General features: G+C 48.3%; 184 protein-coding genes and 2 riboswitches (1 of these 186 only partly in view). Of the genes, 23 read left to right on the top strand and 161 right to left on the bottom strand.

Going from position 1 to position 230,686, the window contains the following annotated elements:
* The first annotated feature begins 180 nt into the window (after positions 1-180).
* Positions 181-1,437 carry an MFS transporter gene (locus MHH48_RS31910; protein WP_076326485.1) on the top strand — a complete coding sequence of 419 codons (1,257 nt, stop codon included), beginning with the start codon at positions 181-183 and terminating at the stop codon, positions 1,435-1,437.
* A 58-nt stretch (positions 1,438-1,495) separates the two neighbouring features.
* On the opposite strand, the gene MHH48_RS31915 is transcribed toward MHH48_RS31910, so the two are convergent.
* The 25 genes from MHH48_RS31915 to kdsA all read right to left on the bottom strand — a co-directional run bounded on the left by MHH48_RS31915 (position 1,496) and on the right by kdsA (position 33,505).
* Positions 1,496-1,693 (bottom strand): hypothetical protein, encoded by a 198-nt coding sequence (locus MHH48_RS31915; RefSeq protein WP_076326484.1) that lies wholly within the window; start codon positions 1,691-1,693, stop codon positions 1,496-1,498.
* A 162-nt stretch (positions 1,694-1,855) separates the two neighbouring features.
* Positions 1,856-6,361, bottom strand: coding sequence for a S8 family serine peptidase (locus tag MHH48_RS31920; RefSeq protein WP_076326483.1), 4,506 nt, complete (start codon positions 6,359-6,361; stop codon positions 1,856-1,858).
* 356 nt (positions 6,362-6,717) lie between these two features.
* Positions 6,718-8,739 (bottom strand): NAD-dependent DNA ligase LigA, encoded by a 2,022-nt coding sequence (gene ligA, locus MHH48_RS31925; RefSeq protein ID WP_076326482.1) that lies wholly within the window; start codon positions 8,737-8,739, stop codon positions 6,718-6,720.
* A 39-nt stretch (positions 8,740-8,778) separates the two neighbouring features.
* Positions 8,779-11,109 (bottom strand): DNA helicase PcrA, encoded by a 2,331-nt coding sequence (pcrA, locus tag MHH48_RS31930; protein WP_076326481.1) that lies wholly within the window; start codon positions 11,107-11,109, stop codon positions 8,779-8,781.
* 218 nt (positions 11,110-11,327) lie between these two features.
* On the bottom strand, positions 11,328-12,017 hold the full coding sequence (locus MHH48_RS31935) for a heptaprenylglyceryl phosphate synthase (RefSeq protein ID WP_076326480.1): 690 nt from the start codon (positions 12,015-12,017) through the stop codon (positions 11,328-11,330).
* A 453-nt stretch (positions 12,018-12,470) separates the two neighbouring features.
* The gene (locus MHH48_RS31940) at positions 12,471-13,343 is read right to left on the bottom strand and encodes a phosphatidylinositol-specific phospholipase C/glycerophosphodiester phosphodiesterase family protein (protein WP_076326479.1); all 873 of its coding nucleotides are present in this window, start codon (positions 13,341-13,343) and stop codon (positions 12,471-12,473) included.
* A 129-nt stretch (positions 13,344-13,472) separates the two neighbouring features.
* Positions 13,473-14,078, bottom strand: a complete 606-nt coding sequence (locus MHH48_RS31945; protein ID WP_076326478.1) for a methyltransferase domain-containing protein — start codon at positions 14,076-14,078, stop codon at positions 13,473-13,475.
* A gap of 444 nt (positions 14,079-14,522) precedes the next feature.
* Complete coding sequence (locus MHH48_RS31950) at positions 14,523-15,923, bottom strand: undecaprenyl-phosphate glucose phosphotransferase (protein WP_076326477.1); 1,401 nt, start codon at positions 15,921-15,923, stop codon at positions 14,523-14,525.
* Positions 15,920-16,831, bottom strand: a complete 912-nt coding sequence (locus tag MHH48_RS31955; protein WP_076326476.1) for a glycosyltransferase family 2 protein — start codon at positions 16,829-16,831, stop codon at positions 15,920-15,922. Before MHH48_RS31955 ends, MHH48_RS31950 begins: the two co-directional genes overlap by 4 nt.
* Before the next feature lie 108 nt (positions 16,832-16,939).
* A complete protein-coding gene (locus MHH48_RS31960) occupies positions 16,940-17,875 on the bottom strand; it encodes a glycosyltransferase family 2 protein (protein WP_256720871.1) in 936 nt (311 codons plus the stop codon).
* Positions 17,876-18,005: 130 nt separating this feature from the next.
* Positions 18,006-18,890 (bottom strand): dTDP-4-dehydrorhamnose reductase, encoded by an 885-nt coding sequence (rfbD, locus tag MHH48_RS31965; RefSeq protein ID WP_076326475.1) that lies wholly within the window; start codon positions 18,888-18,890, stop codon positions 18,006-18,008.
* Complete coding sequence (gene rfbB / locus MHH48_RS31970) at positions 18,887-19,909, bottom strand: dTDP-glucose 4,6-dehydratase (RefSeq protein WP_076326474.1); 1,023 nt, start codon at positions 19,907-19,909, stop codon at positions 18,887-18,889. The genes rfbD and rfbB overlap by 4 nt, the downstream gene beginning before the upstream one ends.
* Before the next feature lie 12 nt (positions 19,910-19,921).
* Entirely contained in the window at positions 19,922-20,470 is a 549-nt protein-coding gene (gene rfbC, locus MHH48_RS31975; protein WP_076326473.1) for a dTDP-4-dehydrorhamnose 3,5-epimerase, read from the bottom strand.
* Between the two features lie 18 nt (positions 20,471-20,488).
* Complete coding sequence (locus tag MHH48_RS31980) at positions 20,489-21,232, bottom strand: sugar phosphate nucleotidyltransferase (RefSeq protein WP_076326472.1); 744 nt, start codon at positions 21,230-21,232, stop codon at positions 20,489-20,491.
* Positions 21,229-21,702 (bottom strand): HIT domain-containing protein, encoded by a 474-nt coding sequence (locus tag MHH48_RS31985; RefSeq protein WP_076326471.1) that lies wholly within the window; start codon positions 21,700-21,702, stop codon positions 21,229-21,231. Before MHH48_RS31985 ends, MHH48_RS31980 begins: the two co-directional genes overlap by 4 nt.
* Positions 21,702-22,442, bottom strand: coding sequence for a 3-deoxy-manno-octulosonate cytidylyltransferase (kdsB, locus tag MHH48_RS31990; protein WP_076326470.1), 741 nt, complete (start codon positions 22,440-22,442; stop codon positions 21,702-21,704). Before kdsB ends, MHH48_RS31985 begins: the two co-directional genes overlap by 1 nt.
* Positions 22,443-22,444: 2 nt before the next feature.
* Complete coding sequence (locus MHH48_RS31995) at positions 22,445-23,791, bottom strand: hypothetical protein (RefSeq protein WP_076326469.1); 1,347 nt, start codon at positions 23,789-23,791, stop codon at positions 22,445-22,447.
* Entirely contained in the window at positions 23,788-25,815 is a 2,028-nt protein-coding gene (locus tag MHH48_RS32000) for a capsular polysaccharide biosynthesis protein (protein ID WP_083659862.1), read from the bottom strand. The genes MHH48_RS31995 and MHH48_RS32000 overlap by 4 nt, the downstream gene beginning before the upstream one ends.
* Positions 25,816-25,819: 4 nt before the next feature.
* Entirely contained in the window at positions 25,820-27,250 is a 1,431-nt protein-coding gene (locus MHH48_RS32005; protein WP_083659861.1) for a hypothetical protein, read from the bottom strand.
* A 19-nt stretch (positions 27,251-27,269) separates the two neighbouring features.
* The gene (locus MHH48_RS32010; protein ID WP_076326467.1) at positions 27,270-28,010 is read right to left on the bottom strand and encodes an ABC transporter ATP-binding protein; all 741 of its coding nucleotides are present in this window, start codon (positions 28,008-28,010) and stop codon (positions 27,270-27,272) included.
* Between the two features lie 18 nt (positions 28,011-28,028).
* Positions 28,029-28,808, bottom strand: a complete 780-nt coding sequence (locus tag MHH48_RS32015) for an ABC transporter permease (protein WP_076326466.1) — start codon at positions 28,806-28,808, stop codon at positions 28,029-28,031.
* 116 nt (positions 28,809-28,924) lie between these two features.
* Positions 28,925-31,114 (bottom strand): glycosyltransferase, encoded by a 2,190-nt coding sequence (locus tag MHH48_RS32020; protein WP_076326465.1) that lies wholly within the window; start codon positions 31,112-31,114, stop codon positions 28,925-28,927.
* A gap of 83 nt (positions 31,115-31,197) precedes the next feature.
* A complete protein-coding gene (locus tag MHH48_RS32025; RefSeq protein WP_076326464.1) occupies positions 31,198-32,157 on the bottom strand; it encodes a KpsF/GutQ family sugar-phosphate isomerase in 960 nt (319 codons plus the stop codon).
* Between the two features lie 48 nt (positions 32,158-32,205).
* Positions 32,206-32,676: an HAD-IIIA family hydrolase gene (locus tag MHH48_RS32030; RefSeq protein ID WP_076326463.1), complete on the bottom strand. Its 471-nt coding sequence runs from the start codon at positions 32,674-32,676 to the stop codon at positions 32,206-32,208.
* Position 32,677: 1 nt separating this feature from the next.
* Positions 32,678-33,505 carry a 3-deoxy-8-phosphooctulonate synthase gene (gene kdsA, locus MHH48_RS32035; protein WP_076326462.1) on the bottom strand — a complete coding sequence of 276 codons (828 nt, stop codon included), beginning with the start codon at positions 33,503-33,505 and terminating at the stop codon, positions 32,678-32,680.
* 182 nt (positions 33,506-33,687) lie between these two features.
* Between kdsA and MHH48_RS32040 the strand changes: the two genes are divergently transcribed.
* Complete coding sequence (locus tag MHH48_RS32040) at positions 33,688-36,147, top strand: O-antigen ligase family protein (protein ID WP_076326486.1); 2,460 nt, start codon at positions 33,688-33,690, stop codon at positions 36,145-36,147.
* A gap of 70 nt (positions 36,148-36,217) precedes the next feature.
* Here MHH48_RS32040 and galU read toward each other — a convergent pair whose 3' ends face one another.
* The 3 genes from galU to MHH48_RS32055 form a co-directional block, all read right to left on the bottom strand.
* Complete coding sequence (gene galU / locus MHH48_RS32045) at positions 36,218-37,090, bottom strand: UTP--glucose-1-phosphate uridylyltransferase GalU (protein WP_076326461.1); 873 nt, start codon at positions 37,088-37,090, stop codon at positions 36,218-36,220.
* Between the two features lie 740 nt (positions 37,091-37,830).
* Positions 37,831-40,344 carry a U32 family peptidase gene (locus MHH48_RS32050; RefSeq protein ID WP_076326460.1) on the bottom strand — a complete coding sequence of 838 codons (2,514 nt, stop codon included), beginning with the start codon at positions 40,342-40,344 and terminating at the stop codon, positions 37,831-37,833.
* 634 nt (positions 40,345-40,978) lie between these two features.
* Positions 40,979-42,076 (bottom strand): DNA alkylation repair protein, encoded by a 1,098-nt coding sequence (locus tag MHH48_RS32055; protein WP_076326459.1) that lies wholly within the window; start codon positions 42,074-42,076, stop codon positions 40,979-40,981.
* Positions 42,077-42,610: 534 nt separating this feature from the next.
* On the opposite strand from MHH48_RS32055, the gene MHH48_RS32060 reads away from it, so the two are divergent.
* Positions 42,611-43,819 carry an MFS transporter gene (locus tag MHH48_RS32060; protein WP_076326458.1) on the top strand — a complete coding sequence of 403 codons (1,209 nt, stop codon included), beginning with the start codon at positions 42,611-42,613 and terminating at the stop codon, positions 43,817-43,819.
* Between the two features lie 338 nt (positions 43,820-44,157).
* Here MHH48_RS32060 and MHH48_RS32065 read toward each other — a convergent pair whose 3' ends face one another.
* The 7 genes from MHH48_RS32065 to uvrB form a co-directional block, all read right to left on the bottom strand.
* Positions 44,158-46,113, bottom strand: a complete 1,956-nt coding sequence (locus MHH48_RS32065) for a TetM/TetW/TetO/TetS family tetracycline resistance ribosomal protection protein (RefSeq protein ID WP_076326457.1) — start codon at positions 46,111-46,113, stop codon at positions 44,158-44,160.
* Between the two features lie 509 nt (positions 46,114-46,622).
* Entirely contained in the window at positions 46,623-48,557 is a 1,935-nt protein-coding gene (locus MHH48_RS32070; RefSeq protein ID WP_076324055.1) for a copper amine oxidase N-terminal domain-containing protein, read from the bottom strand.
* Positions 48,551-49,633: a trypsin-like peptidase domain-containing protein gene (locus MHH48_RS32075; protein ID WP_076324092.1), complete on the bottom strand. Its 1,083-nt coding sequence runs from the start codon at positions 49,631-49,633 to the stop codon at positions 48,551-48,553. Before MHH48_RS32075 ends, MHH48_RS32070 begins: the two co-directional genes overlap by 7 nt.
* A gap of 247 nt (positions 49,634-49,880) precedes the next feature.
* Positions 49,881-50,090: a hypothetical protein gene (locus tag MHH48_RS32080; protein ID WP_071219760.1), complete on the bottom strand. Its 210-nt coding sequence runs from the start codon at positions 50,088-50,090 to the stop codon at positions 49,881-49,883.
* Between the two features lie 274 nt (positions 50,091-50,364).
* On the bottom strand, positions 50,365-51,840 hold the full coding sequence (locus MHH48_RS32085) for an S-layer homology domain-containing protein (protein WP_076324054.1): 1,476 nt from the start codon (positions 51,838-51,840) through the stop codon (positions 50,365-50,367).
* A gap of 210 nt (positions 51,841-52,050) precedes the next feature.
* Positions 52,051-54,918, bottom strand: coding sequence for an excinuclease ABC subunit UvrA (gene uvrA, locus MHH48_RS32090; protein ID WP_076324053.1), 2,868 nt, complete (start codon positions 54,916-54,918; stop codon positions 52,051-52,053).
* 103 nt (positions 54,919-55,021) lie between these two features.
* Positions 55,022-57,013, bottom strand: coding sequence for an excinuclease ABC subunit UvrB (gene uvrB / locus MHH48_RS32095; RefSeq protein WP_076324052.1), 1,992 nt, complete (start codon positions 57,011-57,013; stop codon positions 55,022-55,024).
* Positions 57,014-57,316: 303 nt separating this feature from the next.
* On the opposite strand from uvrB, the gene MHH48_RS32100 reads away from it, so the two are divergent.
* Entirely contained in the window at positions 57,317-58,111 is a 795-nt protein-coding gene (locus MHH48_RS32100; RefSeq protein WP_076324050.1) for a flagellar motor protein, read from the top strand.
* On the top strand, positions 58,095-58,910 hold the full coding sequence (locus MHH48_RS32105; protein ID WP_076324049.1) for a flagellar motor protein MotB: 816 nt from the start codon (positions 58,095-58,097) through the stop codon (positions 58,908-58,910). Before MHH48_RS32100 ends, MHH48_RS32105 begins: the two co-directional genes overlap by 17 nt.
* Before the next feature lie 201 nt (positions 58,911-59,111).
* On the opposite strand, the gene MHH48_RS32110 is transcribed toward MHH48_RS32105, so the two are convergent.
* The 3 genes from MHH48_RS32110 to MHH48_RS32120 are packed head-to-tail and all read right to left on the bottom strand — an operon-like array spanning position 59,112 to position 62,445.
* A complete protein-coding gene (locus MHH48_RS32110) occupies positions 59,112-60,275 on the bottom strand; it encodes an ABC transporter permease (RefSeq protein ID WP_076324048.1) in 1,164 nt (387 codons plus the stop codon).
* Positions 60,268-61,449, bottom strand: coding sequence for an ABC transporter permease (locus MHH48_RS32115; RefSeq protein ID WP_076324047.1), 1,182 nt, complete (start codon positions 61,447-61,449; stop codon positions 60,268-60,270). The genes MHH48_RS32110 and MHH48_RS32115 overlap by 8 nt, the downstream gene beginning before the upstream one ends.
* Before the next feature lie 48 nt (positions 61,450-61,497).
* Positions 61,498-62,445 carry an ABC transporter ATP-binding protein gene (locus tag MHH48_RS32120; RefSeq protein WP_083659743.1) on the bottom strand — a complete coding sequence of 316 codons (948 nt, stop codon included), beginning with the start codon at positions 62,443-62,445 and terminating at the stop codon, positions 61,498-61,500.
* Positions 62,446-62,634: 189 nt separating this feature from the next.
* On the opposite strand from MHH48_RS32120, the gene MHH48_RS32125 reads away from it, so the two are divergent.
* Positions 62,635-63,795, top strand: coding sequence for a histidine kinase (locus MHH48_RS32125; protein ID WP_076324046.1), 1,161 nt, complete (start codon positions 62,635-62,637; stop codon positions 63,793-63,795).
* A gap of 53 nt (positions 63,796-63,848) precedes the next feature.
* Positions 63,849-64,499: a response regulator transcription factor gene (locus MHH48_RS32130; protein WP_076324045.1), complete on the top strand. Its 651-nt coding sequence runs from the start codon at positions 63,849-63,851 to the stop codon at positions 64,497-64,499.
* 78 nt (positions 64,500-64,577) lie between these two features.
* Here MHH48_RS32130 and MHH48_RS32135 read toward each other — a convergent pair whose 3' ends face one another.
* From MHH48_RS32135 to ftsE, 5 genes are all read right to left on the bottom strand, one after another.
* Positions 64,578-65,900: a PDZ domain-containing protein gene (locus MHH48_RS32135; RefSeq protein ID WP_076324044.1), complete on the bottom strand. Its 1,323-nt coding sequence runs from the start codon at positions 65,898-65,900 to the stop codon at positions 64,578-64,580.
* A gap of 93 nt (positions 65,901-65,993) precedes the next feature.
* Entirely contained in the window at positions 65,994-67,463 is a 1,470-nt protein-coding gene (locus MHH48_RS32140) for a S41 family peptidase (protein ID WP_076324043.1), read from the bottom strand.
* Between the two features lie 129 nt (positions 67,464-67,592).
* Positions 67,593-68,861 (bottom strand): M23 family metallopeptidase, encoded by a 1,269-nt coding sequence (locus tag MHH48_RS32145; RefSeq protein WP_076324042.1) that lies wholly within the window; start codon positions 68,859-68,861, stop codon positions 67,593-67,595.
* Between the two features lie 27 nt (positions 68,862-68,888).
* Complete coding sequence (gene ftsX, locus MHH48_RS32150; RefSeq protein ID WP_076324041.1) at positions 68,889-69,797, bottom strand: permease-like cell division protein FtsX; 909 nt, start codon at positions 69,795-69,797, stop codon at positions 68,889-68,891.
* On the bottom strand, positions 69,787-70,473 hold the full coding sequence (gene ftsE / locus MHH48_RS32155) for a cell division ATP-binding protein FtsE (protein ID WP_076324040.1): 687 nt from the start codon (positions 70,471-70,473) through the stop codon (positions 69,787-69,789). The genes ftsX and ftsE overlap by 11 nt, the downstream gene beginning before the upstream one ends.
* A gap of 206 nt (positions 70,474-70,679) precedes the next feature.
* Between ftsE and MHH48_RS32160 the strand changes: the two genes are divergently transcribed.
* Complete coding sequence (locus MHH48_RS32160; protein ID WP_076324039.1) at positions 70,680-72,116, top strand: VanW family protein; 1,437 nt, start codon at positions 70,680-70,682, stop codon at positions 72,114-72,116.
* Positions 72,117-72,301: 185 nt separating this feature from the next.
* On the opposite strand, the gene MHH48_RS32165 is transcribed toward MHH48_RS32160, so the two are convergent.
* A complete protein-coding gene (locus tag MHH48_RS32165) occupies positions 72,302-73,030 on the bottom strand; it encodes a polymer-forming cytoskeletal protein (protein WP_076324038.1) in 729 nt (242 codons plus the stop codon).
* Positions 73,031-73,359: 329 nt separating this feature from the next.
* On the opposite strand from MHH48_RS32165, the gene MHH48_RS32170 reads away from it, so the two are divergent.
* A complete protein-coding gene (locus MHH48_RS32170) occupies positions 73,360-74,133 on the top strand; it encodes an alpha/beta hydrolase family protein (RefSeq protein ID WP_076324037.1) in 774 nt (257 codons plus the stop codon).
* A gap of 134 nt (positions 74,134-74,267) precedes the next feature.
* Here the strand turns inward: MHH48_RS32170 and argH are convergent, their stop codons facing one another.
* From argH to MHH48_RS32240, 14 genes are all read right to left on the bottom strand, one after another.
* Positions 74,268-75,683 carry an argininosuccinate lyase gene (gene argH / locus MHH48_RS32175; RefSeq protein ID WP_076324036.1) on the bottom strand — a complete coding sequence of 472 codons (1,416 nt, stop codon included), beginning with the start codon at positions 75,681-75,683 and terminating at the stop codon, positions 74,268-74,270.
* 130 nt (positions 75,684-75,813) lie between these two features.
* Positions 75,814-77,046, bottom strand: coding sequence for an argininosuccinate synthase (locus MHH48_RS32180; RefSeq protein WP_076324035.1), 1,233 nt, complete (start codon positions 77,044-77,046; stop codon positions 75,814-75,816).
* A gap of 104 nt (positions 77,047-77,150) precedes the next feature.
* Positions 77,151-78,107 carry an ornithine carbamoyltransferase gene (argF, locus tag MHH48_RS32185; RefSeq protein ID WP_076324034.1) on the bottom strand — a complete coding sequence of 319 codons (957 nt, stop codon included), beginning with the start codon at positions 78,105-78,107 and terminating at the stop codon, positions 77,151-77,153.
* A 58-nt stretch (positions 78,108-78,165) separates the two neighbouring features.
* Positions 78,166-79,386, bottom strand: a complete 1,221-nt coding sequence (locus MHH48_RS32190; protein ID WP_076324033.1) for an acetylornithine transaminase — start codon at positions 79,384-79,386, stop codon at positions 78,166-78,168.
* A gap of 265 nt (positions 79,387-79,651) precedes the next feature.
* Positions 79,652-80,488 (bottom strand): acetylglutamate kinase, encoded by an 837-nt coding sequence (gene argB, locus MHH48_RS32195; RefSeq protein WP_076324032.1) that lies wholly within the window; start codon positions 80,486-80,488, stop codon positions 79,652-79,654.
* A gap of 31 nt (positions 80,489-80,519) precedes the next feature.
* The gene (argJ, locus tag MHH48_RS32200) at positions 80,520-81,746 is read right to left on the bottom strand and encodes a bifunctional glutamate N-acetyltransferase/amino-acid acetyltransferase ArgJ (RefSeq protein WP_076324031.1); all 1,227 of its coding nucleotides are present in this window, start codon (positions 81,744-81,746) and stop codon (positions 80,520-80,522) included.
* 18 nt (positions 81,747-81,764) lie between these two features.
* Positions 81,765-82,820 (bottom strand): N-acetyl-gamma-glutamyl-phosphate reductase, encoded by a 1,056-nt coding sequence (argC, locus tag MHH48_RS32205; protein ID WP_076324030.1) that lies wholly within the window; start codon positions 82,818-82,820, stop codon positions 81,765-81,767.
* Positions 82,821-83,213: 393 nt separating this feature from the next.
* Positions 83,214-83,783 (bottom strand): GNAT family protein, encoded by a 570-nt coding sequence (locus MHH48_RS32210; protein WP_076324029.1) that lies wholly within the window; start codon positions 83,781-83,783, stop codon positions 83,214-83,216.
* 563 nt (positions 83,784-84,346) lie between these two features.
* Positions 84,347-87,046: an IPT/TIG domain-containing protein gene (locus MHH48_RS32215; protein WP_340389203.1), complete on the bottom strand. Its 2,700-nt coding sequence runs from the start codon at positions 87,044-87,046 to the stop codon at positions 84,347-84,349.
* A gap of 518 nt (positions 87,047-87,564) precedes the next feature.
* Entirely contained in the window at positions 87,565-88,470 is a 906-nt protein-coding gene (locus MHH48_RS32220; protein WP_076324026.1) for a YitT family protein, read from the bottom strand.
* Positions 88,471-88,496: 26 nt separating this feature from the next.
* A protein-coding gene (prfB, locus tag MHH48_RS32225) for a peptide chain release factor 2 (RefSeq protein ID WP_098749186.1) occupies positions 88,497-89,610 on the bottom strand; the annotation gives its coding sequence in 2 pieces (ribosomal slippage) (positions 88,497-89,537 and positions 89,539-89,610; 1,113 coding nt in all).
* Between the two features lie 383 nt (positions 89,611-89,993).
* A complete protein-coding gene (gene secA / locus MHH48_RS32230) occupies positions 89,994-92,507 on the bottom strand; it encodes a preprotein translocase subunit SecA (protein ID WP_076324024.1) in 2,514 nt (837 codons plus the stop codon).
* Positions 92,508-93,222: 715 nt separating this feature from the next.
* The gene (gene raiA / locus MHH48_RS32235) at positions 93,223-93,789 is read right to left on the bottom strand and encodes a ribosome-associated translation inhibitor RaiA (RefSeq protein ID WP_076324023.1); all 567 of its coding nucleotides are present in this window, start codon (positions 93,787-93,789) and stop codon (positions 93,223-93,225) included.
* Positions 93,790-93,987: 198 nt separating this feature from the next.
* The gene (locus MHH48_RS32240; protein WP_009594275.1) at positions 93,988-94,185 is read right to left on the bottom strand and encodes a cold shock domain-containing protein; all 198 of its coding nucleotides are present in this window, start codon (positions 94,183-94,185) and stop codon (positions 93,988-93,990) included.
* 653 nt (positions 94,186-94,838) lie between these two features.
* Here MHH48_RS32240 and MHH48_RS32245 point away from each other — a divergent pair.
* Entirely contained in the window at positions 94,839-96,767 is a 1,929-nt protein-coding gene (locus MHH48_RS32245; protein ID WP_076324022.1) for a glycosyltransferase, read from the top strand.
* 67 nt (positions 96,768-96,834) lie between these two features.
* Here MHH48_RS32245 and MHH48_RS32250 read toward each other — a convergent pair whose 3' ends face one another.
* The 67 genes from MHH48_RS32250 to fni all read right to left on the bottom strand — a co-directional run bounded on the left by MHH48_RS32250 (position 96,835) and on the right by fni (position 169,716).
* Positions 96,835-99,741: an IPT/TIG domain-containing protein gene (locus MHH48_RS32250; RefSeq protein WP_076324021.1), complete on the bottom strand. Its 2,907-nt coding sequence runs from the start codon at positions 99,739-99,741 to the stop codon at positions 96,835-96,837.
* Positions 99,742-99,792: 51 nt separating this feature from the next.
* Positions 99,793-100,158: a hypothetical protein gene (locus tag MHH48_RS32255; RefSeq protein ID WP_076324020.1), complete on the bottom strand. Its 366-nt coding sequence runs from the start codon at positions 100,156-100,158 to the stop codon at positions 99,793-99,795.
* Positions 100,155-100,475, bottom strand: a complete 321-nt coding sequence (gene fliS, locus MHH48_RS32260; protein ID WP_340390729.1) for a flagellar export chaperone FliS — start codon at positions 100,473-100,475, stop codon at positions 100,155-100,157. The genes MHH48_RS32255 and fliS overlap by 4 nt, the downstream gene beginning before the upstream one ends.
* Positions 100,476-100,552: 77 nt before the next feature.
* Positions 100,553-100,903, bottom strand: coding sequence for a flagellar protein FlaG (locus MHH48_RS32265; RefSeq protein WP_076324019.1), 351 nt, complete (start codon positions 100,901-100,903; stop codon positions 100,553-100,555).
* An 18-nt stretch (positions 100,904-100,921) separates the two neighbouring features.
* Complete coding sequence (fliD, locus tag MHH48_RS32270; protein WP_076324018.1) at positions 100,922-101,857, bottom strand: flagellar filament capping protein FliD; 936 nt, start codon at positions 101,855-101,857, stop codon at positions 100,922-100,924.
* 168 nt (positions 101,858-102,025) lie between these two features.
* Positions 102,026-102,832: a flagellin gene (locus MHH48_RS32275; RefSeq protein ID WP_076324017.1), complete on the bottom strand. Its 807-nt coding sequence runs from the start codon at positions 102,830-102,832 to the stop codon at positions 102,026-102,028.
* 110 nt (positions 102,833-102,942) lie between these two features.
* Positions 102,943-103,167, bottom strand: coding sequence for a carbon storage regulator CsrA (gene csrA, locus MHH48_RS32280; protein ID WP_076324016.1), 225 nt, complete (start codon positions 103,165-103,167; stop codon positions 102,943-102,945).
* Complete coding sequence (locus MHH48_RS32285; RefSeq protein ID WP_076324015.1) at positions 103,167-103,589, bottom strand: flagellar assembly protein FliW; 423 nt, start codon at positions 103,587-103,589, stop codon at positions 103,167-103,169. The genes csrA and MHH48_RS32285 overlap by 1 nt, the downstream gene beginning before the upstream one ends.
* A 50-nt stretch (positions 103,590-103,639) precedes the next feature.
* Positions 103,640-104,206 (bottom strand): DUF6470 family protein, encoded by a 567-nt coding sequence (locus MHH48_RS32290; protein WP_076324014.1) that lies wholly within the window; start codon positions 104,204-104,206, stop codon positions 103,640-103,642.
* Positions 104,207-104,240: 34 nt separating this feature from the next.
* Positions 104,241-105,137 (bottom strand): flagellar hook-associated protein FlgL, encoded by an 897-nt coding sequence (gene flgL, locus MHH48_RS32295; protein WP_076324013.1) that lies wholly within the window; start codon positions 105,135-105,137, stop codon positions 104,241-104,243.
* 15 nt (positions 105,138-105,152) lie between these two features.
* Complete coding sequence (gene flgK / locus MHH48_RS32300; protein WP_076324012.1) at positions 105,153-106,715, bottom strand: flagellar hook-associated protein FlgK; 1,563 nt, start codon at positions 106,713-106,715, stop codon at positions 105,153-105,155.
* Positions 106,716-106,741: 26 nt separating this feature from the next.
* Positions 106,742-107,242 (bottom strand): flagellar protein FlgN, encoded by a 501-nt coding sequence (locus MHH48_RS32305; protein ID WP_076324011.1) that lies wholly within the window; start codon positions 107,240-107,242, stop codon positions 106,742-106,744.
* Positions 107,239-107,532, bottom strand: a complete 294-nt coding sequence (flgM, locus tag MHH48_RS32310) for a flagellar biosynthesis anti-sigma factor FlgM (protein ID WP_076324010.1) — start codon at positions 107,530-107,532, stop codon at positions 107,239-107,241. Before flgM ends, MHH48_RS32305 begins: the two co-directional genes overlap by 4 nt.
* Before the next feature lie 87 nt (positions 107,533-107,619).
* Complete coding sequence (locus MHH48_RS32315) at positions 107,620-108,030, bottom strand: TIGR03826 family flagellar region protein (protein WP_076324009.1); 411 nt, start codon at positions 108,028-108,030, stop codon at positions 107,620-107,622.
* Between the two features lie 113 nt (positions 108,031-108,143).
* On the bottom strand, positions 108,144-108,767 hold the full coding sequence (locus tag MHH48_RS32320) for a ComF family protein (protein WP_256720663.1): 624 nt from the start codon (positions 108,765-108,767) through the stop codon (positions 108,144-108,146).
* Positions 108,768-109,492: 725 nt separating this feature from the next.
* Positions 109,493-111,373 (bottom strand): helicase-related protein, encoded by a 1,881-nt coding sequence (locus tag MHH48_RS32325; protein ID WP_076324008.1) that lies wholly within the window; start codon positions 111,371-111,373, stop codon positions 109,493-109,495.
* A gap of 435 nt (positions 111,374-111,808) precedes the next feature.
* Positions 111,809-112,231 carry a hypothetical protein gene (locus tag MHH48_RS32330; RefSeq protein ID WP_076324007.1) on the bottom strand — a complete coding sequence of 141 codons (423 nt, stop codon included), beginning with the start codon at positions 112,229-112,231 and terminating at the stop codon, positions 111,809-111,811.
* 221 nt (positions 112,232-112,452) lie between these two features.
* Positions 112,453-113,175, bottom strand: coding sequence for a response regulator transcription factor (locus MHH48_RS32335; RefSeq protein WP_076324006.1), 723 nt, complete (start codon positions 113,173-113,175; stop codon positions 112,453-112,455).
* A gap of 4 nt (positions 113,176-113,179) precedes the next feature.
* Entirely contained in the window at positions 113,180-114,334 is a 1,155-nt protein-coding gene (locus tag MHH48_RS32340; RefSeq protein ID WP_076324005.1) for a sensor histidine kinase, read from the bottom strand.
* A 45-nt stretch (positions 114,335-114,379) separates the two neighbouring features.
* A complete protein-coding gene (locus MHH48_RS32345) occupies positions 114,380-117,082 on the bottom strand; it encodes a stalk domain-containing protein (RefSeq protein ID WP_076324004.1) in 2,703 nt (900 codons plus the stop codon).
* A gap of 454 nt (positions 117,083-117,536) precedes the next feature.
* Positions 117,537-118,742: a methionine adenosyltransferase gene (gene metK / locus MHH48_RS32350; RefSeq protein ID WP_076324003.1), complete on the bottom strand. Its 1,206-nt coding sequence runs from the start codon at positions 118,740-118,742 to the stop codon at positions 117,537-117,539.
* 226 nt (positions 118,743-118,968) lie between these two features.
* Positions 118,969-119,256, bottom strand: coding sequence for an alpha/beta-type small acid-soluble spore protein (locus MHH48_RS32355; protein WP_076324002.1), 288 nt, complete (start codon positions 119,254-119,256; stop codon positions 118,969-118,971).
* A 191-nt stretch (positions 119,257-119,447) separates the two neighbouring features.
* Complete coding sequence (locus MHH48_RS32360) at positions 119,448-119,984, bottom strand: hypothetical protein (RefSeq protein ID WP_076324001.1); 537 nt, start codon at positions 119,982-119,984, stop codon at positions 119,448-119,450.
* Between the two features lie 198 nt (positions 119,985-120,182).
* Positions 120,183-123,704 carry an S-layer homology domain-containing protein gene (locus MHH48_RS32365; RefSeq protein ID WP_076324000.1) on the bottom strand — a complete coding sequence of 1,174 codons (3,522 nt, stop codon included), beginning with the start codon at positions 123,702-123,704 and terminating at the stop codon, positions 120,183-120,185.
* Positions 123,705-124,071: 367 nt separating this feature from the next.
* Positions 124,072-124,416, bottom strand: a complete 345-nt coding sequence (locus MHH48_RS32370) for a hypothetical protein (RefSeq protein ID WP_071219815.1) — start codon at positions 124,414-124,416, stop codon at positions 124,072-124,074.
* Positions 124,417-124,666: 250 nt separating this feature from the next.
* Positions 124,667-128,308: an S-layer homology domain-containing protein gene (locus MHH48_RS32375; protein ID WP_076323999.1), complete on the bottom strand. Its 3,642-nt coding sequence runs from the start codon at positions 128,306-128,308 to the stop codon at positions 124,667-124,669.
* A gap of 217 nt (positions 128,309-128,525) precedes the next feature.
* Positions 128,526-129,650, bottom strand: coding sequence for an MraY family glycosyltransferase (locus MHH48_RS32380; protein ID WP_076323998.1), 1,125 nt, complete (start codon positions 129,648-129,650; stop codon positions 128,526-128,528).
* Between the two features lie 113 nt (positions 129,651-129,763).
* Positions 129,764-130,522, bottom strand: a complete 759-nt coding sequence (locus tag MHH48_RS32385) for a WecB/TagA/CpsF family glycosyltransferase (protein WP_076323997.1) — start codon at positions 130,520-130,522, stop codon at positions 129,764-129,766.
* 5 nt (positions 130,523-130,527) lie between these two features.
* The gene (csaB, locus tag MHH48_RS32390) at positions 130,528-131,778 is read right to left on the bottom strand and encodes a polysaccharide pyruvyl transferase CsaB (protein WP_076323996.1); all 1,251 of its coding nucleotides are present in this window, start codon (positions 131,776-131,778) and stop codon (positions 130,528-130,530) included.
* Positions 131,754-133,772, bottom strand: a complete 2,019-nt coding sequence (locus MHH48_RS32395; RefSeq protein ID WP_076323995.1) for a DUF5693 family protein — start codon at positions 133,770-133,772, stop codon at positions 131,754-131,756. Before MHH48_RS32395 ends, csaB begins: the two co-directional genes overlap by 25 nt.
* A 119-nt stretch (positions 133,773-133,891) precedes the next feature.
* Positions 133,892-135,610 (bottom strand): phospho-sugar mutase, encoded by a 1,719-nt coding sequence (locus MHH48_RS32400; protein WP_076323994.1) that lies wholly within the window; start codon positions 135,608-135,610, stop codon positions 133,892-133,894.
* Positions 135,611-135,655: 45 nt separating this feature from the next.
* Positions 135,656-136,087: a 3-hydroxyacyl-ACP dehydratase FabZ gene (gene fabZ, locus MHH48_RS32405; protein ID WP_076323993.1), complete on the bottom strand. Its 432-nt coding sequence runs from the start codon at positions 136,085-136,087 to the stop codon at positions 135,656-135,658.
* A 428-nt stretch (positions 136,088-136,515) separates the two neighbouring features.
* Positions 136,516-136,716: a DNA-directed RNA polymerase subunit beta gene (locus MHH48_RS32410; RefSeq protein ID WP_076323992.1), complete on the bottom strand. Its 201-nt coding sequence runs from the start codon at positions 136,714-136,716 to the stop codon at positions 136,516-136,518.
* A gap of 9 nt (positions 136,717-136,725) precedes the next feature.
* Complete coding sequence (locus MHH48_RS32415) at positions 136,726-137,550, bottom strand: flagellar hook-basal body protein (RefSeq protein ID WP_076323991.1); 825 nt, start codon at positions 137,548-137,550, stop codon at positions 136,726-136,728.
* Positions 137,551-137,615: 65 nt separating this feature from the next.
* Entirely contained in the window at positions 137,616-138,497 is an 882-nt protein-coding gene (locus tag MHH48_RS32420; protein ID WP_076323990.1) for a flagellar hook-basal body protein, read from the bottom strand.
* A 19-nt stretch (positions 138,498-138,516) separates the two neighbouring features.
* A complete protein-coding gene (locus tag MHH48_RS32425) occupies positions 138,517-138,753 on the bottom strand; it encodes a hypothetical protein (RefSeq protein ID WP_076323989.1) in 237 nt (78 codons plus the stop codon).
* A 33-nt stretch (positions 138,754-138,786) separates the two neighbouring features.
* Positions 138,787-139,785: a rod shape-determining protein gene (locus tag MHH48_RS32430; protein ID WP_076324088.1), complete on the bottom strand. Its 999-nt coding sequence runs from the start codon at positions 139,783-139,785 to the stop codon at positions 138,787-138,789.
* A 196-nt stretch (positions 139,786-139,981) separates the two neighbouring features.
* On the bottom strand, positions 139,982-140,266 hold the full coding sequence (gene spoIIID, locus MHH48_RS32435; RefSeq protein ID WP_009594246.1) for a sporulation transcriptional regulator SpoIIID: 285 nt from the start codon (positions 140,264-140,266) through the stop codon (positions 139,982-139,984).
* A 264-nt stretch (positions 140,267-140,530) separates the two neighbouring features.
* Positions 140,531-141,271 carry a M23 family metallopeptidase gene (locus tag MHH48_RS32440; RefSeq protein ID WP_076323987.1) on the bottom strand — a complete coding sequence of 247 codons (741 nt, stop codon included), beginning with the start codon at positions 141,269-141,271 and terminating at the stop codon, positions 140,531-140,533.
* A 60-nt stretch (positions 141,272-141,331) separates the two neighbouring features.
* A complete protein-coding gene (gene spoIID / locus MHH48_RS32445) occupies positions 141,332-142,462 on the bottom strand; it encodes a stage II sporulation protein D (RefSeq protein ID WP_256720661.1) in 1,131 nt (376 codons plus the stop codon).
* Between the two features lie 769 nt (positions 142,463-143,231).
* A complete protein-coding gene (gene murA / locus MHH48_RS32450) occupies positions 143,232-144,578 on the bottom strand; it encodes a UDP-N-acetylglucosamine 1-carboxyvinyltransferase (RefSeq protein ID WP_179090668.1) in 1,347 nt (448 codons plus the stop codon).
* Positions 144,579-145,075: 497 nt separating this feature from the next.
* The gene (locus tag MHH48_RS32455) at positions 145,076-145,330 is read right to left on the bottom strand and encodes a DUF1146 family protein (protein ID WP_076323985.1); all 255 of its coding nucleotides are present in this window, start codon (positions 145,328-145,330) and stop codon (positions 145,076-145,078) included.
* 663 nt (positions 145,331-145,993) lie between these two features.
* A complete protein-coding gene (locus tag MHH48_RS32460; protein ID WP_076323984.1) occupies positions 145,994-146,398 on the bottom strand; it encodes a F0F1 ATP synthase subunit epsilon in 405 nt (134 codons plus the stop codon).
* 99 nt (positions 146,399-146,497) lie between these two features.
* Positions 146,498-147,898 carry a F0F1 ATP synthase subunit beta gene (atpD, locus tag MHH48_RS32465; protein ID WP_076323983.1) on the bottom strand — a complete coding sequence of 467 codons (1,401 nt, stop codon included), beginning with the start codon at positions 147,896-147,898 and terminating at the stop codon, positions 146,498-146,500.
* A gap of 119 nt (positions 147,899-148,017) precedes the next feature.
* The gene (atpG, locus tag MHH48_RS32470) at positions 148,018-148,878 is read right to left on the bottom strand and encodes an ATP synthase F1 subunit gamma (protein WP_076323982.1); all 861 of its coding nucleotides are present in this window, start codon (positions 148,876-148,878) and stop codon (positions 148,018-148,020) included.
* A gap of 267 nt (positions 148,879-149,145) precedes the next feature.
* On the bottom strand, positions 149,146-150,660 hold the full coding sequence (gene atpA / locus MHH48_RS32475; protein ID WP_076323981.1) for a F0F1 ATP synthase subunit alpha: 1,515 nt from the start codon (positions 150,658-150,660) through the stop codon (positions 149,146-149,148).
* 18 nt (positions 150,661-150,678) lie between these two features.
* Positions 150,679-151,224 carry a F0F1 ATP synthase subunit delta gene (locus MHH48_RS32480; protein WP_076323980.1) on the bottom strand — a complete coding sequence of 182 codons (546 nt, stop codon included), beginning with the start codon at positions 151,222-151,224 and terminating at the stop codon, positions 150,679-150,681.
* The gene (gene atpF / locus MHH48_RS32485) at positions 151,221-151,709 is read right to left on the bottom strand and encodes a F0F1 ATP synthase subunit B (protein ID WP_076323979.1); all 489 of its coding nucleotides are present in this window, start codon (positions 151,707-151,709) and stop codon (positions 151,221-151,223) included. The genes MHH48_RS32480 and atpF overlap by 4 nt, the downstream gene beginning before the upstream one ends.
* A gap of 95 nt (positions 151,710-151,804) precedes the next feature.
* Positions 151,805-152,017, bottom strand: coding sequence for a F0F1 ATP synthase subunit C (gene atpE, locus MHH48_RS32490; protein WP_007128780.1), 213 nt, complete (start codon positions 152,015-152,017; stop codon positions 151,805-151,807).
* A gap of 106 nt (positions 152,018-152,123) precedes the next feature.
* Positions 152,124-152,885 carry a F0F1 ATP synthase subunit A gene (atpB, locus tag MHH48_RS32495; protein ID WP_076323978.1) on the bottom strand — a complete coding sequence of 254 codons (762 nt, stop codon included), beginning with the start codon at positions 152,883-152,885 and terminating at the stop codon, positions 152,124-152,126.
* Positions 152,886-152,920: 35 nt separating this feature from the next.
* Positions 152,921-153,298, bottom strand: a complete 378-nt coding sequence (locus MHH48_RS32500) for an ATP synthase subunit I (RefSeq protein WP_076323977.1) — start codon at positions 153,296-153,298, stop codon at positions 152,921-152,923.
* A complete protein-coding gene (locus MHH48_RS32505) occupies positions 153,295-153,525 on the bottom strand; it encodes an AtpZ/AtpI family protein (RefSeq protein WP_076323976.1) in 231 nt (76 codons plus the stop codon). The genes MHH48_RS32500 and MHH48_RS32505 overlap by 4 nt, the downstream gene beginning before the upstream one ends.
* A 175-nt stretch (positions 153,526-153,700) precedes the next feature.
* Entirely contained in the window at positions 153,701-154,858 is a 1,158-nt protein-coding gene (gene wecB, locus MHH48_RS32510) for a UDP-N-acetylglucosamine 2-epimerase (non-hydrolyzing) (protein ID WP_076323975.1), read from the bottom strand.
* Positions 154,859-154,917: 59 nt separating this feature from the next.
* Positions 154,918-155,547, bottom strand: coding sequence for a uracil phosphoribosyltransferase (gene upp, locus MHH48_RS32515; RefSeq protein ID WP_076323974.1), 630 nt, complete (start codon positions 155,545-155,547; stop codon positions 154,918-154,920).
* 343 nt (positions 155,548-155,890) lie between these two features.
* Positions 155,891-157,141, bottom strand: coding sequence for a serine hydroxymethyltransferase (gene glyA / locus MHH48_RS32520; protein ID WP_076323973.1), 1,251 nt, complete (start codon positions 157,139-157,141; stop codon positions 155,891-155,893).
* A 90-nt stretch (positions 157,142-157,231) separates the two neighbouring features.
* Positions 157,232-157,816: a TIGR01440 family protein gene (locus tag MHH48_RS32525; protein ID WP_076323972.1), complete on the bottom strand. Its 585-nt coding sequence runs from the start codon at positions 157,814-157,816 to the stop codon at positions 157,232-157,234.
* An 83-nt stretch (positions 157,817-157,899) separates the two neighbouring features.
* Positions 157,900-158,364 (bottom strand): ribose 5-phosphate isomerase B, encoded by a 465-nt coding sequence (rpiB, locus tag MHH48_RS32530; RefSeq protein ID WP_076323971.1) that lies wholly within the window; start codon positions 158,362-158,364, stop codon positions 157,900-157,902.
* A 114-nt stretch (positions 158,365-158,478) separates the two neighbouring features.
* Positions 158,479-158,560, bottom strand: a riboswitch (ZMP/ZTP riboswitch).
* A gap of 90 nt (positions 158,561-158,650) precedes the next feature.
* Positions 158,651-159,238, bottom strand: a complete 588-nt coding sequence (locus MHH48_RS32535) for a low molecular weight protein arginine phosphatase (protein ID WP_076323970.1) — start codon at positions 159,236-159,238, stop codon at positions 158,651-158,653.
* A gap of 54 nt (positions 159,239-159,292) precedes the next feature.
* Positions 159,293-159,856: a manganese efflux pump gene (locus tag MHH48_RS32540; protein WP_083659738.1), complete on the bottom strand. Its 564-nt coding sequence runs from the start codon at positions 159,854-159,856 to the stop codon at positions 159,293-159,295.
* Positions 159,857-159,937: 81 nt separating this feature from the next.
* Entirely contained in the window at positions 159,938-161,104 is a 1,167-nt protein-coding gene (locus MHH48_RS32545; RefSeq protein ID WP_076323969.1) for an L-threonylcarbamoyladenylate synthase, read from the bottom strand.
* 198 nt (positions 161,105-161,302) lie between these two features.
* Positions 161,303-161,998, bottom strand: a complete 696-nt coding sequence (spoIIR, locus tag MHH48_RS32550; RefSeq protein WP_076323968.1) for a stage II sporulation protein R — start codon at positions 161,996-161,998, stop codon at positions 161,303-161,305.
* Positions 161,999-162,238: 240 nt separating this feature from the next.
* Complete coding sequence (locus MHH48_RS32555; RefSeq protein ID WP_076323967.1) at positions 162,239-163,417, bottom strand: FtsW/RodA/SpoVE family cell cycle protein; 1,179 nt, start codon at positions 163,415-163,417, stop codon at positions 162,239-162,241.
* A gap of 318 nt (positions 163,418-163,735) precedes the next feature.
* Positions 163,736-164,923: an FtsW/RodA/SpoVE family cell cycle protein gene (locus MHH48_RS32560; protein WP_076323966.1), complete on the bottom strand. Its 1,188-nt coding sequence runs from the start codon at positions 164,921-164,923 to the stop codon at positions 163,736-163,738.
* Positions 164,924-165,056: 133 nt separating this feature from the next.
* Entirely contained in the window at positions 165,057-165,947 is an 891-nt protein-coding gene (prmC, locus tag MHH48_RS32565) for a peptide chain release factor N(5)-glutamine methyltransferase (RefSeq protein ID WP_076323965.1), read from the bottom strand.
* A gap of 4 nt (positions 165,948-165,951) precedes the next feature.
* Entirely contained in the window at positions 165,952-167,019 is a 1,068-nt protein-coding gene (prfA, locus tag MHH48_RS32570) for a peptide chain release factor 1 (RefSeq protein WP_076323964.1), read from the bottom strand.
* Positions 167,020-167,315: 296 nt separating this feature from the next.
* Complete coding sequence (gene ychF, locus MHH48_RS32575; RefSeq protein WP_076323963.1) at positions 167,316-168,416, bottom strand: redox-regulated ATPase YchF; 1,101 nt, start codon at positions 168,414-168,416, stop codon at positions 167,316-167,318.
* A 184-nt stretch (positions 168,417-168,600) separates the two neighbouring features.
* Positions 168,601-169,716 carry a type 2 isopentenyl-diphosphate Delta-isomerase gene (fni, locus tag MHH48_RS32580; protein WP_076323962.1) on the bottom strand — a complete coding sequence of 372 codons (1,116 nt, stop codon included), beginning with the start codon at positions 169,714-169,716 and terminating at the stop codon, positions 168,601-168,603.
* A 303-nt stretch (positions 169,717-170,019) separates the two neighbouring features.
* Between fni and MHH48_RS32585 the strand changes: the two genes are divergently transcribed.
* Positions 170,020-171,561: a phospholipase D family protein gene (locus tag MHH48_RS32585; protein ID WP_083659737.1), complete on the top strand. Its 1,542-nt coding sequence runs from the start codon at positions 170,020-170,022 to the stop codon at positions 171,559-171,561.
* Positions 171,562-171,633: 72 nt separating this feature from the next.
* On the opposite strand, the gene cls is transcribed toward MHH48_RS32585, so the two are convergent.
* A complete protein-coding gene (cls, locus tag MHH48_RS32590) occupies positions 171,634-173,136 on the bottom strand; it encodes a cardiolipin synthase (protein WP_076323961.1) in 1,503 nt (500 codons plus the stop codon).
* A 201-nt stretch (positions 173,137-173,337) separates the two neighbouring features.
* On the opposite strand from cls, the gene MHH48_RS32595 reads away from it, so the two are divergent.
* From MHH48_RS32595 to MHH48_RS32615, 5 genes are all read left to right on the top strand, one after another.
* Complete coding sequence (locus tag MHH48_RS32595; protein WP_076323960.1) at positions 173,338-173,934, top strand: TetR/AcrR family transcriptional regulator; 597 nt, start codon at positions 173,338-173,340, stop codon at positions 173,932-173,934.
* 95 nt (positions 173,935-174,029) lie between these two features.
* The gene (locus tag MHH48_RS32600) at positions 174,030-174,371 is read left to right on the top strand and encodes a multidrug efflux SMR transporter (protein ID WP_076323959.1); all 342 of its coding nucleotides are present in this window, start codon (positions 174,030-174,032) and stop codon (positions 174,369-174,371) included.
* Positions 174,371-174,685 (top strand): multidrug efflux SMR transporter, encoded by a 315-nt coding sequence (locus MHH48_RS32605; protein ID WP_076323958.1) that lies wholly within the window; start codon positions 174,371-174,373, stop codon positions 174,683-174,685. Before MHH48_RS32600 ends, MHH48_RS32605 begins: the two co-directional genes overlap by 1 nt.
* Before the next feature lie 151 nt (positions 174,686-174,836).
* On the top strand, positions 174,837-175,775 hold the full coding sequence (locus tag MHH48_RS32610; protein ID WP_076323957.1) for a TetR/AcrR family transcriptional regulator: 939 nt from the start codon (positions 174,837-174,839) through the stop codon (positions 175,773-175,775).
* Positions 175,776-175,821: 46 nt separating this feature from the next.
* Positions 175,822-179,037 (top strand): efflux RND transporter permease subunit, encoded by a 3,216-nt coding sequence (locus MHH48_RS32615; RefSeq protein WP_076323956.1) that lies wholly within the window; start codon positions 175,822-175,824, stop codon positions 179,035-179,037.
* 92 nt (positions 179,038-179,129) lie between these two features.
* Here the strand turns inward: MHH48_RS32615 and MHH48_RS32620 are convergent, their stop codons facing one another.
* The gene (locus tag MHH48_RS32620) at positions 179,130-179,807 is read right to left on the bottom strand and encodes a molecular chaperone TorD family protein (RefSeq protein ID WP_076323955.1); all 678 of its coding nucleotides are present in this window, start codon (positions 179,805-179,807) and stop codon (positions 179,130-179,132) included.
* 341 nt (positions 179,808-180,148) lie between these two features.
* On the opposite strand from MHH48_RS32620, the gene moaA reads away from it, so the two are divergent.
* Positions 180,149-181,153: a GTP 3',8-cyclase MoaA gene (gene moaA, locus MHH48_RS32625; RefSeq protein WP_076323954.1), complete on the top strand. Its 1,005-nt coding sequence runs from the start codon at positions 180,149-180,151 to the stop codon at positions 181,151-181,153.
* Positions 181,154-181,314: 161 nt separating this feature from the next.
* On the opposite strand, the gene MHH48_RS32630 is transcribed toward moaA, so the two are convergent.
* Complete coding sequence (locus MHH48_RS32630) at positions 181,315-181,971, bottom strand: molybdenum cofactor guanylyltransferase (RefSeq protein WP_076323953.1); 657 nt, start codon at positions 181,969-181,971, stop codon at positions 181,315-181,317.
* A gap of 141 nt (positions 181,972-182,112) precedes the next feature.
* On the opposite strand from MHH48_RS32630, the gene MHH48_RS32635 reads away from it, so the two are divergent.
* Entirely contained in the window at positions 182,113-183,396 is a 1,284-nt protein-coding gene (locus tag MHH48_RS32635; RefSeq protein ID WP_256720659.1) for an MFS transporter, read from the top strand.
* 167 nt (positions 183,397-183,563) lie between these two features.
* Here MHH48_RS32635 and MHH48_RS32640 read toward each other — a convergent pair whose 3' ends face one another.
* Together MHH48_RS32640 and MHH48_RS32645 are read right to left on the bottom strand one after the other, a co-directional pair.
* Positions 183,564-185,282, bottom strand: coding sequence for a glutamine--tRNA ligase/YqeY domain fusion protein (locus MHH48_RS32640; protein ID WP_076323952.1), 1,719 nt, complete (start codon positions 185,280-185,282; stop codon positions 183,564-183,566).
* On the bottom strand, positions 185,279-185,446 hold the full coding sequence (locus MHH48_RS32645) for a hypothetical protein (RefSeq protein WP_179090662.1): 168 nt from the start codon (positions 185,444-185,446) through the stop codon (positions 185,279-185,281). The genes MHH48_RS32640 and MHH48_RS32645 overlap by 4 nt, the downstream gene beginning before the upstream one ends.
* Positions 185,447-185,559: 113 nt before the next feature.
* On the opposite strand from MHH48_RS32645, the gene MHH48_RS32650 reads away from it, so the two are divergent.
* Entirely contained in the window at positions 185,560-185,814 is a 255-nt protein-coding gene (locus tag MHH48_RS32650) for a DUF2164 domain-containing protein (protein ID WP_076323951.1), read from the top strand.
* 41 nt (positions 185,815-185,855) lie between these two features.
* Positions 185,856-186,404: a GNAT family protein gene (locus MHH48_RS32655; protein WP_076323950.1), complete on the top strand. Its 549-nt coding sequence runs from the start codon at positions 185,856-185,858 to the stop codon at positions 186,402-186,404.
* A 108-nt stretch (positions 186,405-186,512) separates the two neighbouring features.
* Here the strand turns inward: MHH48_RS32655 and MHH48_RS32660 are convergent, their stop codons facing one another.
* The 16 genes from MHH48_RS32660 to MHH48_RS32735 form a co-directional block, all read right to left on the bottom strand.
* Positions 186,513-187,172: an MOSC domain-containing protein gene (locus MHH48_RS32660; RefSeq protein ID WP_076323949.1), complete on the bottom strand. Its 660-nt coding sequence runs from the start codon at positions 187,170-187,172 to the stop codon at positions 186,513-186,515.
* A 223-nt stretch (positions 187,173-187,395) separates the two neighbouring features.
* Positions 187,396-187,893 (bottom strand): GNAT family N-acetyltransferase, encoded by a 498-nt coding sequence (locus tag MHH48_RS32665; protein ID WP_076323948.1) that lies wholly within the window; start codon positions 187,891-187,893, stop codon positions 187,396-187,398.
* An 83-nt stretch (positions 187,894-187,976) separates the two neighbouring features.
* The gene (locus MHH48_RS32670; RefSeq protein WP_076323947.1) at positions 187,977-191,354 is read right to left on the bottom strand and encodes a cellobiose phosphorylase; all 3,378 of its coding nucleotides are present in this window, start codon (positions 191,352-191,354) and stop codon (positions 187,977-187,979) included.
* 40 nt (positions 191,355-191,394) lie between these two features.
* On the bottom strand, positions 191,395-193,560 hold the full coding sequence (bglX, locus tag MHH48_RS32675) for a beta-glucosidase BglX (protein ID WP_076324083.1): 2,166 nt from the start codon (positions 193,558-193,560) through the stop codon (positions 191,395-191,397).
* Positions 193,561-193,762: 202 nt separating this feature from the next.
* Positions 193,763-194,524: an alpha/beta hydrolase family protein gene (locus MHH48_RS32680; protein WP_076323946.1), complete on the bottom strand. Its 762-nt coding sequence runs from the start codon at positions 194,522-194,524 to the stop codon at positions 193,763-193,765.
* 24 nt (positions 194,525-194,548) lie between these two features.
* Positions 194,549-195,550 carry a LacI family DNA-binding transcriptional regulator gene (locus MHH48_RS32685; RefSeq protein ID WP_076323945.1) on the bottom strand — a complete coding sequence of 334 codons (1,002 nt, stop codon included), beginning with the start codon at positions 195,548-195,550 and terminating at the stop codon, positions 194,549-194,551.
* 41 nt (positions 195,551-195,591) lie between these two features.
* The gene (locus MHH48_RS32690; protein WP_076323944.1) at positions 195,592-196,410 is read right to left on the bottom strand and encodes a carbohydrate ABC transporter permease; all 819 of its coding nucleotides are present in this window, start codon (positions 196,408-196,410) and stop codon (positions 195,592-195,594) included.
* A gap of 50 nt (positions 196,411-196,460) precedes the next feature.
* Positions 196,461-197,366: a sugar ABC transporter permease gene (locus tag MHH48_RS32695; protein WP_076323943.1), complete on the bottom strand. Its 906-nt coding sequence runs from the start codon at positions 197,364-197,366 to the stop codon at positions 196,461-196,463.
* A gap of 109 nt (positions 197,367-197,475) precedes the next feature.
* Complete coding sequence (locus MHH48_RS32700) at positions 197,476-198,729, bottom strand: sugar ABC transporter substrate-binding protein (RefSeq protein ID WP_076323942.1); 1,254 nt, start codon at positions 198,727-198,729, stop codon at positions 197,476-197,478.
* Between the two features lie 448 nt (positions 198,730-199,177).
* Positions 199,178-200,431: an MFS transporter gene (locus MHH48_RS32705; RefSeq protein WP_076323941.1), complete on the bottom strand. Its 1,254-nt coding sequence runs from the start codon at positions 200,429-200,431 to the stop codon at positions 199,178-199,180.
* 296 nt (positions 200,432-200,727) lie between these two features.
* Entirely contained in the window at positions 200,728-202,560 is a 1,833-nt protein-coding gene (locus MHH48_RS32710) for a sensor histidine kinase (protein ID WP_076323940.1), read from the bottom strand.
* The gene (locus MHH48_RS32715) at positions 202,557-204,140 is read right to left on the bottom strand and encodes a response regulator (protein WP_076323939.1); all 1,584 of its coding nucleotides are present in this window, start codon (positions 204,138-204,140) and stop codon (positions 202,557-202,559) included. The genes MHH48_RS32710 and MHH48_RS32715 overlap by 4 nt, the downstream gene beginning before the upstream one ends.
* A gap of 170 nt (positions 204,141-204,310) precedes the next feature.
* Positions 204,311-205,993 (bottom strand): extracellular solute-binding protein, encoded by a 1,683-nt coding sequence (locus tag MHH48_RS32720; protein WP_076323938.1) that lies wholly within the window; start codon positions 205,991-205,993, stop codon positions 204,311-204,313.
* Positions 205,994-206,060: 67 nt separating this feature from the next.
* On the bottom strand, positions 206,061-206,960 hold the full coding sequence (locus MHH48_RS32725; protein ID WP_076323937.1) for a carbohydrate ABC transporter permease: 900 nt from the start codon (positions 206,958-206,960) through the stop codon (positions 206,061-206,063).
* 27 nt (positions 206,961-206,987) lie between these two features.
* Complete coding sequence (locus MHH48_RS32730; protein ID WP_076323936.1) at positions 206,988-207,965, bottom strand: ABC transporter permease subunit; 978 nt, start codon at positions 207,963-207,965, stop codon at positions 206,988-206,990.
* A gap of 320 nt (positions 207,966-208,285) precedes the next feature.
* Positions 208,286-210,373, bottom strand: a complete 2,088-nt coding sequence (locus tag MHH48_RS32735; RefSeq protein ID WP_256720658.1) for a molybdopterin oxidoreductase family protein — start codon at positions 210,371-210,373, stop codon at positions 208,286-208,288.
* Between the two features lie 482 nt (positions 210,374-210,855).
* Positions 210,856-211,051, top strand: a riboswitch (cyclic di-AMP (ydaO/yuaA leader).
* Positions 211,052-211,213: 162 nt separating this feature from the next.
* Here MHH48_RS32735 and MHH48_RS32740 point away from each other — a divergent pair.
* A complete protein-coding gene (locus MHH48_RS32740) occupies positions 211,214-213,040 on the top strand; it encodes an APC family permease (RefSeq protein WP_076323934.1) in 1,827 nt (608 codons plus the stop codon).
* Positions 213,041-213,185: 145 nt separating this feature from the next.
* On the opposite strand, the gene MHH48_RS32745 is transcribed toward MHH48_RS32740, so the two are convergent.
* The 6 genes from MHH48_RS32745 to MHH48_RS32770 form a co-directional block, all read right to left on the bottom strand.
* Positions 213,186-214,058 carry a formate/nitrite transporter family protein gene (locus tag MHH48_RS32745; protein WP_076324082.1) on the bottom strand — a complete coding sequence of 291 codons (873 nt, stop codon included), beginning with the start codon at positions 214,056-214,058 and terminating at the stop codon, positions 213,186-213,188.
* Positions 214,059-214,392: 334 nt separating this feature from the next.
* On the bottom strand, positions 214,393-215,640 hold the full coding sequence (locus MHH48_RS32750) for an MFS transporter (protein WP_076323933.1): 1,248 nt from the start codon (positions 215,638-215,640) through the stop codon (positions 214,393-214,395).
* 105 nt (positions 215,641-215,745) lie between these two features.
* Entirely contained in the window at positions 215,746-216,339 is a 594-nt protein-coding gene (locus MHH48_RS32755; RefSeq protein WP_076323932.1) for a TetR/AcrR family transcriptional regulator, read from the bottom strand.
* Between the two features lie 248 nt (positions 216,340-216,587).
* Positions 216,588-217,184 (bottom strand): DUF4352 domain-containing protein, encoded by a 597-nt coding sequence (locus MHH48_RS32760; RefSeq protein ID WP_076323931.1) that lies wholly within the window; start codon positions 217,182-217,184, stop codon positions 216,588-216,590.
* Between the two features lie 138 nt (positions 217,185-217,322).
* Positions 217,323-218,684, bottom strand: coding sequence for an FAD-dependent oxidoreductase (locus MHH48_RS32765; protein ID WP_076323930.1), 1,362 nt, complete (start codon positions 218,682-218,684; stop codon positions 217,323-217,325).
* A 499-nt stretch (positions 218,685-219,183) separates the two neighbouring features.
* A complete protein-coding gene (locus MHH48_RS32770; protein ID WP_076323929.1) occupies positions 219,184-219,663 on the bottom strand; it encodes a glutathione peroxidase in 480 nt (159 codons plus the stop codon).
* Between the two features lie 292 nt (positions 219,664-219,955).
* Here MHH48_RS32770 and MHH48_RS32775 point away from each other — a divergent pair, with 292 nt between their 5' ends.
* Positions 219,956-220,492 (top strand): hypothetical protein, encoded by a 537-nt coding sequence (locus tag MHH48_RS32775; RefSeq protein ID WP_083659735.1) that lies wholly within the window; start codon positions 219,956-219,958, stop codon positions 220,490-220,492.
* 25 nt (positions 220,493-220,517) lie between these two features.
* Here MHH48_RS32775 and MHH48_RS32780 read toward each other — a convergent pair whose 3' ends face one another.
* The 3 genes from MHH48_RS32780 to MHH48_RS32790 form a co-directional block, all read right to left on the bottom strand.
* Positions 220,518-221,771, bottom strand: a complete 1,254-nt coding sequence (locus MHH48_RS32780) for a hypothetical protein (protein WP_076323928.1) — start codon at positions 221,769-221,771, stop codon at positions 220,518-220,520.
* Between the two features lie 678 nt (positions 221,772-222,449).
* Positions 222,450-222,800 carry a DUF3243 domain-containing protein gene (locus MHH48_RS32785; protein ID WP_076323927.1) on the bottom strand — a complete coding sequence of 117 codons (351 nt, stop codon included), beginning with the start codon at positions 222,798-222,800 and terminating at the stop codon, positions 222,450-222,452.
* Positions 222,801-222,895: 95 nt separating this feature from the next.
* A complete protein-coding gene (locus MHH48_RS32790) occupies positions 222,896-224,530 on the bottom strand; it encodes a DEAD/DEAH box helicase (RefSeq protein ID WP_076324080.1) in 1,635 nt (544 codons plus the stop codon).
* A gap of 194 nt (positions 224,531-224,724) precedes the next feature.
* On the opposite strand from MHH48_RS32790, the gene MHH48_RS32795 reads away from it, so the two are divergent.
* The gene (locus tag MHH48_RS32795) at positions 224,725-225,294 is read left to right on the top strand and encodes a hypothetical protein (protein ID WP_076323926.1); all 570 of its coding nucleotides are present in this window, start codon (positions 224,725-224,727) and stop codon (positions 225,292-225,294) included.
* Here MHH48_RS32795 and MHH48_RS32800 read toward each other — a convergent pair.
* The 6 genes from MHH48_RS32800 to MHH48_RS32825 all read right to left on the bottom strand — a co-directional run.
* Entirely contained in the window at positions 225,291-226,961 is a 1,671-nt protein-coding gene (locus tag MHH48_RS32800; RefSeq protein WP_076323925.1) for an AarF/ABC1/UbiB kinase family protein, read from the bottom strand. The two genes, MHH48_RS32795 and MHH48_RS32800, sit on opposite strands and share 4 nt — an antisense overlap.
* Positions 226,962-227,279 carry a phasin family protein gene (locus MHH48_RS32805; protein ID WP_076323924.1) on the bottom strand — a complete coding sequence of 106 codons (318 nt, stop codon included), beginning with the start codon at positions 227,277-227,279 and terminating at the stop codon, positions 226,962-226,964.
* Positions 227,280-227,554: 275 nt separating this feature from the next.
* Positions 227,555-228,202, bottom strand: coding sequence for a PepSY domain-containing protein (locus tag MHH48_RS32810; protein ID WP_256720657.1), 648 nt, complete (start codon positions 228,200-228,202; stop codon positions 227,555-227,557).
* Between the two features lie 128 nt (positions 228,203-228,330).
* Positions 228,331-228,969, bottom strand: coding sequence for a PepSY domain-containing protein (locus MHH48_RS32815; RefSeq protein ID WP_076323923.1), 639 nt, complete (start codon positions 228,967-228,969; stop codon positions 228,331-228,333).
* 88 nt (positions 228,970-229,057) lie between these two features.
* Positions 229,058-230,410 (bottom strand): HAMP domain-containing sensor histidine kinase, encoded by a 1,353-nt coding sequence (locus tag MHH48_RS32820; RefSeq protein WP_076323922.1) that lies wholly within the window; start codon positions 230,408-230,410, stop codon positions 229,058-229,060.
* Positions 230,407-230,686, bottom strand: the 3' end of a protein-coding gene (locus tag MHH48_RS32825) for a response regulator transcription factor (RefSeq protein ID WP_076323921.1). The gene runs 419 nt beyond the window's last position; only the last 280 of its 699 coding nucleotides appear in the window; its start codon lies off the right edge, out of view — the gene reads right to left on this strand; it ends in the stop codon at positions 230,407-230,409. Before MHH48_RS32825 ends, MHH48_RS32820 begins: the two co-directional genes overlap by 4 nt.

Here is a 230,686-nt window from a genome sequence, read left to right on the forward strand (position 1 = left end):
TAGAGATCGATATGTAACCCAATCTGTCAGCTGCCTCGCTATAGATGTGCTCCAAATATAGACCTCAAATTCATGAAGTATCATCTCGAAATGTAATTGATTTCCCATAAAAAAGGTTTTAAGGTTAGTTCATCGCTTTTCTAAAGCCCGACTACATCTAATAAGAAAGGAGTTCGCCGAATGGCAGACAAAAGCATCGCTCTCCAAAAGCCCAAAGATACTCCAAGTCCTGCGCATGGAGAAGCACATCAAGCCACCGTATATAAAATTCTGATCGCCATCAGTTTCGTGCATTTGTTTAATGATTCGATTCAGTCCGTGATCCCTGCTATCTTTCCTATATTAAAGGATAATCTGCTGCTTACCTTTACTCAGATCGGTTGGATCTCCTTTGCTATCAACTTCACATCATCTATCATTCAGCCGGTTATCGGGTATGCCGCGGATCGAAGGCCGACACCGATTTTGCTTCCGATCGGTATGTGTTTCACGTTTGCAGGCGTTTTTATTCTTGCATATGCACATACATATCTTTTGGTTCTATTCGCGGTCGTTCTGATCGGATTAGGCTCGGCGACCTTCCACCCTGAGGGAATGCGGGTCGCTCATATGGCTGCAGGTATGCGAAAAGGGTTATCCCAATCGATCTTTCAAGTAGGGGGCAATGCCGGACAGTCACTTGCTCCGCTCCTGACAAGATACATTTTCGTACCGTTCGGACAGTTTGGCGCGATCGGTTTCACCTTCGTTGCTGCGGCTGGTATCATCGTGCAATCCTATGTTGCGCATTGGTATCACGGCATGCTGAAGGCTGGTTACACATTTAAAAAGAAAGCTGCCGGGCGCATGCTCGATCCCGCCCGCCGCAAGAGCGTACGCAATGCAACGCTGGTGCTCGTCATTCTCGTGTTTATCCGCTCCTGGTATGGCGCAGCCATTAGCAGCTATTATGCCTTCTACCTCATGGATGCATACAAGATCACGATTGATAATGCTCAGATCTATATTTTTCTGTTTCTCGCTTCCGGAGCTGTAGGCACCTTCTTCGGCGGTCCACTGGCCGACCGCTTTGGCCGCCGCAATATGATCATGCTCTCCATGATCGGTACGGCACCCATTGCGTTGATTCTGCCGTTCGCCTCGCCATTCTGGGCGGCTGTATTGCTGCTCATCGGCGGATTTGTCCTATTATCCAGTTTCTCAGTTACCGTTGTATATGCCCAATTGCTGCATCCTGGCAATATCGGTACGGTATCCGGACTGATTACGGGATTTGCTTTTGGCATGGGCGGGATCGGTTCGCTTGTGCTCGGTAATCTCGGGGATGCTTGGGGAATCGGCAATGTCATGATCGCCATCGGCTTCCTGCCGCTGCTTGGTCTGCTTGCCCTGCTTCTTCCCGGTGATGACAAACTGGACCAGTGGGCGAGGGATTAATCGACATATAAAAAAGACACTCATCGGCCGCACTTTGCGTGCATCTGGTGAGTGTTTTTTATTTTATTTTTCTAACGAGTTTGATAAACCAGTATAGGAATATCCATGGAAGCACGTACTTCGTCAGCCACTCGATCGTTAAGCAGAGACCTTCCGTTCCCCCGTTGGACTGAATCAAGCCTTTTAATACCAAAATGATAAGAAACAACGGTAAGATCAATACGGGGATATAACCTAACCATTTTTTATTCTTCATAACTACCAACTCTCTGCCAAAAATATAGTACATCCGGTAAATTAAAAATCAAAATATTTATCTCATCAATAAAAAGGGAGCTATCCTGGTTTAAGAAAAACCATAGGACAACTCCCCATTGCTTTAAACCCTTCTTATAAGTGAAATTCGACCCTGTCGAATTTAGATCTTGTTCAGATACTCGAGCAAACGGTACACAATCACAGAGACCTGAGCCCGAGTGGAAGTCTCACCCGGTGCGAAGCGGTTGCCGTTTACTCCCTTCACCAGACCTTCGTTCACAGCAAAAGCTACGGCCGCACGTGCATCCTCCGAAATCAGATTCGTATCGTTAAATGACAATGAGCCTGCTTCGGAATCAATCTTCAGCGCATCCGCAATCATGACTACCATGTCTTCACGGGTCAGAGGATTTTTCGCTCCCGCTTCTTTGCTGCGTGTTTCCCAATCGATGCCTGTCTCGAAAATACGATCAAGCAATGTAGCAAATTCGGCACGGGTCACCGCATTGTTTGGAGAGAAGCGACCTGCACCTGTACCGTTCGTGATATGCTGCGAGGCAGCAACCTCGATCTCATCCTTAGCCCAGTGGCTGGCGATGTCGTTAAAGGTCACGTTATTCTCGGCAGCCACATAAGATCCTGGACCGTTAACACGGAACGTGATCGATCCGCGCGCAGCCGATTGCAGCAATCCTGCGGATTGCAGGTTTCCTTGTTCCGACTGCAGGTAGGCACCTACTTTACGCGAATCCTTCACTTTTGTTGGGTCATAGTTCAATGTCAGCAAAAGCGGATGTTTAAACTTGTCCCCATGTTTGACCGAAACGATCGGGGATAAAGCGTTCAAGGCTTTTCCGGATTCTGCTTTGCTTGCAGCTACAGAAACCGTTAGGCTAAATCCGCTGCTCGTTGTGAAATCATCCAAGGCATCAGCAGGCACAGTCAGGGAAAAGCCGTTACCTGTAATAACAAGCGGTTTGCCGGATGCTTTCAGTTTATCCACAGCGGCCTTAACGAGGGTAAGGGCCACATCGCTGTATTTGCTGAAATCCAGCTTCGATACATCCAGCTTCACTTCTTTGCCGTCTCCGGTAATTCCTGCTGCAACAGCAGCTTCAGACAGAGCAGCCGTTGCGGACTCGGTACCATCCGCATTTTTCTTCGTGGTTACTTTGGCATCACCTGATACTTCAGGTGCCGGAGTGGACGGAGTTCCTGTGGAACCGCCACCGGATGACGAGCCTCCTCCACCTCCGCCGCCGGATCCGCCGCCTGGGTTACCTGGATCCGGGTTGCCTGGTCCAGGCGCTCCCGTCAGCTGCAAAGATACGGAGGCTTTTCCTTGAAGTCCTTGATGGTCTTTGACGGAAAGCTCGACAGTGTAATTGCCAGAAGACAATCCATCTAATGCAATGTTAAAGGAACCATCCTGCTCGACATCAAAGCTGCCTTCCTTCGCTACCGTTTTATTAGCTCTTTTAATAACATAAGTGGCATCCATCCATTCACTGACGTCAAAATCAATCATCCATTCATCCCACATTGCTGGGGCAGCCGTTACATAGAGGTCATCGACCTTGCCGGTTAATGCGGGATTGTTCTTACCGGAGATTTTGACAACAAGCTCGGTTTTGATCTCTGGTGCCGTTCTCTTCACGAAGAATGGAATTGTGGCGTAATCAGAATAAATATTCCCATTAGTGCCGAGAGAGAGAAGCTCAACCGAGTACAAGCCGTCTTTAACCTCTTCGATTTCCTCGGATGAATAGTTGTGGTACTCCCCATCCCAGTCGAGTGTATATTCCGTATTAGCATTAAAGAGATACTCATCCGTACCAAAAATTTGCCCAATCACTCCATCTTGATCTGGTCCTGATTCTGGGTGAAGGCTATCATACAAATCTACGATGACGATTCCCATAGGATTATAGAATTCAAAACCTACACTCAGTTCACCTAGTTCTCCTTGTTCGTTCAGAGGGAAGTGCGCCAGATAGTTCTCGGTCTCACTGTAAACCTTGGTATATTTGACACCGGTCATTTCCAGATTAAAGTAAGCTACATAGGGTACAGAGTAAGTACGAGTATCATTTTTGAAAATAATGTAGCCCTGCTGCTCTGAAACCCCGGATACACCTGCCGGAACTTGAAGCGTTACAACCAGTTCTTTCTCGCCACTTAAATCAAAAGAAGGTTGATCCACCGTAACAGCTACTCCAGGGGTAGATTGAGTTGTACTAACCTCAACCTCAAACTGACCACCAATGTCACCAATCTGCTCAACTTTTATTTTCTTCTGAACAGTTTGTGCGGTTGCTCCTGTAAAATTACCGAAGTTAATGCTTCCCGTAATATTATCCTGCTCTTTACTTGTTCCGTTCTCCTGATACGAAGTTTTGTCCAGAACCTTCACCAGAGCCTCTGCCTGGATCGTATTGAGTGCTTGTACGCGCCCGGCCCCTTGATCCGTTACGTCGTAAGACTCGGTATTCAGTACTTTGGCGTTGTTCATCAGTGCGACTTTGACATCGAATGGAGTCCAATCGTTGTGTTTCTCCAAAATGAGAGCTGCAAGCCCTGCCACATGCGGGGATGCCATACTAGTACCTGTTAAACGATCATAGGATTGACTGTAATCTGCTTCTGGAATGTCCCTTCCGTATGCCGGAACGGATGACAAAATGCTTGTTCCCGGTGCTACCACGTCAGGCTTGATGTCAAGCGTCTTTTTAGCCGGGCCTCTGGAGCTGGAATCATTAATCTCATCGCCTGCGGTTCGGTTTTTAATAAAATCCGAAAACTTCACTTTCAGATCCGGGTTGGCATCGAGCAGCGATTTGATATAATCGCCGTCTTCTTTACTCATACTAAAGGTTGGAATGAAGGAGAAGCTGTCCCCAAGCAAGACGCCGATTGGGCCAGGGTTCTGGTTGAATACGATGACACCCGTCGCGCCTGCTGCTTTCGCATTGGCAATCTTATCGACAAAGGCGAGTTCGCCGCGTTTAATCAAAGCGATTTTACCTGCTACGTCTTTATCTGCGAAGTCCTCTGGCTTACCCAGATCCGCATAAAAAAGTCCAAAATCTCCATCAAGGACGACTTCTGGGTCCTCAGCCAGGTTCCAAGCCATTAATTCAAGCTTATACGTAGCATCTACCACAGTAATCGGAGTGACATCATCTGCCGGAGGCACTTCTACATCCTTGACAGATTCAACAGGCACTTCATCTGTGACAGACTCCTCTTCTGCACCATCTCCCGTTTGAACTGGATTGGAATCCTGCTCCGTATCGACGGAAGTTGCAGTCTCATCGATTGGTGATGCAACTTCCGTCGATGTTGGCCCAGCCGCTTCGTCTGCCTGTGCTCCTAAATCCTTCTTCACTTCAGGCGTCACGGGTTGTGTTGGCTCCGCTCCAGGTTCCAACGTGCCCTCATTGGTTTTAGTTGGGCCTTCTGGCATTTCCCCATCCGTGAAAAAGTGCGATGTTGCCGCAATTTCGTCACTTGGACCTGTAGAGTTTCCTACCGTTATCGGAAAAGCCGCCGCCCCCGGTGATCCAACCGTCCAGCGGTTTGGCCCTGTATTTCCGCTTGCAACGACTGGCGTGACACCAGCCAGCGCAGCATTGTTGAGTGCTACGGATGTTACATAATCCGGGTCATTGCGGGAATTACCAAGCGAGAGGTTGATTACATCCATCCCATCCTGCACGGAGCGGTCAATACCTCCAAGCACCCAGCTGGAATAGCCGCTTCCGTAGGGCCCAAGAACGCGGTAAGCATAGATATCCGCGCCCGGCGCAATGCCTACGACTCCATATTCGCCGACATCGCGGGCTCCGATGGTACCCGCTACGTGCGTTCCATGATCCGTCCAATACGTACTTCCCCTGTCATCGACCTCTGGAGGATTAGAAGGGTCATTTTCCCAGTCGACTGGAGTAGTCTCATATGGATCATTATCATTGTCAACGAAGTCATATCCGCCCTTATAAGCATCTTTCAGGACAGGGTGAACATAATCAATACCTGTATCAATAACGCCGACTTTAATGCCTTTACCTGTATATCCGAGATCCCATACTTCCGGAGCACCGATGAATGGCCCCGTATCTTTCATATATGGATTCACTTCGCCCTTCGGTCCAACCGTTACCTCCAGATCGGGATAAACGCCTAAAACGCCTGGAATATCAAGCAGCGCTTCAACCTTGCTGCCATCGATCTCCATGGACACCCCATTGAATGCGTAACTGTATTGGTTCGAAATTTCGTGTGATATATTCTTCGTGTCCAGACTGCGAATAAAAGTCTGCTGCTCCAATTGTACCTGGGCTTCGACCTTCGCCTCTGCCGAAGAGCTAAAAGATTGGCCCTGAATGGAGGATAGGCCTTTTGCCAAAGCCACTGGCTCAGTAGATAACTCTACGATGACTCTTGCTGGACCCCCAGCAGACTTCTGTAGACTTTGATCAAGCTTGGGAAACTCCGCTAGCTTTGCTCTCTGTTTTAGAATATCCTTTAACTGCCTTGCTTCATCGGCACTGAGCTGATTGCCCAGTTCGATCTGCCGTTCTGCCGGAGCGGCCCCAGCCGCTGGTGCAATCAATGATAGCATCAATATAAAACTTAGTAGTGCGGACCATAACTTTTTACTCAAGGCTTTGCCCCTCCCAAAAAATTAGATTTCTCAATCAATTCAGGGTCTGGGATGTCATCAGCATAACTGTGCTGCCTATCGATGGTATCCACTCCTTTCCGCATAAGACTGACCCGTGGTAAATTATTCGAGAATCTGAAATTAGATTCCTTCATCCTTTTCTGTATGTTTTTGTTAAATCCAGTCGATTGTATAGGAGGTTTTGACGAATGCCAGGAAACATCATAAATTCAAGGGAATTAAGGCTTACATAGGAGGTAAGGGGGGAGAAATGAAATCGAGGAAAAAGAAAAACCGAGACTATGAAATAGCCTCGGTTTCTAAGCGGTGCAACTGATTCTGCAAGATATATCCAGTCAATTCGATGATTCGTTCAGCAACCGCACAAACTCTTCTTCATCCTCCAGGATGTCGATGCCGAGCTGCTGGGCTTTGGTCAGCTTGCTGCCGGCTTTTTCGCCTGCAATGAGGAGGTCGGTTTTCTTGGACACGCTGCCGGTGACTTTGGCACCGAGCGCTTCCAAGCGTTCCGTTGCCTCTTCACGGGTCAGCAGATGGAGGGTCCCTGTCAGCACGACCGTCTTGCCGCTGAAATAGGAATCGGTGCTAACTGGCTTCGGTGCTTCCGGCGCTTTCGCCTGGACACCCAGCGAAAGCATCTTCTGAATGCTCGCTTGCGCAAACGGATCCGCGAAGTATCCAGCGATACTTTCGGCCACGATGCCGCCTACGTCCGGCAGCTCGACCAATTCTTCTGCGGTTGCCGCCATCACGCGGTCCAAACCACGGTAATGATCGGCCAGCATTTTGGTTGTAGATTTGCCGGTATTCGGAATACCCAGTGCAAAGAGGAAGGATGCAAGATCCCGCTCCTTGCTTTTCTCGATGGCATCCAGCAGATTCTGGGCTTTTTTCTCACCGAAGCGCTCGAGCTTCAGCAAACTATCAAAAGATAACGTATAAAGATCTGCCGGTTCTCTCACACCCAGTTCGTCGTATAACTGGATCGCAGTCTTGTCGCTAAACGTTTCAATGTCCATGGCATCCCTGGAAGCAAAATGCGTGATGCGGGCCACGATTTGCGGCTTGCACCCGGTCTTGTTGTTGCAGAAGAGATGAGCGCCGCGCTGCTCCAACGGGAAACCGCAGGATGGGCATTGATCCGGGAACAATATCTCTTCCCCATCCTGCTCCTCCGTTACTTTGCCGAGGATCTCGGGAATGACGTCATTCGAACGGCGAATAAAGACTCGAGAGCCCAGCGCGAACTTAAGGTTCTTGCGCTCAATATCCCCGATATTGTTCAGCGTACAATTTTGTACGGTAACTCCGGCAAGCTCAACAGGCTCCACACGCGCTAATGGCGTGATTTTTCCGGTCCGTCCCACATTCCAGGTTACCGACTGCAGCACGGTCGTGGTTTCTTCCGCTTCGAATTTGTAAGCGACTGCCCAGCGCGGGAACTTGTCGGTATAACCAAGAGCTTCGCGAATACGGAAGTCGGTCACCTTCACAACCGCCCCATCAATGAGATAATCGAGCTCGGAACGACGCTTCTCGATATCGGCCAATTGCTCCATCACGTCATCAAACTGCTCAAAATAGAAAATGTACGGATTGACCTTGAGTCGGTTCTCGCGCAGGAAATCCATCATTTCCTTGTGATCGGCAAAGGTGATTCCATCCGAATAACCTACATTATAGAAGTAGGCGTTCAGCTTACGCTCGGCCGTCACCCTCGGATTAAGATTGCGGAGCGCCCCTGCGGCGGCATTACGCGCGTTCTTGAGCGGCTCGGCCGCGGTTTGATTGTATTTTTCCAACACGGACAGGTTCATGATGCCTTCGCCCTGCACTTCAATCGTACCTTCCGCGTACGGGATCGTCATCGGCACCGATTTGATGGTTTTCACCTGAGCCAAAATGCCCTCGCCAACCGCACCGTTGCCCCGTGTCGACGCTTGAACCAGCTTACCGTTCTGATAAGTCAGATTCAGCGTCAACCCGTCAAACTTCAGCTCCAGTGCATAACAAGGCGCCTTGAGAGGATTGCCGGGATTCTTCGTATTGTAGTCATTGACCAGCCTGACGACGCGATCGTGCCAGGTACGGAGCTGCTCGATGTTCTGAGCCTTATCAAGGCTCCATAACGGAGCCAAATGGCGGTGCGGGGCAAAACCTTTCAGAATCTCCCCGCCCACCCGCTGGGTCGGAGAATCCGGAAGCGTCACGCCGGTCTCCGCCTCCAACGCTACCAGCTGGTCGTACAGGGCGTCATACTCCTTGTCGCTTACAAGCGGTTGATCCAGCGTGTAGTAATGGTAATTGTAATTGTTCAACTCCGCAATGAGCTTCTCCATCTTTTCCTTGAAATCCATGCAGGGGCAATCCTCCTTCAATAATATAAGTTGTAACCCTTATTCCACCTTCGTAATCGGCGCGAAGCCGGCAAGCAGACGTTTCACACCCACAGGCGCCGGGAATGCAATCTGCAATTCCATGTCATTGCCACTGCCTTTGACCGCTACAATCGTACCGGTTCCCCATTTGCCATGGGCTACTTTGTCACCAGCTTTAAAACCACCGCTGTCCGAAGAAGCTGCCGAACGGGATGGCGCACCGGTTGTCATGGTCACCCGGCTCTTCGGTGCGGCTTGGGCGGAAGCGGTCGATCCGCTAAGGGAGAGGTCCACGTTGCGTCCACCGCCGAAGTTGCTGCCTCCACCGCCGCCGAAGCCGCGCCCAGCGTAAGATCCGCCCACATTGCTACCGCCGCCGCGGCGGTATCGGTCATTCGCCATCTGGGTGTCTTCCTTCAGCTCTTCCGGAATTTCCTCCAGGAATCGTGAAGGCGGGTTCGCCGTCGTACGGCCAAATAGCGTACGCATGCGCGCACACGACAGGAACAGCTGCTTCTCCGCACGTGTGATACCGACATAGGCAAGTCGGCGCTCCTCTTCCAGCTCTTCATTATCCATAAAGGCACGGCTGTGCGGGAATACCCCTTCCTCCATGCCGATGATGAACACGACTGGGAACTCCAAGCCTTTGGCACTGTGCATGGTCATGAGCACGACAGCATCATCGCGATCTTCTTCGTCATCGTTCATCGAGTCGATGTCCGCAATCAAAGCAAGATCTGTGAGGAAGGAGATGAGCGACTTATCCTCGTTGTTCTTCTCGAACTCTTGCGTCACCGACAGGAACTCGTCGATGTTCTCAAGGCGGGATCTGGATTCGATCGTATTCTCGTTTTGCAGCTCGAGGCGGTATTCGGACATTTCCAATATTTTTTCAGTAAGCTCGGTGACCGACAGAAACTCAACCATTCGGCTGAGCGCAGCAATCATGTCGTAGAAGCCCACTAGCGCATTGCGCGTCCGTCCGGCAAAGCCGAGATCGTCAACGATTTCCAGCACGCGGAAGATCGAGATGCCCCGCTCTGCGGCTGCAGCAGCCAGCTTCCCGACGGTTGTGTCGCCGATGCTTCTTTTTGGCACATTAATGATCCGCGTTAAACTAATATCGTCGTCCGGGTTGGAAATCAGGCGAAGGTAAGCAAGCATGTCCTTAATCTCTTTGCGATCGTAGAACTTGATGCCCCCAACGATCTGGTACGGAATATCCGACTTGATCAGAATTTCCTCGATAACCCGGGACTGCGCATTGGTCCGATACAAAATCGCGTGGTCCTGATAACTCTTGCCGGCGTTAATGCTCTTGCTAATTTCCGAGGTAACAAAATACCCCTCATCATGCTCCGTATCCCCGCGGAACACCTTGATCTTCGGTCCTTCACCTTGCTCGGTCCACAGATTCTTTGGCTTGCGGCCAGTGTTCAGGCCAATGACATTGTTGGCAGCGTTCAAAATGTTCGCTGTAGAACGGTAATTCTGCTCGAGCAGAATCGTCCGCGCCTCAGGGTAATCCTGCTCAAAATTCAGGATGTTCGTAATATCCGCACCACGCCAGCGGTAGATCGATTGATCGCTGTCCCCGACAACGCAGATGCGGTGATGGCTATCCGCCAGCATCCGGCAGAGCATGTACTGCGCCCGGTTGGTATCCTGATATTCATCCACGTGAATGTACTGGAATTTGCGCTGGTAGAAATCGAGAACCTCCGGCACTTCCTTAAACAGCTGAATCGTGGTCATGATCAGATCGTCAAAATCAAGCGAATTGTTGCTCTTCAAGCGTTTCTGGTATTCGGTATATACCTTGGCTACAAGGGATTCAAAATAGTCTCCGGCTTTCTGTTCATACTGCTGCGGGGATATCAGCTCATTCTTAGCGGCGCTCATGGCCCCTTGAATCGCCTTCGGCTCAAATTTCTTCGTATCGATATTGTGATGCTTCATTACGTTCCGAATAACCGACAGCTGATCCGTCGAGTCCAAAATACTGAAATTCGAGGTGAAACCAATCCGTTCAATGTCTCTACGCAAAATTCGCACGCACATCGAGTGGAACGTCGATACCCAGATATCCTGGCCTTCGCGGCCAACCAGCTTGGATACCCGCTCCTGCATTTCGCGTGCCGCCTTATTCGTAAATGTAATCGCAAGGATGCTCCATGGTGCGGCTTTACGAGTGGCGATCAAGTAACCGATCCGGTGCGTCAGCACCCGCGTCTTGCCGGAGCCGGCACCCGCCATAATGAGCAGCGGTCCGTCGGTTGCTTCAACGGCTTGACGCTGCTGTGGATTCAGACGGCTGACGGCGTCGTGTATATCAATGGAATGCATAGTGTTGCCTCCTAATAGGTGTAGATTTGATAAGGGAGAAACTTGTGTAAAGATGATAATCGAAAAAATGGGATAGGGTCTGGCAGATAGATAAAATTTAAAGAGAATGAATATGAATATAGATTACCGACGTATCTGTATCTAATACACTGTGAGTTCTGCGTTGCTTGAATTGATGAATTACAATATTTTTTAGCGGATCATATAACCGAGACCAGTCAGTCCTTCACGGCCTTGACCGTCTCGAGCGCCTGCTCCAGATGATCATACACAACGTTGCCAACAACGATCGTATCCGAGATAGCTGCTGCCTCCGACGCCTGCTGGGCGTTCGTTATTCCGCCACCGTAGAACAAACGGGCGTTATCCAGCGATCTGTGCACTGTCCGGACAGTTTCCATATCCCCAAAGGCGCCGCTGTATTCCAAATACACAATCGGAAGATTCATCAGCTTGTCCGCAATCTGCGCATAAGCAGCGGCTCCGATCGCATCAATCGAAGTCTCTGCTCCGGTCAGCTTCGCCACCGCGGCGTTCTCGTTCAACACGATATACCCTTCGGTTACAACCAGATCCCACGGTATCATATACCCGTAGCGTTCGATTCCTTCGCGATGCCGGCCCATGATCCAGGTTGGATCCTGCGTATTCATGACCATCGGAACCATATATAGATCAAATCCGGGTACAACGGCTTCCAAATCGGATAATTCCTGCACGCACGGCAGCTCGTAACGTCGAACTCGGGACAGCAGATCCACGGTATTTTCATAAGTGACTCCGGTTGAGCCTCCGACCATAATAGCATCGGTTCCTGACAAACACACCACATCAAGGGTCTCGTCATCGATCTCCTTGTCGGGGTCCAGCTTAAACACATGCCTCCAGGATTGTATCATCTCTTTCAAGCGTCATTCCTCCACGTTCACGGGTTACTATTATACTAAAATAAGTCTATGCTAGCACGGTAAGCAAGTCAATTTATGTTCGCATAAAATACGAACATTTTTTTGGTAATTGTCGTTTATCAGTTTATCCGATATCCGAACCGCGCCGCTGAAAAGGGATTAGGGCTGATACTCCGCTAAGAAAAGCGTCTACCGACGTACAATCACAGACCGCATGACGTACAATCCCAAACCGCACGACGTACAATCCCAGACCACATTTAGATGGTGGTTTCCATGTAATATCAAGGTAGGCCATGTTTCGAAGTTTGTACTTTCTCATATTATGAAAAAGCCCGCGTCTTCTTTTGGAGACAACGGACTTCGATGTTCAGCATCTCTTTATATGAAGAATAGCCTATTTCATAGACAGGCCATGCAACATGAATTAATGCCATGCCCTCTCTATGCCAATCACTTTTTAATGGTATATCTCAAACTGTTCTGCTCCAACTCCGGCTCTGTGAGCAGGTCTGAATAAACGCCGTACACGCCCCATTTTTCATAATTGTTCACGGTCGTGGTGTCATTAATGGTGTGGACATAAGTCACGGCACCCGCTTGCCTCAGCTTGGCTACGAAATTCGGGCTGACCTTGTACTCCGGCATGGTAACGGCGTCAATGTTGTTCTCCTGCACGAAAGCCGTGATCTCGGCAGGTGAATCCTGCGTGGCATACAGCGTATAGATAATTGACTCAAACGGATAGATGTCCAGAACCATATCGAGCATGGGCTCATTATAAATTTGGATGACCACCCGATCCAGAAGTTCCGGGTCCCGCTCATTAGCAGCGTTTACAATCTCCGTGAACAGGTATTGAATATCCTGATCCTCCTGCTCCTTCGTGTCTGTCACGATGTAGATATCGGGATGACGCTCCATCATATCCATTATCCCCTCAATATCCATCGGTTGGTATTGCTCCAAAATCGGTGTATTAATGAATTCCTCATGGCTCAGACGGGCTGCCTGCTTATCGTCCGGGAGTTTTTCCTTCTGGCCTAGCTGCTGTGTCATGCTCTCCGTCCACTCATGCCTGGCCACGACTTTACGGTCCTCTGTCAGCATCAAATCAATCTCAAATACGCGGGTGCCTTTCTCGTAGTTAACGACCATGGCTTCATAAGCGTTCGTATAGGGCTGTTCACCGATACTTCCCATAGCGTGCGCAATCAGGCGATAGGCCGCGAATCCTTGCGGTTCTTCCTCATCCATCTCAAGATGAGTCTGAAGCAGTATCATAATGGCGGAAAATAATAGAAGGACAGCTGCGATCCGTTTCATGGTATCCCCACCCTTTGCATCGTTCATCGCTGTTGCTAGGTAAATACCCGGTTGAAGGGTAGGCCAAACAAAAAACCGCCACTCGGCTGCTGCCAAATGACGGAATGATTTTATGGATACTGCTGATCACTAGCTTTTTGCCTTCAAAAGATGAATATACCATTTCAATCCCGCGTTGTGGTTAAACACGCTGACTTTATCCACGATATCAAATAATCCGCAGCTTTCAATCTCGCCAATCTTATGCTCTACCATGAGATAATCAGGATCTTTGGTATTCTTGTGAGAATAAAGGGAAGAGATGATGACTCCATCTGGGGTCAGGTAACGCGCATATTCTAGCAGTTTGTTCGGGGTGTTTGGCACGTACTGCAATGACTCATTAAACACAATGACGTTGTAACGCTTATGAGGAACATAATGATTAATGTCCGCGCGATGGAATAGGTTCCTTGATGTTTTGCTAGATGCGATTCTGATCGCTTCTTCGGACAGGTCGACACCCGTGTAATTCAACTGTTCAACATCAAGGAGCATGTCATACAATATCCCGGCCCCGCATCCCATATCCAAAATGCCCTCGTCCCCAATAAACTTTCTTATGTAACCGTACACTACCGAGTATCTGGCATATTCCGTGATGTCCGATAAATAATCCCACATGTTGGATCTATACTCTTCGTCCCATTGCTGTTGATTGCTTTCAATGAAATCCTGAACCTTCGCGTGTTCCATTTCGATTCCTCCCCATATTGAATGTTAACTCCCATCTGGCAAATGAAGCGACAACATGAAAACAAGGTCATTTGAAAAACATTAACTTAGAGCTCACAAAGAAAATCAAGAATTGGATCATCCTTGCGTACTAACGATCCTACATATGGACCACTGAAGACATTGACGAGTCTCTTATTTCATTATAATAGTATTATAGTTATATATTGTAAATGTATCCGATTGACTATTGTACGATGTGGTGCACATGAATGTCTCTGGCTTGATGAATGGATCAAATGTCCGATGTTTATTCTCAGAGGCGCCACAGCCTTACATGAAGCGACAGCATTCGATATCTTTCTGCGTGAGTCGGGACCTGGGAAGCATATACGCGTCTGGGACAGGTACGCAACAAAAAAACGCCATCTGGCTCATGCCAAATGACGTTAACATCGATTATGATCAGTATGCGTTCTTGAATCCGTTGCGGATCGTGCGCAGAATGATTTTGATATCAAACAGAATGGACCAATTCTCGATGTAGAAAATATCGTGCTTGATCCGTTCCTCAATCGAAGTATCCCCACGCAGGCCGTTACTCTGCGCCCATCCCGTGATGCCCGGGCGTACGTGGTGTTTCACCATGTACTTTGGAATTTCCTCTTTGAACTGTTCAACATAATAAGGTCGCTCCGGCCTAGGGCCTACCACGCTCATATGACCGAACAGGACATTGAAGAACTGAGGCAGCTCATCCAGACTGGTCTTCCGAAGAAAAGAGCCAAACTTGGTGCGGCGCGGATCATTTTCCACGGTCCAGCCCGTATCCGATGCCCCCTCTGGCAGTGGCTTCATAGAGCGGAATTTATACATATAAAAGTTTCTGCGGTTCAGCCCAACCCGCTCCTGCTTGAAAATGACGGGGCCCCGGGAAGTCAAACGAATACCCAGGTAAATCCCGATCATCACCGGCAGGGTCAGAATAATCGCCACTAAGGCGAATACAATATCAAACGCTCGCTTGAACAGCCGGTTTGCCGCAAGATCCAACGGGATATCGCGCACGTTGATCATTGGCATTCCCGCAAAGTTATCAAACACCGGCCGTGCGGGGAGGTAATCGAAAAAGTCCGGGATAATCAGCGTTCGAACACCGGCTTTCTCACAAGCGGCAATGATCTCCGGGTATTTGTGGTGGGCATTTAGCGGAAGTGCTAGTACGACCTCATCCACGAGTTTTTCGTTTAGCACCTTATGCAGATCGCTGACCGAGCCGAGAATGGGTTTAAGCCGTCTGGCTTCGATCTCGTCCCACTGCTGGTAATCATCCAGGAAACCAATGACTTCATAACCTAGCTCCGGGTATTGCTTCAGATTTTTGAAGAAGCGCTTCCCGAGCGTACCTGCACCCACAATGAGCACGAATTGGCGATTATATCCTTTTTCCCGAAAATGCTTTAGGGATTTCTTAAGGAAATAACGGTACAGGATAATGAAGGCTACGTTAAGAATCATGTAGATGGCAAGATAACCACGGGAAATATTCATTTCTTTTACAAAGAACAATAAGCTGAGCAGAACAAATAATCCGAGCGCGTGAATTTGGAAAATCTTCATAAACTCATCGGCAAAGCGCTTTTTGCGCTTCGGGGAGTACAGGCTGATCATGATCCCAACTGCAACAGCGACTGCTCCATAAATGATACTCCAAAGGGCATAGATCTCCATCGGAAGAGGTCTATAGAAATGAATCCAGCCGCTTTCAAACTTAAGCCACCACGCCAGTAGAAAGGATAACTGGATAAAACCGAAATCCGTTATCATATATAATCTTGTTAGATGCGCCTGATTCTTGCGGATCATGATTTCACCTCCACTCCACCTGAAGATTGCGTTATGGTTGCTGGACGAATAGGCTTAAGCCGGTTCATAAGCAAGGATAGGAGCAATTTCAGACCAACGCCTGCATAGACGGCTCCATTAACGAATATGTTGTATTTCTGCCGGTAATGCTTCCGATGAAAAAGAATCATCGCCCGATGGAACTCATAAATGATCTTGAACGGCCTGCGCCGGGCGCTGCCGCCTTTATAATGGATAATCGTGGTCCGAGGATAATAGTGAATTCCCCATCCCGCCTGCTTGATGCGATAACACCAGTCGATGTCTTCTCCATACATAAAAAACGTCTCATCTAGCCCGCCTACCTGCTCGATCGTCTCGCGGCGAACCAGCATGAACGCACCGACCAAACAATCCACCGGGTACTCTACATCTGGATTCAAATACCCCAACTGATATTGGTTAAACTCCGGTTTGTTTGGGAACAGCTTGCTGAGCCCAAATGCATAGTAAAAAGAAGCTGAAGGCGTTGGAAATCCTCTTTTGCAGGCCTTATCCAGTGAGCCGTCCGGGAGGACGATTTTGCAGCCGGAAGCGCCTATGATCGGGTTGTAGTCCATAAAAGCGACCATCGTCTGGATCGTATCCTGCTGGATAATCGTGTCGGAATTTAGCAGCAGCATATAGCGACCTTCCGCCACTTCCATCCCCTGATTGTTAGCTTTGGCAAAGCCGGTATTCTCCGTGTTCTCGATCAGCTTGACCTGCGGGAATAACTCCCGGATGGTCTGAACCGACTCGTCCTTCGAGTTGTTATCAATCAGAATCAATTCATATGTATATTCCGTCTCCGATGCAAACACGGATCGCAAACAATCCACCGTCAGCTGACAGGTATTGTAGTTCACGATTAAAATGCTTAAATCCATTGCATAACGTCTCCTGACAAATATAGTAATCTATCGACATTATAGCATAGTTCATTGGGGAAGAAGGAATATCAAGGAATAAGTTTGCTCTGCCTATTTCATTCAGCCTCATATAAACCCGATCAAAATAAAAAACTTAAACAACAAACTCTCTCCCTTGGATTGTCTGTACAATTTGCTCTTGCGTGCATAATGTAACCTGTCTATGAATCTTGTGCGAGATGCAAGAAATAAATCCAACTGCTCTTTCTGTACGCCAGTCAACCGTGATCCATAGATTCGATCAAACTCACTCGCTTGTTTATATAGCAAGTCTCTGCCTGTATGTCTCCTAAAACTGGCCCATTTGCTCTTCAACTTGCCGAAGATGGAGTTGCTTCCTCCTACCACATTGTTACGGTGCTGACGATACAGCATGGATGGCGTGTTATCATAGATTACGGTTCCAAATGCGGATACGAGCAAGTAAAACCACCAATCGTGCATAAGAACCTTTTCACTGTTCATGGATTTACTATACATAAAAAGCTTTCGTGCTGATTGGTTCATCGTGATCGTCGCACCAATAGCGATATTCTCATATAACGCATTGAAAAAGGATGGTTTCTGAGCAGGGGGCTTAGGCCAAATCCCTTTAGGGTTCAACTCGTCATCGGTAAGATAGGTTGGGGTAAATACCATCGCCGGTACTTCGGTATGTACGGAGGAATTTAATCTCGTTATAGCATTCTCCACCTTATGATCAAGCCACACATCATCCTGGTCGCAAAAACAGTAGTAATCAGCCTCAGCGTCTGCAGCACGCAGAAGTTCAAAGAAACTAGACACAACACCAACGTTCGACCCTTTTATTAGCTTTATCTTATGGGGGTGTAATTTCATCAGTTCTTCCAGAAGTTCAACGGTTCGATCCTTGGAACCATCGTCTCTTATCAGAACGGTAATGTCTGGATACCTCTGACTCAGAATGCTCTGGATTTGTTCGGATATATATGGTTCGCCGTTATAGGTGGATAGTAATACTTGTACTTTATTCATATTCATTGAAAGGAACCTCCGAAAAAAACACATTATGCATAGTTAAAAAACTTGAGCTATATATTACTTTATTTCGCTAGAAATTAGGTTAAGAAAAAAGACCTAATCATACAGATCAGGTCTTAAATCGCTGTATTCACTTTAAGTATAGTTCAGGGTACTGCTTCATATCCAGCATAAACTGCTTTAGCCCTTCACGCCAATGCGGTAAATCCTTCAATTGGTTTAGCCGGATGGCTAAATGATCCATCGTTGAATTAGCCGGACGCGGAGCGGGTCGGGGAAACTCTGCCGTCGTGCAAGGTTGCAACTGAGCTGTTATCTCTAATCCTAAATGGTCACGGGCTGCTTCAAAAATGGCCTCGGTAAATTCATACCATGTACAAGAGCCACAGTTGGAAGCATGATATACCCCGTATTTCTCTGTAGAAATCAGATTTAACAAGAACTGTGCAAGATCTACCGTGTAGGTGGGAGAGCCCTTCTGGTCGAAGACCACCTTTAACAGCGGTTTTTCCTGACCAAGGCGGATCATTGTTTTCACAAAGTTATTCCCATGTAGGCCGAACATCCAGGATGTTCTTACGATAAACCACTTGGAACAAAAATCCCGAATCATCTGCTCTCCCGCAAGCTTGCTTCTGCCGTAAACCGTTTGCGGATCGGTTTCGTCATACTCAACATAAGCTGCCTCACTAGCACCATTAAATACATAATCCGTACTAATATAAACTACCGCAGCACCCACCTTCTCAGCTGATATCGCAATATTTCGTGTACCAATGGCATTCACCAGATAAGCACCATCCGTATCGCTTTCGGCTGCATCCACTGCGGTATAAGCAGCACAATGGATGACAAAATCCGGATCATGAGCTGAAATAACCTGACCACATTGCTCTAAATTCGTGATATCCAGTTCCTCTCTACCACAACCTACAACATCATGCCTGGCTGCAGCAATTAACCGTGTTACATCCTGCCCCAACTGACCGTTCGCCCCAGTTACGAATATCTTCATTCAGCCTCACCTAAGCGCTTACCGTACTGCTGAGTCATATACTCCCGGTAAGCACCGGATTGGATGCGAGTCCACCAATCCATATGATTTAAATACCATTCAATCGTTTCCTTAATGCCGGTCTCGAAGTTATGCTTCGGCTTCCAGCCCAGCTCATTTGTGATTTTTGCAGGATCAATGCCGTATCGGCGATCATGACCCGGACGATCCGCTACGTAAGTAATTAAGGATTCAGGCTTCCCGAGCTCTTTCAGGATCGTCGTTACGATGTGCAGATTCGTCCGTTCGTTATTGCCCCCAATGTTGTAGACCTCACCAAGCTTCCCCTGATGGATAACGAGATCAATCGCACTGCAATGATCCTCGACATACAACCAGTCCCGGATATTCAAACCATCCCCATAGATCGGCAGGGATTCGTCGTTTAGCGCCCGAGAGATCATAAGCGGGATTAGCTTCTCAGGGAATTGGTATGGACCATAGTTATTCGAACAGCGGGTGATGTTAACGGGAAGACCAAAGGTCTCATGATAAGCTCTAACGAGCAAATCGCCGCCTGCTTTACTGGCAGAATAAGGGCTGTTCGGTGCCAAAGGCGTCGTTTCGTTAAACAAGCCGGTTTCCCCGAGCGTTCCGTATACTTCATCCGTAGAAACTTGAACAAACTTAGTTACACCATAGTTCTTGGATGCATCCAACAGAACCTGCGTCCCAAGGACATTGGTATTAACGAAAATCTCAGGTTCCAGAATACTGCGATCCACGTGGGACTCTGCCGCAAAGTTAACAACTACATCAATCTGATGTTGAAAAATCGCATCGACCGCCTGTTTATCTGCAATGTCTGCTTGCACGAATGTGTAATTCGGATGATCCTTGACCGATTTCAAGTTTTCCAGGTTACCTGCATAGGTAAGAACGTCCATATTCACGATCTGATAATTTGGATGCTGCTGCATCATATATAGAATAAAGTTACTGCCTATAAAACCGGCACCGCCAGTAACAAGAAGTTTCATTTTTATTGCCCCCTAGTCAAAATTCATCTCTGCGTCTTTTAGCAATGGGTGTGTCCGATCTTTATCCGATAGAATCGGATTCGACGTCGGCCAATCAATTCCCAAAGCCGGATCATTCCATACTATGCCGCGGTCGTTTTCAGGGGAATAATATTCGTCTACTTTATAAAGAACCTGGGTATTGGGTACGAGCGTGCAAAAACCGTGAGCAAAACCCTTGGGGACAAGAAGCTGGCGATGGTTGTGTTCACTTAGAATGACGCCGATCCATTGACCGAAGGTTGGTGAGTTTTTACGAATATCCACAATAACATCGTAAATTGCTCCTGTAAGGACGCGTATGAGTTTAGTTTGTGCTTTAGGATTAAGCTGATAATGAAGCCCTCGCAGAACACCAGCTTCAGCAGATAACGATTGGTTATCTTGAATGAAGTCGTAGTTAATGCCATGCTGCTGAAATATCGAGTCGTTGTAACTCTCCATAAAAAAACCCCGGTGATCGCCGTGGACCACCGGTTCAAGTACAAAAGCATCTGCTAATTTTAAAGGAGTTACAATCATTATTTTATTCCTCCCTAACTACAGTTTGAGTTTTCCAAAATCATCACCGAATCGAAGATCTCTAGCCAATTCATTGGCCCGAGCAAGCGATGCAAGCGTCCCCGCATCTGTCCACCATCCTTCTAACACATCGAATGTAAGCTCTCCCCGTTCAATATATGCATTGTTGACGTCTGTGATTTCCAGTTCTCCACGAGCTGACGGTTTTAATGTCTTGATAATATCAAAAACCGAATGATCATACATATATATTCCCGTGACAGCATAATTGGACTTAGGCTGCTCAGGTTTTTCTTCTATGGAAATGATTTGGCTGCCTTGAATTTCTGGAACACCAAAACGGTTAGGATCAGAAACTTCCTTAATTAGGATCTTGGCACCGGATCTTTGACTTTGGAAGTTGACCACATAGGTGGAAATGTCATCCTCAAACACGTTATCGCCGAGGATAACTGCTACTGATTCGCCACTTGCAAATTGCTCAGCAAGGTTCAACGCTTGGGCAATGCCTCCTGCTTCATCCTGCACTTTATATGTAAAGGAGACCCCCATTTCGCTACCGCTGCCCAATAGGTTTACGACATCCCCCATGTGATCTTTCCCCGTCACAATAAGGATATCCGTCAGGCCAGCCTGACGGAGTTTATATACGGGGTGAAAGATCATGGGGTATGCTCCTACTGGCAAAAGGTGTTTATTGGTGACTTTAGTTAAGGGATAGAGGCGTGAGCCTGTTCCGCCGGCTAGGATTATGGCTTTCATGAACTTTTCCCTTCTACTAAAGAATACTCTACTGCTATTTCTCTCTTTAAATGACTGACAAACTCATAATAGCTTGAATGATCAAATTCTATAGCATCCGGTTTTTGCTGTGTTGCCTGTTCTATCAGCGCTATGCCCTTCTTCTCCTGATTTTGATATCTCGGTATTAAATGGATATGAAGATGCCGTACTGCCTCACTAATTGTCACAGTATAGAGTCTTTCTAACTTCGAAATCTTCCTTAGTACTTTCTCTAGCATTGGAAGAATTATGGTCATTTCTTCAAGTTCCTCAGCACTAAAACTTTGCCATTCTTCTACATGTCTTATAGGCTCTAAATAGATATAGCCCAAAACCTGTGAATCAAATGGTCCCGCATATAGAAACCAATAGTTGCTTTTATACAAAAATGCGTCGTGATTGACTAGACGATGTTTCTCACAAATTAAACATTTCTCAACTTGCTCCATTATTCTACACCCGAGCTTTTATCTAAATAATCTTCTACTCGTTTCAAATCTTCAGGCGTATCCACACTAATCAGAATATGATCCGTCTCTACAACTTTTATTGAAATTCCATTTTCCAACGCTCTCAATTGTTCTAGAGATTCAGATAGTTCTAATGAGGACTGCTGCAATTTAACAAAATCACTTAAGAATGACTTTTTATAAGCATAAACACCAATATGTTTATAATAAGCAACATCGTCACGCATATCTCTGTTATATGGGATTGGTGATCTTGAGAAATAGATAGCTTTTCCGTCACTATTAGTAATTACCTTTACTACATTGGGATCATCAACGTCTCGTGAATCTATAATTTTTGATTTAAAAGTAGCCATTTGAAGATCTGGAGTGTCTTTAAAAGACTGTATCAATTCATCTAACATCTTTCCATCAATAAGAGGCTCATCCCCTTGGACATTGATGATAATATCAGCATTAATTGCGCTTAAACACTCTGCTATCCGATCAGTACCTGTCTGGTGGTTCCCTCTTGTAAGAATACACTTACCTCCAAACGCCTCTACTTTATCAATAATTCGCTGGTCGTCTGTTGCAATCCAAACCTCACTGATAGACTCAGCCTTTTGAACATTTAAGTATACGTGCTCAATCATGGCCTTTCCTTTAATGTTGGCTAGTGGCTTCCCTGGAAAACGTGTAGATCCATACCTTGCTGGAATAACTGCAACAGCCTTCATGTTTATTGACCTCCATAAATTATTTGATTCATATCATGCCATATTTTTTTAAGAGTATTGTTTGTAACATCTATAGAATAAGAATATTCCTTATAATTATGAATAAATTGTTCTATTTTAATAAAATCAATAAACGTATGTCCCTCTAGTAACATACGAATTACCCGCTCTAGATGCTCCCAATCTCTTACCTTTTTAGCTAACCCGTCTCCTGTATAAAGACTCTCACCCAGGACAAACACATTCTTCCTCATCTTCAACGCCTGATATCCGACACTTGAATTAATAGTAATCACTGCCATAGCTTGTTCTAGTAAAGCAGAGGTATCTCCAGAATTAACGAATAGTATATACGGAGAACTATACTCCTCCCTTAAACATTTAAGATATCCGTTTATCTCTTGTCTTGGATGTTCCTTAATAATTAAATAAATGGGTTTATTTCGTCCCTCATTTACTAATTGAATAATCTCCAGACACTTAGCAATAACCGACTCTTGCTCCTTATTGAAATTATCAATTAACTGTGAATCTGTTATAACTTGTAATGGAAAGAAAAAAAACTCTTGAGGGAGCTCAGGTTGCTTATAAAAGAGAGCTTCGCAAATTTTTTCAATTTTTCTTATAATTGGTTGTGAATGCTCATATCTCAATATATATTTGTATCTACTACTAGATCGTTTTAGTGCATAACGAACCCTTGTATTAATATATGCTGTAAGCTTGGTTACTGCTGGGGTGACGCCCTCTTTTTCATGGACTTCGCTATATTCAAGAGAATTTCTTCTACTAGTTTTTTTACTATTTTCAAAACTGCTCTTAGCATTTACTCCCTTACTATCCATTACAAAAGAACTAGGCTCATAACTATTTTCAAAATACAGCACTTTGGTGTTTCTTTTTATTTCTTCGAATTGAAGCAGCGCCCTCTGAGGTAAAATGTACCCGTTCCAAATCATAAGAATGTCAATACGATATGTAGTAAGGAACTTTTCCCATACATGTTTATATACTCTTGACTCAAAAAGTAACTGATTTGGTTGAACAAACTGCTTACGACTCCACTTGCCCAAGATCTCGTTTTTTTTCATCTCAAAATGCACGACATTCATTTCGGTATTAGTGTCCCTACGCATATCATTGTTCATTGAGTTTTCAACAAAAAGATCTGGTAAGAATACTGTCGTAATTATTCCTTTTTTTTTGAGATAATCATAACTACTAATAGAAGGACAAATAAAAATGGCTTTCTTAATATAACCTGTGCTTAACCATGCTTCTGCCATAGAATAGAAGAGCTTAGCTTGATACCGAACAATAGGAAAAAAACACACCGTATCGACATTCATTTGTTATCACGCCTTAACATTTCATTGACTTGCAGCACGCATCTTCGTATCCATCTACGTTTATTCGTATCAAAGAATGTTTTTGTATATGGAAGGTTGCGTTTCTGGGCAGCTAATTTTCTTAATACTGATCTACAGTCAGTTAAATGTTTTAAGTCACGATTATAATATTTTGCATAATAAATCAAACTACCTGCTATGAGCTCTTCTAATGATAACACCCGATTGCGTCGATGAAATGTTTGAGCGTCGTTAGTTAACCCCCAACCAGCGTAGAAAGGTCCACCGTATGTGAAAACTTTCTTTCCTTGCAGTAAACTATCAAATCCAGCTTGTGATGTAAGGGTATGCACCTCGTCAGCAACCTGAATACATTGTAAAACACTTGCCCTAGTCTCAACATGATCACAAAATTTAGTGTGTTCTATTCCTTTTCGATTCTTCATATAAACGTCGGGATGCGGTTTATATAGAATGAAATCATCTGGATTTTTAGTTCTAAGATACTCTAGTAATTGCTCAATTGTCCTAATATCGCCATTGCACCCATATCTTATCGAAGCATCATCTTCAACTTGACCGGGAACAAAAATAACTTTTTTGCGATCATTATTCTCTAACTTAAAACTCGAATTATAATCAACGTTATATTTTGTCAAAGAATGATCTATTATGAATTGATGTATCAGCTTAGCTTCCTTAATATCATACTCATCAAATTCTTTGTTATTTAATATATTTTCTAGCTTGCTAGGCTGCTGCGAGTTAAAATACATTCCTATTTCATCAACAACAAGTGACCAAGGCTGGTGAAAATTTGATCCCAAACCTACTGATCGATAAAACCCATCCTCTATACGTATAAGAGAATCTTTAGGGACTTTATAGGATTTTTCATCCCCATAACTCCACACTGCATAATTATGATGACTACTTGTATGATCATCATCTGGTAATGAAACGCTCTTAGAAAGGAAACATGCATCAATAGTGCTTTCCGGAAAAAATGGTCTTAAGAAGTTTCTCTTCCATTTTGGAATTTCAAGAAAATAATATTTAGTTTTTGCTTGTACTTGATTCTTTTCTTTGTTTATATACGTAAGAACATCCATCAAACTTCCTGGTATCCCCGTTTGTGGTCGAATATAACTAGGGTATAACAGGTAAGAGGCTGCAAAAAGTTCCTCTAAAGTCCTTTTCTGAACTCTGCGCTCAGACCTTATACTGTCTGTTGTTAGTCCCCATGAAGCGTAAAAGGGCAATCCAAAACATGATACATTTTTATTCAACATTAACGCTTCAAAACCGAGCTGAGAAGTTACTACCATGACCCGGTCCATCTGTTCTATCAATTCGATCGGGTTAGTATCTACATTTATAATCGTTACTCTATCATTCACAATAGATAATTCACTAAGGTAGCCTTTCTTTTTACCTGCGATAACATCCGGATGATATTTTATATAAATGTTCGCATCAGGATACGTCTCTAATGCATAACGAAACATCTCCTGAAAAGTAGATTCATTAGCTAAACCTAAAGACACAGACATATCATGCAAGGTTTGATCCACTAGTAGTATATTTTCTTTACTATTTCTTTTAACTTTAAAACTATCCAATGTATGATTATACTTACTAATCTTATTATGTTGAATGTATTCTAAGCATTCTCTAGCTTCACTTATAACACTTCCAGTAAAATTCCCTTGATTTAACAAATCCTCTAACTGCGAAGGGGTCGTCGCATCATAATATATACCTATCGGATCAGCTATTAGAGATAATGTTTGGCGATTTTTTACACCTAATTGTATCGAACGAATAAAACCATCTTCAAGAGAGAGATAGGGCACATCATATTTTTGAGCCTTTTTAATCGCCCGCATTGCGCTTGGCTTTTTACCCCAACCGGCTATTTTGGTTATGTTTTCCATATTAGTCGGATTGAGTATAACCTCGTCTTGTAGGAATGATTCCAAAAAGGGAATCGATGCGATTCCTTTTGAATATATGCCAATCAAAGCTCTACTCCCCTTTGTTCCCGTTAAGAATACGATCAACCAATCGTTTAACTGAATCCTGATCTGGGTTTAAATAATAAATCTCAGAAAAATAATTAAAGCGAATGTAATATAAAAATCGTTGTACTAGATCCTTCTCAAAAGTTGAATTTAAAACAGTATTCAAATCTTTCACTAAGTCTTTCATATTATTGACATGATGGGCGATCCCCTCAATATTGTAAAAAGCATTTCCAAGTGTTATAACTTTTTTATTCGCAGATAAAGCCTCAATTCCAACAGTTGAATTAATAGTTATCACACATTCACTTTTGGCAATCAGTTCATTTGTAGCAATTGATGACGTAATTGCTAGATTGTTATTCTGGCTACAGACTCTTAAAATACTAAACAAATCTAAATTTGGTTCCTTGAGCTTATACATAGGATGCGTTTTAAAGATAATCTTAAGGTTATCTTTATACTCAGTATTATAACTATTTAGTGATTCGGACAGCACCCTAACAAGGTCCAGCATAGTTTTTATGTTTGGTGAAAACAACATCGTCTGGGTATCTGTTTCTAATTGAAAGGGTACAAATATGAAACGTTCCCCTGACTCTATCATTTTTTTTGTTATATCATTGTAGTAATCCATTTTTCTTTGAGCTCTAAGTTTCCTTACATGTGCTTTAAATATAATAGCACGCTTCATTAATGCTTGCTTCACGCTCTTATGTTTAACCATATGTTTAATTCGATTAATGATTCTTTTTTTATTAGTCTTTTCTTCTTTTTGAGCCGTTGCATCACAAATAAGTCTAAATTCCTTTGTAATCTCTTCATCTTTCCATGCAAGTTCCGGTGACTCAATAAATTCATTAAATCTATGTTGATCAAAGTCGATATTCTTATAGAATTGTCGTGTTCTTGGTAGTGAATTTTCATAATTGATCCCTTTAGAATCGACAGTCAGAGTAAAGGGCCTAAAATAGCCATGTTCAAATATAAAAATCGGAATATCATGCTTCCTAGCATAGCGGTATATGGTTCTTTCCCTAATTCTGATCCCCCAAACAATAAACATATCTATCCCATACTCAGCATCGGCTCTATTAATTCGCTCAAGATATTCTTTGGCTTGGTTTAGAGATATTTCTTTATTAGCTGAAGAACCAACGTTTGACTTTATCATATCTTCAAGTTCACTGCTGGAATAATTAAGGTATTCACTAAACTCGATAAAATCGTTACTAATAATATTAACTCTCTCCGCATTTATGTTTAATGCACGATATAATTCTTCATCCCCATCTATACCTTTTCCATTCGGAATAGAAAAATAAAAGCACCGACATTGGCGATGATTCAACTCCTCTGTCAAGCGCTTTAATAGAACAGGGATACCAAATTCTATATTTCCCATACTTGAGATAAAGACATTAATGTTTACCATCCCCTAAGAACCAGCTCAGTCATCGATTAGAATATGCTATATAATCTTTCAATATCTCCTTCGTTGCTCCCTGTGCAATAAGCTTACCTTTATCTAGCCAGATAACCTCGTCACACATTTCCTTAATTAGATCATCACTGTGGGACACCATGACAACAGTCCTATCCGATTTAATTAAGTCTTTAATTTTCGCACTACTTTTCTTACGAAACCTTGCATCGCCGACGCTAAATACTTCGTCTATAAAGAGCAGTTCGGGATCAATATGACAGGCAATAGAGAAGGCAAGTTTAGATTTCATGCCTGACGAATACGTCCTGACTGGATTAGACAGAAAATCACCTAGTTCAGAAAAGGCTATGATCTCATTCATTTTCTCATCAAGCTCTTTCTTAGTTAATCCTAGTAACAGGCCATTAATATAAATGTTTTCGTAACCTGATAAATCAGATTTGAATCCGGTAGCCAGTGTAAGAAGTGAGGAAGAATCTGTATGGATTTTTACATTACCAGAATCAGGAGCATAAACGTTTGCCAATACTTTTAACAATGTTGATTTGCCCGCTCCATTCTCACCTATAATCCCTACCGTCTTTCCCTTTTCAATCTTGAAAGTTATATCATGCAGAGCCTCAAATAACTTCATTTTGGAATCTTGTTTCGAAGCTTTGAAAGTATATGTAACCCATTCTTTGAAGCTCAGGCTTTTGATGAAGCGATACTGCAATGATAAGTTCTCAACTTCGATAATTTGATTCATTTTTCAGAATCTCCCATTTCAAACAATTTTCGAATAACTTCGATCAAACGCATATAGCTTGCGTAACCCATAAAATATCAGTAAACAACTAATAGAAGTCCAGATAAATAGTGCTAAATAATGTGGAGATTGACCGTACATAATCACATTACGGTAGCTCTCAAAAAAAGCAGTGTTAGGATTTAACCAAAACAGCCATGAATACTGCTCGGGAACAATTTCTAAGCTGTACATTCCCGGAGATAAATACCACCATATTCTATTAACATGCGATAGAAAATTACGCATATCGCTAATAAACACACCAAAGTGAGTCATGACCAGTGACACCGCAAAAATAAAGAGAAAATTAGATGCAATAATTATGATAATTTCAAAGAAGTGAAGTGTAGGAACAATTTTGAAGAAAACTAGCATGGCTAACAGTATTATAAATCCAAACAGAAATTTAATTAAATTAACAACCGTTTCCTGCAACGGTAAAAGAAATTTAGGAACGTACACCTGATTTAACACACCACTATTGGCTTTGATGCAATTAGCACTGTACATCACAGTAGAACTGAACCATTTCCAGCTTAACAAAGCACAGAATACAAAGACTGGAAAGTTAGCCTCACCTTTATCAAAAATAAAAGCCACAATAATGGTATACACCAACATCTGAAGTAATGGATCAAGCAACCACCAAAAATAACCTAGTAAGGTGTTCGAAACCTTCAACCTAAGATTCACACGAATATTATAAGATAAATAATCTCTATACTTTGAAATATCGTTAAATGTTCTGGCTAACATTTAATCTTGAATCCCCTATCTTAATTGAGTCATATAAATTCATATTCTACCTAATCATTACTCCATAAAGAGACTGGGAAAATATACAAACTCAGTTTGAAGCATAATCCCCAATGTTAGATTAGCTTTTTCTTCCTAACCCACCCCCGAAAGTCTTTTATGAACTTTCTTGGATTTACAAATAATTTTATCAATTGCCTTAAAAACCATATCGCTGTCGATGATGATTCATTGGTTATTTTCTTCTTTTTTTTATGATTCTGTAAATAGGCTCGATATCTAGCATATGCCGGTGCACTAGTATCTATGAGATGTCTGGTTCTAATTGTTAGTCTTCTCTCCGGACTTCCAGGCACTCTTATTTTATAAAACTGAATTTTCCTTGTAATATTAAAATGACTTCCGTCATCTTTTTCTACTATCTCATTTTCAAAAATACCAAAGGAATAAAACTTATTTATTAAATAATTCACAAATCTTCTTGTTTTATCAGAATTAACGACAAATAAATTATCCAGTATAGCTAATGCTTCCTTTGGTGTACTAACTTTTCGATTTATTTCTGGATGAGCATAGAATACATCCCCAACGTAAAGTACAGGCTTTTCAAATATCATTGATAATACACCGACACCAGAATTAATCAATAAAACTGCATCAGCTAACTCTAATAAATCCTTTATATGTGTAGAATCTTCTACAAAAACAATCCGATTTGAATCTGGTTTTTCCTTTTCCAATGGATGCTTTTTAGCAAGTACAACCCAATCATCAGATAAATTGAGGGACAAATCTTCCACAAAATCAATAAATCCTCTCATGTCAGAAACTGAGCCTGAGAAATATTTAATTACAGTATCGCTGGGCCTTTGAAAAGGAATAAATAACACCTTCTTGTAAGGTGAAATTGATAGTTTCTCTGCTAAGTAGTCAGCACCAACTCGATTACCCTGCTCTTCCAAAGTTATACTACTTGTTCTCTCTGATTGAATGTAATTATTAACAGATTCCTCTTCCTCAGGAGCAAGATCGAAGTCCCATTTATCAGAATCATATGAACTACTGTCAGCATTAAAGCCATTACTATCAAAAAATACAGATTCGGGAAGAGCCCCTCTATCCATTACCACATACTCAATACCAGCTTTCTTGAGACCTTGATACATTTCTAATCTCTTAGGATTCCCATAAGGATTGGGCATAAGAACACGGTTGTAATTATATTTTTTTATAAATGTTACAATTTCTTCTGCGTCATTAAACTTATCTTCTGATACATACTCAACTACACCAAACTGAGGTAATACTTGCCATATCGATTTATAAAAAGCATTATTTTCTTTCCCTAGGGCAAGTGTTTTCCCCCTATTTATATCCGGTAATGGTTGTGGATTTATACCGTTCTTATCGAAATCCTTCATGGATTCAGTTAGTAATTCTGCATTTTTCTTACTAGCAGAACGATAGCTTAACTCTAGTGTTTTTGTGGGATGCCATATATGACAAGTAAATATTCCCTTTGACATTAAAAGATCCCCATATAATCTGAACATACTCCTAAAGCCTTCATAATCAGGATGGTCCCAATCCTTCTTATCAGTATAATAATTTCGAGGTCTTTTATATTTGTTAGAGTAAGTTGAAGCTCGGTGAAGCAATTCAAAATCCTCAAATCCATGCCCTCGGAAGATCTTATTATGCCCCCCGATTGACAAATAATGCAATCTATGTACTACTATTGAAGATGCACTTAATGCGAAAGACTTTATAAGTTCACTATTGCCATAAAAATAGTTTCTGTAAAATAGCTCTCTCCTGTTATCAACAGGAGTATTAAGATATAACTCACTTCCTTTTTCAGTTAAAAAGAGGCATGGTATTACAAAAAAATCATTTTGGTTTGTATTCAATTCTTCATTTACAATCTCATTCAATAAATCATTATAAAAGTTACCATACGGCAAACAATCAATATCCTGAAAAGTTATAAAATCAGTATTAGAATATATAGCTCCTATGTCACGCGCTTTTCCAGCTGAAAACATCTCATTACGTGTGTCAATATAAATATACTCAACGTTATTAGCAACGCAAAGTTCCCTAACCTTCTTTGCCTCCTCCTCAGGACTCCCGGAATCTACTAAGTACAATCTCACTTCAATTGGTCTAGGATTTTTGAAGATATTAGAGATTCTATTTAAAGCGTCCGGCCTTGAAGTAGTGAACCTGAATGGAATAATTACACCTAAAATTGCCTTCTCCTTTTTTGGATGATTATTCGTAATCCTTATGTTTTTAAGCATCATTTTGCTATCACCTTTCAATACAAGCAGTAACAAGCTGAATTATTATAAGTCAATATAACTTAAAATTAAGATTAAATAATATCTTATGCGTTCAACCCTTTTAAAACATCATGTACCCTCAATATCCCTAGATACTTACTTCCTTCCATAATAGGAACAACCGAAATCGAACGTTCACCTTGTTCCATCATCTTAATGGCATCAACAACTTTAGTACCTTTTTGAATTATTATTGGATACGGCACTTTAATCTCGCCAGCTAGCAAATTAAAGCATTTCTCTTGATATTTATCTAGAAGTCGTTTCAAATCACCATCAGTGATGATCCCTTCAACTGAATTATCGTTCATGACCACTGTAGCACCTATTCTCTTCGTAGTAAGTTCAATTAGAACTTGCTTGAATGAATCCATTTCATTTACTGCGGAATAACTTTTCTCAGACAAAAGGTCTTCTACATTCAAAGTTAAAATAGATCCTAATGATCCTCCTGGATGATAAACAGCAAACTGTTCTTCACTAAATCCCTTCATTTCTGCAACAATCGTTGCTAACGCATCCCCTAATGCCAGACTAGCAATAACACTGGAAGTCGGAGCTAAATTTAAATGTCCCGCCTCTTTCTTTATTCCAATTCTAAGAACAACATCAGAATACTGAGCCATTTTGGAATACGGATTAGCAGTTATTGTGATTATGCTGGCTTTCAAGTTTTTAATAGCAGGATAGATTGCAATCAATTCTTTAGATTCACCGCTCTTGCTGATTCCGATCACAATATCATTTTCCTGAACAATACCTAAATCGCCGTGAACGGCTTCAGCCGGATTGAGATATACAGCCGTAATTCCTAGACTCACCATGGTAGCGGCCATTTTTCGTGCGGCATGTCCAGATTTACCAATACCCGTAACAATCAATTTGCCCGTGCATTCATTCATCAATGAAATTGCTCTGATAAAATTCTCGTCAAGCAGTTCTTTGGTTTGATGAATAGCTTCAATCTCTTCTTCTAAAAGGTCCTGCGCCTTCTTAAATATCATATCTGTTCCTTCTATAGAACTAGTATTCATATACAACAGTCCCATCTTTTAATCATTTAATATCACTTCGTCAATGAATTCGCGGATTGCTCCTTTACCGCCACCAGAGTTCAAAATGATATCTGCTGCTTGCTTAGCTTTCGAATGTGCATCACCGACTACTACGAATAAACCAACTTCATCTCGTACCACTACATCGTTTACATCATCACCAATATAAGCAATCTCTTCTTTAGCTAATTGATGTTGTCTTTTCAATGTCCGGATAACGTCATCCTTATTACCGCATTTTTGATACACAGATGTAATCCCCAGTTCTTTTGCACGCTCTAATACAATATCGGATTCACGGCCCGTGATAATAGCAAATTGGACACCTGCCTGCATCGCAAGTTGAATGCCCATACCATCTTTAACATTAAATCCTTTGAATATTTCTCCATCGGTTCCAATGTAAATTGAACCATCTGTCATAGTCCCATCAACATCTAAACAGATTAATTTTATTGAAGACGACATATTAAAACGATCCTTTCGTTACCTTGTCATACTGTTGAAGGCGCTCAAGTAAGTTTTTCAACTCATGAAGTGGCACCATGTTTGGCCCATCACTAAGAGCATTATCAGGATCATGGTGGATCTCCATAAACAGAGCTGCAACACCAACACTTATGGCAGCTTTTGATAATGTAGGTACATACTCACGTTGTCCTCCCGATGATGTTCCATTCCCACCTGGGATCTGAACACTGTGTGTAGCATCAAAGATAACGGGATAATCTATACCTTTCATGATTTCCAATCCACGATAATCTACCACTAGGTTGTTATATCCAAAACTGGTACCGCGCTCAGTTAAACAAATATTATAATTATCAGCTTCCTCTACCTTCTTTACGATATTTGTCATGTCCCAGGGAGCTAAAAACTGTCCTTTTTTCACGTTAATCGTTCTACCCGTTTTTGCAGCAGCAACTAATAAATCTGTTTGACGGCACAAATAAGCAGGAATCTGTAGTACATCAGCAACTTCTGCCACAGGTTCCGCTTGATACGACTCATGAATATCTGTAACAATCGGAAGTTCAAAAGTTTCCTTTACTTTACGAAGGATCTTTAGACCTTCTACCATACTTTGTCCACGGAAAGAACTTCCAGAGGAGCGATTAGCTTTGTCGAATGACGCTTTAAAAACATAGGGTATCTGTAATTCTGTTGTAATATCTTTAATTTTTTCAGCTAAGTGCATTACGACATATTCTGATTCAATTACACAAGGACCGCCAAATAAAGCAAAGCTATTATTGTTTGAAAGTGACACCGTTTGGGATACGTTTACAGTTCTCATTTTCTACATCATCCTTCTTATAATGATATAACCTTCTTTATTTCTACAATTACTTTAATTAATTCTACTTCAATCGATTCATATTGTCTTGCTAATTTCGGTGAATTCATTAATGTAACTGGTCTACCATAAGTGCCTATGCTAAAATATTGTCGTATCTACACGAAAAGGAGCTAATTATGTTGTCGAAACCAGTATATGGGAAAAAGACCGCCGAGTCGAGGAAGAGAGAGACTAGATCGGCTTTATTTTGGGTGTTAGTAGTAGGGATCATCCTTTTTTTAGCTTGGACGCCATTTCAGACGGCATTATTTAACGGACAAATGCTAGAATTTGAGAAACCTATTTTTTGGGCTGCTATATTAGCGTGTCTATTGTTATTTCTCTGGATTGCACAATATTATAAAAGTATTCAGCTCAAAGATCAGAGAGACTGGCTTGCGGTCGGCGTTCTTTTATTACCTCTAACATACATACTTTCACTCATTAGCGCAGCGTCTCATTATCTGGCTATGAACATGGTCATCATTAATTGTATCTATGCCATTATGTTTATCATTGGATTGTATGTGCTTCGTGACAAACTGGGAAACCGAATCATACAGACCACCATCATGACCGTTGCCTACCTGATCGTCGGGTTCGGCTTATTGAACTGGTTCGGTCAAGGTAAAGCGGCCGGTGCCATCGCGAAGTTGTTCTCCAATACAGTCTCCAACGGCATTTATAGACATGCGGTTATGACAGACTCCAACGGTCTGCGTCTGACTTCGGTGTTCCAATATGCGAATACATATGCCGCCTTTTTAATGGCATTCTTGTTTGCGGCAATCTTTTTTATTACGACATCACGTAAATGGTATGCTCAGGTGTTCCACAGTTTCATGCTGGTACCTATCATTGTATCTTTACTCTTAACATTGTCCCGTGGCGGGCTTGTCATGCTGCCGGTTGTGTTCATTCTACTACTATTATTTCTGAAGCCTGCAAAGCAATTGTTGTGGATTCTTTATTGTGCAATTGCAGGTGTTGCTTCCTTACTCATATCTAAATCGGTTACAGAGCTTGGATTACAGTTGAATCAAGATTTTAGCGGTAGCGAAGCTCTTAAAGGCTGGGGGATTTTGCTCGGTGTTTCCGTAGTCGTAGGAATACTCGGTTGGTTAATCCAACGTTTCATTGCTCCGAAACTGGAATTAGCACTAGAAAATTGGTCCGCAAAAAAAGGCTCAGCCCTGTGGATTCCGCTCGGTTCCTTAATGGTTGGGGGGCTGCTGATCTTTCTGTTCATCGGAACCGGCCTGAAAAATATACTCCCGCAGAACATCAGCGTCCGGCTTGAGAATATTAACTTCAATCAGCATAGTGTTCTGGAACGGTTTACATTCTATAGAGATGCTGTAAAACTACTTGCAGACTATCCTATCATCGGCGCAGGCGGGGGAGCATGGTCTGCATTGTATGAACAATATCAAAATAATCCGTATACGAGCCGCCAGGCCCATAACTTCTTTCTGCAATATTTGGTCGAGGTTGGTATTGTCGGATTCCTTATTTTCATGTCGTTCATTTTGTTCATTTTTTATAAGTATATTCTTCGTTATATCAAAGACAATGAAGAAAACCGTAATTCGCACTTCTTATATCTCATTATTGTCTTGTCAATCTTTATGCACAGTATTCTGGACTTTAACATGAGTTACGTCTTTTTAGGGATACTCGTATTCCTTGGACTGGGCGGGATGGCTGCTGCAATGGACAGTAAACCGGTTAAACGATGGAACCTGAAAAATTCAACTGCTAGCGGTGTGTACACTGCCTTTGTCAGCCTCTGCGCGATTATCGTACTGATTACCTCCATTCGTTATGTTCAAGCTGCTGAAGCAGCCATGGATGCAAGAATAACCGCTCAGGTCAGTTCATCGTATGAAGAGATCAAGGCTCCGCTCGACAAGGACTTAAGCATCCGGCCAAGTCACCCGGATTCCGTTCTGCTCATGAGTTCACTGTATCACAACGTCTACATGCAGAATCAAGATGAAGCCTTCTATCAATTATCTTTACAGTTGCTAAACAAGGCATTAAAGTACGAACCCAATAATAAGTCCATCCTGAAACGGTTGATTGCCGGATATGAGTTGAAGCAACAACCAGAGGAGGCCTACGAGGTACTCATTAACAACGCTCATAAATACAAATGGGATATTGAGTGGTATGAACAACTTATCAATAAAGGCTACGACCTCGGTATGAATGCTCTGGGAACTGGCGATACCGCTGCAAAAAACAAGTACTTCAAACAAGCAACGACAGCGTTCACTGAGGTACAATCAGGCATTCAGTATCTTACTACATTGCCGGACGGGCAATTACAAGGACGTGCATTTAAAAACACACCGGACATGATCTTAAAGGCTGGCAAGATGTTTTTCTTTACAAATCAACCCAAACAAGCGTCCGATGCTCTAAGAATCGGCATACAGGAAGATCTGTCGCAAGCAACACATCAGGATATCGCCATATGGTATCTTGCATCATTACAGCAGCAGGGATTAAATGACGACACGCTTATGGATAAATTAATTAAAGTTTATCCTAATGCCAAGCAAGAAGTTCAACAACTTGCTGAACTGCTCTTCTAACTATAAATCGGGGCGGTTCGTGGTAGATTTACCATGAACCGCCCCGATTCTTTTATATACATCTACATAATTAAGTGACCTTCGTCAGGATGCTGTTCATATAAGCAATCAATTCATCCCTCAAGTCATCACGCTGAAGTGCATAATGAATGCTTGTCTGAATAAAACCCATCTTCTCCCCAACATCATGACGAATCCCCTCAAAGTTATAGGCTATTATAGGACTCCGACGAGCTAAGCTAGAGAGAGCGTCTGTCAGTTGAATCTCAGCATTCTTACCAACTTCCTGATTCTCTAATATATCAAAAATAATAGAAGGCAAAATATAACGCCCCATAATGGCTAGATTGGAAGGAGCCTCATCACGTGAAGGCTTTTCTACTAGTCTATTGGTCTCGTAAATTCTGTCTGATTTTCGGTTGCCGTCCACGATTCCATAGCGACCAACCTCTTCCCAAGGTACCTCCTGAACGCCAACAATGGCGGATTGATATGTATTATATACCTTCATCATTTGCTTCAGACATGGAGTCTCCGACTCTACAATATCATCTCCCAAAAGCACAGCAAACGGTTCATCCCCTATGAACTTCCGAGCACACCAAATAGCATGGCCGAGACCTTTTGGTTCTTTCTGTCGAATGTAGTGGATATCGGCCATTTCAGAAGGTCTTCTCACTTCTTCAAGAAGGCCCCACTTTCCTTTTCCCGCCAAGTTATTTTCCAGCTCAAATGAAGAATCAAAATGATCCTCGATTGCCCGTTTACCTTTACCTGTTACGATAATAATATCCTCTATACCCGAGGCCACAGCCTCTTCAATGATATATTGGATGGTAGGTTTATCGACAATAGGAAGCATCTCTTTGGGCATTGCTTTCGTTGCAGGAAGAAAACGTGTCCCCAGTCCTGCTGCAGGGATAATCGCTTTGCATATTTGCATAAAAAGCTATCTCCTTTTCGATATAAAGCACTATGTATCTGAACGCATTAGTGCTATTATATCGAAACTTGTGGTTTTTTGTTATTACTCTCATAAATAAAATTAATTTAAAAGCAAAAACAACAAAACTACCCCATCGCATTTAACACCACCGCAATCGTGTTAAATAACCCATGCCAACTCTTGTCCGCAGCCAGCGGTATGTAATCCGCGATAGAAAATCTCTTTATACATCGGCGACACCACGCCAGCGGATACGACTGCGATCAGTATGGTGAACCACGTGATCTATTGCTGTAGACTTTTCCGTATTACTGTTATCTACGGTATTTCCGAGATAGCTTGTGAGAATCATGACCGCGATGCATCCCCAGGCTCTTGCTGGGAATCTTTGAAGACCTACGCGTATAGCGCATCTCGTTCAAACTGCGCAAACCCTCGAAAAAATGAGTCGATTATTTCAAAGAAGAGAGACGTACTTTTTCTGCAATAGACCCTTTCGAATCTCAGCCATAGTGACTAGACAATACAACAGTATGTGTCGTTGCTGCGAAGAATCGAATGGTGTATCCAGCATTCCATCCTTCTCATTTCCGAAGAGGCTTTAATATCGCCAGTGAGCTCATCTAGCTGTCTAGTAAGACCCCTGCATACCCTAAACTAGAAACAACAAAGAACATGCCTGTCCTTCAGGGGTGGCATGTTCTTTGTATTTCAACACGTAATATGAAAATCCATTTTCACTTCACCAACTGCCCCCGCGTGACGCCAAGCTGATTGGTGGCCTTCAGCTTCTTCCACACCTGGGTGCCGCTGATCTCGCCGCGCAAGGCGCGGTTGTAGAGATCGATGACTTCGTAGACTTGTTCCGGCGTTTCTTCCAGGAACTCAACGCGGTAGCTGGATACGCCCAGCTCCATGAAGTTGGCCAGGTACTCGGCGCCGGATTGCTCGATGGCGTTGTACACGGTGTTACGGCAACCTTCGTCTACCCGTACCGGGTGGGACATGCCGATCCGGTCCTGCAGAGACACGCGGCCCTCTTCGCACGGACGACCGCAGTTTGTGAAGTCCGTTCCTTCGCTAAGGAACGTACAGTACACGCAGTGCTCCGTATGGAACATCGGCAGATGCTGATGGATAACGATCTCCATCTTGGACGTGTCTGCCTTGCCGAGAAGATCCACCATCTGCTGGATGTTCAAGTCATAAGAAGGCGTGACGGCGTCACATCCGGCTTCGACGAACAGGTCAACCGCCTTGTGGTTGGCAATGTTCAGGGAGAAGTCGCCGATCAGCCGGGGATGCTTCGCCCCCGGGTTCTCCATCCGGTGGCGCAGGTAGAAATACAGCGCACCGGTGTTGCGCACCAGCACGGCGTCCGGCTGGAGGCGCAGGATGTTGTTGTGGTAGCCGTTCTCGCCCGGCATGTGAATGCGCGGCGTTGCCAGCGCAATCTGTTTGCCGGCTGCACGCACGGCTTCCACCGCTGCCGGGAATTGCTTGATGAACTCGAAGTCGGCGTAGATCATCTCGACGCCGGCCGCAAGCGCAGCCTCAACCTGCGGGAGGCTGCGGCACAGCGCGGTGAGCTTCGCCTCACCGCGAGCCACGGGCGCTGCGGGCACAGCCGCATCGCCATACACCGACACCGCCCGTTTCACGTACACAGGCGGCTTCGGCCGCTCGCCGGCGAGCAGCTCCACCGCACGGCGGCGGATGCTGTTGAGCTCGCGGATCGGCACGATGACGTCGCCGTACAGGTCGACGTCAAGCGCCTCGAGCTGGAACACCGTTCCGCCCAGGCGGCCAAGCTGCTCCTCCAGGATCTCCTGGCTGAGCGGCCGCTTCTGGGCAATCTCCAGTTCCAGCTCCGAATCCACCTGGACCGTCGTGCCCTTCTGCACATCGGTCCACCAGGTCGTCAGCGACTGTCCGGGACGGCCGCTGACACGTACATGTACCGGGAATACCCGGTACGGCTTCTCCGTCTCGAACGTCTGACGGAGGCGCTTATCCAGCGCCGGATCGTTGGTCTTCCAGATCCGGTCGCCAACGTGCAGCTTGCGCAGGTCCACGTCGCTTCGGCCGGGAACGATATCGACGATCCAGCCTTCCTGCGCTTCACCCTCCAGCTTGACGCCTTTGCGGCGGACGTCGTAGACGCGACCGCCTTCTTCTTTTTTCGTTGGGTCGCCTGCATCGAACACGATACCATCCCCGCGCTTCAGCGGTGCATCCAGCTTACAGACGACGCCGTCACGCAGAATCTGCTCTACCCGGCCGAGATACACGCCGCGGCTTTTCGGAAACGTACCCTCGACCAGCTTTTTATTGTTCGTTCCATCCAGGAAGCCATGGGTGAAGCCGCGGGAGAAGCTCTGCTGCAGCTCACGAACCTCTTCCTTGCTCGGTCTCGCATCTTCGCCGTCAAAATACCGGTCGATCGCCTTCCGGTACTTACTCACAACGTTAGCCACGTATTCCGGACTCTTCAACCGGCCCTCAATCTTGAACGAGGTCACGCCCGCTTCAATCAGCTCCGGCATCAGATCAATCGCCGCCAGATCCTTCGGAGATAGCAGGTAGGCAACGTCGCCCATCGGCTTCTGCTCGCCATCCACGATTAGATCGTACGGCAGACGGCAGGCCTGCGCGCACTCTCCGCGGTTGGCGGAGCGGCCGCCCCACATTTCGGAAGTCAGGCATTGGCCCGAGTAGGATACGCACAATGCACCATGCACGAATACTTCCATTGGAAGCTTCGCCTGCTCCCCGATCTTCTGGATTTGCTTCAGATTGTTCTCGCGTCCCAGTACGACTCGTTCCATATTAAACGGCTTCGTGAATTCAACGGCCTCCGGCGACGTAATCGTCATCTGCGTAGAGCCGTGGATCGGGAAATCCGGGGAAATCTCGCGAATCATTTTCACCAGACCCAAATCCTGCACGATCACCGCATCCACGCCGGCATCCACGCATGCATCGATCAGCTCCTTGGCATCCTCCAGCTCGTTCTCGAACATCAGAATATTGAAGGTCAGGAATCCCTTAACCCCATAACTGTGCAAGAAGGCCATAATTTCCGACAGCTCATCCATCCGGAAATTGTTCGCCCGTGCGCGCGCATTAAATTTTTCGACCCCAAAAAAGATCGCGTCTGCCCCGTTAGCCACCGCGGCCCGCATGCAATCCCAATCCCCTGCCGGTGCCAGCAACTCCACGTCTTCTCTTCGTAGTGCTTTCGTGTCCATCTATATCCTCCCAGACCGGTTCAAGCCGGCGTACTGTGTACTACTATTCTTTCATTGAAACCTGCAAGACATACTCTATTTTCATAGAACTGGCGTCCGACATCTATATCAATTGATTTGTAAACACTTGAAAGCTTTTCAACTTATCTAGTTTACCAAAAGTCCGGCTTCTCTTCTACCTGCTAACTTGATTTCCACACTTTTGATAGTGTTGCCATAATCCGCATAGCACCCTGTTTCGTAGAAACAAAAACAAGCCCTCCCAATCGGAAGGCTTGCCTCACATCATCCGCAGCGGATACTACCGGTGGATGATCATCCATACGCGGCTAGTGTGCTTATCTCTTTCTTAGTATAAGAGATTACCTTCCCTTTCCTTTACCAGGGATTTGCATTTCGATCTCCGAATCCTGTAGTCAGAGCCTCCTTAACATCTCAGCAGATGACAGCCATCCAAGCAGGCCCCGGACCACGCACCGTGCGCATTGGGAGCAGTGCGCACGATGTACAATCCTTGGGAACGGAATCGCCCCAATCCGTCAACTGATTCCATGATTCCTTCATCACAGGTTTGCCCGTGAACGACCTGCCCCAAGGTTTGCCAGTACATCGTCCTGCACCACGCGCCCTACTCCTATTCCGCACCCTCCAGCACAAAATCCATGCTCGCTAAACGCTTGCCATTCACGACAATGTGAAGACGATGATCGCCGGAGTAGAAACGGCGGGTGGAGATTGGTTTAAACGACTGCTTCTTTTCGACCTTCCAGCTTCCAGGCGCATAGATCTTGTCCGAGCATTTATAACGTTTCGGCGCAAGCTTGCCGTTTGCCTTCATATAATCGATCTCGTAATCGATGCGGAGCGTCATCGGATTGCCGGTTTCGTTAACCACTTGAAAGGCAAACTCCAGATCGTCCCCCATCGCAATCACGGAACGTTTAATGCGCAGCTCGCGCACCTCAAGTCCTTCCAGCTCTTCAAGCTCCTCATACCCGAAAATGGCAAGTGCCCGAATATCTCCCTTCCGCAGCAGCGAACGCAGCGCATGCCGTACGATCCAATCCGTTAACGGATGTTTGCCATACCATTTGGCGGCAATCTCAAGCACAAGGTCCGGGTGATCCTTAGAGATATCATTCAGGTGATTGGCAACGCTTTTTCTAACGTATAAGGAAGGATCCTCTTTCAGCTGCTCCAGGATCGGCAGAGCCGGACGCGGATCCTTAATCAGGGCCGGCAGCTGCGGCGCCCATGGCAAGCGTGGTCTGCAGCCTTCACTTGCCAATCTGCGCAGATGCTCGTCATCGGACTGTGCCCATGTCATCATCTGTGCCAGCATCTGTCCCTGATCCTGGATGATAAACGGCCGAACGGCAAACTCCGCCGTAGAAGAATGCGTGAATACTGCTAAAGCCTCCATCGATGTCTCCAGATCCTCCATCCCATTAACCTCTACGTAATCCGGAAAGAACACATATTCCACGCCTCTAAAGTGCGGGGCTACCTGCTTCAGGATCCCAATGGCTTCCGGGTAAGAAGCAGGCAGCGTATCCGTTAAGGCTAGCGTAATATGCCGAATGCGCTGCTTGAACTCCTCCTGTGCCCAGCCTTCATTATGAATCAGCTCCATGAACCGGTTCGCATCGAATGCCGGATAAGTCTCCTTCAACCGGTCGGTCACTTGCTGGAACAACGTATTTGAATATAGATCCTTCAGCGTCTCTCTCATAACAGATCTCCCCAAAAAAATAATTTTTACGATATTTTATCCTTGTATAATGGAATCCTGAAAGCCCTTTATTCATGCGATAACCCAGCGGTTCCAACCCATCTCCAAAAGAGCCGCCGACCGCTATAACCCCGCTTTCCGCCTCTTCCCAATCCAAAACATGTGGTGTAGGATGAAGTTGCACGCCTTTCGCTTTAGTGCGGTAGTCTGGTTGATTCCAGTTTGCCAAATTGGGGGGGCGTTTTGCTTTATCCGAATCTGGCCTCCCCTGTGGGGGTGCCATACGATACATAGATGGATTAGTTCATTAACAACTCTCTTATCTCGAAAGAAAAACCTCTATCTACATACTTTCACAGATGACAGACCGCATTTAGAGGTAGTTTTTCTTGCAAGATAAGCGCAGTAAGCCTCGAAGTTTATCCATTTGTTATTTCTTGAAAAATGTAATACATACATCATTACCCCATTTAAAAGACAGGAGGCGAAGCTCGAAGGATTACAACAAATCGCACATCAGGAGATGAAGAAGACATGGAAAGTTGGAAAAAGAATTTATGGATACTATGGTTCGGCTCATTTATCGTTTCATCAAGCTTCTCGATGGTCATACCATTTCTCCCGCTTTTTCTGATTGAGCTCGGCGTTACCAAGCATACGGAAATGTGGTCGGGACTGCTGTTTAGTTCCGCTTTTTTTGCGGGCGCCTTGTCCTCTCCCTTCTGGGGAGCCGTCGGCGATAAGTATGGACGCAAACCGATGATTATCCGCGCGGGGCTGGTGCTCTTTGTCATCTATATTCTGATGGCATTCGTCACGAATGAGTATCAGGTGTTGGTTCTCCGCCTGCTGCAAGGCCTTCTCTCCGGCTTTATTCCGGGTGCAATCGCGATTGTAGGCACCAACACCCCTGAGAAAAAAGTCGGCTACGCACTCTCCATGATGTCCACGGCAACCGCAACCGGCGGCATCATGGGCCCGATGATCGGAGGCACCCTGGCCTCCCTGTTCAGCAACCGAATGGCATTCGGATTGGCAGGGATGCTGTGCTTTGCAGCCACGCTGCTCGTCATATTCTGGGTCAAAGAGGAAAAATTCGTACCCAGCAAAGAGCGCGTCTCCGTCATGAACACGTTTAAGGTCGCCGGACATAACAAAGCGCTGATGACCGTGCTTATGCTTACGGTGCTGACACAGTTCTCCGTCATGACAATTGAGCCCGTACTGCCGCTGTATATCGCTCAAATCGGCGGTTCTTCCTCGCATACCTCGATGATTGCCGGGTTTGTGTTCTCCATCGTTGGGATCGCCAGCATCCTGTTTGCGGCCCGCTGGGGACGCCTGGCTGATAAAATCGGGTTTCAAAAGGTGCTGCTGATCGGTCTGCTCGCCGGCGGAATCGGATCGCTCGCCCAGATCCTGTTCAGCAACATTTGGGCATTCTCGGCCATCCGCTTTGCTTACGGCGCGTTCTTCTGTGCCGTATTCCCGGCTCTCAACGGCCTTGTTGTCAAACATACGCCAAGCGAATTCCGCGGACGTGCGTTTAGCCTTAACCAGACAGCCAATCAAATCGGCGGGATGGCCGGGCCGCTCGCGGGCGGCATGATCAGCGGCATCTTTAACATCCATTCGGTATTCTTAATGACTGGTGTGTTAATGCTCATTACCACCGCCATCACCTATTGGACAATGCGGCCATCACGCCTGCAGCCTATAGAAAAGGGATCCCTCTCGTCATAATGGCTTTAAGCTGTGCGCACGCGTGATGATTTCATAACGCGCGTGCGTAACTCATTACGGATATAAACTGGATCATCGGGGGGCTTGTTTAGTTCAACATCGTTAACTCATATTCGCTCAATTACCTACATACTTCATTACATAATTAATGTCATTGATATTTAATCCTGCTGATAACCACTTCGTTACGCATGATTGGCTTCACAGCATACTGCCTCGCTACACATCATTCAATTCATTGCTGCACCATTCACTTGTCAACGATGTTAAATCCAACGAATACCTCACGACCACGAAACATCTTGCCTAACCACCTATCGCTTCCGCAACATCAAGCATTAGACATGCATCTGACGGTCCGCTTCATCCCATGGCACCGCATAACCGCTTCCCTTCGCACAGAATATCGAAGAGGAGCTGTATTCCGGGTCCGCATTTTTATCGTATCCTTTACGTTCAATGACCTCAGCCTCGTTATGACACCGGCCATATCCCCCGTAAACCAGGGATATCGTACCTCTTCCCTTGGTGTAGGCGGCTAATTCCATGCTGTAATTCATCATGGTCGATACGGGAGCCGATCCCGTGACCGTCACCTTGTTTCCCGCTGTTTCCGGCGGTTCGAAGCTTGCCTTCGCCTGGGTCAGATCCGACATTAACCGTCCGATATACTCGGCATCCACCTTGACCTTGAAATGATAGTAAGGCTCCAGGAGCATATTGGCTGTCTTCTCCAGCCCTTGGCGTAATGCACGGTAGGTGGCTTCCCTAAAATCCCCGCCATGCGTATGCTTGTTGTGCGCCCGTCCTTTTAGCAGGGTAATCTTGATGTCCGTGATGGGAGAGCCAGTAAGCAGCCCGTGATGATCCCTCTCCCCAACATGCTGGGCGACCAGATGCTGATAATTGACCGGAAGCACATCAGGATGGCAAGCATTGGCGAATATGATGCCGCTGTTGCGCTCTCCAGGCTCCAGCCGGAGGTGCACCTCCGCGTAATGCTTCAACGGTTCGAAATGACCACAGCCCACAACGTCTTCCGTTATGGTCTCTTTATATAAAATCTCCGGTTCACCGAAGGTGATCCGGTAACCGAACCGCTCAAACACGATTCGTTCTAGCACTTCAAGCTGAATGATACCCATCACATGGATATGGATCGCCTGAGCGAACTCATCCCACTGCACAGACAGAGAAGGATCCTCCGCATCCAGCAGACGGAATTCGCGCAGCATATCCTTGGGATGAATCGAGGATTCGAATTGCACCTTCGACTTCAGAGTCGGTACAAGCTCATATACCGTCCGGCCACTCAGAGTCCCAAGTCCGTCGCCCGCCGCAGCTGAAGAAATACCCGTAACGACAAACAGATCACCCGCATGCACCTGATCGACATTCGTCACGCGTCCCCCATTGATCAAACGGATATGCGTCACCTTCTCCGTGATCGTCTCCGTTCCAGCAAAATAAGTCATCTCATCGCGCACCCGCAGCGTTCCACCCATGGCTTTGATATACGTCAGCCTGGCTCCCTGTTCATCATGACGAATCTTATATACCCTTCCGGCAAAATCAGCCCCGGCATCATAGTCCGTAATTGTCAGCAGATCCAGCTGATGCAAGAAATGGGACACGCCCACGTATTGCAGAGCTGATCCGCTGAAGCAGGGGAATAGCTGCCCTTTCCTTATCATCGCGGTCATCGTATCCAGCCACCGTGAAACCTCATATCCCTGTTCCATATAGAGCTCCAGCAGCTTCTCGTCCCGCTCTGCGATAGCCTCGATGAGCGAGGTCTGCATCACGCCTTCGTGCAGCACATCCTCCTCCGTGATCATGCAGACCTCTTCAGTAAGCTCACTCCGAATCTCTGCAAACACACGCGTCACATCCGCGCCTTCCCGGTCGATTTTATTAATAAACAAGAACGTAGGGACGCCATGCTTACGCAATAACTGCCATACCGTCTCTGTATGCCCTTCGACACCTTCCACGGCACTTATGACGACGACGGCGGCATCCATGACCTGAATGGCCCGCTCCATCTCCGGCGAGAAATCGACGTGACCCGGCGTATCGATTAAATAATAAGTGGAACCGTTAAAATGCATGGTGGCCTGATCGGCAAATACGGTGATACCCCGTTCTTTTTCAATGTCATGTCGATCAAGAAAAGCACTCTGATGATCTACGCGACCGCGTTCCTGAATCGTATCGGTCATATATAACAACTGCTCCGCCAACGTGGTTTTGCCTGCATCCACATGGGCGAACATGCCTATCGTTTTTTTCATCCGCTTATTTCCTCTTCTGCAAGCCAGTTTAATTACATATCCATTGCTCTCATGATTTAATTTTACCATATCAGGTCGCATGAACGGCACATATGTTCTGTAATTTCGGGGGAGAATCGATCCTTTTCACTATAAGTGCGTGTTCAAAAAGGTCGATTTTCAGCACCGAAGCTTATGCTTCCGATGTGCGTTTTTTCAAAACGCTTCAGTTGGATGAAGCTAGGGACGTCAGGAGCGGAGCGTACGTTTTGGGTACGTGAGCACCTGAAATGTTTCCGCAGGAAACATGCTTCGGAAGCTTCTACTTAGGCCCGGCTGAATTCAAGATTCGATGCCGAGCTACTTCCTGATTCGCTTCGTGATCAAAAGCGGACTTTTTGAACAACCTCTATAAACCAAAATAGCTGCCCGCCCGCACCCCTATGGATGCAGCAGGACAGCTATCAGCGTTATCAAAAATATGATTGCCCACTAAAGTGTGATATGCGTCTATAATTCCATCCTTCGGATTACTTCACCAGCTCAAACGAGGACAGCGCACGCCTAAGTGCGGCTTGCTGCATCTCCGTTGCATTGGCATCATTCAACGTCGTCGTAATCGTGTACACGATATCTCTGTTCTCAAAGACAATCTCCTGCGTCGTAAAGCCAACGCCGTTCTTCACCTGATGCACCTTGAACGACACGGCAGGCACACCGGCAAACGTAATGTTATCCACGCCAAGCAATTTCAACGTCGTCCCTGAGGCCGTGCTGGCTTCATTATAATAACGTTTCAGGTTGCTGACGATGAATTCTGCGGAGGTATCCTTCTGAGCATTAATTTCAAACCCGCCCCCGGCAAATCCATATTCCACCGTTCCCTGCTCGAATTGATCATTCAGCGGTTCCCAGTACTTTGGAATATCGATATGGTAGCGGTACGTTTCGGAGTTCTTGCTTCTCATCTTGGTTTTATCGGTAAGATAGCCTTCATCGCCAATGCGGCCGAAGTTCTCCGGTACCACATCATAATCAATCTCGATCGATTCCAGCACCTTCTTCCAGTTGGAAGCCGTCCGTTCCTGGCCATCCGGTACCGCATACTCCAGATAATAGCGGTAGCCGTTCTTCTGGATCATCACTTCATATTCCGTCACCCATTTATCTCCGAAGTTGTACCGAACCTCTTGAATCTGCCCTTTGACGCCGGATATCTCCACAGGCGTAAGTCCGACGTATTCGTATGAATCTTGCACGAAGGATTCCGACAGCCAGTCTTTAAGCCGCTGCCCCCAAGCTGTGAGCGTGCCATCAACCCCTGAGGGAGCGGATGTCACCGAGACGGACAGATAACCTTGCCCTTCGCTGCCGTATAACATATCCTTGTTGTTGATTTCCCAACCTGCAGGAATGCCAAACCATATGCCGTATTCTTCATTTCCTGCTTCGCGGAGCCCACCTACGATGGAAGAGACGTCTTTTAATGTTTTGTCTCCCGCCTGATAGGTCGTTCTAAATGAACCCAGCAAGCTCGCGTGCTTGTCCATATCCTTATAGTGAACCGCTTCTGCATCGGCAAAATACAGCTCATAGACGCGATCATTGGCATAATACTGCCGACCTTCCCACAAGACGCCGTCGATATCGCGGGAAATTACTCTAGCATACGGCAGAACTTCGCTTGCAACCGTCTCTTGGTGAAGCACAACATCTCCAGAATCGCTCAGTTCTTTCAGGAGCCGTTCTAACAAATCGTCAGGACTCAGCTTTACTTTCTGGGAGGAGGCATGAACCTCAAGATAGTAGCGGCCCGTAGCATCGTTAAAAGCAGCACCGCTCTCGTCGTCCGTTCCTCTCCCAACGATCATCCAAGAAGGATAATTCATACTCCATTCATAATAACTATTTCCGATTCGGGTCTTCCCGGTCGTGTTGTTGATCTCGCCCTCGTCATGCTTCTCTTCCTTATCCGTAACCATGAGGCTGATGGATAGCTTGCCTTGGGAGGAGCTTACCTTGGCGCCAATCCCCGCGGCAACCGGACGCAGCGGTACCATCAGCGTTCCGGACACCATCGCCGGTTCTACCGGCAGCTGTACCTTTTTTCCGTCAATCCATGCGGTCTTGTTGCCGATAACGAGCACGATCGTATGCGGTCCTTGCAGCAGTCGAACCCGGTTCTCGCCCTCCAGCTTGATCTCGCTGCCAAATGCTTTTTTAAACACGCCCAGCGGCACCATCAATACGCCCTGCTTCTGCTGTGGCTTGGCAATCGTATAAGAAGTGCCATTAACCGAAGCTGTGCTGCTTCCGCTTTGCACGGTCAGTATACGTTTCTCCGGCACAACGTCATCACCCCATACGGGAAGTGACAACGACGTGAATAGCATCAAAGCCGATAAGGTTCCGGCTGTCATCTGCCGTAAACGTCGGCTTGACTCCGTTCTTTCTCTCTTCACCATGACTCAGCCTCCTCAACGCTTGACGAAGCAGCTCGATTACCATCCTGGCTGAGCGTCAGTTTTACATTTACAATATCTCCATCCCGCTGCATCAATAGCTGAATCTGCTGGCCTGGGATGAAGGGCTTTAACCGTTCGTTGATATCAACGACGGAATAGATGCGCTTTCCGTTAATGGCGTATAACACATCATCCTCTTGGATTCCAGCTTTCCGGGCTTGCTCGGACAGCACCTTCGTAACGGTCAATGGGTCGTCTGAAGGCAGACCCACGATGGCTGACCAGCTTTCTTCCAGTTCCAACCCGAGACCTGCTCTTCGAACCTCACCGTATTCCAACAAATGATCCACAATATAATGGACCGTTTCCGCAGGAATGGAAAAGCCCATATTTTCAATGCCAACGGCGGCAAACTTCTTGCTGTTGATGCCAATGACCTCGCCTTTCAGATTGACGAGCGGCCCTCCGCTGTTGCCCGGGTTAATGGCAGTATCGGTTTGAATCAGGCGATAAGAGCCGTCTACGCTCCGGTTTAAGCCGCTTACCACACCCACGGATGCCGAGTTTCGTAACGAGAAGGAGATTGGCGTACCTATGGCAACCACCGTTTCTCCAACCAGCGCATTTTGCGCGGATGCGGCAAATTTGGCCGGCTTCAGAGACTTGGCGTTAATTTTGACCAACGCAATATCACTCATAGGATCGCTGTATACACCCTTGGCTTTATAGGATTTGCCGTCTGACGTCACGACTGTGATTCCGGTTAGCCCGTCCACCACATGAGCGTTAGTAACGATCCACCCGTCTGCCTTCCAGATCACTCCCGTACCGTGCGCCAGGTTGTATCTGTCATCCACTTCGCTGGTTCCTTGTGGTGCCTTTCCGATAATGCCGACAACCGATGGCGACATCCGGCTGATAACCTGAGGCACCGCACTTTGTTCATATGTATTCTTGGACTTAGCGCTTGCTGCAGCCGCTATGTCTGTATGCATAATCGCATCGCTGCTTCCTGCCAGCATGATGGCCCCTAACAGTGCAACCGCCGACCGTTTTTGCCATTGTAAATTCTTCAATTCGTTTGTTCCTCCCCCGGTTCCATCCTCTACCCAACCTGTACTCCTCAATTTATCATGTTTTTCCATTTGCAGCCATTGCTTCTAGACCTATTTCTTTTACGTTTTTCCTGCGGACCTTGTAACTTTTTCCCGAAGAAACAAAAAGACGCCTTCACACTGCGAACAGCAGACGGGCGTCTTGTTTGTATGTATTTCATTACATTCGTCAAATGAAGCCGCTTTAAAATAAGGTGCCTAGGCCAACCTAATTGTTAAACCATCCTGTAATCATGGCATAGTCAGAGTACAAGAACACAAATAAGCTGACGAGACCGAAAGCGATTGCGAATTTATTTTTTTGGCGGGCCATCAACAAGCGAACCACACCAACAAAGATCAGAATCGTAAACAGGATCATGAAAATATCAAATGTCTTAAATGTCGCGCTCGCATCCGATGCTGCTGCAAGGATCATGAAACGTACCTCCTCGTGGGTTTCTTCTCGGGCAAATTTACATATCTTCTTCTATGTTATCCATGTGCCCGTCCAGATGCAAGCCCTCCGCCCCTAAAAATGAAAAAAAGTCATAAAAATTTCTCATTTTTAACCAAATTTTCAGATATTAGCATGACTTTCATCATGGCAGAAGCTAGATCAAGTTGCGTTATGGAGTCAGGCATAGGCTGCTTCGTATATTCAAGACTCCGAACAGGATTCGAGAAACGTTCACTCCTGTTCCTCATACTCCTCAGGAATCGGTTTTCTGCTCTTTTGCCGGTTCCTCATCTAAGTCTTCACTTGGCAATGCCACAGAGGGATCTGTGATCGTAATCCGATCCTCAGGGTCCTTCTTGACATCCAGCGCAACCTCACTGGACGGTTCACTGCTTACATTCAATTTGTTCACAGCAACCACATGGATCGTATACCGGCCGGACGGACCTGCCAACATATTGCGGTTCGGAATAAGATAGGAACGGCTCACTACAGGTTCATCATTCAAACGATACAGTACTCCGTCAGGTCCTATGTAATATACATGATAATTTATGCCTTCCTGCGTATCCGTCCAGGTTAAGCCAATGGATTCATCTTCCTCATTTAGGATGGCCTGAAGGCCGGATATTTTATTCGGGCGGCTCGAAACTTCGTTAGAATAGCTACTCTTGCCGAAGCTGTTCACAGCCTCGACCACATAGTAGACGGTCTCCCGAAAACGCACATCTGATGTTACGTAGGCGCCTGACTTCACATTCGCTCCGTCAGCAAATAAGGTATAACTCGTTCCGGACTTCTCGCTGTAATAGATATTGTAGTTTTCACCTGGCTGCTTCGTCCAGGTTAATTGAACCTGACCCTTCACATATTGGAACTTCAGATCCATCGGAGCAGTTGGTATCGTTGTCGGCGAACCCGACTGAGATGCTAGGGACTCTGTCCCCCCATGGGGCTGTACTGATCCGTTAACGGCAGGAGTTGTGGATGATGGTCCCGATGATGAGGTCACGACACCATGGATTATCGGGTGCGGACTTTCTGGTGGTGTTTCTACCTCACCCTCGGTTGTATCCAAGTTGATTTGCTCCACGGCTTTCAACCACTTCGCTGTAACTGAAGCCGCTTCTTCCTGAGTAACGATACCCTTGGGATTCAAAGCATCGGCTGTGGATTCCTGAAAGAGACCTAACTCCATGGCCAGTACGATAGCCTCCTTAGCATAATGGCTGAAGGTGCCTTCATGTAACTCCAGCTGCGTGGATTGCCCGTCCGTGGTTTCCTTGTCGGTGACCCCTTGCAGAGCTCTTTGATACAGCACGGCCATATCCTGACGTGTCAGCGGTTGTCCAACTCCAAATCTTCCGTTTCCTACCCCCTTCACTAGTCCTGCATGAACCGCAGCTTCGATTGCGGAGAAAGCATAGTGATCGTTAGGTACATCCTTGAAGGTAGCCCCTCCTGGAAGTTCACCTGTGCCAAGATTTAAAGCATTGACGATTAATATGACAAAATCCTGCCTGTTGATGGCCGCTTTCGGCTGGATATCCCTACCACCGTCACCGGGATGGAGTCCTCCTTCGGTTAACCGGAGGATGGCTACCTGCGCATCGAAGCCCACCATATCTGAAACGGGTACACCAGCACTTGCTTGTACGTTATCGGATGAGTTTATGTATAAAGCACTTGCTGCCAGAGCTATTAGAACGGAACAGGCGATTCTCTTCATACAATCCCTCCATTTTGTCGCAATTATCAAAATCATACCATATCCTGGAATGCGAAGATATTGGAGGATGATATGAAAATAAAAAAAAGAGCCCCTATTCATACACGGGGACTCCATTATGACGCTAACCTGTTCAATCTGCTGAAATATGAAATGCAATAAGCTGTGGGCTGCACAGCTCCCTTCCAGCATGGAACAGATTCGAAGCTATTAACGTGCCGCTTCCACCTTGTTCAATTCCTTGGTTCGCTTCGTATCACGTTCCAGGATGGGTTTTAGGTACTTCCCTGTATAAGACTCGGACACCTTGACTAAATCCTCAGGCGTTCCGGTAGCGATGATGGTACCACCGCCGCTGCCGCCTTCCGGACCCAGGTCGATCAGATAGTCCGCTGTCTTAATGACATCGAGATTGTGCTCGATGACAAGGACGGACTCCCCGGAATCCACCAGGCGGTGAAGCACAACGAGCAGACGGTCGATATCGTCCACATGCAGGCCGGTAGTCGGTTCATCCAGAATATACATCGTTTTGCCTGTGCTGCGGCGATACAGCTCGGAAGCCAGCTTCACGCGCTGGGCTTCACCACCGGACAACGTTGTGGCAGGCTGGCCCAAAGTAATATAACCCAGACCGACATCCATCAGCGTCTGCATCTTCCGGTGAATCTTCGGAATGTTCTGGAAGAAATCCGTCGCATTCTCAACGGTCATCTCCAGTACTTCAGCGATGTTCTTGCCTTTATATTTGACTTCGAGCGTTTCGCGGTTGTAGCGTTTGCCCTTACACACTTCGCAAGGCACGTAGATATCCGGCAGGAAGTGCATCTCAATCTTGATAATACCGTCCCCGCGGCAAGCCTCGCAGCGGCCACCCTTCACGTTGAAGCTGAAGCGGCCCTTCTTGTAACCGCGAATCTTCGCTTCATTCGTCTGGGAATAGATATCCCGGATATCGTCGAAGACGCCTGTGTAGGTCGCCGGGTTGGAGCGAGGCGTACGGCCAATCGGAGACTGGTCGATGTCAATGACCTTCTCGATATGCTCCAAACCTTTCATCTCGCGGTATTGCCCCGGACGTACCTTGGCTCTGTTCAAGTCACGAGCAAGTGTCTTGTAGAGGATTTCGTTGACCAGTGTCGACTTGCCTGACCCGGACACACCGGTTACCGCTGTAAAGACGCCAATCGGAATTTTCACGTTAATATTCTTCAGATTGTTCTCTTTCGCGCCTTTAATCTCAAGCCAGCGTCCATCGGTCTTGCGCCGCTTGCTGTTGACCGGAATGAACTTTCGGCCGCTCAGGTACTGGCCCGTCAGAGAGTTAGGGTCGTTCATAATCTCCTTCGGGGTTCCCTCCGCGATGACTTGGCCGCCATGAATACCAGCGCCAGGACCAATATCGATGATATAGTCCGCAGCCATCATGGTGTCCTCGTCATGCTCGACCACAATCAGCGTATTGCCCAGATCCCGCATATGCTCCAGCGTCGAGATCAGGCGGTCATTATCCCGTTGATGCAGCCCGATGCTGGGCTCGTCCAGAATGTACAGCACGCCCATCAGGCTTGATCCGATCTGCGTGGCTAACCGGATCCGCTGCGCTTCCCCACCGGACAGGGTTCCCGCCGAACGACTGAGATTCAGGTAATCCAGACCCACATTGACAAGGAAGCCCAAACGACTGTGAATCTCCTTCAGAATGAGATTTGCGATCTGTTGTTCTTTCTCGCTAAGCTCCAGATGATCGAAGAATTTCAGGGACTCTCCGATCGACAGGCTAGTGACATAGGCCATGTTGCGGTCGTTGACCGTAACGGCCAGGCTTTCCTTCCGGAGACGATGACCTTTACACACATCGCATGGCTTGCTGCTCATATAACCTTCGATGTATTCGCGAATACCCTCGGAATTGGTATCGCGGTAGCGACGTTCCAGGTTCGGAATGATGCCCTCGAAGGTTACATACGCTTCCTTGCGCTGACCGAAGTCATTCTCATAACGGAAGTGAACCTTCTCATTGCCCGTACCGTACAACAGTTTATTCATCTGTTCTTGGCTAAAAGTACTGACCGGCTTGTCCAGCGGAATGCCGAAATGCGCGCAGACCGATTTCAGAAACTGCGGATAATAAGTGGATGTGCCCCCGCTCCATGCGGCAAAGGCACCTTCCTCCACGCTTTTGCTCGTATCCGGTATAAGCAGCTCCGGATCCACAATCATCTCGACGCCCAAGCCGTCACAATCGGGACAAGCACCGAAAGGGGTATTGAAGGAGAACATTCTCGGTGTCAGCTCTTCCATACTGAAACCGCAGATCGGGCAAGCAAAGTTGGAGCTGAACCGCAGCTCCTCCTGACCCATGATATCGACCAGGAGCTGACCGCCTGATAGGTTCAATGCCGTCTCGATCGAATCGGCCAGACGTGCCTCTATATCTTCCTTAACTACGATCCGGTCCACAACCACCTCGATCGTATGCTTTTTGTTCTTCTCGAGCTCGATGCTTTCCGACAGATCGCGCAGCTCTCCATCGACGCGCACCCGAACGAAGCCCTGCTTCGCTATATCGGCGAACAGGCTCTTATGCTCGCCCTTGCGTCCGGAAATGACCGGCGCGAGGATTTGCAGTCTCGTCTTCTCGGGATACTGCATGATGCGGTCTACCATTTGCTCGACCGTCTGGGAGGTAATCTCCACGCCATGCTCCGGACAGTGTGGGTGTCCGATCCGGGCGAACAAGAGACGCAAATAATCATAGATTTCCGTGACGGTACCTACCGTAGAGCGCGGGTTGCGACTCGTGGTTTTCTGGTCAATCGATATCGCCGGCGAGAGGCCTTCAATGGAATCGACATCCGGTTTCTCCATCTGTCCGAGGAACTGGCGTGCATAAGCGGACAAGGATTCCACGTAACGGCGCTGACCCTCGGCATAAATCGTATCGAATGCGAGAGAGGATTTGCCAGAGCCGCTAAGCCCCGTAAGAACGACGAACTTGTCACGCGGTATCGTGACGTCGATATTTTTCAGATTGTGTGCACGAGCGCCTTTGATCACAAGATTTTCAATGGCCAAACGATATCATCTCCTACTCCATATGGCATGCATGTGGTGCTTATACTTTCACAAAGAGAACGACCGCGTAGGCCGTCCCCCCTGTCATTCGTTTCTCCAACATTTATTCGGCTTGCAGCTCCAGCAGCGCATCACGAAGCTCTGCAGCACGCTCGAATTGCAAATTCTTTGCCGCTTCCTTCATCTCGGACTCCAGACGCTGGATCAGATTCTGACGCTCTTTCTTCGACATCTTCTGTCCCTCGCCAACCAGGTAGTCTGCCTTGCCCTCGGCAACCTTTGTTGCTTCGATGACATCGCGGATCTTCTTACGGATCGTTTGCGGTGTAATACCGTGCTTCTCATTATATGCAATCTGGATGCTGCGGCGGCGCTCGGTTTCCTTAATGGCCCGATCCATAGAGTCTGTGATCTTATCACCATACATGATCACTTTACCTTCCGAGTTCCGGGCAGCCCGGCCAATCGTCTGGATAAGGGCGCGGTCAGAACGGAGGAAACCTTCCTTGTCCGCATCCAGAATCGCAACCAAGGAAACCTCCGGCAGGTCAAGCCCTTCCCGTAGAAGGTTAATACCCACTAGCACGTGGAATGTACCAAGCCGCAGATCCCGTAGAATCTGCATCCGTTCCAGCGTCTTGATATCGGAGTGCATGTAACGAACCTTGATGCCGATTTCCTTCAGATAATCGGTCAGATCCTCTGACATTTTCTTCGTCAGGGTCGTCACGAGCACACGCTCGTCACGTTCCACCCGGTCATGGATCTCGCTAATCAGGTCATCGATCTGCCCTTCTGTCGGGCGCACATCAATGATCGGATCTAATAGACCCGTCGGCCGAATAATCTGCTCGACCATCGTATCACAGTGCTCCATCTCATACGGACCCGGTGTGGCCGATACGTAGATGATCTGGTTGACTTTCTCCTCGAATTCCTCGAACTTCAGCGGCCGGTTATCCAGCGCGGACGGCAGGCGGAAGCCGTGATCAACCAGCACCGTTTTCCGTGCCCGGTCACCGTTGTACATCGCCCGGATTTGCGGGAGCGTAACATGCGATTCATCAATGACAAACAGCATATCGTCCGGGAAATAGTCAAGGAGCGTATATGGCGTAGCACCAGGCTCCCTGAAGGTCAGGGGGCCGGAGTAGTTCTCGATGCCGGAGCAGAATCCGACTTCCTTCATCATCTCGATGTCGTAACGGGTACGCTGCTCCAGGCGCTGCGCTTCCAGCAGTTTGCCTTCCGAGCGCAGCAGTTCAAGGCGTTCCTCCAATTCGCGTTCGATGTTCACGATTGCTACCCGCATCGTCTCTTCACGGGTAACGAAGTGAGACGCCGGGAAGATGGCGATATGCTCGCGTTCCCCAACCAGTTCGCCCGTTAAGACGTCGATCTCCGTGATCCGCTCGATCTCGTCGCCGAACAGCTCGACGCGAACGGCATGCTCCCCCTTCGAGGCAGGGAATATCTCGATCACATCCCCACGGACGCGGAATGTACCGCGAACGAAGTTGATATCGTTCCGCTGGTACTGGATATCAACCAGCCGCGACAAAATCTCATTGCGCGGCTTCTCCATGCCCACCCTGAGCGAAAGCAGCAATTCTCCGTACTCATGCGGCGAACCCAAGCCATATATGCAAGATACGCTCGCCACAATGATGACATCGCGCCGTTCGAACAGCGAACTCGTTGCAGAATGGCGGAGCTTATCAATCTCTTCATTAATGCTGGAATCCTTCTCGATATACGTATCGGAGGAAGGGATATAAGCTTCCGGCTGATAGTAATCGTAATAACTCACGAAATAATCCACCGAGTTATTCGGAAAGAATTCCTTAAACTCGCTGGCCAGCTGTGCAGCCAGCGTCTTGTTATGCGCAATGACGAGTGTGGGACGGTTTACCTTGGCGATTGTCTGCGCGATCGTAAACGTCTTACCCGTTCCTGTTGCACCTAGCAGCGTCTGATGTTTTTTCCCTTGGCGGAGTCCTTCGACCAACGCATCAATAGCCGTGGGCTGATCGCCCTGCGGCTGGAATTCAGACTGGATCTCAAAGGATTTGGTACTGACAACTAAATCGCTCATTGCCCTTCATCACCCTCATACTCTAAAATGAAATTCATGCTAAAAGATATGTCGAAACTTCCCGATGATATACTATGGGAAATTAGTGGTGTCTACGTAAAGAATAAGAATATTTGTTCCCGTCTCATTATACCCTTTACGTTTTTTTGATGCAAATAGTTTAATGAAAATTTCAATAAGTTCCAGCGCGAATGTTCCGTGCTTCAACTTGTATGACCCCACAGCCTTCATATTCCATGTCGGACTAGCTTCAAGCGAACCCATGGTCTTCAATTAACTTCCTTAAGGAGATGATACAGCGTTATGGATATTACAATTATTTTTGGCATTCTCGCCGGTCTGGCCGCGTTGATCGGAGGGTTTTTATGGGAAGGCGGGCATCTGAGCGGCCTGCTGCAAGGAGCGGCTGCGCTTATCGTATTCGGCGGCACCATCGCCGCCGTCATCGTCAGCTTCCCGGCCACCCGGCTCCGCACCATCCCGGCTGCGCTCAAGCTGGCCTTCGGCCGCAGCAACCGTTCAACGGACGAACTGATTGACGCCATTGTTGATATGTCGGTTACGGCCAGAAGAGACGGGGTGCTGGCGCTCGAGCGTATCTCCGCCGATCACGAGGATCCGTTCTTGCGGGAAGGCATGCAGATGGTCGTCGACGGCAACGATCCGGAGATGGTGCGCCAAATCCTGGAGCTCGATATCAATGCCGCCGAGCAGAAGCACGAAGGATATGCCAAGATTTTCGAGTCCGCCGGGGGATATGCTCCTACCATGGGGATCATCGGTACCGTCATGGGATTGATCCACGTGCTGGGCAGTCTGCAAGACCCAACCGATCTCGGACCTTCGATCGCGGTCGCGTTCACCGCCACTTTATACGGCGTCGCAAGTGCCAATATTATCTTTTTGCCCATTGCGTCCAAGATTAAAGCACGTTCCGAAGAAGAAATTGCAAATATGGAGCTGCTGCTCGAAGGAATTATGGCTGTTCAGAACGGAGAGCACCCGCTGTTAGTTCGTAAAAAGCTAGCCTCCTTCGCTTCCGCTAGCACCACGGACATTCCGTCCTCAAGGGGGATTGTGCATGAGACAGCCGAATAGACGGCGCCGTCATCGCAAGCAGGCCGAAGGCGAACAGCGCGACCGCTGGATGATCACCTATGCCGACCTGATTACGCTGCTCCTGATCTTTTTTGTTGTAATGTATGCCATGAGCCGGCTCGATACGGAAAAATACAAACTTGTCACCCAATCCCTGCAAGCCACCTTCCAGAGCGGAGACAGCATCCTGGAGATGGGTTCGGGCATTACCGGCACAGCCGATACGGAGAACCATAAGAATCCCCCACCGCAGCCTGCCGCCAATGAGGAAGAAGAGGATAAAGATGCAGGTTCAGAACCGCTAACTGAACGGGAGCTGGCTTTCCGTGCCCAGGAGGAAGAGTTGGCGAACTTTATGGGGCTTATTCAGCAATACGTGAAAGACAACCAGCTCGAAGAGGATATCTTTATCGCGGACGAGCCGCAAGGGATTGCCATTACGTTAAGCGACCGCTTTCTGTTCGATGTCGGCAAGGCCGAGCTTAAACCCGGGGCCGCTCCCGTTCTGGGCAAATTGGCAAGCCTGTTCGGTGATTTAAACACCACCGTGAGCATCGAGGGGCATACGGACAATGTGCCAATCGGACGCTATTCCAGCTACAAGGACAACTGGGAGCTTTCCGGTGCCCGGGCGATGTCGGTACTGCGGTTCTTCCTTGAGAACGGCAAGCTGGATCCGGAAGGCTTCCAGTATGCAGGTTATGCCGATACGAGGCCAGCCGCGGATAATGCGACTGCTGAAGGCAAGCAGAAGAACCGGCGGGTCGAAATTACGGTGTTACGACAGCTTAAGGAGTAGGAAGATAGCCTCCACGCGGCTCAACCCACTCCACGCCTTGACTTAGAAGAAAATGCCACTCCATCGTCACCAATATGAAATAAGCGCCCGGTAGACTGAATCCATGCATTCAGATCTGACCGGGCGCTTTCGTTTAAAAAAAATGATTCGATTACTAACAACGTTCCTGAGAGATATTAGGTTTCCAACATACTTGTTAAGCTAAGCGCCTTGCCCTGCCCCGCGCTCGCTTGGCCGCAGGACAGCGGAACCGACGGCCAGCAGAATGACCGCCATCAGACTGAGGATGGCTAGCGGCAGTGCGATATCGGATAACGTGCCGCCTGTAGCCGCGATCTCCACCGCCTCAATGGCCCATTTTTGCGGTATGAAGTTGGCGATCTTCTGCATGAATTCCGGCATGATAGCGAGCGGCCAGAAACACCCGCCCAGCATGCAGGTCGGCGTGACGATCATGGAATTAATCATAGCCGCATTTTGCCCGTTCCGGATCAACCCAGCAACCGTACTTGCCAGTCCTAACGATACCATCATAAAGGCCATCAGAATAAGGAAATGCAGCAGTAACGGAATTCCGTAATCGTAACGGAGCACATACCGGCTGAGCGCGAGCACGATGATCACCTGCAACGAGCCGACCACCAAGCTGCCCAGAAAATTACCTAAAGCGATCTGATAGGCACGCACCGGTGCAGTGTACATGCGAGACAGCGTTCGCTGTCTGCGGTCATCGATCATCATCGACACAACGCTGGAGATGAGGGTCATCATGAACATCAGGGTAAAGCCTGTTACGTTCGAGAGTCCCGGCTTGGCGTACAGATTCAAATCCGTGACCTCAGTATTCACCCGATTCAGCGCGGATTGCTTGAGCACTTCTTGCAGCATCAACATGCGGTCAACAGCCGGCTCCGAGGTTTCCCGAATCAAAGCAGCCGTGCCGCTCAGACGCGTAACCGCAGAGTCCGCCGTCATTCGTATCATCACCGAAGCTTCCGAAGTTGAAGCCTCATATACCTGAATCGTCGGCCACTGTCCTTCAATCAATCCGTCGCTGAAGCCCTCCGGTATATAAACGCCTACCATGCTTTTATTCTCCACCAGGTCTTCTCTCAACATGTTCTCGGATTCGAACTCCTTGAGCACGTATTGGCCGCTGCGCTCCAGCTCAGTCATCAGATACTGGCCTGCCGGGCCCTCATCCTCATTCACATAAGAGACCAGAATGCTCGCAGCCGAGGTTTGCCCCAAGAAAAACACCGTCAAGGTAACAACCACGCAAGGAACCAGCAGGAAGACGATCCAGCCTCTTTTGCGCCCCAGTGTGCGTCTTACCATATGCCAGGCTATGGTTAAGCTATGCATGGTATCCCACCTTTCTGTACGTAATCATGGCTGCAGCCGACAGGGCCGCGGTAATAGCCGCTAGCATACCCAGACAAGTGAGAATCAATTGCACGTCGCTGTTCAGCATCATCCGCAGCATGCTCTGCATAGCCCAATGATTGACGGTGAAGGAAGCGATCTTTTGGAAAAATTCCACGGGAAGCGGCATGAATCCCCCGCTGACAAATGTCATGGCGATAATGATCGCCTGCATCAGTCCCCTGGCTCCTGCCGCCGTTGAGGAGACTAGGGTTATAAACGTGGCAATGGTCATGGACGATAGCGTGATTAAAACGCAGACCATGATGAGCAGCAAAGGGTGAGGCCCCCATTTCACGCCATACAGCCACATGGAACCCAGCACAATGGCTGCTGCCTGTACAAGCGTAATCAGACTGCAGCCGATAATCTTACCGGCAAATACAGTTCCGGGTGTGACCGGTGCGCTTTGCAGGCGATACAGGGTCCGGCTTTCCCGCTCTCCCAGCAGACTGCTGCTTGCCATCTGACCGGAATACAAAAGAAACATGATCAGCATGGAGGCTGCGTAATATTGGGCTGCTGAATACGAGGCTCCTTTCTCGCTTAGTTTCCCGATCGTTACGTTCGGTCCGGACGAGGTTTCAACAGGTGCTGCCGTTTGAGCGGCAAGAACTTTATCTCCGCCCATAACGATAACCTCCGCCTGTTTGTGATTGACATCCGCGATAAAGGTCTTGAAGATGGTGTCTGCTACCAGGTTGAGATTACGGTCTCTTCCGGGCAACAATTCAAGCTTCACGTCCGCTCCCTGGCCCATTCGTTCATCAAAGGAAGCGGGAATTATGACCGCATAATCCACCTCGCCCCTGCGCAGCTTTCCTTCAACCTCTTCACGGCTGGCTGCCATCTCTTGAACCAGAATGTCCTGTATCTCCGGTGAGCCGGTTAGAGCCTGAACACTCCCCTGCAGCTGGCCTCCGTCCGCAGCATTCACAACAAATCCCACTCTGACCGATGGCTGTTTAAACTCCTGATCGTTGCCAAACCAGCCCGAGAGTGCATTTCCCAATATAAAAATAAGGAGGAGCGGCAGCAAAAACTGGTTAATCAGCACCGATCGGCTGGTAGCCATCCGCTTTAGCTCAAACCAGGCAATAATCATCGTATTCATCTTCGGGTATTCCTCCTTCATGAATTCCTCTGCATATGTCCCTTATGATCAATCACGCAGCGTCCGCCCGGTCAGACTGAGAAACAGCGTTTCAAGCCCCGGTTCCTCGCACTCCAGGGAGCGAAGCGTCGTATGCTGTTTACTGCAGATGAACAGAATATCCTGCAGCTCCTCCTGAGCCGACGGTACATAGACCTCAATCTGTTTATCATTCTGCGTGACGCGTCGAACGCGCGGGTGAATGGTCAACTCCTCCACCAATTCCGGTGTGATCCCATCAGCCGTAAGTATGATTTTTTCCTCATGCGCCACGCGTGCCCGAAGCTCCTGCTGTGTCCCGCAGGCGATAACATGACCTTGATCCATAATCGCCACCCGATCACTGATCGCAGCAACTTCCTCCATATAATGACTCGTATAAATTATGGTAGATCCCATGCGGTTCAGCGTCTTCACGGATTCCAGGATATGATTTCGGGACTGCGGATCAATCCCTACCGTAGGCTCATCCATAATGATCAGCTTCGGACGGTGTGTGATCGAGCATGCAATATTCAGCCTGCGTTTCATCCCTCCGGAGAAGGTGGACGGCTTTTCCTTCGCCCGATCCTGCAAGCCGACAAACTCCAGCGCCTCTTGCACCCGTTCCTTCAACTGGTGGCCTCGCAGCCCGTACAATTTTGCAAAAAAAACGACATTATCCCAAGCCGACATCTCTTCGTACAGAGCCAGATCCTGCGGCACCAACCCGATTCTCCGCTTTACTTCCAGCGGCTGCTCATCAATCGAGATACCGTCCACCTTAATGCTGCCCTGATCCTTGGGAAGAAGGCCACAGATCATACTGATGGACGTGCTTTTGCCGGCCCCGTTCGGTCCTAGAAGTCCAAAGATTTCCCCTTCGTTCACTTCCAGGTTCATATGATCCACCGACAGCTTGTTTCCATATCTTTTCACGACACCCTTCATCTGCAGAAAGACCGCCATTTTCACCATCTCCATTTCTCATATCTCTCGTAACCATTTGTTGATTTCATTCTACCTGGAATATCCGAATTATTAAGGTAGAAGAAGTCACCTTATAGGGTGACGAAAGTCATCTCCTTACCAAAAACATCCTTGTGATATAATGAAGCCAATCGTTTGAACGTTTTGATTTCACTATGGAAAAGGGTCTGATCGCACGTGACATCCCCACTCACCTATCTAAGGTATGGATTAATTCTTCTTCCGGCCGCCGCAGACATCTTTTTGCAGCAGCTCGATAATTACGGGGAATATATGGTGTACATATTGCTGTTTCTGGCGATTACGGTGCTAAGCCGCTTTTTGCCATCGCCTGCTTATCTGAAGGCAGCCGCTCTGCTGGAAATTCCACTATCTCTGTGGCTATGCCATCAATACGGCTTCATGATGGTGTTCCTGTCCATCTCCACCCTATGCGTCTATTTGCCCTTATTGCAGCAGCCAGGTAGGCTATGTCTGGCGCTCGGTCACCTTCTGTTGCTCAACATGGCCATAACCGATTACGATGCCCTGCTGCTGACGACAGCCAATCTTCTGTTTCTGTTCGTGGCAGTAACGTTCAACCACATCCATGAAATGCATCAGAAGCAAGTGGATCATATTCAGTTATACGACGAGCTGAAAAGGCTGCATTTCCAGCAGGATGAAGCAGGCAGACAATTGCTGCAATTTGCCCATCAGGTAGAGAGCGCAGCGCAGGCCGAGGAGCGTAACCGCATCTCCCGCCAGCTGCATGACGATATCGGCCACCGCCTGATTCGCATAAAAATGATGATGGAAGCAGCTCTCCATATCGTGCCTCAAGATTCCGGCCGCGGCATGGATATGCTCCATCAAATCCGTGACCAGCTGGGAGAGAGCATGGAGCAGATGCGATCGGCCGTAAAACAAATGAACCCGGTCCGGCGGATTACGGACGACTATTCCCTGGATCGGCTCCTGGAAGAGACCGGCCGGGAGACCGGGATCGAGACCGACCTTATATTGCAGGGCATCCCCTATCCGCTCTATCCCAGTCAACAGGTGGTGCTGTACAAAAATGCCCGTGAAGCTATCACGAACGCCATCCGCCATGGCGAGGCTAAACGAATCCAAATCATCCTGCATTACGGAGATCAGGACGTCCGGATGGAGGTTTCCAACGATGGCACCGTCCAGGAGCCGGCTGGCCACGAAGCTGCACCAGACCATCAAGGTATCGGAATGAGCAGCATGCTCGAACGAACCCAAGTAGTGGGTGGGACGCTGGAGGTACGGAGAACCGTACCTTTTACTGTCATCACCCGGCTGCCTGTCTACCAGAAGCGTGAGATTATGTAATTTAACAAGACAAGACGCAGTATCTTATTTTATAGAAAAGGTCGTGGCCATCCATGATATCCGTTTTAATTGTAGATGATGACCCGTTCATTCGGGAAAGCTTGAAATTACTGGTGGGAATGGACCCGGATATCGAAGTATCGGCTGTCGCGGAGCACGGCGAGGAAGCGCTGGCTTTGTTGGAGGAGGGACTTCCTGTCGATGTTGTGCTCATGGACATTCGGATGCCTGTATGTGACGGCGTGGAAGGAACGCAGCGGATTCGTGAACGACATTCAGATGTGCGAGTGCTTATGCTGACTACCTTCGATGATGATGATTATATCGTGGAGGCTCTGCGGAACGGGGCTAGCGGTTATCTGCTGAAGAACATTCCGCCGGACCGCATCATCCAGGGAATCAAAACGGTGCATGACGGTAACATGCTGATTCATCCCGATATCGCCCGCAAGCTGACTGGCATGCTTCGTCCAACGTCGCAGCCCGTCCCTAAAGCTGCTGAGCTGGAACAATTCGGGCTGACCCCGGCCGAGAAGAAAGTCGTCGTCCTTATTGCGGACGGCTTGTCCAATAAGGAAATTGCCGGACAGCTTTTCTTAAGCGAAGGCACCGTCAAAAACTATGTCACCGAAATCCTGGGAAAGCTGAATCTTCGGGACCGGACGCAAATCGCCATTTTTTATCTTAAAAAGATGCAGGGTTAACTCCATTCAAAAAATTTCATAGCTTATACAAAAAAAAGCGGGCCCTTGTCCATATAGGACAAAGGCCCGCTTTCAGTATCATGATGAATGGAATCCGGCTTCTTCGGAGCCGCCGGTCGTCTTACTACCGGAAGAACCCCGCTTGCTGCGAATATGAAGTTTATTCGCCAGCAGGGTGATCAAGCTTACCGGCTTCAACCCGACCGCTATGCCATCCCTAGGGTCGGGGGCAACGATAGCTCCCAATTGATGATGATCCCCCGCGTAGATTGCACGCTGCAGGAATTTACTCTCCCCTTGATGGTTCTGAACCTCCAGCTTACAGAAGGCCGAATTCTGACGAAGCGCGCTATGCAGCTGTTCCTTACTGTGAATCAGTTTACCGTTCACCTTAAGGATCGTCTCTCCTGCCAGAATGCCAAGTTCGCTTGCCGGACTATTCGGAAGCACCGCTAGGACGCGTAGTCCACGAATCGGATGCACAAAGATCGGACTGCGCTGCTGTTCTTCATAACGGCTGTACCACACCAAGCCCTCATGCAGCAGTAATGCCGCTAATGCTGCCACGATCGTGAGCGGTGTCCACCACTCGGCCAACAGGCTCAATGCCAGCACAATGGCTCCGTAAAATATGAGCCGCTTCGATGTGATGCTTGCCTTCTCCTGCGGGAGCATGCTCTGCGTCATTTCCCCGAAGCCAATCACGACCGGGAGTGCCATCATCGTAAAACCTGTACTCCAGGCATCACCACCAAAGAATGGCGTCCATGGCAGCACGCTGCCTCCGCTTACCGCCGGAACAAGCAAGAACAAGGGCAAGGGCCAGAAGCTCTGCATGTGATAACCGCCAACGAGCTTGCCACGCTTACCCTCAAGAAACAGCGGTGTAGCAAAACCCGAACCCTGTATCCTGACAAGCAAGGCTTCTGCAAAATGCAGAACGGCGGATAAAGCCAGCAGCGCAGGAATGTCCAATCCATGAATCGTTGTCGTTATGTGACTGACCCAGCCATCCGGCTGCCAATTCGGAAACCAGCCTAATCCAAACTGAATGATCCCGAGAAGACCGATGGAATAGGCAAAGCATAAGTACCGGATATGAAACAGCATCAGGATCAGGGAAGTCACCCATATGCATATGATGGCTTCCAGGCTTAAGGATATTCCCAGGAAGGCTACTACGATGGACACGCCGATTCCTGCCAGCAGCCCGCCCAGAAACGTTCGCCAAGTCTGCAATCCCCAGGAATGCAGCTTCACATGGAACAACTTACGCTCCACCAACACCTGCCTTCGGTAGAACAGCATGACAAACAAAATCGAAATATAATAAAAGGGCTGCGTCAGCAGTTGTATGCCTGCATCTATCCCATACATCAGCAGTTGTTTCAATGTCTCCAACAGCTTGCCACGCTCCTTTCAGCTTCAAGATGCTTCGAAATTTATACTTTCAGATATCTTAAAAGAAAAAAAGAAGGCTAACGTTCAGCCTTCTTACTTGTTCGACGCCTTGGCGGCGATTTCCTTCCGGACCTCAGCAATTCCGCGATTCATTTGATTATCCTCTTTCGGATCCTGAATCTTCTCAATCAATGCGGCTTCCAATGCTTCGGCTGTAGCGCCGTTAAGGATACCGTCCGCTTTCAGCTTGTGCTTGCTCTGGAAACTCTTAACGGCCTTCTCTGTATTCCGGTCGAAATAGCCATCCGTACGCCCGATCTTATAACCAACCGCTTCAAGCATGATCTGTGCATTCTTCACATCCGTGCTATTCGTGTCGAACGTATAAGTTTTCTTCTTATCGATCGGTGCAACGGTAAAGTATTCTGGCTGTGACACCTGAATATCCGGCTCAATTCCCTTCTCATGGATCCAGGTACCGTTTGGCGTCAACCACTTGGCAATCGTTACTTTCAGCAGGCTTCCATCGCCAAACTGCTTATCAAAGCTCGTTTGCACGGTACCTTTTCCGAAGGAATGCTCTCCCATCAAGGTAGCTCCTGCCGATTGCTGCAGTGCGCCTGCCAAAATTTCGGAAGCGCTGGCGCTGCCCTTGTTCATCAGCACCGTTATCGGATAGGATTTCGCCTCACCGCCCGAAGGATGCTTCTCCCGCTTCTTATTCTTATCCTCTACCTGAACGATCAACTCGCCTTTAGGTACGAACTGCTCTGCAATGTCGATGACAACGGACAGCACGCCGCCTGGATTGTTCCGGACGTCGATCAGCAGTCCCTTCATGCCTTGGCTTTCCAGTTTCTTGAGTTCTTCCTTAAAGCGTTCGCCTGTATTCAGCGAGAATTGGGAAATCTCAATAACGCCGATTCCGCCCTTCTCCATCCGTGCCGACACGGTTTCCAGATCGACGTCATCACGAACGATAACATACTCGACAGGCTGCTCAGAGCCTGCACGCTTAATCTGAAGGACGGCCTTGGAGCCTTTCGGACCGCGAATCTTGTTAACTGCCGCGTTCAACTCCAGACCCTGTAAGGATTCCCCATTGACTGAGAGGATGGTGTCCTTTGCCCGAATCCCAGCTTTATCCGCAGGAGATCCCTTGATCGGGGATACAACGACGACACTGCCATCTACAGAGGATACCTCCGCACCAATCCCTGAGAAGGAGCCCTCAATGCTCTCTTCAAACTGGGCTGCTGTTTCTTTTCTCATATAGTTGGAATATGGATCTTCCAGCGCTTCCATCATCCCGTTGATGGCGCCGTCGATCAGTTTCGACCGATCGATATCCTTGTAATAATTGCTTTCGATGAGGTCAATCGCTGTCCCCAGTTTTTTCGCTTCAGACTGCTCCAGTCCATTCCTGTTTGCTATACTGGCCAGCAGCCCCTCACCGTCTCCGGTCTGGCTAGGAGCGGGCAGCTGGGTCAAAGCCATCGTTAACAGCACGCCGCACAGCATGGCAGCTATGACCAGAAAGACAGCCGTTCGTTTTTTCAGCAAGTACTTCACCGCCTTTGTACGTTTCAACTGCTACACATGGGGAATCCCGTCCACCTAGTATATGATTGGCTTGCCGGGAATATTTATACAGCGGTCTGAAGGTTATATGGTATAAGTCCTAAAAGTTTGTTACAGATAAGGCGAAGGATTGACCGGCGATCCATTGATCCGAACCTCAAAATGAAGATGCGGTCCTGTGCTCTGACCTGTGGAACCCACTTCGGCAATCTTCTGCCCTCTGGACACCTTGTCGCCTTCGCTGACTTTAATGCCGCCATTGCGGATATGTCCATACAAGGTCCATACGCCGCCCCCATGATCAACAATAACACAGTTTCCGTAACCGCTCCACCACTCGGCCAATATGACCGTGCCGCTCTCAGCTGCCCGGATCTCAGTCCCCTGTGGTACCGCGAAATCCTGGCCTGTATGCATCTTGCCAGCCTGGCCCGTTACCGGATGAACTCGAGGCCCATAACCCGATGAAAGTCTGGCACCGGAAACTGGGATCGCGAATGGTCCGCCGTTACCTGTGTATCCGCCGCCACCTTTACTTCCACCGAGGGTGGTCGCCTTGGCTCTTTTCGCCGCAGCCGCTTTGGCAGCCGCTGCTTTACGGGCAGCTTCCTCAGCCGCAAGCTTATTCTTTTCCTTCTGCAGATCCGAACGTTTGCTTGCCAGGGCAACCAACATTTTATCCTGCTCTTCGGTCAAGATTTCCGCATCCTCGATATCCTGATCATACTGGGCCAGTAGTACGCGCTTCTCCTGTTCCTTCTCGTTCAGGATACTCTTGCGGTCCTCCATTTGGCCATACAGCTCCTTGGCGGTTGCATACTGTCCTTCAAGCTCCTTCTTCTTGTCGATGACCAGCAGCTTGTCCTGCTTATGCTCCACCAGCAAATCCTGGTCCTGGTTAACGATCGTCTTCAAAGAATCCGCACGCTCAATAAAATCGCTGAAGCTGGTCGAGGAGAGCAGCACATCCAGATAAGATACTTGCCCATCCATATAGATGAGGCGAATCCGGGATTCCAACAGCTTCTCACGGGAGGCGATACGCTCCTCCGCCGCTTCAAGTTCTTTGGTCGTTTTTCTCAGCAGATCCTCTGTCTCCTCGATCTTCATGGAGATTTTGGTCAATTCATTGCTGACGATGCTGATCTGCTCCATCACATATTTCAAATTCTTCGTTGTTTTTTTCTTGTAATGCTGAGCTTCTTGTTTATTTTCCGCTGCTTTGTTCTTCTGTGCCCGTGCTTTCTTGACCTGCTCCTGAAGCACGCTCAGCTCTCGATCTACATCGGCTGAAGTCTTCTTCTCGGCTTGTCCGACGGTCGGTTGGATCATAACAGTGGCCAGTAATAAGGCTGCTACTCCTGCGGCGATTTTCTTCAAGTTTCGCTCCCCATCCTTTACCTTGTTTTATACTTTCAAAAATTTACGTATCGACATGGTGCTGCCCCAGATGCCAATGACCATGCCCAGCCCAACGATAATGATGCCGAGCTGCAGCCACAAATCTCCCAGCGGGATTAAGCTCTTTGCCAGCGTCAGATCGGTTTGCGACGCAGCGTACAGACGATTGTAGCCTACAAACAACAGCGTGACCGTCACAATGGAGCCCATCAGGCCGATCATGGCACCTTCCACGAAAAACGGCCAGCGAATGAAGTTGTTGGTCGCGCCGACAAGCTTCATAATGCCGATCTCGCGGCGACGGGCCAAAATAGTAACCCGAATGGTGTTCGAGATCAGGAACATAGACATCAAACCGAGTCCCGCTACGAAAATAAAGCCGATATTCCGCACCGTCTTCGTAATCTTGAACAGAGTTTCGACCGTGCCTTCCCCATACTTGACTCGCAGGATCGGCTCCTCCGTATACTTCTGGTTCAGAGCGGTAATCTTGTCGGCAACAAAACCGACCGTGGTCGGTTCAATAACGGAAACCTCGAATGCATCAGGAAGCGGATTCTGGTCCGCCTCGCTGAAGCCTTCCACCCATTCGGAGCCCAGGCTTTCCTCAAGCTCCTTCATGCCCTCTTCCTTGGACACGAACTTGATGCCGCCGACCTCCGGCATTGCCTCGATTTCACTCTTGATGGTTTCGCGCAGCTTCTTATCCACATTGAGATTTAAGTACGTATTGATTTGCACATTGCTATCTGCTTTATCGGCTAAAGCGTTAACATTCATGACTAATAGCATGAAAACGCCCAGTATAAACAAAGACACTACGATGGAAGTAACCGATGCGACCGACATCCATCCATTCCGGAAAACGCTCTTCGCCCCTTCCCGCAAGTGCCGCAAGAAGGTTCTAAAATTCATACCCGTAATCTCCTCTCTGCTGGTCACGGACGATCTGTCCATGCTCAATCGCAAGAACGCGTTTACGCATGGTGTTCACGATATCCCTGTTGTGGGTAGCCATTACGATGGTGGTTCCCCTGAAATTGATTTCATCCAGCAGCTGCATGATGCCCCACGAGGTTTCCGGATCCAGGTTACCTGTAGGCTCGTCCGCAATAATGACGGAGGGGTTATTCACAATCGCTCTGGCGATTGCGATCCGCTGCTGCTCACCCCCGGAGAGTTGGGAAGGTTCGCGGTTCGCCTTGGCTCTCAGGCCCACAAGCTCCAGCACCTCCATGACCCGTCTCTTGATGAGACGCTGCGGCGCTTCAATAACCTCCATGGCAAAAGCTACATTTTCGTAAGCAGTCAGCTTGGGCAGCAGACGATAGTCCTGAAAAATAACCCCGATATTTCGGCGAACATAGGGAATTTTGCGCTGCTTCAGCTTCCCGATATTAAATCCATTAACAGAAATTTGCCCCTTCGTAGGCACTTCTTCTCTATAGATAAGTTTCATAAACGTCGATTTGCCAGCACCTGACGGTCCGACAACATAGACAAATTCATTTCGATTGATTTTGACGGAAACTCCTTGAAGCGCATGAGCGCCGTTCGGATAAGTCTTCCATACGTCCTGCATTTCGATCACTTCATCACTTCCCAATCCTTAATTAGCCATTATACTTTTCGACAGTTTCCATCGAATTCCTTTAAAATCCATGAAAAATCCTCACGACATCGTCTATTGTAACAAAATTGTTACCTTTTGAGTACCCGAAAGTTTAAGCCCACCGTGACATATACATGAAAAAGTGCATGAACTGCAGCCAATACGAAGTTAAGAAGGTGGTTCGAATGAAAAAAATTCATCTTGGTCTCATCATTGTCATCAGTTTCGGTCTTCTCCTCTCCGTCGGCTTCGGTCTATTGACGATGTACGTGAACCAGAAGGAACTCCCGAAGGGGGTCGTTCTCTCCGGTTGGCAGGTAGGCGGTACACCCGCAGACGAGGTGCTGTCAGAGCTGGATCAACGACTGCAGGCGATGACAGCATTGAAGGTGGAGCTGCAATCGGACACTCTGAAAGGGCACACGGAAAGCTTCACTCTCCGGGAAGCCGGAGTTCAATTCAGCGCTGCCGATTTTCGGGAAGCTATCGCCAGGTTGTCCGAAGGATCATTATGGGATCAGGTTTTTTACCGGCGTAACTTTCAGCTGGAGTGGCATATATCCACGGACTGGGATCGCAATGTGTTAAAAGAGCGGTTGAGCGAAGACTGGCAAAAGGAACGCTTTGGCGAACCCGTCAATGCGGTACGGAGCATATCCGAAGATGACGTTGTCCGGTACACCCCGGAGAAAACGGCATACCGCATCGATTGGCCGGCATTCTATGAAGGGTTCGTCGCTGCGCTTCCGAATGAGTCTCACTTCACCGAGCCGAAATTGAATGAGATCATTACGGTCCAACTGCCTGTCATCCGTCAAAAGCCCCCCGTTACCGTAAAATCGCTGCAGGATGAGGGGATTGAGCGCAAAATCGTCGAATTCTCTACCAGTCTCGGATCCAGCGGGCCTGGACGCGTTCATAACGTGACTGCCGCTGCCAAAGCCGTAGACGGCATGATTCTGAAGCCCGGCGATGAATTCAATTATGCTCATATTATTGATGCCGCGAAGAAGGAGTACGGCTTTGAAGAAGCCCCCGTTATCGTGAACGGCAAGCTGGTTCCCGGGATCGGCGGCGGGATCTGCCAGGTATCCAGCACAGTCTATCATGCCGCTTTGCTCGTCGGGCTGGAAATCACCGAACGGCGCAATCATTCCCTTCCGGTCAGCTACCTGCCCAAGGGGCAGGATGCCACCTTTGCTGAAGGAGTGATCAATTTTCGCTTTCGGAACAATACAGGCAAGCATCTGCTTATTTTATCGGAGGTATCGCACGATAATTTAACACTAAAGATGTTCGGCACCTTCCCGGAAAATACGGAATATGAGCTTGTGTCCACCACCGTTGAAACCTTGCCGTCACCAGAGAAAATCATTCACAATAACTCGCTTCCTCCAGGACTCAAGCAGGTGGTTCAGAACGGGAAGCCAGGCTATGTGGTTGAAACCTACCGAGCCAAGAAAGTAAACGGCAAAGTTGTGGAGAACGTCAAAATATCCAAGGATACCTACCGCCCCCAGAACAGCATCGTTGCCATTAATCCGACGAACGATGTCCAACTGCCTGAAGCGAATGATACCCCGAAAGAGGAAGTGGTTGAGGACGGTATCAGTGCCCCGTAAACCTGAAGACAACATGGAACAGCCCGGATTCGCGATAGAACCGCGAATCCGGGCTGTTTGCCTTGCCGTTATTTCAATGTAATGTATCGACTTTATAGCAGCTCTCGTATTCACCAGACGGATATCCTCGCCTTCAATCAGCTCGGCATTCAGATGTCCCATCCGGAAGGGCATCGTTGTTACCCTTAAAACCGCCGAGATGCTCTGACCTCGGTTTCCGGATGCTGTGACAGTTCATCTCTGTACTCCACTTGTCGAATCTCGCACCCTTTGCCTAAGATCACCCGGTTACCGCGGACGATATCGGCTTCAACATACTCGAGATCAAGGACATCGCCTTCAATAATACGAGCCTCCAGCCGTGTTCCCCGTAAGGGCAAGGACAGCATTTCCCAGAGCCGCTTCCCTTTTTTGCGGACCGTTATCCGGTCTCCAACGATTTCCTGTGCAAGGCAGCGGCCCAATACTCGGATATCCGCTGTTCCAACATGCAGGCGGCCATCGATCTTAAATCCCCCTTGCAACGTGGCGGATTCACTCCGCACGTCACCACGGCTTCTCAGGTTTCCGGTGACCTCAAGCTTTTTCGATTCGGAATCTCCGTGAATGCTGCAATGCCCCCCGATAAAGATGGAGCGGCTGCGCAATCCATCCTTCAAACTCAGGCTGCCGGCTACATGCAGCTCCTCAGACTCCACAGCCCCCTTAATGGTTCCCGAACCGTTCACGCGAATCGTACGGGCAGCGACGGCGCCACTAACACTCATCGTTCCATTGCCTATTAATTCTCGGCAATCCAGATCTCCATTCACCTGCCCGGCACCGTCAATGCGCACCTTATCGTATTGGCCGCCGCTTGAACTTCCGGTTCCCGTAATCTTCAGATCGGACAGCTTGTCGTCATGTGGTATCATGAGTATCCTCCTCCAGATTTACAAAGTAATCACTATCTATATCTTAACTTCTTCATCACAACAGTTATTTCTACAATAAATGTCCGTCCTCCACCAGGTGGAGTCATAATCTCCCTCTAAGATACCACAACCCCGCTATTCATAGAACAGCCCGATGGCTGAACTTCACCTCGGTCCCAAGACCGAGGCGTTCTCAGGCACTTTATCTCGTCTTTTCCTGCAAATGATGGTTCGGATTTGCTTGGAGCAAGGGAGATTGATTGTGATATGATTCAAATAGGCTCGTTCATTGATCTCTCATTTATTAAAGTGAAAGGGGATACATCATCATGGCTCTTATGCAATGTCGCTTTTACTCGGAGGTACTGGGTCTCAGTACGTCCATGACCGTCATTCTCCCTCAGCAAACCTCTTCGCAGATCGGTATGACCAATCATGCCAAAAGCGGTCTGCATCCGACGCTCTTCCTGCTGCACGGCCTGTCCGACGACGATTCCATCTGGCTGCGCAGAACCTCCATTGAACGCTATGTGGCCGAGATGGGCATTGCCGTCGTGATGCCGCAAGTTCACCGCAGCTTCTATACCGACATGGAATACGGAGGCAGATACTGGACCTTCATCAGTCAGGAGCTGCCGGCCATTGCCCGTTCCTTCTTCCCGTTATCACACGCGAGGGAAGATAACTTCGTCGCCGGCTTGTCCATGGGCGGATACGGGGCATTCAAGCTGGCCCTTCGTTGCCCCGAAGCCTTTGCCGCGGCTGCCAGTTTGTCGGGCGCGCTCGATATGGCGGGTCATATTCGGAGGAATGAGGCCTTGTTTGAACATCAATTAGTCTACGGAGATCAAGATATTACCGGTACCGACAATGACTTGCTGTGGCTGCTTCAGGAAGTCGAACGATCCGAAGGGCCTAAGCCGCTGCTGTATCAATGCTGCGGAACCGAAGACTTCCTCTATGAAGACAATCAAGCGTTCCGCAAAACCTGCGAAGAAACCTCCCTCGAACTCACCTATCAGGAAGGTCCAGGCGATCATGATTGGGGATATTGGGATACCCACATTCAGGATGTGCTGAAGTGGCTCCCGTTGAAGGCCTGATGAACCTATAGACACATCTGGACGGGCCGGCGGTTCGTTCAACGGTATCTTCTGATATCTTAAAAAAGGTGGATCGGCAAATGTCATGTTTGCCGATCCACCTCTATTTTTTTCACGCCAAGTATTCTATGCCGTTACTCTACATTCCCTTGACGGAGACCCAGCCATTCCTCCGTGACCTGAAGGGTCTGCACGCTGCGATCAATGGCCGCCTTCACTTGCTCGGTTGCCGTGCCGCCGTATACGTTACGCGCATTGACCACCGTCTCCGGTTGAAGGACGCCATAAATGGAGTCGTCGAACAGCTCCGAGAACTGCTTGAATTCGTCCAGCGTCAGGTCCAGCAAATACTTGTTGTTCTGGATACAGTACAATACAGTCTTGCCGATCACTTCGTGCGCCTGACGGAAAGGAAGTCCTTTGCCCACCAGGAAGTCCGCGATGTCGGTTGCGTTCGAGAAGTCGGTATTCACCGCTTCGCGCATGCGGCCTTTGTTGACCTTCATCGTGGCGATCATCGGCGCGAACAGCTGCAATGCGCCTTCCAGCGTAGCCACCGTATCGAACATGCCCTCTTTATCTTCCTGCATATCCTTGTTATAAGCAAGCGGCAGGGACTTCAGCACGGTGAGAAGACCGATTAGATTGCCGTATACCCGTCCGGTTTTGCCGCGAACAAGCTCAGGCACATCCGGATTCTTCTTCTGCGGCATAATGCTGCTGCCCGTGCAGAACGCATCATCCAGCTCGATGAAGTTGAACTCCGTGCTGCTCCAAAGCACCAGCTCCTCGCTTAAGCGGGACAAGTGCATCATGATGATGGAAGCATCCGAGAGGAATTCCAGGATGAAGTCGCGGTCGCTGACCGCATCCAGACTGTTCTCGTAAACACCATCAAACCCAAGCTGCTCTGCCACGAAATGGCGGTCGATCGGGAACGTTGTACCCGCAAGCGCGCCTGCCCCGAGCGGCAACACGTTAATACGCTTATAGCTGTCGATCAGACGGTCGATATCCCGCTGAAACATGGACACGTAAGCCATCAGATGATGTGCGAACAGAATCGGCTGTGCACGCTGCAGATGCGTATACCCTGGAATAATCGTATCCAGGTTATCCTTGGCTTGTCCGATCAATGCGGTTTGCAGCTCATGCAGCATGCCAGTCAGCGCCACCACGCGGTTACGTAAATACAGATGCATGTCCGTAGCCACTTGATCGTTACGGCTGCGGCCTGTGTGGAGCTTGCCGCCGACAGGTCCGATTTCCTCAATCAGATTCTTCTCGATGTTCATATGAATATCCTCATCCGATACGGAGAACTCGATGCTGCCCTCACGGATGCGCTCCAGCACCTTGTTCAAGCCAGCCTTGATCGTCTCCACGTCTTCGGCCGGCACGATGCCGCATTTGCCCAGCATAGACACATGCGCAAGGCTTCCCTGGATATCCTCTTCGGCCAGCTGCTTGTCAAAACCGATGGATGCCGTATATTCCTCTACCAATGCGTTGGTCTGCTTCGTAAAGCGTCCGCCCCATAACTTGCTCACAACACTTGCCCCTCTCTGTTTAAGGCAGAGGGCCGCTTCCCGCTTAAGAAGTCCCATTCATCCCGGTTGCGCGAGAATCAGCGGAGCTCCCTAGCATGAAACGGCCTTCAGCCTGTTCATTATTGTAAACTTATTGATTCTGGTTCACGCCGGTTGCCACTTTCAAACGCAGTGCATTCAAGCGGATAAAACCGGTCGCATCGCCCTGATCATAAGCTTGCGTCGGATCGGCTTCCATCGTTGCGATATCCGGGTTGTACAGACTGACCGGACTCTTCACACCTGCGCCGATAATGTTGCCTTTGTACAGCTTCACGCGCACCGTACCGGATACGTTCTTCTGGCTCTCCGTTACCAGCGCTTGCAGTGCCAGACGCTCCGGCGCAAACCAGAAACCGTTATAAACCAAGGTACTATAGCGGGTAATCAGGCTGTCGCGCAGATTCATCACTTCACGGTCCATCGTGATGGATTCCATTTTGCGATGAGCGGTGAACAGGATGGTTCCGCCTGGTGTCTCGTAGACACCGCGGCTCTTCATGCCAACGAAGCGGTTCTCTACCATATCCACGCGACCGATGCCGTGTTTGCCACCCAGCTCGTTGAGCTTCTCCATTACTTGCAGCGGACTCATCGATTCGCCGTTCAGCGCAACGACATTCCCTTGTTCAAACGTAAGCTCGAGGTATTCCGCCTCGTCTGGTGCATCCTCAGGCGATACGCTGAGCAGGTACATATCCTTGCTATCCTCCGCGCTTGCATCGAACCAAGGATCTTCCAGCACACCGCTCTCATAACTGATATGGAGCAGGTTGCGGTCCATGGAGTAGGATTTGGCTGCCGATGCCGTTACCGGAATGCCGTGCGCTTCCGCGTATGCGATCATCTCCGCACGTCCCGGGAAGGAGTTACGGAACTCCTCGATGCGCCAAGGAGCGATTACTTCAATGTCCGGTGCCAAGCCGGCAACGCCCAGCTCAAAGCGAACCTGATCGTTCCCTTTACCCGTAGCGCCGTGCGCAATCGCCGTCGCGCCTTCCGCACGTGCGATATCCACCATGCGTTTAGCAATCAATGGACGCGCGATGCTGGTCCCGAGCAGGTACTGCCCTTCGTACATGGCACCCGCCTGGAACATCGGATAGATGAAATCTGTTGCAAATTCGTCGCGCAGATCGTCGATGTATACTTTGGAGGCGCCTGTCGCCAGCGCTTTTTCCTCAAGTCCGTCCAGCTCTTCCTTCTGACCGATATCGGCCGTGAAAGCAATGATCTCCGCATCGTAGGTTTCTTTCAGCCACTTCAGAATAACGGACGTATCCAGGCCACCGGAATACGCCAGTACGATTTTTTGTTTTGCCATGGTTAAACTCCCTCTCTTTGTTACTAACAACCCTGTCGTTCATTATACTAAAGATAACGTCCATTGACGCATTTCATAGAGAATATCGCTCTGTATTAAAGGCTTTATGCCATCAAAGCAACCATCAAAGCCTTCTGGGCATGGAGACGGTTCTCAGCCTGATCAAAAATGACGGAGTTGGTACCGTCGATCACGCCTTCGCTAACCTCTTCGCCACGGTGGGCAGGAAGACAATGCAGGAACAAGTAATCCGGCTTCGCTGCCTTCACCAGCTCCTCATTCACCTGGTAGTCTGCAAACGCGGCTTCCCGCTGTGCCTGCTCCTCTTCAAAGCCCATGCTTGCCCATACATCCGTATAGATCACGTCCGCATCCTTCGCGGCTTCGATCGGGTCTTGGGTGATCGTGATTTTGCCGCCCGTTTGCGCTGCGATCTCCTCGCTCAGCTTCACGATGCTGGCATCCGCCTCGTAGCCCTTCGGACTGGCCACAGCCACATGCATGCCCATCTTTGCTCCGCCAATCAGGAGTGAATGCGCCATGTTGTTGCCATCGCCGATAAAGGCCATTTTGAGGCCTTTCAGCTTGCCTTTGTGCTCCAGCACGGTCTGCAAATCAGCCAGTACCTGACATGGATGCGCCATGTCGCTCAGGCCGTTGATAACCGGAATGGAGGCATATTTCGCCAGGTTGACCACGTTGTCGTGCCCGAAAGTACGGATCATCAAGCCGTCCAGATAACGGGACATCACCTGCGCCGTATCGCTGATCGGCTCGCCGCGTCCGAGCTGAATATCATTTTTGCTTAAAAAGAGTGCATGTCCGCCCAGCTGGAACATGCCAGCCTCGAACGACACCCGCGTCCGCGTGGACGACTTCTCAAAAATCAAACCAATCGTCTTGCCCTTCAGCGGCTGATAGACTTCGCCGTTCTTCTGCTTGCGCTTGATCTCAATTGCCGAATCGAGCAAGAACTGAATCTCTTCCGTCGAGTATTCGTCCAGCTCGATCATATCCCGCCCTTTCAGGCTCAATTCCTTCACTTGTCCGCTTGCGGCCATATCCTTCAGTCCTCCTTAACCATGCTGTTATTGTCCAAAATGCTGCTGCACGATTCTTCTATGCTTGGCTAACCGCCGTATGCTCATGTATAAGTTCCGTAACAATCGATACCGCCTGGTCAATCTCTTGTTTGGTGACGTACAGATTCGGAAGCAGCCGGATCACATTCGGTCCTGCCGTTACGAACAGCAGCCCGCGGCTCTGTCCTTTTAGTACCAGCTCGCCAACCGGTTCAGCGCATTCGATGCCGATCAGCAAGCCTTTACCCCGGACCGCCTTCACAAAAGGATGACTGCCCAGGCTCTCATTCAGCTTGGTCATCAAATATTCTCCAGCTTCGGCCGCGCGCTGCGGCACGTTGTCCTCGAGCATTGTCTCGATGGTGGCCTGGATGACGGCGCTGGCAATCGGCGTGCCGCCAAACGTCGTCGCATGGCTTCCTGCCGTGAAAGCTTCACGCAAGTAAGCTTTGCCCAGCATCGCACCAACCGGGAACCCGGAACCGAGCCCTTTGGCTACGGTAAAAATATCCGGCTCAATGCCGTAATGCTCGTGCGCAAACAGCTTGCCGGTCCGGCCCATGCCCGTCTGCACCTCATCGACGATCAGCAGCAGTCCGTGCTTCTTGCACAGCCCGGTGACGGCTTGAAGAAATTCCGGATCCACCGGATGCACGCCGCCCTCCGCCTGCACCATTTCGATCATGATGGCGGCGGTGTTGTCGTTAATGGCCGCTTCCAGTGCCGGAAGGTCATGCAGCGGAACGCTTTTGAAGCCTGTCGGAAGCGGAAGGAAGCCTTCCTTTACCTTATCCTGGCCGGTGGCCGTCAGCGTAGCCAACGTCCGTCCATGGAAGGACTGGGTAAACGTAATGACCTCGTAACGCCCCGTTCCCTTCACCTTCTGATGGTAGCGGCGCGCCAGTTTAATGGCCGCTTCGTTCGCTTCCGCCCCGCTGTTGCAGAAGAAAACCGCATCCGCGCAGGTGTTGGCTGTCAGCAGTTCAGCTGCTTTTTCCTGACCGGGAATGTGGAACAGGTTCGAGACATGCCACAATTCATCCAGTTGGGCCTTCAGCTTCTCTTTTACTTTCACCGGAGCATGGCCAAGATTCGTTACCGCCAAACCCGCCATAAAATCAAGATATTTGTTGCCTTGATCGTCCCATAACCAGCTGCCTTCCCCTTTGACCAAGGCGATTGGATATCTGGCATACGTTTGGAACAATGAGCTTTCATTAGCTGCTTTAACACCGCCTGCTGCTGATTCTTTTCCCATGACCTTTACACACTCCTTTGCATATGGCATTGCTTCATGTTTCAGGTTTGAAACGTCTGCGATAAGAGACATCTACTATGCTTACCCAGCACTGCGAATTCGGATCATTCCTCCGATCCCTGTTGCCCACAGAATTTTATTGAATGATATAAGTTAGGATAAATTCCGTGGACAAAGGGGCCCGCTTCGCTTCTACGGAATGATTCCGCCTTCTCCGTTGAAGTTTTTCGGTTTGAATATCAAGCCGTAACCTGTTCATTCCTTATTACATCCGCACGATGCGCGTTCCCAGCACTTCTCCACCCAACACTCGGCTCAGTACATTCGGCTCGCTTCCGTCCACGATGACGACTTCGCTCACTTTGCCGTGAATGCAGCTGATGGCCGCTCTGACCTTCGGTATCATGCCGCCGTAGATTTCGCCTGTCCCGATCATGTCCTCAATCTCCTGCACCGTCAGGGTCGGAAGCACCCGCTTCTCGCCGCCTGCTCCCTTCATGATCCCGGGTACGTCGGTGACAACGATCATCCGGCGCACCCCCAGATGGGAGGCAACGGCACCAGCCGCTGTATCGGCATTAATGTTGTAGCGCTGACCGGATGGATCCACCCCGATCGGTGCAACCACAGGCATATAGCCCATTTCCAGCACGCCGCTCAGAATCGACGACTTCACAAATGTCACATCGCCGACCCAGCCAACCTCCGAATGGTTCATTACCGGTTTGGCCTGGATCAGCCCGCCGTCCGAGCCGGATAAGCCGATGGCAGAGCCGCCCACGCTTTGAATCCGCCTTACGATCTGTTTATTGATGGTGCCCGCAAGGACCATCTCCACGACGTCCAGCACATCCTCCGTCGTCTTGCGCAGCCCATTCACAAACTCGGTCTCAATGCCGAGTTTCTCCAGATTGCCGGAGATCGCGGGTCCGCCGCCATGAACGATAACGGGGTTGACTCCCTTTTGCTGCAGATCCTTCAAATCCTCGAAGAAGCTGTCAGGAAGCGCAGCGAGCGTGCTGCCGCCGCATTTCATGACAAACGTATCTGCACCTGCTGTTTGGACCGGCGACGTATCCTTTTGATCGATCGTGCTCTTCATATCCGTCTCCTCCGTCCTACTGATTATTTATCTACGTACGATAAGCCGCATTAATGCGGACATAGTCATAAGTTAAATCACAGCCCCAGGCCGTAGCCGAGCCATTTCCGATATGCAGCTTCACGTCAATATCCACGGTATCACCCTGGAGGTAAACCAGAGCCGCATCCTCGTCAAAAGCAACGGGCCTTGACTGCTCCAGCACCGAAATTGGACCGATGGCAATATCCACCGTCTCCGGATTGACCGGACGGCCCGCACGGCCGACAGCCGCAATAATGCGTCCCCAGTTAGCATCTGCGCCGAACACCGCAGATTTGACCAGGCTGGAACCAATGATCGTCTTGGCGATGGCTTGCGCGTCATCGTCGCTTTCGGCGCCGTTCACGCGAACTTCGATCAGGCGGGAAGCTCCCTCTCCGTCACGTGCAATCGCCTTCGCCAGCTGCTGGCACACATAATGGAATCCGGCTGCAAATGCATCCCAATCCGGATGCTCCGGCGATAGCACGTCATGTCCTGCCAGGCCGCTGGCCATCGCAACCAGCATATCGTTGGTGCTTGTATCTCCATCCACCGTAATCATATTAAAGGTCAGGTTAGTCGTTTGGCGCAGCAGCAGCTGCAGCGCTTCCTGACCAATGACCGCATCTGTCGTCATGAATCCGAGCATGGTCGCCATGTTCGGATGAATCATCCCCGACCCCTTCGCCGTTCCGGCGATAGTCACCTTCGTACCGTTAACTTGTACGGTGACGCAGGCTTCCTTTTTCACGAGATCGGTTGTCAAAATCGCCTGGCTGAAGCTTTCAGCCCCCTCGCTTCCGCCGCTGAGTCGTGCAGGCAGGCCGGTGATACCCGAGGAAACGCGGTCCATCTTCAGCAGTTCCCCGATGACTCCCGTTGAGGCGACAGCCACATCGTTCTCTTCCAGACCGAATTGTGCAGCCGTGCTAGCTCGCATCGTATAAGCATCCTCTTCACCCTGCTTACCTGTACAGGCATTGGCATTCCCGCTATTGACGACGATCGCGCGAAGCTTGCCGTCCTGCAGGCTTTCACGTGTCACCTTCAGTGGTGCCGCTTGAATGAGGTTTGTCGTATATACAGCAGCCGCCACAGCAGGCACGTCACATACGATGACGCCCAGATCATTACGATCGGTCTTCTTAAGTCCACAGTGGAGTCCAGCAGCTTTAAAGCCTTGCGGCGTTATGATGCTGCCCCCATCAATAATCGCAAACATATTCTCTCCCATGTCTGTATCCCCAGCCGCTTACGGATAAATTGGCGTAAACGTAAGTCCGAGGCTCTCCTCCCATCCCATCATCAAATTCAGGTTTTGGATCGCCTGCCCGGCCGCACCCTTCACCACGTTGTCAATGACCGATATAATGGTCACTCTGTTCGTACGCGCATCCACCGCAAATCCGATATCGCAGAAGTTCGACCCGGTGACTTCTTTTGTCGCAGGCCATACGCCCAAGTCACGGATTCTCACAAACCGGCGGTCCTTGAAATACTGGCGATACAGCTCAATAAAATCCTCTTCCGTATAAGGGCCATTCAGCGTGGCATACATGGTGGTCATGATTCCCCGCGTCATCGGGACCAGATGGGTTGTAAAAGTAACCGTAATCGGTTCGCCAGCTACCTGGGTCAATATCTGCTCAACCTCGGGAATATGCTGGTGCTTATTTACCTTATAGGCTTTAAAATTCTCGTTAATTTCGGCATAATGCGTCATCAAACTCGTTCCCCGGCCTGCACCGGACACGCCGGATTTAGCATCGATAATAAGAGAAGAGGCATCAATCCACCCCGCAGTAATTGCCGGAATCAGCCCGAGCAGCGTTGCTGTCGGATAACAGCCCGGATTGGAGATGAAATCCACATCGCGGACCTCCTCGCCAAACACTTCGCATAGGCCATATACAGCCTTCTCCAAAAGTTCCGCACTCGGAGCCGTGTGCTTATACCACTGTTCATAAACTGCTCCGTCCTTCAAACGAAAATCTCCCGAGAGATCAATGACCTTCAGGCCCGCATCTAGCAGCTCTGGTACCAGCTTGGTACTGACGCCCGAAGGTGTGGCCGCGAACACCAAGTCCGCCACCTCTGCGATTTCCGCTGGATTAACACCATCCAGGTTCCGGGTCATGATATTCGTCAAATGTGGAAAACCATCCGATATCGGTACGCCTGCAGTCGATGAAGAGATTACCGATGTAATCTCAACGCGCGGGTGTGCTTGCAGCAACCGGATCAGTTCCACGCCACCGTAACCGGTAGATCCAACAATAGCAACTTTTACTGTGTTTGTGTCCGTCATTTATCCTCATCCCTCTCCCCAAGGAACAGCCAAAGGACCTTATGCAAGGTCCCATTCATCCATTCCCTTCATCTCTACGTCATGCCCATCCGTTTCCATCCTCCGATCGATTCACATTGCCCCCTGAGCTCTGCCCTTGACGTGGTAAGCCATAGAAATCAAGTGACTGCTGATGCTCTTGATATGGTTTTCCATCGTGAAGCAGTCAGGCTAGTGATGATCTTGTTCGGAAGTATTCTGTCTCCTGCATTAAAACGACGCTTTCGTCATAGGTATTCATTGACTTTATCCGTCTCATAAATATGTATTATTATACGACTGTATTCATATAAATACAATGGATTATTCAAATTTGGTCCCCATTTGCAAATGAATACTAATCGCCTTCAATGTCTAAAGAGTCGATTCATATTCCTCTTTTAGAATGGAATATAATTTGAGGTCCCAATGCTGACCCTTGATCTTGATCCCCTTCCTCAACGTCCCCTCATAGGACATGCCGATCTTCTCCATGACACGCTGAGAGCCGATGTTCCCTTCTATGCAACGAGCTTGGATGCGTACAAGATCCATTTCGCCAAATCCGAGTTTCAGTAACGCGGAGGCTGCTTCCGTCATAAGGCCTTGTCCCCAACAATCCCGCGCGAGTACGTAACCGATCTCCGCACTCTGCTGTTCAGGCTTCCACCACACAAAATCCACCGTCCCCACCAGACGCCCGCTCTCCTTCAGCTCGATCCCCCAAGGGGCAATATCATGCTTGGCATACTGGACTAGTATAAACTGGATGAATTTCTTACTGTCATCGATCGAGCGATGGGTTTCCCATGTTACGTACTTGGCAACCTCATCATCAGAGGCATAGGCATACATCTGATCCGCATCCTGCATCGCTATTCTGCGAAGCCGCAGGCGCTCGGTTTCCAGCACCGGCAAATTAGCAAAGATCTGTTCGATTTCCACAATCCTCCACCCCCTGAACAATATTAGATACCATTATATGCTCTTTACTAGTACAAGGGGCTTAATTGTCCATTCTCTTCAAAATTCTTTTTATATGTGTTAATCATAATCTCAGAAATAATTTATTAAAGTCATTATCATCAAACGCGGTCTAAAACTACGAGTCTTACCCGAAGAAGTAAAAGTGGATAGGACAACGTTCAATCCACAGTTAACTGGACCTGAAGGTTGGGCTTGATGAGAATATAACTGCTTAATTACCCATCGAAACAGAGCATCTTTAATTTGTTCAGGCGTAGATGCAGGAATATCAGAAAAATTAACTTCTTTTGCAGGAAGTAAGTGAATATATACCCCTCTCCGATTTCAGGAATCTCGATTTCATACGAGCGCTCAAAGAGGGCGTATACCCAAACCAAATTCATAATCCCGAACGTTACAAGCAAAGCTAAACGGCCTCATCCGATGGAATTCAGGACCAAGGCCGCTTAATTGATTTTTATTTTTTATACTATCTACTTGACGGAATGCAGTTCAAATTCAAGGCACCCTTTTTCAATGTGTTAGTTATACGTATATCCTCCTATAAGCTGGGCACTTTTCCCATCAGGGTTGATAATAGTTATGTCGACCATACCTGAACTAATACCGGCTGGTACTTTTACTCTTAGTTGATTACTACTGACAAAGGTTGTTGCAGCAACTTGTACATTGCCAAATTGGGCATTTACACCGTTCAAAAAGTTTGCACCATTAATAACTACAACGTTCCCTCCCGTAAGTACTCCACTATTGGGACTGATGCTCGTTATGACTGGAGCGGGGGCTGGGGCAGGTAGCGTATAAGTATAACCATCTAACAGTACTGCAACTTGACCATCTGGATTAGTAACTTTTATGTCCACTGATCCTGCTGAGGATGCTGCTGGTACTTTTACTCTTAATAGTGTCGATCTCACAAATGTAGCTGGAACCTCAGTGGTACCAAATTGGGCTGTAGCCCCACTTACAAAATTACTGCCATTAATGTCAATTAAATTGTTACCCGTCACTAAACCAGAACTTGGGCTCAGGCTTGAAATGGTTGGAGCTGGAAACACTTGTTCAACATATTTATATCCATTTGACAGTACTGCAACTTGACCATCTGGATTAGTAACTTTTATGTCCACTGATCCTGCTGAGGATGCTGCTGGTACCTTTGCTCTTAATAGTGTCGATCTCACAAATGTAGCTGGAACTTCAGTGGTACCAAATTGGGCTGTAGCCCCACTTACAAAATTACTGCCATTAATTTCAATTACATTGTTACCCGTCACTAAACCAGAACTTGGGCTCATGCCTGAAATGGTTGGAGCCGGAAACACTTGTTCAACATATTTATATCCATTTGACAGTACTGCGACTTGACCATCTGGATTAGTAACTTTAATGTCTACTGATCGTGCTGAGGACGCTGCTGGTACCTTTGCTCTTAATAGTGTCGAACTCACGAATGTAGCTGGAACTTCAGTGGTACCAAATTGGGCTGTAGCCCCACTTACAAAATTACTGCCATTAATTTCAATTACATTGTTACCCGTCACTAAACCAGAACTTGGGCTCATGCCTGAAATGGTTGGAGCCGGAAACACTTGTTCAACATATTTATATCCATTTGACAGTACTGCGACTTGACCATCTGGATTAGTAACTTTAATGTCTACTGATCGTGCTGAGGACGCTGCTGGTACCTTTGCTCTTAATAGTGTCGAACTCACGAATGTAGCTGGAACTTCAGTGGTACCAAATTGGGCTTTAGCCCCATTCACAAAATTACTACCATTAATTTCAATTACATTGTTACCTGCCACCAAACCATAATTCGGACTCAGACCTGAGATGGTAGGAGCAGGCCCCGCTCCTTGTTGCGTATACGTATATCCATTTGACAGTACTGCAACTTGACCATCTGGATTAGTGATTTTTACGTTTACTGATCCTTCAGAGGATGCCGCTGGTACCCATACTCTTAATTTTGTCGAACTCACGAATGTAGTCGCAACTTCGGTGGTACCAAATTGAGCTTTAGCCCCACTTACAAAATTACTGCCATTAATGTCAATTAAATTGTTACCTGCCACTAAACCATAATTCGGACTCAGACCAGAAATGAAGGGCGTCAAAATCTTCACAGGAGGTGACCAGAGACTTTCATTGTTAGATGATAAAGCTCTAACTGCAAAAGTGTACTCCTTGTTAGATTCAATGCCGGCGGGCACAAATTCAGTTACATTACCAACCTGTACTATTAAGCCATTAAAATCGACTTCATAACTTTCAGCTCCTTCTACGGGTAACCAATTTAATTGGAGCGTTGAAGATGTTGTAGAATAAGTTACTTCAGGAGTCTGTAGTTTGGTTCTGAAAATCAAATACTGACTCCATGGTCCTGAACCCAAGTCATTCTTCGCTCTAATTCTTGCTTGATACTCCGTGTTGGGAGGCATATTTTTCAACTCAATAGAATTAGAATTAGAAAAGATCGTATCACTATTGAATTCAACTTCATACTCTAATCCATAAGGAACACTGTTCCAACTGATTTTTGCTTTATTATCTTGAATTTCTGACAACCGTAATTGAGGTTGAACGGAAGGGATTTCTAAACTATTGCTACCTTCTGTTGCATTAATAATTTCAAACTTTTCAGCCTTACCATAATAATAAGGGTTTAGATTAGATACAAAGTCAACAACTTTACCCGTATCCGCGTTAATAATGAGATATGAATCTCCATCTGACGGGAAAGTGGTACTTCCGTCATAATCAGTATATCTAGGAGTGTAATTACCGAAAACATCTTTAAAGCTGATATTCCATTCACCAGCCGAAAACTGTGCTTCTCTACAAGACATCAGGATATGCCCTACTTTTAGAACAAAGGCATGCGGGACATCTTGAGCATAGTTTGATTTAAAACTAGCAAATTGTACTGATTTAATTTCACTGATCCCGTCTATAAATTGTACGTTCTGCTCTCTAGTAAACGAACCTCCAACCCATGTATTCTCCAACAATCGATTCCAAGTTATTTGTTTATTGTTTGAAATCTTTATACCATTTACAAAATATTCTCCAACAGAGTCTCTCATTAAAATTTGGTCTCCGTTAGTCGAACTATATATCACCTGTTCCCCAGCTGCATTTACTTGGGATTGTCCTAAAAATAAAAAAACAGTAACAAAAAAAAATAAAAACACACTAATTTTTTTTCCAAACAAAATTAATCATCCTCTCTTTTTTAAAATTTCTAAATAAATAGACAGAAACTTTCTTTTTCTTAATAGTAATATCGGTTCCATGAAAAATTAATTAACAGGACGAAATAAATTCCAGAGTCTTCTAAGGTGAGATGGACAAAGGGTTGGGGTTAGAGAAGTTACACAACGATCATGCTAATTCTAAGTATTTTCGACTCTGTAGTAGGCCAAACGGAGTAACTCATTTGACCATTCGAAAAAACAGAAGAGTGAACACCAGCTGTTCGAGATTATCTATTAGAAAAACAAAGGAGAATTGAAGGTCATAGGTCACGCCCCTACCGAAAAGCCGATCCAATAAAAAAACGTTTATCGACGTGCTTCACAGATACCAGACCGCGTTTAGAGGAAGTTTTTTTGCATTTGTCGAATGGTTCAGCTTCGCTGTATACATTCTATAACCCCAAAAAAGAGACGGTGATATCACCGTCTCTCATACCGCCGAGAATGTCCTGGCAGCTGTATTTTATCTTATTGTGTTACGCCTTAATATTGCGGAAGCCTTCACCCAATACCTCATGGGCATTACTAATGATGACAAACGCATTCGGGTCCACCGATTGCACCACCGTTTTCAGACGGGGAATTTCACTTTGTCCGACTACGACCATCAGAACTGTCCGGTGTTCACCCGTATAGCCTCCCTCTGCGGTCAGCTTGGTTAGTCCACGGTCAAGATCCTCGAGAATGGCCTTCGTTATCGGCTCCGTATGATCGGATATAATGTAAGCCACCTTGGTGAAGCTAAAGCCCAGCTCAATGGCATCAATCACTTTGCCTGTCACGTACAGTCCAATGAGAGCATACAACGCCTGCTCCAGTGACAGCACGAGGGCTGCCGAGGAGATCACAATCGCATCCAAGAGCACGACGCAGACAGAAAAGCTGAGGCCGCTGTATTTTTGCAAAAGCTGAGCCACGATGGTCAATCCACCAGTTGAACCCCTGCCGCGATAGACCAGCCCCATGCCGATACCGACGCCGATCCCACCATAGATGGAAGCCAAGAGCGGATTGGAGGTTGGAATCGGCCAGTCCTTGGTCAAAAAGACGAACAACGGCAAAATCACGCTTCCCAGCAGGGAACGGATGCCGTAATCGCGCCCAAGGAGCCAGAAGCCAAGCACAAACAAGGGGATATTCAGCGCCCACTGCGTAAATGCCGGTTCAATGCCGAGCCATGCTTGCGCAAGAACGGACAATCCGGACACACCGCCAGAGGCGATGTGGTTGGGCAGGAAAAACAGGTTAAATGACAGCGCCATAATAAAGGAGCCGATGATGATAAAAACGGTGTCCACCGTCTGTCGAAGGGGACCGTTGATCGGAATCAGGGGTTCTCTTTTTCTTTTGTTAATCGATGGATTACCAGCGGATTGCGCCATAGCTCTTCAAATCTCTCCTCAACGTCCTACTCGACTTCCAGCTTGATCTGACTGCGCAAATATCCATCGATAAAAGCATCCAGATCCCCGTCCATGACGGCTCCTATATTACCGGTCTCCACCTGTGTACGATGGTCTTTCACCATGCTGTACGGATGGAATACATACGAACGGATCTGGCTGCCCCATGCGATGTCGGACTGCTCGCCGCGAATTTCCGCCAATTCCCTCTGCTGCTCTTCGATCTTGCGCTCATAGAGCTTGGAACGAAGCATGGTCATCGCACGCTCACGGTTCTTGATCTGGGACCGTTCATTCTGACAGGTTACGACCACTCCTGTTGGCAAGTGAGTGATCCGTACGGCCGAGTCCGTCGTATTGATATGCTGACCACCGGCACCGCTCGCACGGTAAGTATCAATCTTCAGGTCCTCCGTCCGGATGTCCAGTTCAATCTCATCGTTAATCTCAGGAACGACGTCACAGGACACAAATGAGGTATGGCGACGGCCGGAAGAATCGAACGGGGAGATCCGAACCAGGCGATGCACCCCTTTTTCGGCCTTCAAATACCCATAAGCATTGTAGCCCTTAATGAGTAGCGTCACGCTCTTAATTCCCGCTTCATCCCCGGGCAGGTAATCCAGCGTCTCCACCTTGAAGCCGCGTTTCTCCGCCCAACGCGTATACATGCGATGCAGCATTTGGCCCCAGTCCTGAGACTCGGTTCCCCCCGCGCCCGGATGCAGCTCAAGGATGGCATTCATTTTATCGTAAGGCTGGTTCAACAGCAGTTGGAGTTCAAACTCTTCTACACGCCCAACCAGGTCCTTGATCGTTTCTCCGATTTCTCCTGCAAGGGAGTCATCGCCTTCTTCATCCGCCAGCTCGATCATCACGACGGCATCATCGTAATCCACCTGCAGCTTCTGATAGTGATCCACCGATGACTTCACGGCATTCATCTCGGTAATAAGCGCCTGAGCCTTCTCATTGTCATCCCAGAAATCCGGGGCTGCCATCTTCTCCTCAAAGTTCTCAATCATCTCCTGCTTTAAACTTAAGTCAAAGAGACCCCCTAAGATTGGTTAGTTTCTTGCTAATTTCACGCAGGTCCTGCTTCACACTTGGATCGATCATGAGTCCTCGTCCTTTCTTATCTACATGTAATAATTTCAGTATACCCTCTCCTGCATGGAAAACGTTCCATTTAAGAGAAAATCCACGTCACATCGCTTCACAAAATATTTCGCTGTTTATTCAGATAAACTCCCTTAAACGCAGCAGTGATTTCGGATCACGGTGGAATAGACCACAGTCACCCGGTTCATCTGCCGCTCTTAAGGGAGTTGAAAAGTTCGCGCCCATAACCTGGACGGGCTATATAAGGATGATCGAAGTTTACAGTAATGCTGATCAATTTCAATCATCGCAAGAAAAATATCCTCTAAACGCGGTCTTGCTTCTGTGAAAGCACATCGATGGACATTTTTCTTATATTCATCACCACTTGGCTAGATTGATTAAGCGTTCTGTCCATGGCAGTGCTTATACTTCTTGCCGCTGCCGCAAGGGCATGCATCATTCCGGCCGATCTGTTCAGCCACCTGGACTGGTCGCTTCTCGGCAGGTTCGCTGCTGCTGTTCGTGGAGACTTTATTCTCGTCCACAACTGCTTGACGCTCCTGGTTTGTCGCGATTTGGGCCTTCATGATGTACGTCGCCACTTCTTCTTGGATTGTCGCAATCATGGCATTAAACATCTCGAAGCCTTCGAATTGGTATTCGCGAAGCGGATCGGTACCGCCGTATGCACGGAGGTGGATACCTTGACGCAACTGGTCCATCGCATCGATATGATCCATCCACTTGCTATCCACCGAACGCAGCACGATAACTTTTTCGAACTCGCGTACCATTTCTTCGCCGATGGCTTGCTCACGCTCTTCGTACTTCTTCATCACGCGCTCGAAGATATACTCGGTAATCTCTTCGGCTTCTTTGCCCCACAGATCTTCGCGAGTGACGGAACCTTCGTCCAGCAGCTTGCTGTTGACGTAGTCTGCCACTTCTTGCAGTTCCCAGTTCTCCGGAATATCATCGCTGCAGTGAGCCTGCACAACACGATCAATGACCGGCTTAATCATCTCTACAACGATTTGCTTAATGTCTTGGGACTCCAAGATCTCGCGGCGCTGTTTGTAGATGATCTCACGCTGTTGGTTCATGACGTCATCATATTGGAGAACAACTTTACGCATATCGAAGTTGTTGCCTTCTACCCGCTTCTGCGCGGATTCAACCGCACGGGTAATCATTTTGCTCTCTATCGGCTGATCTTCTTCAAAACCAAGACGATCCATCATATTCAGCACGTTGTCTGTACCAAAACGTTTCATCAGCTCATCGCCGAGGGACAGGTAGAACTGAGTTGACCCCGGGTCACCCTGACGACCGGCACGACCACGCAACTGGTTATCGATCCGGCGCGATTCGTGACGTTCTGTACCGATAATGTGAAGTCCGCCAATATCTTGTACGCCTTCACCAAGCAAAATATCCGTACCGCGTCCCGCCATATTTGTCGCGATCGTTACCGATCCCGGCTGACCGGCGCGTGAGATGATTTCCGCTTCCTCCGCATGGTACTTCGCATTCAGAACTTTATGCTGGACGCCTTTGCGCTTCAGCAGCTCCGATAAACGCTCGGAGTTCTCAATGGAAACTGTACCTACCAGAATTGGTTGGTTCTTTTTGTGACGTTCTACGATCTCAGCTACAACCGCCTTAAACTTGCCCTCTTCGCTCTTGTAAACCACATCCGGCATGTCGACACGCTGATTCGGTTTGTTCGTAGGAATTTGCAGCACTTCAAGACCATAAATCTTCTTGAATTCTTCTTCCTCGGTTTTCGCCGTACCAGTCATACCTGCCAGCTTGCGATACATCCGGAAGTAGTTCTGGAAGGTGATCGTTGCAAGGGTCATACTCTCGTTCTGAACCTCGATGCCTTCCTTTGCTTCAATCGCCTGGTGGAGACCGTCGCTATAACGGCGTCCAGCCATCAGACGTCCCGTGAATTCGTCAACGATAACCACTTCGTCGTCGGTAACAACGTAATCCACATCGCGGCGCATGATCACGTTCGCTTTCAGCGCTTGTACAATGTGGTGGTTCAATGTTACATGGTTATGGTCATACAAGTTGTCGATACCGAAGGAACGCTCCGCTAGCGCCACGCCTTTTTCGGTTAAGGCCACGGATTTGACCTTAATGTCTACCGTATAATCCTCTTCCGCAGTCAGACGCTTCACAAAACGGTCGGCTGCAAAATACAGCTCGGTCGATTTCTGAGCTTGTCCCGAGATGATGAGCGGCGTACGCGCTTCGTCAACCAGGATGGAGTCCACTTCATCAATGATACAGAAATAGAGCGGACGCTGAACCATCTGCTCTTTGTAGAGGACCATGTTGTCCCGCAGATAGTCAAAGCCAAACTCATTGTTCGTACCATACGTAATATCGCAAGCATACGCCTGCTGTTTATCCGGGTGTTCCATACCGCTCAGGTTAACCCCGACCGTCATTCCCAGGAAATTATATATTTGCGCCATCTCTTGGCTGTCACGCTGTGCCAGATAATCATTGACCGTTACAACGTGAACACCTTTGCCAAGCAGGGCATTTAAGTAAACCGGCAGCGTACCTACAAGGGTCTTACCTTCACCGGTCTTCATCTCTGCAATTCTGCCTTCGTGGAGGGCCATTCCTCCAATCAGCTGCACGTCATAGTGACGCTTGCCAAGTGTCCGTCTGGAAGCTTCACGAACTGTCGCAAACGCTTCAGGAAGCAATTCCTCCAGCGTCTCACCTTTCTCGATCCGTGCACGGAACTCTTCGGTTTTGGCTTGCAGCTGCTCATCGGAGAGCTTCTCAAAATCCGGTTCCAGTTTGTTGATTACATCGACCGTCTTCATGAGACGTTTGACATCACGCTCGTTGGTGTCGCCGAAAATCTTTTTGACAAGTCCTAGCATGGTTAACCCCTTTCGTGCAAAACAAGTGATAGAATCAACTTCATTAAATGCCAAAGGGTTAAATGATGAAATCGATTCATTGATTCCTTATGATGGTCCCATTTGATGCAGGCTAAAAAGCCCGTCCCATAAAATGAGGGTTTGCATAAATTGTAACAGTTTGTAAGGGATGCCGCAACAATATGTGCTATCACAAGAGATGTCTGTTACGTGAAGCCCTACTCTATGAGACGCGGGAAGGCTCAAAAAAGTTGCGTCGAGCATTTACCCAGCTTTAAACAATGGAATTATATTCATTTCACAAACAAAACACCACATCTAAATAAGTGTGAAATATTCATCTCCCATTGTCCAGAAATAACAAAGACTCCGCCCCGGTGATGCTCTTCAATCATGGCTAACCGAACGCGAATCCTCTTATATAGGAAGTCCTTAAGACGTTATACCTGAAGCTGTTTAAGAAACGGCCCTGAAGTCCCCTATAAGTCGTCTCATTAAAATAATGGTTGCACTATTCAGCATACTCTGATGGGTTTACCATCAAATACCACCATCTTTACGATGCCTACCGCATCAAAAACGTATATATCCAAATAAAGAGCCCCACCCGCTTACACGGATGAAGGCTCATCTTACATTTCAATTTCATTTCACCGTTTTAAAGTTCGAATCAGGTCCAGCTACTTCTGCATTCCGCTTGGAATGCCGCTTAAGCTTAATCCCGCTCGATCAATCCGTACTTGCCGTCATCACGCTTGTAAACGACATTTACTTCCTGTGTGTCAATGTTGGAAAATACGAAGAAATTATGGCCTACCATGTTCATCTGCAGGATCGCTTCTTCCACGTCCATCGGCTTCATGGTAAAACGTTTCGTACGGACAACTTCGTAACTGTCATCGTCATACTCGACTTGCTCTGCCTCCATCTGACTGGTTGCCGCTGCTCCGTTCGTCGCAATGAGCGTTTTCAAGCCGCCCTCTTGTCTGATCTTACGGTTCAGCTTGGTTTTGTGCTTGCGAATCTGACGTTCCAACTTGTCCACAACAGCGTCAATGGAAGCGTACATATCGTCGCTTCGGTCTTCCGCACGCAGTACCACGCCTGTGAGCGGAATGGTCACTTCCACTGTGTGCAATCCTCGAATGACATTCAGTGTGACATATCCTTCAGAGGTGGGGGGTGCATCAAAATACTTATCTAGCCTGCTGAGTTTCTTGTCAACATAGTCCTTCAAAGCATCGGTCACTTCAATTTGTTGACCTCGGATAGTGAATTGCATTGGGCACTCCTCCTTTGCACCTTCATTATAGCATTTTGTTAAGGCTATGTAAAAAGTCAGAATTGTGAATTTTAGCACAATATTTTTCAGGGAACGACGCACAGAAAAAGACTCCGGACAAACCGGAGTCTTGGGCTAGCGAATCTCGAATTGTTAACCATCTATACCGTTTATGTAGGTCGGCTGTGCCGGGGATGATTATAATTTGATTACGTTAGCTGCTTGCGGGCCACGAGCGCCTTCAACGATCTCGAATTCTACGGATTGTCCTTCTTCCAGAGTCTTGAAGCCCTCGGATTGGATCGCGGAGAAGTGTACGAATACGTCGCCGCCGTCCTCAGTCTCGATGAAGCCATAACCTTTCTCTGCGTTGAACCATTTCACTTTACCTTGCATGCACTAACATTCCCTTCATTGTCAAATAAAGTGTGACACTAATTGTCCACATTTCCGACTATAGCACCCGCCTTATCCACTGTCAATTACCAAAGAAAAGGTTTTCTTTTGCAAAAAAAACGGAAAAATGTCGACTTGGCTTTATGACTGAGTTGGCGGGTACTGCCGAAATATGCTTTATCGGTATTTACCCAGCAGCGGAGGGGGGTGAAACATCCAATTGCCAATAAATCTGACAAAGGAACCAAGCTATGGTTTTCGCGCCCTCCGACCATCACCTGCCACTGAAAAATCCGTCTCCTGGAAAAAGGAACATTCTTCAAGGAAATTGAAGAGTCTGTACCTTTTTTGCTGTATAATCAAGATATCATGAAAAGCAGGTGAGAGTGGATGAGACGCTGACTATATCTACGTCTCATCCGCTACAATCCTTTCCGCAGGTAAATCGGTTCTAGGATTTTCGGAACTTGTGCATTCAGTTTAATGCTGCATTAGTTTGTTGAGAATACTTGCTTATGTTCCACCTTAGAATCGTGGAACGCGTCTACTTAATGAAACTGTTAAGTTTTTAAAAGTATTTTTGGAGGAAATGACCTCCTCGAAAAGAATATTTAGAGTATAGACCATAGAATTATAGCTCAACAGGAGGATATATGGAGAATTTGATTTCATTGTGCATGATCGTAAAAGACGAGGAAAAGGTGATTTCACGTTGTTTAGATAGCGTGCAAGGACTTGTCGATGAGATCATCATTATTGATACCGGTTCCGTTGATAATACAAAGACAGTCGCTCGAAGGTATACTAACCATGTCTATGACTTTGAATGGATCAACGATTTTTCTGCCGCCAGAAATGAATCATTACGTTATGCCACCGGAAAATGGATATTGGTACTAGATGCAGATGAATACATGAACTCATCCGATATCGAGGGATTAATAACCGACCTGCGGGCAACTCCCACTGACAAAGATTCTCTTAAGTCATTCATGCTGCCTATTCATAATTTTACCGGACAAACCGTTGATCCCTCCAGAGTAATGATCTCGCAAGGGGCTCGAATATTCGAGAATCAAAAAGGGATATACTACAGCAACCCTATTCACGAGCAACTCACCTCGGATCACCGTAAAATTACATTTAATAATCTCCCTTATCCGATCTTTCACGACGGATACACAGAAATACGAGTCGAGAGTCACAACAAGACAGAGCGCAACCTGTCCATTCTAGAGTCTATGAAGACAGAAGAAAAACTTCGTGATCCTTACTTTTGTTTTATATTGGGAAATGCCTGTACCAGCGACAATCAACTGGAAAGAGCCATCCAGCTTTATCGAACAAGTATTGCTTCGAGCGCTCCTAGTCATTCATGGTATGTCCATCTGCTAGATAACTTAATTTCGACTGAAATAAAATTAAATAATTATGTCGAGGCATACCATCTCATTCTACAGGCAATGACAGGATACCCCGGAATTTCCGATTATTATTGCCATCTCGGTATTCTTTACGAACAATTCGGGATGTTTCAACAAGCTATCAATAATTTCGAACAAGCTTTAGCCCTCGCCGAAACGGCGGTCCGTCAAAATCGTCCCTATTGGAATGTCCAACCTTCCTACGGTTCTACAGTTCCGCTGCAAATGTTGTTTAATTTGCATGTTCAGTTAGGAAACAAGACGGACGCTGTTCGATACGGTGTCCAATTGCTTCAAATTCAGCCTAAAAACTATACGGTTCTGCAACAAGTATGGGAGCTGCTTATTCAGGCTGAGCAAGACGAAGAAGCCATTATCCGGTTGTTTCAAACGGTTTATCCTAATCCTACAGCCATTGAATACGCCGCCTTATTTCTCGTTGCACTACGAACCGGCTCTCGATCGCTAAGTTCATATTATCATAAGAAACTGGTAATAGATGTTTCTCCTAATGATGCTTTGACCTATCATTTACTACAACATGAAGAAAAACCGTCCAAACTTACGATTGATATGAAGTTAGATGCTTCTATCGCCTTAATGGCGGCCGTTCTATATAATGATCCACAATATTTAACAGCTATTACTGAATACCGGGAGTCTGCACTAGAGCTTTGGAGCCATCACAATGCTCTTCTAGCAAGTCCGGATATTCCTCCTCAATTAACGGATGCCGCATCCGAGTTGCTTGCTAAGACACTTTTCATTTTATTAAGATATTCATATAACGACATTTATTTTCACTGGCTTCAATCGATGGCAACCGCAGATACAATTAATATACTTGCTAATCTAATGTACGAATATGGCTACTATGAACCAGCAGTTGAATTGTATGCGATTCTATTGGATAATGAGGCATTATCAAACAAAAGTATGGTTAATATAGGACAATGGCATTTTATCAGTAATAATTCTGATGATGGCTACTTGTTCGTAAATACTGCGTTTGATCATGAAGAAGATTTATCTATAATTGGCTGGGTTTTTAACTATTGTTCCAAAAACCAATATGAACAGTTTCTTAAACGTTATCTCGAAACTTTTCCTAACTTTATTAATCTTCCATTCTTGATACAACCAGCAAAGAATTTATAGTACCACCGAACAAAGAAGATCAGGTTGAGGTATTTACCTCAACCTGATCTTCTTGTGGTGTACGTTATTAATTATAAGTATAAGTTACGGTATTGCTCTCGAGCGTGTCTGGATTTACAACCTTCACTAAAACTTCACCTGTGTTGCCGGTTGGAACTGTAACTCGGATTGTAGTCGAACTCGTGTATACGACAGTAGTCGCTTCTACAGATCCGAAATACACTTTTGGTTTATTCTTAAAGTTTGTTCCATAAATGTACACGACGTTGCCTGCTTTGCCTGTTACAGAAGAGAGACTAGTAATAACTGGAGCTGCTGCGACCGGAAGTTCAGTATAAGTAAATGCAAAGGTAGCTGATTGCCCACTCGACAAGCTCACAACTAATGGCACTTGTCCCACCGTTGAGCTAGCAGGCACTGTCACTCTTAAACTAGTTGAGTTAACATAAGCAGTGGTTGCATTGACACCATTAATACTTACGGCAGCGGATATATCGAAATTGTTGCCATTAACATAGATTGTCGCCCCGCCTGCACGGCTTGCACTTGCAGGAGAAATGCTAGTGATCTCAGGCAAGATTGGTAAGTACTCAAATCCGCCTGCCAATGTTTCCGTTCCGCCATCCTTATTCGTAACAGTAACATCAACAACTCCAGTCAATGCTGTCGCCGGGACTACTATTTTAAGCTGGCCCGAATTAATATATGTTACGCTAGCATTTATACCGCCGAGGGTTACAGTTGCGCCACCACTAAAATTCTCACCGTCGATATAAGCTATATAACCACCTTTGATGGATCCTTGCTTAGGGGTCACAGCTGTAATATGAGGTTCAGAGATGATCGGCATCGTATATTCATAGCCCTCTGGTAACAATGCAGCTTGATCATTATTCGATACTATAATATCAACCTTACCTGCCGTTGCAACAGCTGGTACAGTTAGGCGGAGGGTCGTTGAATTCACATAAGTCGCATTGACGTCATTTGTACCAAACGTAACTTTAGTCACGCCATTTACGAAATTGGTGCCATTAACATATACCGTATTCCCGCCTGTTATTAAACCAGTGTTCGGTGTTACTGATGTGATCGTAGGTGTCGGATATTCAATTGCGTTATAAGTATAGCTTTGTGGTTTTGTGTACACTGCTCCTTCAGCAGTACGAACGGAAACATCTACTGTTCCTGCTGCATCGCCTGCTGGAACAGTCACTCTCAATTGAGTTGCCGATATATAAGAGGTTGATGCATCTTTTGAACCAATAACAACTTTCATACCGTTTTTAAAGTTTTTACCGTTCACATAAATCGTATTTCCACCTGTTACCACACCATTGTCAGGTGAAATCGAAACGATTTCCGGATCTGTTGATGGAGGAGCATCATAGGTAAATCCTCCTGTCACAGTAACGGTAGTTCCATCCGGATTCGTAAGCGTAACGTCAACTGGACCTGCCTCTGCGCCAATCGGCGATTTGACAGAAATTTGATCGGGTCCATAGTAATAGAAGAGTGGAGCCGTTTTATCGCCAAATTTCACAGTCAGGCCACTCATGAAATACTGTCCCTTAATCGAAACGATCGTTCCACCTACAAGCGGTCCATTAGCGGGAGTTATAGAAGTAATAATCGGATCAGTCTTATATTGATATTGCGCTTTCGCAACTTGATTATCTGGGTTTGTTACACTTACATCTACCATCCCTTGCTTCCCTGCAGGCACGGTTGTCGTAATTTCAGTGCTGCTGACAAAAGCTACATTTGTAGCAGCAGTAGAGCCAAACTTCACTGTTGCTCCAGACACGAAATTTTGACCTGTAATGGTAACTGTCTCACCGCCATTCGGATGTCCGAAAGGTTCTGTTACAGCGGTTATTACTGGGGCTGGCAGTTTAACCGTAATATTAACGCTTTGAATGCTCTTCGTCCGGTTAGCTCCAGCATAATCTTTGTAAGTGATACTTGAGGTATTCAACGAAGCCGGGAAAGTGCCCGCTTTCATTTTATCGACTGGACGGATCTTGTACTTGAATGTTAATGCGCTATTTTTCAATTCATTGAATTTCCATGTCAATGTGTTGCCTGTCACCGTAGGTTTAGGAATATTATCCTCGAAGGATCCAGGTACAATCTCAAAATCGTTACCAACTATATCTGTCACAGTAACATCATAAGCGCTCGCCATGCCAATTTCTTTAACGATAGCTGCATAAATTTGGTTAAGTCCATTAGAACCAAGCACAAAGTGATGATGAGTTGCAGTTGTAGCCATATTTTTCATGAGGACGTTCGGAGCACTAGTAATAGGATCTTCGTTAGGATTCAGAAGAGCAATTGTATAGAATATAACCCCTGCATCCTTTGCAGCTTGTGCCCTCTGAAGCGCGTAATCAAACGGATCAGTGTTCTTCGGCGATTCTGTCGCCGCTCCATCCGTCATCAGTACAATTACCGGCTGAGCTTCTGTACGGTGGTCAGCCAGCAATGCGACCGCTGCATCGATCGCATTCCCTGTAGCGGTTCCTCCCCCAGAATTAATTGTATTAATGTAGGATTTGGCTGTATCTTTATCCACCGTGAATGGAAATGAACTTGCGGAGGAGGAGAAATCAACAACGGCTACTCTATGCTTAGTCATATCCATCAGATCGACGAACCCTTTCGCCGCTTCTTTAGCATTCGTCATTTTGTCTTCACCATTATTAGGGCCATACGTTGGGGCCATACTGCCCGATTTGTCAATAATAAGTACAACGTCATTAGGCATGACTACATTAGCAGGCGGAGTTCCTGTAATGTTGAGTGCAATTTCCGTTTCCTCTTGTGTTGTGATTTTTGTTGGATTTGCTGATTTGGTAACCGATACATAATCATTGATCGCAGCCTCCCCTTGTTGCGGAGCGGCGATTAATCCATATAACGCGAACCACACAGCGAAGATGATCGTGAAGCATTGTTTAAACTTCTTCATAGGCGTTTTCTCCTCTATTAAAAAAGTAATAGCAAACGGTTCGATGTTTACTTATTGCTGACTATCGATAAAGTACCCTACATGCTGCGTATATTCGCCAAGATAGGCACCTTTAGACTTTCGACTCTCATTTATTCGGTTTAGTTCCATTCTCGCTGCCTGTCGTTTCTGCGCGAAGGCTTCATTATTCGTCTTCTCTAATTCAATGCATTCCAGTAGAATGCTCCTATCCGACTCCGTATATGAGAAGCCATTCATTTGAGACAACTGATCGATCTTCTCTCTTAGTTGGGCTTGATCATATTGAAGAGAATGAAGCGATTCATAGTCCGCTTCATTCTCTAGATCCAAATCGCTTATCGCTCGAGTTATGTCCCTTAATTCCAATAACAAATTCTCCGAGGCACTCGATTTCATTGAACTCCCACCTGCTCGCCATTCGAAATTAATTTCAGAGCTTCAGCCCAAGTATCTCGAAGCTCGGTAAGAAGTTGGATGCAATCCTCTGCCGTTTTAACGTCAAGCTTGACATTCGCTTCGAATAGTTTCTCATTGATATAGGTGTATAAGCTGTACAACTGCTTCGATACTTCATACTCCATGTTTAGAGTCGATTGAAGTTCGTCTATAATGTTTTGCGCTTTCACGAAATTCAAGTGTTTCCCTTCCATATCATGAATCTCTATACTCTGAACAGCCAACTTTAAATACTTTATACAACCGGTATAGAGCATTAATGTGAGTTGACCCGGCGACGAAGTTTGAATTTTCGTATGCAGATAGTTGTATTGTGCCTGTAAGTTAATTTTTCTCACCTTTTTTCGTCAATGATTGCCCCAACTGAAAGCTCCTTCAACTTCTCAACAAGATCGATAAACTTCTCAGAAGGTATTTCGTGAATGACCTCTTTGTTCTTGTCCAAGATTTGAACAATTACTTGATTCGTGCTTTCATGCACTTTGAATTGAAACGAGTGTTCGGTACCTTGAGCTGCCCGGTTTGCTTTGTCAATCGCATTAACGAGGGCTTGCTCACTAACCGATAATATGGAATTCTTGCTCTTTAACTTCAACTCTTGATATTCTCCACTAACACGAACAATTGGAACAGTTTCTTTTATCTTTGATGACTGAACTGGCTGCGCATGAGTTGTTATCTCCATTCCCTCACAGCCTTCCTTTTATGCAAATTGTTGTGATAACCAACTAGACTGAGCATTGCTTTGTGATATCGCCTTTTCCATTGCAGCGAACATTTGATAGTAGCGATCTTCACGTTTATTAAGTTGTTCGTTTTTAAACTCGACTTTGTTATCAATTTTGTTCATTTGATAAATCAATCCCATGCTAGTTACATTACCACCGCTTATCTTCCTCGTAACAGAGGCGACCGCTGTGTTCATTGCATCATATGCACGTTGAAATATCCCTTTTCCTTGAGGATCAGTACCTTGTGCCGAGAACAGAGAAATAACCGCTTCCGGGTTCTTCTCTATCGCTTCGCGCAGTTTGTTTTCGTCTAGGATTAGCTTGCTATTCGTTTCTGATGATGCACCAACAATGTACTTAGGCGTTGTAATTCCGATCTCACCCAATGTATCAAATTCGGGATCAACTCCCGATACTACCGCCGAAGTCAGACCTTTCAAAGCGCTTAACGCACTTTTCAAAGCATCATCGTTACGCAGGATCCCGCTCTTTGCTTTGGTTTCCCAGTTTTTAATATCCGTTTCGCTTAACGCCGCCTTCTCTTCGGAAGTGAGCGGTTGAAAACCACGGTTCACTTTTTCTGTCAATGCCCCGCTAATGGATGAAATCGTGTCGTTATATTTGCTTACAAAGTCTTTGGCCTTGGCAATGATCTCATCCGTACTTAAACGTACTGTGTTGCCATTTCCGTCAGATTTATTCCATCCGCCAGAAAACCGCAAAGAAGATACCGATTCGCGCAAGGTAGAGAACTTTAAATTGAAGCTGGTATAACTCTCGACCTTCCACTCCATCGTCTGCTTCTTCTGTAATAGTTTGTTAACAGGGATTCGTTCAGCCTTCATGAGCTCTTTAATCATTGAATCGGTGTCTAGTCCTGAAGCTATTCCGCTTAGTCGTATTGGCATATGGATACCCCCTCTTGTTTATTGAATTGACCTCTAACTCTATATATCGAATGAACATACTATAAAATTTAGATTTGCATAAAATATATCTGTTCTATTTATGTTCAGCCTCTTACAGAAAAAGAGGTCCACAAATCTCGTGGACCTCTTCCGGTATCAAGCAGAATCTTAACGAAGCAATTGCAGTACGCCTTGCGGTGCTTGATTCGCTTGTGCCAGCATTGCCGTGGAAGCTTGTTGCAGGATGTTGAATTTCGTATACTTCATCATCTCTGCAGCCATATCCGTATCACGAACACGCGATTCTGCAGCTTGCAGGTTCTCGGCATTAACGCTTGTGTTGTTGAATGCATGCTCCAGACGGTTCTGGTAAGCCCCCAGCGTGGAACGAGCTGTGTTAACTGCTGTGATCGCAGCATCTACTACTCCACGTTCAGTTGCACCAGACGCTTGGTCAGTAATGGCACCGAATTGAAGGGCAGTAAGGTCAATACCAGACAAATCAAGAACGATTGCATCTGCGTCACTGCCAGCGCTTTGAATTGTAACATTACCAGCAGATCCGTCAAGCAGAGTAATTCCGTTGAACGAGAAGTTCGTCGCATTGCGTCCGATCTCTTCGCCTAATGCTGCGTACTCGAGTTGAATAGCTGCGATATCATCGGCGCTATACGTTCCGTTGGACGCTTGAGTAGCAAGTTCCTTCATACGAGTCAGCATGTCGGAAACCTCGTTCATCGCACCCTCAGCCGCTTGAACCATCGAAATACCGTCTTGCGTATTACGCATACCTTGATTCATGCCTTTGATTTGCGAGCGCATTGTTTCAGAAATCGAAAGACCTGCAGCGTCGTCAGCAGCACGGTTAATGCGGAAACCGGAAGACAATTTTTCACTGGACTTACCTTGTTGAATGTTGTTGAAGGACAGGTTGCGGTGAGAGTTCATCGCGTTAAGATTGTGGTTGATAATCATTGATTATTCCTCCTTGAAATATGGATTTCACATCCTTGTGAATTGGGCTTTTTGCCCTATAATATATATCGGAGCTATCTTAGGATTATTTATAGCAAACTTCAGATTTTTTATTGTTTTTTTATTGTTTTTAGTAAATTTACGTTCTTCACAGTTGCACTGGCTTCTAAATTGGTAGCCTGGACCTCTTCAGCAAGCTCTTTTCTCAAAATAGAGACATCCGCTGGCGCGCTGATCCCTAACTTTACGCTTTCTCCATCAATGGAGGAGACAAAAATTTCAATCTCATTGTTTATTAAAATGGTTTGCCCACGCTTTCGGGAAAGTACCAGCATTATTCTTCTCCCCCTTGTCCTTGATCATCCGCGAACAATGGACTGTTCGTCTTGTACGCTGTTTGTTCATGAAATACATGCTGTAAACCGACTTTTCTGGAAACATTAATAATGAGAGGAGCCAATAGATTTATTGTAGACGCTTGCTGGGGATCCCGGATAGTGACAATAGATAACACTAAAATTTCTTCAGGTCTTTCTGTATTCAATCTTTTCTTTAACAAATCACTTAACTGTAATTCATAGTTTTTATACCATTGAAATGGGGGCGTGACAAGAAAAGATAATTCCGGATTTTCAATGCTATTTAAATAGGCAAACGGCGTTTCTTCTACTGCTTCCATGACAAAAGTGTCCAATTCATCAAACCCTAGAATGCTTCCTTGGAAGGAAACTTGAATCCCGTTAAACTGACTAAGCATTTGATCGCCTCCTATAAAAAAAGCTACAGCCTATAAGCTATAGCTTTATTTTAACTATAAAAGTCATACTCATTCACCCACATACTCAGTGAATTTTTGTTTCTCATATAAATATTAGCAACAGCCGCTTCAAAGGATGCTTGGGGACGTTGCGGCGTATATTCAATTTGCGTAACTTGATCGCTCCATTGAACATCCAGTTCAGTTGGAGCGTAATGAACATCAACATTGGCAACAGAAGCTTGCCCATTATACTCAATGGTTGACTTCTCCTGGATTCGGTCTGCCATCATATCAGCAATCTTACTTCCCGGTTTTGTAAATTGGGCTAATCGGTTCCCTTCCTCCACAATTCGTGACACGTTGGTAAGGTGCTCCTGATCCATCTGACTAAATACCATATTGCACCAGTCCAAATGATTCCCTTTCCCTAAAGCCATCCAGGCTTTTGAACTATCAACCGTCAACTTCGCTGGAGTTCGTTGAATGTCCATTTTTGCCGTTTCAGTCTCGATCTTCAAATCGCCGGGGGGAGACTCGATACTTAACTTCGCTTTACTCGTCTCTATACCGATGGAAGCATAGGTTTGGCGAATTGAAAGCCTTAATAAATCCATCTGCCTACCCCCGTTTCTCTATATAATAATATTATTACCGAAGATAGTCTAGCAAGCTTATCTGCATGATCTTCGCGCTAGTTGCTAGTGATGCTTGATACACGCTTTCATCTTGCTTAAGCTTCATAATTGTTTCAGCGTAATCAGCATCTTCTACCTTTGCTTGCATAGCGGTTAGATTTATCTCCAGATCGCCTAATCGATTGAAGATAAGGTCCACCCTGTTTGTCTTGGCTCCAATCTCTGCTCTCGCCTCATTAATCTTTGATAAGCGACTGGATAAGTTATCCAATTCTGTTCGAGCGGCAGCTTTATCATCGATAGTTAATGCAGCTTGAACTCTATTCAGAATACTGAATAGATTATCTGGGTCTGATGGTTCCCCAAATACATTTTGACCTGTAACGTTAATATTTAAGGTTGCCCCTTCTGTAAACTTATATGTGATTCCATGAAGATCTGTACCCTGAGTAGGTGCTAGAACTTTGTCGTATGGAGCTTGATCAGTTAACTGGCCATTAAAGATATACTTATCGTTAAATTTACTATTGCCTAATGAAATGAGTTGCTCGTAAATTTGTTTCAGTTCAATGTTAATTGCATCTAATCCCTCTTGGGGATTAGTTCCATTGACAGCATTAACAATTAATTCATTGGCCCTTTGAGAAATCTCATTGACTTGACCTATCACCGTATCTGTATATTCCAGCCATGAAAGCGCCGTGTCCGCATTTTTCTGATATTGATCATTAAACGAAAGCTCGCTCCGATATCTTAATGAATATGTAATCCCGACAGGATCATCAGACGGCTTATTTAGCTTCATGCCTGTCGAAAGCACATTCATATTGCCGTCCATTCTCACTAAATTCGTATTAATATTTCGGATCATTTGCAAGTTCATCATACCTGGTGTAACGCGTAAAGCCATGAACTATCGCCTCCTCTATCTACCTACAATTCCCATGCTGTTGATGATTTTATCCAGATTTTGATCCACAGTGGTCATAAAACGGGAAGCAGCTCCATATGAATGTTGCAATTTGATCAAATTCGACATCTCTTCATCTAAAGAAACTCCGCTTACAGATTGTCTTCTGGAATCAACCTGATCAACAAGTAGCTGGTTATTATCTTGTTGTCTTAAAGCTTCTCGGCTTTGAACGCCTAACTGCCCCATAACAGCACGGTAATAATCGTCTACTGTACCTGTTGTTATTCCATTGTTACTTGCTATGGCGTTAAATGTAAACGGCCGTTCTCTAAGCTGAGACATCAATAAAGCAAGCGTATTATTTCCTTTCACTACTTCATCACCATTAGTACCAGCTACAACTCGCAGTGAGGAAGCAATTTTATTAGGATCCTGGACAATGGCGTTATTAACACTAAATGTGGCCGCCGTTATAGGCCCACCACCCTTCGAGCTAAAGAAGTCTCCCGCAGCCTGAGCGGGTGAAGTAAATAGATACCCAAGTTTATGAAGCCCATTTAAACCTTTGACAGTTACTGTCGTATCCGCAGTTAACGTTCTTGTGGTTCCGCTATAGGTTACTCCATTTAACACTGTTCCTTCAGGAAGTACCGAACCTGCCGGAATTGTAATGCTTACATCCCCGTTAGCTATCGTATTGGCCAACTCGTTTAATTGGTCCAAGTAATCCTTCACGATGCCATCCCTGGATTTAATGATACCAAAGAGTTCCCCACTATTTAGCCCATTGCTTGCATAGGCCGTCTCTAGTTGAGCAGGAGTAACAGGGACAGCAGCGTCTCCGGCGACTAATTCAAGCCCGCCCACAGTAACACGATAGCCTGTTTCTTCTTCCACCACAGTTACATTAGCCATACGGGATAATTCATCAATGATGAGATCGCGTTGATCCCTAAGATCATTGGCGTTATCACGAAAACCTTCAATGCGGTTAATCTCATAATTCAGCTGCGCCACTTGAGTTGTCAGTGTATTAATATGATCTGCGTTTACGTTAATCCCCTGAGTCAAATCAGCCTGCATATCCGTTATTTTTTTACTGGTTTCGTTAAAGGCCTCTGCCATCGCTAAAGCATTTTCCCTAACAATTTTTCTTGAAGTTACGTTCTCAGGGTCTTTACTGAATTCAGACCAAGCTTTCCAAAAGTTATCAATAACCGTTGTTAAACCGGATTCAGAGGGTTCGTTGAAAATGGTTTCCAGTTTAGAAAGTGTTCCTGCTTGTACTTCCCAATCACCAAGAGAGCGATTTGCGTTCCAGTATTGTTGGTCCAAAAACTGATCTCTTACACGTTTGATATAATTAACTTCAACACCTGTGCCCAACTGGCCAGGAGATATTGAATTATACATTCCTGGCATAGCCAGCGGACGTGAAGCGATCAAACCTACAACTTGCCGTGAATAACCAGGAGTGCTAGCATTTGCTATGTTATGTCCGGTAGTGTTCATACCTGCCATCTGAGCGAAAAGGCTGCGCTTCGCGGTTTCAATCCCGTGAAATGTAGATACCATGTGTTCTCTCCTTAATAAGTGCCACGCTACGCTTTGGCATCAAAAAAATTGTTTTTATTCGAAAGAGCTGGTGGAGTGTCCGTAGGTTTCTTATAGATCATTTCCTCATCCACACCGACAATTATATTTAAAGAGAAGTCAATAAAATGCAGAGACTGCTCAAGCAACTGGGTCGTTAATTCATTCTGCTTTTTTAACATCACGGCGTTGCTCAGCAAGCTATCACGGATTTGCATAAGCTCTTGCTTTTCGTTCGAATCAAATACAAGTCGCGATAACTCGGTTACGCTTAGATTTAATTGGGAGCGGATCCCTTTTTCTTGCAAGAAAAAATTCACTTGCTCCACGCGTTGTTGTTCCAGTTCGTTCATCTGTCTTAACAAACGATTTTCAATCGTCATCAGGCGAGTCAAGTTCGTCGAATCATTATCAATGATTGCTTGTTGCTTCTCTTTACCGACGTCTATCATCTCAAGATGGACATCATTTAACTTTGACATTGCTTGAATGACACTGTGTACACTCACTTGGTTTCACCCGATTTATTGTAGGATTGGAAATATGGAAGCAATTTGTCTGCTAAACGATCAACAGGCACTTCATACGTGCCGTTGGCTACAGATTCCTTCAAGCGTTGAATTTTCTCAGCGCGTTCCGGATCCTGCACTTTACTCTGTGCACTCAGTTCCATCGCCTCCGGGGAGATTGATACTTCATCCTTGCGGCGCTTCTTATCGATGTGCTGCATCTCCCGAGATTCAATATTCCGTTGATACGAATTGATGCCGTTCACACGTCCCGATTCGTTAATCTTCACGCCCTATTCACCTCACTTAAAATAAAAAACCGATAAGCTTTACTAAGTTTATCGGTCGGATATGAAACATTGTTAATAGTTCAAAAGTTAGTATTTGCGCAGTTTATCGACTGCACTGTAAGTCTCTCTGTCTTTTCCGGACCCAGGCTGATGTTCCTGGTTGCCAGCAGCAGCCTGCCTTAACTCCCTCGTTAATCGCGTCCGGCAGGACTCGCACATATTGCTCTCGCGAATCAACGTTCCGCATACTTCACAAGGATACGCCAGGTTTGGCGCGTTCGCAATCGAGATCCGGCCTTCCTTGATAAACTTCGTAATTTGCCGCACAGATACTTCCGTAGCCTCAGATACCTCATGAATCGTTGCACCTTTTTGCTCACGAAGGAAGGTTGCGCATTTCTCATATTCCTTCTCAATAACCTTCATGCAATCAGGACATAATTCCCGAATATTAACCGTATATAACTTGCCGCACCGAGGGCAATTCCCCAGATTCATGCTCAACAACCTCCATGCCACATAGAACCTTTAATACCCCTAGATTACATTATCTTAGGCCTTACGTCTATCATTAGGTAACAGAATCCACACATTTTTCCTATTTTAATCATTTACGAACGAGCCCAGGTTAAACTATAGATCTCGATGGGCATTTCTACAGTGGATTCATATCTCCGCAAAACCTGAGCACAAGCGTTAATCGTACTCCCGGTTGTGTAGATATCATCTACCAATAATATACGGAAAGGTCCTTTGATCCGTGATGTCCCCACTTGAGATCGAGTATGCTCTACGGCCTGCCTGCTTATGGACCACAGTACATCGGGTGCATCCTGCAACGCACCAAAAACACCCTCCATATCCTTTAGCCGATCCATCCGGCTCTTGAAACTCTGTTTATCCGTGTGACGTCTACGTTCCAGCAGCCGAACACAAGGCGCCTTTATTCTAAGCGCAAGCCCCTGTGCGAGCACCTCCGCTTGATTGAACCCCCTTTCCTGAAGCCTTTCCTCACTGACCGGAACCGAAGTGACGGCATGTATACTCCATGGTATGTTGCCAGAATTCCGTGACCCCTTATTGCCCAAATGGATGTTCGCTTCCCGATGGAGCAGCGTGTATACCCGTAACATCATTTCTATCAAAAGAGGAGCGTAACGCTCATTCCCCCTATATTTATACTGGGCCAACCACTCTCTCATCTGCGTATCATAGGTTACCGCACTCCGATTCAAAATAAAGCTCCGCTCGTTCATGCCTGATCGAATACAGTCGGGACAGCCGATTCCCCGCCCGCATCGCCAACATTTGGGTTTCATGATCCAGGGGATATTCCGATAACAGGTACGGCATATTCCCGGAAGTTCCCGGGTGAATGAACCTATTTTTCCACAAGTGAGGCAGGTTTCGTCAATCGGTTTGAGCAAACGCTGCATATGCCCGAGCAAATGGCTAAAGACATTTGATATCAAATATGCTCCTTCCTTTCTAAGAGAGATAGATAAAGAACACCAATAAACCAGATAAAAAAAGTACACAGCTAACAGCGCGTGCATATCGCCACACCCATTGCCGCGATTGCCGATATATGCCTGGTAGTATTTTTCTCAACTAAATTGAAAGTGTTAAAATGATACCTGATTGAATAATTACATACGTCTTAGATAGAAACTCATGTCCCGATGAAACCCAATCACCCAAAACTCTCAAAGCTGAGCATCCAGTTGATTTCCAATTCCATTACTACATTTTCCTGACTTATCACTGTTCCTTCTATCATATCTATCAATCGTTTGTTAAAGATGAGTTATATGAAGAATTATGAGGATCCATGAGGATCCATGAGGTTTCATGAACTATGAGCTATGAGAGCCATGGGAGTAAATGAGAGCTATGAGAGTCTAAGAAAGCTAACACTAAATATCATGTTTAACTCAATCCCCTAGTCATTCGATAATTCCTAAACTGGCCGTAAATACCCGCCTTTACGTGCGATTCGGTTCATCGCCTTGATTTGCCGGACTGCCGAGCTTTGGCTCCGAGTCCATTGGGGCGCAGCAAATGCCACCCGTCCTGCCGGATCATCCTTGGATCGGCCCGCGCGGCCGGCCATTTGAATCAATGCAGCTTCGTCAAAAAGCTCACTGTCCGCATCTAAAATAAACACGTCACTTTTCGGAACCGTTACCCCTCGTTCAAGAATGGTCGTTGTCACAAGCAAGCGAATCTCACGGTTTCGAAAGGACATCACTTTGCTTGCCCGTTCCGGATCGATGGATGAAGTCCCTTCAATCGGCATATTGGCAATGGCCTTGCGAAGCAGCTCCAAAATAGGATCAATATGCTTGATGCGGGAAACAAACAGGAACACTTGAGCACCACGGGAAAGAGATGCGCTCAAACTACGAACCAAGAGTGGGGGAAGCTTTTTTTCCTGTAGGCAGCGGTTCACCGTCGAGATTTTCAGCTTTTGCGGCACGGGTAATGGATGACCGTGGAAGCGTGCTGGGACTTTGGCATGCGGCAATCGTCCTGCAGCTGCCTCACGCTGTAAAGGCGTTGGTGGAGTGGCTGACAGATAGATATACTTCCCCCCTGATTTGCAAGCTCCTTTGGCCGCGTGATCCAGCATCGGATCATTATGATAAGGGAACGCATCAATCTCATCGATCACGACCAGGTCAAAAGCTCCCCTGAAACGCAGCAGCTGATGGGTCGTTGCCAGCGTGATGCTCCCCTGCTTCCATCGGTCCGGACTTCCCCCGTATAACGTGGCCACCGTCTGATCCGGAAAAGCCTTGGATAAACGTGGTGCCAGCTCCAGCACCACGTCCCGTCTTGGCGCGGCAACCAGCACGCGCCCACCCGCGTCCAGAATAGACTGCAGCAGCGGAAAGATCATTTCGGTCTTTCCGGCGCCGGTCACCGCCCAGATGAGAAACCGGGCGGGCCCCGCGGAGCCCCCTGCGGGCGGCTCCGCCAAAAACCGCAGCGCAGCGCCAGCGGCGGCGCTTTGCGCTGCGCTAAGTCCCCACCGGCCCAAAGCCGCGGTGGGGGAACCCCCGGCCAGGCCCCGCACGGCCGACCCTGCTGCGCCATGCAGCAGCAGGGCACAGGCGCGGCTGCGCCCCATCGCGAGGCAGGCCTCGCAATAGGCGCAAGCCGCCGAGCCGCACGCGGCGCATGCCGTGCGGCTTCGGGCCTCGCTGCCGCATCGCCGGCAGCGGAGGGCCATGGCCCGGCGGCGCAGCCAGCCGGGCGCACCCTGCGGAGCGGGCTGTGCCAGCCCCGCTTCCACACGCAGGCGGCCCAGCAGGACGCCGAGCTGGGCCGCAGAGCGCCAGTCGCCGATGTTCCCGGCGACCTCCGCCAACAAGGCCTCGACCTCGCCGGCAAGCAAGGCTCGTCCTGCCATGCACTGAATCAACAGCTCCGCCTGCTGCATCAACAATGCCCAATCCTCAACCACATACCTCTTTCCGATAAAGGAATTTACATACGATCCGTCCAACTGCTGAATCTCCGTAAACAAAATACTCCATTGCGATTTGCTTCCTTCAGGCTCTTGTAGTAAGAACGAACTTAAGCTCTGGTACAAATATTTCTGCCATTCCGATTTCCCCCATTGATCCATGTCTTGGTTGGATCGAAAACTCTCTTGAATGACAATGGCCCACCCTAATGGAACTTGTGTTGATAACAGCACCAATGAGCGTACGCTGGCTTTCTCATCCGTCCATCGTTTCACTCCATACCACCATTGAAAATCCACCCGCATATCCAGCGAGAGACAACACTTCCATTTCTCTGATGTTCGAATGGCATATATGGCAATCTTCATTGACATCAACTCCAATATCGAGACATATAAGCTGGTAAAAGGCCAAGTGCTGGTACGTTATTAAGAAACACATGTTTCAAGATTTCATATCTACGGTTTACCAGTTTCATGCCGAGACTATTACATTATGAAATAGATCCTTCTCACGCTGCCCTATGTCGAAATCTGTCACCCTCCTCCTTTAACTGCCCTATTCCCACTTCTCCTAGTCGGGTACAAGTACCGCTACGAGGGACAGAGAATCACATGGAAACAAAATCGAGTTGAATGCAGGAGATTCAGCTATAGACGAAGCAAGAACAAACACGTTTTGATATTGGATAGGCTCTTCTCCCCAGAAACGCAAAAAACACACCCTTCGCTTACGCTAGGAGTGTGCTTCACGCCTTTAACAATATGAATACGAACCTGGTAACCAAAACAACTTGCTGATGTTTATCCCTGTACATATGGAATCCGAACAGCCTCCATCGGGTTTCTTAGATCGATCCGTATCACTTCTTCTTCATTCGGACCGGCACCCATTTCCCGTGATGCCGAGTCATCGGACTTCCAAGTCCCATATACCAGTTCGATTCCGGACAAATGAATCAATCTCTGGACAATCTTCAGCGTATCATCGTACGACTGATCATCAAGGACGGTGACACGCACGCGCGTCCCGCTCAGCAGGGCATACCATGAAAGGGCTCTCAAATACCATTCCACCTGCCGCTCATGGTTGGACGTGATCAGCACATAATGCCTGCGCCGCCCCGTGCCTTCACCAGCTCTTCTAAGATGACGGGCATGCACGATATGAATCAGAGCAACAGCAATCCCGTACACCGCGAGTATCCACAGCAATTGGGCAACCATGAGACTCACCTCCTTCTCTTATCAACAATATATGCTGATCAGGAGGGTACGGTGACAGTTATGTAACCAGAGCCCACACAGAACTTAATGGGAACGGCTCAAGCACCATAAGAACAACGCCTATCGTGTTACTTCAACCCTATAAATCATCATAACAAAAAGGAACCGCCCTTGGCAGTTCCCTCCCTATGTAAGACGCGTCCGTGCATTCGGATCGGCGATTACAACGTCACCCAGCCATATTTAATCGAGTTGATAACCGCTTGTGTACGGTCGTCCACTTCCATCTTCTGCAAAATGCTGCTGACGTGGTTTTTTACAGTTTTTTCACTAATGAACAGGTATTCCCCTATCATCTTGTTGCTCTTGCCTTCGGCCATTAGTCTAAGCACTTCCGCTTCGCGCCTTGTCAATGGGTTATTCTCCCCTGCCACAAACTTGACTCCAGCCTCACGCGAACCGCCCTCAGCCATAGCGCCTGCTTCGTTTACATAAGTCATTCGGCGGAGCTGTTGAATGAGCTTACCCGTAACTTTCGGATGGATAAATGCATATCCCTCATGTACCGAACGAATCGCATTAATCAGTGACTCGGCTTCCATATCCTTCAGGAGGTAACCGTTTGCTCCCTTACGGAGCGTTTCAAAAACATAACTTTCATCGTCATGAATCGACAGAATGATAACTTTGATCTCAGGAAACATTTCACGTAGTTTCTCAGTTGCTTGAACGCCATTTTCGGTGGGCATGTTGATATCCATCAGCACGATATCCGGCTTCACTTCGTTACAGAACTCAAGCACTTGAATTCCATCGCCGCATTCTCCGATAACGTCAATGTCGTCCTCCATATTCAGTATACGCTTCAGACCCTCCCTAAACAGCTGGTGGTCATCCGCTAATAATACTTTAATAATCGCGTTCTCTTTCTCCAAATGTTCCATCCGATTACTCCTTTCTCTTTTCTACGTTCGTCGGGATATGAATCACGATCTTCGTTCCTTGATTCTCAGCTGAATCGATCTCCATTCTCCCTTCGAGCAGCTCAACCCTCTCCCGCATGCCAATTAACCCAAAGTGGTCCTTGCTTTTCTGCTCCAGCAAATCGACATTGAATCCCAGGCCATTGTCCTGTACAACGATTTTGACCAATTGCGCCTGGTACGTGATTTCAACAAGCACATAAGTCGGGTAAGCATGTTTTGCAGCATTCGAAAGTGCTTCCTGCACCAACCGGTAGATGGCCGCCTCCATCGCAGAAGAGAGACGATGCTCTTTTCCCCGTGTCTCGAAGATCGTGCGGATTTTCGATTTCTCTTCATAATCATGCACGTATTTACGCAGTGTGGGGATTAATCCTAGATCATCGAGTGCCATTGGACGCAGATTGAAAATGACTTTTCGCATTTCCTCCAAGCTCGATCGAACCTGGCCCTTCAAATCTACTATTTCGTCCTGCACCATCTTAAATTCCTGCTTTGCGAGCATTCTTTCTACAATTTCCGTCCTAAGAACCAGATTCGCCAGCAATTGTGCAGGTCCATCATGAATCTCTCTGGAGATGCGCTTCCGTTCTTCTTCCTGCGCCAAAATAATTTTGAGACCAATGACCTGTCTGTTTTTGGCAGATTCGATGATTCGGGATACCTGACCCAGCTCTCCGGACAAGTATTCCAATACCACGCCCATCTGAGATCCGATCGATTCTGCACGCTCCACGGAGTTCTCGACATTACGAACCCGCTTCTGCAGCTCATCTCGTCTTGCCTTCAGATACATTTCCTTCTCCCGGTAGATCATGAGGTCAAGCTGTAGCTGGGTTGCTTTCTCATACGCCTGCTTGATGTCCTCTTCCTTGTACCGGACAAAATCCCGGCTGACCTCGGTCAACCGGATCCGGGAACGGCGGTAGTTCAGCTCCAGCTGATCTACCTTCTCTAAGGTTTCCGTCGTTTCTTTTAATGTCCGCTGCAGTTCATGATTGAGAGACGTGAGCTCTTGCCGCGACGCCTCCAATATTTCGAACATTTGGTATTTGCTGTCCTCCATCACTTTGATGGCATTTTTTATGACACGGTCGATGGCATCGGCTTGATAATCCACGCACTCTACTCCATTTCTAACGTTTCATATACATATCATACCATATCACGATTCGATCGTAACGGTCTTCGTGTTCTTGTCCCATTTTACTTTAAGGCCTAATTGCTCGGAAACGAGACGAAGAGGGACCAAAGTCCTACCACCTTGAACCATGGGTGCTACAGCCGCCGAACTGCGCTTACCGTTTAGAATGAATTCCTTCTTGCCGACCGTTAATTCCATGAACATGCCGCCCCTTAGGACACCTACCCGTTGAGCGGATTGGTTCCAGGTTGCTTGCCCGCCGAACGCGTCGAGCACGTGTTTAATCGGAACGTAGGTCGTTCCATTTTTCAGAATTGGCGCCGAATCGATTGCCACTTTCGAACCATTCAGCATAAGAGATTTTTGCCCAATGGTCATGACCGCTTTGCCGGTTGGAAGTCCTTCATTCCCTGATAGAGACGGCATTGTGAAGCGGATATCGTCAAAAGATACAGCTCCTGTCAATGCACGCTCGTCCTGGCCTTCTTCCACGTTCACCACATACAGCCGCTTCATCTGTGCCGGGAATGCAATATTGTATCCGCTGAGATCGAGGCTCAGTGTCTTCCAACCGCTCCAATCAATTGCTTTTGCCAAGTCGACGTATACGGTTTTTCCATTATTGTCTTGGAGTTCAGCGCGCAGCCAGTTCAGGCTGTTATCTCCCTCCACATCAATGGTCATGGCCGTAGCCTGTGCAGGAATCACTTTGCCAGTTGTGCCATTCAACTCGGCGTAAGCGTACATTTTTTGCCCTAATCCGCCTGTCATATCATAGGTCAAGTTCAAGACTTTGGACGATGCTTTTGCTCCGCTGCCATTTTTGATCGCTGCAGTCCCGGTAACTGTCGGCACATTGGTCGTGAACTTCACCGGGTAATTCACATTCTCGAAGTTCTCCCACGTGCTTTCGCCCGCTGCCGACAAAATAACGACCGTGCTAAAGCCGTCATAGCGTGCGATGGCATAACCGACTTTTGTATTGCTGTTCACGGAGGATACGGTCAGGCGGCCGTCTTTGACGCTGCCTTTAAATCCGATAAACTCCCATTTCAGCGCGCTGCTCGGAACCTCCAAACTCTGGCCGTTGCTTGTTACGGCCGTCACCGGCACGGAAACACTCGTTCCAGCCTGCAGCGGTGCGCTTGATACGCCTGTAGTCAACGCAACAAGATCATCAGCGCCCAGCACCTTGACTTGCATCGTAGCTTTCGTGCTGCCGCTTACTGCTGTCAGTGTCGATGTACCCGGCTTCGTCGCTTTAATGCTTTGTCCGTTGACCGCTAGATTGCCGTTGCTGGACTTCCAAGTCGGTTTAATCGAACCTGCTTCAATTGGATTATAGTAGGTATCATAGCCTTTTAGTTCATACGTGCCCATTTGACCGATCAGGAGCGTGTTGCTGCCACTTACTTTTAAGCCCTTCAAGCTGCCCTGAGGTGCTGTGGAGAACACGCCAAGTGAGTTAACGATGCTGCGCTGCGTGGTGCCGTATTCCGTGTTAAAGGTCAACTGCGTATTCATCTCGGCTAGTGGACGGTTTACCATCGTTGTCGATCCGCCGCCGTCGAGGTTCATTCCCTTCCATACTCCAACCTTCGTCATGAAATCCTGAAGCTGCTGCAGCGTCATGCCTTTACTGTTATCGTTGCTCTCCGTAGCAATCAGGTAAGCGTAACGTCCGTCTTTGGAGTAGCCAACGGCTGTACGTGCCCTGCTCCCTCCAATCGAATTTACGTTTCGAGAGAATGACGTTGCCTTGCCGTTATCCACCAGAATCGTATGGCCGCCAATCATCATTTGGAGTGTAGACGGGTCCAGTTCTTTACCTGATTTTTTGGACACCAGAGCATAATCCGCTTCCAGCTTTTGACCGACAGCCAGATTTTTTTTCACGAACTCTGCCGCAGCCCCATGGGTTCGCAAAATGTAGCTTCCCTCCGGTATCGCTGTTGGCAATCCTGCCATTACTGAAATATCGGTAATGACCCCATCCGTTACCATAACCTCCGTTGGCGTTGTCGAGCTGTTCTTAGGACGCTCAACAGCCTTCCATGCGCTTGTGTAGATATAAGCTGTATTCGCATGGCTATACGTTGATCCGGTGCCTTCTGGTGCATAGGATGTTTTGTTCATACCCGCGAGCGGGAATGATGCTCCATTCTCAGCTGTAATACTCCCCGAGAATGCAAACTCATCCAGAATTGGCGTTCCATCATTCGTCACTCCAAAAGCATACATGCCTTTCAGATCAGATGGGGTTGACATCAACAGACCATTCGAAACTTGAGCACCCATCGGAGCCCCTTCGCTGCCGGTATTAAAAAAGTCACCGTTAATAGCAGCTACCGCGCCGTTCTCCTTAGCCATTCCGCCCGTGCTTTGTCTCGTTGTAAATTTATTTCCTTGGCCTGTCATGACATCCAGTTTCACGTATTGGTTGTTCAGATCCACCCGAACGACATTCGCCAGCGTTTTTGCGCCAGTACTGTTGATATACTGATACTTCATCAAAACCGCACCGGAAGTAATGATTTCCTCACCAAGCTTCTTAGCTGATGTTGATGCCGCAAAAGCTACCGAGGATGTTGATAGATTCCCTATCACAGGTATTCCGCTGCTCAGCACAGGCCCCACCCAGATGACTCCTGCTAATGTAATAATCAACCATTTCTTGCCTACTCCAGATGTTGTAGACTTCAGTGTTTTCCCCTGACTAACCATGTAATCGTAACTCTCCCATCTATCGTTCAACACGGATGATGAACATATAAAGTCTCTAATTAATAGACTTCATTTTTGCGGAAAAGTTACGAATTTGTTATAAAAAAACACTTTCGCGTATCGTACAACAAGTCTTGTAAAATTTATAGCGGAATTTTTTAGGAGCCTATGTAAATCAATCCTATGTTACTATATTTTAATGTAAAAGTAACTAGTTTGTCATAAAGTTTATTCCTCGTTTTCCATTTATTCATTAAAAAAAGCTGATAACCATAGTGGGTATCAACTTTTTAATTATTTCATTTTTGTCATATTTTTATATCCAACTGAGTTGAATCTCTACTCACTATGAGAATTAAGAAGCTGAAAAAAGGCATGTGCCGATTTTTTTCAGAAGAAAAATTAAATCAGCACATGCCTAAACTTTATATCTGGAACATATCTTAAGATTACCTTAGTTTACGCCAGCTTGTTCTTTCAGTGCTTCCGCTTTGTCTACGCGTTCCCAAGGCAAATCCAGATCTGTACGTCCAAAGTGTCCGTAAGCAGCGGTTTGCTTGTAGATCGGACGACGAAGATCCAGCATGCGGATGATTCCAGCCGGACGCAGGTCGAAGTTGTTACGCACAAGCTCAACCAGCTTCTCTTCGCTCACTTTACCAGTTCCGTAAGTATCAACACTAATCGACACTGGGTTAGCGACACCGATAGCGTAAGCCAATTGAATTTCACACTTGTCCGCAAGTCCTGCGGCAACCAGGTTTTTAGCCACGTAGCGAGCCGCGTAAGCAGCGGAACGGTCAACCTTTGTAGGATCCTTACCGGAAAATGCACCGCCACCATGACGAGCGTAGCCGCCATAGGTGTCCACGATAATTTTGCGGCCTGTCAGGCCAGCATCCCCTTGAGGACCGCCGATAACAAAACGTCCGGTAGGGTTAATGAAATATTTAGTTTCTGCGTCCAGCAATTCAGCTGGCACGACAGGAAGAATGACTTGTTCTTTAATATCTTTCTGGATTTGCTCCAGCGTTGCTTCTTCGGCATGTTGAGTCGATACCACGATCGTATCCACACGGACCGGTGTATTGCCGTCATACTCAACCGTTACCTGGGTTTTACCGTCCGGACGCAGGTAGTCCAGCGTACCGTTTTTACGAACCTCGGACAAACGACGAGCGATACGGTGAGACAATGCAATCGGAAGAGGCATCAATTCTGGCGTCTCGTTGGTTGCAAAACCAAACATCAGACCTTGGTCACCAGCACCGATGTTCTCGGTTTCCTTGTCCATTTGGGAAGGATCACGATTCTCCAGTGCAGCGTTTACCCCCTGTGCAATATCGGCAGATTGCTCATTCAGCGATGTTAACACCGCGCATGTATTGTAATCAAAACCGTATTTTGCACGGGTATACCCGATTTCCTTCACAGTATTGCGTACAATGGATGGAATATCCACGTATTCAGATTTAGTGCTAATTTCACCAATGACCAAAACAAGACCAGTCGCAACGGAAACTTCACAAGCTACGCGTGCGTTCGGATCGTTAGCCAAAAAAGCATCGAGTACCGCATCAGAAATCTGGTCACAGATTTTATCCGGATGTCCTTCAGTTACGGACTCAGATGTAAATAAACGTCGCCCTGTTAAAGACATGAGATCAACCTCCCATATGAATAGTATGTGATATATCAAAAGGTCCTACACAAAAAATGAACCTTTTCCGACAGGAAAAGGTTTGAAATGTACAATCCTCAACATGCATATTAACTTATTTGTTACTAGGTGTCAATCCAGTAAGTAAGCTGCTTTCCAAGGATTTTCTTGGGTTTTTCAATCGAATGTTAGTCAAGGATAAGTTCCGCTTTTAACTGAAAATCAACTACAATTTACCGAAGAGACTTTGTTCAGCGTTTCGAACCAAACGTTTAGTGATCTCTCCACCAACCGATCCATTCTCACGGGATGTTAGATGCCCCCACCCAGGACGACGGCTGGAAGATCCACCACCGATGACTCCTAACTCAGAGCCAAATTCCGTATCGGCTCCATTGGAACCGCTACCATATCCCACGGGTAATCCAAACTCTGCTGCAATTTCGTATTTCATTTGCTTCAGCATTTCACGACTCTCCGGTACCACTTGACGGTTACGACTGCTGCGTGCCATGAAAATACACCTCCTGTATTGGTTTTTACAGAAGTATTATTTGTCGATTTTAAAGCACTCACACGTATAAAACGTTGTCACTACTGGCAATAATTATAAGAGGATTATACCGGACAGATATTATCTGCCATAACCTAGCGACAGAATGGATCAACATTAACTGGTGTCAGTTTCACCCTAATTGCCGATCACTATTTAATAGTGTAACCGCCGCGTACCATAACAATCAGATTGCTTGCCTGTCCTTCTTTCACCTGGATACCCCGCCCTTCACGCGGGAAGGAAAGCAGATGGTTCTTAGGCGCAGTTTCACCATTTAAGAGGTCTTTACCATCGGTAAGGTCTGCAACGCCGCTAGAAACCTCTGTGTAGATCACAGCATTACCTGAACGAACGATAAATTCTGTTCCTGCATCAGCAAGTAGAATCTTTCCTGGTTTCAACGCTACGTTCTTAACTTCATCGGTACCTTGTGATGGCTGAGTTGGATTAGTAGGATTAGTAGGATTTGTTGGGTTTGTAGGATTTGTTGGGTTCGTAGACCCTCCACCACCGCCATTCAGCGCTTGCTGAATTTGTTGGTCAACGTAGCTTTTGGTGACGACCGGGTCGTCCGTGGTACCTGGGGTGGTCCCTGCGCCGGTTGCGGTGTTGCTATATACTGCACCGATCCATATGCCTGAGCCAATTGCCAAGGTAGCAAGGGATAATTTCCAATATGATTTCATTCGTGTTCTTTCCTCCTCCGGTTAGATCATGACTCTTTATACTATAGAGAAAATGAATAGCAGGAACAAGCAAAAAATTGCTCCATACAAAAATACAATAAATATTACGACATTGTTCTAGATGTATAAAAAACACACCAGAGAACATTAAGTCCTCTGGTGTGTTCCTAACTGTCAATATTTAGATACGATTGACAATTACTTAACTGTTGGTTTGATTGTGGTAATGCGACCTACTTCACTAGTCACATCAGCATTAAGTTCTTTACCAATCACTTCATCAGAGCCAACGTTAACCTCAAAGCTCAAACCATCATTGGTATTAAGAACAACATCAGTACCTTTGTATTCTTTGCCGTTAATTTTAACGTTTGCCACGTTAGTAGCTTTTTGTTTAAGCACTACTTTAACTTTACCGACAGCTACTTCACCGCCAGTAAGTGTATGAGTACCTGCTTTAGCAGTGGCGGAAGCACCATCCAATTCTGCTACAAACTTAAGATCTTCTTTAGCATCGTAAACAGCATTAACTACATCTTGAGTTGTTGCTGCTGCTTTAATGTTGATAACACCATTTCTAACAACAACGTTAGCACCTTGTGCTTCATTAACTACCAATTTAACTTCAGTACCATTAGCTGCAGTACCTTTGTTAAGAGCTGTGAATGTGAGGCCATCAGCTGTTACTGTAGCAGCTTTTCCTTCTTTACCAGCATCAGCTACGAATGTAGTGCTATCTACAGCAATCACACCAGTATTTTCTCCAAAGGTATTCACAGTTGTTCTGTACACATCTGATTTACCTGCAAACTTACTAGGTTCAGCCGCATTCCGGATAAATGTAGCATTCTCTTTAACATTAATGAGATATGCAACATTGTTAGGGTTGTTATCTTGGAAAGTAATCACCAAGTTATTATCTTCAACCTTAACTTTGTAATCAATATCGGCTCTCAGCGCATCACTATCGCTAGGTTTGTCAGCACGTTTAACATGGAGATTTGCTGCCAAGCCTGCTACGCTAGCAGAATCATCAAGCTTTGTTGTGAACGGAAGTTTTACAGAACGATCAGTTTGTACGAGTTCTTTATCATTTGAAACCGATACTTTCGGTGCAACTTGACCTACAGAAGTAATGTTTACCGCACCGATTTTGTGTCCAGAGAATGTCTGAATACCATTGTTGCTCACAGTAGAGATGCTGCTGCCAGTGGAGACATCAGAATCAGTTTTTAATGTAACTTTATTGCCACTTACAGATACAGAAGTAACTCTTGTTCCTGCAACTGCAAAATCACTATTATAAGCGTTAGCGATAGCTTTATTGAATACTACTTCGATTGTTCTGGAATCTTTTTGAATCGCATCAGTTGCTTTCAATTCCGTTTCATTCAAGATACCGGTAGTGATCCAACCAGTTGCTTGACCAGTTTTGGATTTCAGTCCAGCAATGCTAACAGATTGGACAGAGCTCGGGAACGATACCGATGTTCCTTCAATGTATTGAGGGAATACCAGTACAACGGATTTGCCACTGTCTAACACGTTCACTTGAACATCGTTTGGAATGGAAATGTTTTGCGTCTGACTGGAACCGTTTTTATTGAATCCAATGTAATAGTTAGCACGGTTGTTCAACGTAGCGAGATCAATTTCTCTATCGAAAGTGAGTGCAACTGTACGATTGGAGTTGTTCACATCTACACCGTATGCTTCCAATTGCGGTGCTGCACTATCACTTGCCAAGAAAGTACTATCGTACGTTACCATAGTGTTTTTCAGAGCCGTTAAGTCCTTAACATCAGACACTTTCAAATTATAAGTTCCTGACAGGTTGGAGTAGAACTCAACATTAAACACTTTATTATCTGTTCCAGGTTTTACATATACATTCTTAACAGGAATTACATCGCTACCTTTTTTAACAGAGAAGTATTTGATATCAGCAGCATCAACTGCTTTATCAAAACGCACTGTCAATTGGTGTGCAACATCTGTACCGTAAGATGCATCGATCAATCTAGGTTGAACCAAGTCTACAGTTGCAGTAACTTTGTGCTCTTTTACAGCGTTAGCGTTACCGGAATAGTCTTTAACTTCAACAAACAATGTAGTTTCGTATCCTGGCAGACGGTTTTCAGTAAAGTCTACTTCATACACGTTTGATTCGATTTGAGTTGCTTTACCTGTTTTCTTGCTGTCCCCAGACTTCCAATAGAAGCTGTCGTTAGTTACAGAAGTCGGATCGATTTCTTCATCGAACGTTACAGTTACTTTTTCCAAAGTAGCAGTAATTTCAGTTACTTTAGGGCCTTCAGTATCAATTTTCGCCGTGAAATCAGTAGTTGCTCCCAATGATTTCAGACCAGCGTAATCTTCAACCAAAGAAGTAGTCAATTTGTGAGCACCTTCAGAGATAGCTCCTGTGTAGTCACGAAGGATTACTTCTCTTTCGTTTGCACCCAGAGTTACAGAACCAACATAACCTTTGTCATCCAATTGGAAGTTGCTGCTTGTTGGAGTTTTGATTGGCTCAGAGAAAGTCACTTTGATAGCTTTAGTTCCCAGAGCTTTCACTTCTGTTACTGTAGGCAAAGTGTTGTCAGAAGATGTGAAGGAAACTTCACCTTGTGGCAATACAGAACCACTCTCACCTTTTACATTCTTCACAACAACTTTGTAAGTTGTACCTTGAGTGAAGATTCCAGATGAAGTTGAATCCAACAATACACGAACGGTTTTTCCATCTTCCAACAAAGTTACAGACTTAATTTTTTTCGAATTGGAATCCACTGTGTAGTTGTTTTTGTCGGTAGCAGATGCTTTGTCTACTTTACCGTCAAATGCAACTTCAACCTCTTTCAAGTTGGTTGATTTAGCCGATTCAACTTTAGTAGCAGATGTTACTACCCAAGTTACACTTTCAGTGTACTCGTAGTTGTTATGTTTGAACTTCACTTCAGTAGCTGTGTTAGCTTTCAGTGGAGTTTCCAGTTCAACTTTCACTTCTTCGTTGTTAGCAAGTTTGAAAGTTACAACTTTACCACTCTCAGTTACATCATAAGAAACCACTTTTGGTTTTTGTTGGGACAGGTAGATTGTGTAAGCAACTTCAACCAGTTGGGAACGGGAAGCGTTAGCTTTAGGGTTAGCTTTAGCGTCTACCAGACCAGCGTTGATTGCTGCTTGCACATAACCTTTAGCCCAATCAGAAGCGTTATTGTTCGTTTCTGTTGGAACTTCAAGTTTTTGAGCAGTAACGAGAACCTTCGCCATTTCTTGAACGGTGATTTTACCGTTGAAGTCGAAGATCATTTTCGTTGTGTTTTTACCTTCCATCAGACCAGCAGCATAAACTGCTTCTACATGAGGAGCTGGCCATTTGTCAGCTTTGTAGTTTTTGTCTTTGAAAGACGCTTTGCCTTGGATTGGCTCAAGACCCATGATGCCTACCAAAACTTTCGCGAACTCAGCGCGAGTCATTTCTTTGTCAAGACCAGCAGTTCCATCTGGATAGCCAGTGAAGATACCTTTTTCTTTCAATACATCAAATTTCTGTTGTGTGTTAAGCGCATCGTCACCGAATGCAACAGAAGCAAACATCGAGAATGCCATTGCTGTAGACAGTGCTACGGATAAAATTTTCTTCATAACCTTTTTTTCTCCTCCTTGAATCATCACTTGATTGTTTTCTTTAATTTGGTAGCTCTTATCACTCATTGTCCTGCACCTCCTTTCCCGAGTTGAGCATAAATCATAAATGATGTCTGTGACGATATCACAGAATCTTGTTAACGAGAGAACACTACAAACTAGAATAGATTCCTAATCCTACCTAGGTATTATACAACGAGTCCAATACTCCGTAAAGAACATTTTTCTAATTAATAGACAATCTTCTTGCATCGGATAATCTTGGATTCCTCATTGCGTTCTACATTATAAACGTTTGATTTCTCAAAAAGTTGCGGTCGTTGCAAAGTTTTTTTAAAAATATTTTCGAAATCATGCTTAATTCGCATAACATTGAGTCAATTACATAATACGACAACAAAAAAGACGCCCTTTGGGCGCCCCTTGTAGAATCCTAGCGAATCTTCATAGCAAGCTGGATAATTCGTGCACGCATCTCTGGATTGCTATGCAGCGTTTCGTACATCAGATCAATTTCCGCTTTATTCGTACGATATGTTTTGTCATGTTTTATTGTTGTATGAGACCACTGGATCAAGGCATTCTCTGCCGCTGTCATTTCGTTAAATGAATCATGAAAGCCTGTCTCAACAACGAGTCCCTCCATGACTTCCTGAGTTATCTCATCATGAGCGGCACGAGCCAGCTCAATCTTCTTCTCCATCACTTTGGCTTTTTCCTCGAACTTGGTCTTCGCCTTCATGTAGTCGAGCTGCGCTTTTGATAATATCGGCTTCATAAATTCATCTTCACCCTCTAAAAATAGTATGTGCTTCCGCTATTGTAGCGTATTCTACATGAAATTACAAAACATTAGATATTGGTAAACGGTTTCTTGGCCCATCATACCATCCTTAAGATCTTGTTAATTATGTTATATATAACCTTATTCACATAATTTGCACATAAGAAAACGAGAGCACTGCCATCAGAAATCAGGCCTCTGCTCTCGTTTCTTTTGTCCTTACAGTTTCTTCTTATTATATAACCTACATCATTTTAAGTTTGTTCATCATGCGTTTCACGATCGTCGCCGTATCTGCACGATTCAGCACAGCATCCGGGTTGAAGTTATAAGTCGGTTTCTTCTCGCCTTCTTTCAAGCTGTTGGCAACACCCGTGATGATGCCCGCCTTACTTACTGCAAGAATGGCTGGATAAGAGTAATTCGATTTGATTTTGCCGACATCTTCGAACTGCTTTTGAAGTGCTGCTTTATCTTTTTCGATCTCACCCATCTTCAGGTTGAGCGCACGTGCAATCATGTTGGCCGCTTCTTCACGAGTCAGTTCCATATTAGGAGCAAAGCTTCGTGGCGCAATGCCGCGAATGATTCCTTTTCTGGCAGCTGTCTCAATATAACGGTAATCCCACTGCATGCTATTGACAACACTTTCCTGATAAATGTCATCAAAAGTGAGCTTGTTCTTATCGGTATCATAATCCAACGGAATGTCCAGCAGCTTCACTATAATAGTAGCTAATTCACCGCGAGTCATTGGATCATACACGCCAAATGCATCCGTCTTGGACGCCTTCATGTATCCTCTGGCCAGCATCAATTCAATATCGTTACGGGCCGTCTTATGCGAGATCGCATCGGAGTAGCTATATCGCAAGGATTTAACTGCGTAATAACCGAATCCCTTAAATGGAGCCGTAACAGTTTTCTTCTTGGCATCCACTTTCCCGCCGATGTTGATCCAAGTTCCTTGGGACGGGTTATACCACCAAATGCCCAAGTTGCTGGAAGCCGAGTTCACCAGTGCAGAGTCATATTTCAAGGTAATTGTACCTTTTTGGGACAACTCCATCCAGTTCTGGGGAATCAAGCGTTGATGGAATTCATTTCCTTTTGCATACGGATGCGCTGCTGCTTTTACATTAAAGTCCTCTACGTTGCTGCTGTATGCATTAAGCGAACCCGCATCCAGCCAGTAAAGAGGGGATGAATAGCCGTAATGGGCTGCCGGAGTGAAACGGAACGCATTGTTGTTATCCCCTGGAATGAGGGACAGACGTCCATCCATTTCTACACCGTTCTCGATTTCACCAATTCGATTGTAAGCTTTAACGGTCCGCCCATCGATTTGGTTGGCAATACCAAACAGGATGTCATGCTCACCGAGCAGATTGATCGTAGGCACTTCTGCATTTGGACTTGATTTTGCCTGTTGAAGCACCGTGCCTTTGGGCAAGGAAAGAGACAAATCACCCTTAAATACCTTTACTTTACCTGACTTCGAAATATTCGTTTTAAACTGAGAGCCTTCGGTGGCATCATCCGTGTACGTTACAACGAATTGTCCGTTTGTCTTTTTAGTTCCTTGTTCAATCGTGAACTTAATCGTATTTTTACCGTTTTTCAGGTTCTTAACCTCAAGACGGAAAATATCACTGATTTCGGATTTCACCATTGGCGTTTTGCCAATCAGAATGGAATTAGCTCCCTCAGCCTTGATGCTTACCTCTACAAAGTTCTGTTTCAAAACTCCTTCGTTAGGGAGCCTAGGAGAAAGAACTTCGTAAGGCGCACGCTCACGAGTAATTTCAATGGTATCTGTGGTTGTAACCGACTGATAACGCGAACCGATGCTGATTGCCTGCAATCCTACCTCAGGAAGTGCAAGCTCTTTAAAAACAACGCGGGCAGAGCTGGAGTTTGCTCCATTGACAATGGAAAAGTATCGGCCGTGCTCCGCCGGATCAATGGGATCTAATTGCGTCTTCAGTGTCCCGCCTGTAAGACGCCAGGTTCCTGCGTTGTCTTTTGTAAACACTGCAAAGATGGATGGCGTAGGGTGGCTGAGGTTCACCGTGATCTCATCGGTGTATTCTACTTCAAAGCGAAGACCCAGAGCCTTTTCATATGTGTTGTAAGCATTCTTGGCCGTTTCTCTGAACAATCCATCCGGATCGGATTCTGTTGCGGAACCAACCGGGAATGGAATCATGTTTTTGATAACTGAACGAGTATCGCTAAAATACAGCAGAGTTAGTTTCGTCGAGATTTTCCCGCTCTTGTCAGCGACCACCAAAGTATTCGGACCTGGAATCAGCTGCAGGAACGTCGTATCTGTAAAGCTGAACTCGCCATTTCCGCTCACTGGCAGATCGCGAGTGTTACCATTCAAGGAAATCGTAAGTCCTGATGTTCCCGTGTAGTTCACAATCCGACCCGTTACTTGATTAAAATCTGTACTATTCTTAAACACCTGATTGTTATACAAATGATAAATATCAATATAAGTGGAGGACAGGAACGTTACCGGGATCACCTTGGTATCGGAGACGCCCGATCCATTGCTGACCTTGATGATAAGGTTTTGTTGTCCTGAAGGCAGATTCGTGATTTTGAAAACCGTGTTGCCATTATTATAGGTAAGTTTCTGGGCAATTGTGCCGCCGCCCTTGCTGGATTCAATCTCAACGTTGCCTGCGTTCACTTGTTCCACCATTAAGTAGATCGGCAATTCGTTAAGGACAGTATTGTTACTGCTTGGAAAAATGGACTGAGAGGTAGATGATACCGTTCCGCCACTCTCTGTCACACCGTATAGCTGATACACCTGCTTAATTGTAGGTGCATTGACATCGCGATAAGTGAAAGGATTTTTCACATCGAAACCAGTGGTAGTGTCCTTAGTATAAACAAAGTACTCTCCACTCTGTGTGATGCTAACTGAGCCAGTGGATGTAAAAGGATACATCAAGCTGTTTCCTAGGAGGCTTGCTGCACCTACGGTAGCATTTGAGCTCATGATTGGCACCGTGGATCCTGTCGGAAATACGGATACTTCAAGAGATGGCGGTACCGCAGGCGTACCAGCCGGTGGAGCATCCATGATAACATAACCGGAGATGACGCCGTTAACCGTACCGGTTACAACGGCTTGCCCATCGATCTTGGTGTTACCAATTTGCAATTGATTGACCGTCAAGGAGCCTGTCGGATGATATACGACCTGTCTATTAATGGTCTGGGTCTTCGATTCCGAGTTAACGACGATCACCAGATCGTTGACACCCTTCTGCAATTGGATCCCTGCGGAGTAATACGTATCGCCACCGCCCGGATACATGGCCATCCCGTTAACGGTCACGCCTTTGGAGCCATTGGTCGCTTTTACCGAGATGCTAACGGTCTGCGTAGTAACGACAACCGGCTTGGAAGCATTCTCTTCCAGGACACGTCCATCACTTAGCGCTACTTCGTACACAGCCGGTACGTCGGAAAATTTCACATAAGCCGTCGCACTCATCTGCTGGCCTTGCGTACTCATACCGGATACGATGATTTTGTTCACGCCCTGATTCAACTGCACATTCAGGAACTCGAACGTATTCGCTGCTTCGTCCAGAATCGGCTTAACACCTGTTCCACCTGTGGTTGTGTCATCAAAGCGTTTAATCTCATACGAGATGGTATTCGGGTTAATGCCGTTATAGGTACCCGATACCGTAATGGAATTCCGGTTCTCCGGTGTTGGGGAATTCGGATCCGTACTTAGATTTGAAAAGTGAAAATACAAGGCTCCATTTGCAGCTGAAGCCGGTAATGCCGGAATTAGGGAAAAGAACATAGCAATGGCCAATAACAGGCTTGCTATTGTACGGAAATTTTTCTTCAACGGTTGTGCCTCCTTGATCATTCGGACGTTGGAGTCCGTTTTGGGTGTTACGTCGTTCACTGGGTCCCCTCGCTTTCACTGACAGATTGGTTCTATCGCATAGTTCATATATCGGAAACGAGTGTCCTATTATTTAGCAAAAATCACAAAAAAGCCTCACCCTTTTTGGGTGAGGCTGGCATGTCCGATCCGGACGCATCATGAAAAAGAATAAGTTCTACTTGGAGCGACTTTCGGGATTTGCCTTCATTCGCATACGGTTGATCAATCCAAGAATCGGCCGTTTGGTCTTGCCGACCAGTCCGATAATTTCAGCACCGATCTGCATGAAACACATCATAACGCAGATTACGACGAAGGTTACCCAGTTTGCTTCATACATGGCAGCCGAAGATTGAATGACAGCCAGTACGCCGAAAAATGCGGCAATTACATAAATGATCAACACCGTCTGACGGTGACTGAATCCTAGCTCGCGCAGACAGTGGTGCAAATGTCCTTTGTCTGGAGCAAAGATCGGTTTCTTCTGGATTTTACGACGGATGATAGCGAAAAACGTATCAGACAACGGAACACCGATAATAATCAGCGGCGTAATGAAGGATACAATGGCAATCTGTTTGAATCCAAGCAGGGATAGCATGGCCAAACAAAATCCAAGGAATAATGAGCCCGTATCCCCCATGAAAATCTTGGCCGGATGGAAGTTAAAGAACAGGAACCCGACAATGCTGCCGAGAAGCAGCAGACAGAGCAAGGCAACAGTGGTATTGCCCATCAAGACGGCCATGACCAGAATCGTACCGATCGCAATGCCCGATACACCGGCTGCAAGTCCATCCAGTCCGTCAATGAGATTAATCGCGTTGGTTACGCCGACAATCCAGAAGATTGTCAGTGGAATCGATACCCAGCTCTCCAGCATGGAGTACCGGTCCTGGAACGGTATATTTACAAAGTCCACGGTAATATTAAATCCGAATACAACTACGCAAGCAGCTGCAATTTGAGCCAAAAACTTCACTTTGGCCGAAAGTTCAAATCGATCATCCAAGGCTCCGATCAATACGATCATGGAACCGCCGATTAGAAATGCCTTCATAAAGTTGGCATCGCGAGGGGACAGGCTATCTGGAAGAAAAGGAAGAACTGCAATCAGTCCAATAATAAAAGCCAGATAGATGCCGAGTCCCCCGAGTCGGGGCATGATCCGGGTATGAACCTTGCGGGCATTAGGAACGTCAACGGCACCAATCTTAACGGCAAACTTCTTCACAAGCGGCGTTAAGAGCAGAGCGAGCGTCAGCGATATGATAAACCCGATGATGTATATCATTAACATGTAATCATTCGACCCCCAATATTGTCTACCGGTTGAATTATACTCCCTTCGGGTCCGAAAACCAATACCAATTTCCGGTGAAATCCCGGATTTTACCTACAGAAATGAGCCATTTAGCTCGATTTCGTTACGTTTTCTTTCTCGCGCAGCACTTTCACTACGAATTTCGGCAACGCAAGCATTCTTTTGTAACGTGTAGGCTCCTTCAGAAGACGGTAAAACCATTCGAGACGCAGCTTTTGGAATACCTTCGGTGCCCGCTTCAGTTTGCCGGAGATAATATCAAAAGATCCTCCGACCCCCATAACAACCGGAACTTGAAGCGCTTGTTTATGCTGGGCAATCCAAGGCTCTTGGTTGTCCGCACCACGGGCAACAAACAAAATATCCGGTGAAGCTGCCCGAATCTGTTCAATGACGGCAGCATCTTCATCAGGTCCAAAAAAACCGTCCCGATAGCCGCATATAATGGCAGCCGGATATTGCATTTGTAACCTTTCGGCCGCTTCCTGAATCACTTCGGCGGTGGTTCCCAGCAGAAAGAACTTCCATCTATAGGTTTCCCCGACCTTCAACAATTCATGTAACAGCTCAAAGCCGGTTACGCGCCCCTCAAGCGGTTCGCCCCCTACACTGGCAGCCCAGACGATCCCCGTGCCATCCGGAACGATGATTTCGGCATTTTGCATCATCTGTTTATATTCCGGATGGTTTACGGCCGTCATCACCATGATCGGATTTGCTGTTATGACATGGTGGGGCTGCCTCGACTGCACTGCTTCTGTCAGGAATTTCACCGTATCTTTCATACTGAGTTTGGAAAAAGGAACCTCGAACACCGATACGGTAGGAAATGGATAGGTCTGTTTCATGTTTATCATCCTCTATGGCGTAAATATTGGGCAATGTGGCGTGCAGGCATAGCAGCCTCTTGTTTCAATACGGTAATCTGCTCACCGTGCTCCGCTTTCCATGCCGCTGCATCATCCAGCAGCTTCAGCATCTGAACCTTTAACGTATCTGCGTCAAGAGATTCACTGCTTCCCACAGGTTCGCTGCCAAGTCGCTTCAAAAAGTGATTGATTTTCGGGTCATAGGAAATTCCGAGCAGCGGCACACGCTGATTCGCGGCATAGATCAGGCTATGCAGGCGCATGCCCAATATCATATCACAACGGCTAACCTCTCGCAGCATGTCCTGCGGCTGCTTCTCATCACGATAGAAACTGATGTTCGAACCATTCTTGGAAATATCGCCAATGCCGCTAGCAATAAACTGCGAAGCCTCAAGATCTTCCGGCTGATAAAAAGGGAGAAAACGAAGATGTACCGGACGCTGTGCGGCTAATGCCTTTAACCCTTCCGCAATAGCCTTCAGCTCTTTGCGTTCCGGATGCCAATATCGAACCGAAATACCGATAACTGGCAGAGAACCTTCTCCTTCCATCTCACGATTTGATAATGAGGACTGCACAAAAGGTTCTTCGAATGATTCACGATGTTCTTCTTCTATAGAAGAAACTGATGCAACACCGTTCTCTTCCAGAGTCGATCCCGGGTTGGAATCACTCTGATGAACAACCTCGCCCTCTGGCAGCGGCAATCCCATCACCGGATCGGGTACGACGTGAATGGCTTCCCCTGATATTCCCATGGACTGAAGCAGTTCACCTGACTGCATGTCACGCACCGAAATGTAGGTGCATTTGCGGAAGATCGAGCGAATCATCGGATAAAACAGCTTACGGTTGACCGGACCTACGCCCTGGGCATAAATAAACGTCGGTTTACCAAGCCACTGTGCGATCTTGAGAACGCCCAGGTAATACGGGATCGTTTTCGGGCTGGTGGCATCCTGCAGCAAGCTTCCTCCACCGCTGATCAAGCCGTCACTGTTCTTGATTGCCTGTCGAACTTCTCCCAGCTTCATCCGGTGTACGGACTTTACCCCATAAACCGCTGAGGTCCATTCCGGGTCAATGGAAAGTACAACGGGGTTGATATCAACCCTCGCCGCTTTTCCTTCCTGCTCCAATGCGGTCAGGATGGATTTCAGGACCGCTTCGTCACCGCTATTTTTGAATCCGTAGTATCCGGAAATGACTATTGTTTTAGAAGTGGAGACCATCGTTTCCAGATCCTTTCTGCCACTTGCCATACCAATATCGCGATCAAACCAATAATTAAGCCGAGTCCAAGACCCAGTACAACGCGAATGGCCGAAATATAGAGTGGCGTGTGAATATGCGTAAATGTACCGACCATCGACAACTGCCCCATCACACCGATAATGAGCAGGTAAACGGCGTGACGGTATTTAAATGACAGGAAGACGCCAAGCACCATCATTGGATGGGCCAGCAAGAACTCCTTGTTACGCGGACGTACGCCAAACGTATTTTCCAGGAATGTACGGAATGTCATTTCGATCGAGGACACATTGCCTGCATTACCTGTACGTGTGAGATAGTACCAACCAACGATAGCTACAATACCGGCTGCGATGACCCATGTCAGTGAGATCGGTGTTTTAAGCAATTTCAGAATTGAGTTATAAGTCGATCCACCGCGGTACAGTACTACGTAGATTGCAATGAGCCCAATCGGTGCCGCAGCCAGCAAATTCACGCCGCGGAACTGGTCCAGAACGAGCATATAGGTCACATTATTCAATAACGCTACAACGATCGGTACAGCTGCGAGCGACAAGATCGTAGTCTTTACCAATAATACGATCGAATGGGTCACTCTTCTGCCAGAACTCATGTCCGGTATGCTCTGCTGCGTTTCATTGACTTTGCGAATGGCCAGAATGACGGCAACCGTTGGAGCACTGATTGCAGCTAATAGAGCTAAGGCCTGTTCAAGTAATGTCGGTTTCAGAACATACAATCCCGCACTGCCCAAAAGCCCGATCAGGAAAGCGGCAATCGTAATGAACGGAATGTAATATGAAATCATGAGCGCAATCAGAGCTACAGCTCCGACGACAGCCCCAAGCTTGAAGTAACGCTGCAAGGAAGAGTCGGTTACCTTAAACGGCTCTGCTGGACCCATGGTGAAACCATTGTCCTCTATCTGCTTAATGGCCTGACCCGAACCTGTCAAACTGTCAATCAGATTATCCAGCGGGTGGGTAACAGACGCTTTGGTCATATCCCGGCTTGGCTCTGCGTTTAAATAGAACATTCGAATGTTACGGTCTTTGGAAGCCAGTGCAAAACGGTCTCCAATAACCTCAGGCTCCAGATTAGCATCCCGCTCGCTTAAGGAATAAATACGGGTTACATTGTAATCTGTTAAATAGGCAAGCTTCGTAAATCCTTTTTGCGGACGCTTGATATTCTCAATCGCCACGAGGCCGATACCATGTTGGTTCAAAAGCTCACCAAAGGAATCCAAGCTTTTCATGTCGGCATTATCGTTGAAGCCTTTGGCGGAATCACCTTCAAACAAAATTCGTTTTACGCCGTTTTCCGCGAAGTAGGCCATCAGCTTCTCCATATAGGCCTGGTCATACGGAAGACTGTCCGACAGACGCGGAACAATGTTAAAGCCCTTCTCTCGCAGCATGCCAATGGTAATCGGGTCTGGAGACAACGGTTTGATGACCGCATTGGATCGCGGAGTTTCCAACACCAATCCATCCACTCCACGCTCGAACTGCCAAGATTTTACCGGAATGCCCAACCTTGTGTAGGCTTCTTCGATAATGGGTTTAATTAAAGTCGCGCTTTCCTCGTTCAGGAACGAAACATACGTAAAATTCTCGTTCGGGGAGACCGTCGTACCTGTCAGATCGGCGACCTGCTGCCCGTCATATACCGATATTCGCCGCGATTTCACCAGCTCGTCCAGCGTGCTTTCATATAGCGCCATACTGATTACGCCAGCGTCTTTCAGGCGATCCAGCTGCTCGGATACAAAATCCTGCGGCTTAGATTGATACACCGCGACATCCAACAAATCCCGATAATCAAACACCAATTCTACCTTTTTTGATGTTGATTCTGTTTGCAGTCGGTCATAACCTACCGGCAGGGCCGCTGCAACGCCAAGAACAACCAGAATCCACAGCCACTTGCGGGCTGCTGTGTTCCAGCGTTTCCAATTCTGAACCACGAAAGTACCTCCTCATCGAACCTATGGAAATTTACGATGGAGGGCAACAGTCCTCTTGGGCCTTGCAGCAACCATCGTAAATTCCCTTCGTTCTCTTCTCTCATTAAATGTATCTATGTTTAAGCGTCTACCCGGGCCATGACTTGATCCGAGAGCGATTGAATTTTGCGCTTCGCATCGGCGAGGGATTCGCCGCGCACGGCAAAATACACTTTGATCTTCGGCTCGGTACCGGAAGGTCTCAGGCAGAACCAAGATCCGTCTTCAAGCAAATACTTCAACACATTTTCCTTTGGCAATCCGTCCAGGCCTTCCGCATAATCAAGCACCTGCTTAACCGACACGTCTCCGACTTCCCCAGGTGGATTGTCGCGCCAATCAGACATCTTCGCTTGAATCTGGGCAACGCCATCCTTACCCTTGAGCGTCCGGGATTCCAGTGTCTCGAGGAAATAACCGAACTGCTCATACAGCTCCTGCAGCACATCGTACAAGGTCTTGCCTTGTGCTTTATAATAGGCGGCTGCTTCGCATATCAGCATCGAGGCCAATACCGCATCCTTGTCGCGGGCATAATTGCCAGCCAAATAGCCGTAACTCTCCTCATAACCAAACAGATACGTATGACTGCCGGACTCCTCGAACTGGGTCATTTTCTCACCAATGTATTTGAAGCCCGTCAATGTATTCAAGACGGTGGCACCATAATGCTCGGCAATCGCCGCTCCCATCTCACTCGTTACGATCGTCTTGATAACCGCACCATTATTAGGCAGCTTACCCGTTTCCTTCAATTGACCCAGCAAATAATGGATCATAATTGCGCCGGATTGATTGCCTGTCAGCACGACGTATTCGCCCTGGCTGTTCTTCACGACAGCCCCCATGCGGTCCGCATCGGGATCGGTCCCGATCAAAATGTCTGCTCCCACTTCCTCACCAAGCTTCATCGCCAGTGTGAAAGCTTCCCGCTCCTCCGGATTTGGAGATTTAACGGTAGAGAAGTTTCCATCCGGCTCGGCTTGCTCCGGAACGACATAAATATGCTTAAAGCCGATGTTGCGCAGCACACGCTCTACGGGTGCTTGCCCTGTTCCATGGAGCGGCGTAAATACGATTTTGAAATCCTCGCCAAGCTTGGATGCGATAAGTTCCCGATTCACGCTGACATTCGTCACCGTATCCACAAAAGCCTGGTCCTCCGCTTCGCCCAGCCAAACCAGCAAACCTTGAGCCTCTGCATCAGCTTGAGACAGCCTCTTGACCGCAGAGAAAGAATCGACCTCCTGTATCCGGGCAATCACGTTCTCTGCTTCGTGCGGTACCAACTGGCCGCCTTCACGGTTATACACCTTATAACCGTTGTATTCCGGCGGATTATGGCTTGCCGTGATAACAATCCCTCCGGTAGCACCCAAGTGACGCACGCTGAATGACAATTGCGGCGTTGAACGCAAGGAAGGATACAGCTTCGCAACAATCCCGTTTCCGGCCAGAACCAAAGCAGCCTCTAACGCAAATTCCGGTGAGAAATGCCGGGAATCATAGGCAATGACAACAGAAGGCTTTCCCTCCGCTGTGCCATGAGCCTCCAGAATATATTGGGCAAAGCCTTGTGTTGCGCGACCTACCGTATATTTATTAATCCGGTTGCTGCCTGCACCAATGACGCCGCGCAGACCACCCGTTCCAAATTCCAAATCACGATAAAACCGTTCCTCCAGCTCTTTAGTGTCGTGCTCGAGTGAACGCAGTTCCTGTTTCGTCTCCTCATCTACATAAGGATCATTCAACCAATGTTGCAGCGTATCGATTGTTCTCTGACTCATCTCTGACATGAAAAAAAGTCTCCCTTCCTCATCCAAACAAGAATAGTCTGAAAATTACTCCTTATCCGCGAGAGCAAACATAATCTCTCCCTCGGCAACTACACGTCCATCCACCGTCGCGGTTGCTTTCCCTTTACCAATCATGCCCTTCAAGCGAGTGATCTCGACTTCCAGCCGCAGCGTATCTCCCGGTACCACTTGCCCACGGAATCGGAAACCGTCAATGCCCGCCAAGAAGCCAAGCTTTCCTCGGTTGCTCTCTACATTAAGAATCGCGACAGCGCCGACTTGCGCCAAAGCTTCTACAATCAGGACTCCTGGCATAACCGCATATTCAGGGAAATGCCCGACAAAAAAAGGTTCATTGATCGTCACGTTCTTGAAGCCAACCGCTCGTTTGCCGTCCTCAATCTCCACAATCTTATCGACCAGCAAAAATGGGGGGCGATGGGGAATAATTTCTTGAATCTGTTTGATGTTTAACATAGTATTAAAATCCTCCTTATGTACGTACCCGCCAAGCATAGCGTTTGAAAAGGGGTGTTTGTTCCATTTGCTGCCGCTGTGCCGCTTTCTCAAGCCGCGGGAGGTATTATTTACGGTTGTATCATGCTTTCTCTTGAGGTTTTCTTAACGAATTTCAGATCATATGCATAAAAAGAAGGATCTGCGGAAAAAATGATGGATATCCTTCACCGCTGCAGAAGTGAAGGTTTTAGATAAGGGGCTTTCTCCAATCGGACACTTGTGTACGAGGAGAGGGCCCTTTTACATACATCCGTCCATTGTCATGAAATGACAAAGTTAATACGCAAGTCCCATCCCATTATACCGTTTAACCCCAAAAAAAGAAAACTCCCTTAAAGGGAGTTTGGCATCTAATCTCAAGACATGGTGTTCACCCTGACCTCTCGTCACGGTGCGAAAATCAAATCAAAAACATGCTTCCATGTGCCCCATTCAAACACTTCACTGAGCTCCTGATCGCCGAGGACAACATATCCGAAGACCATGCCTCCGAATAATGCCAATACGAGCAATACAGGAATCATGATACGGACAGCGATTTTCCATCCGGATGTCTTGGAACGTTTATTGGCTTTTGCTTCACTCATGATGCCCACCTACCCTCGCATTGTGTTGGCAAGGTTCATCATGGTATCGCTTGAACTAAGCGCACGTGCTGTCAGCTGGTAGGCCCGCTGAACTTCCATCATCTTGGTCATCTCGTCGGTCAAATTGACATTCGATTGTTCCATAAATCCGGACAGTACCTTCGATTTAAGAGGCTCGCCTGGAGCTGCCGGTGTCAAATCGAACACATCGCCTTCCGCCAAACCGTTTCCTACGACGAACAGGTTATCGCCGACAGCGACCAATCCCTCCGGACGCTCAAGCTCGACCAGCTTCAAGGTTGCATAAGGAGCCGTACGACCTGTGGGAGTCTCCACGATAATCTGCCCTTTCTCGTTAATGGCAACTTTCCCTTTGGCCGGAAGCGAGATTGGCTTATTGTTCACGTCAAGTACAGGATAGCCTTGTGAATTGACCAGCAGCAGGTTGTTAGGGTTACGGGCATCCGGAGATACATGGAATCCGCCTTCGCGGGTATATCCAATCGCGCCATCTCCCTGAACGGCAAACATGGCTTGTCCATCAATCATCAGATCGAGCGGATTTCCGGTTTCCTTCATGGCTCCCTGCTCCATGTTCTGCACAACGGAAGATAGTCTCATGCCATACCCGAGTGTATAGCCAAGCGGTGTCGCACGGCCTGTCCGGTCGAAATCCTTGTGATGCCGCTGAACCTGTGTCAGCACATCTTCAAAGGAAGCCTCCTTTTTTTTATAACCAGCCGTATTGACGTTTGCTATATTGTCCGCAATGACATCCAACCGCTGCTGAAGGGCATTCATCGACACCATGGCGCTAATCATCGAGTTGTTCATCACTTACCTCCCGTGGGCTCACATTTTCATACAACAGCGTGCTGCCTGCTTACTTCCAGACAAGCTTAGACTCGGCCGATCTCATTGACCGCCTTCTCCAGCGTTCTGTCGTAATACTGAACAATTTTTTGGTTCGTTTCATACGCGCGCAGCGCAGCTGTCAATTCTACCATCGATTGCGTTGGGTCCACGTTGGACCCCTCAATAAATCCCTGACGGATGACTCCGTTATCACCGCGCGCCATAAAACGCACTTCCCCGTCCGGATCGGCCATACGGAACACGCCGTGACCTTCACGAATCAGTCCATGAGGCTCGCTCACGATGCTGACTCCGAGAATGATGCCTGTCCCATTGCCTTCTGCGTCCATGATTTCTCCTTGCTCATTCACTGTAAAGTTACTCGCCGAGCCTGTCAATACAATCGGTCTGTTATTGTTATCCAGAACCTGATAGCCACCATCGCTCAAGAGGCTGCCATTCGGGCTAACCCGGAAGCTACCGTTACGGGTGTAACGGATATCTCCGCTCTCATTCTGAACAGTGAAGAAACCTTCTGGCCGGTAAATCACCTCGCCGTTCTCATCCACGTATCTGCCGGAAGCATCAAACGGATAAGCTTGGCCTGTTGCCGGATTCTGTACCGTAAAAGAGGAAACCAGCGCAAAGTCTGTTGTCTTGCCCGTTTCCCGGAGCGCGCCTTCGGTATAAAGCGATATGCTCTCCTCAGCGTAAACACCGGTGTTGAACTTGCCCAGCTTCCGTCCCGCATTCGCCGAATCATTGCCGCCGATCATGGAGACAAGCACTTCGGGGAATGAACGCTGTACGCTGTTCGTTGCCTTGTAACCTGTCGTGTTGACGTTAGCAATATTCTGCGTTACCGTATTATGTCGCTGCTCCTGGGTCATCATCCCCGAAGCTGCTGTATATAGACCTCTTAACAATGAAGGCACTTCCCTTCCATTAACGAATCATAACAACCTTAGCAATATAACGACCGCTGCGCTGACGGATTGTACTTCCAATCGCTGTTGTTTTTGGATTTCTTGTAGCCATGTTGGATAAGGTTGAAATCCAAAAACAAAGGCGACCGCTTCGCTTTTCCACTACAATTCCGTCCTCTCCGCTGCTGTTCAGCGTGTATGTAATGCGGAGCAGATCGCTAATTTCATCGTGGTGATTATACCGATTCAAATCCATGCTCATGTTGTTCCTATCATCTATATCGGAAGGTTAGAACTTTTTCTTTACGACCTTGTCCAAATTATCCAGCATAATTCCCGTTCCCTTAACCACACAGTGCATCGGATCCTCCGCAACAAGCACCGGCACCCGCAGCTCGTCGGTCAACAGCTCGTCCAAGCCATGAAGCAGTGCGCCACCGCCGGTCAATATGACGCCGCGATCGATAATGTCCGCCGACAGCTCCGGCGGCGTCCGCTCCAATACGGATTTGGCTGCGAGTACGATCGATGACACCGGATCCCACAGAGCTTCCTGCACTTCGGCTGAGGACACCGTTACGGTAAACGGAAGTCCCGATACCATATCGCGTCCGCGAATATCCATCTCAGCTTGTCTACCGCCTGGACGAACTGTTCCGATCGCCATCTTCAAATCTTCTGCCGTCCGTTCCCCGATCAGTAATTTATATTTTTGCTTCACGTACTTTATAATCGCCTCGTCGAACTTGTCCCCTGCCATTTTAATCGAAGAAGCGGTGACGACATCGCCCATGGACAGGACGGCCACATCCGTGGTGCCGCCCCCGATGTCCACAACCATGTTACCGCTCGGTTGGAAAATATCCATCCCTGCGCCAATTGCCGCTGCCTTCGGTTCTTCTTCCAGGAACACATCCCTTGCGCCGCTGCGCTCAGCCGCTTCCCGGATCGCCTTCTGCTCTACCGAAGTAATGTTCGTCGGAGCACAGATGAGGATTCGGGGCCGGCTGTGCCAACTGCGCGCGCCCACGCGATCAATAAAGTACTTCAGCATTGCTTCCGTTATTTCGAAGTCGGCGATGACCCCGTCCCTCAGCGGGCGGATCGCAATAATGTTGCCGGGAGTGCGCCCGATCATGCGCCGTGCTTCCTCACCGACGGCAAGGACTCGTTTGGCGTCGGTCTCAATAGTGACAACGGAAGGTTCGTCTAACACTACCCCCTTCCCCTTTACGTGAATGAGCACGTTCGCCGTTCCGAGATCGATTCCAATATCCTTGCTCAACATCATGAAAAGCCCCCAAAGTGTTATTTTATGGTAAAAGAGTCTGTTCTCTGTACCGAACCATCCTTCGACATAATCTAGCAAGCGATGATGATCTTCGGCAAAACAGGTCCCATATTTCGATCCTATACCAGCTTTTAACATATCATACTTTAGGGGAGGGATTCAACGCCAATCTAGCGACCAAAGCCCTAAAAAATCAGGATTTCGCCGTGGCCACCGGTTCACGGTTGCTGCCGGTTTTTTTGTACTTGATCTTGGTAGCTTCTCCGCCTCTCAAATGGCGGATGGATTTGTGGTATTCGAGAATGTGCTTCACCTGATCCGCCAGGTCCGGGTTGATCTCCGGCAGACGTTCGGTTAAGTCCTTATGCACCGTGCTCTTCGACACGCCAAATTCTTTGGCTATAGTTCGAACCGTATGCCTCGTTTCCACGATACAGCGTCCGATCTTAATGGTCCGCTCTTTGATGTAATCGTGCACGCTCCCGCCTCCCTACTGTGTGGATAGTTTGGTACATTATATGAGGGGCATGACGGGATATTCGCGGTTTCAAGGGCTGACAAGCTTACTTGGACTCATTTATTTTCTGGACATGCCCGTGATGGACAAGTCTAAAATGTCCACAAAACAAGGCGCAGCAAGGGTTGGACTTGCCGTCCAAACCCGCAACAAAAAAAAAGACAGGATCACAAGATCCTGCCCTCTTCAAGTGCGCGGTGGGCGCATGGCTACAAAGAAATGAAATTATTTTTGCGGAAGCACGCTCACAGGGTTGACCAGTTTCCCGCCCTCGTACACTTCGAAGTGCACATGGTTGCCGAGATCCTTCTCAAGCTCACTGCGTCCTGCAGTCGCGATGGAATCGCCCTGCTTCACTTCAGCGCCTTCCTTCACTTTCACTTCGTTCAAGCTTTGGTACACGGTTTTCGTATCACCCGACGTAATTTCCACGACGTTGCCGTTAACTGGATGATTCTCGACCCGGGTCACTTTACCTGTCAGTGCGGCACGAACTTCAAACATCGTGTCATCTGCAGCGGCCAAGTCGATTCCCAGATTCGGCGTGAAGGTGTCATTGTATTGCACCATCGCCTCTTGATGCGTTTCCGGGTTCGTCTCATCAAAGTAAGGCTTGACGATGCTGACTGCCACGTCATCGGCTACCGGCCAGATCATTGATTGCGCATTGGCTGTCACTTCTACAGCTTCTCCATCATTGCCTTCCGTTGCAGCAGGTTTCTCTGATCCTTGTACCGATCCCGATACACTTGTTTCTTCCCCTTGTGGCTTCAGCGTTTTTTGGCTGGCGTCCTGGTAGACCCACACGAGGGTTAGTATAATTGCCGCTGCTGCTAAGTATGCTGCCGGGAACACCCACCGTTTGGATAATGCTTTCTTCCACGAAGATGACGGTACCGCCGAATCTCCTTGTACAGTTTTAGGAGTTTCTTCGTGGGGTTTACTATTTTTGTTCTGTTCATTCATTTGCAATCACCTCAGTAACCATTGTTACCGGGGTCAACTCTTTTATACGTAATCTAACTATTATTTTTTTGAAGAGAGAAGATTTGAAGTTTTGTCAAAAGAAATATTCGTATAATAGTGCTTCAGAATCTCTTTCGCTTCATATCCTTCGCGGGCCATGCCCTCTGCTCCGTATTGGCTCATGCCCACGCCGTGGCCATTGCCGTAGGTCGTTATCTCCATCTCGCCGTCTTTCATATGAAGGGTGAATTGGCTGGACCGAAGCCCCAGCTTCTCTCTCACCTCGCGACCGGTGAACTTCTTGCCGCCAACCCGTACGCTCTCAATTCGATGACCTTGCGTATACGAGAGTACTTTCAAAAAAGAAGCCCCCCCATCCCCGCCTGCCGATACCGGTACGGCTCCATCCGTCAGGCCGAGCTTTCCTATGAATTCCGAACGAGGCATCGTGATTGTTGTCTTGTACTTCGGTGAAATCTGTTTATCCCATGGACTCTCCACACTTCGCAGATAGGGAATCTCGTTCTTCCAATAATCCTCTGAATTTTCGGTATACCCGTTACTGGTGGAGAAAAAAGAAGCCGTAATCGGTTGACCCTCATACGTCATCACCACTCCTGCCGTTTCCTTCACTGCTTGCTGGAGCTTCGCCAGCTCTGCTTCTTTCCCTAGCCGCTGCCATTCCTTCGTAAGTTCGTCTTGGGCAATATAAGCCTGGTGACTGACCGTATCGGTCACCACGGCCTTGCCGTCCGGCACGCCGCTGCGGTCCCTGGACGCAAGCCGCTGCACGATATAGGTCCGTGCCGCAATGGCCTGGGCCTTGAGTGCCTCCAGCTGGAACTCGGCCGGCATCTCGGCGGCCAGGACGCCGACGAGATATTGTTCCAGCGGCAGCTCCTCCACAGTATCCGTCTTGGTTACATAGACGGATACCGTGGGCTCTTCCGCCGCCTGTGGCTCGGCGGAAGGCAGCGGCGCCGGCCCGGGCGGCAGCGGCTCTGGTGCGTTGTTGCCGGGGGCAACCACCAGCAGAGGCAGCGCCAGCGCCAAGGCCAGCAGCACCGCCACGGCCCAGACGGCGGGGTGCACCCGCACCCGCCGCCTTCCGGTGGCCGGGCGCCGCGCGGCAAAGCCGCGGCGCCCCCAGCGCGCAGGCCGCACACGGAACGTGCGGCCGCCGCGCGGCACGCGGCCCGTTGCCGCCTGCGCGAAGCGCTGCGGCTCGGCCGCGGGATGCGGGCCCTGCGGCATCGCCGCTGGCCCGCCGGGGGCTGGCGCGGCGCCATGCGCAGGCGCGCCAGCGGGGCGGCCGGGCGGCGGCGTATGGGCCGCCCGCGGGCTGTGGCCGGACTCGCCGAAGGCGGCCGGCGCTCTCCCCGGGCTGCGGTGCCCGCGCGGCCCTTCCTCTATATCCTTTTTATCCTGTTTCGATTCATAACTATGTTCTTCAGTTGATCCGGCTTTCTTCTCAAGTTCACCGGGAAAATCCCACTTCAATACGGGAGCAGCCGATCCTTCGGATGGCACCTGGTATGATTGAGGATTTTCTTCTTTCAGAACATCTTTTGGATCGATCGCTCGTTTTTTTCCTGCCGTGCTCAGATTTACCCGAACCTTCGAATCTTTCATTGCATTTCCCTCCTGTGCCCTTTCCCCTGGAATATACCTCTGGCTTATGCTCCATCACGCTCTACTTATACTTATGAGATACGGGCATTTGATAGAACTATTCTAAGAGAAAGGAAAAAGTCAGATGGATGAAGAAACGCTGACACTGACTGCAAGCAAGCTAGCAAAGAGAGAGTCTCCTACTCATCCGGTATCGACGTAAGAGAATCAATGATAGCCGGAATTATGTTTACATACAAAAAAGAAGGAGCTTCGCCCTTATCGGCAAAGCCCCTTCTTCTACACTCTATTGTGGTCTATCCTGGATCATCAAGGTCAATCTTGATTGTTACACCCAGGTAGGTTGAACTTTGAAAACTTTTGCGTCTTCTGTTTCACTTGCCACTTTTTTCGAAACCTTCTCCGAGCTCTGGTCCTCCGTCGAAATACGCCAGATATCCGCGCCAAGTCCAGACAGCTTTTCCGCTAAATGAACATAACCGCGATCGATATGCTGTACGCCGCCAACTTCGGTAGTCCCCTCCGATACAAGCCCGGCTAATATCAAGGCAGCCCCTGCACGCAGATCCGTTGCCGTTACTTTGGCACCTTTAAGCTTAGCTCCGCCGGTAACGATGGCAGAACGTCCTTCAACTTTGATCTCCGCATTCATCAGCTGGAATTCATCTACATGCATAAAGCGGTTTTCAAATACCGTTTCCGTAACAACACTTGTACCTTCGGAAACCAGCAAAAGCGCCATCATCTGGGACTGCATATCGGTTGGGAATCCAGGATAAGGCAAGGTTTTCACATCAACCGACTTTAATGGTTTATCAGCGATAACGCGAATTCCATTCTCGTCCGGTTTAATGGTAATCCCCATCTCTTCCATCTTAGAAATAACCGGTCCAAGGTGGTCTGCAATGGCTCCTTCCACATAGACATCCCCGCCCGTGATCGCAGCCGCAGCCATAAAGGTGCCTGCTTCAATCCGGTCAGGAATTACGTTATGCTTAACGCCATGCATCTTCTCAACGCCCTCGATACGAATCACACCCGTGCCCGCACCGCGAACTTTGGCGCCCATTGCATTCAGGTAATTCGCTAAATCGACAATTTCCGGCTCTTTCGCCGCATTTTCGATTACCGTAATCCCTTCAGCCAATGTAGCAGCCATCATAATATTTTCAGTAGCACCTACGCTGGCTACGTCCAAATAGACCTTCGCCCCACGCAATCTGCCATTGCTTTTAGCTTCAATATATCCTTGTCCGAGGCTAATCTCAGCCCCGAGAGCTTCAAATCCTTTTAGGTGTTGATCAATGGGTCTTGTGCCGATAGCACATCCACCGGGAAGTGAAATCCGGGTTCGTCCACAACGTGCCAATAAAGGTCCCATGACCAGAAAAGACGCCCGCATCTTCCGCACCCATTCATAAGGCGCTTCACATGTCGTTATGTGCTCTGCATTCACACGTATCACTTCATCTTGATATGTAATGCCCGCACCAAGCGACTCCAATACTTTACTGATTGTAATTACATCGTCAAGAGGAGGCGCGTCAATAATAACACTTTCCCCAACTTCCCCTAGTAGAGAGGCAGCGATGATCGGAAGAACTGAATTTTTTGCTCCGCTGACTTTGACGCTTCCGGTCAGTCTTTTGCCACCGCGGACGATAAATTTGCTCATCATGGTTTCCCTCCGCGTCCATAATTTTCCTGATTGCGTGTGTTAGTGATTAGTTGTTGCTAATTCCCTAACTTTCATCTTAACATTAGTGATTTCCGCTAAACAAGCGATTTTCGAACTATTTATGACATCTGATTCGGTGTCTACATCAGGTATCAGAAATCCATGATGCCACCTTATGAAGCATCTGTTATCCGCAGTATGGACCTTCGAAAGGTACCATGACCGACCAGCACTTGTCAATGCATAACAATTACCGGGTGAACTCTATAGTCCGGAAGTCATACCGTCCGCCCGATCAAATTCTTATTTTAAGTGTTAACATAATAAAATGCGTTTATTCGACATCTTCTCCCCAAGCAACCTAACAGAGATATAACCATTCATGCCGCAATTAAAACAGACGAGTAAATTATCGCCAAGCACATAACCTCGTGCAACAAATGTTTCGTTACTAACTGCAGCACCTTGTGTTATGTATGACGCTCATTCCCGTTCTAAAACATATATCGGATCATTTGACTCCATGTAATATAGTCAATTAGGAATTCAGCCACGAATCGTCCAAGCACCACCGCCAACAGCAAATGCAACAGCTTTCCCTGCGGCCCTTTTGGATGACGGACAACCAAATCCAGCTTTACTTGTTGTAATGCCCACCAAGCCAGTGCGATACAGATCAGCGAAACGACAATAGACAAGAATCCGTTAACACCAACAGCACTGATTGAATTAGATAAATCCTGGTTCATACTCCCTCCTCCTTCATAAATTATCCTGCCCTGTTCAGGACCGACTCTTCTATAATACTTGGCTGGAGCCTAAGAATCCAGCACTTTCTATACGACATTTCCTCGGAAATAATAAAGTTTCTCGACAACCTCCCAAAACGATCATTTATACGCTATTAGGAGAAGTTAGAATTCCCATTAATTTCACTTCAAAAAACATCCAACAGCCAATCATATAGTGTAGTTTTATATCTCGAACTTCTATTTATACCGACGGTTTAACAAAAAAATACCCATCTATGAAATTAATGATATTCACAGACCGTGTATAGCTGAGATGACGTTATCACGAAAGAAGAATATTTATGTATCAAAACAATCCATGTCTCAGGTCCTTTCTAAGAGTAATTGATGGCTATGGACCCATTTACGTCATCCACCAAATTGTATATGCCATTGGCTCCATGAGCCAACTAGATCCCCACCAGATATGCGGTTCAGACAATGAGATAACCATAAAAGATTTCCTCTCTCTCCCTTTCATGCTAGGTTATACCTGCAATCTATGAATGCTCAACACCTTAAACGAGCACTTTTATAACCAGTATCATTGGCTACTAATAGAAATAGAACACAAAAAGACAGCTTGGCTGAAAATTACAGCAAGCTGTCTTCGTTACCTTATTAGTTCCGCGTCACTTTAATCCGGTTCATCGCTCTTTGCAGAGCCATTTCCGCGCGACGATGGTCAACTTCATCTTGTCTTCCCTTCGCGTGCAGGCGGGTCTCAGCTCTCTCCTTCGCGGCTTCCGCACGCTCCAGATCGATTTCTTCCGCTTTCTCTGCGCTTTCAGCCAGGATGACAATCTTATCTTTACGGACTTCGACGAAACCGCCTTGTACCGCAAACGGGGTTCTCTGGTTGCCAATCTTCACATAAACTGGCGCTATCTGAAGCGGCGTAACGAAGGAAATATGACCTGGCAAAATGCCCAGCTCTCCCTCGACCCCACGCACCGTAACACTGTTCACCTGCTCAGAGTAGACCAGGCGGTCCGGCGTTACGATTTCCAACAAAATGGTGCTCACTTCCATCCCTCCTCACCGTTTTCCGCAGAAAACTCGCGCAGCAGACCTCACAGTCTCACTAGAAGCACTATTCCGGTCTGCCGATCACGGAGCGTCAGCTTACAATGTTTTTGCTTTTTCAACTGCCTCTTCAATCGTACCTACGAACAGGAAAGCCGCTTCCGGAAGGTGGTCGTGCTTGCCTTCCAAGATCTCTTTAAAGCTGCGTACAGTTTCTTTAACCGGTACATATTTACCCGGGATGCCGTTAAACTGCTCGGCAACGTGGAAAGCTTGGGAAAGGAAACGTTGAACACGACGAGCACGTCCAACAATCGCTTTATCTTCCTCGCTCAGCTCATCCATACCGAGAATCGCGATGATATCTTGAAGCTCGTTGTAGCGAGCCAAAATTTTCTTAACGCCTTGAGCAACATTATAGTGCTCTTCGCCCACGATTTCCGGAGCCAAGATACGGGAACTGGATGCAAGCGGATCTACCGCAGGATAGATACCCATCTCGGAAATTTTACGCTCCAGGTTTGTCGTTGCATCCAAGTGAGCAAACGTTGTAGCCGGAGCCGGATCCGTATAGTCATCCGCCGGTACATAGATAGCCTGGATGGATGTAACGGAACCTTTTTTGGTAGAGGTAATCCGCTCCTGCAAGCGTCCCATTTCGGATGCCAGCGTTGGCTGGTAACCTACCGCGGAAGGCATACGACCCAGGAGGGCGGATACTTCGGAACCCGCTTGAGTAAAGCGGAAGATGTTATCGATAAAGAGAAGTACGTCTTTACCTTCTTGGTCACGGAAATATTCCGCCATCGTCAAACCAGTCAATGCTACGCGAAGACGGGCACCCGGAGGCTCGTTCATTTGACCGAATACCATCGCGGTTTTGTTGATAACACCGGAATCACTCATCTCGTGGTAAAGGTCATTACCTTCACGAGTACGCTCACCTACACCGGCAAATACGGAAATACCGCCGTGTTCTTGGGCGATGTTGTTGATCAATTCCTGGATGGCAACGGTTTTACCTACGCCGGCACCACCAAAGAGACCGATCTTACCGCCTTTTTGGTATGGAGCAAGCAAGTCGATTACTTTAATTCCCGTTTCAAGCATTTCTGCTTGCGTGGAAAGCTCATCATAAGCAGGAGCCTCACGGTGGATCGGGTTATTAATTTCGGATACTACGGCACCTGCATTATCGATCGGCTCACCCAATACGTTAAATACACGGCCAAGTGTAGCGGAACCTACAGGAACCGTAATCGGTCTGCCCAAATCCACGGCTTCGATACCGCGAACAAGACCATCCGTGGATGACATCGCGATACAACGAACCAGATTATCACCCAAATGATTGGATACTTCCAAAGTCAAATCAACCGAGCGGCCGCCTTCCAGCGTTGCTTCAATCTTGACAGCATTAAAAATCTCGGGAAGATGACCGCGCTCAAATTCAATGTCAACTACAGCACCTGTAATGCTGACAACGCGTCCTTTTTTCATTGATTCGTTTTCCCTCCTACCCGCTCACCTCTAGCGGTGAACGATGATCGTAAAAGCGGCTTATTCATGACATGGCCGCATATCCGTTAAATACTAAGTTAAGAATTCGGAGCCGTGCATTATTGCTGAGCGTTTGCTCCGCCCACAATCTCGGAAATTTCCTGCGTAATGGCAGCCTGACGAGCACGGTTGTAAGTAAGGTTCAACTCGTTGATCATCTTGCTTGCATTCTTCGTTGCAGCTCCCATAGCAGTCATCTTCGCACCCAGTTCACTTGCCTTCGCATTCAGCATCGCACTGAAAATCAATGTTTCCGCATATTTCGGAAGCAGAACCTCGAGTACGCCTTCAGGAGACGGTTCGTACTCATAACCCGTCAGGTTCTCGGCGCTACCAATGTTCTCCATCGGCAGAAGTTTAGAGATCTCCTGAAGCTGAGTCAAAGCATTCACGAATTGGTTATAGCACACGTATAACTCATCAATCTGACCCAGTTCATATTGATGAACCGCCGCGTTAGCGATGGCCTTAATATCTGCGTAGGTCGGACTATCGGATAAATCGGTGAGCTCCTCAACAACCGGAAGTCCACGACGGCGGAAATAATCCCGTCCTTTACGTCCGATCACAAACAGGCAATACTCGTCCTTGGACTGATGGCGTTCTGCGATAAAGTTCGATACTTTTCGCAAAATGTTGGAGTTCGATGCACCAGCAAGACCGCGGTCTGAAGTGATCACCAGATAACCGGTTTTCTTCACTTCACGCTTTTCCAGCATCGGATGGCTGATTCCCTTGGTTCCAGCAGCAATGCTGCCAACCACTTCTTTCAGCTTCTCGGAGTATGGAAGCGCGGAGGTTGCCTTCTCTTGAGCTCTTCTCAGCTTCGCGGCAGCAACCATTTCCATCGCCTTGGTGATCTGCCTTGTGTTCTGAACACTCTTGATCTGCCGCTTAATATCACGTAATCCTCTTGCCATGTTTTCACCACCTTAAAGCTCTGGCGAAGCCAAAGCTAACTTCGAAAGCAATCACCTAACTTTGGCGGAGCCAAAGTTACTTCGTAAGCATAAGCCTAGCTCTGGCGAAGCCAAAGCCAACTTCGTACACGTAGACTAAGCTTTGGCTAGGACCAAAGCCGTACCTTTTGTAAAAATCACTTTGGTCACAGCCAAAGCTACATTCCATATGATGAAAGAGGATGCCGGGCTTACCCCGGCTCCCCTCCTATTGCTTACCTGAGGAGCTTAAACCGAAGCGGCAAAGCCCTTCTTAAATTGATCGATTGCCGCTTTCAATGCGTTTTCGTTGTCGGACGTCAAATCCTTCGTATCCGTAATGGATTGAAGAATTTCCGGTTTATTGCTTTCAATAAACGTAAGGAACTCGCTCTCGAAACGACGCACGTCAGCAACCTCGATATCATCGATATATCCTTTAACAGCTGCGTACAAGCTAACCACCTGTTGTTCAACGGACAACGGCTGGTTTACACCCTGCTTCAGGATTTCCATCAATCTTGCACCACGGTTCAAACGAGCCAAGGTTGATTTGTCCAGATCAGATCCGAACTGGGAGAACGCCTGGAGCTCACGATATTGCGCAAGATCCAGCTTCATGCCGCCCGCAACCTTTTTCATCGCTTTGATCTGCGCGGAACCACCGACACGGGATACCGAAATACCGACGTTAATCGCTGGACGTTGACCGGAGTAGAACAACTCAGACTCCAGGAAGATCTGTCCATCCGTAATCGAAATTACGTTGGTTGGAATGTAAGCAGATACGTCAGAAGCCTGTGTTTCAATAAATGGCAGTGCGGTTAATGAACCACCACCAAGCTCATCGTTGAGCTTCGCTGCACGTTCCAGCAAACGGGAGTGCAAGTAGAAAACGTCACCCGGATAAGCTTCCCGACCCGGAGGACGACGGAGGAGCAAGGACAACTCACGGTATGCTGCCGCTTGTTTCGACAAGTCATCATAAATGATGAGTGCATGCTCGCCCTTGTACATGAAGTACTCACCCATAGCGCAGCCTGCGTATGGAGCGATGTACTGCAATGGAGCAGGCTCAGAAGCCGAAGCCGTAACAACAATCGTGTACTCCAGTGCGCCATGACGGCGAAGTGTTTCAACAACCTGTGCTACAGTGGATTGCTTTTGGCCAATGGCTACATAGATACATTTAACGCCGCTGCCCTTTTGGTTCAGGATGGTATCGATCGCAACGGTGGTTTTACCCGTTTGGCGGTCACCGATGATCAGCTCGCGCTGTCCGCGGCCGATAGGTACCATCGCGTCGATCGCTTTAATACCTGTCTGCATAGGCTCATGAACGGATTTACGTTCGATAACGCCTGGTGCGCTGCTCTCAACCGGACGATAAGCTGTCGCTTCGATCGGGCCTTTGCCGTCAAGCGGTTGACCCAGCGGATTGACAACGCGTCCAAGCAGAGCTTCACCTACAGGAACCTCCATGATACGTCCTGTACGCTTAACCTGATCGCCTTCCTTGATTTCGGAGTAAGGTCCCAGGATAACGACACCGACATTGCTCTCCTCAAGGTTCAGCGCCAGACCGAACACGCCGTTCTGGAACTCCAAAAGTTCCCCGGACATCGCGTTCTCCAGGCCGTACACGCGAGCAATACCGTCACTTACTTGAATTACCGTACCTACTTCAGAGACAGTGATATCGGATTTATATTCTTCAATTTGACTTTTGATTAAAGTACTGATTTCTTCAGGTCTGATACTCAACGTTTTCACCCCTATCTACTATGCTCGTCTATTAAAAGACTTTTCAAGACGTTCCAGCTTCCCGGCAAGGCTTCCGTCATAAAGCTTGTCGCCAATGGCAACTTTCAGGCCGCCGAGCAAACTCTCGTCCACAACATTGGTCACCCGGATATTCTGATGGGCTAACTGTCCGAATTCCGAAGCTACCTGTTCTTTTTCCTGATCGCTAAGCGGGTAGGTGGAGTACACAGTGGCGTCCGCCAATCCTAAGCTCGCACCTTGTATCTTCACATAACTGTTCAGCAGTTCAGCGAACATTTCTGTACGCCCTCTGTCGAGAAGCAATTCGATCGTGTTCAATACAGGCTGCGATACCTTCCCTGCCAACGCCTGGCTGATTACGTTCATCTTCACGGACTGGGGAACATTCGGCGTGGAGATGAATTTCTGGATGTCGGCATCGCCTTCGATGGCTTGCACAACAGCGCGTAATTCCTCTTCCACTTCCAGACCCTTCTGCTGCTGAGCCGCCACTTCGAACAGCGCCCGCGCATACCGCTTGGCTGCTACTGTATTTTGGCTCATGGTCTGCCTCCTACCTCTTTAAGGTATTGATCCACCAGTTCTTCTTGAGCTTTGTCATTCTTCACTTCCCGTTCAATCAGCTTGGTAGCGATTTTCACGGAAACACTGCCGATTTCATTGCGAAGCTCTTCGACAGCTTTCTTCTTCTCATTGTCGATATCACGAACAGCCTCGGATTTCAGGCGAACCGCCTCTTCCTTAGCTTGCTCCATAATTTGCTCTGCTTGTTTGTTGCTAGTTTGTCTTGAACGCTCGATGATTTCGTGAGCATCTTGACGCGCTTGCTCCAGTGCCTTCTTCTGCTCTTCTACATAAGCTGTTGCCTGCTGACGGGTCTGTGCCGCTTCGTTCATCTGGCTCATTACCAGTTCACGACGCTGCTCCATGATGCCGAACAATTTGCTGAACGCAAACTTTTGAAGCAAAAGGTAAAGAATAATAAACGCGATAATAGTGATTACCATATTTTCCCATAAAATATTCATTGAGGTCACTCCTTTCCATCAACACGAAGTGCGGTGCCTAACAAAACGAAGGCGCGGATGGCATCGGCCCTCCCCGCCAAACCGTTGTATTGTTATTAAGAGAACATGATCAAGAACGCGATAACAGTAGCCGCCAAAGGAATAACCTCTACGATACCAACACCGATAAACATCGTTGTTTGCAATTGACCACGTGCTTCTGGTTGACGAGCGATAGACTCAACTGTTCTGCTTACGATCATACCGTTACCCAAACCTGCGCCAAGAGCGCCCAGACCTACTGCAATAGCTGCTGCCAAAAATTCCATTGTTAAATATCCTCCTTAAAATTGTTTCAAAATTGAAATTTGGTGAAACTATAGAAAATATCTCTTTCGAAAAACACCGCTGTTACGGCGGATTCGTCCGAGTTGATCAATGCTCTTCGTGAATCGTTGTTTGCGAGATGTATACCATGGTCAAAATCGTAAAGATAAACGCCTGCAATGCACCAATGAAGATACTGAAACCTTGCCATGCGGCCATAAACGGAATGCCCCAGAAGCCGGTTTTCAGAATCACCGTGATCAGTACCTCGCCGGCAAAAATGTTGGCATAAAGCCGGATTGCCAGAGCGATAGGTTTCGCCAGGTTCTCAATGATATTGAGTGGCAAGAAGATCGGGAACGGTTCGATGTAATGCTTCAGGTAATGCTTGCGATTCTGCTTCAAGCCCAGGTAGTTCATGAGCACGAACACAACGATCGCAAGACCGGCCGTAACGGAAATGTCCGCTGTTGGCGACTTCCACCACAATACGTGGGCGTAGTGGCCATGTTCAAGTCCGAGCGTAGCCAGGATTGGCTGACCAAAGACTTTGAAGTTCTCCGGCAAGTCGGTGATAATTGAGAACGGCAGGCCCAGCAAGTTCGCTACAAAGATGAACAGGATGAGAGTAAGCCCCAATGATATGTAAGCTTTCCCTTTCTTCAGATCCATCGCACTCGCTACGACGCCTTGCACAAATTCCACTACCCATTCCATGAAGTTTTGCAGTTTGGAAGGGTTTTCGACGGATAGATTACGTACAGCCAGTCGACATAATACGAACACCACCAAACAGGTGACGAACAGCATTAGTACCGCTGAAAGATCAATATTCAATCCGCCAAGTTTGATAATCGGTGAATCATGCATAAAATTGTTTTCACCCCTTTCCAAGTTAGCGCTGATCAATGATTGTTTCTCAAACTGAACACAATGCTGACAGGAATGGTCAACAATTGGGGTATGAACAGACCGGCAATTGCACCGCCGAGTGATACCTGCTCGAGTTTAGCGGCGAAGATAACAATCAGAAATCCGATGCACAATCTCGTAATAAAGCCGAAGTTGTACTTTTTCGGTTCCGGATCGACAGCCAATTGCGCCAGCTGCTGCACTTTCATGGAGAGGAAGCGTACATTAAACAATCCCGCCGCCATGCCCATGATCAACCCCATAAAAATCGGGCGAAATTCCGGATAGAGAGCCCATCCGAGAAACAAGGCAGACAATAAGAGTAATGATACTCTAAATACAGCGTTCACAATGGAAGTCAAATCATTCACGCCTGCGCCCCCAAAAACTTTTTAATGAGAAGAGCGATATTCAAAATCCCTACAAAGAGCCCCGAAAGCGTACCAATGGCAAGCCACACTCTGGGCCCGTCCAAATGATTCATGAGCCATCGCCCGGTAAAAAAACCGATGAGAATGTAAGCGGCAAGCAAACCGCCAGCCCCGCTAATGTATAGCGCTATCAACCAAGGGTTATCTTGACTTTTCGGATTTTTCATATGAACCTCTAATCCCAACTCATTTTACTGAATATTACAAGAGTTTGTCAATGAATCGATTTGATGGATTTACCGTGTAAAATCGGCGTTTTGAGCAGTCTAAATTGCACAAAACGCCGCGGTAACCGTACAGTTCAACTGTATGCTGTCTTCTTGCCCATCAGAATACGGTAAACTATACCTTTGTGAACATTCTGTGAAATTCTTCAGGACGCTCTTTTCGGATGCCGAAATGGTGCAGAATCGCATTGACAATTCGCTGTGAAGCTTGTCCATCACCATACGGATTAGCCGCTTTGCTCATCTTGTCGTAGAGTTCCTGATCAGTCAGAAGAACCTTTATCCGTTCATACACATTCTCCTCCTGGGTGCCTACCAGCTCCAGGGTACCGGCCTCAATGCCCTCCGGACGTTCGGTCGTATCCCGAAGCACCAGGGTCGGCACGCCGAATGACGGAGCTTCCTCTTGCATGCCGCCGGAATCCGTAATAATGAAATGCGTATGGGTGTAGATATTGTTCATATCCACAACATCCAGCGGATCAATCAGCTTGATGCGCGGGTGATCTCCCAGAATGCGATGAGCCGGCTCTTTAACGGCAGGGCTCGGATGTACAGGATATACGATGGCGATATCCTCAAATTCATCGGCAATGCGCTTTACCGCTTCAAATATTTGACGATGCGGCTCCCCTTGGGATTCGCGGCGATGTGCCGTCATCAGGATCAAGCGTTTGCCCTTCGCCCAGTCCAGAACCGGATGGGTATAACCTTCACGCACCGTGTACTGGAACACGTCCGTAGCCGTGTTACCCGTAACATAAATACGGGATTCCGGCTTGTTCTCCTTGCGGAGATTCTCGGCGGACCAGTTCGTCGGCGCAAAGTGAAGATCAGCAAGCACACCGGTCAACTGACGATTCATCTCCTCCGGATAAGGATTCAGCTTGTTCCATGTCCGCAGACCCGCCTCTACATGACCAACCTGAATCTGCTGCAGAAAGGCTGCATAGCTGGCCAGGAACGTTGTCAGCGTATCGCCGTGCACCAGCACGATATCCGGTTTAGCCTCACGAAGAACAGGCTCAAGACCCTCCAGAACGCGCACGGTGATCTCGTTGAGCGTCTGTCGGTCCTTCATGACATCCAAATCATAGTCGGGAACAATCTTGAACACATCCAGCACCTGATCCAGCATTTGCCGATGCTGCGCAGTAACACAAACGACCGATTCAATATGCTCGGGGTGACGTTGAAGCTCCAGAATAAGCGGCGCCATCTTGATTGCTTCGGGGCGGACCCCAAATATCGTCATCACTTTCACTTTTGACATGTTTGAAATACCCCTCTTTGCTTGTTTTCAAATATTCAAGACGTACGAATGACTGGCACTTATTTCGTGCCGTACAGCCGATCCCCTGCATCCCCAAGGCCCGGTACGATGTAGCCATGGTCGTTAAGGCCCTCATCGAGAGCAGCAACATAAATATCCACGTCCGGATGGGCATCATGGACAGCCTTCACACCTTCCGGTGCAGCCACGAGGTTCATCATCTTGATCTGGGTACAGCCGCGTTTCTTCAGCACGTCGATCGCAGCGATGGCGGATCCGCCCGTCGCGAGCATTGGATCAATGACGATCAATTCCCGTTCCGTAACGTCCGTTGGAAGCTTCGTATAATATTCAACAGGCTGAAGCGTTTCGGGGTCACGGAACAATCCGACATGCCCTACCTTTGCTGCAGGAAGCAGCTTGACAACTCCATCCAGCATGCCTAGACCGGCGCGCAGGATCGGAATCAAGCCGAGCATGCGGCCGGAAATGACTTTGCCTTGGGTTTCAGCTACCGGCGTCTGCACGGATATGGATTCAAGAGAAACCTCCCGCGTAATTTCATAAGCCATCAAAGTCGCGACTTCGTCTACCAATTCGCGAAAGTCTTTTGTGTTAGTCCGCATATCGCGGATAAATGTAAGTTTGTGTTGAATCAACGGGTGATCACAAATCACCAATTTTCCCATGTCTGGTCCCTCCGGTTTGAGTACAAATGTTATTTCAATATGGGCGTAAAATATTTGTGAGCTCCATAAATCCTGTCTATTATATCATTCCCTCTAGTCAATTGACACCTGCACGGGTCATGTTTTATTCCATGAGTTTTGACCTTATAACTAAACCGGATCTCCTTCTGCCCTGAACCTAGGTTTTCCATTTTCGCCTATATTGATGCTAACCGCGAAGCTACCTGACTGGGAAAATGAGAGCATAGCAATCTGGCCAGAATGTTTATAGCTCCTAAAAGGACCCCACCTGCATCAGGCGGGGTCCTCTTATCATAGGCTTCTTCTGCGGAGGAGACTGTGATTAATATTTCATTTCAGCATAGAGAGGGTATTGATCTGTAAGCTCAGCCACCAAACGACCTGCGTTTTCAAGCGTTGCCTCGTCTTTCGGCTGCTTCAATGTCATGGCAATAATTTTCGCGATTTTCACCATCGCCTGCTCATCCATACCGCGGGAAGTAACCGCAGGGGTACCGATACGGATACCGCTCGTTACGAACGGGCTGGTTGGATCAAACGGGATGGCATTCTTGTTCACGGTAATCCCGATGGAGTCCAGAACTTTCTCCGCGTCTTTACCGGTGATGTCCAGATTGCGGGTATCCACCAGCATTAGGTGGTTATCGGTTCCGCCGGATACGATATTCAAGCCTTCCTCGATCAGAGTATCTGCCAGCACTTTCGCGTTCTTCACGACATTCTCTGCATACGTCTTGAAGGACGGATCCAATGCTTCGCCAAGCGCAACGGCCTTGGAAGCAATAACATGCATGAGCGGGCCGCCTTGGGAGCCGGGGAATACCGCTTTATCGATCGCTTGCGCCCAAGCTTTTTTGCACAGAATCATACCGCCGCGAGGTCCGCGAAGCGTCTTATGCGTCGTTGTCGTTACAAAATGGGCATGCGGAACCGGATTCGGATGAAGACCTGCCGCAACAAGACCGGCAATATGAGCCATATCAACCATGAACAACGCGCCAACGTCGTTCGCGATAGCAGCAAGCCGTTCAAAATCAATGATGCGAGGATAGGCACTTGCACCCGCTACGATCAGACGAGGGCGATGCTTGAATGCCGCTTTGCGAACTTCGTCGTAATCGATCAGGAACGTATCTTCTTGCACGCCGTAGGCAACAAAGTTGTACAGAAGTCCGGAAGCGTTAACCGGGCTTCCGTGAGTCAAATGGCCGCCATGGGCCAGGTTCATGCCGAGCACGGTATCTCCAGGCTTCAGGGCTGCCAAATATACCGCCATGTTCGCTTGGGCACCGGAGTGCGGCTGAACGTTGGCATGCTCGGCTCCGAACAGTTCTTTGGCACGGTCACGGGCGATATCTTCCACGATATCCACACGCTCACAGCCACCGTAATAGCGTTTGCCAGGGTAGCCTTCCGCATATTTATTCGTCAGCACCGTCCCCATTGCTTCCATAACCGCTTCGCTAACAATATTCTCAGAGGCAATCAGCTCAATGTTGCTGCGCTGACGCTTCAGCTCCAAATCCATCGCTTCCAATACAGCCGGGTCACTCTTCCGCAAATGTTCCATCATGTTCATATCCTCCCATAATCAATCGTTATTTTTTCTTGCAAAGTCAATACTACAAGTTCTCATAATTAAAAAAGCGAGTTCTCATTTGAATCAATCGCATAGTGTGGAATCATCCCTCTGCTCGAGCTGGTACACCGCGCGTTCTCCGCCAATCAGCTTCGGACGGGTATAAGCCGCGGTTACGCGCGCCTCACCGATATAACGCTCGGTCGGTCTGAACGGAACCGCCACTCGCCGCAAGTGCATGCCGATCAGCGTCTCGCCGATATCAACTCCGGCATGTGCTTCAATCGATTCCGCAAGGCAAGGCTCATTTATGCTGCGGTAAGCCGCGGAGGCCATCGACCCGCCCGCTCCCGGAATGGGAACAGCCGCCACTTCCGTCAAGCCCAGCCGCTCGAGCAGCTCGCGTTCCATGACAAGCGCACGGTTCAGATGCTCACAGCATTGATAAGCCACCGCGAAACCGAATTCCGCTTGAACCTCGGCAATGCCCTGAAGGAGCTGCTGCGCTGTTTCAAGAGCGCCGCCTGTACCGATCCGGCGTCCGACCACTTCACTGGTGCTGGCTCCGATGACCAGCACTTTACTAGGTCCTAAGACGGCTGCTTCGGCCAGTTCGCGGACAATACGCGCTGTCTGTTCGTTCAAGGAAACCTTGGAGATATCCGTCATGTCACAGTCCTCCCGATGTTTTTTTCACAGAAGATGCTTCATTCCCCTATCACGATAACCGCAGCCGTAAATTACGCGTTCACTTATCGCGACTCATTCTTCAGGTAACGCTCCTCGATGGCCTTGATCTTGTTTACACGGCCGATATGGCGCTCGCCATGACTGAAATCCGTTGTCAGCCATGCGCTGACGATTTCAGCAGCAAGTCCAGGACCGACGACACGCTCACCCAACGCAATCACGTTGCTGTCGTTATGCTCGCGCGTTGCTTTAGCTGAGAACACATCATGTGTCAGCGCGCAGCGAATGCCCGGTACCTTGTTGGCCGCAATGCTCATGCCGATTCCCGTACCGCAGATCAGAATGCCGCGATCCGCTTCACCCGAGACTACCTTCTCGCACACAGGAAGGGCATAATCGGGATAATCCACGGAATCGGAACAGCCGCAGCCCAGATCCTCCACCTCGTGTCCAAGACCCTGAATGACTTCCACGATCTCCTCTTTCAGACGAATGCCGGCATGATCCGTACCCAATGCAATTTTCATCTATGAAAAACCCCCTCGTATGTTCGCTTTTGCGTTTTAGCTTGTTTCATTATAACCCAAATCGGGCGCAAAAGACGAAAAAAGAGCAGTCGGCGCACGTATTGTGCTCCAATTGCTCTTTGCCCAGGCGACCGGCCGTATATTCCGATGCTCCATCGTGGTTTCATCCACTTCGTCGCCAGTTACACCGGATCATTGTTTTTCAACTTCATCTTAAAGCAATACCATGTGAAAGGCAAGTGGCTTTTTAGCCCAATGGTAGGCTTCATATCGATCAAAGCAAGGCTTAGTTATGCCGATCCGCCTCCAGCTTGTCCAAGAGACGGAACAACGCTGTCCGAATCTCTGCAGCCGTCGCCTCATATTCCTCCCGCGAGCCTCCAAAAGGATCGGAAATATCGAAGCTCGGAATGCGCTGGCGCAGCTCGATCAGACGCTCCCGGTCACGGTCGCTGACGTCGCGGCCCAGCGATCTGGCCAGCTCAAGCGCCGCATACAGACTATCCTGCTCCCGCAGATCATTCAGCACCTGTCGGTCATCCTCAACAAACTCTTTCAGCGTATGCATCTTGTCTGCGGCGTGCGGGAACTGCCTTATAGCATACTGCTTATGCGATTGGGTCAACGTCAGGATCAAGTCTGACCACTCCACCAGATTCGCAGTCAACGGTTTGGACACCAAGCGTTCTTGGATATCCTGGTCTCGTAGTATGGACTCCGCATGATGGGACACCGGCATTCCATCCACGGCCGAGACACCGGCGGACTTCGTTTCCAGCGGGATGCCCCGTTGTTTGGCAAGCTTGCGCAGCATGCCTTCAGCCATTGGACTGCGGCAGGTATTTCCCGTGCAGACAAACAGTATATTTTTCACGGTCCCGTTCCTCCCGTTAATAGGTTCTTTGGGCTTATTGTAACAAATATAACGTCAGAAGATAAACATGGTACCAAATATAACCAAAATCAGTCCGCCCAGCATTTCACCGTACTCCCCCAGCTTATTGCTTACCTGGCGGCCAAGCAGCAAGCCGAGAATGGACAGCAAACCGCCAACCATCCCGAAGGAGATCACGATCAACAGCACATCATCCACAAACATCCCGAGCGAAACGCCTACCGAGAAGGAGTCGATGCTGACGCTAAGCGAAAACAGCAGCATGCCTAAAAATGCGGTAGGATGTATTCGCTGTCCTTCTCCGCCCCGCCAGGCGTTATACATCATATGCCCGCCGAGAAGAAGCAGCAGTCCGCCAGCCGCAAGCCCTGTGACGTGACCCAGTAACATGCCTACATAGCGGCCGGCAAATAAGCCCAGCAGCGGCATCAACATATGAAACAACGCGATCATGAAGCTGATGCCCAGCATATGGCCTAAGCGCATACCGCTTCTCATTCCGACTCCGATTCCAAGCGAAAATGCGTCTAGCCCGAGTGCAACCGCCATCAGCAGAATCGCCGCAAGCTGTCCCGATTGGACAGACGCCTCCAGCATGCCCATTCCCCCAAGTCCCATGGTCTTGTACACCATATGCGGACAAGGGGTAAATGATGCCAAAAGCGTTCATTCAGCAGCTCAATTCACATCGATGATGTGGTGTCCCGCGGCCTTCAACAGCCGGTTCATGACGGCTGCCCCGAGGCCTTGCTCCGGGCACGCTTCGGCCAGAATGAAGGTCGCGCCTTCGTCATCGAATCGGCGCAGGCCGGCGTACAGCCGGCGGGCCGCTTCCTCCGGCGCGGCCAGGCTGCCGAGCGAGACGGCAACGTCCGCGTGGTAGTGACCGATGTGCTCGTCGAATGACAGCACGCCGGTCACCTCCCCGCGCCGGGCGGCCGCCTCAAGCTCGGCCGCGATGCGTGCCGACACCGCGTCGGCACGCGGGCCCTGCACCACGCACATCGCACCCTTCGGTGCGTAGTGCGTGTATTTCATGCCCGGCGAGCGCGGCGCCGGGCTCTCCGCCTCCCCGGCGGCGCGATGCAGCGCCGGGTCCATGCGCACGCTTGCCGCAACCGCGGCAAGCTGCTCCGCCGTGACGCCGCCCGGGCGGAGCACCGTGACGGCCCCGTCTTCGCCGACTTGCACCACCGTCGACTCGACGCCCACCCCGGCCGGGCCGCCGTCGAGGACGCCGTCGATCGCCCCCGCCAGATCCTCCAGGACATGGCTGGCCAGCGTCGGGCTTGGCCGACCGGAACGGTTCGCGCTCGGCGCAGCCAGCGGACGCCCGGCGGCGCTGATCAAAGCCAGCGCCACATTGTGATCCGGCATCCGTACGGCAACGGTATCGAGGCCTGCCGTCACGCGAGGGGAGACAGCACCCGGTTTAACGGGCAGTACCAGCGATAGCGGCCCAGGCCAGAACATTGCCATCAGCGCCCGTTCCGTCTCATTTACATGAAGGACCAAACCGTCAAGCTGAGCTAGCTCCGAAATATGCACAATCAATGGATTGTCCGACGGCCGGCCTTTCGCGGCAAAGACGCGCTCGACCGCTTCCGTATTGCCGGCGTCCGCGCCAAGCCCGTAGACCGTTTCCGTCGGAAAGGCCACCGTTCCACCGAGTTCGAGCACCTGCCCCGCTTCCCCAAGCGCCTGCTTTGCCTCATTCTCCAAACTTAAGCTCTCCCTAGAGAGCGAGTTCGAGACGTGCCACACTTGGGTTGATTTTGCACCAACCTGGCGGAAGCCGTTATCCCGCTGCTGGTTAGGTTCCATGCCGTTCCCGTTCTGTTCCATTCCTATCCCAAACTTTCTGTATATGAAATATATAAACTCCAGTGCGAGTTTTGCCTATGCCCCAAAATAAAAAGCGCTTTTCGTTCTTCAGTCCCGTGCCGGTTCCCATTCAAACCAGTCGCGCCAAAGAGAAAGCACTCTTCTATATCAAAGTTTATCATACCCGATCAGGATTGAAAATCAACCTCGCTCATAATCCTAGAACAAGCTTACCACCCAGTTCCAAATGCCACGGAACATATCCCACAAGAAGAAGCGGACCTCCGGTTCGCTATCGCCTGCGTTCTTCGGAGCTTCCTCTTGGGAAGTTTCGCCAGCCTCAGCAGAAACCGTTTGGATACCTGTGTCAACAGGCTGCGCCGCCGCATCCCCGCTGCCACCATCGATGAAACAAAGCGGCGGGAACAGGACACACCACCAGTTCTGCCCTTGACCTTCTCCTAAAGAAATCCGCAGCGCATCGTAATCGCCGGCCGGATACACCGTGCCCCCGTATAACTTCGTCGGGAACGGCACGACGCCAAGCTCTACGGTGTAATTGTACGTAATTCCCCTTTTCTTCAACTCTTCACCCACCAATTGGCGGATTTCCGGAAGATGCTGCCGGGTTAATTCTTTGGCGTCTTCCAGGCTTTGCGGGTTCTCCAGCTGCAGGACCCAGAGCTGCATTTGCTCAACGACCGAATCACGGATCTCTCGTTTGACCAGCTGATCGGACGGGCTATCGGAATTCGCCAGAATGCGAAGTCGTATCGATTCCTCGGGGATCGGACCGCCAACAACAGAAGCATCAATCTGCTGTCCTTCCCAAGCCATAATGACCATAAACATACAGGATAAGAGCACAACCATTTTCTTCACGATAATACGGAGGGTTTCACTATAATTTTTCATCTTGCCAGCCGCCTCTCTATGAACATCTCTATGATGCTATCAGTATGTCCGCCGGACAAAGATATAAACGCAGAATCTAGCAATTTGATATAAAAATCATAGATTGATGCAGCACGAACCAAAAAAGATGCGACTCCCACGGGAATCGCATCTTCGCCAAGATCGGTTATTCAGTTCATCTGATTGCCGTGCCCCACACTTTTCCGCTGGGGATAGGGCAATTATTGAGCTTCCCGCAAGTTACGCCTGCTTCGAAGCGGCCGGGCGATAGGCATGCGGATCCGGCATATCTTCCTCCACTTCCTGTCCATGCAGCTTCACGCTCATGGCGACACCCAGACTGGCCATACTGATCACAAGGGAAGTTCCCCCGTAACTGATGAAGGGCAGCGTGATCCCGGTCAGCGGCATTAAGCCGATAAACATGCCGATGTTCTCGAAGATCTGATATAAGAACATCGCCACGACTCCTATAATAAGAAACGGCCCCGCACGCTCTCGGGATTCCAGGGAGATCAGGATCAGCCGATGGATCAGGATAAAATATAACAGAAGCAGAACGGAAGATCCGATAAAACCGAATTCCTCGGCAATCTGCACAAATATGGAATCAGAATACGCATATGGCACTCTGCCCGACTGGATCGACGATCCCTGCATGTAGCCCTCGCCGCTCATGCCACCCGAGGCGATGGCAAGCTTCGCATTCGTCGTATGGTAGCTTGCCTTGGCAGTTGCCTTCTCCGGATAGAGCCACGGATCAATCCGTTCCACCCAGTGCGGCTTCAAAATCTTCGATTCCAACAATTCATCATGATAATGAATATAGGCCTGAGCCCCACCGAAGGCTAAGCCTGCCACAAGCGCAAGCCCAATGAGCGCATGGGAGAACTTGACGTTCCCGATCCAGAGCAGCCCCAGCAAAATTACGACATAACTGAGCGCGTTACCCAAATCATTCTGGGCCATAACGAGCGCAAAAGGCACGAATGCCAAAAGTCCGATAGGGACAACGTCCTTCCAGAAAGACAGCAGCGGTTTGTTTTTGCGCACTAATACGAAAGAAAGGAAAATAATCAGGATCAGCTTGAACAATTCAGCAGGCTGTATACTGAGTCCGCCAATGTAAATCCAGCCTTGGGCCCCGTTGATATCCTTACCGATAAACATAACGAGGACCAAAACAGCTAATCCACCCAAGTAAATATATTTAGCATATTTAATCAACAACCGGTAATCCAGCAGACTGATTCCGAAAAAAGCAATGAAACCGACAATGTAAAAGGCAATCATGCGGAGATGAGAGCCTTCGAATTTGGTGTCAACGGTTGTGCTGTATATCGACGTAATGCTGATGCCCATCATCAAAACCAGTACAAAAACAATAACGTAATCCATCTTCTTAAATTTCTGAAGCATTCTTTACGGTCCCCCTGTGCCCGGAGCTGTTAACCCCAACCCCCGGTTTGCCTATACAGGCATATAACGATTATTCAAAAAGAAAGTTTAACGCTGCTTATCGTTGATCCAGATGATATCCGTTAAAAAAAAATCTAAAGGCGACATTACAATGGAGCGTTTCAAGGAGCAGGCCGTGCTTAGCCCCTAATGAAATATTCTAAAAGATTTCCTCCACTAATACAATTCACGGACCGTTCTGTGGATACCAACAAAAAATACAAAAGAGATGCTGCTTTCGATAGCATCTCTTTTGATTCTAAATCCGATAAACGTAAATCAAGCCTGTTTGGGTGGTGCAGAGCGGTACGTTTGAGGATTAGGCATATCCTCCTCCACTTCCTGTCCATGCAGCTTCACACTCATGACAACCCCGAGACATGCCATGTTAATGATGAGTGATGTTCCACCATAACTGATGAAGGGTAGCGTAATCCCTGTCAAAGGCATCAACCCAATAAACATGCCAATATTCTCAAAGATTTGATACAGCAGCATGGCAACAATGCCGATGATTAGAAATGGACCCGCTTTGTCCCGGCTTTCCAATGAAATCAAAATCATTCTGTGAATGAGTATGAAATATAACAACAACAGAATGGAAGAACCGATGAAGCCGTATTCCTCTGCAATTTGCACAAAAATTGAATCCGAATACGTATAAGGTACACGCGAGGATTGTACGGAGCTTCCCTGTAAATACCCTTCTCCGCTCATACCGCCTGAAGCAATGGCCAGCTTCGCATTGTTCGTATGATAACTCGCTTTCGGCGTTGCTTTTTCCGGTATCAGCCATGGGTCAATCCGTTCCATCCAGTGGCCGCGGCTCTCCATGATTTTCGATTCTTTGATTTCATCATGATAGTGGATATAGGCCTGTGCTCCACCGAATGCGATGCCTGCTACCAGCAGCAGCCCGATGAGAGCGTGCGAAAATTTCACATTCCCGATCCATAACAACCCAAGCAAGATGACAATATAGCTCAGTCCATTACCCAAGTCATTCTGAACCATGACAACGGCAAACGGGATAAACGTCAAGAGCCCAATCGGTACAATGTCCCGCCAAAAGGACAACTTCGTTTTATTCTTACGGATAAGAACATAGGTGATAAATATGATCAGCACCAGCTTAAACAATTCCGCAGGTTGAAAATCCACGATACCGAGATTAATCCAACCTGTGGCATTATTTTTGGTCTGGCCGATGAAGGAAGGCAGCAAAAGGGTTAATAACCCGCCGATGTATATATGCAGTGCGTATTTATTCCATAACCGATAATCAATCAAACTGAGCCCAAAAAAGGCTGCAAATCCAAGGATATAAAATATCCCCATCTTGATATGGTGTCTTTCGAATCCGGTGTTGTCGAGCGTGGCACTATATATCGATGTAATACTGACAACCATCAGCATCAACAGTACAAAAACGATAACAAAATCAATTTTCTTGAATTTCTGAAGCATGCTTTGGTCCCCCTGTGCCCGGAGCTGTACACACTGATTTGCCAATTGAGGTAAGGTAACAATCTGTACGACAACAAACATTTAATCGGCTCAGCCCATCATCTATTTTAAAAGAAATCCACCCAGAACACAATTAACGGAAAATTCCCAGAACATGCCTGTCAATCCCCGCCAAATCCGGCACCGTGACGATTTCCTTCCAGTGCCCTGCACTCCGCAGAAGCTCTGCCACATCCTCGGCTTGGCCCATACCCAGCTCAAAGGCGATCAGCCGCGGCGGCGCTGACAGCAAGGGCAGCTGCGCCATCATGATCCGGTACGGATTCAATCCGTCCGGCCCGCCATCCAGTGCCGTTCGCGGCTCATAATCGCGGACTTCGGGCTGAAGTCCCTCAATATCCTCCGCAGGAATGTACGGCGGGTTGGAGACAAGGATGTCCGGGGCCATGCCGGCGAATGGCTCCAACAGGTTCCCCTGCCGAAACTCGACACAGGCGTTCAGCTGCTTCGCATTACGAGCAGCTACCTCCAGCGCATCCGGCGAAATATCACTCGCCAGCAAATCCCATGCCGGCTCCTGCAATGCCAACGTAATGGCGATGGCCCCGCTACCCGTGCCGATATCAATGGCCTGTAGCCTTTCATACGATCGCGGAGTAAGCTCCCGTCCATACTTCAGCACCGCTTCCACGAGCAGCTCCGTTTCCGGACGCGGAATGAGAACCGCCGGCGTAACTTCAAACGGCCTGCCGTAAAATTCCTGTTCGCCGATAATATACTGCGCAGGAACGCCTTGGGCTTTGCGATTGATCGCTTCTTCCAGGGCGTAGCGGCGGTCCGCCGGAAACGGCTCCGCGAGTGCCATATAATATGAGGTTCCCGACAATCCCAGCACATGCTCCAGCAGCAGCTGCGCATTCCGCTGCGGTTCCATTACCCGCAAGCCGTCTAAAAAAGAAGAAGCCTCCACAAAGGCTTCTCTTATGCTGCGCTGCGGCGTCAATTCAAATATCGTCCGCTTCAAAGCGTTATACTCCTTTTTCCATCAGTTCAGCCTGCTCCGCAAGGGTCAGCGCCGAAACGATCTCTTCAATCTCCCCGTTCATCACTTGATCCAGCTTGTGAACGGTAAGTCCGATCCGGTGATCGGTTACACGGCTTTGCGGGAAGTTGTACGTACGGATCCGCTCACTGCGGTCGCCTGTACCTACTTTACTCTTCCGCTCACCGGCATACTTCGCTTCTTCCTCTTGGCGCATCATATCAAAGATACGGGCACGAAGCACCTGCAGCGCCTTATCCTTATTGGAGTTCTGCGATTTGCCATCTTGGCACGTAGCCACAATCCCTGTCGGGATATGCGTTACGCGTACCGCCGACTTGGTGGTGTTAACGGACTGACCGCCTGCACCACTGGAGCAGAAGGTATCCACGCGGATATCCTTGTCATGGATTTCGATATCCACTTCTTCCGCCTCTGGCATGACCGCCACCGTAGAGGTGGATGTATGGATACGACCGCCGGATTCCGTAGCCGGAATACGCTGCACACGGTGCGCGCCGCTCTCAAATTTCATTTTGCTGTAGGCGCCGCGACCATTAATCATGAAGATGACTTCCTTGAAGCCACCCAGATCGTTCGTGTTGACGTCCATCAGTTCAACCTTCCAGCCCTGGGTATCCGCATAACGGGTATACATCCGGTACAGGTCGGAAGCAAACAGTGCCGCCTCGTCGCCGCCGGCTGCGCCACGAATCTCGATGATGACGTTCTTATCATCATTCGGGTCCTTCGGCAGCAGCAAGATCCGAATCTTCTCCGCCAGCTCGCGCTCACGCTGGGTAAGCTCTTCGATCTCCATTTTCACCATTTCGCGCATGTCGTCATCCAACTTTTCGCCCTGCATGGTTTTGGCAGCTTCGAGCTCTTCAATTACATTTTTATATTCAACATAAGCCTCATAAGCAGGCTGTAAATCGGATTGTTCTTTGGAATAATCCCTGAGCTTCTTGGAGTCATTAGCGACATCGGGGTCGCACAACAGCTCACTTAACTTCTCGTAACGGTCCGCAAGGGATTGTAATCGGTCCAACAAAGGAATTCACCTCTCTAAGATATATTCCTGAAGATATGCCTTTTTGCACTCCATTTCGCATCAACAATGAAGTGTAAACGACTTTTTATTTTACCATGAAACGACGTATTTGACTAGCAGGCAGTTGACCGGAAAGAAAGGATCTCTCCCTTCGTGTTTGGCTCCCATTCAGAGGGTGATCCACCTGTCGCAGGGAAAGTCCAGCACTCCTCAGATCATCACTATGATATCTTCAAAAAAACCACGGTCCCATGCACAAAGTGACATGGAGCCATGGCCTTTGAATACTTCAATTCCTACACATTGAAACGGAAGTGCATCACATCGCCGTCATTCACAACGTACTCTTTGCCTTCCAGTCGAAGCTGTCCGCGTTCCTTCGCGCCGTTCATCGATCCGGCCGCAACCAGATCATCGTAAGCTACGACCTCAGCACGGATAAAGCCGCGTTCGAAGTCGGTATGAATCACGCCAGCCGCTTGCGGAGCCTTCGTTCCTTTACGGATCGTCCAGGCACGTACTTCCTGCACGCCTGCCGTAAAGTAGGTGTACAATCCCAGAAGACTGTAAGCCGCCTTGATCAGACGGTTCAAACCGGATTCCTCCAGCCCCAGCTCCTCAAGGAACATCGCTTTGTCCTCGCCCTCAAGCTCGGCAATCTCGGCTTCAACCTTCGCGCTGATCGGAACCACGAGTGCGTTCTCCGCAGCCGCGAAATCACGAACCTGCTGCACGAAAGGATTGCTGTCGGCTTCCGTAACGCCGTCTTCGCTCAGGTTAGCCGCGTATAGCACCGGCTTCAATGTCAGCAGGTGCAAATCACGAACAATCAGCTTCTCATCGTCGCTCAGTTCCACGCTGCGTGCCGGTTGATCGTTGTAAAGGGCTTCCTTCAGGCGCTCCAGCAGTTCTACTTCCTGAGCATACTGCTTATTGCCGCCCTTCATGTTCTTCTTCGCGCGATCGATCCGCTTCTCCACGCTGTCGAGATCCGCTAGGATCAGCTCCAGATTAATCGTCTGGATATCGCTGACCGGGTTTACTTTACCGTCAACGTGGGTAATGTTCTCGTCCTCAAAGCAGCGAACAACATGAACGATGGCATCCACTTCACGAATATGGGCAAGAAACTTGTTCCCAAGGCCTTCCCCTTTGCTCGCCCCGCGAACCAAGCCCGCGATGTCGACGAATTCAAAAGCGGTCGGTACCGTTTTGTTCGGCTGAACCAGTTCGGTCAGTTTGTTGAGGCGCTCATCCGGCACTTCCACGACACCAACGTTAGGATCAATCGTACAGAACGGATAGTTGGCCGATTCGGCGCCCGCTTGCGTGATCGCATTAAACAATGTTGATTTGCCGACGTTTGGCAAACCGACGATTCCTGCTTTTAAAGCCATTTATGTGACAACTCCTTATTAGGTTTACTTCTTTATTTATAAGTATTACACAGCTTTGGTTCTTATCGCCGAAGCTACGAATCGCCAGCTAAACAATCTTATTAATTATAGCAGATACCCGATAGACTTCAACACGAATATACTGCCATCGTTGAATGTGATCCGGGCCCATCACTCCGGCCATTTATGCACGAATCAGCCGGTTGGTAGACTTCAGCGCATCGATATTCCCTGCGCCGATTCCGAACATCGCCGTCCGCAGCTCCAACTCCACCTGGGCAAGCCGCTGATCCAGCGCTTCCACGGATTCGACCGCCGAGCCCAGGAGTCCACGCCCGAAGCCTGCCAGATCGGCGCCAAGCGAGAGCGCTTTAGCCGCATCGACGCCGCTCTGCAGCCCACCGCTGCCAATAAGCGCACAGGTTGGCGCAGCTTCGCGCACCTCCACGATACATTCCGCGGTAGGATTGCCCCAACCGGCGAAAGCCTCAGCCGCAGCGCGGCGAACCGGATCCGGGCTGCGAAATTTTTCAACCTGACTCCATGAAGTACCGCCCGCACCTGCCACGTCGATAAAGGCCGCCCCGATATTCAGCAGGCTCCGCGCCGTTTCACCATCGATTCCCCAGCCAACTTCTTTAATGCCAACCGGTACCGAAAGCGTACGGCACAGATCCTCAATTCGCCCAAGCAAACAGCCAAACCGGGTATTCCCTTCCGGCTGAAACACCTCTTGAAGTCCGTTTAAATGGAGAACCAGCATGTCCGCACCCGCGATATCCACCGCCCGCTGACAATCGTTAAGGCCAAACCCATAGTTCAGCTGCACCGCTCCAAGGTTAGCGATAACCGGCACGCTCGGCGCACTCTCCCGGACACGGAAAGTAGAAGCAAGCTCTTCCTTCTCCACCGCGGCCCGAACGGAGCCTACCCCAAGTGCCCAGCCGCGCCGCTGCGCTGCTTCAGCTAAACGTCTGTTGATCTCTCCGGTAGCCTTGCTTCCGCCAGTCATGGAGCTGATTAGAAATGGTGTGCGTACGGAAAAATCTAGAAATGTTGTGTCCAGCTTAATATCGTCAAAGTCAATTTCCGGCAGTGCGGAGTGACGGAAGCGGTAACGTTCAAAACCGGTGGTTACTCCCACAGAGCCTACTTCCTCATTCAAGCATAAGCGTACATGCTCTATTTTCCGCTCGCCCGTGGGCACTTCCGGCATCAGCCTGCCCTCAAGTTTTTCCGATCCTCTGCCTGAAATGGTTTCAGCAGGTTTATCCGCAGTTTCTTTATGTTCTGAATTCATCCCGTGCCTCCTTATCCACTTCACTCATCCCTTAAATAACTATATATAAGCATATCATTGGCACCACAGATTGTCCCAGCTCTGCATGATATGTACCTCTACAAACTAAAATATAAACTCGGTGTTCACCCATTCTTACGCATGTATTGAACTAACAAACCTCTCGACTATCATTCTACCCTGAGATCTTAGGAACAACCCGAAATCGAATACGATCCGAACTGCAGAACATGGAGTGCGTCAGGACAGGTCATTCATGTTAATTAACGTTATACAACAGTAGCGATAGGAGGATGGGCTATCTTGGGTTTCCGCCAATTATTTCATACGCGCACTTCAGAAAATCAAAATACACCTCGTGAAGGTACAAAGCTTGTACCAGGGAAACCTTCCAAAGGCTTCTGCATACGAAACACGATTTTGATCGGCCTGGCCCTTCTCATTCTCTGGCTTATCGGCGTGATGATTTATCAGACGCATAAGCCGCTACCGAAGGGGATCTCTTATGAAAGCCCACTCTACCATAGCGACGTTAAAATGTGGATCGACCTGACCTATCCCGGACCGGACGGTCAACCGATACATGATCGCGAAATCGGACCACGCATCGGTCAAATTATCGATGAATCCCGGAAGTTCCTGGTGATCGATATGTTTCTGTTCAATGGCTACACCCATAAAGGTCAGATATTCCCTGAAGTCAGCGAAGAACTCACTCATCTTCTGGTTGCCCATAAGAAGAAATATCCCGACATGGATATCTTCTTTATTTCCGATGAAGTCAATACCGGATATGGCTCCTATTCGCTGCCGGAATTCGAGGCCATGAAAGCAGCCGGGATTCATGTAATTATAACCGATGTCAACCGGCTTCGAGATTCCACGCCCATCTATTCCGCTGTATGGCGAACGTTCTTCCAGTGGTTTGGCCAGTCGGGCAGAGGGACACTCCCCAATCTGATGGCAAGCGAAGCACCCGATATTACGGTCCGCTCCTATCTGAAGCTGCTGAATGTGAAGGCCAATCACCGTAAAATCGTCATCAGCGAGAACACTGCGCTGGTCACTTCGGCCAACATCCATGACGCCAGCGCTTTCCATTCAAACATTGCCTTCGAAACGAGTGGGGACATCATCGGGGATATGCTTGCAGCTGAACAAGCCGCCGTTAACCTTACAAGCCGAATCAAACTGCCGGAATATGAGCCAGACTCCAAGCCACACATGCAACCTTCTGATCAAGCAAACGATGTCGATGTTCGTTATTTGACGGAAGGAAAAATCTATAAATATGTTCTGAAAGCCATAGAGCAATCACAGCCTGGGGACACGCTCTGGATGGGGATGTTCTATCTGGCCGACAGCAAAGTCATGGACCAGCTTCTTAAGGCCTCGGACCGCGGCGTTGATATCCGCCTCATCCTGGATCCGAACCAGAATGCCTTCGGCCGGGACAAGATCGGCATCCCTAACCGTCCGGCTGCCGCTGAGCTCATCAAGAAATCCAAAGGCAACATCTCTGTTCGCTGGTACAACACCGGTACAGAGCAGTATCATACCAAGCTCATGTACATTGCCAAACCGACAGGCAAGTCTGTGATTACCGGCGGGTCAACCAACTTCACCCAGCGGAATCTGGCCGATCTCAATTTGGAAAACAACTTGTGGATAGCCGCGCCTAAGGATCATCCGCTTACCCGGGATCTGGACCGTTACTTTCATCGGATATGGTCCAACGAAGGCGCAGTCTTTAGTCTCGAAGCCGAGGCTTATCAAGGAAAAACGACATGGATGAAGGACATCCTGTTCAAACTACAGAAATGGCTCGGTTTCACTACCTTTTAGAATTCTTTCAATATGATGTATGTACGCACATGAAGTGCCCGTATGTACCACGAGTTCCCCACCTCCACCGCATTACAGCAGAGGTGACATTAGCCGGGCGGCCGACTCCAGCAGCCGGGTCATGATTCTTTTTTTACGGGTATGATTGCGGTCGTACAGGATAGCGGATTCCTGGTCCTGCTCGAAGTCGGATACCAGCCTGCCTACGCTTTCCGTATGAACGAGTAAAGCATTAACCTCAAAATTAAGGTGGAAGCTCCGCATGTCCATGTTAGCCGTGCCAATGGTTGCGACCTTGCCGTCAACGATTAGCAGCTTCGAGTGCATAAACCCTTTTTCATATTCATACACCCTTACCCCGGCATCCAGCAGAGCCGGAAAATAGGAATGAGAAGCCAGGAAGGGAAGCCATTTGTCCGGTTTCGACGGAAACAGAATCCGTACATCAAGACCGGACAAGGCAGCAACCCTGAGCGCGGTGAATATGTCTTCATCCGGTATAAAATAAGGCGTAGCCAGCCATACCGACTTACGAGCCGACACAATCATGGAGAAGAAGATGTTCTTCAGGGCTCTTCGCTCATTGTCCGGTCCGCTTGCGATAATCTGGACGGCACCGGCACGGTTCTCCAGCAAATCCGGTGAATAATAGATGGGTTCACTCGGCTGCTCACCTGTCATGTACTGCCAATCCTGGAGAAAGATAACTTGGAGCGTTCTGACAGCCTCTCCGCGAACAAGCATGTGGGTATCGCGCCAGAAACCGAATGCCTTGCTGCGGCTTAAATACTCATCCCCTACATTCAATCCACCAACGAATCCGACACTCCCGTCAATAACAACGATTTTGCGATGATTGCGGTAATTCACGCGGCTCGTGAAAAATATCGTTTTGGGACTGCCGAATACGGCGACCTGTACACCCGCATCCCGCATCTCTTGCAAAAAGGAAGGCGGCAGTTGCAAGCTGCCAACGGCGTCCACCATAAACCGAACGGCCACCCCCTCTTTCGCCTTCCGTATCAAAATTTCCTGGATCTGCGTTCCGATCGCATCCGGACGGTAAATGTAATATTCCATATGAATGTGATGCGCCGCTTGTTCCAGCTCCGCAATCAAGGCCGCAAAAGTCTCTTCCCCGTCGGTCAGCACCTTGGTATCGCTCGAGAAGGAAATCGGCGTGCGTGCAAGGCGGGTAGACAGCTGAAGGAGCTGCTGCACTTCGGGCTTAAAGCAGGAGATGTCTGGGGTGTTCTTCCGAAGCACTTCGCTGGTATATACCAGCACGTCCTTCCGCGCCTTTTTATCGTATTTTCTCCGCTTGAAATAGTTCTGTCCGAACAAAAAATAAAAGACAAGCCCTACGATAGGGACAAGCGCCAAGAGCAGAATCCAGGCCAACGTGCTGGTGGGATGACGATTCTCCATAAAAATCATGAATCCGATGGATACTACGGTTAGCGTAGAGAATATCCCGATAATGGTCCCCGTCGTCTTCCCGAAATAATCCATGCCAAAATAATAAAACGCGAACAAAAGCGCGGTAATCAGTACAGCCTCTATTCCCTTTCTCATATCGTTTACCCCTTGTTCTTCATCGTTTCTGTCTCTATGTATGTACGATGCTGGTCACACCATATTCTACATGATCTCCCCCAGGAACTAAAGACTGATCTGCTTGAGCCGACAAGGCCTGATGCCCAAAAATAAAATATTGACAATGCGAACGCCATTTGTTAAAAATATAACTAACGATCGTTAGTTAGGAGGAATCTTATGAGTGCCGTCGACATTAAACAATCCGCCCTTGCCCACTTTGCCAAAAACGGTTACGAAGGGGCATCGTTAAAACATATTGCTGACGACTGCGGAATCAAAAAACCGTCGATTTATGCCCATTTTTCCAGCAAAAAAGATTTGTTTCTGCAGGTGCTTCAGGACGTATTCCAGCGCCAAGAGGACTTAATGGTAGGCTATTTTCTCGGCCATGCGGATTGGCCGCTGGAGCAGCAGCTGCACGGATTTCTTGAAAGCCGTCTCCAAGCTTATCGTATGGATGATGAAGTCCGGTTCTTCTTGCGGATGGCCTTCTTCCCGCCAAGCACGCTGTACGACGAAGTGATGGGGATGGTATATCCATTGCTGGACCAGCAGGAGGAGAACCTGTCCAAACTGCTTGCCGCAGGCTGCCCGGTTCACGGACGCATTATTCGTTATCCGCGTAAAGCCGCCATTGCCTACATGACCTTGCTGGACGGAATTCATCTGGAAACCGTATACGGCGGAGAAGAACGGGCCCTAAGACGGCTTGTGGCCGCTTGGCCCGTGTATTGGTTAGGGGTAACGAAACAGGGATATAACCACGAGAGTTAATGTCTCCTATTCTACGCATGCTAAAGGGGCTTAAGGAGAATAAGAATCGGTAAGTGAGGGGTTACTGTTATTTTCATAAAGGAGTGACAATCATAATGAATCGCAACTGGCTTTATGTGCTGCTTGCTGGATTGGTTGAAATCATATGGGTGATGGGTTTGAAGCATTCCTCTAACACATGGGAATGGCTTGGAACCGTGGCCGCCATTACAGCGAGCTTTTATCTTATTATCGAGGCGGCCAAACGGCTGCCGGTCGGAACGGTGTATGCCGTCTTCACGGGAATCGGCACAGCCGGAACAGTGGCTTCCGAAATGCTGTTCTTCGGAGAACCGTTTAAAGTGCTCAAGGTGCTTCTGATCTGCGTGCTGTTGGCAGGTGTGGTCGGACTCAAACTGATTACCAGCGATCATGCAGAACCGGAGGTGAGCAAGTAATGGCCTGGGTTGCTCTTGTATTTGCCGGATTATTTGAAATCGGTGGCGTTATCGGTATCAAAGGCGTGTCGGAACGTAAGGGATGGCGCTATGTACTGATTTTGGCCTTATCTTTTGCCGCCAGTTTCTCCCTTCTTTCTTATGCCATGACCGTACTGCCTATGGGTACCGCTTATGCCATCTGGACGGGAATCGGAACGGCGGGCGGCGCGATCACCGGGATGTTCCTGTTCGGGGAACCCAAGGAGTGGCGGCGGGTGCTGTTTATTGCCATGATTCTGTGCTCGGCTGTCGGTCTGAAATTGATCAGTTAAATAATTTCAACAAATTTCATATGTTTTCAGAACCCATGAAAAGGGACGACCGTAGTAAAGTTGAAACGGTCGTTCTTTTTCATATATAATAATTCTCGACCTCATGGTCAATCTAAGAACCGAAAAGTTCTCAAGCGAGGTGAGCTATTGATTGGCTGATAAAACGGCAGAAAAACGACAGCAAATACTCATCACTGCGATGCAGCTGTTTTCCGCGAAGGGCTCTTCGGTTACCTCCATGCAGGAAATCGCCGAAGTATGCGGGATGTCGAAAGGCAGCCTCTATCTTCATTTCAAATCCAAAGAGGAACTGGAAAAGAGCATTTACGAGCTTATCGCAAGCAGGATTAAAGATGAGATTCTCCGGGTCGATCAAGATCCGCTGCTTGCACCTAAGGAGCAGCTGCGCAAGCAGACGGAAGTGCTTCTGGTCCATTTTCTGGAGATCCGGGAATTTCTCCTGAAGCAATTCCATGATCAAATGCCGCCGGGGAAACCGCCTTTCGACAAGGAAAACATGCGGCAGGAAATGCTGGCTACATTGCAGTGGTTTAACAATAAGCTGAAAACCATTTATGGACCGGACGTAGAGCCGTATACGATGGAGATCGGCATGTTTATGGGCAGTATGCTCGGTTCTTATATCCGTTTCCTGTTCATGCCGGGATTTCATTTGAATGTGGGAATCATCGCTGATCATCAGATCCAGCTGCTGGATGATATTGTAGCCAGTATTCTGCGCAGACGGCCCGAACCCCTGATCCCAATGGAGGCGGTTGGGCAATTGGGTCAAGTATGCCAAACCGACATGCGCACGCAGCGTCACCCTCTCATTGTTATTAAGACGATGAAGAATGAGCTTAAGAGGATCCAGGTGGAGCCGGATGTCCGGGAAGATGCGATGGAGTCGCTCAATATTATGGAGAAGGAGCTGCTTGCCCTTCAGCCTAGCCGAGCCGTTCTGAAAGGAATGCTTGCCAACTTGGATGGGATCGAGGACCTTGAAGCATTGTTTACGGAGCTCAAGGGCACCATTGTGACTGTACTCGAAAGCTATCTTACACCCGGTGGAATGATGAAGGGGAATTAGTCCAAGTTAGAGACATAGAGTTTTGGAGAGGAGAGAGAATCGCCTAATGAAAGGAATTATCAATTTCTCGCTGCGCAACAAGTTTGCGATCTGGCTGCTGACCATCATCGTCAGCTTCGGAGGATTATACAGCGGACTGACGATGAAGCAAGAAACCATTCCGGATATTAACGTCCCGTTCTTAAGTGTTACCGCGATCTATCCGGGTGCAGCTCCTGAAGGTGTTGTGGAGGATGTTACCAAACCGCTCGAGACGAGACTCCGCAATATTGACGGCGTCAAAACCGTAACCTCCACTTCCATGGAGAATGCAGCCAATGTCATGGTTGAGTTTGATTATGGTAGTGATCTGGACAACGCTACGGCTGCTGTTCGTGAAGCCATTAACGAGGTAAAGCTGCCTGATGACGCCCAGAAACCTACCATATCCAAATTCAGCATGAGCTCCATGCCGGTTGTCTCCCTAAGTATTGCGAACAAAGACAATATGGCATTGGATGAATTGACACGCATCACAGAGAACGACATCGTTCCGGAGCTGGAGGATTTGGACGGAGTTGCTTCCATCCAGGTAGCCGGACAATTCGTGAACGAAGTACAGCTGAAGTTTAATCAGAACAAACTGAACGAGCTTGGCCTGACGGAGGATACCGTCAAAGGAATCGTGCAGGGTTCAGCGCTGTACGTTCCGCTCGGCATGTTCGAAATGGAAAAATCGCAGAAGGCCGTTGCTATTGATGGCGGCATCATCGGCATTGACGATCTGAAGAATATCGCCATTCCGGTTATTCCGGGTGGCGGTGGTGCAGATGCATCTGCCGGAGCTGGTGCTCCGAATGCCGGGACAGGTCAACAACCACCGCAGCAGCCTTCCGGTAATGCAGCTGGGGCAGGCCAACAAGGCGCTCCTGGAGCCGGTGCGGCTGCTGGCGGACCAAGCGGTGCTCCTGCCGTTCCGACCGGCATTCCAACAGTGAAACTCAGCGAGATTGCCAAGATTGAAGTTATCGGAACCTCGGAATCCATCTCCCGCACCAACGGGAAGGAATCGATCGGTATCCAAATCGTGAAAGCCAACGACGCCAATACGGTTGATGTTGTCAATCAGGTGAAAGACAAGGCCGAAGAATTGAGAGGCCTCTATCCTGGCATGGATCTGACAATCATGCTGGACCAAGGCAAGCCGATTGAAGACTCTGTTCATACGATGCTCTCCAAGGCATTATTCGGCGCACTGTTCGCCGTTCTGATCATTATGATCTTCTTGCGCAACATCCGTTCGACGATTATATCGATCATTTCGATCCCATTGTCCTTGCTGATTGCGGTTCTGTGCCTGAGACAAATGGATATCACCTTGAATATGATGTCGCTCGGTGCCATGACCGTTGCTATCGGCCGGGTTGTCGATGATTCGATCGTCGTTATCGAGAATATCTACCGGCGCATGTCCCTCTCGACCGAGAAGTTGACAGGCCGAGAGCTCATTAGTGCCGCTACACGTGAAATGTTTGTACCGATCATGTCCTCCACCATCGTAACCATCGCGGTATTCCTGCCGCTTACCCTGGTTAGCGGTATGGTCGGAGAGCTGTTCATGCCATTTGCATTGACGATGGTCTTTGCACTGCTCGCTTCCCTGGTCGTGGCGGTCACACTCGTACCCGCTATGGCGCACAGCCTGTTCCGCAAAGGCTTAAAGAACAAACATGATCATGCAGAGAAACCTGGCGCAATGGCCCGCGGGTATCGTTCCATTCTCAAATGGACGCTGAATCACAAAGCCATTACATTCCTGGCAGCCATCGTGTTATTGGCAGGAAGCTTGTTCCTGACGAAGTACCTTGGAGTTAGCTTTATTCCTGAACAGGAAGACAAATATGCCATGGTCACTTATTCTCCTGAACCTGGCGTCATGCTGGAGGATGTAGAGGAACGCGCATTAAAAGCGGAGAAATTGATCCTGGATCAGCCTGGAGTGCAAACGATGCAGTACTCCATCGGCGGAAGCAATCCGCTTGGTATGGGATCAGCCAATTCCGGATTGTTCTATATTATGTATGACCCGGACACGAAAAACTTTGAAGATGTCAAAAAAGCGCTTGTCGAGGATCTTGCCAAGGAAGTACCGGATGGCACTTGGTCCAATATGGACATGGCGGCCGGCGGCTTTGGCGGCAGCCAGTTAACGGTTAACGTCTTTGGCGACTCTCTGGAGCAGATCAAGCCGGTGGCTGATCAAATCGCAGAACTCGCAAACAAGGATACCGCTACCTTCGACAATGCAAAGACCAGCTTGTCCGAAGCGTTCGAGCAGTATACGCTGGTTGCCGACCAAGAGAAGCTGAGCTCCCTTGGCCTGACAGCCGGACAATTGGCAATGAAGCTGTCTCCGGTACGGGAACGTCCAGTCTTGACCGAAGTCAAAATTGAGGACAAGACCTACAATGTTTACATTGAGACGGACAGCAAAACCTATAAGAGTATAAAGGAAATCGAGAACGAAACCGTCACCTCCCCACTCGGTATCGAAGTACCGATCAAGGATGTGGCCAAGGTGGAAAAAGGAACGACTCCAGACTCCATTATGCGCATCGACGGGAAAATGGTTGTGACCGTCACAGCCGACATCCTGTCCAGCGATGTAGGATCGGCCTCCACCAACCTGGAGACTGAAGTGAATAAGCTTGAGCTTCCAGACGGCGTATCCGTCCAATTCGGAGGCGTCACCGAGCAAATCAACGAAACCTTCGGACAGCTTGGACTCGCCATGCTGGCAGCCATCGCGATTGTATACTTTGTGCTTGTGGTTACATTCGGTGGCGGTCTCGCACCGTTCGCCATCCTGTTCTCGCTGCCGTTCATTGTCATCGGAGCCATTATCGGCTTGCTCGTCACAGGCGAGACACTGAATGTGTCTGCACTCATGGGCGTGCTCATGCTGATCGGTATCGTCGTGACCAATGCGATTGTATTGATCGACCGCGTAATCCATATGGAGCGCGAAGGAATGAGCACACGCGAAGCCCTGCTTGAAGCCGGCGCTACCCGTCTTCGTCCAATCCTGATGACGGCACTCGCAACGATCGGCGCTCTTCTGCCTCTCGTATTCGGTTGGGAGAGCAGCGCAGGCATCATCTCGAAAGGTCTCGGCATTACGGTTATCGGCGGTCTGATCAGTTCGACGCTGCTCACGCTCGTGGTGGTACCTATCGTGTACGAGTTCCTGATGAAGTTCAGCAAGAAAAGAATCGAAGATTAAGTAGAACAGCAAAGCCCCGGTTTCCTAGAATAGGAGATCGAGGCTTTTTTTTGATGACTATGATGTTGACGACTATGATGTTGTCTTGCTCGCTAATGTACCAGCACAGCCTCCCTGGAATGCTTCCACGTCTTCAGCATGCTCAGATCCTGTGCGAGGAACTCCTCCAGCAGACTGAATAACGACTGATAAAGCGGACTTTCCGTGGATCCTTTCAGATCCTTGCAGAGGGATGGCACCCATGACAACAGATGCTCCTCCAGAAACTTTTCTTGAACCTCCATCAATTGCAGCATGCTATGTTCACAATACGTATTGTTCAGCATACGGTCATGAAGCAGTGTCATAAATTCCAGTTCAATGGCTATATGATCGTCCGCTTCCCCGTGCAGTTTATTAAAGGCAATACCGACGGATGCATAACAATCGGCTAAATCCTGAGCGCATCCATCCTTCGTATAATGAGACTCTGCTGCCTGACGCTGTTTGGACTGCTGAAGCAATCGGCGGTATTCCGCCCCTTCATATTCGCAAATCCGAACCAATTCCTCAGGTGAGCGTCCACATAAATATGTCATCAGTTCCGTACCGGCCTTCGAACACTCCGCAGCCTTGCTAATTCCACTTCCGCGGCTCCATTCCGCAATCATAGACAAGCTGGGCCAATTGCCCAAAAAATCAATCAGCAGCTCGTAGACCGTCCCCCGGTTTTCAAGCCATCTGTGACAGACGTCAGGCACCTCCAAAGTTTGAACAGGTGATATCGCCATATCGAACCTCCTATTGGTAACCTTTCTTGTTGGATGTGATATCCTTGACAGTATATCTTAGATGAACGCCTAATGAAAGCAGCTAGAAATGATTTCCGAAAATTTCGGAAAAATCGGGAAACTTTCGGAAATCTAGAATGTCACTACTCGCTTTCAAGGGGAGAAAGCTTTTGTTCACAGCTTCAATATAATGGATCCCGAAAGCGTTTACTGTGATTCTTCTCACAAAAGAATGGCCATTTTGCCGCTGCTTGTCCTGCCGTCATGACCCAAACGGCGCATTGACTCCCGTTCGGGGAATGGCTACAATGTGACCATGCATGCTATAAAGGGGGATTTCCATGATCGAACCGCTTAAAGATTCTTTCGGTCGGGTCCATGATTATATTCGCGTCTCGGTGACGGATCGATGCAATCTTCGTTGTGTCTATTGTATGCCGGAAGAAGGAATGGAATTCCAGCCTCATGATCAGATTATGAGCTATGAAGAGATCGCAGCGATCGTGCGCGTCCTTGCCCCTATGGGCGTCTCCAAAGTACGCCTTACCGGCGGGGAACCGCTGGTGCGCAAGGATCTGGAATCCTTGGTCCATATGATTGCTTCCATTGAAGGAATTCAAGATATATCACTTACCACCAACGGGATCATGCTCCCATCCAAAGCTCGTCTGCTTAAGGAAGCGGGACTCACTCGTATCAACATCAGCCTGGATTCGCTTCATGAGGAGCGTTACGCGCGCATTACGCGCGGCGGACGGGTGCATAAAGTGCTGGAAGGCATTGAAGCCGCTTATGAAGCCGGCCTGGATCCGATCAAACTGAACATGGTGTTAATGAAGGGCTTCAACGAAGACGAAATTCGCGACTTTATCGCTCTAACGCTCGATCGTCCCCTCCATGTCCGCTTTATTGAATATATGCCGATCGGCCAAGCATCCGATGCCTGGCGAGATTCGTATCTGCCGCTGAGCCGGGTATCCGAAGTGTGCCAGGAGGCGGGGTGGACCATTCAAGAAGAGCAGGGACCATCCGGCAATGGGCCTTCACGCAACATGAAGGTGGTTGGAGCTACAGGAACCTTCGGTCTGATCCATCCGGTCAGCGATCATTTCTGCGATTCCTGCAACCGCCTCAGGCTGACGGCGGACGGCCACATCAAGGCTTGTCTATACTGGTCCGACGAATTTAACGTGCGCCGTGTCGTCGATGATCCTTCCGCGGTGGCGAACCTGTTCCGCAAAGCGCTGGGCGATAAACCGCTGAATCATGAAATGGCGCTCGCGCTCGAGAAAAAGGCACAAAACCATACTCCCACCGTCCGGCGCATGTCGCAGATCGGCGGATAAACCCGTCTGCTGCGCGTATACTGCCGATGGCAGATTTATTATCGCTAGCGCGCAGTTATATATTAATATTCCCCGCCAAGCATTTAGTTGGCGGGGTTATTTTTTTAGGATGAGTACCGGTTTCAACGGGCTTTGCACCTTGATGCCGCTATAAAACTCTACTATCTATCCTCAGACAAGTCGGAATTCAGCAGGCCGCCTGCTGCCTCATATTCCCCAGGCGTGTTCATATTAAATAAAATCCTGCGCGGATCAAGGCCCGTCATTGCCTCTAATTGCTCCTCGTGCACAAAGACGGCATTCAGCTCCTGCACCCATTCCACCATGCGCAGTTGTCCCTTGATCAGCCTGTGCTCAAGGACTTCTACGGTTTCTTTGCGATATGCCGCCAGCAGCGGATGCATCCTGCCCTCTACCACGGGGATTACAGCGTCGGCTGCGTACTGCTTGTTCGCCAGATCCAGCAGTCCCCGAAGGAAACGCTCATGGATATAAGGCATGTCACACGCAGCAACCATATTCCATGTGCTTTGGGATGACTTGAGCGCTGCATGAAGTCCCGCCATCGGTCCTTGCCCGACATAGAGATCGGGAATGCACTCCAATTCAAGAAATTGATAAGCGGCCGGGACATTCGTGGATAGGATTACCCGTCCGCTAACTTTGTCAAGCACCTGGACCGTTCGCTCGATCAAACTCATTCCCTCCATAGGCAACAGCGCCTTGTTTCTCCCCATTCTCCGGGAGGCTCCACCTGCAAGCACGATACCTGTCACCTGATCTGGCGAAAGGCCAACATCTAGGGAGTGATCGCTCATATGTTCTACCCGCCTTTCTTACACGTTGTAAAAAAAGTTGATTCAGTTTACAGATTAATAACCAGAATAATGGAAAATCATTTAAAAGATGGTTTGTATCCCTTTTCAATGCATGATACATTGAAAGGAAAGCGGCTTCCTATGTCGCCGCGATTTTGGATTGTATTCGGTTTGAAAGGAATGACCTACTTGCGGAATATGGACAATGCTCAACCTTCGCTGACATCGCTCAAGCTGTTCAACTTCTTCATTTACGGAACCATGGTCATCTTCACCGGTTTTTTCCAGTTATATTTGCAAGACATCGGCATGAGCAAAATCGAAATCGGCAGCCTGATGGCAATCGCGCCATTTGTGTCCATCTTCGCAAATCCGTTCTGGGGATTCTGGGGTGACCGGGCGGCCAACATCAAACGCGTGCTGCTGATCATGATGACCGGTACGCTGCTGCTGGTCCAGCTTGTATTTCAGGCGAATACCTATGCAATGATATACATGACGATGATTTTCTTTTATTTCTTCCAGACTCCGATGTTCTCGCAGACGAATTCGCTGATTCTAACCTATATTGAGGGGACGCAGCAAAAATTCGGCTCGTTCCGGCTATGGGGATCGCTGGGATGGGCGCTGACGGCAATTGCTGCAGGACCTGTCATCGACCGGCTCGGATCGGGACGCATCTCCATCGTGTTCTCGGTCATGCTGCTGGTGGCGGCGTTGTTCATGTTCACACTGCCCTCCATCCAGAAAACAACGGCGTCGGCATCGGTTAGCCTCAAAGGACTCAGCAGACTGTTCCTGAACCCCTATTTTGTCTGGTTCATTCTATTAGGCATCATGGTATCCATCCCGAACACAGCCAATAACACCTTTATGTCCCTATACATTCTGGAGCTTGGCGGTACCAAGCAGATGGTGGGCCTTGCCATCTTCTTCTCTTCGATATTTGAAGTGGTGATCTTCATTCTGTTTGACCGCTTCCTGAAACGGAAAATCAATGTCCTGGTCGGCTGCCTGACGATTGTCAGCCTGCTCTTCGCCCTCCGCTGGCTGCTGATGGCGGAAGCCAACAGTGCACTGGAGGTGGCCTTCATCCAGTTGCTGCACTGCGTAACCTTCGGCGGCTATTTCTATGTTGGCGTTCAGCTGACGATGCTATTTGTGCCCACGCCGTATCGCGCTTCCGGACAAGCGATCTATACCTTGAGCTGGAGCGGCATATCCGGCGTCATCGGCGGTCTCGCCGGCGGCTGGATGTTCCAGAACTTCGGGGCGCAGATCATGTACCGGACCGGTACGATGCTTGCCATTGTGGGTGCTATCGGCTTTGGCTGGATGTGGTACAACCTTCGCAAGCACGGGTACCAGCCGCTGCATCCGGACGATCCCGAAGGCGACGAGATCGAGGAGTATGCTGCGAGTTAGAACGTGGTCCGTATGAGAAGCCATTCAAATGACAAGATGGTATCACCGTAAATATAACAAGACTCGAATGAATCCTGTAACGGAATCTTCGAGTCTTGTTTACGTTATAGGGAGGCACGGGAGACTCTTCTCCCCTTCAATGCCTCCATTTCTATTTGCAATCTTGATTAGCTCTTCGGAAGCTGGAACGAGCTCTTCAGGGAGACTACGCGGTTAAATACCGGACGCCCTGGCTGCGAATACTTCGAGTCGACGTTGAAATATCCGTGGCGGAAGAACTGGAACTTGTCCTGCGGTGCAGCATCCTTCATATTCGGTTCCACGAATCCTTGCACGATTTGCAGCGAGTTCGGATTGATGTCGTCCAGGAAGGACTTCTCGGCAGCTGCTTCTTCCGCTTCGCCTGCAACCTCTGGTACCAATTCGGCTTCTTCCTCTTCGTCCTTGAACAGTGGTTCGAACAGGCGGAATTCGGCAGGTACGGCCTGCGTGGCCTCCACCCAGTGAATCGTTCCCTTCACCTTGCGTCCGGTAAAGCCGCTACCGCTCTTCGTCTCCGGATCATACGTGCAGTGGATCTCAACGACCTTGCCGTTCTCGTCTTTGATCACATCATTGCACTTAATGAAATACGCATGCTTCAAACGCACCTCATTGCCAGGGAACAAGCGGAAATATTTGCTCGGCGGATCTTCCATGAAATCCTCTTGTTCGATATAGATCTCGCGCGAGAACGGAATCTGGCGGACGCCCATCTCCGGATTCTCCGTATTGTTCTCGGCATCCAGCCATTCCGTCTGGCCTTCAGGATAGTTCGTAATGACCACCTTCAGCGGGTCCAGCACAGCCATCGTGCGCGGCGCCTTCAGCTTCAGGTCCTCACGGATAAAGTGTTCCATCACTTGGCGGTCCACCGTGCCGTACGCCTTCGAAATTCCCGTCTCAAACACGAAGTTGCGAATGGCTTCAGGCGTGTATCCCAGACGGCGAAGTCCGGAGATCGTCGGCATGCGCGGATCATCCCAGCCGTCCACCACATTCTCGTCTACGAGCTGCTTCAGTTTCCGTTTGCTCGTAACCGTCTGCGCCACGTTCAGACGCCCGAATTCGTACTGATGCGGTGTGCTGTCCATCTCGCATTCCGCCACAACCCAATCATAGAAGGGGCGCTGATCTTCAAACTCAAGAGAACACAGGGAATGCGTAACCCCTTCAATGGCATCCTCCAGCGGATGGGCAAAAGCGTACATCGGATAGATGCACCACTTGTCGCCTGTATTATGATGATGCGCGTGGGAGATACGGTAGATGACCGGATCCCGCAAATTGATGTTCGGCGAAGCCATATCGATCTTGGCGCGCAGCACGCGCTCGCCGTTGGCAAATTCCCCTTTGCGCATCCGCTCGAACAGATCCAGATTTTCTTCCACGCTGCGATCCCGGTACGGGCTATTTTGCCCAGGCTCGGTCAGGGTTCCGCGCTTTTCGCGAATTTGGTCAGCGGATTGGTCATCCACGTAAGCTTTCCCTTTCTTAATCAGCAGCACTGCGCGATTGTACATCTCTTCAAAATAATCGGACGCGTACCGCAGCTCTTCCCAATCGAATCCGAGCCACTTCACGTCCTCCTTGATGGAGTTAACATACTCAATGTCTTCCTTCACCGGGTTCGTATCATCGAACCGCAAATGCGTCCGTCCGCCGAATTCATCGGCCAGCGTGAAATTGATCCATATAGCCTTGGCATGTCCAATATGCAAGTAGCCGTTCGGCTCCGGCGGAAAGCGGGTAACGATTTCCTTGACTTTACCGGACTTCAGGTCTTCGGTAATAACATTTTTTATGAAATTGGAGGGGGTGCCCCGATGGTTCTCCACGTTGATCAACCTTTCGTCCTGTAATTTCTGTCTATCTCCTGTATAAACGTGTTTCCCTTAAATATACCTGTAATGCCGTGATTGTTCAAGGAATTCGGCACTTCCGTGCCGCAAGTTGCCGACTTGGGATGAGGATTCCAGCGAGCAGCCTGCTCCCAGCATCTAACCTGCATACAGAGGATCCTCCCACAGCCGAAAATGCCGGTGAGAATCGTTTTGACGGGGGCTTTTCAATAGGGTAGCATGGAGAGAAAAACAACGATGGAAGGAGGCCTGCAATCATCATATGAAACCTAGCAAATTCCCCAAAGAACAACGCGAACAGCTGGTTGAACGGGTTCAGGAATACTTTGAAACGGAGCGCGGCGAAACCCTCGGCCATCTGGCTGCGGAAGGGATTCTTGATTTTTTCATGGAGACCTTAGGGCCGCATCTATACAATCAAGCGCTAAGCGACTGCAGAACGGTGGTCAATCAGCGCATGATTTCCCTTGAAGAAGATATTTACGCATTAGAGCAAAAAGTGAAGCGGACTCGTTAAAGCTACATACACTTCACCATGGAGAACAAAGGAGATACCGTATGTTTGGATACACATTAGATGACCATGTTGAATTACGCCCCCTTGCCATAGAGCATGCACGGGCGATGTTCGAGATTACCGACCGGTCTCGGGACCGTCTCCGCAAGTGGCTCCCATGGGTGGATGCCGTCACCGAGGTCAACGATACCGTCAATTATATCAAAGGCGCCATGAAGCAAGCGGCTGAGAATGGCGGCTTCTCGGCCGGCATCTGGGTCCGCGAGGAGCTGGCGGGCACCATCTCGTTCCATGAGATTGATTGGAGCAACCGCTCCGTCAGCATCGGATACTGGCTGGATCAGCATTTTACGGGGCAAGGCCTGATGACAAGCGCATGCCGGGCGTTCACGGATCACGCGCTGATGCGCATGGGCCTGAACCGAGTGGAGATCCGCTGTGCAACGGCGAACCATCGCAGCCGGGCCATTCCGGAACGGCTGGGATTTGTGCTGGAGGGAGTCATAAGGGAAGCCGAGAAGCTGCCTCAAGGGTATGTCAACCACGCGGTCTACGGCATGATTCAGAGCGAATGGAAGCGGATGAGGTAACCCTTAATCCGAAATAAAACCGGCTTGTATCCTACGATAAGGACACAAGCCGGTTTTTGTTGTCTATATGTTCAAGGCGAGGACCTGGCTTGGCTGGGAGCCCACGTCTCACTCCTCGTTGTCCCGCAGGGTCTTCAGCCATTTACCGAATTGCTCCTTCAAGCTGGCTGACAGCACATCGATCTCCAGCATGCGGAACAACCCGCGTTCATCCTTCCGTCCATCCTTCATCATCTGGAGCACGTCCAGCACCGTTATGCCGGAAGCATGAGACTCAAGCTGAGCGACCACGGAATCGGCGCGGACATTCCCTTCCTCCAGGACCCGAAAGTAAAACCCGCTGTAGCCCGTATTCAATACTCTTGCCGGCATATCTTTAACGCCATGCTTTTGCGACAGCTTAAAGCATGGATACCGGGGCTGGCTGACCTGCACCACCGCGTTGCCTATCCGGTATACATCCCCAATGCAGACCCGATCCTCCAGCATCCCCCGCAGCGTCAGGTTTTCGCCAAATGCAGCATACTCCATCTGCTTGCCCAAAGAGCGTTCCCAATAAGGATAATGCTCAGAGGGGTACGCGCACACCGCCTTATCCACGCCGCCGTGATTGACGAGATCAGCCTGACCATCCCCTTCGAAATTCAATGTACTTAGGAACAAGGGGCCTTCCGCAGGCTGCTTATAAATTCCCGTAGACAGGTCCTTTCCCAGGTAATCAACCGTTACAGGCTTTCCCACATTCAGCGATACAATGCCCATGGTCATGGAAAATAACCTCCGCCTTCTTTTCTTTTCATCTACTATATGCAATAGCCTGTGCCCTTGTCCAGAAGCCATTTAAGCGGCGGGCCAAATAACATAAGGCCAACCAGAAACCCCTGATTGACCTTAACATACGAAACAGCCCGGCAAGCTGCCGGACTGTTCAAACCTATAACTCCATCTCTCTGCTGCCCGTTAACCGGCCTAGAGGGATATCATGATGTGATCATGATAAGAAGCAACACATTAAGATATCATCGACGTAACGTCCATCCACGTAGAACTCCTGAATCAGTCTGCCCTCTTCCTGAAACCCGCAGTTCCTGTAAAAAGAGAGTGCGCCCGGATTGCTGGACAGCACCCGCAGCCTCAGCTTCGAAATGCCTTCCACGCGCGCCATATCCTTCACGGCCTCGATCAGCCGCTGTCCGATGCCCTGCCGTTGATAAGCAGGGTGAACCGCTATGTTCAGCTCCAGTACATGACGATTACTGTGAAGACTTGTGGGCGACCGGAATCCGATGTAACCGCACAGTTCTTCCTCATGCAGCGCCACGAGCTGTGTGCCTGGCGGACAATGCAGAAGATAATGTTCTCTTGAGGTCCACTCCAATGGGGCAGGGGCCGTGTTGCGATCCCATACCAGTTCGTCGAGTTCCATGAGTGCAGCAGCATCTTTCATCTCGGAGAACCGGATGGTCAATGTCTCTTGCCGGGTCTTCATCGCCATCCCTCGCTTTGATAACCATTCCCTCTATTATATCAGACCAGTTAGCCTTCTTGCAGACGAGTTTCACGGGTCAAGATTTATTGTTCATGAATAGAGGCGTAAATATCCACGACACAGCCGGTGTCGCCCTCTCCGGCCAATCGTTTGAAATCCGCACCTGCAATACGAACGCCGCCTGTACGGTATCGGTTCCGGATGGCATCCGCTGCCACATCCTGCCCGTTAATTGTGATACGGGTCCGCTCGGCGCGATCCACGTGATAAATGAACGTTACCGCCTTCCCCGCATAATTGAATTGGAACTCCAGGCCATCCAGCGTCTTCGGCAGGACCGGATCAATCACCAGGTCTCCTCCCGCTTCGCGAATGCCAAGCGCATTGGAAATCAGCTGGTTCATGTAGATCCCCGGGCCGCTGGAATAAATCCGCCATCCGCCTTTGACAGGCACGCGTCCGCTCCGCAGCGCATCAAACGATTCCTGCGCTTCATAGCGCGTGTTGAACTTCCCGTCCGAGCTGCTGAAATACGCATTGCTCTGACGCAGCTCCGCATTTGGCACAACCTCTGTAATGCCGATCGGGTTAATACGCTCAAGCCCGCTCCAAACCTCACTGCTCTTGCCGAGCTTTGCCATCGCCTCTACATAACGGATGTGCGCATGCACATATTGAAGACCAACCTCCCGGCCAAAATTCGCCGCCTGCTCCGCCCGCTTAAAGTGCGTGCTAACGCCCCCGGCATATACGGCTGGACGGTTCATCAATCTCACGCCGTCCGGACAGAACAGCTGCTCACGGATGATCTCATAATGGCTTGCTGCCTGCTCCGGCGTCAGCAGCTCGCTAATCATGCTGCGCGTCATCGGAAGAAGGCGGTACTGGATTCCCGTTTCCTGATCGGACGGATGCAGCAGGAATTTGCTCTGCTCTTTGCTCTCCATATAGACAAAGCCGGGAATCACTTCAGAATTCAGAATATACGTATTGAAATCCTGCTGGATTCCTTCCGCGAGGTCCCCTATCGCATCGGACATCGCTTGGTCCACACGCTCCATAACGCGGGAGAACTGGTTCAAGGTCTGATAGGTCAAAGCTACCGTCCAGCTGCTGACCATGAACTGCTTCAGCTGCGCGTTCGCCGGCTGAAGCGTATCATCCCAGTCCCCGTCTCCATAAGAAGACAGATAAGTGTCATGAAGGAAATGATTTTGAATATAGGCCATTTGCTTCTTCACATGCTCAAGCACGGTGTACGTCTGCTCCGTAAAATCGAAGCTGTGCTTTCTGGTGTAAGGAACAACCGAATCCAATATGTCGTAATCATGTGTGACGGCCAAGTAATCGCCCAGCACCTTAAGCGGCCATACGATAATATCGCCGTGGCTCTCTTCCTGCTGAATATGGGCATATTGATCAAACATGAACCACTGCGGCCAATTTCCGTCATCCTCATACTGGTGGGAATACACCTCTAGCAGGATATCGCGTACCTGCTCATATTTATGCGTAGCCATGAAATATTCAACAGGCCCTTGGCACACATCGCGCGTTCCCCACGCAGCGCCGCCGTATTGTTCCAGACCGTGCGGTACCGAATAGTGAACGAGCATGTTATGCGTATACCACCAGGCGAGCGCATTCACCTTGAACAAGCCTTCTTCCTGTCCATTCTGCAGACTCAGATGGAACCCGTTCATGACGGAAGCATAGAATGAGCGGTAGCTTGCAATCTCTTCATCAGCTTCCCGCACCGCAAGCGGAGCGTTCGCTGCATCAAGGCTGCCTTGTACGGTCATGGTCCATTCCGCACTCTCGCCAAGCTCAAGTACTGTTAAGGAAGCACTGCCAGACGCGGTGTTGCTTGCCAGACAAGTTTCATCCTTAACCTGCATATCGGCTCCCGTCACGCCAAGACGATAATGCAAATCTGTGTACACAGAAGAACTGAGTGAAGACGAATCGGCACGGAACGTCAGAATACCGTCTTCCTGAACCATATGATAAGGCACTTCGTATTCGTTGACATCCATCGTGATCTGCATAGTGACCAGATAACGATAAGCCCTTCCGCTCTCGGAACGGACTTGAAGCGTAACCTCCGATGCCGCAGCAGACGTGAAGTTGGTGATGATCAGCATGTCGCTTTCGGTCTTATAGTACCACCGCACATAGTTAAAGGCGATCTCGAACAAGGATGGCATCGTCAGAAGACGATACTCGCCGTCCATTTCCACATAAATCCGCTGACCGGATGTCTTAGGCACGTTCAGTGCATTCCGCGCATGACTCATCATTTTGTTGAAGTTCGTGTTCCCCGTCACCAGCTGGGAATTAAACACACCATACATGTAAGAGGTTGTCGTAATGACAGGACTGCCCAGTTTCACATTGTTGCCGCTCATCAAGATATGGCCATGTGGACGCTCTACGCGAAGCTCCTTCTCCTTCATGACAATATGTTCATAAGTATCCGTGAAGAACGAGAGCAGTTCTTCCCCGTCACGCTCCTCTTGGCGGCGTACAGGGTACAAATTGTTCAGCTCGTCTTCCGTCAGCGGCAATGTGCGCAGAGGCTCCCCGAAACGCTCGGATCGCTCGATCCGAGGCAGCGGATTGCCCGTCTCCGTCAAGCGGGACGCTTCAACCTGCTGCCATGCAGCCTGAAGCTCATCCTGGAATTCCAGTGTTGTGACTGCATCCGGATGATTCTCTTTAAACAAGCCGTAAAATACGAACCGGGTTGTGCCACTAAGCGGTACGCGAGGGGACTGCAGGGCCGTATAGGCAAACTCGTATTGATATACCTCATTCGGCAGGCTCTCCTTGGATAAAGCCTCCGCCTGATTCGTCTCTTTATAGGAAAGGCCAAAAAACTGAAAGCCATCCGTTGCATACCCGACCGCAGAAGTCAGCGCTCCCTGTTGAAGATAGGGGAATACGCCTCCCTGCGGCTGATTTTGACGGGAGCACACGACATACCCCTGACCTTCCTGCTCGAATACAGCATGGTCGATGTATTGGGACAAATATGCTTCATTGGTTCGAACGGCGCCCGGATGGGCGATGCCGATATCCTGTCCATACACGACGTCGGCTAGAATTCCTTCCCCCTGGAGCTGAATGTCCCAGAACCACGCGCCGGTATCCGTTGGGGTAAACAGAACCTTATAATCTACTCCCTTGACGCTGCCTTCCCACATCATCCGGTTATCCGCATGAGTGACCACGCTGTTGGAGTGTACTCCGAGCATAGGAACGGCCTCAATGCCGCTTTCAGTATGGATTCTCAGAGACAAATTATTGAGGGCGCCATCAATCGAATTGGAGAGCAGCTGATTAATCATCGTCGTGCCGTAAGTGGCTTGATAAAGATCACCGCTAGGCAAAAAGGAAAACGTCAATTCTCCTGCCTGGAGTACAACTTTTGCATCGTGCATTACATGATTGGCTGTCACAAGTTTCACTTCCTATTCTGCATAAATGATGTTAGTCGTGTTATTTCCGAAGCCGAAAACGTCTTGTCTCCGTATCCCGGCTGTTCTTTCCGACCATGACGTCGAACTCACCCGCATCGCTGGTAAAGGACAGATCCGAATGATGATACCGCAGCTGTTCTTCGGTCAGCGTAAAGGTGATTTCCTGGCGTTCGCCCGGCTGCAGCAGTACCTTGCGGAAGGCTTTCAGCTCCTTGACGGGTCTAACGACCTCACCGGATCGGTCCCGGACGTACAGCTGGACGACTTCTTCACCGGCCATATCGCCGGCATTCGTTACCGAAACCGTAACTTCAAGAGGTTGATCCGGGGACATTTCTTCCGCCGACAAGTTCATGCTCCCATAGAGGAAATCCGTATAACTGAGGCCGAATCCAAACGGAAGCAGCGGCTCATTCGGAATGTCCAAATATTGCGATACATAGCGTACCTGCGCATCGGGCGCATCCTTCGGACGGCCGGTATTAAAATGGTTATAGTATACCGGCACCTGCCCAACGGAATAAGGGAACGACATGCTGAGACGTCCGGAAGGATTCGCTTCGCCCATAAGCAGGGCAGCTACGGCCGCTCCGCCTTCACTTCCCGGGAACCAGGCTTCCAGTACGGCATCGACCTCATCCAGCACGCCGTGCAGATCCAGCGGACGACCGTTGAACAATACGGCAACCATCGGCTTCTCCAGCGTTTTCAAATGCCGAATCAGCTCGAGCTGCGGCTCCGGCAGAGTTATGAACGCACGGCTGCCGGCTTCGCCACTCATCTCGGAATCCTCACCCAGCGCAAGCACGATCACGTCGGCTTCCTTCGCCGCCTTCATCGCCTCATCCAACTGCTGCCCGGTCATGACGTTCACGTTACAGCCCTCGGCTACCGTGAGGGCACCGGAAGATAGCTTGGAGCGCAGTCCCTGTTCCAGGGTCACCGCATCTTCCTTCGAGCCCGTCCAGGACCATGGCCCAAGAATATCGCCGCTGGCACCGAACGGGCCGATCAAAGCCACACGCTGCTCACCGCGCAGCGGCAGCAAGGAATCGTTCTTCAGGAGCACGCAGGATTTAGCCGCAGCCTCCCGGGCCGCTTGACGGTGCTCTTCGCAGAACACAATCTCCCGTTCCGCCTGCGGATCGGCTCCCCGCACAGGGCGCTCGAACAGACCGAGACGCTTTTTCAATGACAGAATACGCAGCACCGCTTCATCGATCAGACTCTCGTCTACCAGGCCTTCGCGTACCATGTCCGGTAAATGATGAACATAGCTGGAAGTCATCATCTCGATGTCCACGCCCGCTTCGATGGCTCTTAACGCGGCCTCTGCCTCGTCCTCCGCTACCCCGTGAGGAATCAGCTCTTTGACCGCACCCCAGTCGGAAATCAGCACGCCGTCAAAACCCCATTCGCGGCGCAGCACATCACGCATCAACCGCTTATTGCCCGTAGCTGGTATGCCATCCACGGTATTAAAGGCGGTCATGACCATCTCGACACCCTCATCCAGCGCAGCCTTGTACGCAGGCAGGTAATATTCCCGCAGCTGACGCTCGGACATGTCCACCGTGTTGTAATCGCGGCCGCCTTCGCCTGCTCCATATGCGGCAAAGTGCTTCACGCAAGCGGCCAGCCGGTTGAGATCGCCGCTCAGGTCATCCCCTTGGAAACCTCTGACAAAGGCTCTGGCAAATTCACTGTTTAAATAAGGGTCTTCACCAGTCGACTCCATCACGCGTCCCCAGCGGGGATCGCGCACCAGGTCTACCATCGGCGCAAATGTCACATGCAGGCCGGATACCGACGCTTCACGGGCGGCGATTTCCGCACTCCGCTCCGCTAGGCTAGGGTCCCAAGAGCTCCCCATGGCAAGCGGCACCGGGAAGATTGTTTTAAAGCCGTGAACGATATCGGCCATGATGAGCAGCGGAATTTTCAATCGATTCTTGCGCAAATGCGCTTCTTGGACAGCTATCACTTCCTCCGCACCCGCCAAACCCAGCACGGAGCCGGCATTGCTTACGATCTCATCGGTGATGCCAAGCGACTCCATCGGTCCTGTAATCTGCCCCGATTCTTGAGCGCCTTCGAAAAAAGGGACGGCCAGTTGTATAAGCTGCGCAATTTTTTCCTCCAGCGTCATCTGCTCTACCAGAGAAAGTAGTTGTTGGTCTGCCATTTCCCATCCTCCTTTGTTGTTGCCGTTCACTTCATAGTCAATTCGAAACGTTTTGATTTCTCCCGAAGCGATCCATGTTTTCCCGAAAATCATATATTCTATAAGCATTTTTACTTGAAAATTAACTTTCTAAAAAACAAGGGAATCAGCGCTTATCTGCGCATATAATCGAAACGTTTCTATACATGCGGACGAAAAAAAATCAGGGCAGGGGCAGCCAATCCAGCACACGCTGAATTTTACGGTCCCAATATCCCCATTCATGACCACCGGGTTCTTCCTCATAGGTGATGTGAAGCCCCAGGCTGTCCGCGTATTGTCTAAAGGTTTGGTTATCGTTGTACAAAAAGTCTTCGGTCCCACAACACTGATACAACATCGGTTTATCGCCTGTATATGCCGCGAATTCCGTGGCCAAAAACAACAAATCGTCCCGGCTCCCCCGTAATCTATCGACACGGCCAAAGAGGGTTCGAATTTCTTGCTCCTGAAAGCCCAGCCCTGCAGCACGACTGACAAGATCCAGCCCGCCCGACAGGCTTGCGCCCGCCGCATATCGATCCGGATAACTCATGGCCAGCTTGAACGCTCCGTAACCCCCCATCGAAATTCCGGCGACAAAGGTATCTTCCCTTCGTCCGGACACCGGAAAAAACGATGGAACGAGCTCTGGAAGCTCCTCGCTCAGGAAGGTAAAGTAAGGCAAGCCGTTTGCCATGTCCATATAATAGCTTCGTCCGACGCCCGGCATCACGAGCGCGATGCCTTTATTCTCGGCGTATCGTTCGATGGACGATCTGCGCATCCATTCGGTCTGATCCGCTCCTCGGCCGTGAAGCAAATAAAGCACCGGCAGTTTCGAAGAAGAACCGTACGGCATCAAAGCGGCTTGCGGTATAAAAACCTCGATGCCGGTAGACAGTTTCAGTGTTTCGGAATAAAAATCACACGTGATCCATGCCAAGTTCCTCATCTCCAATCCGGTCTATTAATTCTCTACTTTGCTCTTCCCTGCAGATGCCCGTTCCATCATTTCAGTCGTCAGCATATAAGACTGCTTCACGGATTCGCCGCCCAATATCTGAAACAGCAAATGGGCTGCAAGCGATCCCGCCTCGCTCTTGGGCTGCTTGATGGTGGTTAGCGGCGGATTCACGTATTCGGCTAATTGAATATCGTCATATCCGATGACGGATACATCATCAGGCACCGATATGCCACTTTCCTCAAAAGCCTTCAATCCTCCGATGGCCATCTCGTCGTTGCCGTAGAATATGGCCGACGGGAGCGACCCCTGCATGATCATCATCTTGGTCGCATTGTAACCACCCTCGCGCACGAAGTTGCCGCTGAGACGCCATTTCGACTGTTCCTCCAGCCCCGCCTCGGCAAGTGCCCGTAAATACCCCTGATAACGCAAATGATTATCGTACGAATCCGATGAACCGCTGATGTACGCCACATGCCGATGACCGTTCTCAAGCAGATAACGGGTAGCCGTATACCCTCCTTGCTCTCCATCAACCAGCACATTCACCAGGTATTCACTGCACAATGGACGATCCATCACGACGATCGGAAATTGGGGACCGGAGGTCTCGATCAGAACTTCATCCCGAATATTAGGTGCAAGTATGATGGCACCATCCGCCCTTTTCTCTCTCAAAAATTTAACCGCCGTTGAATCTCTGCCCCCTATCGAGCTGCAGGCGATCAGATCATATCCATTGGTTAAAGCGACTTCCTGCACACTTCGGATCAGCTCGGAATAATAAGGGCCGGATAGATCCGTCAGAATAAGAGCGATTGTCTTGGTGCGGCTCCGCTTTAAATCCATGGCAAATCCGTTCTTCCGATAATTCAACTGCCTTGCTGCATCGAGCACCTTTGATCTTGTCTTGGAACTCACTCTGCTGTCGCCGCTTAACGCGTATGAAGCCGTTGACAAGGCGACTCCAGCGAGCTTTGCCACATCCTTTATCGTTGCCATTTCCTTACGCCCCTTCTACTACTTAAGAAACTCTATCTATTTTATTTCATGCCAGAGATCGTATATCCTTCAATAATATGTTTTTGGAAGAAAGAAAATACGATAATAATCGGAACAACCATAAATGCAGCGCCTGCCATCTGGAGGCCGAAATCAGATCCATGCTGTCCTTTCAGAAGCTGCAGACCCACCGAAAGCGTATAAAGCTTTTGATCGTTTGCCATAATGAGAGGCCACAAGAAGCTGTTCCAGGCGCCAATGAACGCTAAGATTCCCTGTACAGCAAATACGGGCTTCGTGATCGGAACGATCAACTGGAAGAAAATCCGCAGCTCTCCCGCTCCATCCAGCCTTGATGCTTCAATCAGATCCGACGGGATTGTGGACATAAACTGACGGAAGAGGAAAATACCGAATGCTCCGACCAAGCCAGGCAGCACAATACCCGCCATCGTGTTAGTCAATCCCATGGCATTAATCAGCAGGTAGACTGGAATCATAGTAACCTGTCCCGGAATCATCATCGTTGCCAGCACGAGATAGAAAAGCTTCTTATTGCCAGGGAACTCGTATTTAGCGAATGCATATCCTGCAAGCGCATTGAGGAACAGACCGACAAAAGACCAGAATACAATGATAAGCGTATTTTTCAGGTATACGATAAAGTCCAGCTTCGTAAATAAATCCACATAATTTTTAACCGTAAATTCTTTCGGTAATAACGTCGGCGGAACCGCCGTAAATTCATTTTCCGGCTTGAATGAGGACGTGATCATCCAGATAAATGGAATCATCATCAGCAGTCCCCCTGCAATGAGCAGCACCGTCATGACTGTTTTCTCAATTCTTTTAGCTGCCATACCCTGAGCCTCCTTCAGTTACGATAAGGAACATCGCTTGAACCTGAACCTTAATATTCGACATCTTTTCTCTTGACTGCGAATTGTACGACCGTTACAGCGATAATGATGATGAAGAGCACAAACGATCCTGCAGCCGCATAACCAAAATTGCTAAGCTGGAAGCCATTGTTATAAATAAAGAGAGCCATCGACATCGTTGAATTGAGCGGGCCGCCCTTGGTCATAACCAGCGGCTCTTCGAAGAACTGAATCCAGCCGATCAATGTCGTTATGGTGACAAAGAAGGTCGCAAAGCTAAGCAGCGGTACTGTAATATATAGAAGCTTCTTCCATTTGCTCGCTCCATCAATTTCCGCAGCTTCATAATAGGAGCGTGGAATGCCCTGCAGCGCAGCCAGGAAAATGATCATGTTGAGTCCGATGGATTTCCATACGGCCAGCAGAATCAGCGATAGCTTGGCTAGTGCCGGATCTGTCAGCCACTGCTGAGCCGGAACTCCGAACCAGGACAATATATGGTTAAAGAGGCCGTAATGGCTGTTATACAAGTAACCCCAAACAACCGCGACCGCCACAATATTCGTAATGGAAGGCATATAATACACGACGCGGAATGTTTTAAACAACAATCCCGTGCCGTAGTTAAGCAGCAATGCAGCGCCCATGGCAAGCATTACGACAAGCGGAACTCCGATAATAACATAGAACATGGTGTTAAACATGGATTTCAGAAAGACCGGATCTTTAAATACATTCATAAAATTATCGAAGCCAACGCCTTCAATGTTTGAATAATTAGCGAGACCAGCAAGGTCAATATCCGTGAAGCTGATGACAAGCGCAATGATGATCGGAATGATTGAGAACGTCAGAAGCAGCACCAGTGCGGGCGCAATAAACATATAAGGATACTTATATTGGTTAAAGCGCTTGATAAAGTTCTGCAATGTCATTCACCTCCTGCAAGTGTGGGTTTCTCAATGAAAGAATAACGCCCTTTGGAAGCAGTCAGGCTTGTTTCATCCTTCGAAGAAACAAGCCGGGCTGCGTGAAGACGCACTCTTATTTTTTGTTTAGAATTTCAGTAGCTTTCTGATTCAGAAGATCCATTTCTGCTTTGATGTCAGCTCCGCCAAGGGTAATTTTCTCAAAAGCGGCAATGGCTTCTTGGGAGACAGCATCCCACTCCTTAATGAACGGAACAGGTTTAGCGCTTTCGAGCTGTTTTCCAAAGGTAGCAAAAATCGGATCTTCAAAGCGTTGGTCTTCCCATGCACTCTTAACAGCAGGCAGGTTTTTGGCCACATCATAATTGGTCAGCTGTGATTCTTTTTCACTCATGAAGGAGATGAATTTAACGGCTTCATCTGCATTTTCGGTTGTATTGAATACCGACATGTTCGCTCCGCCTAAGAACGATGCATTGTTTTCTTTAGCTGGAAGTGTTGTCGTAGCCCATTTACCTTCAATTTCAGGCGCCTTGTCTTTAACGCCTTGAATCATCCAAGGACCACTGATAAACATCGGGAATTGTCCGTCTTTAAATGCGGCAAACAGATCCAAATCACTGGTAAGCGGCGTCATACCCGTGTCGTAGAAGCTCTTCAGGTATTCCATGGCTCCCATGAATTCCGGCTCGTTAAAATGAGGTGCCCGGTTCGCATCGATCATATCGCTTCCATTCTGCCAAGCAAACATGGACAGATAGTTCATATCTTTCGCATCAATGGTGATTGCGTAATTGCCGTCCCCTCTAGCTGCCAGTTTCTTACCGGCATCCTTCATTTCATCCCAAGTCTTAGGACCTTCCGGATAGCCTACCTCAGCCAGAATGTCCGTACGGTAGAACAGTACGCGCGTTTCCACATACCATGGGATACTGACAACCTTGTCATCATAACTCATGGTTTGCACAGCACCGTCAAAATAGTTTTCTTGCTTCAAGTTTGGATACTGCTCCAGATAAGGCGTCAGATCGAGCAAAGCCCCAGCCTGAGCAAATTCCGGAATCCAGGTTGTTCCCATTTGCACAACGTCAGGGCCGCTTTTGGATGCAACGGCTGTTAGCAGCTTGTCATGCGCGCTGCCCCAAGGAATCAATTGAACGCTTACTTTAACGCCTGGGTTCTTCTCTTCATATGCCTTAATCAGAGTTTCGTCTGTTGTGTCACCCATCAACCAAACTTTCAGCTCTTTCTTGCCCTCGCCGCCTTTGCTACCTCCGTCTGCTTTCTCAGACCCGCCCGAGCATCCGGCTAATACGACGGAGAACATCAACAATGCTGCCAACGTCCACAATATTGATTTTTTTCTCATTCTACATTCACCCCGTTTTTAATGTTTACCACCATGCGAAACGTAATACAAAACCTAATTGAAAGCACTTACTTCGAAACGTTTCGATTTTATTCGAAAAAATAAAGACGCCGGATAAAGGTTATTTCTATAATCCTACTGTCTCTTCATTCCCCCTATAAAGCACCTTTTCATGGTTATCATTGGGATAAACATGCTCTTGCGTATTCATAATAAATAGCTCGCTTACTTGATAACTACAAAAAACGCATTCTGTTTTGAAACGTTTCGACAAGTTCATTATAGCTCCCCCTGAGAGCGATTTCAATATCCTTTTTATTTTTTTTGTAAGGCGTTTCTTTGACAAGTGGTGTAAGCCTTAAACCATGGACAAAAAAGCATCAGGCTTCGAAGGATGCCCGATGCTTAATCCTATATCTTGAAATTATTTCAACTTTTAAAACCTGAGTTAGGCTTTAAGGTGACCTGCATCCTTGTCATGACCGTCATGATGCAGCGGGATGCCCTTACTAAGCCGGCCATGTACCGCAAATGACAGGATTGACAACACGGCAACACCTGCTGCCAACCATGCCACCGGCGTCAGCCCGCCGCCGTCATACATCGTTCCCATCGCATATGGCCCAATCACCCGGCCTGCGGCACCCATGCCGCCTGTCACGCCGATATAGAACGGTGCGGCTTGTCCTGCACGCTCCGAGATAAAAGCCGGGATCGCAGGCGAAATCAGCATTTCACCCAATGTAGCCAGCACCATCGCGAAGATCATGCCCGGATAACTGTGCACCGTCACGATAACGACATAAGCTGCCAGATAGAACAACGCGCTTGCCGTCATCTGACTGCTCTCCGTACGAGCCGCCCAGCGCTTGATGGCATTCGTGAGCGGCTGCGCGGCAAAAATCAGGATCCCGTTCAGCGTCCATAAATAGCCATAAGCTGTCTTGGACATTCCCTCCGAGATGATGAATGGAGACACCCCTGTATTCCAGATGGAATTCCCGAACCACAAGAACAGGGAACCCAATCCCATAAAGAGATAGATTCGGGTGTTCCCGAGCAATGCCCAAGCCCCGGGGCCTGCCGGCAGCGGATTCTTAGGCTGCGGATGATGGGCCCCTTGCGATACGTCCGTTCCACCCAGCTTCGTCAGGTAGGACAGGAAGAAAATAGCAAATCCAAAGGACGTGACCCCGTTTAAGACAAAGCTTAAATGATAGGAAATCTCCGCCAGGAAACCGCTCATGGCCGTTCCCAAGGCTACGCCTATATTATTCGCGACATAAATGACATTAAACAATTCTCCCCGCCGATCGGCAAACCGGAAGCCGATAAATGCCTGAATGGCTGGCATCGATATCGCGTTACAGAATCCGATGAAACCCATCATAGCGATAAACAAGCCCCATAATCCATTAATGAACGGAAGGGTGAACAACCCGAGGGCATTTAGCAGCAGCGAGCCTACAATGAGCTTTTTCACCCCTACCCGGTGGTACAGCGCGCCGCCAAGGAGTTGACCGGCGATTCCCCCCAGAGATTGAATCAGGATGACAAAGCCTGCATCCTTCATGCTGCGTCCCAGTTCATCAAATACATACATCGTTGTCAGCGGCCACATCAAGGACCCGCCTGCAGAGGCAACGAGACTTGCAACAAGAAAACCTTTTACTTCCTTAGGGTACTGCTCCAACCATTTCATGTTTATAATCTCCCAGCAGCCTCGCAGCAGTATAATTACGCATTTAACCTAAAAAAAAAGCCCCTGTGGGCTTTTATAATTCTTCTTAAAGAAAGAGGCGAACTCCATCTTTTTGATGCTCTATAATCCTGTAAGGAAGAACATTACCTGTCATTTCTTATCGCCCAAATCATAGTATCGCTTGAGAGATCCATTTTTAGCAAGTACACTCATTGACGCTTTACCATAACAGCGAAGAGGGCGCTAAATAACGGATCCCCAATTCTCAAATACCCCCTTGGTTCGGAGCTTCCCGCCTATCCCGACGCCTTCTTATCAGGGTTTGAATTTCTTGATCTTGCAGGAATGCGTATTTGAACCGAAGTGCCGATTCCAACTTTGCTGAAGATGGACACGCCATATTCGCTCCCGTAATGCAGCTTCACTCGCTGGTCAATGTTTCGAATCCCGCAGCCCATATGGCTGTTATCCCGGGGATCGAATATTTCATCGATTCTCCCCTGCTTCATGCCCAGACCATCATCTATGATTCGGTACAAGATATCATCGCCTTCCTTTTGGACCACGATCCGAATATGAATCCGGTCCCCGCTCCAAGCATGCTTCAGTACATTCTCAATGAAGGGCTGCAAAATCAGTTTAATAGTCTCGTAAGGCCATATATTCGTATCGATATCAAAAGTGACTTCCATACGCTGACCATATTTCACCTTTTGAATATCCAAATACGCATTGGCCTGCTCAATCTCTAATGCTATGGGTATCAATATTCTTCCTGAATTTAATGTGAGTCGATAAAATTGGGCCAACTGCACAACCATATTCTGAAGCTTCTCCGTCTCGCCAAATTTCGCAAGTTGGTTAATGGATGATAGCGTATTGTATAAGAAGTGAGGATTGATCTGCGATTGCAGCATTTCAAGCTCGGCTTCCTTCTTTTGAAGTTGGGTTAAATACACTTCTTTTATTAACGCTTCGATATCCTCCCCCATCGCATTCAAGGCATTCGCAATTTGAGGGAACTCCCCTTTGCCCCGATAAGTGATCCGTTTATGCAGATCCCCTTCCCGAAATGCATTGAGTACCCCTACAATCTTCAGGATTCGCTTAGAGAAAGACTGGGAAATAACATACCCCGTGTATGTAAACAACACTACGCAGATGATGCAAATCGCAATCAAAACGGTTCGTACCCTCTTCGATTCCTGTTCAATAATGTTCAGCGGAACCTGGGCAACAATCTTCCAATTCTTCTGCGGCAAATCTTCTTCGATGATCAAATAATTCTTCTTATCGTTTGCTGCCAAAGCAGCAAACTGCTCTGCCTTGATGCGGGTTGTGTTATGTTCAACGAATGGGCCGGAAGTAAACACCACATTCCCGTAGGGATCCAGTACCGATAACATACTTCCTTCGCCAAGCTTCGTGTAATCCACACTATCGAACAGCTGCGACAAGCGAACACTGAAGCGCATGATTCCCATTTCTTTAATCTCGAGTGGATTATTCATATCCACCAAACGTCGAATCATCGAGATCCGCCCATCCCGTTCATCCTCTTCTACCTGCCTCCATATCATCGTTGAATTATATTTCTCTTCCGGTAGTGTAAAATACCAAAACTCACTGGATATTCGAGTCATATGGTAAATATCATACGTTTGTTCGTTGAAATCTTGATTTTTCTCGTTGTCCCAATTTTTATATCTCTCGTACACCGTTTGATTATGAAAATAGACAGATAGCCTTAAATTAAGACCTATCGCCCTTGCAGCGCTCTCCAGCTTCGGAAGAATGACATTGCTCATGCGGATATGATTATCCGTGCCCGATAAATTCCTGCGGACGCTCTGAATCAATGTAGGATCATCGTACAATGTCGCCGATGTTTGAACGATATCGTCCACTTTATAGGCTACGTTATCTCGAATCTGCTTGAGCGTCCCCTGGATATTGACCCGGGTTTGTTTGCGCATCGTCTCATCATACATAGAATGTAAAATATAAAAGTTCACGAAAACCAACAGCAATATAAATATTGTAAAGGTCAACATGAGCTTGTAGCCGATAGGTATATATCCCAACTTCTTGCCATTTGTTCTGGATGATGGAATCCAGTGATTGTTCATCCCAATTCTCTCTTTCGATATTCCATCGGTGTCATTGCGAATTTTTCTTTAAATTGGCGGCTGAAATAAGGAAGATAGCGGTATCCTACCTGATTGGCGACCTCGTATATTTTGATACCGGGCTCCTTCAGCAATTCGCACGCTTTTTCCATGCGCATCTGCACAAGCAGCTCATTAAACGTATTTCCTGACTTTTCTTTAATTAGAAATCCGATATGACTAGGCGAAAAAGAAAAATGTTGTGCGATATCCTTTATCGTTATATTCTCGCTCATACGTTCCCGCATGGTTTGGATTACACTTCGGATAAACTTGCTATCCTTCGAATTGGATTTCTCGTACAATCTTTCAGAAATTTCGAATATATGCTGTATAAACCAGGAGCGAATATCACTAACGGTTTCCAATTGCATCAGAATATCCAGATGATGAATTTCCATGCCCAGCAGCTCAAACAAATCTTCGTTTCTACTGCTTAAATATTGCTCGAGTTTCCAAATAATATAATTTGACATATTATGTACGGTAAATCGTGAGCGCAGACTTCCAATGGAACCGAATAATTTCTCCAGCTCATCACAAATCTGAACAAGCTCATATTTCTCCATCGCATTCAGGAGAACAGTCATACGCTCATCTAGAATCTTGGCGTCGATCATTCCCGGCTCGGCACTGACGTCTTCGTACTTAATCACGCTTCCCTTGCCTAAAAACATTTTGCCTTCCACAGCTTCAACCGCTTGCCGGTATGAAATCTGGAGTTGGTTCAAGGTATGGACAGGTTCGCCCAGCCCTGTCGTGATCGAGATTGTCAAATGCTGCCGAAGCTTATCTATCAATGCGTCTACCGTTTGAATGACATCGGAATCCTCAAGCAATATCGCTACCCGTTGAGTTGACAGCTTGCAATATAGCAGCTTGCCCATTTCCGCGATAGCCTCCTGAATTTGCTGCAAGAATATCCTCGCCATTTCCCTTTGTGAAGAAAGACTACCCGCTTGGCGCCATGATACGTTATCGAGCTCCATAACAGCGATGCGGATTGGCCAATTCAACTGGTCGAATTCATATGAAAAGCTCATCATTGTCAACGATTCTTCTGACTCTTCTGATTCTTCCCGTTCAAGCAAACGTATAAGAAAATCACTTTTGACAATGGGAATCATCTCCTGGTAGGCCATCTCCACTTCGCGATGCTTCAACTCATCATCAAGATCCCGTTTCACCTTGAGCAATGACGAGATCAGTTCTTTATCGTTCATTGGCTTCAGCACATAACTATAAGCTTTCAGAGACAACGCTTCCTGAACATAACTAAATTCCTGATATCCACTGACAAATATAATTCGTATATTCGGTTTATGTTCTAATGCAATACGTGCAAGCTCAAGACCGGACATATAGGGCATGTTAACGTCGCTGACTAGAATATCAATGTCCTTATTCTTAATGATCTCACATGCCGATAATGCATTATTAATGCCATCTACTACTTCCATGCCCAGATCAACCCAGGGAATGAACCTTTTCATACCTTCCAAATCTAGTTCCTCATCATCTACGAGCAGCACCTTGTACATGGTAATCCCCCTAGCCAATTGTAAAAATTTCCCTTATTTTAATACTCATATCATACTATACATAATGAACTAACGAATACAAAACAAGGGTAATCGATACTAAAACAGAATCATCCCACAGAGTCCGAGGGACTCATTGGGATGATTCATTACGATTGTTCGATTAAAGATTATTTATTCTGTTTCTCAAGATTTGCCTGCCACTTAGCTGTACGGTAATCAAGAAGCTGCTGGTAACCCAGATCCATCAAACTCTTGTTTCCTTGATCAAGAATTTGATCTACTTCTTCATCACTCTTCGCCATAACGGAGTTAGCATAAATTTCGAGGAACAATTCATCCACAGATTTGGCAATAATATCTTCATCTGAGTTTGGAGGAGCATCAAGACCAACAAATTCAGTAACGTTTAATTGTGTCGGCCAAGTAACCGTTTGTTGGTAACGCACTTCCCACTGCTGTTCTTCAGCAGGAAGGGTCGACATATACTTCCACTTAGCAGGGTCAATGTAACTCGTATTACCTACGAGCTGCCACGGGCTATTCTCAGCTGAGATTTTTGTTACTTCTTCTCTATCATAATTTTCTGTGAAATTTGGTTGACCATTCTCATCGAATCCCTTCCAGTTCTTACCTTCTGGACCGAAGAATTGAACGTTCATACCTTCTGGACCGGTCATCCAGTCAAGGAATGCGAAGATTGCTTCTGGATCTTCGGCTGCTGTAGTAATATGTGCAGCGTTCCATCCAAAGCTCGTGTAAGTACCTGCAGTAATCTTGTTCTTATCCAATCCTGGCTTATGAATAGGCCAAATCATGAAATAACCGCCATTTGGATCGTCCTTCGTTAATTCAATCTGTGCTTTTGCTGCGATATCTGTCGGGCTTGAACCTGCAAATACAGCCACTCGACCCGTCATTACTTTCTCTTTAACCATATCCTCGGTTTGGCTAAATGCATCTTGAGAAATAAGTTTCTCTCTGTAGAGCTTAGCGATATATTTCTGAGCTTCACGGAATGTTGGATCTGTAAGTAACGGAGTCAGTTTTCCATCCTTTGGAACAGCAAGCAAGTTTGCTTTTAAGTTCGAATAGCTTAATTGCTCTCCAAATGCCGTATATAATACCCCAAGTCCTTGTCTATCCTGCGCCCGGTGCGGTTCGAATGGAACAATTGTATCACCATACTTGTCTTTAACCATCTTCAAGTAGTTATACAAATCGTCAGTTGTTTCAAGTGGTGGCTGACCTAACTCATCATAAATTTTCTTGTTAACAACATAACCTGCAGTACCATAAGGATTAGATGAGTACCAGTTAGGGAATCTGTAAATCTTTCCATCGTCAGCACGAAGCAGATCCAGATCGCCCATCCATGTTTTCAGGTTAGGATATTTATCTAACCAAGGATCGAATGCAACGAGCTTACCTTCTTTTTGAAGGCTTAAAATCATTGGTTCGTCACGGTCTGTCCAGATCAAATCAGGGAGATCGTCAGATGCAATCATTGCACTCAGCTTTTGCTTATGTGCTCCATTAGCCGCAATTACATCGATTTTCACTTGCTTCTCTTCACTTAAATACTTACCAAGCGGAACGCTTTCCCACTTAGGGAAGTCTGTTCCTTCATAGTGAGCATAAGCTGAAAACTGAAGCGGCTTCTCGCCAAGTACCCACTTGCCTTCATCACTGCCTTCTGCTGGCGGGTCCGTTTTCTCGCCGCTATCGCCGTTTGCTGCAGGCGGTGCTGCTGGAGCTGGCTCAGCTGATTTGCCGCCGCATCCTGCCAGAGCTGTGACCAGTACGAAAATCAAAGATACCATCAACAGCAAAGACTTTTTTGTCTTTCTCATGTACTAAACCCCTCTCATTCTAAAAATATATATGTTCAAAGCTGTTCGCCTTAAACCGTTCTTAAAACTACTCTTTCAGCGAGCCTACAAGAACACCTTTAACAAAGTACTTTTGCACAAAAGGATATACAAGAACGATTGGCAGTGTCACTACAATCATCATCGCCATTGTGAGTGATTTGGAGGTGATCTGTTTTGACCGTTCCATTAACATAACAGAAGCGCTATCAAGTACTGAGTTTGAATTCGTTACAATATTGGCATTCAGCGTCTGCCGCAATATCGTCTGTATTGGAAGCAAATTATCACTAGTAATGTAAATACTAGGATAGAACCAATCATTCCAGTGACCTACGGCTGTGAACAATGATAGGGTTGCAATTACCGGACCGGACAGCGGAAGTATAATCCGGAAGAACATTCCCCAGTTGCTGCAGCCATCAATACTAGCAGACTCTTCCAAACCAACAGGGAGACCTTTAAAGAAGGTTCGGAATATAATCATGTTCCACACGCTAATTAAGGTTGGAATAATAAACACCCAGAAAGAGTTCATCATACCAAGCGAACGGATCAGGAGATAAGACGGAATCAATCCTCCAGAAAAATACATCGTAAATACCAAGAACACCATATAAAAGTTCCGACCGATCAAATAGGTACGAGTCATTCCGAATGCCAAAAGGGCGGTCATAAATATTGACGTTGCGGTTCCGACTATGGTCCGGCTAACGGATATAAAGAATCCATTAGCCAATCGGTCATCATCTAATATAATTTTGTAATTCTCCAGTGTGAATTCCCGAGGCCAGAAGGTAATCCCGCCTTTAGCGGTGTCTACACCCTGGTTAAAGGATACGGCCACAGCATTCCAGAATGGATAAAGCGCTGAAAAGGCCAATAAAGTAAGAAATGTATAGATCAAGACAAGCACGATCTTGTCACCAGTGCTAATTCTTTTTAGCATGCTGTACCTCCTGATTGCTACTGATTATTACCATAGACTGTTACCGGATCTTCGGGCCGCATAGTTAGCGATCGTAAGCAGGATGACAGCGATGACCGATTTGAAGAGTCCGATGGCAATCCCGTAAGAATAGCGATTTCCTCCTAGGCCGACGCGATAAACATAGGTATCTACAACGTCGGCTACCGGCCTTAATACAGGGTTAGAGGCCAACAGCAAGATATCCTCGAATCCTGCATCGAGCAGTCTACCGATTGCAAGTATCATAAAGATGATAACGACTGGCATAATCGAAGGAACCGTAATTAGATAGATCTGCTTTGTCTTGCTAGCCCCGTCGATGTCTGCAGCTTCATACAGAGCCGGATCAATACTGGCTATGGCGGCGAGATATACAATCGAGTTAAAACCAATCTCTTTCCATACGTTAGCCGAAATCAGAATTGTCCAGAAATATTGTTTTAGAGAAAGGAAGTTGATCGGTTCATCAATGGCCCCCACACTCTGCAGCAGCATATTAACACTACCATTCTCTGTGGAGAGCATTGCAATTACAAATCCCGCGACAATAACCCAGGACAAGAAGTGAGGCAAGTAGGTAATAGTCTGGATAAATCTTTTGAAAAACATATGTCGAACTTCATTCAACATCAGTGCGAGAATAATCGGTGCCGGAAAACCAATAAAGAATTTAAGTAAACTGATTACAATCGTATTCCGAATAATCCTCTCAAACTCTGGGGCATTAAAAAAAGCCTCAAAATGTTTAAAGCCCACCCATGGATTTTCAAAAATCCGTGAACCAGTAAAAATGCTGTAATCCATAAATCCGGTGATTACACCGTACATCGGCAGATAGGCAAAAATGAAAATCAGAATAACTCCTGGAATAACCATCAGCTGAACATCCCATTGCTTCATTAAGCGCCTAAATAAGCTATTATTATGGACCTTTTGCTGCCGGGAAATGGGTGATGGTTGCTGTTCTGTAGTAGCTTGCGGCATATTTATCCTCCTGTTACAAATTGATGTAAATACATGCCGGTTCTCTGAAATCTGCGACTTCGAAACCGCTTGCAATTGACTTAGTACCATTCTACCCATGGAAATATATTGAAGCTATATAATAAAAGCCCGATTTTTTATACTTCTACCTGAATGTTTCATCCGTTCCAGCCAATTAAAATAACCATCTATCGACGTACTTTCTCAGTAGACAGACCTTATTTGGCAGAGGTATTTCTTGCGCGACAAGGATGCTAACCCTTGAAAAAAAGACTGCCTTCAGGTCATATAGACCTTCAAGACAGTCTTTGTATTCATCTTTAAGCACCGGTTATTGTAGTCCTGACCTCTACCACCGTTGAGAAGAAGGTAGCTCCTTCGCCCATGTCCGACAACCTGTCGGGTGTAAGGGCATTGGCGCGCTGCTTCCTGCCTTCGCCTTCCCACCACAAGCCTTGGCTGACTACGGTGCCCGGCAGCATTTTATCCGTCACCTTGGCTCGGACTTCGTAGGTTCCACGGTCGTTGTACACCGTAACCATGTCTCCGTCCACTATACCGCGTTCCTCTGCATCCGCCGGATGAATCTGCAGGGCAGGTTCCTTCTCCAACTTCTGATGCTTCTCCACATTCGCAAAGGTCGAATTCAGGAAGTTGTGGTTCGGCGGCGAAATGAACATAAGCGGGTATCTGTGCCCGCGGCCGCGCCTTACACCGTCATATCCTTCCTTCAAGGGCACGTAAGTCGGAAGAGGCGGAAGACCTGCTTCCTCCAACTTCGCGGAGTATAACTCGATCCGGCCCGAAGGCGTCGGCAAACGATCCAGATATGTTTCAAGCGGCGTCATGTCAAGCTTCACATAGCGGTGTTCCTTTAGCTTGTCCAGCGTGACGCCGTTCAGATAAGGGTTGTCCGGGAAGTCGAGCGCTCTTGCCATCATCTCCTCTTCGGTCTCATGGAAGGCCGGGTCGGTGAACCCCATGGCCCGGCCCAGCAAGGAGAACAGCTCCACGTTGCTCTTGCTCTCCCCGAGCGCCGGAATGACCGGCTCCTGCAGCTGGATATACTGATGCCAGTAGGATGCGAACAGGTCCGTATTCTCAAATGAGGAGGTTGCCGGAAGCACGATGTCCGCATACTTGGCTGTATCCGTCATGAACAAATCGTGTACGACGGTAAACAGATCCTCCCTTGCAAACCCTTCGCGCACCCGCCCGGTGTCAGGAGCGACAACCAGCGGGTTGCTGCAATAGACAAAGACCGACTTAATCGGCTGTTCGGTCATGGCAAGCGCCTCGCCGATCCGGTTCATGTTAATGGTCCTGGCATCCGGATTCGGCCGGAGATCCGGACGCTCCAGTGCATCGCTGTCCATGCTGTTGTAGCCACCATTCGACTTGGCAGCCCCTCCGCCCCGCTTCAGCCATTGTCCGGTCAAGGCCGGAAGCGCCGCGATGCTGCGCACCGTCAAGCCGCCATTGTCGTGATGCTGAAGACCGTTACCAATATGAATATAAGAAGTACCGGTCCGGCCATACAGCTCGGCCAGCTTCTCGATATCCTCTACCGGAATGCCGGTAATGGAGGATACATGCTCCGGCGTATAGTCTTTGACATGCTCACGCAAGGCTTCATGCCCGAGCGTATACTGCCGGAGGAATTCCTCATTCACCATGCCATCTCGGAACATGATGTGCATGAGGCCGACCGCCAGTGCCGCATCCGTGCCCGGAAACAGCGGAATGAACCAATCCGACCATTGCCCGGTCTGGTTCTTATGAACATCAATCACAATGACCTTGGCACCGGCCTTGCGTGCTTTCTCTGCCAGCACTACTTGGTGCATATTGGTGCTGACGATATTACCGCCCCAGACAATGATGACATCGGCATGAACGGTCTCCTCCGGGACGGTGCCTCCATTAAACCCCATCACGGATTTCCAGCCCGCAGTGCCTGCGGAATTACAGATCGACTGCTTCAGGCGGCTGGCGCCCAGCCTGTTGAAGAATCTCCGATCCATACCGTCCACGCTCAATATCCCCATATTGCCGTAAAAGCTGTATGGTAGAATGCTCTCTGAGCCATATTCCTTGATCAGCTTCTTGTAGCGCCCGGTAATCTCCTGAATCGCTTCATCCCAGCTGATCCGCTCGAAAGCCCCCTCACCCTTGGGCCCTACCCTCCGCAGCGGATAAAGCACGCGCTCGGGATGATACACCCGATGTGCCATATTGCGGACTTTATTACAGATGGCTCCCTGCGTCATCGGATGATCCGGATTGCCGGTAACCTTCACGATTTTTCCATTCTCTTTATGCAGCAGCAAACCGCAAGTATCGGGACAATCCAACGGACATACCGCCGGAAACACACCATTCTCCTGATGAATCATCGCTTGAGTCATTTCGTCCATTCCCCCTTGTACACGCTGAATCATATCCCCTTATCTTAAAAGAAAATCAGGGCTCCAGTAAAGTCTTACATTTTTTTCTGAGCGGGTGTTTCACTCTACTTCCTTCCGGGTATATTCCTATCAAGAGCAACGAAGAGGAACCCAGACCCTTTCTCTTCCTTGCCAAATCATGGACCACTCCCAAAAAATTCGCCATGCCCATGTCTCCTCCCCCGAGACCGGCATGGCGAATTTGTTTGTATCCAGCGTCTATCGCATCACATCTGAGCTACTTGCCCTTACGCATCATAGAAAATCATGCTTTCTGTAGCAAACATGCAAAAAACAAAGCCTGTCAAAGCCACACATTTATGTAAGCGCTTATCTGTCATTTTTTATAAATAATTCTGCTTAATTTTTCGTTGGAGGGTGTTTTACAAAAGATTTGAGCAGGCGTAATATACTATTCAGCTTCGAAATCATTCTTCATATTCACATGACATTCGCTTAATTTCCAATTTGGAAAGCGGGGGAACCACACGTATGGATGGATACCTATAGGATCTGTCAACCATACTATGGGGTGAATCCTGATGCAGCGCGTACTTACGCCGCGACTATTATCAGGTAGGGCGACTCTCACCGCCCGAATCCGACAGCTAACCTCGTCAGCGTTGATGGAGAGGGTTGTGAACTTGTGATCAAACACAGGGTTCTAACCTGTGTTTTTTGTTTGCCAAAAATCAATATTGGAATGGAGATAGCCCATATGTCCAGCACATGAGGCACACCGATTGAACTCACTTCAAGCAGTTCCCATCATGTACCTATTCTTAATCGGCGGTGAAAAACATGTTATCTTCTATCAAACGATTCCTCATCGGAAGACCCCTTAAATCAACGGAATTGGGCGAGCAAAAGCTGAACAAAACCAAAGCGCTGGCCATCCTTTCATCCGACGCCTTGTCGTCCGTGGCCTATGGACCTGAACAAATTCTGATCGTCTTGATGACCGTTGGCGCGGCTGCCTATTGGTATTCCATACCGATTGCCGTCGGGGTCCTGGTCTTATTGCTGGCACTTATCCTATCATATAGACAAATTATTTTCTCATATCTGCATGGCGGCGGAGCCTACGTGGTTTCCAAACGGAATTTAGGCATGTATCCAGGATTGGTCGCTGGCGGCTCCCTGCTGGTCGACTACATCCTGACGGTTGCGGTCAGCGTATCGGCGGGGACGGACGCGATCACGTCGGCTTTTCCGGAACTGCATGCCTACAATCTGCCCATCTCCATCGTGTTCGTTCTATGTTTGACCGTACTCAATTTAAGAGGGGTTACGGAGTCGGCCACCATACTGGCTTATCCGGTTTACTTGTTTGTACTGGCGCTGTTTATCCTGATTGGCGTCGGAATATTCAACATAGCTACAGGCCATGCATCACCAGAGCTTCACACGCCGATCGGCACGCCTGTCGCCGGTCTCAGCTTGTTCCTGCTCCTGCGGGCATTTGCCTCGGGCAGCTCTGCCCTGACCGGCGTTGAAGCCATTTCTAACGCCATCCCGAATTTCAAGGATCCCGCTCCGAATAATGCGGCCAAAACCTTGGTCGCGATGGGATCCTTGCTGGCAATGTTATTTTCGGGCATCGTATTCCTGGCCTATTACTATGGGGTTAGCCCCAGCGAGCAAGTCACTGTCGTTTCCCAGATTGCCGAGCATACCTTTGGACGAAACGTTTTTTATTACTTTATCCAAGGAACAACAGCTCTCATTCTGATCCTGGCCGCCAACACGGGATATTCCGCCTTCCCGCTGCTTGCCGTTAATCTGGCGAAGGATAAATTTATTCCCCGAATGTTCACCGTCCGGGGGGACCGTCTGGGATATTCAAACGGGATTATCATACTTGGGTTCTTCTCCATTCTGTTGCTGCTGGCTTTCGAAGGCAAAACCGAGCATCTGATTCCTCTGTATGCCGTCGGCGTGTTTATCCCTTTTACCCTCTCCCAAACAGGGATGATGGTGAAGTGGATTCGCGAAAAGCCTGAAGGATGGATCGTCAAGCTGATCATTAATACCACCGGCGCATGCATTAGCTTTATCGTGACGATGATCTTCTTTTTCACGAAATTCGCCCAAGTGTGGACCGTCTTGATTTTCCTGCCGCTGATCATTTGGATCTTCACACGAATCCACAAACATTATGAGGCCGTAGCAGACCAGCTGCGAATTACGACCTGTGAGCCGGTTAAGCCGATTGAGGGAAATGTTATTATTCTGCCTGTGGCGGGAATCACGCATGTAGTGGAGAACTCGCTGAATTATGCCAAATCACTGGGAGCAGGACAAATTATCGCGGTGTACGTGCCGTTCGAGCGGGAGGACGAGGCGGCCTTCCAGGAAAAATGGAAGAAGTGGCAGCCGGACATCCGGCTGGTGACGCTGCACTCGCCTTATCGGAGCATCATTCAGCCGCTGACCAAATTCATCGATACCGTGCAGCGGAAGGCAAGCGAATCCCACTATCAGGTTACCGTTGTCATACCGCAGTTCATCCCCAAGAAGGGCTGGCATAACTTCCTGCACAATCAGTCCAGCTTGCTCATTCGCGCACATTTACTGTATCGGAGAGATGTGATTATCACCACAGTACCTTACCATTTAAAAAAATAGCGGGCTTGTTCCGCTGCGACTTATACAAGGAATCCACTCCGCCAACAACGTTAAAAAAGCTGCGATCATCCGATCCCTATTCTTAAGGGAGCGGTCAATCGCAGCTTTTTTTCCTCCGCCTAGACGCTTACCAGGCTTCGGGATATTAAGAAACATTCTGCGCAGAATGAACCTGTTGAGCAGTGCCGGTAGTTGGCGCAGACGGCAGTGCGGCGTCTTGTTCGCCGCGAAGCATGACCTCAACCTTATCATCCTTCTTCAAATATACGGTCCCGTAGGCAGCTCCCACAAACAGCGCGCCTCCGACGAAATTGCCAAGCCATACCGGAATGAAGTTCACCAGATACTCGCCCCAGCTGTAATATCCTTCAAATATCGCTGCCGGAATGAGGAACATATTGGCCACCACGTGCTGAAAGCCAATGGCTACAAACGCCATCGTCGGAAACCAGATCCCGAGAATTTTGCCACTCATCTGATCCGATCCGTAGGACAGCCACACGGCGAGCGCTACGAGCCAGTTGCACCCGATGCCCGACAAGAAGGCCTGCAGGAAGCTGTCGTCGATCTTATGACCTGCCATGGCCACCAGCTTCTCCAAATAAACGCCGCTGCCTGTTAGACCCGTCACGTGACCAAAGAAATAAGCGACGAACAACGCCCCTGCCATATTGCTTACCGTGACAAGAGCTAAATTTCGTACCATTTCTTTCGTGGAAATCCGCTTCTTGAATCTGGCCAGGGACACGGCCATCATGTTGCCTGTCAGCAGCTCTCCACCCGCTAGCAATACAAGAATCAGTCCGACAGGGAATATTGCCGCGCCTATAAAACCGGCAATGCCTCCCCAAGCCTCCGATGCTCCGGCAATTACGCGAATATCCAGCAAAAAGCCGAGCGCAATAAAAGCACCCGCCAAAAATCCTAATATCATCACGTTCATGGCGGAGTTATGTGCTTTTTTCACCCCGTTCTCCAAGGTGATCTCCGCAATGCGATCAGGTTTGTAATAGGCCATGGCCGCTCCCCCATTTCTCCCGCATTCCGTCCTGAAATCTCTCGAATGCAGCGTCTGATGTTTCTGTTTACAGTTACCCATATTGTACCGCAGCCTCCATAGCAAGAACGTGAATTATATCACGATCGCTTGCCTCAGAGGGGACAAGACAGCCTCTGTCCTGGCTGCTCTTGATTTGCCCTGACTCATTCGCTCGAATCCGAGCGAGCGGTACATGTAAAATAGCGGTGTCGGAGAGGATCCCGACACCGCTTGGTTGATGCTTTAACCAACCATCATGTTCTAACCCGGAAAGCCTATGCTTTATACCACCATCATGTTCAAAACCAGCAGCCTATGCCTCGGCGGCAGTCTCTACCCTAACAGGCGTTTCCTTCTCCTGAACCGGAACGTTCGAGATCGGAAGCTTCATGCTAATGAAGGACGACAGCAGGAAGAGCGCACCTGCCGTGAAATACACGACGACAATGGAGGTCGCCGACATATACCATCCCGTAAACCCGGAGCCGATGAGCAGCATGCCGGTAAACATCGGTGTCATCACGCCGTTCAGACGACCGATGAATTTCTCTTCCACCTGCCGCATCATCACGGCCATCAATACTGTCTGCGCCATCGCCATCAGCACCCCGGTTACGAAGCGCATCGTACCGGTTAAGATCGGCCACTGGGACAGCACCTCGACAAAGGTCGAAAGGCCGAGGAAGGCAAGCCCGGCAAACAGCAAGTAGGAGCCTTTCACTCTCCCCGCAATCACGGCGGCCAGCACGCCGCCAATCAACATGCCAAGACCCTCTAGCGCGGTGAACCACTGAACGCTGGACATTGCCAGCTGTAGACGCTCCGTGATGACAAAAATATCGAGCGGCTGAACAAGTCCGCTGCCGAGCGCCAATAAAACGTAGACCACCAACAGCACCTTCAGCAGCCGACTGGAACCGATGTAAGTGAAGCCTGCCTTCAAGTCCTTCATAAAAGAACCGGTCGATTCTGAATTTTCAGATGGTTCATCCACACTGGAAGGGAGAAACGCCAGCACAATCGCCGAACCGCCGAATAGAACCAACAGGCTGATTAAAGAAGCCTGCAATCCAAAAGCTTGATAGATCGTCGTGCCGACCATCGGTCCCAAAATGATGAACAGCGACATCGAGGTCTGGGACAAAGCCGTGGCCGCGGGCACATGCTCATCCGGTAAGCAGCGCTTGATGATCTTCATGGACGAAGGCTGCGAGAATTGGGATACAACGGCCGAGACCAGGGTCACCGCAAACACGGCCTGCCAATATCCCGCATACACAACAAACAGGATAAGCAGTATGGATAAAAAGCTTAAAATGTCTCCCCAGATCATCGTTCGCTTGGGACGCCAACGGTCAGCCAGCACGCCGCCAATCATGGAGATCACAAAGATGGGCGCGTATTCAATCACGGTAAGCAGCGATACGGCGACCGGGTCATGGTTGCTCTTCTCCATAATAAAGAACAACAGCGCCATGTTGCGGATCCAGATCCCGATATTTTGCATAAAATCCGAAACCATCAGCAGCACGAACGCGCGGTTGCCAAATAAATGCCTCATATTCCATCCTCCAGCAAAACCGACTATTCGGTTTAATAATATGTGCGGAAACGCCCACCCTGCGTTCAAACCGACAGAAGCGTTTCCGATAAATCCTTCAATACATTACGAACCTTGACTCGATAACACACCGTTTAAAAAGTAAGTTACTCCCTTATGGTACAGCAGTCTCGATTCCTTCTGAGAACGTTCATAGTACGAAATCGACATTCCATCCAGAAGCGCGCCAAAAATGACGGATATCTCCTCGACATCTTCTGCCGGTATCCGTCCCTCATCCGCTCCCTCCGCCAAAATCTCGCGGTAGAGCGTACGCGGTCCTTGCAGAATCGCCAGCATCTCGCCCACAATCGTCTTATTCTCCGGCTGATTGATATAGAACTCCTCCGCGATCTTGGTTAGCGGATTCTGGAAGTCATCGACCATATGATCGGCAATGCCGTACAGCTTCTCCTCGAAGCTGGCGTAACGGACTTTTTTATCGTTCCAGGCTTCCATCCATTCCTGATTCTGCTTCGCCAGCAGCTTGACGAACAAATCTTCCTTGCTCTCAAAGTGATAGTAGATACTTCCCTTACTGGCACCCGTATACTTGACCAGTTCATCCATGGATGTTGCCGCATACCCGCGCTGGATAAACAGCTCCTTCGCTTTATCCAGAATCATGTCCCGTTTTCGCTGCGCTTTTTCTGAAGACATCGGTGTAAGCACTCCTTGCTTGGAAATAATAGTCCGCAATCAGTAAGCAGAAATCTGTTTCCTGTAATCAAAATGAATTTAAAATCAAAGAACGCCACTCCAAATAAAAAAACCGACTGTACGGTTTAATCATACCGAAAACATTCCCCCATGTAAAGCGACGCCTTGACAATGACATAGAAAAAAGGACTTTGCCTAAGCAAAATCCTCTCATTACTCGTACATCCCGAAACAAATATAATATTTTTTTATTCCACTGCCCAAATGGCTCTTCCTTCTTTCATCGGATCGCCATAACTCAGCTGCAGCCCCGTAACCCCCTGTTTCACTTCGTACGGAATTTCTCCTGTCAGTTCACCGCCTGGGGCAATGGTGCCGTCCAGCATCTTCACATCATCCGTAATGGGAACCGTATAGTTAAGATCACTCGAATCCGTCAGGGAAAAAGATAACGCGGAAGAGATGACCAGCGGCTCCTGGCCATTGTTCTTCACGGTAATGTCAACCACTTTAAACGTATGTCCCGGCTGGGGCTTTAAGTACTCGTCCCCTTCGGATTCGCGCACGCTGTTCAGCGTAATGACCGTGCCGTGATAATCCACCGTATCGCCCACCCCGGCAGATTCGCCGATCGGCTTCACCTCTGCGTTGTCGGACGGTTGGTCCTCCTCTTGGGTTGGTTCTGCAGGCGGCTGCTCTTCAGATGTGTCCGTCTGACCTGTCCCCTCGCTATCCACAACAGCCGGCGGAGTTTCTGCGGGCGGATCAGCCTGATCATTGGAACAAGCAGCCGTCAGCAGCATGGAGAACAACACAGCCGAAGCCAGCATTACTTTTTTATTCATACTTTATCCTACCTCCTGAAAGTCGATATCTACATGTCCGGATATTTTCCAATTCGCTGTCAAAATCCATATTCCTTCAAAAACACGAAAAAGACCCCCAAATTAGGGAGTCTTCTTCGTGAATGGATTACGAATGGCTTACGAATGCACCGGTGTTTTCGTCTCGATCGCCGGCAATGCCTGCAGTCCAGCCGTGTTAAGGAAATTCCACGGTTTGTTGTAATGCGGCTGGAAGAAGAAGTCGATGAATGCCAATTGATCAATCGTCATCCGATTCTGTATGCATACCGACAGCGTGTTAATGGATTGCGTCATATCCACTTTGGAAATGACCTGTGCACCAAGCATCCGGCGGCTGTCTTGCTCATATACCACCTTCAGCGTAACCTCTTCGAAGGTAGGCATGAATTCCGGACGGTAATGATCCGTAATGGTGACCGTCTCCACTTTCAAGCCTTCGTCCTTGGCGGCTCCTTCGGTCAATCCCGTCGAGGCAATGTTGTGTTCGTATATTTTCAATCCCGACGTACCTTGCGTTCCCATATATGGGGTTGTCGGCTGCACAAGATTGCGTGCAACGAGTGTTCCCATCCGGACGGCGTTAGTTGCCAGTGGAATGTACATCATTTTACCCGTCGGGTTATAGTGTACGGAGCAGCAATCGCCTGCTGCATATACATCCTGCTTGCTGCTTTGCATATATTGATCCACGATGATGGCACCGTTTTTCAGCATATCCACTTGCCCCTTCAGCAGCTCCGTATTTGGACGGAAGCCGATGCAAAGGATCACCAGATCCGTGTCGATCTCACCTTTATCAGTGATGACCTTGTTCACCTTGCCATTCTCGCCTTGGAAAGAAGTCACGGTCTGACCCAGGGCCATCTCAATCCCTTTTTCACGGAAGGATTCCTCGATCTTGCCGCTAAATTCAGGGTCCAGATATTTGTTTAGAATGCGGTCGGCACTATCAATCAGCGTAACCTGCTTGCCGTTCTGCTGGAAGGCTTCAACAAGCTCCACGCCGATATAACCGGCTCCGACAACCGTAATGTGTTTCGCTTCCTGCGCTTTTTCAATGATCGCATTGGAATGATTGTAGTTTTTGCAGAGCAGAATATTATTGAGATCGATGCCTTCAAGTTTCGGCACGATAGGCCATGATCCGGTTGTAATAATCAATTTGTCATAGGTATCATCAAAAATTTCTTCTGTAACCAGGTTCCGAACTTTCAAGCTTTTCTTATCCGTATCCACCGAGATAATCTCATGCTTCATCTTGGTTTCAACACCCAGCTCGTCGAGCTTCTGAGGTGAAGAGTAGAACAAACCGTCAGGGTCTTTTACAATGCCTCCAACGTAAAGCGCGATGCCGCAAGACAGGAATGAGATGTTATCATTGCGTTCATAAACGGTGATCTGGGCTTCTGGGTAAAGTTTGGCGGTATTCACGATGGCGGCCGTTCCTGCATGGGTACAACCGATAACTGCTACTTTCATGGTTTTTCCTCCTCCAAGTATGAAGCTTTATATTTGATTAAGATGAGCTCTTTTGCCTGGATTCATGCTTGGTAACGCTTGTTGAGCATGAATGTGGTGACTGGTAATATTATTTGTGAATGTTTTCACTTCATGCTCTTATTATAATGTGATTAATTTCACAGTTCAATAGGCAATCGCGTTATTCACACATTGTTCATAATTTCACATGGTTATAATGATAAAAGAAGTTGACCAAGAATACGGGTTCGGTATCAGGGTAAGCTATAAGTGCCCGCCTCATGAAGTTGATTCAAGAATCATCTATCCTATACGTGCTGCCTTGAAGGATCTTGCTTCTCCTGATCTAACGGAATGATACTTACGCTCAGTGTTTTCTAAGATACTGTTCAATTAATCCGGATAACCGAAGTGGTGTCCAAGAAAAACAGGACTGTTCTCCTCAGAGGGAAATCCCCCAAAGAAAACAGCCCTGTTATGTAATCGTTACTTCCTGTTACTAACCAAGCAGAGATTCAATGGCACTCTTCATCGATTCCGGCGTATCCCTCGGTTCGAACCGCTGAACCACCTTACCCTCGCGGTCTACCAGAAACTTGGTGAAATTCCAAGCGATCTCTCCGCCTTCATTCGGTCCTGGTTGCTCGGATTTCAAATATTGAAATAACGGATGCGTTTCTTCCCCATTGACGTCAATCTTCGCAAAGATTGGGAAATTCACACCATAATTCAATTGACAGAACGATTCGGCCTCTTCACTTGTACCCGGCTCCTGTCCGCCAAACTGATTGCACGGGAAGCCAAGAACCTGCAGCCCTTGCTGGCTGTATTGGTCATACAGCTGCTGAAGCTCTCCGTATTGCGGCGTAAGTCCGCACTGGCTTGCCGTATTTGCAATAATCAGAACCTTGCCTGAATACTGATCGAGCGAGACTTCCTGACCTTTGGTATTGGTTGCATGATATTCATAAACTGACATCTTCGAATCTCCTCCCCGGCTTGTTTTGAATGGATGGCATGCTTTTCAAGCGCAACAGCCTAGCCAATCTCCCTCCATCATATCGAATAAATGGCCCTAAACCAAATTTCAGTTCCAAGACCTCTACCCCCGTCGCCCGCAAATCCATTATGATGAATGTATAACCTCTTTAAACAAGATTTACATAGACTAATAACAGCTGTTTAATCAGCAAGTAAGCAGGGTAATGATTTAAGGTTTGGAAAAATATTGCACGATTCCGTATTTCAACAACAGTAAGCGAGGAAAAGAAATGAAACTGTATCCCGAAATGTTTATATCCCCATGGCATCTCATTGTCATTGTCCTGGCCCTGATTGCCTTCATCGGCTTAATCAAAGGGGGGTATGACCGGAAGACCGTGCTGCGCAGCACTGGGCTATCGACGCTGGCCTTTTATTTTATACTGACGATCCCCATTGGCCTGATCACCCAGGAATCCCTTTACAAAGAAGAAACGATGCTGACCGATTTGGATCAGAATTTTGAGGACAAGAAGATTAGTTCCGAGCTCCAAAGCTTTAAAGACTACATCTTGGTCCACGCTGGAGCCTATAAAAATGAGGATGATGCGGACATCGTGATCTATGCCGGCAACTACCACGAGAGCCAAACATTTCGTGGTCACATTACCTTGTTCGTATATGATCAGAACGATGAGGAAGTTTTCACCGAGATGTACAAGAACGTAACCCTTGCCCCTGGCGAGAAGAAGAAGCTCGACACCACCTTTACCAGTCAGCCTATGGAAACCTACAGGTACCGATACGAAACGCACCCTCAAATGTGAAGGGCGCGTTTTTCTCGCTTTTGTATTAAGTTGACAGATGATCTCCGGACTGGATCCCCACCTTATCTTTATCAGGGAGAGACTGATACGGCCCCGGCATCGGCGGCAGATTCTTCGCATCCCTTCCTTTGCGGATATACCGGATACCCAAATAGAAAAGACCAACCACAGGCAGTGACAGCATAGCTATAGCAAGGAGCATGCTGGACATTTGGTACGAGGGATCCGTTTCGATCTCGGAAAAGTCCAAGAACATAAACGATATAAAGGTAACCAATGAGAACATGATGATCTGGAGCCAGCGCATCCATTTCACCAGGAAGAAGAACAGGATCGCGGAGAGTGCAACAAGCAGAATAGGGTATAGCCGCTGTTCCGGGTCCGCGTTCCCCAGCTCTGCCTGACGCGTCAGCCAAAAACCGATGGCGAACTGAACCGGAAAAATCAGCCACGCAAGCAAACCGGTTCCACGGAAAGCCGATCTTCGCTTTTGCAGCGCCTCTTCGTATTCGAGGAGCTTCATCTCGTATTCCAGCTGATTAAGCTCCTCCTCTGTCAATTCCCGGTCTTCCTCCTCGTTCTCCTGCACCAGACGGTCCAGGTAAGGCCGGAATTGCCGCTCCATATTGCCATCAAATTCGGAACGCTCTAAATCCTCATCCTCGCGAAGCAAAGACGCAACCGATTCATCCCCCAGATCTTGAATGATGATGGACGTCAGATATAAGGGAATGTCCCTTCTGCCGATAACCTCTAGCCAACGATTCGCCTCCATCGGATCCGTGAATGGAATGGCAACCGCCCGTTCCGTCTGACCTTCTCCCGCGACGAGGTACATAATGGGCATTAACTCCGCACTAGGCACGGATTCGGTCATTTTGCTTTTCTTATAAGCATAGCTGAATTGAAAGATGTATCGCCCATAGTATATTTCCTTGATGTCACCGATCCTAAGGCTCCCCTTCAGGGAGTCTTTCGTTTCCGGGTCCCATCTCTCGTACTCAATATGATCTTCGAATAACAAGTACTCGTCCAGATGCGTATTGTTCCAGATATGCCCTTTCAGGCTTCTGGACAGACGAATCATCATGAAGATACCGGCGGGTATAGCCGCCAGACTCATCCAGGTCCAGACATTGGTCCAGAGGTACAGTAACATCAAAGGACCCAGTGTCAGGGCCAGGCCAAGCAGTATGCCCAGCACGTGCATTTCAAATGTAATCACCCAATAAAAAGGCTGCATTTTGGGCTTTCTCTGCTCATGAATCACCAGAGACATTCAAGCAACTCCCCCTCATATTCTTCGTTATTTCTAAAGCTCACATGAAATGAAGACATTGTAGATCATATAGGCAGCAGTTCGCACGATGTACCAAATAGTATGATAGGCCAACGGTAGAGCGTGCGCCGGCAGTGCGACAGTAGAGCGGTAATTGTAAGTCTTGCCGAGCGATGGAGCTGCGTCCTGCGTTCACTTAAAGTCTAGCGGACTCAGGAGACTTTATTTCGTAGAAAATGGGGTTTTTAGCGAAACAAACGGACAGGAGATCCGTTATTCATCTAAAAAGATAATATTTTGGCTGTTTCCACGCTAAATAACGGCTGTGGTGTCCGTAATTACGATAAATTGACCTCATAACAGGGAAATAACGTATCTGATGTCCGTTAGCCTCGGCGTTCGGCGGGGTTCTGGCCATCGTTACTGCGATTTCGTTGCACTTAGATACCTCTTCGTTGCACCTGGTTTTTTTTCGTTGCACCTAGATACCTTTTCGATGCACCTCACCCGGATACCGAAGCCAGGGGGCGGACAAGCAGCTCTAGCTTGCATGCATCATATTATGTATAGAAATTAATATAATCCCTACATCCCTATAAGTATGTTAATTACTACTCTTGAACCCAAAAATCCTTCCACGGCAAGTTGGCCGGGAAGGATTTCCATCTCATACTTGCCTTATGGAGCCGTACGTTTCTGAGCCAGCTTCACAAGCAGATGAGCCAGTTGATGCTGCTCCGCTTGGGTTCCAACCTTCCATAACTCCTGAAGAAGCTTCTCTTCGGAATTCCGGGGCTCCTCATTTGCAGCCAGATAGCCAGCTACCTTCTCTGCTGCCTGCGCCAGCTGCTCTTCATTCAACCCAATGCTCTCGGCAAGCTGAATTCGCTTGTTCAAATAGGATTGGAAGGCATCAAAATCGGCCAGGATCCTCTCCTTCTCCCCATCATCAATCCGGTCCATCGCGTCACTGACCTTACTCACATCCAGCTCACCGTTCTTGTTCACTACATGATTATGTTCAGACATGGTAACGCCTCCTTGTCATTGACTGGGTAACGCTCTCTACTTAAACGGGATTTTCCGGCTTGAAACAGATGCCTTCCAAAAATCTCCTGTACCTGCTAGCGGCTGCGGCCACCGCGCCGTCCACCACTCTGGCCTCTTGCACCGCGGCCTTCGGAAGATCGTGTACCGCCTTGTCCACCGCGACTGCCTTGATTTCCCCGACCCTCGGTTCTGGACTGTCCACGGCTGCTGCTGCTGCCACGTGTTCCGGCCTGTGACTGTCCACGGCCTTCGCCTGCACGCCCGCCGTCACGACTGCCACTGCTGCGACCTCCAGCCGACGATGGTCCGCGTCCCTCGCCTGGACGACCGTCGCGGCTTCCAGCCCGTCCGAAGCCACGCTCATCTCTGCGTGACGATCCGGCTCTTCCTCTACCCTGCTCGCTACCGCGGCTCCGCCCGGAACCCGTACCGCGATCTACCCGGCTTCTGCCTTGACCACGTTCTTGATCAGATTCAAGCGAAGAGATGTTTCTTGCTTTTCCCGGTCTGCCCGTATCCCTGCCTGAGCCGCCGGTGCTTTCCCGAAGGCCTCCTGCACTGGAATCATAGCGCACGCGCTTCAAGCGAAGGGAGATCCCTTCCTCGATGCGCTGTAGATCGTTAAGATCCTTACCGGCAGCGAACGTGATAGCCATCCCGTTCCCCCCAGCCCGTCCGGTCCGTCCGATACGATGGATGTAACTATCAACATCATGAGGCATATCGTAGTTATAGACATGAGTCACGCCCTCAACGTCAAGCCCCCTTGCGGCAACGTCCGTTGCTACCAGCAGCTGGAGTTTGGCATCCCGGAATCGCTTCATCACCGCTTCCCGTTTCGCCTGAGACAGGTCGCCATGAAGCTCGTCCGATTGATACCCATGGGCCAGCAGCGCCTCATTCAATATAGTTGCTCTGCGCTTCGTCCGGCAGAAGATAATCGCGAGAAAAGGGTTATGCTCCTCGATCATGGCACGCAGCGCATCCTGCTTGGAGCGGTCCGTACACTCGACCACAACCTGCTGGATCTGCTCCAGCGGGATCGGGGAAGCCCCCTTAATGACGATATCGACAGGTTCATTCATATAGCTGCCGGCAAGCTGCTTCACGCCGGCAGGCATCGTGGCCGAGAAGAGCATCGTCTGGCGCCGATACGGAAGTGCATGGATCAGTGTCTCGACCTCATCCAGAAAACCCATGTGCAGCATCTGGTCGGCTTCGTCCAGCACCAGCTGCTTCACGCCGCCCAGCTCAAGCGTGCCCCGGCGTAAATGATCCAGCAATCGGCCCGGTGTTCCGATGATCAAATGTCGTCCGCCTTCGAGCTTTCGGAGTTGCTTCTCCACGTCCTGACCACCATAGACCGCCAGGATTTTGATCCCGTCCGGCTCGCCGGCCGTCAGCTTCTTGGCTTCTTCCGTAATCTGCAATGCCAATTCCCGTGTCGGCGCAATAATGAGCGCCTGCGGGTACGCCCGCTTGGGATCGATATGCTGCAGAATCGGCAGCATAAAAGCCAGCGTTTTGCCAGTGCCAGTCTTCGCCCGGGCGATAACGTCCTTTCCTTGCAGCAGCGGCGGGATACTCTCTTGCTGTACCGGAGTCGGCACCGCAATTCCCTGCTCCTTCAGTTTCCGTACTCTTTGTTCGTCAATGCCCAGCTGTTGAAAGTTCGGCAAACGTTCCACCTCATTTAAATTATTTAGCATCTGTCGCGTCAGATCGATTGGATATAGCAAACAAACATACTTACATATAAGTCCCAACAAAATGTCGATCGAATTCGTTCTAAGTAGAACGGAACGTTTTCGTTGTATTTCTTTTCAACTGACAAAAGACCCTGACTTTGGTAATGTCAATGATATAGATATCCAGTTTACACCAGCGAGGAGGTGTCCCCGATATGCATACCCTACAGATCATCCTGTCAGCACTCATCCTGATGGTCTTGTTCGGCCTGATCAATCTGATGATGAATTATATCTCACGACGCGACGGGGAGCCTATCGTCCCCTTCCGAAAGAAGCTGTGGCTTATCCCGCTGTTGTCGGCCTTTATCATTATACCGTTAGAACTCTTCGCGATGTTATATGCCCGGTGGTTCCCCATGTCGGATCCATCGGGGCCAGGTGAAATCCTGGCTTACGACGGTCAGGGCGTATGGCTCAGCTTCTCGCTTACCATCCTGATTGGATTCCTGATCTTCGAAGGTATCCTTCATCCTTTGATCATCACCCTGCTAAGGCTGCTGCTTCGCAAGGATACCTCCATCTATATTAAACAGGCGGTTACAGTCGTGACCGACACGGTTCTGCTGTACATAGCGTTCCTGATCATGCCCGGCATTCCTGTCGGCGGTTGGTTGCAAGCGCTTCTCATTGCCGTATTCTTTCACCTCATAGAGTGGATCCTCATCGGAGTCCAGACTTGGGTGCAGCAGCGCAAGCGGGCAAGAACGGAGTCTGCCGGTTAGAACCTGCCGGATTTGAAAATGGCATACAGCAGCCATGCAACCATGAGCAAGGCTACAATGAATCCAACTTCAATCACGGGGAAACTCCACAGCATCATCGGCTCCCGGCTCAGCGATGAACCAATAATCAGACCCACCATGATGATGCTGAAAGCCAGAAGCACAATGCTGAAGGAGAGCCGGTTACTGACCTGATCCAGCTTGCGCATCAGGGTTTTCAGTTCCGGAACACTGATCTCTACCCGCAGCTTCCCCTTGCTGATCAGAGCCGACAGCTGCCTGGCCTGTCCGGGCAGCTCAAGCAAACTCTCGGCAAGTCCGCTCACCCCATCCAGCACCTTCCTGCCGATCCGGCGGGTATTATACCGCTTCTTCAATAGCTTTCGGCCAAAAGGCTCCGCCATGTCGATAATGCTCAGGTTCGGGTCCAGCATCTCGATGACACCTTCCAGCGTCAGCAATGACTTGCCAAGCAGCGTCAAATCGGGCGGCAGCATAATCCCGTGCCGCTGGGCAACGGCAAACAGATCCGTCAACGCCTTGCCGATCCGCACTTGTGCGAACGGCACATCATAATACTCTCCACGCAACCGGTCCATATCCGACCGGAGCGAATCCATATCGCAATCGTCCGGGATCAATCCCATTTTGGAAATCGCCCGGATCATCCCTTCCGAATTCCGCCGCATCAAGGCAATAATGAGCCCGGACAGATGGTCCTTCATATCTTCACTGAGGTGACCCACCAGCCCAAAGTCCAGAAAGACCAGCTTGCCGTCCTCCCTGACAAGTAAATTCCCCGGATGAGGGTCGGCATGAAAAAATCCCTCAATAAAGACCTGCTGCAGCATGCCATCGATCAAATGTTCAGCGATCGCCTTCAGATCATGTCCCTTGTCCACGATCTCCTGCCTCCGGCTTAAAGTGAGGCCATCGACATACTCCATCATCAGCACTTTGGAAGACGTGTACTCCCAATAAATCCGCGGAATGCGGATAAATTCGTGCTCCGACATCTGGGAGGCTATCTTCTCTGCGTTTCGGGCTTCATGGCTGTAATCCAGCTCTGCCATCATCGCTCTAGCAAATTCGTCAACAATCCGGTCCACACGGTACTGCTTCACCCATTCCCAGTGGCGCTCGGCAATCGAGATTAAATCCCGCAATATCTCCAAGTCACGCCCGATTATTCGCGCTACCCCGGGTCGCTGTACCTTGATCGCAACATGCTCTCCGGACTTCAGCTTCCCGGCATGGACCTGTCCAATCGAGGCAGCGGCCAGCGGTTTGTCTTCAAACTCACTCAACACCTCATCGATCGGCATACCCCACTCTTGCTCAATCAGCTCCCGTGCGCTCACGGAAGAAAAAGGAGGTACCCGCTCCTGCAGCTTCACCAATTCCTGGATAATATGGTCTGGCAGCAGATCCGATCTTGTACTCGCCAACTGTCCGAGCTTTACGAAGGCGGGGCCAAGATCCTCAAGCACTCGCCGTATGCGTTCCCCGAGCGTAATCGTCTCCGGCTGTTCCCTGGAACTCCAGCGAACAGGCAGCGACAGAACATGAAACAGTCCCATCTCTTCCACCATATAGCCAAAGCCATGACGCATGAGCGCCATGGCGATTTCCCGGTAACGTCCGGCATGTCGGATTCGGACCGCCATCTATTCCTGCCGCGATCCTTCCAGTTCTACAACCTTCTTCTCCAGAGTAGCAATGCGCTGTTCCAGGCTGGCGACATCACTCTCTTTGGGAACATCCAGATCGGACAATACACGCTGCACCTGTTCATAAATATAGGTCTTGATCTGCGACTGCTCCTCTTCGCCGCGTTCGACGAGACGGTTCACAAGCGCCTTGGACTCCGCAGGAGCAAGCTCCCCGCGTTTGACCAGATCATCCACGATTTTCTCAACTTTTTCCTTGCTGACCACGGTAAGGCCCAATCCTAACGAGATTGCTTTCTTAAAAAGATCACTCACGGTATATCCCTCCCGGTCGTTGTCTGGTTCCATTATAACCTTTAACGCTGGTAAAAACATCTATCCTTGGACTTGCTTTCATAAGTATAGAGGAGCTGCCTTATCAATTTCCCCTGATTTCACATGAAATATGAGGGCAATCCGCAATCGGATAACAAGCAATTGCATTCCAGCCATGCTTATTATGTAAAATACAATGGAAAAAGCGAACAGGCTGGAAGAAAATGATCCGCCTGTTCGCTTATAAATGCTATCCCATATAGATAGAGAATGACTTAGTCGTCATCCCCATCGTGATCGTCGTGATCGACATGATCCCAATCGTGATGGTCATCATGGACATCGTCGTCATCATGGTCGTCGTATTTCTCATACTCTGCCTTGATCACTTTACCGCTGACCGCATGGACTTCTACGTCGGATGATCCGTTTGCTGTCTTCACTTCGACATCATACACCCATCTGCCATCATCTTGGTCCAGATCCACTTCCACAGCCGTCCCGCCCTTAACGTGTTTAACGGCGATAGCGGATGCCTTGCCGGCACCGATCAGATTGCCTGGAAGGTTGTCACGATCATCATCGTCATCCCGGTCCACTCTTACGCCAAGGGATTTGCCGGTATAGGCATCAATCCATACATCCACATCCCGGTTATTCTGCTGGATCTCCACATCGTACACCAGTTTGCCCTTTTTCCGGTCTATATCCATGCTCTCCACTTTGCCATTGGCAGCAGCCAGTGCCAATTGTTCTGCTTTCTCCATTCCGATCAGCTGCTGCTGCTGCTTCGCTGCTGCTTGAGTTCCCACTGCAGTCGTCTGTCCGGATCCTGCCGCCTGTACAGCGTTATAGCCGTATACTCCACTTGCCGCGATGGCTATGGACAGTGCGCCTGCCCACCATATTTTCTTCTTCATCATCTTACGCCTCCTCATGATTCTCTCCTGTTGATCTCTACAAACCCAATATACTCTCTCAACATGAGAGCTTTCAGAGAGAAAGATTAGAAAACGATGAGAAAACACGGACAGGACCTCTCATCTATTCATCAATCGTCCTCATCATCCCAAGTCACCGTCATGATCTTGCCGGTAATCGCATGGACTTGAATGGTCGCTTCACGTCCGTCTTCCCGCTCGATCTCCACCAGGTAGTAACGACTGCTCTTGTTCTCGCGATATTCCACGTCTTCCACCGTTCCCGGTACCTTCTCTAAAGAAAGCTTGATCGCATATTCTTTGGTAATCATCGTTGCAGGCGGTTCCGAAGTGCCGCTTCCATTTCCACTTTCCCCGCCCGTCGTTCCCCCTGTTGCTTTCTTGTCACCGTGATCCGCTGGCTCGGAAGGAGGAGTATCTGGATCCGGCTCCGTGGGCTCAACCGGTTCGGTGGGCGGCTGCGAAGCCCTCTCATTCAGCTGCTGGATGGACACGATATCGCCCTGGCGGGAATCCACCGTCATCTCATACGTTCCGGTAGCCGACTGTAGCTCCAATCGATACACCTCGCCATCCAGCGTGGTCTTCGTTATTTCGCCGCCAGGATATTGGGAGAGCACCTCCTCCACCACTTCATCCGTTGACATGGCGGAAGTTGAAGGGCTAAAAGGACTCCACACCGCATTCACAATAATCATAGCTGCTACCAGCATCACTACACCCAGCAGCAGACTGACTTTTTTACGCATCGAATCACCTCGGATACAATCTGTCTTTACCGTCAGTATAGCGCAGCATGGTTAGAATACGATGAGAAAAAGGGGAGTTGGCTGTCTTTTATTTCGTTGCTTGAAGCCGAATCGTGGCGGTTGTACCCATACCTGGCAGGCTATCCAGCTCTATCGAAGCCGAGATGGCCTCTGCGATATCCTTTGCCAAGGACAGACCAAGGCCGGCGCCCTCACCCCGGCGGGTACGAGCCTCGTCCACCCGGTAGAAACGGTCGAAGACGTGCTCCAGCTCATCTTTGGCAATGCCGATTCCGCGGTCGATGACCCGGATATAAACTTCCGCTGGCTTCCTGCCAACCTGGATGACGATATGCTCATCGCTGTATTTGCGCGCATTATCCAGCAGAATGAACAAGAGCTGCTTCAGCCTGCGGCTGTCCGTCCAGCCGAGAACCCCGCCATCGGCTTCAACCTCCACCGTGCGGTTATAGGCATCGCGAAATGCGCGCGCGGAAGACTCCGATAATGTCACCAGATCCACCTGCTCCATTTCGACCTGCCATTGATCCTGATTGCGGGCAAGCAGCAGCAGCTGCTCCGTCAGCTCCTTCATCCGGATCGCTTCCGAATGGATCGCTTCAACGGATTCCATGAATAGCTCGGGCCGGTCCAGACCTCGCCGCTTCAACAAACTGGCGTAACTCTCGATGATGGTGAGCGGTGTCTTTAACTCATGGGAAGCATTGGACACGAATTGCTCCTGCCTTGCATGATTGCTCTCCAGCAGCGTAATCATATCGTTGAATGCAGCCCCCATCTCCACCAATTCATCCTTCGACTTCTCCTTCAGCTCGATTCGCCGAAACCGCCCGCTTTGCCGAATCTCCCGCATCGTTTGGATCAAAGCCGTAATCGGCTGCACGATTAAACGCCCCAATATCCGCGTCGAGATGATGACCGGAACTAAGGCAATTGCGGTTACGGCGACCAGCACGATTCGCAGCACTTGGAGCGTCTCCATCGTAGCGGCAAGACTGCGGGCGACCTGGATATTGACCACGACCCCGTCTCTCCAGATGAGGGGCAGGGAAACCATCGTGTACCGGATATTTTCATACTCGACGACCTTCACCTGCCTCTTCGTATCGTAAGGCAGCTTGAGCTCATCCATATCCTCCCCGGAGGAAGTCACCCAAGTAGATGGATACCGTTCATTGGGTCCGAGCAATTGGATCTTCCCGTCCAGCGGCACATAGCTCCGAAGCAATTCGCCCACCGGGATCGTATCCGCAGCCTTGGCCATTTCCCTCGATATTCTGGAGTCCTCGGCTTCCGCTTGCTCCAGCTGGCTGTCCACCGTCATTTTGCTGAACACATAGTATACGGATAAGTTCATGACAATCAGAATGGCCGCCATCAGCACCGATGAATAGAGGTGGATTTTACTGCTCAGCTTCATGGGGTCTCTTTCAACACATAGCCGACACCGCGGACGGTGTGAATGAGCTCGGATGTGCTGTCATGATCGATTTTCTTGCGGACATAACGTATATATACATCGACGACGTTCGTGTCGCCGTAATAATCGTATCCCCATACGGCAGCGAGAATCTGCTCGCGGTTCAGCACCTGCCGTTTATTCTTCAGTAAGTATACGAGCAAGTCAAATTCACGCGGCGTCAGATCGATCCTTCTGCCATCGCGAATGACTTCCCGTGTACCTTCGTTCAATTTC

Origin of the sequence: Paenibacillus sp. FSL F4-0100 (assembly GCF_037993005.1) — a bacterium.
In the GTDB taxonomy this organism is placed as follows: Bacteria; Bacillota; Bacilli; order Paenibacillales; family Paenibacillaceae; genus Paenibacillus_AQ.

Bases quoted from the DNA above. Each gene is read 5' to 3' on its own strand.
- MHH48_RS31910 (WP_076326485.1), top strand. From the start codon at position 181: ATGGCAGACAAAAGCATCGCTCTCCAAAAGCCCAAAGATACTCCAAGT.
- MHH48_RS31915 (WP_076326484.1), bottom strand. From the start codon at position 1,693: ATGAAGAATAAAAAATGGTTAGGTTATATCCCCGTATTGATCTTACCG.
- ligA (WP_076326482.1), bottom strand. From the start codon at position 8,739: ATGGATTTCAAGGAAAAGATGGAGAAGCTCATTGCGGAGTTGAACAAT.
- pcrA (WP_076326481.1), bottom strand. From the start codon at position 11,109: ATGCATTCCATTGATATACACGACGCCGTCAGCCGTCTGAATCCACAG.
- MHH48_RS31940 (WP_076326479.1), bottom strand. From the start codon at position 13,343: ATGAAACGGATCGCAGCTGTCCTTCTATTATTTTCCGCCATTATGATA.
- MHH48_RS31945 (WP_076326478.1), bottom strand. From the start codon at position 14,078: ATGGAACACGCGAAGGTTCAGGATTTCATTGAAAGCAATCAACAGCAA.
- MHH48_RS31950 (WP_076326477.1), bottom strand. From the start codon at position 15,923: ATGATCCGCAAGAATCAGGCGCATCTAACAAGATTATATATGATAACG.
- MHH48_RS31955 (WP_076326476.1), bottom strand. From the start codon at position 16,831: ATGGATTTAAGCATTTTAATCGTGAACTACAATACCTGTCAGCTGACG.
- MHH48_RS31960 (WP_256720871.1), bottom strand. From the start codon at position 17,875: ATGAATATGAATAAAGTACAAGTATTACTATCCACCTATAACGGCGAA.
- rfbD (WP_076326475.1), bottom strand. From the start codon at position 18,890: ATGAAGATATTCGTAACTGGGGCGAACGGTCAGTTGGGGCAGGATGTA.
- rfbB (WP_076326474.1), bottom strand. From the start codon at position 19,909: ATGAAACTTCTTGTTACTGGCGGTGCCGGTTTTATAGGCAGTAACTTT.
- rfbC (WP_076326473.1), bottom strand. From the start codon at position 20,470: ATGATTGTAACTCCTTTAAAATTAGCAGATGCTTTTGTACTTGAACCG.
- MHH48_RS31980 (WP_076326472.1), bottom strand. From the start codon at position 21,232: ATGAAAGCCATAATCCTAGCCGGCGGAACAGGCTCACGCCTCTATCCC.
- MHH48_RS31985 (WP_076326471.1), bottom strand. From the start codon at position 21,702: ATGGAGCAAGTTGAGAAATGTTTAATTTGTGAGAAACATCGTCTAGTC.
- kdsB (WP_076326470.1), bottom strand. From the start codon at position 22,442: ATGAAGGCTGTTGCAGTTATTCCAGCAAGGTATGGATCTACACGTTTT.
- MHH48_RS31995 (WP_076326469.1), bottom strand. From the start codon at position 23,791: ATGAATGTCGATACGGTGTGTTTTTTTCCTATTGTTCGGTATCAAGCT.
- MHH48_RS32005 (WP_083659861.1), bottom strand. From the start codon at position 27,250: ATGGTAAACATTAATGTCTTTATCTCAAGTATGGGAAATATAGAATTT.
- MHH48_RS32010 (WP_076326467.1), bottom strand. From the start codon at position 28,010: ATGAATCAAATTATCGAAGTTGAGAACTTATCATTGCAGTATCGCTTC.
- MHH48_RS32015 (WP_076326466.1), bottom strand. From the start codon at position 28,808: ATGTTAGCCAGAACATTTAACGATATTTCAAAGTATAGAGATTATTTA.
- MHH48_RS32020 (WP_076326465.1), bottom strand. From the start codon at position 31,114: ATGATGCTTAAAAACATAAGGATTACGAATAATCATCCAAAAAAGGAG.
- MHH48_RS32025 (WP_076326464.1), bottom strand. From the start codon at position 32,157: ATGATATTTAAGAAGGCGCAGGACCTTTTAGAAGAAGAGATTGAAGCT.
- MHH48_RS32030 (WP_076326463.1), bottom strand. From the start codon at position 32,676: ATGTCGTCTTCAATAAAATTAATCTGTTTAGATGTTGATGGGACTATG.
- kdsA (WP_076326462.1), bottom strand. From the start codon at position 33,505: ATGAGAACTGTAAACGTATCCCAAACGGTGTCACTTTCAAACAATAAT.
- galU (WP_076326461.1), bottom strand. From the start codon at position 37,090: ATGCAAATATGCAAAGCGATTATCCCTGCAGCAGGACTGGGGACACGT.
- MHH48_RS32050 (WP_076326460.1), bottom strand. From the start codon at position 40,344: ATGGACACGAAAGCACTACGAAGAGAAGACGTGGAGTTGCTGGCACCG.
- MHH48_RS32055 (WP_076326459.1), bottom strand. From the start codon at position 42,076: ATGAGAGAGACGCTGAAGGATCTATATTCAAATACGTTGTTCCAGCAA.
- MHH48_RS32060 (WP_076326458.1), top strand. From the start codon at position 42,611: ATGGAAAGTTGGAAAAAGAATTTATGGATACTATGGTTCGGCTCATTT.
- MHH48_RS32065 (WP_076326457.1), bottom strand. From the start codon at position 46,113: ATGAAAAAAACGATAGGCATGTTCGCCCATGTGGATGCAGGCAAAACC.
- MHH48_RS32070 (WP_076324055.1), bottom strand. From the start codon at position 48,557: ATGGTGAAGAGAGAAAGAACGGAGTCAAGCCGACGTTTACGGCAGATG.
- MHH48_RS32080 (WP_071219760.1), bottom strand. From the start codon at position 50,090: ATGATCCTTGCAGCAGCATCGGATGCGAGCGCGACATTTAAGACATTT.
- MHH48_RS32085 (WP_076324054.1), bottom strand. From the start codon at position 51,840: ATGAAGAGAATCGCCTGTTCCGTTCTAATAGCTCTGGCAGCAAGTGCT.
- uvrB (WP_076324052.1), bottom strand. From the start codon at position 57,013: ATGAGCGATTTAGTTGTCAGTACCAAATCCTTTGAGATCCAGTCTGAA.
- MHH48_RS32100 (WP_076324050.1), top strand. From the start codon at position 57,317: ATGGATATTACAATTATTTTTGGCATTCTCGCCGGTCTGGCCGCGTTG.
- MHH48_RS32105 (WP_076324049.1), top strand. From the start codon at position 58,095: ATGAGACAGCCGAATAGACGGCGCCGTCATCGCAAGCAGGCCGAAGGC.
- MHH48_RS32110 (WP_076324048.1), bottom strand. From the start codon at position 60,275: ATGCATAGCTTAACCATAGCCTGGCATATGGTAAGACGCACACTGGGG.
- MHH48_RS32115 (WP_076324047.1), bottom strand. From the start codon at position 61,449: ATGAATACGATGATTATTGCCTGGTTTGAGCTAAAGCGGATGGCTACC.
- MHH48_RS32120 (WP_083659743.1), bottom strand. From the start codon at position 62,445: ATGGTGAAAATGGCGGTCTTTCTGCAGATGAAGGGTGTCGTGAAAAGA.
- MHH48_RS32130 (WP_076324045.1), top strand. From the start codon at position 63,849: ATGATATCCGTTTTAATTGTAGATGATGACCCGTTCATTCGGGAAAGC.
- ftsX (WP_076324041.1), bottom strand. From the start codon at position 69,797: ATGAATTTTAGAACCTTCTTGCGGCACTTGCGGGAAGGGGCGAAGAGC.
- MHH48_RS32160 (WP_076324039.1), top strand. From the start codon at position 70,680: ATGAAAAAAATTCATCTTGGTCTCATCATTGTCATCAGTTTCGGTCTT.
- MHH48_RS32165 (WP_076324038.1), bottom strand. From the start codon at position 73,030: ATGATACCACATGACGACAAGCTGTCCGATCTGAAGATTACGGGAACC.
- MHH48_RS32170 (WP_076324037.1), top strand. From the start codon at position 73,360: ATGGCTCTTATGCAATGTCGCTTTTACTCGGAGGTACTGGGTCTCAGT.
- MHH48_RS32180 (WP_076324035.1), bottom strand. From the start codon at position 77,046: ATGGCAAAACAAAAAATCGTACTGGCGTATTCCGGTGGCCTGGATACG.
- argF (WP_076324034.1), bottom strand. From the start codon at position 78,107: ATGGCCGCAAGCGGACAAGTGAAGGAATTGAGCCTGAAAGGGCGGGAT.
- MHH48_RS32190 (WP_076324033.1), bottom strand. From the start codon at position 79,386: ATGGGAAAAGAATCAGCAGCAGGCGGTGTTAAAGCAGCTAATGAAAGC.
- argB (WP_076324032.1), bottom strand. From the start codon at position 80,488: ATGAAGAGCACGATCGATCAAAAGGATACGTCGCCGGTCCAAACAGCA.
- argJ (WP_076324031.1), bottom strand. From the start codon at position 81,746: ATGGGAGAGAATATGTTTGCGATTATTGATGGGGGCAGCATCATAACG.
- argC (WP_076324030.1), bottom strand. From the start codon at position 82,820: ATGACGGACACAAACACAGTAAAAGTTGCTATTGTTGGATCTACCGGT.
- MHH48_RS32220 (WP_076324026.1), bottom strand. From the start codon at position 88,470: ATGGCGCAATCCGCTGGTAATCCATCGATTAACAAAAGAAAAAGAGAA.
- secA (WP_076324024.1), bottom strand. From the start codon at position 92,507: ATGCTAGGACTTGTCAAAAAGATTTTCGGCGACACCAACGAGCGTGAT.
- raiA (WP_076324023.1), bottom strand. From the start codon at position 93,789: ATGCAATTCACTATCCGAGGTCAACAAATTGAAGTGACCGATGCTTTG.
- MHH48_RS32240 (WP_009594275.1), bottom strand. From the start codon at position 94,185: ATGCAAGGTAAAGTGAAATGGTTCAACGCAGAGAAAGGTTATGGCTTC.
- MHH48_RS32245 (WP_076324022.1), top strand. From the start codon at position 94,839: ATGGAGAATTTGATTTCATTGTGCATGATCGTAAAAGACGAGGAAAAG.
- MHH48_RS32250 (WP_076324021.1), bottom strand. From the start codon at position 99,741: ATGAAGAAGTTTAAACAATGCTTCACGATCATCTTCGCTGTGTGGTTC.
- MHH48_RS32255 (WP_076324020.1), bottom strand. From the start codon at position 100,158: ATGAAATCGAGTGCCTCGGAGAATTTGTTATTGGAATTAAGGGACATA.
- fliS (WP_340390729.1), bottom strand. From the start codon at position 100,475: ATGCTCTATACCGGTTGTATAAAGTATTTAAAGTTGGCTGTTCAGAGT.
- MHH48_RS32265 (WP_076324019.1), bottom strand. From the start codon at position 100,903: ATGGAGATAACAACTCATGCGCAGCCAGTTCAGTCATCAAAGATAAAA.
- fliD (WP_076324018.1), bottom strand. From the start codon at position 101,857: ATGCCAATACGACTAAGCGGAATAGCTTCAGGACTAGACACCGATTCA.
- MHH48_RS32275 (WP_076324017.1), bottom strand. From the start codon at position 102,832: ATGATTATCAACCACAATCTTAACGCGATGAACTCTCACCGCAACCTG.
- csrA (WP_076324016.1), bottom strand. From the start codon at position 103,167: ATGCTGGTACTTTCCCGAAAGCGTGGGCAAACCATTTTAATAAACAAT.
- MHH48_RS32285 (WP_076324015.1), bottom strand. From the start codon at position 103,589: ATGCTTAGTCAGTTTAACGGGATTCAAGTTTCCTTCCAAGGAAGCATT.
- MHH48_RS32290 (WP_076324014.1), bottom strand. From the start codon at position 104,206: ATGGATTTATTAAGGCTTTCAATTCGCCAAACCTATGCTTCCATCGGT.
- flgL (WP_076324013.1), bottom strand. From the start codon at position 105,137: ATGGCTTTACGCGTTACACCAGGTATGATGAACTTGCAAATGATCCGA.
- flgK (WP_076324012.1), bottom strand. From the start codon at position 106,715: ATGGTATCTACATTTCACGGGATTGAAACCGCGAAGCGCAGCCTTTTC.
- MHH48_RS32315 (WP_076324009.1), bottom strand. From the start codon at position 108,030: ATGAATCTGGGGAATTGCCCTCGGTGCGGCAAGTTATATACGGTTAAT.
- MHH48_RS32325 (WP_076324008.1), bottom strand. From the start codon at position 111,373: ATGAAGATTGCCATATATGCCATTCGAACATCAGAGAAATGGAAGTGT.
- MHH48_RS32330 (WP_076324007.1), bottom strand. From the start codon at position 112,231: ATGGTTGCCCAATTGCTGTGGATACTCGCGGTGTACGGGATTGCTGTT.
- MHH48_RS32335 (WP_076324006.1), bottom strand. From the start codon at position 113,175: ATGGAACATTTGGAGAAAGAGAACGCGATTATTAAAGTATTATTAGCG.
- MHH48_RS32345 (WP_076324004.1), bottom strand. From the start codon at position 117,082: ATGGTTAGTCAGGGGAAAACACTGAAGTCTACAACATCTGGAGTAGGC.
- metK (WP_076324003.1), bottom strand. From the start codon at position 118,742: ATGTCTTTAACAGGGCGACGTTTATTTACATCTGAGTCCGTAACTGAA.
- MHH48_RS32355 (WP_076324002.1), bottom strand. From the start codon at position 119,256: ATGGCACGCAGCAGTCGTAACCGTCAAGTGGTACCGGAGAGTCGTGAA.
- MHH48_RS32360 (WP_076324001.1), bottom strand. From the start codon at position 119,984: ATGAAATCATATTGGAAATTATCCCTTGCTACCTTGGCAATTGGCTCA.
- MHH48_RS32365 (WP_076324000.1), bottom strand. From the start codon at position 123,704: ATGAGTGATAAGAGCTACCAAATTAAAGAAAACAATCAAGTGATGATT.
- MHH48_RS32370 (WP_071219815.1), bottom strand. From the start codon at position 124,416: ATGAAGCCGATATTATCAAAAGCGCAGCTCGACTACATGAAGGCGAAG.
- MHH48_RS32380 (WP_076323998.1), bottom strand. From the start codon at position 129,650: ATGTTAATGATATACATCATCGGGTTTATCATATCGCTGACGCTCGCT.
- MHH48_RS32385 (WP_076323997.1), bottom strand. From the start codon at position 130,522: ATGAAACAGACCTATCCATTTCCTACCGTATCGGTGTTCGAGGTTCCT.
- csaB (WP_076323996.1), bottom strand. From the start codon at position 131,778: ATGGTCTCCACTTCTAAAACAATAGTCATTTCCGGATACTACGGATTC.
- MHH48_RS32400 (WP_076323994.1), bottom strand. From the start codon at position 135,610: ATGTCAGAGATGAGTCAGAGAACAATCGATACGCTGCAACATTGGTTG.
- fabZ (WP_076323993.1), bottom strand. From the start codon at position 136,087: ATGTTAAACATCAAACAGATTCAAGAAATTATTCCCCATCGCCCCCCA.
- MHH48_RS32410 (WP_076323992.1), bottom strand. From the start codon at position 136,716: ATGAGTGAAGCAAAAGCCAATAAACGTTCCAAGACATCCGGATGGAAA.
- MHH48_RS32415 (WP_076323991.1), bottom strand. From the start codon at position 137,550: ATGAACAACTCGATGATTAGCGCCATGGTGTCGATGAATGCCCTTCAG.
- MHH48_RS32425 (WP_076323989.1), bottom strand. From the start codon at position 138,753: ATGGATTTGAATCGGTATAATCACCACGATGAAATTAGCGATCTGCTC.
- MHH48_RS32430 (WP_076324088.1), bottom strand. From the start codon at position 139,785: ATGTTGAGCAAGGATATTGGAATCGATCTCGGAACGGCGAACGTGCTC.
- MHH48_RS32440 (WP_076323987.1), bottom strand. From the start codon at position 141,271: ATGAATGAACAGAACAAAAATAGTAAACCCCACGAAGAAACTCCTAAA.
- murA (WP_179090668.1), bottom strand. From the start codon at position 144,578: ATGAGCAAATTTATCGTCCGCGGTGGCAAAAGACTGACCGGAAGCGTC.
- MHH48_RS32455 (WP_076323985.1), bottom strand. From the start codon at position 145,330: ATGAACCAGGATTTATCTAATTCAATCAGTGCTGTTGGTGTTAACGGA.
- atpD (WP_076323983.1), bottom strand. From the start codon at position 147,898: ATGAAAAAAGGACGCGTTGTCAGCATTACAGGTGCTGTAGTTGACATT.
- atpG (WP_076323982.1), bottom strand. From the start codon at position 148,878: ATGGCAAGAGGATTACGTGATATTAAGCGGCAGATCAAGAGTGTTCAG.
- MHH48_RS32480 (WP_076323980.1), bottom strand. From the start codon at position 151,224: ATGAGCCAAAATACAGTAGCAGCCAAGCGGTATGCGCGGGCGCTGTTC.
- atpF (WP_076323979.1), bottom strand. From the start codon at position 151,709: ATGAATATTTTATGGGAAAATATGGTAATCACTATTATCGCGTTTATT.
- atpE (WP_007128780.1), bottom strand. From the start codon at position 152,017: ATGGAATTTTTGGCAGCAGCTATTGCAGTAGGTCTGGGCGCTCTTGGC.
- atpB (WP_076323978.1), bottom strand. From the start codon at position 152,885: ATGCATGATTCACCGATTATCAAACTTGGCGGATTGAATATTGATCTT.
- MHH48_RS32505 (WP_076323976.1), bottom strand. From the start codon at position 153,525: ATGAAAAATCCGAAAAGTCAAGATAACCCTTGGTTGATAGCGCTATAC.
- wecB (WP_076323975.1), bottom strand. From the start codon at position 154,858: ATGTCAAAAGTGAAAGTGATGACGATATTTGGGGTCCGCCCCGAAGCA.
- upp (WP_076323974.1), bottom strand. From the start codon at position 155,547: ATGGGAAAATTGGTGATTTGTGATCACCCGTTGATTCAACACAAACTT.
- glyA (WP_076323973.1), bottom strand. From the start codon at position 157,141: ATGATGGAACATTTGCGGAAGAGTGACCCGGCTGTATTGGAAGCGATG.
- MHH48_RS32525 (WP_076323972.1), bottom strand. From the start codon at position 157,816: ATGACGGATATCTCCAAGGTTTCCTTGAACGAACAGACAGCGCGTATT.
- rpiB (WP_076323971.1), bottom strand. From the start codon at position 158,364: ATGAAAATTGCATTGGGTACGGATCATGCCGGCATTCGTCTGAAAGAG.
- MHH48_RS32540 (WP_083659738.1), bottom strand. From the start codon at position 159,856: ATGCTGGAGGCGTCTGTCCAATCGGGACAGCTTGCGGCGATTCTGCTG.
- MHH48_RS32545 (WP_076323969.1), bottom strand. From the start codon at position 161,104: ATGGAACAGAACGGGAACGGCATGGAACCTAACCAGCAGCGGGATAAC.
- spoIIR (WP_076323968.1), bottom strand. From the start codon at position 161,998: ATGAAAAATTATAGTGAAACCCTCCGTATTATCGTGAAGAAAATGGTT.
- MHH48_RS32555 (WP_076323967.1), bottom strand. From the start codon at position 163,417: ATGCTTCAGAAATTTAAGAAGATGGATTACGTTATTGTTTTTGTACTG.
- MHH48_RS32560 (WP_076323966.1), bottom strand. From the start codon at position 164,923: ATGCTTCAGAAATTCAAGAAAATTGATTTTGTTATCGTTTTTGTACTG.
- ychF (WP_076323963.1), bottom strand. From the start codon at position 168,416: ATGGCTTTAAAAGCAGGAATCGTCGGTTTGCCAAACGTCGGCAAATCA.
- fni (WP_076323962.1), bottom strand. From the start codon at position 169,716: ATGAATTCAGAACATAAAGAAACTGCGGATAAACCTGCTGAAACCATT.
- cls (WP_076323961.1), bottom strand. From the start codon at position 173,136: ATGAGAAAGGGAATAGAGGCTGTACTGATTACCGCGCTTTTGTTCGCG.
- MHH48_RS32595 (WP_076323960.1), top strand. From the start codon at position 173,338: ATGAGTGCCGTCGACATTAAACAATCCGCCCTTGCCCACTTTGCCAAA.
- MHH48_RS32600 (WP_076323959.1), top strand. From the start codon at position 174,030: ATGAATCGCAACTGGCTTTATGTGCTGCTTGCTGGATTGGTTGAAATC.
- MHH48_RS32605 (WP_076323958.1), top strand. From the start codon at position 174,371: ATGGCCTGGGTTGCTCTTGTATTTGCCGGATTATTTGAAATCGGTGGC.
- MHH48_RS32615 (WP_076323956.1), top strand. From the start codon at position 175,822: ATGAAAGGAATTATCAATTTCTCGCTGCGCAACAAGTTTGCGATCTGG.
- MHH48_RS32620 (WP_076323955.1), bottom strand. From the start codon at position 179,807: ATGGCGATATCACCTGTTCAAACTTTGGAGGTGCCTGACGTCTGTCAC.
- moaA (WP_076323954.1), top strand. From the start codon at position 180,149: ATGATCGAACCGCTTAAAGATTCTTTCGGTCGGGTCCATGATTATATT.
- MHH48_RS32630 (WP_076323953.1), bottom strand. From the start codon at position 181,971: ATGAGCGATCACTCCCTAGATGTTGGCCTTTCGCCAGATCAGGTGACA.
- MHH48_RS32635 (WP_256720659.1), top strand. From the start codon at position 182,113: ATGTCGCCGCGATTTTGGATTGTATTCGGTTTGAAAGGAATGACCTAC.
- MHH48_RS32645 (WP_179090662.1), bottom strand. From the start codon at position 185,446: ATGCAGGTTAGATGCTGGGAGCAGGCTGCTCGCTGGAATCCTCATCCC.
- MHH48_RS32650 (WP_076323951.1), top strand. From the start codon at position 185,560: ATGAAACCTAGCAAATTCCCCAAAGAACAACGCGAACAGCTGGTTGAA.
- MHH48_RS32655 (WP_076323950.1), top strand. From the start codon at position 185,856: ATGTTTGGATACACATTAGATGACCATGTTGAATTACGCCCCCTTGCC.
- MHH48_RS32660 (WP_076323949.1), bottom strand. From the start codon at position 187,172: ATGACCATGGGCATTGTATCGCTGAATGTGGGAAAGCCTGTAACGGTT.
- MHH48_RS32665 (WP_076323948.1), bottom strand. From the start codon at position 187,893: ATGAAGACCCGGCAAGAGACATTGACCATCCGGTTCTCCGAGATGAAA.
- bglX (WP_076324083.1), bottom strand. From the start codon at position 193,560: ATGGCAGACCAACAACTACTTTCTCTGGTAGAGCAGATGACGCTGGAG.
- MHH48_RS32685 (WP_076323945.1), bottom strand. From the start codon at position 195,550: ATGGCAACGATAAAGGATGTGGCAAAGCTCGCTGGAGTCGCCTTGTCA.
- MHH48_RS32690 (WP_076323944.1), bottom strand. From the start codon at position 196,410: ATGGCAGCTAAAAGAATTGAGAAAACAGTCATGACGGTGCTGCTCATT.
- MHH48_RS32695 (WP_076323943.1), bottom strand. From the start codon at position 197,366: ATGACATTGCAGAACTTTATCAAGCGCTTTAACCAATATAAGTATCCT.
- MHH48_RS32700 (WP_076323942.1), bottom strand. From the start codon at position 198,729: ATGAGAAAAAAATCAATATTGTGGACGTTGGCAGCATTGTTGATGTTC.
- MHH48_RS32705 (WP_076323941.1), bottom strand. From the start codon at position 200,431: ATGAAATGGTTGGAGCAGTACCCTAAGGAAGTAAAAGGTTTTCTTGTT.
- MHH48_RS32710 (WP_076323940.1), bottom strand. From the start codon at position 202,560: ATGAACAATCACTGGATTCCATCATCCAGAACAAATGGCAAGAAGTTG.
- MHH48_RS32715 (WP_076323939.1), bottom strand. From the start codon at position 204,140: ATGTACAAGGTGCTGCTCGTAGATGATGAGGAACTAGATTTGGAAGGT.
- MHH48_RS32720 (WP_076323938.1), bottom strand. From the start codon at position 205,993: ATGAGAAAGACAAAAAAGTCTTTGCTGTTGATGGTATCTTTGATTTTC.
- MHH48_RS32725 (WP_076323937.1), bottom strand. From the start codon at position 206,960: ATGCTAAAAAGAATTAGCACTGGTGACAAGATCGTGCTTGTCTTGATC.
- MHH48_RS32730 (WP_076323936.1), bottom strand. From the start codon at position 207,965: ATGCCGCAAGCTACTACAGAACAGCAACCATCACCCATTTCCCGGCAG.
- MHH48_RS32735 (WP_256720658.1), bottom strand. From the start codon at position 210,373: ATGACTCAAGCGATGATTCATCAGGAGAATGGTGTGTTTCCGGCGGTA.
- MHH48_RS32740 (WP_076323934.1), top strand. From the start codon at position 211,214: ATGTTATCTTCTATCAAACGATTCCTCATCGGAAGACCCCTTAAATCA.
- MHH48_RS32745 (WP_076324082.1), bottom strand. From the start codon at position 214,058: ATGGCCTATTACAAACCTGATCGCATTGCGGAGATCACCTTGGAGAAC.
- MHH48_RS32750 (WP_076323933.1), bottom strand. From the start codon at position 215,640: ATGAGGCATTTATTTGGCAACCGCGCGTTCGTGCTGCTGATGGTTTCG.
- MHH48_RS32755 (WP_076323932.1), bottom strand. From the start codon at position 216,339: ATGTCTTCAGAAAAAGCGCAGCGAAAACGGGACATGATTCTGGATAAA.
- MHH48_RS32760 (WP_076323931.1), bottom strand. From the start codon at position 217,184: ATGAATAAAAAAGTAATGCTGGCTTCGGCTGTGTTGTTCTCCATGCTG.
- MHH48_RS32765 (WP_076323930.1), bottom strand. From the start codon at position 218,684: ATGAAAGTAGCAGTTATCGGTTGTACCCATGCAGGAACGGCCGCCATC.
- MHH48_RS32770 (WP_076323929.1), bottom strand. From the start codon at position 219,663: ATGTCAGTTTATGAATATCATGCAACCAATACCAAAGGTCAGGAAGTC.
- MHH48_RS32775 (WP_083659735.1), top strand. From the start codon at position 219,956: ATGAAACTGTATCCCGAAATGTTTATATCCCCATGGCATCTCATTGTC.
- MHH48_RS32780 (WP_076323928.1), bottom strand. From the start codon at position 221,771: ATGTCTCTGGTGATTCATGAGCAGAGAAAGCCCAAAATGCAGCCTTTT.
- MHH48_RS32785 (WP_076323927.1), bottom strand. From the start codon at position 222,800: ATGTCTGAACATAATCATGTAGTGAACAAGAACGGTGAGCTGGATGTG.
- MHH48_RS32790 (WP_076324080.1), bottom strand. From the start codon at position 224,530: ATGCTAAATAATTTAAATGAGGTGGAACGTTTGCCGAACTTTCAACAG.
- MHH48_RS32795 (WP_076323926.1), top strand. From the start codon at position 224,725: ATGCATACCCTACAGATCATCCTGTCAGCACTCATCCTGATGGTCTTG.
- MHH48_RS32800 (WP_076323925.1), bottom strand. From the start codon at position 226,961: ATGGCGGTCCGAATCCGACATGCCGGACGTTACCGGGAAATCGCCATG.
- MHH48_RS32810 (WP_256720657.1), bottom strand. From the start codon at position 228,202: ATGATGAAGAAGAAAATATGGTGGGCAGGCGCACTGTCCATAGCCATC.
- MHH48_RS32815 (WP_076323923.1), bottom strand. From the start codon at position 228,969: ATGCGTAAAAAAGTCAGTCTGCTGCTGGGTGTAGTGATGCTGGTAGCA.
- MHH48_RS32820 (WP_076323922.1), bottom strand. From the start codon at position 230,410: ATGAAGCTGAGCAGTAAAATCCACCTCTATTCATCGGTGCTGATGGCG.